Origin of the sequence: Pseudomonas sp. HN2-3, from assembly GCF_020691745.1 — a bacterium.
Lineage (GTDB): Bacteria > Pseudomonadota > Gammaproteobacteria > Pseudomonadales > Pseudomonadaceae > Aquipseudomonas > Aquipseudomonas capeferrum.
Map to the genome: position 1 here is coordinate 3,179,848 of NZ_CP085704.1, position 229,336 is coordinate 3,409,183.

The following is a 229,336-nucleotide window of genomic DNA, read 5'->3' on the forward strand; positions in this document are numbered from 1 at the left end:
CCTCAAGGGACCCGGCGTCGATACAGACGAGGTCTTGAACACCATACGCCGGCGGGGCGGCCTTAGCCTTGATGGTGACAACGCCTACAAGCGCGGGATATGCGATGTAGCCGTAGGCGCCATGGCTGCCGGGAAACAGAGCATCAACCAGCCGCCCGAGGGGCATTGGGGTCAGCGGTTCTGGGATATCGGCCGGGCTGAGAGGGCACTGCAGGAAGAGCTGATTCAGGCGCTCCGACTGGTCCGCAAAGAACTGGACGCCTGCCAGCGGGTGATTCACTACGCCGGTGGCTTCGATCCGGCTTACGTCGATGACGCCCAGGTCGCTCTCAAGGCTACTGACGCAGTCTTGGCCAAATCCCCTCTCTGACCACCGACCTGCTGCCAACGGCGGCGTGGAGACCATCCATGGAAACCGAAACTACCGGTGACGTTGACAAAGTCACCGAACAGCGAATGGCCGAACTGATCGGCTGCACTAAACGCTCACTGGAGCATCGGCGCTTGGATGGGAAGATACCCGCAGGCGTCTGGATGAAGCACGGCGGCCGGATCATCTACAGCAAAAAGAGGTATGACGAATGGCTGGAAAGCCAATGGGTTTACCCCGTGGGGTCGAAATCTTCCGCAACTCCCTCCGCATTCGTTTCACATGGGACGGTATCCGTCGATGCGAAACGCTCCCCTATCCCCCGACACAAAAAGGGATCAAGGCTGCATCCAACCTTCGCGATCAGGTAACCAGTCTCAACAAACTCGGCCTCCTTGACCAGGACAAGTACGCAGAGCTGTTCCCGAGTTCACAGGCTGCGGTCGGCGGTAAGCCGACCTTCGGCGAATATGCACAGCTCTGGCTCGACAGCCGGGAAATCACCCGGGGCACGCACAACAACTATAAAAGCGCCCTGAACCTCTACTGGGTACCACGACTGGCCATGGTCCGTGTCGACCTGATCACGACCAACCTCCTCCGCCGCGTCATCATTGAAACCGAGTGGACCTCGGCAAACGTGAAGCGCAATGCGATCACCCGATTGTCGACGATCCTTGCGGCAGCGACCCGGGAGGGCCTGCTAGTCAAGAACCCCGCCGAGCTAATCGAACTGCCGAAGCGGTCGAAGAAGGAGATTGACCCATTCAGCCTGGCGGAAGCCAATACCATCATCGACAAGCATTACCAGCACAAGCACTGGCCCAGCCTCATCTACGCCGCTCTGTTTGAATTCATGTTTTTCACCGGGCTCCGCCTGTCTGAGGCCCTGGCCGTGCGCTGGGACGTGATCGACATGGAGAGAAGGACAGTACACGTCAAGAGAACCGTCGCTCTGGGCGAGGTTGAAGAAAGGACGAAAACTGGCAGGGACCGGTTCGTGCTGCTGAACGATCGGGCCTTGCGTGCGATTCAGTTTGCCCGGCAGTACGCGGATCGCCGGAGGGATGGCAAGGGAGCGGTGACCGAAACACCGTTCCTGTTCCCGCCGTCGAAGAACGCCGAGTACGTGAAACAGACCTCCGACCTCCACAAACAGTGGGTGCCTGTGCTGAATGAATTGGGGATCAGACGTCGCCCCCCATACAACTGCCGTCACACCTATGCGACAATATGCTTAATGTCCGGCCTCAACCCCGCATTTATCGCCCAACAGCTGGGTCACAGCGTTCAGATGCTGCTGTCGACGTATGCCCGTTGGCTTAACTCAAGCTCCGACTGGAGCGAGCTGGAAAAACTCAAGATTGGTATCAAATCGGTATCAGCTGAAAGCCCAGCGTCGTAAGTTACTGATAGGTAAGCCCTTTGATCTCCACCGCTAACATCACCATGCAGTTCGGCTCCAAGCCGCTGTTTGAAAACGTTTCCGTCAAATTCAACAACGGCAACCGCTACGGCCTGATCGGCGCCAACGGTTGCGGCAAGTCGACCTTCATGAAAATCCTCGGCGGCGACCTCGAGCCGTCCGGTGGCCAGGTCATGCTCGAGCCGAACACCCGCCTCGGCAAGCTGCGCCAGGACCAGTTCGCCTACGAGCAATTCACCGTGATCGACACCGTGATCATGGGCCACGGCCAGCTGTGGAAGGTCAAGGCCGAGCGCGATCGCATCTACTCGCTGCCGGAAATGACCGAGGAAGACGGCATGGCCGTCGCCGAGCTGGAAACCGAATTCGCCGAGATGGACGGCTACACCGCCGAATCCCGCGCCGGTGAACTGCTGCTGGGCCTGGGTATTCCACTGGAACAGCACTTCGGCCCGATGAGCGAAGTGGCGCCGGGCTGGAAGCTGCGTGTGCTGCTGGCCCAGGCGCTGTTCTCGGACCCGGACGTGCTGCTGCTCGACGAACCGACCAACCACCTGGACATCAACACCATCCGCTGGCTGGAAACGATCCTCACGGCGCGTAACAGCACCATGATCATCATTTCCCACGACCGGCACTTCCTGAACAGCGTCTGCACCCACATGGCCGACCTGGACTACGGTGAACTGCGCCTGTTCCCAGGCAACTACGACGAGTACATGACCGCAGCGACCCAGTCGCGCGAGCAACTGCTGTCGGACAACGCCAAGAAGAAAGCGCAGATTGCCGAGCTGCAGACCTTCGTCAGCCGCTTCTCGGCCAACGCCTCCAAGGCCAAGCAGGCCACCTCGCGGGCCAAGCAGATCGACAAGATCCAGCTGGCCGAGGTCAAGCCGTCGAGCCGGGTCAGCCCGTTCATTCGCTTCGAGCAGACCAAGAAGCTGCACCGCCAGGCCGTCGTGGTCGAGAAGATGGCCAAGGCCTTCGACGACAAAGTGCTGTTCAAGAACTTCGACATCACCGTCGAAGCTGGCGAACGCGTTGCGATCATCGGCCCCAACGGTATCGGCAAAACCACCCTGCTGCGCACCCTGGTAGGCGAGATGACGCCGGACGCAGGCTCGGTGAAGTGGACCGACAGCGCCGAAGTGGGCTACTACGCCCAAGACCACGCCCACGACTTCGAAGACGACCTGAGCCTGTTCGACTGGATGGGCCAGTGGACCTCCGGTGAGCAGGTGATCCGCGGCACCCTCGGGCGCATGCTGTTCTCCAACGACGAGATCCTCAAGTCGGTGAAGGTGATTTCCGGTGGTGAGCAAGGCCGCATGCTGTTCGGCAAGCTGATCCTGCAAAAGCCCAACGTGCTGGTGATGGACGAACCGACCAACCACCTGGACATGGAGTCGATCGAGGCGCTGAACCTGGCGCTGGAAAACTACCCAGGCACGCTGCTGTTCGTCAGCCACGACCGTGAGTTCGTGTCGTCGCTGGCCACCCGCATCATCGAGCTGTCGCCGGACGGTGTCGTCGACTTCAGCGGCACCTATGACGACTACCTGCGTAGCCAGGGCGTCGTGGTCTGAGGTAGCTGAGATGGCCTGGCCCTTTTGAGCTGGCCAGGCCGGTCTCTTCGCGGGTGAACCCGCTGCCACGATGTGGAAGCGGGTTTCCCAGCGCTCGATACACTCAACGAATAATTCGTTAGCCTGCTTTCATTTCCTTCGCGCAGCGGCCATGATGAAACAACGCCCCACCGCCTGCCCGCGAACGAGCCCATGACCGCGCAACAACCCGCCCCCGCCAGCAACACCTTCAACATCACCCTGCAGATCCTGTCGATCGTCTTCTATACGTTCATTGCCTTTCTCTGCATCGGCCTGCCGATCGCGGTGCTGCCCAGCTATGTGCACGACCAGCTCGGCTTTGGCGCGGTGATCGCGGGGGTGACGATTGGCCTGCAATACCTGGCCACCCTGCTCAGCCGCCCGTTCGCCGGGCGGGTGGCGGATACCCTTGGCGGCAAGCAGGCGATCCGCTTCGGCTTGCTGGGCATCGCCAGTTGCGGGGTGCTGACCCTGCTATCGGCATGGACGCTGACGATGCCGCTGCTGAGCCTGGCGCTGTTGCTGGGCGGTCGCTTGCTGTTGGGCATCGCCCAGGGGCTGATCGGTGTGGCCACCTTGAGCTGGGGCATCAGCCAGGTCGGCCCGGAGCACACTGCCCGGGTGATCTCGTGGAACGGTATCGCATCATATGGCGCCATTGCCATTGGCGCGCCGGTGGGTGTGCTGGCCGTGGATGGCCTGGACTTCAGCGTGCTGGGGCCGACCTTGCTGGTGCTGGCGCTATTTGCCCTGCTGGTGCTGCGCAAACGGCCAGACGTGGTGGTGGTGCGTGGCGAGCGGCTGGCGTTCTGGTCGGCATTCAGCCGGGTTGCGCCCTGCGGCCTGGGCCTCACCCTGGCGTCGATCGGCTACGGCACACTGACCACGTTCGTCACCCTTTATTACCTGGAGCGCGGTTGGGCCGGTGCGGCTTGGTGCCTGAGTGCCTTTGGGGTGTGCTTCATCATTTCGCGGCTGATGTTCGTCAACGCGGTCAACCGGTTTGGCGGCTACAACGTGGCGGTGGTGTGCATGGCCACCGAGGTGGTCGGCTTGGGCCTGCTGTGGCTGGCGCCCTCGCCGCCTTGGGCACTGGCAGGCGCCGGGCTCACGGGCTTCGGCCTGTCGCTGGTGTACCCGGCGCTGGGCGTCGAGGCCATCAAGCAGGTGCCCAGCAGCAGCCGCGGCGCAGGGCTGGGTGCCTATGCGGTGTTTTTCGACATGGCCTTGGCCATCGCTGGCCCGGTGATGGGCGCGGTGGCCGTGCACCTGGGCTATGCCTCGATCTTCTGCGTCGCAGCCCTGCTCGCCCTGCTGGGCGTTGGCTTAACGCTGCTGTTGGCGCGGCGCAGCCGACGCGGCTGAGCGCTGGTCCAGCGCTGGCGCGCCCAAGGTCTGGCTGAAGAAGGCTGCGGTGTCGCGTTGCAGCGAGTGGTGAATATGCCGGCGGTCGACGCCGTCCGCGTCCTTGCACAGTGCCGGCATGCGCGCGCGCTGTTCATCGTCACAGCGCGCCATGAACACAAAATGCCCGGCGCCGGCCAGCAGGCGGTAATCCGGTGTGATGGGCAGCTTGCGGGCCAAGGCTTCGGCGTTGCGGTCCACAGCCACCAACTGGTCACTGTCACCGCTGTAGATCAATGCCGGAATATGCACCCCGGCCAGCGCATGACGGCCGAACAGCAGGCTCAGAGGCGCCATCAGCATCACCGCCCCCACCCGTGAGTCGGCCTCGGGCGCCAGCTCGCTGCGGTCGGCAATCAGCACGCCATGGGTCTTGCAGGCGTCGGCATCGCCGGGGCGCTCCAGGCAGTACTGGCGCAAACGGTCCAGGTCGGGTTGCGCCCCCGACACGATCAGCGCCGTTTCGCCCCCCGCCGAATAACCGATCACACCGACCTTGCCATCGTTCAGGTAGGGCCCCAGCAGCGCATCGTCACGGGCCGCCGTGATCGCGGCGCTGACCTGCAGCGGCCGGCCATACAGGTTGCTGAGGGTACCCAGCCGGCTGTGATCGCGCGCGTTGTCACCCGGGTGCACGACCGCCACCACCACGAACCCCTGGCGCGCCAGAGCGGTGGCCAGGTAATGCAAGGCCAGCGGGCTGCCGGTATTGCCGTGGGAGAGCACCAGCAAAGGGAACTGCCCCAGCGCTACCGGGGCTTCTTCGGCGACATCGACCGGGTAGCCGTCGATACGGCTGCTGCGGGTGGCGCCAATGGCAGGGTAAAACGCCAGCGCCTGCATGGGCTGGTCATCGACGGGGTCGGTCAGGGTCATGTGGTGCAGGCCGGCGACCCACGGCGCGGCTTCGGCCTGGGCCAACAGGCCGCCGAGCAGGACCAGCGCCAGCAAGCAGCGAGGGATGTTCATCGGCCGGCTGTTCCGTGCAGGGCGAAGGGATAGCGCCAGCATAAGGCTGCTGCCGGCAATGACAGATGAAAACTGGATGAAAAACGCGCCATGCAGCCAGCGCCAGCGCCCTATGCAATTGCGCTTTTCCACGAACCCGTGGCATAGATGCAGGTCAACGTCTTTAGCTGACCCTTTCGCGGCATTCAAGGAGCACCCCATGAGCAAGCCCCCTTACGCCCCACCCAAGGTCTGGCGCAATGACGCGGCCTCCGGTGGCCAATTCGCCAGCATCAACCGCCCGGTTGCAGGGCCAACCCACGACAAGGCGCTGCCAGTGGGCAAGCACCCTTTGCAGCTGTACTCCCTGGCCACGCCCAATGGCGTGAAGGTCAACATAGCCCTTGAAGAGCTGCTCGCCCTGGGCCACAGCGGCGCCGAATATGACGCTTGGCTGATCCGCATCGGCGAGGGCGACCAGTTCTCCAGCGGCTTCGTCGAGGTAAACCCCAACTCGAAGATCCCCGCCCTGCTCGACCGCAGCGTCGAGCCACCGGTGCGGGTGTTCGAGTCGGGGGCGATCCTGCTGTACCTCGCAGAAAAGTTCGGAGAACTGTTGCCCAAGACCCCAGCTGCACGTACCGAAAGCCTGAACTGGCTGTTCTGGCAGATGGGCGCTGCGCCGTACCTGGGTGGCGGCTTTGGCCACTTCTATGTCTACGCACCGGAAAAGTTCGAGTACGCCATCAACCGCTTCACCATGGAAGCGAAGCGCCAACTGGACGTACTCGACCGCCGCCTGGCCGAAAGCCGCTACCTGGGCGGTGATGAGTACAGCATCGCCGATATCGCCGTGTGGCCGTGGTACGGCGAACTGGTGCGCGGCAATCTTTACGGCGCGGCGGAGTTTCTAGCGGTGCACGAGTACACCCATGTGCAACGCTGGGCCGAAGCGATCGCCCAACGCCCCGCAGTGCAACGCGGGACACGGGTCAATCGCACCTGGGGTGACGAGGCCAGCCAGGTGCCTGAGCGGCACTCGGCGGCAGACCTGGATTGACTGCCCGGGGCCGCCGTGCGGCCCCGACAATGCCTGCCTGCATAAAACCATTTGCCCCTGCGCAAACCTGCGTACACCAATGCCTTCTTGTACACTCCTCGCACTAGCCCCCACCTGCAAAAATTTTTGGTGAAAGCATGATCGAGGTAACCGAGGTTTCCATTGCCGAGCTGCGCGACGCGCTCGAGTCGGGCCGCACCACAGCGGTCGAGCTGGTCAAGGCCTACCAGGCGCGTATCGACGCCTACGATGGCGCCAATACGCCGACCGCGCTCAACGCTGTGGTGGTACGCAACCCAGACGCACTCAAGGAGGCCGAAGCCTCCGATGCCCGCCGCGCCAAAGGCCAGCCGCTGAGCCCGCTGGACGGCATCCCCTACACCGCCAAGGACAGCTACCTGGTCAAAGGCCTCACCGCCGCCTCCGGCAGCCCCGCCTTCAAGGACCTGGTAGCCCAGCGCGACGCCTTCACCATCGAGCGCCTGCGGGCCGCCGGTGCCGTGTGCCTGGGCAAGACCAACATGCCGCCCATGGCCAACGGGGGCATGCAGCGGGGTGTGTATGGTCGGGCCGAGAGCCCCTACAACTCCAACTACCTGACCGCCCCCTTCGCCTCGGGCTCGTCCAACGGTGCCGGTACTGCCACCGCCGCCAGCTTCAGCGCCTTCGGCCTGGCCGAAGAAACCTGGTCGAGCGGCCGCGGCCCTGCGTCCAACAACGGCCTGTGCGCCTATACCCCTTCGCGCGGGGTGATTTCGGTACGTGGCAACTGGCCGCTGACGCCGACCATGGACGTGGTGGTGCCGTATGCCCGTACCATGGCCGACCTGCTGGAAATCCTCGAGGTCGTGGTGGCCGATGACGCCGACAAGCGCGGCGACCTGTGGCGCCTGCAGCCGTGGGTTGCGATCCCGGCCGCCTCCTCCGTGCGCCCGGCCTCGTACCTGGACCTGGCAGTGGATGCCAGCGCACTCAAGGGCAAGCGCTTCGGCGTGCCGCGCATGTACATCAATGCCGACCCCGAGGCCGGCACCTCCGAGAAGCCAGGTATCGGCGGCCCGACCGGCCAGCGCATCAACACCCGCGACAGCGTCATCGAGCTGTGGCAACAGGCCCGCCAATCCTTGGAAGCGGCAGGCGCCGAAGTGCTCGAAGTGGACTTCCCGCTGGTCTCCAACTGCGAAGGCGATCGCCCTGGCGCCCCAACCGTGTACAACCGCGGCATCGTCAGCAAAGCGTTCCTGCATGACGAATTATGGGAACTGTCGGGCTGGGCCTTCGATGACTTCCTGCGCGCCAACGACGACCCCAAGCTCAACCGCCTGGCCGATGTCGAAGGGCTGAAGATCTTCCCCCACGACCCAGGCACCCTGCCCAACCGTGAGGACGACCTGGCCGCCGGCATGGACGAATACGTCAACATGGCCAAGCGCGGCCTGAAGACCTGGGACCAGATCGAGACCTTGCCCGATGGCCTGCGCGGGCTGGAAAAAACCCGCAAGCTGGACCTGGAAGACTGGATGGACGAGCTGGGCCTGGACGCGGTGCTGTTCCCGACCGTGGCCGACGTGGGGCCGGCAGATGCCGACGTCAACCCGGCTTCGGCGGACATTGCCTGGAGCAACGGCATCTGGGTGGCCAACGGCAACCTTGCTATCCGCCATCTGGGTGTACCGACAGTGACCGTGCCGATGGGCGTGATGGCCGATATCGGCATGCCAGTGGGGCTGACCTTCGCTGGCCGTGCCTATAGCGACAACAACCTGCTGAGCTTTGGCGCGGCGTTCGAGGCAACCGGCTCGCGCCGTATGATCCCGCCGCGTACGCCAGCACTGGGCGCGTAAATTCGCACCTGCATCGCCAATTTCAACTTTGTGTGTAAAAATGCACAAACCGTTGAAATTGGTGATGCTTTCATGCCGCTTTCCCCGCCCGAAGAACGCCAGCTAACCCTCACCATCCTCAAGGCTGCCATCCAGGCCCTGGGCAGTGTTGCCGCCCGCAACATGGAAATCCTCCTGCACGACCTCGACCACCCGGAGCGCTCCGTCGTGGCGATCGTCAACGGCCACCTTTCCGGCCGCGTCGTCGGCAGCCCGATTCTCGCCGCCCCCGAACAGGATCAAGGCTTCAAGGCACTGATGCAAGCCAGCGCCGAACGGCACGGCTGCGACCCTGTGGTGCTGCCCGACTACCCCACCACGCTCAAGGGCCGCACCCTGCGCAGCGCCACGGCCATCTTCCGCGACAGCAGCGGCCACCCCTTTGCCAGCCTGTGCATCAACACCGATGTCACTGGCCTCGACACCGCCTTGAGCTTCTTGCAGCAGTTGCAGCCAGTGGGCGCTTCGCCTGCATCGACCACCCCCCAGGAACCTGCAGACATGGAATTGTTGATGAGCGAGATCATCCAGAACTCACTGTTGCGCAGTGGCCAGGGCCGGATGAACAAGCAAGCCAAGGTCGAGGCCGTGCGGGTGATGCAGGAGCGCGGCCTGTTCATCGTCAAGGGCGGCGTGGAAAAGGCCGCCAACGCCCTCGGCGTGACCCGTTACACCGTTTACAACTACCTGGAGCAACTGCGCGGCGAGAGCCCTTCGGTTGCCCGTGAAGACTGACCTGTGGAGCACGCCATGACCTTGCATATCCAGACCCCCCTGATCGAATCCCGCCCCCTGTCGCTGGCCGCTGGCCGTACGGTCTGGCTCAAGCTGGACGCCCTGCAGCCTTGCGGCTCGTTCAAGCTGCGCGGCGTGGGCCATGCCTGCGAAGTTCACCATGCCCGGGGCGCACGCCATTTCGTCTCGTCGTCCGGCGGTAACGCCGGGCTGGCGGTGGCCTATGCCGGCCGCAAACTGGGGGTGCCGGTGACGGTGGTGGTGCCCGAGACCACCACCGAGCGCGCCAAGGAACTGCTGCGCCTGGAAGACGCCAATGTGGTGGTGAACGGCAGCTCCTGGCAGGAGGCCAACGAGCTGGCGCAGACCTTGCTCGGCACCGGCGATGCCTTTATTCACCCCTTCGACGACCCCCTGCTGTGGGCCGGGCATGCCAGCCTGATCGACGAAGTGGCCGCCAGCAGGGTCAAGCCCGATGCGGTGGTGTTATCGGTCGGTGGCGGCGGCTTGCTCAGTGGTGTGGTCGAAGGCCTCAAGCGCAATGGCTGGGATGATGTGCCGGTGCTGGCGGTAGAAACCACGGGCGCTGCCTCGCTGCATGCAGCCGTGCAGGCAGGCCACCCGGTTGAACTCGAGCGCCTCGCATCGGTGGCAACGTCCCTGGGCGCCAAGCGCGTAGCCGACCAAGCGTTGGAGTGCGTGCGCAGCCACCCGGTGCACAGCCACCTGGTCAGCGACCGTGCGGCACTTGAAGCCTGTGAACGCTTCTTGCTCGACCACCGGGTACTGGTAGAGCCCGCTTGTGGCGCTGCGCTGGCACTGGCTTATGAGGCCGATACCCTGGCCCGCTACAGCAACGTACTGGTGGTGGTCTGTGGCGGTGCGACCGCAACGCTGGAGCAGATCCACACCTGGTTGCAACAGGCCGATTAAGGCCTGCCTCTCCCCCCTGGCGGTGACCGTTTTGTACCGGCAATGATTACGACGGTCACATGAGCCTGATCTACTGAGCCTGCCGCAACCGGAAAAAACCCTGCGCAACGTCTGCAACAGTGACGAAATGCATGCCTTACCCTTTCGGTCTGCGGCAAGTGAAGGCACAATGCGTGTCCTTTTTTTGGCCGGCCTTGCCGGGGGCCTTTAAATGATCAAGACGCCGTACTACCTCATCGATAAAACCAAGCTGCTGAGCAACATGGAGAAGATCGCCTACGTGCGTGAACACTCCGGTGCCAAGGCGCTGCTCGCCCTCAAATGTTTTGCCACCTGGTCGGTGTTCGACCTGATGCAGCAATACATGGACGGCACCACCTCTTCGTCGCTTTTCGAACTCAAGCTCGGCCGCCAGAAGTTTGCCGGCGAGACCCACGCCTACAGCGTGGCCTGGGCCGACGACGAGGTCGAGGAAATGCTCGAAAACTGCGACAAGATCATCTTCAACTCGATCGGCCAGCTGCAGCGCTTTGCCGAACAGTCCGAAGGCAAGGTCCGTGGCCTGCGCGTCAACCCGCAAGTCAGCAGCTCCGACTACCTGCTGGCCGACCCGGCCCGCCCGTTCAGCCGCCTCGGTGAGTGGGACCCGGAGAAGATCGAGAAGGTCATCGAGCAAATCTCCGGCTTCATGTTCCACAACAACTGTGAGAACGGTGACTTCGGCCTGTTCGACAAGATGCTCAGCCACATCGAAGAGCGCTTCGGCCACCTGTTGCACAAGGTGCAGTGGGTCAGCCTCGGTGGCGGCATCCACTTCACCGGTGAAGACTATGCGGTCGATGCGTTCTGCGCGCGTCTCAAGGCCTTCTCGGAAAAATACGGCGTGCAGGTTTACCTGGAGCCGGGCGAAGCCGCCATCACCAACAGCGCCTCGCTGGAAGTGACCGTGCTCGACACCCTGTACAACGGCAAGCACCTGGCCGTGGTCGACAGCTCGATCGAAGCGCACCTGCTCGACCTGCTGATCTACCGCCTCAACGCCAAGATGGCCCCCAACGATGGCGGGCACACCTACATGGTCTGCGGTAAATCGTGCCTGGCCGGTGACATCTTCGGCGAGTACCAATTCGATCGTCCATTGGCCATCGGCGATCGCCTGTCGTTCATCGACACGGCGGGTTACACCATGGTCAAGAAAAACTGGTTCAACGGTCTGAAAATGCCCTCCATCGCGGTCAAGCAGCTCGACGGCAGCGTCGAAGTGGTGCGCGAGTTCGGTTTTGAAGACTACGTTTCCAGCCTGTCGTAAGACCGGCATTCAGTAAGGAGCAAGGGATAAATTGAAGAAGAACGTTCTTATCATTGGTGCAGGAGGTGTCGCCAAGGTGGTGGCCCACAAGTGCGCGCAGCATAACGACGAACTCGGTCGTATTGCTATTGCGTCACGGAACATCTCCAAATGCCAGGCCATCATCGACAGCGTCAAGGCCAAGGGTAGCCTCAAGGTACCCGCCGACATCCAGGCCTTCTCGCTCAACGCCCTCGATGTCGAGGCGACCAAGGCACTGATCCGCGAGACCGAATCGCAGATCGTGATCAACGTGGGCTCTGCCTTCCTCAACATGTCGGTGCTGCGTGCCTGCATCGATACCGGTGTCGCCTACCTGGACACCGCGATTCACGAAGAACCAGGCAAGATCTGCGAAACACCGCCCTGGTACGGCAACTACGAGTGGAAACACCTCGAAGAGTGCCAAGAAAAGAACATTACCGCCATTCTCGGCGTCGGTTTCGACCCGGGTGTGGTGAACAGTTACGCAAAACTTGCGCAGCAGCAATACTTCGACCGCATTGATTCGATCGACATCCTCGACGTCAATGCTGGTTCGCATGGCAAATACTTCGCCACCAACTTCGACCCGGAAATCAACTTCCGCGAGTTCACCGGGCAAGTGTGGAGCTGGCAGAACAGCCAGTGGACCAGCAACACCATGTTCGAGGTCAAGCGTACCGACGACCTGCCGGTCGTAGGTTCGCAAAACCTGTACCTGACCGGCCACGATGAAGTGCATTCGATTTCGAAGAACCTCAACGTGCCGAACGTGCGCTTCTGGATGAGCTTCGGCGAGCACTACATCAATGTGTTCACCGTGCTGAAAAACCTTGGCCTGCTCTCCGAGCAACCGGTCAAGACTGCCGAAGGCCTGGAAGTGGTCCCGCTGAAAGTGGTCAAGGCCGTGCTGCCTGACCCGGCCTCCCTGGCCCCGGGCTACACCGGCAAGACCTGCATCGGTGACCTGGTCAAGGGCACCAAGGACGGCCAGCCACGCGAAGTGTTCATCTACAACGTGGCGGATCACGAAGAAGCCTACGCCGAGACCGACAGCCAGGGTATTTCCTACACCGCCGGTGTACCGCCAGTGGCTGCCGCCCTGCTGGTCGCCCGTGGCGAATGGGATGCCAAGCGCATGGTCAACGTCGAAGAACTGCCAGCCGAGCCGTTCCTCAAGGCGCTGGACGTGATGGGCCTGCCGACCCGCGTCAAAGATGAGAAAGGCGATCGTCCGTGGGACGCTGAAGCCTAAGCAACACCAGGAAGGGCGCCAACAGGCGCCCTTCTTTTTATCCTGCATTCGCCACTGCCCATGGCTCGACCCCTGCCGTTTGCTCGCGTAGGCTTGCCGTTTTCCTTCCGTCGCAAGGCAAACGTTCCCATGGCAAATACAGACATCACCTACACCCCCGACCCGGATGCCGATTCCATTTCGTCCGACGTCGCCGAGTACAACGGCGTATTGATCACCACCCAGATCCCAACCCACGCCGATGGCAGCCTTGAGCTGGGCGATATCGTTGCGCAAAGCGAATGTACCCTGCAGGCGCTGAAAGTGGCCCTGGAGAAAGCCGGCAGCGGCATGGACCGCGTGCTGCACCTGACCATCTACCTCACCGACATGGCCGACCGCGCTGCGTTCAACGAGGTGTACCAGCGCTTCTTCAGCAACCCGTGGCCGGTACGCGCTGCCGTTGGCGTGGCATCGCTGGCGTTCGACGGCATGCGCGTGGAAGTGACCGCGATGGCGGCCAAGCGCTGATCCCTTTGTGAACGGCCTAGCCGGGGCGCCGGCCAGGCCGCTCACACACAGGTTGCGCAAGCAGGGTATGCAGCGCAGGGATGCCACCAACCCGTTTCACCGCTACAATGCCCGCCTAAACCGTGACCGCCCGAAAATATAACGACATGTCCCTTCCAAAGAATCACCTGGAACTGCTCAGCCCTGCCCGTGACGTGGCCATCGCTCGCGAAGCGATCCTGCACGGCGCTGACGCCATCTATATCGGCGGCCCGAGCTTCGGCGCGCGCCATAACGCCTGCAACGAAGTCAGCGAAATTGCCGAACTCGTCGAGTTTGCCCGTCGCTACCATGCACGCGTGTTCACCACCATCAACACCATCCTCCACGACAACGAGCTGGAGCCCGCGCGCAAGCTGATCCATCAGCTTTACGACGCCGGCGTCGATGCCCTGATCGTGCAGGACCTGGGGGTGATGGAGCTGGATATCCCGCCGATCGAGCTGCACGCCAGCACCCAGACCGACATCCGCACCCTGGAACGGGCCAAGTTCCTCGACCAGGCGGGTTTCTCGCAGCTGGTACTGGCCCGCGAGCTGAACCTGCAGCAGATTCGCGCCATTGCCGCCGAAACCGATGCAGCCATCGAATTCTTCATCCATGGCGCGCTGTGCGTGGCCTTCTCCGGCCAGTGCAACATCTCCCACGCCCAGACAGGCCGCAGCGCCAACCGTGGCGACTGTTCGCAAGCCTGCCGCCTGCCCTACACCCTCAAGGATGACCAGGGCCGCGTGGTTGCCTTCGAAAAACACCTGCTATCGATGAAGGACAACAACCAGACCGCCAACCTGCGCGACCTGGTCGACGCCGGCGTGCGCTCGTTCAAGATCGAAGGCCGCTACAAGGACATGGGCTATGTGAAGAACATCACTGCCCACTACCGCAAAGAGCTGGACGCCATCCTCGAAGACCGCCCGGCCCTGGCCCGTGCCTCGAGCGGCCGCACCGAACACTTCTTCGTCCCAGACCCGGACAAGACCTTCCACCGCGGCAGCACCGACTACTTCGTCAGCGACCGCAAGATCGACATCGGCGCCTTCGACTCGCCGACCTTCACCGGCTTGCCGGTGGGTGTGGTGGAAAAGGTCAACAAGCGCGACATGCTGGTCATCACCGATGTGCCGCTGACCAACGGCGACGGCCTCAACGTGCTGGTCAAGCGTGAGGTGGTGGGTTTTCGCGCCAACATCGCCGAACCCCGCGGCGAATTCGAGGAAGACGGCCAGAAGCGCTACCGCTACCGCGTCGAACCCAACGAGATGCCCGACGGCCTGTACAAGCTGCGGCCGAACCACCCGCTGTCGCGCAACCTCGACCACAACTGGCAGCAAGCCTTGCAGCGCACCTCGGCCGAGCGCCGGGTGGGCGTCGAGTGGCACGCAGTACTGCGTGAGCAGCGCCTGATGCTGACCGTCAGCAGTGAAGAAGGCGTCAGCGTGCAAGTCGCCCTGGACGGCCCGTTCGGCGCGGCCAACAAGCCGCAACAGGCACTGGAGCAGTTGCACGACCTGCTGGGCCAATTGGGCACAACCCAGTACCACGCCAACGCCATCGAGCTGGATGCACCGCAGGCGTACTTCATCCCCAACTCGCAGCTCAAGGCCCTGCGCCGTGAGGCCATCGAGGCGCTGACCGCTGCCCGGGTCAAGGCGCACCCGCGTGGCGGGCGCAAGGCCGAGACCACACCACCACCGGTGTACCCGGAGTCGCACCTGTCGTTCCTGGCCAACGTGTACAACCAGAAGGCCCGCGACTTCTACCACCGTCACGGCGTGCAATTGATCGACGCGGCCTACGAGGCCCATGAAGAGCACGGCGAAGTGCCGGTGATGATCACCAAGCACTGCCTGCGCTTCTCGTTCAACCTGTGCCCCAAGCAGGCCAAGGGCGTGACCGGCGTGCGCACCAAGGTCGCGCCGATGCAGCTGATTCAGGGTGACGAAGTACTGACCCTGAAGTTCGACTGCAAGCCGTGCGAGATGCACGTGGTCGGCAAGATGAAGAGCCACATCATCGACCTGCCGACCCCCGGCAGCGCGGTGGCCCAGGTAGTGGGGCATATCAGCCCGGAAGACCTGCTCAAGACCATCCACCGCGCCCCGCACTGATCGATCGGGGTATCAGGAAACTGTGGGGGCGGGTTTACCCCCCCCACAAGGTCGCAGCTATGCACAGCCTAAGGCCTGTTGTCAGCGGATCTGGTGCTTGTGCAACAGCCGATAGAACGTCGGGCGTGAGACCCCCAGCACCTTCGCCGCGATGCTCAAATTGTCGCTGTGCCGGTTAAGCACATCACACAAAGCCTGGCGCTCCGCCCGGTGCTTGTACTCCTCCAGCGTCCCCAGCGGCTGCTGTTCCTGCTCGATCTGCAAGCCCAGGTCCGGCGCTTCAATCTGCCGCCCTTCAGCCAACACCAACCCGCGTCGCACCCGGTTGGCCAGTTCGCGCACGTTGCCGGGCCAATCATGCCGCCCCATGGCTGCCAAGGCATGGTCACTGAACGAGCGCGGCCTGCGCCCAGTTTCAAGGCTGTAGAAATGCGCAAAATGGCTGGCCAGCATCGACAGGTCGCCATGCCTGTCACGTAGCGGCGCGGTCACCACCTGCAACACATTGAGCCGGTAATACAGGTCCTCGCGAAAGCGCCCCTGTTCGATGGCCTTTTCCAGGTCCACGTGAGTGGCCGCAAGCACCCGCACATCCACCGGGATCGGCTGGCTGCCTCCGACCCGTTCGATGTGCTTCTCCTGCAGAAACCGCAGCAGGTTGGCCTGCAGCTCCAAGGGCAAGTCACCGACCTCGTCCAGAAACAGGGTGCCGCCATGGGCCGCTTCGATTCGCCCGGCCTTGCGCTGATGGGCGCCGGTAAACGCGCCCTTTTCGTGCCCGAACAACTCGGACTGAATCAGGTGTTCGGGTATCGCCCCGCAGTTGATGGCAATAAACGGCTGATCGCGCCGCTGTGACTGGCGATGCAGGGTACGCGCCACCAGTTCCTTGCCTGTGCCGCTCTCACCGCGGATCAGCACCGGCGATTCGGTGGGCGCCAGCTTGCCCAGCAATTTGCGCAGTTCGCGAATAGGGCGGCTTTCACCCAACAGCTCATGCGTCGCCTCGTCCACCCGCGCCGTGCCCTTGCCGCGCAGGCGTGCCATGCCAAAGGCACGCCCGAGGGTGACCTGCACACGGGAAACATCGAACGGCAAGGTATGGAAGTCGAAAAACCATTCGCAGACAAAATCACCCACGTTCTGCATGCGCAACTGCTCGGCGCTGAGCACGGCAATCCACTCGGTATTGCTGCGCTTGATCATGTCCTTCACGGCGTCGGGATGGCGCAGGTGCGATGCCTGCAGGCGCAGCAGGCCAACATCGCAGGTGTGCTCCAGCGCGGCGCCGAGGATACAACTGTCCACGTCCCAGCCGGCACTGCGCAGGCCCGGCAGCAATTGGTGGCAGTCGTCGCAGGGGTCGACGATGAGCAAACGGCGTTGGGAAGCGGGTTGCTGCATGACCGTTCCTTGGCGCCAGAGTTTGGTTTTGTGAAGTAAAACAGCAAGTTGTGGCGCCCAATTAACAGTAGCAACGAACTTGACGGTGCCCAGTACCGTCTGTCTGCCGAATCATTTTTTTACAATCCATGACGGGAATTTTCGCACTTTATCGACATCACATGGCGGCGTAAGCGTGAACAGATTCGCCCCTGACAAAAATTTTTACACCCAATGTGTGACTTACCCCCGGACAACGAGCATCAGTACACATAACCCCGCGCTGCACTTCGCGATTATTGAGGCGACTTTGAAGCAACGCGGACTTTACTTCGATGTTTGGGACCATAGAGAGACCGAACCATGAATGCCCCGCTCCGTGTCAACGAAGCACTGCTGATTGCCGACCACGCCTTCGAACCTTTCCAGTGCGTAGCCTGGGATGCACCCAACGGTACTGGTGAGCTGAGCCTGGCAGTGATCGACCGGACCAGCACCCGCATCGGCAGCAAGCAAGTGTCCTCGCGCATTTATTCCGACCCTGCGCAATGGGCCAGCCTGATCGAGGAAGTGCGCGCCGAACTGTGCGAAAAAGGTTACGACCTGCAACCGTGGTCGATGCCGAAGTAATACCGATTACCCCGCCAAGTGCGTGCCCTGTCACGCACTTGCGCAACTTTCAAGTTGCGGCTCTCGCAACTTTTGTTATTGCGACATAGTGTCGCAACCTCCCCCGCCGCCGTAACTCAATCCACAACCTTGAACTGTTCCAGGTGCTGATAATCCGCCTGCAGTTGTTCTGCCAACTGTTGTGCGCGCCCCAGACGAACGGGCGCCAGTTCCATGTCGACCAATAGCGTGGCACACGGCATGGGCTGCACGGCATCCCAGCGCTGCAGCCGTCCGTCGGTGAACACCAGGCAACGCACAGCCTCATTGGGGTGGGCCTGCTGCCGAGTCTGCAGCCACTGCCGTGCCTGCTCCAGCGCAGCGATCAACGGCGAACCACCGCCCGCTCCCAGCGCTTGCAACCAGGGCTGCAGGGCTGCCGAGGCCTTCAGGCCGTGACGCTGCCACTGCGGTGTCCGCCCACTGGCGGTCAGCAAGGCCAGCCGAGCGCGCTGCCGGTATGCCTGGTCGAACAACGCCGCCAGCAAGCCTTTGGTCTGCGCCAGTGCCTGATGGCGGCGGGTTGACGCAGATGCGTCGACAATCACCAGCCACAGTTCGTTAGCCTGGCCCTGGCGCTGTTGCCAGCACAGGTCGTCACGCAGCCGGGGCCGCCCCTTGAGCAAGGTCGGCAACCACGCCACCCGGCCCGCCGCGGCACTGCGCACACGGCCACGGCTGGCGCCTGCCAGCTTGCCCACGCGTGGTCTGGCATCCGCCCCTTGAGCCTGCCGTGGGCGGATGCTCAGGGCTTTTTTGCCCAGTTCGGCACCTCGCGACGCGCGCCACTCACTACCGGTTGAGGTGGCAGCGCACCCCAATCACCCTGCCCGCCTTGATTGTCTGCGCCCTGCTGGCCTGCCTCGGGCGGTGTCGAAGGCGGCTGTTGTTGCTGCGGCGTCACCCGGCGGCGATGGCGCAGGGCGAACTCGGCCACCGCGTCCACATCGGCTTCTTCTATGGCCGCGCCCCCGCGCCAGGCGCAATGCGCCCGTGCAGCGCGCAGCCAGACCAGGTCAGCACGCAGGCCATCGACCCCGGCGGCATAACAGCGCTCGGTGATCCAGGCCAGGGCCTTATCGTCCAAGGCAATCAAGGCAAGGGCGTGGCGCGCTTGCTGGCAACGCTCACGCAGTTGCGCCTGGGCGGCCGCCCATTGCGCGCAAAAGGCCTGCGGGTCGCTGTCGAACGCCAGGCGGCGACGGATGATCTGCTGGCGCGCGTGCGGCTCGGGCAAACCTTCTAGTGCCACATTCAAGCCAAAACGGTCGAGCAACTGCGGGCGCAACTCGCCTTCTTCCGGGTTCATGGTGCCAATCAGCACAAAGCGGGCGCTATGCCGGTGCGAGATGCCGTCGCGCTCGATGCGGTTGGTGCCGCTGGCTGCCACGTCGAGCAACAGGTCGACCAAGGTATCGGGCAGTAGGTTGACCTCGTCCACGTACAGCACACCGCCATCGGCCTGGGCCAACACGCCCGGCGAAAACTGTGCCTTGCCCTGCCCCAATGCAGCGTCCAGGTCGAGGGTGCCGACCAGGCGCTCTTCGCTGGCGCCCAATGGCAGCGTGACGAACGGGCCTTCGCCGAGCAGGTCGGCAAGGCCGCGGGCCAAGGTGCTTTTGGCCATGCCGCGCGGGCCTTCGATCAGCACGCCACCGATCTTCGGGTCGATGGCGGTCAGGCACAGGGCCAGTTTCAGCTCATCGGCACCGACCACTGCAGCCAGCGGGAATTGTACGGGTTCACTCATTTCAAGCCTGTTCCTCGCCGTCGAGCAACTGCTCCTCAAGGGCTTCGCGGTAGTCGCCAGGCGCCTCCCAGAGGCCGCGTTGCTGGGCCTCCAGCAAACGCTCGGTAAGGTCGCGCAGGGCCTCGGGGTTATGCTCGCGCATGAAGTCGCGGGTCGCCGGGTCGAGCACGTAGGCATCGGCCAGGGACTGATAATGATGGTCGTCGATCAGGTGCGTGGTAGCGTCGAAGGCGAACAGGTTGTCGACTGTCGCCGCCATCTCGAAGGCGCCTTTGTAACCATGGCGCTTCACCCCGTCGATCCACTTCGGGTTGAGCGCACGGGCCCGGATGACCCGGTTCAGCTCTTCCTTGAGGGTGCGGATACGCGGCCGGTCGACCTGGCTGTGGTCGCCGTGATAACTGGCTACCGACGCGCCAGACAAGGTTTCAGAGGCGGCCAGCATGCCACCTTGGAACTGGTAGTAATCGTTGGAATCGAGCACGTCGTGCTCGTGGTTGTCCTGGTTCTGCAACACCGCCTGGACCTGGCCCAGGCGGTGCGCGAACTGGGCGCGGGCCGGGGTGCCCTCGTCGCTTGCGCCGTAAGCGTAGCCGCCGTGGTTGAGGTAGACCTCGGCCAGGTCGTCACGGCTGTGCCACAAACGGCCATCGATGGCGTTCTGCACGCCAGCGCCATAAGCACCGGGCTTGGCCCCGAACACTCGCCAGCCAGCCTGGCGGGCCGCCTGCTCGGCGTCGACGCCCTGTGCCTGCAGCGTTTCGCGCTCGTTGCGCACCCGTGCTGCCAGCGGGTTGAGGTCATCGGGCTCATCCAGCGCCGCCACGGCCTGAACGGCGGCATCGAACAAGCGAATCAGGTTGCCGAAGGCATCGCGGAAAAACCCCGAGACGCGCAAGGTCACATCTACCCGCGGGCGATCAAGCACCCCCAGCGGCAGGATTTCGAAATCGTCGACCCGCTGGCTGCCGGTGGCCCAGACCGGGCGCACCCCCATCAAGGCCATGGCCTGGGCGATGTCGTCACCGCCGGTGCGCATGGTTGCTGTGCCCCATACCGACAGGCCCAGTTGCCGCAGGTGGTCGCCGTGGTCCTGCAAGTGGCGTTCGAGAATCAGGTTCGCCGACGCGAAACCCAGGCGCCAGGCCGTGGTGGTGGGCAGGTTACGCACATCCACGGTATAGAAGTTGCGACCGGTGGGCAGCACGTCCAGGCGCCCGCGGCTTGGCGCGCCACTGGGGCCCGCCGGGACGAAGCGGCCAGCCAGGGCCGCCAGCAGGCCGTCGATTTCTGCCGCACCACAGGCATCCAGGCTCGGCGCCACCGTTGCACAGAGCGCTTGCACCACTTCGTGCACCGGTTGCCATTCGCTCACTGCAGGCAGTGCCGAAGCTCCGCCCAGTGCCTGCTCGATCATCTGCAGGGCCAGCAGTTCAAGGCGCTCACGGGTATCACCGCAGGTGCGCCATGGCGCGTCGCTCACTGCCTGCAAAAACGCTGGGCACGCGCCCTGCCAAGGCTGCCCGAGGTCGCAGTCGAGTGGGTCGAAGCCGGGCACCAGGGCCTTGGCCAGTGTGCGCAACAGGCTGGCATTGCCACCCCGGCCATCGCCGCGCTCCACGCGCAGCAACGCCAGCAAGGTGTCCAGGCGCAGCCTACCTTCAGGAGACTGGCCAAACACATGCAAGCCATCGCGGATCTGCGATTCCTTGAGGTCGCACAGGTAGGTGTCCAGGCGCGGCAGCCATACGGCGGCATCGTCCAGCTGGCCTTCCAGTTGCAATTCGCGATCGATGTGGTTGGCCTTGACCAGTTCCAGGATGTCGCGCTGCAGCTCGCGGGCACGCCGCGGGTCGAGCAGCTGCGCTTCATAGAATTCGTCGGCCAGTTGCTCCAGGTGACGCAGCGGGCCGTAGGTTTCGGCGCGGGTCAACGGCGGCATCAGGTGATCGATGATGACCGCTTGGGTGCGACGCTTGGCCTGGGCGCCCTCCCCCGGGTCGTTGACGATGAACGGGTAGATGTTCGGCAACGGGCCGAGCAGCGCGTCTGGCCAGCATTGCGCCGACAGGCCGACCCCCTTGCCGGGCAGCCACTCCAGATTGCCGTGCTTGCCAACGTGAATCACCGCATCGGCAGCATAGGCATGGCGCAGCCAGAAATGAAACGCCAGGTACCCGTGTGGCGGCACCAGGTCGGGGTCGTGGTACACCGCACTTTGATCAACCTGGTAGCCGCGTGCCGGCTGGATACCGACGAAGGTCTGGCCGAAGCGCAGGCCTGCCACCATCAGCCGCCCACTGCGGTACATGGGGTCGTGTTCCGGCGCCCCCCAACGCTCCAGCACCGCTTGGCGATTGGCCTCCGGCAGGCGGGAAAACGCTGCCTGATAGTCATCCAGGCTCAGGCTCTGCGCGCAGGGGCGCTGGTCGAGATGGTCGAGGTCGTTGGTCACGCCGCCCAGCAACTGGTGGATCAATTGGGTGCCCGTGCCCGGCAGGTCGGCCAGCGGATACCCTTCGCCCTGCAGCGCCTTGAGGATGTTCAACGCAGCCGCCGGCGTGTCCAGCCCCACACCGTTGCCAATTCGGCCGTCGCGGGTCGGGTAATTGGCCAGCACCAGGGCCACGCGTTTCTGGCCATTGGGCAAGCGGGCCAGCGCTACCCAGCGCCGGGCCAGCTCAGCGACGAAGTCCATGCGCTCGGGATGGGCGCGGTAGCAGACCACGTCGGACTGGCTGCGCTCGCTGCGCCAGGCCATGTCCTTGAAGCTAACCGGGCGCGTGATGATGCGCCCGTCCAGCTCCGGCAAGGCAATGTGCATGGCCAGGTCGCGCGCGCCCAGGCCTTGCTCGCTGGTTTCCCAGGCGGGTTGGTTGTCTTGCGCGCAAATAGCCTGCAGTACCGGGATATCGCGGCGGAACGGGCGCAGGTTGGGGCGCTCGGGGCTGGACAAGGCAAACCCCGTGGTATTGATCAACACCTCGGCACCGACCTCGTCCAGCCAGGCCTCGACTTGTTCCAAGCAGGCACTTTCCTTGAGGCTGGCGACGGCGATCGGCAAAGGGTTGAGCCCGGCCGCCAGCAAGCGTTCGCAGAATACGTCGATGAATGCGGTATTGGCCGCCTGCAGGTGAGAGCGGTAGAACAGCAGCGGTGCCACCGGGTGTTCCGGGTGCCACTGCGTATACCATTCTTCAAGCGCTGCACTGCCCTTGGCCGGGTGGTACACCGAGGTGCGCGGCAAGGGCTGCGGCTCGTCCCAGCGATAATCGCGGCCCAGCCACTGGTTGGCCAGGCAGTTGAAGAGGTTGATGGCATTGGCCTTGCCGCCCTGGCGCAGAAAGTGCCAGAGGCGCTCGGCCTGCTCGCCGGTCACCGTGCCCAGGCCCGTCAACTCCGGGTCCGGGCGATCGTCGCCCGGCACCAGGATCAGCTGCACGCCTTGGGCCGCCAGCGCGACCAGTTGCTCGACGCCATAGCGCCAGTAGCCAACGCCACCGTGCAGCGACACCAGAATGACCTTGGCATGGCGCAGTACCTGGTCGACATACAAGTCGACCGAGGCATGGTTCTGCACCTGCATCGGGTTGGCCAGGCGCAAACTGGGGAAGTCGTCAGGCAATTGCTCGGCCGTGTCGGCGAGCAATGCCAGGTGTGAATCACCGCTGCAGAGGATCACCAGGTCGGCGGGGCTCTGGCCGAGGTCGGCGATGCTGTCATCCGGCACGAAGCCGCCGGGCTGGGTCCGCAGCAGGTGCATGGGTCAGGCGCCCAGTGCTTGGCGCAGACGCGCTTCGAGTTGCGCAGCGTCAAGCGCTTGGCCGATCAGTACCAGGCGCGTGATACGCGGCTCGTCGGCGCGCCAGGCGCGGTCGAAGTGCTTGTCGAAGCGGGTACCCACCCCCTGCACCAGCAGGCGCATTGGCTTGCCCGGGATGGCGGCGAAGCCTTTGGCGCGGAGGATGCCGAACTCGACCACCAATTGGGTCAGGGCATCGAGCAACAGGCTTTCGTCAGCCTCGGGCAGGTCGATGGAGATCGAATCGAAGGCGTCGTGGTCATGATCGTCGTGGTCGTCGCCATCGTGGTGCGAATCATGGTGGGTACGGCGGCCGTCGATGTGCGCCTCGGACTCGGCGCCCACCCCCAGCAGCACTTCCAGCGGCAGGCGACCGCTGCTGGCCTCGACCACCTTGACGGCGGGCGGCAGCTCTTCGGCGACTTCGGCGCGGACCTTGGCCAGGCCTTCAGCGTCGATCAGGTCGGCCTTGTTCAGCACCACCAGGTCGGCGCTGGCCAACTGGTCGGCGAACAGTTCGTGCAGCGGCGACTCGTGGTCCAGGTTAGGGTCGAGTTTGCGCTGTGCATCCACCTGGTCCGGGTAGGCGGCAAAGGTACCGGCAGCCACGGCCGGGCTGTCGACCACGGTGATCACCGCGTCGACGGTGCAGGCGTTGCGAATTTCCGGCCACTGGAAGGCCTGTACCAACGGCTTGGGCAAGGCCAGCCCACTGGTTTCGATGAGGATGTGGTCGAGGTCACCACGGCGCGCGACCAGTTCGCGCATTACCGGGAAGAATTCTTCCTGTACGGTGCAGCACAGGCAGCCATTGGCCAGTTCGTAAACGCGGCCGCTGGCTTCTTCTTCGGTGCAGCCGATGCTGCACTGCTTGAGGATGTCGCCATCGATGCCCAGTTCGCCGAATTCGTTGACGATCACCGCGATACGGCGGCCCTGGGCGTTATCGAGCATGTGCCGCAGCAAGGTGGTCTTGCCCGAGCCGAGGAAGCCGGTAACGATGGTGACAGGGAGTTTGGCCAGTGTTTTCATGTCGCGGTGCCCTTGGCAGATGGCGCGGGCATGCAGGACGACAGCCACGGGCCAGGTCGGCCGGGCTTGTTCGCCACCGGATCACCCCGCCCGGTTGAAAGTCGAAAGCGCTTCGAGGCAGGTCTCCTGGCTCGCACCATGCCCGCCGCTCGGTAAAGAGCAAGGCTGGCCGGATGACGCCTTCCCGCGCGGTTTACGCAGTGGCTGTGTCGATCCTTTGTCGGTGCTTACAGTTGCGGGGGCAGCCGCGGCATGTACCGCGTTCCCGTCTTAGCTTCGGCCTGGCCGAAGAACCTCGAACTGGCAAGGCTACGCAGTGGCCGGCAGGTGGTCAACCATTGCCGTCGGCCCGGCAGCCAGAGACGCGCAGGCGACCGCCTAACTGCGCTACAGTGGCACCTTTGCCAACGGTCAAGGACGCCTTATGCCGCTCGCCCCCGCCATCCCGGTACTGCGTATTTTTTCGGTCGACAAGGCCAAAGAGTTCTACCTCGATTTTCTCGGTTTCAGCCTCGACTGGGAGCACCGCTTCAGCCCGGACCTACCCCTGTACGCGCAAATTCATCGCGACGGGCTGATCCTGCACCTGACCGAGCACCATGGAGACGCTACCCCTGGTTCAACCGTATTTGCCCGCATCGACGACCTGCGCGCCCTCGAAGGCGAACTGCAGGCCAAACGCTACGGCTACGCCCGACCTGAGGCCGAACGCCTGGACTGGGGCCTGCAGATGCAGGTGTACGACCCGTTCGGCAACCGCTTGCGTTTTTGCCAGCAAATTGATGATGAGGCTGCCCAATGAAGGCTATGGGTAAGCGCGAGGTGGCACGTGTGGAGCGTGAACTGGTAGTTTGCCTGACGGAGGCCTGCGATACGGCCAAGGCAGAAATCGTCGGGTTCACCTGGCTCACCCACCGCCTCGACCCCGACAACTTTCCCGCAAGCTTGCGCATCACCTGGGTTTTCCAGCGCGAGGCAGACAAAGCTGCAGCGCTGGCTGGGGTGGCCAAGGCGCGCATGCTGGCGCTGACCTGTCAGGCGCTCGATGAAGTAGGGATACGCTTGGATCATCCGGCCTGGCATGTGCGTTTTGACAGTGAAGAGGCCTGTAGCCGCAGCCATGGAGGGGATTGGAACAGGCGGCTGCGGGGGGGCTGAGGGTGTTGGCAGAGATATGCATTATGGCCCCATATGGATGACGAGAGATTTTCAGCGCCTGTGAGATCGAGCGCCGCGCGTGCGGCGCTCGATCTCACAGGCGCCAGAACCCTCAGGGCATGCCCCTACCCCCCTCCCGCAAAACCCAAGACACGCCCCAGCAAGCCCCCAATCGCAAGCTGTTTCGTGACTGGCCGTTCCCGATCCGCGACGGATGTATTATCGTGGCGTGGTGCGCATATAACAGCAGCCCGAGCAATCGGGCATCTGCAAGACAATCGAGGGTGTCATGAGTAACGAGAGCATTAATTGGGACAAGCTGGGCTTCGACTACATCAAGACCGACAAGCGCTACCTGTCCGTATGGCGCAATGGCGAGTGGGACAAGGGCACCCTGACCGAAGACAACGTACTGCACATCAGTGAAGGCTCCACTGCCCTGCACTACGGCCAGCAGTGCTTCGAAGGCCTCAAGGCCTACCGCTGCAAGGACGGCTCGATCAACCTGTTCCGCCCAGACCAGAACGCCGCGCGCATGCAGCGCAGCTGCGCCCGCCTGCTGATGCCGCACGTGCCAACCGATGTGTTCATCGAGGCCTGCAAGCAAGTGGTCAAGGCCAACGAGCGCTTCGTGCCGCCACATGGCAAAGGCGCCCTCTACCTGCGCCCGTTCGTCATCGGCACCGGTGACAACATCGGCGTGCGTACCGCACCCGAGTTCATCTTCTCGGTCTTCGCCATCCCGGTGGGTTCGTACTTCAAGGGCGGCATGAAGCCGCACAACTTCCAGATTTCCAGCTTCGACCGCGCCGCCCCGCAAGGCACCGGCGCAGCCAAAGTCGGTGGCAACTATGCCGCCAGCCTGCAGCCGGGCGCTGAAGCCAAGAAGGCCAACTTCGCCGATGCCATCTACCTCGATCCGCTGACTCACACCAAGATCGAGGAAGTCGGTTCGGCCAACTTCTTCGGCATCACCGCCAACAACGAGTTCATCACGCCGAAATCGGCCTCCGTGCTGCCAGGCATCACCCGCCTGTCGCTGATGGAACTGGCGTCCTCGCGCCTGGGCCTGAAAGTGATCGAAGGCGATGTCGAGATCAACAACCTCGACCGCTTCATCGAAGCCGGCGCTTGCGGTACCGCCGCGGTGATCACCCCGATCGGTGGCATCGAGTACAACGGCAAGCTGCACGTGTTCCACGACCTGGAAAAAGTCGGCCCGGTCACCCAGAAGCTCTACAACGAGCTGACCGGCATCCAGAGCGGTGATGTCGAAGCACCGGCAGGCTGGATCGTCAAGGTCGCCTGAGGCGCTGCGACAGCCTGAAAACGGGGCATGCCAGGCAATGGCATGCCCTTTTTTTTTGGCCGCTTGGTCGACCGTGCTTTGCCAGATGAATTTTTCTTAAATCGCCGTTTGTCTATTCTTTGGCACAATCAAGCCTCTATTCGCCGCCCAGGAACCAGCATGCCACGCGTACTGACCATCGAAGACGACGCCGTCACCGGCCAGGAAATCGTCGCCGAACTCTCCAGCCACGGCCTGGACGTGGATTGGGCCGACAATGGCCGGGAAGGCCTGGCCAAGGCGATTGCCGGTGGCTACGACCTGATTACCCTGGACCGCATGCTGCCCGAAGTCGATGGCCTGACCATCGTCACCACCCTGCGCAGCCTGAAGATCGCCACGCCGATCCTGATGATCAGCGCCCTGTCTGACGTCGACGAACGGGTGCGCGGCCTGCGTGCCGGGGGTGATGACTACCTGACCAAGCCCTTTGCCTCGGACGAGATGGCCGCCCGGGTCGAGGTACTACTGCGTCGCAACAGCGTGCCCATGACCCAGACCCGCCTGCAGGTCGCCGACTTGCAACTGGACCTGATCAGCCACGAAGCGCGGCGCGGCGAGCACACGCTCAACCTGCTGCCCACCGAATATAAGCTGCTGGAATACCTGATGCGCCACAGTGGCCAGGTCATCACCCGGATGATGATTTTCGAGGAGGTCTGGGGTTATCACTTCGACCCCGGCACCAACCTGATCGATGTCCACATTGGCCGCCTGCGCAAGAAGATCGACTCTCCCGGCCAATCGCCGCTGATCCGTACCGTACGGGGCTCGGGCTATGCCATTGCTGAACCCGTCTAAGGGCTGGAGCTCCTCGACCAGCCGCCTGCTGGCGCTGTACAGCTTTCTGTTCGTGGCCTGGAGCAGCATCCTCATGGGGGTGCTGTACTTCGAGGTGTCCAGCTACCTGAACAAACTCACCCGCCATTCCATGCTGCAGCGCCAGCACCTGTTCGCACACATGAGCGGCAAGCAACTGGACGACGCGCTGATTGCCAGCCAGGCCTTCGAAGAGCGCAGCTTCGACGCCTACGGCCTGTTCGATGCCCAGCTCAACCCGCTTGGCGGGCGTATTCGCACCCTGCCCTCCGAGCTTGGCCTGGACGGCAAGGTCCATGAGCTTAAACGCTGCCTGGACGCCGACGACCCGCACATGCCACGCGACAGCTGCGATGCCGTGGCGATCAAGGTGCAGGATGGCCGCTGGCTGGTGCTGGTGCGGGACAACGGCTCGTTGTTCGTGGTCACCCGGATCATTCTGCATGCCCTGCTTTGGGGCATCTCCCTGACCCTGATCCCAGGCTTTGCCGGCTGGTACCTGCTGCGGCGCAGACCGCTCAAGCGCATCCGCGCCATTCAGGCCCAGGCCGAACTGATCGTGGCGGGCGACCTCACCCACCGCCTGCCGCTGTCGGCCCGGCGCGACGAGCTGGACATGCTGGCCGCCATCGTCAATGCCATGCTCGACCGCATCGAGCGGTTGATGCATGAGGTCAAGGGCGTGTGCGACAACATCGCCCATGACCTGCGCACGCCACTGACCCGCCTGCGCGCCCAGCTGTACCGCATTCGCCAGCAGAGCGACAGCGATTCGGCGCAGGCCGAGGCACTCGACCAGGCGATAGGTGAAACCGACACACTGATGGCACGCTTTCGCGGCTTGCTGCGTATCAGCGAACTGGAAGACCGTCAGCGCCGTGCCGGCTTCGTTCAGCTCGACCCACATGGGCTGCTGGTGGAACTCCACGACTTCTACCTGCCGTTGGCCGAAGATGGCGCTATTCGGCTTGAATTGGACCAGCCCGAACAGTTACCGGCGCTGCACGGTGACCGCGAATTGTTGTTCGAGGCGCTGGCCAACCTGGTGGGCAACGGCATCAAGTTCACGCCAGCGGGCGGCTGCGTGCGGGTTTCGGCGACGCAGGATGAACGGGGCCTGCATATCGCCATCGAGGACACTGGGCCGGGCATTCCTGAAGAAGAGCGCACCGCTGTGCTGAAGCGCTTCTATCGCAGCGAGGAAGGCCACCGTCACCCGGGCTTCGGGCTGGGTTTGTCGATCGTGGCGGCGATCGTAGACCTGCATGGTTTCGGATTGGAAATCGGCTCCAGCGAACTGGGCGGGGCCAAGCTGGTGCTGCATTGCCCATTGGCGGGATCGGCGAAGTAGCGGCTGGGAGCAGCACCGAGAAAACGCTTGAACACCGTCGCGAAAGCGCTTGGAGTGCTGTACCCAAGCGCTGTCGCAACACGCGTAACGGGCTCACCATTGCCCAGCCGAACCACGGCTGCCAGCAAGCATGCCTGCTGGCGCCATTCGTTAAAACTGATCCCGGTGTGCAGGCGAAACTGGCGGGTGAAGGTGCGCCGGCTCATGCTGGCGCGCTCCGCCATCCCGTCGATGCCTGTTTGCAACGAGGGCTCCGCCAGAAACGCCCTGCACGCCCGTGCAAGGCGTGGCTCCTCGGGCATAGGGGCATTGAGTGACACACCCGGCATGCCGGCGATCTCATGAAGCAGCAGCCCCATCAAACACGCATCACGCCCCTGCGCGGGATACTGGGCAGGCACTTCAATAGCCTTCTCAAGCAGCTCGCGCACCAGGGGCGAAACTGCAAAAACCTGACAGTGCTCAGGAAGGCCGACCCGCTTGGCTGACTGCGGGCAAATATAGGCGTTGAGCATGGTGACGGGGCCGCGCATGTGCATAGCGTGCGCAAGCTCGGCAGGCACCCAGATGGCCCGCAATGGCGGCACTGCCCAGGTGCCCGAAGCGGTCGCTACCGTGATCACGCCACAGGCGGCGTAGGCAAACTGGCCCCGCCTGTGGCTGTGCATCGGGAACAGTTCGCCATCGGCAAAAGCCCTCCTCGTCACCACCACATCGCAAGCGGTGTCTTCGTACAGCGTGTCATCTGCATGCGTCATGGCCTGATTTTAATGGTATTTGACCTTGGATTGAAAGCGGGCCAAACCAGGCCCCGGCATATTGGCAAATGCGTCAAGGCCCCCTGCCGCGACTTTCACAAGGCTGTCAAACCATGCGTAGAAAACACCTGATCCTCGCAGTGCTGGTTACTGCGCTATGGGGCATCAACTTTCCGATTACCAAACTGGGCTTGGCCCACGTCGACCCGCTCCTGCTCTCAGGCATCCGCTTTGCGCTGTGCGCCTTACCGTGGGTGTTTTTCGTGAAGCGCCCGAATGTCGCGATCGGCTGGCTGGGTGCTTATGGCTTGATCTTTGGCGTCGCCATGTGGGCTTTGATCAACCTGGGGATTGCCATGGGTGTGCCGCCAGGCAGCGCCTCGTTGCTGATCCAGTTCAGTGCATTCTTTACGCTGGCCTGGGGCTGTTTGCTGTTTCGCGAACCCTTGGCCTGGCCCCAACTGATCAGCATCGTGCTGGCGGCAACCGGCTTGCTTGGCATCCTCGCCGCGAGCCCTGGCAAGACCACAACCATCGGTTTGACCCTGGTGATGATCAGCGCCCTGGCCTGGAGCATCGGCAACGTCATCATCAAGCTGTCAAAGGTGCGGGAGATATTCGCCTTCGTCGTGTGGGCCAGCCTCTTCGCGCCGGTACCCTTGCTGTTGCTGACCTGGTGGCTGCACGGCACAAGCCCGTTTGTGGCGCTGGTTACACAAGCGAATACCGTCGTCGCCTGTTCACTGGCATTCCAGGTGTATGCCGCGACGCACTTCTGCTATTGGGGGTGGAACTGCCTGCTGCGCGAGTACCCGGTGTCGACGGTGGCGCCGTTGTCGTTGCTGATTCCGGTGTTCGGCATCGTCAGCTCGGCCGTGATCGTGCATCAGGTTCCGAGCGGATGGGACTGGCTATCGATCGCGTTGATCTTGTTGGCGCTGGCGGTCGGCATGAAGAAAGGGCGTGCGGTGTTGGGAAGAAAAGCGGTTTCTGCTGTTTCGTAGTGTGCCGCAAGGCTTGAAGCCTGGGCCAGGTGTCGTGAAAGGGCTGCCTGGCAGCCCCTTCACAGCGCCGATCAGTCAGCCAGGCGCCAGGTGGTTGCGCCTTTGCTGTCTTCCAGCACCACCCCCATGGCGGTCAACTGGTCGCGGATACGGTCCGACTCGGCCCAGTTCTTGTCAGCCCGTGCCTGCAGCCGCGCCTGGATCAAGCTTTCAACCTCAGCAGCATCCACCTTGCCTTCAGCGCCGGCCCGCAGGAAATCATCAGCCTCCAGCTGCAGCACACCCAGCACATCACCCAGCTCACGCAGGCGACCCGCCAGGCCAGCAGCAGCCTCAAGATCGCTGTCACGCAGGCGGTTGATCTCGCGCACCAGGTCGAACAGCACAGCGCAGGCTTCCGGGGTGCCGAAGTCGTCGTTCATCGCCATGCTGAAGCGCTCGACAAACGCTTCGCCACCTTTGGCCGCCACGCGCGGCAGGCCGCGCAGTGCGTGGTAGAAGCGCTCCAGAGCGCCCTTGGCATCGCGCAGGCTGTCCTCGGAGTAGTTGATGGCACTGCGGTAGTGGCTGGCCACCAGCAGGTAACGCACCACCTCCGGGTGGTACTTCTCAAGCACGTCGCGGATGGTGAAGAAGTTGTTCAACGACTTGGACATCTTCTCGCCATTGATACGGATCATGCCGCAGTGCATCCAGGCATTGGCGTACTGCTTGCCGGTCGCGGCCTCGCTCTGGGCAATCTCGTTCTCGTGGTGCGGGAACTCCAGGTCGCTGCCACCGCCGTGGATGTCGAAGCTTTCGCCCAGGCAGCAGGTGGACATCACCGAGCACTCGATGTGCCAGCCCGGACGGCCCGGGCCCCACGGCGATTCCCAGCTTGGCTCGCCCGGCTTGACGCCCTTCCACAGCACGAAGTCCAGCGGGTCCTGCTTGGCCTCGTCGACTTCGATGCGCGCACCGATGCGCAGGTCTTCGATCTTCTTGCGCGACAGCTTGCCGTAACCGACGAATTTGCCTACCCGGTAGTACACGTCGCCGTTACCTGGCGCGTAGGCGTAACCTTTGTCGATCAGCGTCTGGATCATTGCGTGCATGCCAGCGATGTGGTCGGTGGCACGCGGCTCCTGATCCGGCGGCAAAATGTTGAGGCGGCGCTCGTCTTCGTGCATCGCGTCGATCATGCGGGCGGTCAGCGCATCGAACGTCTCGCCGTTCTCGTTGGCCCGGTTGATGATCTTGTCGTCGATGTCGGTGATGTTACGCACATAGGTCAGCTCATAGCCGCTCTTGCGCAGCCAGCGGGTGACCAGGTCGAAGGCCACCATGCTGCGACCATGGCCAAGGTGGCAGTAGTCGTACACGGTCATGCCGCAGACGTACATGCGCACCTTGTTGCCATCGAGCGGCTTGAAGGCTTCCTTGGTTTTGCTCAGCGTGTTGTAGATGTTAAGCACGACGGTTCCTTAGCTGCCCCAGGAGTCACGCAGGGTGACGGTGCGGTTGAACACCGGGCGGCCCGGCTGGCTGTCCTTGAGGTCGGCGCAGAAGTAGCCTTCACGCTCGAACTGGAAGCGGTCTTCAGGCTGCGCCTGACCCAGCGACGGTTCGGCACGGCAGCCAGTCAGCACTTGCAGCGAATCCGGGTTGATGTTGTCGAGGAAGCTGCCGCCGTCCTCGGTCTTTTCCGGGTTAGGCGAGCGGAACAGGCGGTCGTACAGGCGCACTTCGCATTCGACGCTGCCTGCGGCCGGCACCCAGTGGATTACGCCCTTGACCTTGCGGCCCTCGGGGTTCTTGCCCAAGGTGTCCGGGTCGTACGAGCAGCGCAGCTCGACGATGTTGCCGTCGGCATCCTTGATCGCCTCATCGGCCCGGATCACGTAGCTGCCACGCAGGCGCACTTCACCGGCTGGTTCCAGGCGCTTGTAACCCTTCGGCGGCTCTTCCATGAAGTCGTCACGGTCGATGTACAGTTCGCGTGCGAACGGCAGTACCCGCACACCCATGTCTTCCTTCGGATGGCGCGGCAGTTCGAGTTGCTCGACCTGGCCTTCTGGGTAGTTGGTGATGACCACTTTCAGCGGGCGCAGCACGCACATGGCGCGTGGCGCGGTGCGGTCGAGGTCGTCACGGATGCTGAATTCGAGCATCGACATGTCGACCACACCGTCGGAACGGTTGGTGCCGATCATTTCGCAGAAGTTGCGAATCGACGCTGGCGTGTAGCCGCGGCGACGGAAGCCGGACAAGGTCGACATGCGCGGGTCGTCCCAGGCATCGACGTGTTTCTCGTCGACCAACTGCTTGAGCTTGCGCTTGGAAGTGATGGTGTAGTTCAGGTTCAGGCGGCTGAACTCGTACTGACGCGGGTGCGCCGGGACCGGCAGGTTGTCCAGGAACCAGTCGTACAGCGGACGATGCCCTTCGAATTCCAGGGTGCAGATCGAGTGGGTGATACCCTCGATGGCGTCCGACTGGCCGTGGGTAAAGTCGTAGTTGGGGTAGATGCACCACTTGTCACCGGTCTGGTGGTGGTGGGCATGACGGATGCGGTAGAGGATCGGGTCGCGCAGGTTCATGTTCGGCGACGCCATGTCGATCTTGGCCCGCAGCACGCGCTCGCCGTCCTTGAACTCGCCGGCCTTCATGCGGGCGAACAGGTCAAGGTTGTCTTCGACGCTGCGCTCGCGGAACGGGCTGTTCTTGCCTGGCTCCTTGAGGTTGCCGCGGTACTCCTTGGCCTGATCAGGGGTCAGGTCGCAGATATAGGCCTTGCCACGCTTGATCAGCTCGACGGCCCAGTCGTGCAACTGGTCGAAGTAATTGGAGGCGTAGCGCACATCGCCGGCCCAGTCGAAGCCCAGCCACTTGACGTCGCTTTGGATGGCGTCGATGTACTCCTGGTCTTCCTTGGCCGGGTTGGTGTCATCGAAACGCAGGTGGCAGACACCACCGAATTCCTTGGCCAGGCCAAAGTTGACGCAGATCGACTTGGCGTGACCGATGTGCAGGTAGCCGTTGGGCTCCGGCGGGAAACGGGTGACGATGCTGCTGTGCTTGCCCGAGTCCAGGTCGGCCTGGATGATCGGCCGCAGGAAGTTCGCAGGGACAGCGGGGGCGCCTTTGGCAGCGGCGTTGGGCGCGTTGTCGGCAGTGGGCTTGCTCATAGGATCCTTGAATGCACGTGTCCGGCCTGGGTAGGCCGATTGAATCAAAGGGCCTATCATAGCCGAAGCAGTCAAGCTGCTGACAGCCGGCCGCTGACAAAGTGGCGCGATTTATCGCAGCAAATTGTCGCGATCCGGCAAAATGGGCCCCGCGTACGTGTGCCGCGGCAGCCCGATCCAGCGTCAGGTGACTGAGCGTGAACCTGCGCAACCTATTTCCGAATGCCCTGTAAGAGCGAATTTCAGCATGTCCAAAGTCAAACTGAGCACCAACCACGGCGACATCGTCCTGGAACTGGACGCCGATAAGGCCCCTCTGACCGTTGCCAACTTCCTGGCCTACGTTGAAGCCGGCCACTACTCGAACACCGTGTTCCACCGCGTGATCAAGGGCTTCATGATCCAGGGCGGCGGCTTCGAGCCAGGCATGAACGAGAAGAAAGACAAGCGTGCCAGCATCCAGAACGAAGCCGACAACGGCCTTAAGAACGACAAGTACACCATCGCCATGGCCCGTACCATGGAGCCGCACTCCGCCTCGGCGCAGTTCTTCATCAACGCCTCCAACAACGACTTCCTCAACCACAGCGCCAAGAACACACAGGGCTGGGGTTACGCCGTGTTCGGCAAAGTAACCGAAGGCCAAGACGTCGTCGACAAGATCGAAGCCGTTTCCACCGGTTCCAAATCCGGCCACCAGGACGTGCCTAAAGAAGACGTGATCATCGAGAAAGCCGAGATCGTCTGAGTGATACTGCTGATCTCTGATCTGCACCTGCAAGAAGAACGCCCGGATATCACCCGGGCGTTTCTTGATCTGCTCGACGGCCGTGCGCGCCACGCCAAGGCCCTGTACATCCTTGGCGATTTCTTCGAAGCCTGGATCGGCGACGATGCCATGACGCCCTTCCAACAATCGATTTGCCAAGCCATGCGCCAGTTGAGCGACAGCGGTACGGCGATCTACCTGATGCACGGCAACCGTGATTTCCTGATTGGTCAGGATTTCTGCAATGCCGCCGGCTGCACCTTGCTGGCCGACCCGAGCGTGATCGAACTGGGCGGTGAGCAGGTATTGCTGATGCACGGCGACACACTGTGCACCCGGGACCTGGCCTACATGAAGCTGCGTCGTTACTTGCGCAACCCGTTGAGCCTGTGGATTTTGCGGCACCTGCCGCTGTCTTCGAGGCACAAGCTGGCGCGCAAGCTGCGCAGCGAAAGCCGCTCGCAGACCCGCATGAAGGCCACCGAGATCGTCGACGTCACGCCAGAGGAAGTGCCTAAGGTGATGGCGGCGCACGGTGTCAGGACGTTGGTGCATGGCCATACCCACCGGCCGGCGATTCACAAGCTGGTGGTGGACGGCCAGCCCGCACGGCGTATCGTGCTGGGGGACTGGGACCGCCGAGGTTGGACCCTGCAGGTTGACGAGCAGGGTTTTCAGCTGGCGCCGTTCGAGTTTTCTGCAAACGGATGACAACCGGCTTGTAGGAGCGCCCGGCGAGGCCGCTCCTACGACAACCGCCTCGGACAGAGGCTCAATGCTGGGCCACTGCCCCTTTATCCCCCTCACTGATCACATATTCACGATACTCGGGGTCCGCCTTGATCTGCGCCTCGGTAAACGGAATCACTGCCAGCTGCTTGGCCGAGAACGCCTTGGTCTGGTCATGGGCATGCGCCGAACCCGCCTCGCTCGACTGGGAGAACGCCAGCAGCCCCAGAGCCTGTGGGCCCTGATCGGTGAAGCTGACCAGTTGCAGGTAGCTGGTACCACTGACCACCAGGCGCTTGCCCGGCCCATGCGGCACGCTGTGGATCGCGTTATAGACCCCAAGCCCCTGCGGGCCACCCGGTACAGGCGTACCGTCAAGAGCCTGCTGCACCTGCCCCCACTGGCTGTCGCGCCCTACTCCGCTTTTACCCACCTGTTGCAAGGACGCCAAGGCCGCCTCGCGCAACAGCTTGCGCACCGCCGCCTGTTCGACCGCCAGGCCGCGCGGCGTGTGCTGCGGGTCCGCCGGGTCGAAGGCCACCCGCCAGCTTTCAGGGTGGGCCGCCAGGGCATTGAACATGTTCTCGAAATGCACCAGGCCAATGCCGCTGTCCAGGTCTGCCTTGCCGTTCCAGGCCAACAGGCTGTCACACACTGGCTGCAGGTCCGCTTCGGCTCCTTTGCACCACGCCAGCAGGTCCGGCAGCAGCAAGCTTGCGAGGTAGACTTCATCGTCCGTGACCATGCGCTGCAGGTCGTCGACGCCAAGCTTTGCGCTACCTTGCAGGCGGTTCAGGGCAAAACGCCCGCGCATGCCCAGCGGCTGGTCGTTGCGGCTGACCAGCGGTGAAAAACCGGTCAAGGGCTGCGCGGGGTTGGCCATCCAGGCGGGGTCGTTGGAGTTCTGCACAAAGTCCTTGCGCTCAAGGCTGGGCAGCAATCGCGCCGGGAAGATCCCGGGCTGCGCGGCCTGCGCATCGACCTTCCACGCACAGCCACTGCGCGAGCCATCCAGCACCACCAGGCGCCCTGAGGCCTTCGGGTTGCTGCAGGTGCTCAGCAGTTGCTGGTCGACATAGGGCACCACCGACTGGTTCAGGTACAGCGCTTGGCCACCTTCATCCACGGCAAGCGTGTTGACCCAAGGGATGCCCTGCAACTGCTCCACCGAGCCCTTCAGCGCGTCCAGGCTGTCGGCCCGGTTGATGCGGTACCACTGCTGCAGCACCCGCGTATTGTCCAGGTTGGCGTCGCGCAGGCTGTAAGCGGCTTGCGCGTCCCAGTCCAGGCGCCCTGGCCACTGCACCACGGGCCCGAACTTCGAGCTGTAGACTTGGCGTTCGACCTGGCTCAAGGTGCCATCCTCGGCCTTGACCGTGACGCTGACAGCTTGGCGCATCAACGGCAGCGACTTGCCGTCGAGCAGGTAGCGGCTCGGGTCCTTCGGATCGAGCTGAAGACGGTAGAGCGTGAAATGGTTCGACGTGTCGACCGTGTGCGTCCAGGCCAGGTGGCGGTTGAAGCCGATGTTCACCACCGGCAAGCCTGGCAATGCAGCCCCCATCACGTCCAGCTGGCCCGGTATGGTCAGTTGCATCTGATAAAAGCGCATACCGCCCATCCACGGGAAATGCGGGTTGGCCAGCAACAGGCCACGGCCGTTGGCCGAGCGCTGCGACCCGACAGCCACCGCGTTGCTGCCTCGTTCCGAAGCGAAACGCGCCTGCCGAGCCAGCGCCGTGGCAAAACCGGCCGCCGCGCGTTGGCTGGTCAGCGAAGGGGGCTGCGCCCCTGCCAACGCCTCGACGAACTGGCCGACACCCCCTTCAGCCAACAGCCGGCGGGTCAACTTGACCAGGTCCTGGCTGGTGATCGGCCGCACCCAGTCCCCAGTCCCGCACTCTGGCGGCAAGCCTTGGCTGCGGCGCTCGGCCAAGGCGCGGTTGAAGCCACCTGCATAGCCGTCCAGCAGGTCACGCACCGGCGCTGGCTGAGCGTTTAGAAACGCACCCACGGCAGTCGGCGTGTTGAGCCAGGTGAAAAACAGGTCACTGGCCAGGTTGTCGCGTTGTTCGAAGGTCTTGGCCTTGGCACCAAAATAGCGCGAGCGCTCGCCGCTCACCGTCAGCACCTCGTTGGCCAGCAGGCACAGGTTGTCCTGGGCATACGCATAACCAATGCCATAGCCCAGGCCGCGCTCATCCTTGGCCACGATGTGCGGCACCCCGAAGCTGGTACGGCGGATCTGCGCGCTGGCATCGGCGCTGGCGGGCTGCGCTTGCAAGGCAATGCTGAAGGCGACCAGGGCAGCGGCCAAGCTGGCACGGGTCATGGGACGCGAAATTGAGAACACGGGCACACCTCGGAGTCAGGGGTCATCCCGATCAGACGAATGGCTGAATGAAAATTTTACGTATTACAACGAGGTAGAACGTCTTGAACAGCAACAGGCAATTTTTTTGCGAGCGGGCTGCAGATTTTCCGTTCTCATTCGTCCTAGTAAGTGAGGCAACCACATTTCGGGTTAGTCCACGAAAAGGAGCATTCACATGTACAACCCGCAACCCTCAATGCAGGCCGGGCACATCCCGGGGAAGGCGCCCAAAGGACAGGACGCTTTCGCCGAGGAACGTGTTGGTAACGAACAGATTCGCGAGCTGCTGCGCACCTTTGGCCTGCGCACCAGTCTCATTCGGCTCAAAGTGATTGATGCCCTGCATGCGGCAGACCGCAATGGCCGCAGCATCGGCGTGCGTGGTGTGCACGCACAACTGGAACAACTGGATATCCCGCTGTCGTTCCTCAGTGTGCGCGAAGTACTCAAGCGGCTGTGCGCCGAAGGCGTCATCAACCTGGGCAGCGACAAATGCTACAGCCTCAACCCCCAGGCCCGCGCCGTGCTGGATCAAACCGCCCCCCGCTGAGCGTATGGCCGGCCACAGCTGGCCGGCCCGCACAGCTCAGCGCTTGACTTTGCGCCGCAGAATGCCGTTTATCACGACCACGACCACGGCAATGGCGATCGCCAGCATCTGGAAGGTCTGCTCACTGATCGTGCCTTGCTTTTGCAGGTGGGACAGGCCCAGCATTAGGCCCAGTACCACCAGGATGATCAGAAGTGAATATTTGAGGCGCTGCACGTGTGTCATTCAAAGTTCCTTGCAACATCAGGGGCAAATGGCTCGCAACGAGCCGCGGCAATGATACAACGCTCACCCGCACCAGCGCTGCATTTCCTGCTTAGCGTGGTGCCGTTCGCCTGAAAGCATGGGTCCTCATCGCCCGTGCCGGAGGCACCATGTACAGATCCATGCTGTTCGCATCCCTTGCCCTGACTTACCTCCCTGTCTACGCGCTGGACACTCGCCAGGCGCCCGCCGAGCAGTTGTTCAAGCTAGGCAGCGAACTGGCCGCCAACGCCGGCTCTAGCCAATGGCAGCAACTCTGGCAGCGCGCTCGCGAAGCCGGCTACCTGCAAGCCCGCACCGGTCAGGTTCATTTCACCGTGCCTGCATCGCTGCTGCCAGAGCTGGCCCGCCAGACCTTGGCGCAGGCCGATCAGGTTTACCCCGTGCAGCAGACCCGAGCACTTTATCGCCGTGACTTTCCCGATCGCACTGTAGGAAAGCGCGGCGAGCATGCGTTCAGTGCTCTGTGCCTGCTGGTCGACTGGCGCGCCCTGCCACAGGGCATGAGCACAACCCCCAAGGCCTACTTGAAAAGTGCCAGCCTGTTGAGCAGCTATCCGTGCGACTGAGGGTCCCCGCCCCCAACTTGCAAGCTGTGAAGTGCGACAACGGAAAATCAACAGCTGCGGCGAGTAGTTGAAGCAGTGTCCTACAACAAGCGAAATCGCTGCCTGCAAACCCTGCTCACCGAGGCTACAAACCCCAGCCTAAATGCCGCCTAGCGACGCGCCCTGGCTCTACCTGAGAATCCAGTCACACCTTCGACATAACGCCGCGGGTGATCGCTTACCGCATCGCAACCCTGAACGAAGGAGCGTCGCATGGAGTTACCAGACCTCACCTGCATAGACATCAGCCATTTGCCGCATTCATTGCAAGCGCTGATCGACTGCATCGGTATCGAAAACGCTTTCCAGCTGACCTGCGCCTATGGCGGCAGACCCAAATACATCCCCAAGCACCGCGAGCGGACCAAGCTTGCCGATGTACTCCCGGCCGAGGCGCTCGATGCGCTGATCAAACGCTTCGCCGGCGTAGCCCTGGAAATCCCCAAGGCCGATCACTTCATGCGCCAGCTGCGCAACCTGCAGATCCAGAAAGAAAGCGCCGATGGTTTGTCACGCAGCTTGCTGGCCGACAAATACGGCTTGAGCCTGCGCCAGATCGGCAATATCCGCCGCCAGGAACCTTGCGTTCGCTAGCCAATGAGCAACGAGGTCGTTACTGACGACCCTTCATGCAACCCCACTAAAAAGAGAATCCAGCTATGTCGATAGACTCTAGCCTCATCGGATCCGTCATCAATGCCTTGCCGATGGACCGTATGATTGCAGGCCCCCTGCAAGCTATGGTCCAAGCACAGGTCACCGCCAGCAAGTCCTATGCAGACTTCCTGATGCAAGTCTGCGTTCAGGAAGGCAAGGCCGTCGCGATCCAGTTCGACTATGACGAAACCATCGTCGATGAACAGGGCGAGTACCAAGGCGTCGTCAGCAAAACGATGAAAGTGCCGCTGGTGGCAGCGATCACCCACCCGAACATCTCCATCGAAGAAGGCAAAGTCGAGTTCGAACTGACCATCAATCAGATGTCGGAAGATGTAACCGACAAAAACATGGCCGCAGAAGCCACCGGGTCCCTTGGCTGGGGGCCATTCAGCCTCAACGTCAAGGGCAGCATCAGCCACAAGTCCACGCAAACCCGCAAGACCGATACCCGCGCCCGCTACGCGTTCAACACTACCTTGAAGCGGCAGGACCCGCCCGAAGCAATGATGAGGGTCATCGACTTCCTGACCGAAGCCGCAACCAAACCCACCATCGTCAAGAGCGCGACGCTTGATAGCCCAGACGCTATCTCGCAGGCCGACAGGTTGAAAGGCCCCACGGCAGGCACCAATCCGCAGGCCCCTGGCAAACAACCAGCTGACAGTGACACCCCGCCAACAAATTGAAGCTGGCAAGAATCGCCCCCTCGCAGCAGGGGGCACCACCCCACCCAGGAGCCGAATGATTGGACAAGTCCCTAGCCCCCATGACATCCATCGACCTGCGCGAGATCACGCGGGGCCTGCAAGAAGCCGCCAGTGCCACCAACAGCCTGATTGCACAACAGTACATCAACCTGTTCGATCAGTTCTTCGACTGTGACACCGAAGCACTGGGCGCCCCGATGAAGGCCAAGATGGTCGAAGTGGCCATGGATGAGCAGCACATCATGCGCGTGCCCTTGTTTGCGCTGGTATCACCCAAGGGCCTGGCCCTGGAACGCATGCAGGTCGACTTGTCGGTTCGGGTCAAGGGCACCGAGGCGCAAGAAGCATTGCTGACCGCCAGCGAGCAAACTGCGGCCAGCTTCAAGGTCACCATTGGCGGCCAAGGCCGCCAGGGCGAAAGTCGCGACCCCGACGAGGTACAGATCCGCATGCAGTTTCAGGCCAGCGAGCCGCCTGAAGCGCTGAACCGGCTGATCGAGGAATACACCAGCCTGATCACACCGGTACGCCTACCCAGGTCCAGTCCCCCACCCCTCTCCGGCTCCAATGAATTCATCGAAGCGGCCACGGTCCGTTGCTGACCGCGGCGATCAGAAGTCCCGCTTGTAGAAGATATCCAACGAGCTGGCCAACCCGCTTGCCGCCTCGAGGTAGACCATCCGGCTCAACTTGTAGCGCAACGCGATGGTGTTGGCAGGCTCGAACACCCCTACCCCGTAACGCAGGCTCAGTTTCTCGGTCAGGTTGCCGCTGGCGACCACGCTGGTGGTGTTGCCCGAACCTTCGGTATCCAGCTGGAAATCATCGATGCCCAGGCTCGACGCCAGGCTCCCAGTGATACCGGCACTGCCGGCAAGCCCCAGGCCCAACGCTGCTTCGGCAAGCATGTTGTTGTCTTCACCCGATGTGCCCAACGGGCGCCCCAGCACCAGGTACGACAGCGCCTGCTCCTGGCTCATGGCGGGTTCGGAAAACACCTGCGTGGTCGGTTGCTCGGCACTGCCACTCAAACGGATACCGGCAATCACATCATCGACCTTGCGAATGGCCTCGATGTCCAGATACGGCTGATCAATCGGACCAGCGAACAGCAGCCGCGCCCGGCGAATGGTCAGGCGCTGCCCATAGGCACGGTAACGGCCATCGGCCAGGCTCAACTCACCCCGGGTATCGAGGTTGTCGCCGATGTGCACATGGCCGAGCAGGTTGGCAGTGAGGCCAAAACCACTGAACGACAGCTTGTCTCGCCCAACCTCGACATCGATGTCCATCGCCATTGCCAGGGGCTGTTTACCCTCTTCGGTCTGATGGCCGATGATCACCGTGTCATCGGACACCTTCACGGTCGATGGCGGAAGTTCGCGTACCGTGATCTTGCCTTTTGGCACTTGGACCTTGCCCGTCACTGCCAGCTTGTCGTCGATCAGGCGCAAGTTCAGGTCAGGGGCGACTTCCAGGGTCGCGTAGGGCTCCACCGTCACCGGCAATTGCTGCCCCTGCAAACGCAGGTCCATGCCCAGCGCCTGGCCCCAGGTCAGGTTACCGGTCAGTTGGCCGCGCCCTGCTTCGCCACTGCGCCAGTTGCCATTGAGCTGAACCTGCTCGCCCGCAATGGCTGCCTGCAATGACAAGTCTTGCAGGCTTAGCGGCAACTCGGCGCCGCTGACCTCGCCACCGCTCAACACCAGGTTGCCGTTGACCTGTGGCGCAAGCAAGGTGCCCGACAAACGACCGCTGCCATTGAGTTGCCCGGTCAGGCGCTCGACCATGGGCACGAATGGTCGGGCCACCGACAGGTCCAGGCCCGTCAGGCTGAAATCACCCGACAGCGGTTTATTCTTGCCCAGTGGGTCAATGCGGGTATTCAAGCTCAGTTCACCCAGGCGCTCGCCGCGAAATGCCAGGCGGGCATCGATACGTCGTGGCGCCAAGGTGCTGTCCAGGCGCAAGGCCTGATAAGGGAAGTCGACCCAGCGGTCCTTGTCACGCACCCGCAGGGTGCCGCCACTGGCGTCGACTACGATGCTGCCCTTGGGGCCACTGGCCGGCACATCGAGGTTGACGTCGGCGTTCAGCAGGCCTTGCCAGGCAAAATCTTTTGGCAGCCACTGGGCCAGGCTGTCCAGGGGGAACTGCTTGAGGTGATAACGCAGGCGTGGCTCCGGTGCCAGGCGCTGGTCTTCACCACACAGGCTGGCTTGACCGGAACGCCAGCAATGGGCGCCGAAATCTAGCTGGCCGCTGGCCAAGCGCTGCAAGCGTGCCGGAGCCTGCAACTGCCAGTCCTGGCCACCGGCCTGGATCCGCCCACTGGCCAACCGACCACGCCAATCGCCCTTGTTCAACTGGCCGTCCAGGCCAAGGTCGAGCTTGAGCTGCGGGCCGTCGAGCGCCAGCGTCAGGGCCTGCTGGCGAATGTCACCTTTGCCATTGGCCTGCAAGGTGCCCAGTGCCGTGTCACCCAGGTGTATGCCGCCCGCCTTGAGCTCGATCACACCACGCTGGGCGTTATCCAGCCGGGCGTCGAGGTCCAGTCGCTGGATACGGTTCTCGGCCTGCGCCAGTTGCTGGCCCTGCAGGGTGAGCGTGCCCTGGGGCGCTTGCAAGGTGCCAGCAATGTCCAGCCGGCCTTTGACTTGCCCCTGCAGCCTCGGCCATAGCTGGCCCAGGCGCGGCAGGTCGAGATCCACCCGCCCCGCCAGCCGCTGTTGCAAGCTGCCACTGCCATTGATGCGGTTGTCACCCAACTGGATCGCCAGGGCGCCGAGGGTCCAGCTCTGCCCTGCCCCTTGCGCTTCGACCTTGAGCACCGCCGGCTGACCGCGCAGGCGGCCTTTGAGGTCGAGCTGGGCATCGAGCTTAAGCTCGTCACCCTTCATTTCACCTTTGCTGCGCAGAGGCCCGGCCAGGGTACCCGGCAGTTCGGCAAGCCAATACGCAGGGTCCAGCGCCGAAAGCTGCACATCGACGTCCCATGCCAGGGTATCGGCGAAGCGCACCGCGACACTGCCGGCGGCCTTGCCCTGCCCCGCGGTGAGCGCCAGCTGCGGCAGCTTCACCTGGGTCAGGTCACCCTCGAACGGGCTGGCCAGCGTGAAGGCACCCGCCGGGCCGTCAAGGTCGCCATTGAAGGTGCCCTGGTAGTTGCCATCGCGGTAGCGAACCTGGGCGTTGAAGCGCTTGAGCGTGACGTCGGGCGGCGTTTCCAGTGGGTACAGGCGCAGCCATGGGAAATCCAGCCATTCGAGCTGGGCATCGGCGCTCAGGCCCTGTTGCCAGTCGGCACTGGCCTGTAGCTTGAGCCGCTGGCTATCGCTGGCGCTGAGGTCAAGGGCATCGAGCTTGGCACCCTTGCTGTCGACCCGCCCGGACAAGGCCAAGGCGATCGGCGACTGTTCGGCGGGCAAACTGGCCGAACCCGACAGTAAATAGCCCTTGAGCAGATCGCCCTTGGCGTTGAGTTCGAGCTGTTTGAACTGCAGGGTATCTGGCAACGAAGCAGTCGGTTTGAACGCCTCGGAGCGAATCTGCAGCGTTGCTGGCAGGTGTTCCGCCAACGCCTGCAACTCACCGCTCAAGCTTGCATCGAGGTAACCCGAGCTGGTGCCTTCGAGCGTGAGGGTTTTCTGCAGCTCGCCTTTGGCTGCCAGTGCCAGCTGCCAGCTTTTGCCCTCCACCGAGGGCAGTTGAACCTGCCCCTGCAATTGCACAGGCCAGTCGCCTTCAGGCTGCAAGTCACCTTGCAGGTCCAGGCGCAGGTCGTCCCGTTGCAGTTGCAGGCTATCGATGCGCATCCCGGTCCGGGTCCAGTGCGCCGCCAGTTGCAGATCACCGAGCAGGTCGCTGCCGTCCAGGCGCAACTGGCCGACCTTGACCTCACCCAGTTCGATGTCAACCGGCAAACGCAAGGCCGGGAGCTGCAAAGGGCCACTGTCGACTGGCGTTTCACTCGGCGCAAACGCCATGTCGATGCGCTGGGCATGCAACTGCTCGATACACAAGGTGCCACGCAACAGGCACGCGGGCGACCAAGCCAATAGAGGCGCCTGTACTTCGACTCGGTTACCGCCGTCGACCCAGCTCAGCCGACTGGCTTGCCAAGTGCCGGCCAGTCGCCCCGTGAAATCAGCAACCTCAAGCCCCGGCACCTTTGCCAACGCCCAGCGGCTGCCGCTTTCGGTACCTACCAGCATGCCAAGCGCCAGGCCCACGGCCAATACCAGGCCGAGTAGACCCAGCAGAATGAATTTGAACACACGTGTCACAGCTCAGGCCCCATGGAGAAGTGCAGGCGGATACCACCCTCGTCATCGAGTGCCTTGGCCAGGTCCAGGCGCAGCGGCCCAACCGGTGAAACCCAACGCACGCCAATACCTACCCCAGTCTTGAGGCTGGGCAGCTCGAGCGTGTTGAACGAGTTGCCTTGATCGACGAAGGTCGCCACCCGCCACTTCTCAGTCACCGAATATTGGTACTCGACGCTGCCTGCCACCAGGTAGCGCCCACCAATGCGGTCGCCATCACTGTTTTTCGGCGACAGGGTCTGGTAGTCATAGCCGCGCACGCTCTGGTCACCACCGGCGAAGAAGCGCAGCGAAGGCGGGATGTTGTTCTTGTAACCGTTGGTGGCGCTGCCGCCGAACTGCACCCGGCCGAGGAAGCGATGGTTGTGGCCGAGCGTGGTCAGGCCTTTGAGCAATACGTTGCCGTGCAGCAGGTTGGTGTCGGAAACCAGCCCTTCCTTGGCCACCTGTGTGTCGAACTGCAAGCGGTAGCCGTTGTGTGGGTCGATACGGTTGTCGCTGCGCAGGTACGAAAAGCTCACACCCGGCATCAGCAGGTTGCTCAGCCCCGAGTCATCACCCAGGCGGTATTCCTCACGCTGGTACTTGAGCGAGATGACCCGCTGCCAGCCACTGGGCAACTTGCTGTGCCATTCCGGGCCAACCGTCAGCAGCTTGCTGAGGGTGTCGGTACCGGCGATTTCCTCGTTCTGGTAACCGCCAGCAAAGCGCAACTTGTCGGTCAGCGGCGGGTCCAGCGGGATGTCGTACCACAGGCCGACGTTCTGCCGGGGGGCCGACAGCTCGGTTTCCCAGCCATAGCTGTGGCCTTGGGGGTTGACCCAGTGCCGCGTCCAGTTCGCCTTGCCGCGTGGCCCGACGTCGGTCGAGAAGCCCAGGCCCAGGCCCATGGTGCGGGGTTTGCGGGTTTCCAGGCGGACATCCACGGGGATGTCCTCACCTACGGCAGCGGTCGGCGCGGCATCTACCCGCACGCCTTCGAAGTAGCCACTTGATTGCAGGTCGTTGTTGAGCTCGGCGATCAGCTCGGAATCGTAGGCTGTGCCGGGTTTGAACGAGACCATGCGCTGCAGCAGGTCATCATCGAGGGGGGTGTCACCACCGAACTTGACTGCGCCCAGGCGATAGCGAGGGCCGCTTTGGTAGACCAGTTCGATGTCGGCCACACCGGCCTGGGGGTCGACCGCCAGGCGCTGGCGGCTGAAGCGGCCGGCGAAGAACCCATAGCGCGAGGCCTGATTCTGGATCAGCCGCTTGGCATCCTCATACAGGCCGTGGTTGAGCTGCTCGCCAGCGCGCAACGCCTTGCTGTCGGGCACCCGGAACGCCTTCATTTCACTGGCAGGGCCTTCGATACGCACGGTCACGTCGCGCAGCCTTACCGGCTCGCCCGGCGTGATCTGGATGATCAGTTGCGCGGGTTGCTCGGCCTTGGCAGGGGGCTTGACCTCGGTTTCGATCTGGGCCTGATAGTAGCCAAGTGCCTGCGCTGCTTTGCGCGCCTGCTCCTCGGCCCCGCGGCTGAAGCGCAATAGCGCTTCTTCGTCGCGGTCGCCAAGGTTGCCAATATAGCCTTCGACATTGGCCTTGAGCGCTTTGTTGGCGGGCTTTACCTTCACCAACAACTCGCTCTGGCCCCATGCTGCAAAACTGGCGACCCAGAAAACCAGGCCCCAGGTCAATCTTCCTGAATACGTCATGCGGCGCATGCTACCAGAGCCGGGCGCTCAAGGGAGCCGTCTGGCGGCCTGTCAGGCAAAAGCAGGATTCGAAGAGACCGGGTTGGGGTGAAAAAATACCCGCTCGCGGATAGGCCCTACAGCAACCTCGCCAATTTCCTCATAGCCCTGACGCTGATAGAACGCCAGGTAGTGCTCATTGCCGGTGTCCAGCACCACGCCCTGGGTGCTCGGGTCTTCTGCGCACCAGTCATGCACAGCCTGTAACAATTGCTCGCCGTACTGGCGCCCCTGAAACTGTGGATGCACCCCCAGCAACGGCAACACGTGCACCTGGTCTGTGGGCAGGCAACTGGCCAATGCCGCCTGGTAATCCATATAGCGCCGTGTGCAGCGCAGGCCAGTACCCAGCATCATGCGCAAACGCCAGGCCCAGCTGTCGGCCACCCCCAGCCTGCGCAGCGGCGGCACGATCAGGGCCACGGCAATCAGGCGGTCATCCACCAACAGGCCGATTGCAGGCAATTGCAGATAGAAATGCTGGCGTACCCATTCACGCACCATCACGCGCAAACGCCGCTCATAGCCTGGGCGCTGCGCTTCGAAAATGTAGGCGAACGTAGGCTCGTGGCGGTAGGCGTTGTACAGCAGCGAACGTGCCTCGCGACTGTAACCATCGTCGAGCTGGCAGATACGGGCTGGGGTGGCAGTGGTGTCGGGCATTGCGGGCAGTCCTCCTGGAATGGGCTTACAGTGCCTTGGAGGGGCGCCACCGCGCATCGTTCACCCCCTACAGCACGTTAGCAGCAGCACCCGCAACCCGCCATGCTGGTGATGACGCGCGATGTCGGCTAGCATCGCGGCTTTTGCCAGGATTGTCTTTCCATGAAGATCGTCTGTTTCAACATCAACGGCCTGCGTGCCCGCCCGCATCAGCTGGCGGCCTTGATCGACAAGCACCAGCCGGACGTGATCGGCCTGCAGGAAACCAAGGTCAGTGACGATCAGTTCCCGCTGGCCGATGTCCAGGCGCTGGGTTACCACGTGCACTACCACGGCCAGAAGGGTCACTACGGCGTTGCCTTGCTGTCGCGCCAGGCCCCCCTGAGCCTGCACAAGGGCTTTGCCACCGATGAAGAAGACGCCCAGCGCCGTTTCATCTGGGGCACCTTCGCCGATGCCGATGGCAACCCGGTCACCATCATGAACGGCTACTTCCCCCAGGGTGAAAGCCGCGACCACCCCACCAAGTTCCCGGCCAAGCAGCGCTTCTACAGTGACCTGCAGGCGTTGCTCGAAGGTCAGTTCCGCAATGACCAGCCGGTGCTGGTGATGGGCGACATGAACATCTCGCCCCAGGACTGCGACATCGGCATCGGCCCGGACAATGCCAAACGCTGGCTCAAGACTGGCAAATGCAGCTTCCTGCCCGAAGAGCGCGAGTGGATGGAGCGCCTCAAGGGCTGGGGATTGGTCGACAGCTTCCGCCACCTGTACCCGGAAGTGGCCGACCGCTTCAGCTGGTTCGATTACCGTAGCCGTGGTTTCGAGGACGATCCAAAACGTGGCCTGCGCATCGACCTGATCATGGCCTCGCAGCACCTGGTGCCGCGGATCAAGGCAGCGGGCGTGGACTATGAACTGCGTGGGATGGAAAAGCCGTCAGACCATGCGCCGATCTGGCTGGAGTTGAGCTGATCGAGGCTGGGTGTAGGCGGTAGATTTGCAGCGCCTGGGAGATCGAGCGCCGCGCGGGCGGCGCTCGATCTCATAAACGCTGAAAATCCACCGCCCTGCACCTGCCGCTCTACAACCCCAACCGCAACGCCGCCCCCACCCCTGCCCCACGCGTATCGTCCGCCGCGCTGACCAGCGCAAAGTTGTAAGCCCCATGTGACCAATACCGCGCCTCCAGTTGCCCATCAACCCGCTGCCCATCAGGCATGCGTTGGTAATGCTCGCTGGGCGAGCGCATGAACAGGCTGATCCGTTCACCCTTGCCATCCTGAAACACCAACAATGCCGCCGGCCCCTGCTCGTTGCTGAGCAATCGCGCGCCCACCGGCCGGAACCCGTAACCCGCCAGATCCGGCAACTGCCCTACGCGGTTGAAGTGACGCCCCAGCCATTCACGCAATTGGGTCGGGTCGCTGGCCTGGATATCCAGCGCCTCACTGCCGGCAAACAACCGATGAGCCTGGACCGCATCGGCCATCGGCAGATCGACCCTTACCAGCGTGGCATCCCGCATCTGCCAGCCGCCCATCCCCCCCACGCCGAGCGCCAGCAGCAACACCGCCGCCGACGCCCAGCGCCGTTGACGACGCTGGCGCAGCCGCAGGCGCAGCTGGCCCAGGTCGAGTTGCGCAGCCCCTGGTTGTTCACCCAGGCCGGCCAATGCCGCACGCAGGCGGCGGGCATCACTGCGCCAGGCCTCGACCCTGGCCGCTTGCTGCGGGTTGGCCGTAAGCCAGGCCTGCACTTCGGCCCGACGCCCCGGCGCCAGGCGTTCATCGACATAAGCATGCAATTCGTCTTCGCTGGGGATTAGGCGCGTCATTTCAGTCTCCGCAAGGCCGGGGGTTGAGGGTTGCCCTCGGTCAGTTCGCGCAAGGCATTGCGGGCGCGCGACAGGCGCGACATCACAGTACCGATGGGGATGCCCAAAGCCTGGGCGGCCTCCTTGTAACTCAAGCCTTCGATGCTCACCAGCAACAGCAAGGCACGCTGCTCGGCAGACAACCGGGCAAACGCCTGCAGGTCGGCCTGGGCCAGGACGATGGCCTCGATATTGCCGCCGACCGGCTCGCTTTCCACCTCGGCACGGCCAAACCAGGACAGCCAACGGGCATGCAGGCGGTCGCGACGCTTGCCGTCGAGAAACAGCCGGTAAAGGATGGTGAACAGCCAGGCGCGCAGCGCCTCTGCCTCGCGTTGCTGGCCATGGCGGCTCAAGGCGCGCTCGACGGTGGCTTGCACCAGGTCGTCGGCGCTGCCGGGTTCGCGCGTCAACCACAAGGCAAAGCGCCGCAGACGTGCAAGCAGCTCGCGCCATTGGTGTTCGTCCAGATCGTGCATGGCAAATGTCCCGGCCTCTGGGGTTGTCAGTGTATGGGGCAGACGCCCGGCAACAAAATCTATTCCCTCCCAGGGAATAAGTTTTGCCCTGCCCCGTCGTACCGGCATCTTCACTGAACCGGACGACAACCATGAACTCACCCTTGTACGGCCCCGCCAAGGCCCTGCGCCTGGCCGCCATCGGCGCTGTGATGCTGGCAGCGGGCGTTGGCTTTGCCTATGCCGCAGGCTGGATCGGCGCAGCCAAGCTGACGCCGCAGCGCATCATCGACACCTTCGAAGCCCAGGCCGGGCACTACCCGGGCTACCGCAAGAACCACGCCAAAGGCCTGTGCGTCAGCGGCTACTTCCAGGCCAGCGGGCAGGCTGCCAGCCTGTCCACGGCGCGGGTGTTCAGCCAGGCACGGGTGCCGGTGATCGGCCGCTTCGCCATCGGTGGCGCCAACCCTTATGCGCCAGACACCGCCATCCCGGTGCGCAGCCTGGCGCTTCAGTTGAGCAGCGACGACGGGCAGGTCTGGCGTACCGGCATGAACAACCCGCCCGTGCTGGCGGTGAGCACGCCGCAAGCCTTCTATGAACAGGTACTGGCGAGCACGCCTGACCCAGCCACCGGCAAACCGGACCCTGCCAGGCAGCAGGCGTTCTTCGCGGCTCACCCTGAAAGCGCGGCGTTCCGCCAGTGGGCCGCGAGCTACAAGCCAAGCAACAGCTTTGCCAGCACCCAGTACCACAGCATCAATGCCTTTCGCCTGATCGACGCCGCCGGGGCAGCCCAGCCAGTGCGCTGGCAACTGGAGCCGCAGACGGCGTTTACGGCGCTGCCAGGGCAGGTGGACGACAAACTGTTCCTGCAGCATGACCTGCAACAGCGCCTGGCCCAAGGGCCGCTGCGCTGGACCCTGCGCCTGGTCCTGGCCGAGCCCGGTGACGCCGTGGACGACCCCGCCAGCCCCTGGCCTGCACAGCGGCGCAGTGTGGATGCCGGCACGCTCGTGCTCGAACAGGTGGACGCTGCTGAACAAGGCGCTTGTCGAGACCTGAACTTCGACCCGCTGATCCTGCCCCATGGCATCGAAGCGTCCGCCGACCCGATCCTCGCCGCCCGTTCGGCCGCGTATTCGGAATCGTTCAACCGCCGCAGCCGCGAATCGCTCGGCACCGGAGCCCGCCCATGAAACCCGAAGCCTTCCATCCCCTCGCTCGCCTGCTGCACTGGCTGATGGCCGTGCTGATCGTGGCCATGCTGTTCATCGGCGTGAGCATGGTCAGCGACCTGTCACTGCGCCATCCATTGCTGATCGAGCTGCACAAGGCAACGGGCCTGGCCTTGCTGGTACTGGTGCTGCTGCGTATTGCCCTGCGCTTGACGCTGCCTCACCCATCGCTGCCACGCGACCTGCCAACGCTGCAACGGCTCGCCGCCGGGGCCTCGCACCTGGTGCTCTATGCCTTGATGCTGGCCATGCCCCTGCTGGGTTGGGCGATGCTTTCGGCCGGCGGTTATCCGCGGCCCCTGCAGTTGCCTGCGATCGCCCCGCATGACCTTCAGCTGTATGCCGTGCTGCGCCAAGCCCACGGATGGGCCGGCTACCTGCTGTTCGCGACGGTTGTGCTGCACCTGGGCGCAGCCCTGATGCATGCCTTGGTGCGTCGCGACGGCGTCTTGCGTAGCATGTGGCCTGGCCCCCTGCGTCGCAGCGACTGAGCCGAAGCGGTCCGGGGCGTTCGACATTCGATAATAATTCTTATTAAGATCGGCGTACTTTTCGCTAAAAACTCTGGACTGCCCTATGAACGTCGCAAAGGATCCTGCCACTCTCGTTCCTGCCAGCACCCTGGACTTACGCCCACTGCTGCTGGCCAACATGGCCTGTACCATGTCGATGATGGCCTTCGTCGCCCTGATCGGCCCGATCGCACGCCAACTCGGCATGGCCACCTGGCAAGCCGGTGCCGCCGTGACGGTGGCCGGTGTGGTCTGGGTACTGCTGGCCCGCCCCTGGGGCCGCGCGGCCGACCGGCTCGGGCGCCGGCGCGTGCTGCTGCTTGGCAGCGCAGGCTTCACCCTCGCCTACTGGCTGTTGTGCCTGTTCGTCGAAGGCGCGCTGCGCTGGCTGCCGGGCGCAACCCTGGCCTTTATCGGCCTGATGCTAGCCCGCGGGTGCATCGGGGCGTTCTATGCCGCCATCCCGGTGGCCTGCAATGCAATGATCGCCGACCATGTCGAACCGCAGCAGCGGGCGCGGGCCATGGCCTCGCTGGGTGCGGCCAACGCCGTCGGCCTGGTGCTGGGCCCGGCCTTGGCCGCACTGCTGGCGCGGCACAGCCTGAGCCTGCCGTTCCACCTCATGTCGCTGCTGCCGGCCTGCGCGTTCTTCGTGCTGCTGTTCACCCTCAAGCCACAGGCACTGGCCAAAAGCCACGCGCCCAGCCCTGTGCACTTGAGCGATCCGCGCCTGCGCCGGCCTTTGCTGGTGGCCTTCAGCGCCATGCTCAGTGTCACAGTGTCGCAAATCACCGTCGGCTTCTTCGCCCTCGACCGCCTGCACCTGGGCCCGGCCGAGGCCGCCCAGGCTGCCGGCATCGCCTTGACCACGGTGGGTGTGGCACTGATCCTGGCGCAGGTGGTGCTGCGCCAACTGGAGTGGCCGCCGTTGAAAATGATTCGGGTGGGTGCCAGTGTCTCGGCGGTCGGTTTTGCCTGCGGCGCACTGGCGGCCACGGCGCCCTGGCTGTGGGCCTGCTACTTCGTCGCCGCCGCCGGCATGGGCTTTGTGTTCCCGGCATTCTCGGCACTCGCCGCCAATGCCATGCAAGCCTCTGAACAAGGTGCCACCGCCGGCTCGATCGGCGCTGCCCAGGGCATGGGCGCGGTGATCGGGCCACTGGCCGGCACGCTGGTGTATGCCCTCGACCCGCGCTTGCCGTTCCTGGCGGTGGCTGCGCTTTTGCTGCTGGTCGGGCTATGGCCGATGCCACGCGAGAAGCGGGCCTGATAAGCACAGCGCGCAAGCGTGCAGAGTGTGCTTTAATGCGTCGCTCATTATTTTTGACACCTCTGATTACAAGGCGGCTATGGACACGGGGACGCGACTCAAACTGGTGCGTGAACGCAACAACCTCTCCCAACGGGAACTGGCCCGCCGCAGCGGGCTGACCAACTCGACGATCTCGCAGATCGAACAGAACCGCGTCAGCCCTTCGGTCAGCTCCCTGAAAAAACTGCTCGAAGGCATCCCGATGAGCCTGGCGGAGTTCTTCAGCTTCGACGAGCCAGTACGGGAAGAGCGCTTCGTGTTCCGCGCCAGCGAGCAACCAGACCTGGGCCGCAACGGCCTGCGCATGCTGCTGGTCGGCGCCAGTGTCGAGGCGCGGCAGATGCGCATGTTGCGCGAGCTGTACGCACCGGGCGCCGATTCGGGCGAGCCGATCGTGCATGCAGAGGGCGAAGAGTGCGGCCTGGTCACCCGTGGCACGGTCGAATTGTGGGTCGATGGCCAGGTTAGCGTGCTCAACTCGGGCGATGGCTACTACATCCCCACCACCCTGCCCCACAGCTTCAAGAACATCGGCCAGGATGAGGCCGAGATCATCAGTGCCAATACCCCGGCGAATTTCTGACAGTGAGCCGCAGCGGTACCGTGAGCACGCGGGAAGCGTATCAGCGCTTGCGCGACGCAGCCCTGGGTGTTCACACCCTGCAAATAAGCGCCCACCGCCACGATGGCCTGGTCGATGTGACGATCGAAGGCTGGCAGATGACCCTGGCCGTGGACGCTGAAGGCCTTGCCCATTGCGTCCACTGCCAGGCACCCAACGGCGATCAGGCCGGGCTTGAAGACTGGTACCGCTATGGCACCAACCCGGCCGACCTGCTCAGCCTGTGGGAGCGCACTCAGCTGGAAACACGCCTGGCACGCTGACGCAGCGCGTCCTCGACAAAGTCCAGGCGGTCTTGCCCAAAGAACATCTCATCACCAACAAAGCAGGTCGGTGCGCCAAACACGCCGCGCGCCACCGCATCCTCCGTCGCCTGCTTGAGCGCAGCCTTCACTTGCACATCGCCGGCCAGCGCACTGAATGCGGCAATGTCGAAGCCCGCCTGCTCCAGGGTCTGTTGCAACACTGCCGCGTCACCCAGATTGCGCCGCTCGCCCCACATCCCAGTGAACAATGCCCTCAACAGCGCCTCGAAGCGCTGCGGGTCTTGCAACTGCGTGCCGATCACCCCGCGCATCAGCATCAAGGTATTGAGCGGAAACCCCGGCGGCAGCCCGAACGGTACACTGTAGCGGGCAGCGAAGCGCCCCAGGTCGGTGAACATGTAGCGACCCTTGGCCGGGATCATTGCCGGGGACGCATTGCCGGTGGCCTGGAACACCCCGCCCAGCAGCATGGGCCGGTAGTGCAGCGTTGCGCCTTGGCGGGCGCACATACCCGGCAGTTGCGTCCACGCCAGGTAGCTGGCCGGGCTACCAAGATCAAAGAAGAATTCGACGGTATTGGTCATGGGTACGGTCCTTGATCGATGAGGGGGCTTACCAGCGTTCCATCCAGGGGCGCAGGTCCAGTTCGAATGTCCAGGCGTCTCGCGGCTGGGCGTGAAGGAACCAGTAGCTGTCGGCAATGTGAGCCGGGTCAAGGATGCCATCCTGGTCCTTCAGGGCGTAGCGCTCGGGGAAGCTGTCACGAATGAACGCGGTATCGATGGCACCATCCACCACCACATGGGCCACATGGATATTGCGCGGCCCCAACTCGCGCGCCATGCTCTGCGCCAACGCCCGTAGGCCGTGCTTGGCGCCGGCGAATGCGGCAAAGCCAGCGGCACCCCGTGTACCTGCGGTAGCGCCGGTAAACAGAATCGTGCCGCGCTCACGCACCACCATGCGCCGGGCCACTGCCTGAGCGGTCAGAAACCCGGCAAAACAGGCCATTTCCCAGATCTTGAAGTACTTGCGTGGCGTTTCATCGAGAATGCTGCAAGGCACATTGGCGCCGATATTGAAGACAAACGCCTCGATCGGGCCAATATCACGCTCGATGGTCTCCACCAGCGCCGCCACCTCATCTGCCTTGCGCGCATCGGAGCCAAAGCCATGGGCCTGGCCGCCTGCTGCGCGTATTTCGTCCAGTAGCGGTTGCAGCTTGTCAGCCTGTCGGCGGGTGACGCAGGCGACGTAGCCCTCCCTGGCGAACCGTTTGGCAATCTCGCCCCCGGTGGCATCCCCCGCGCCGATCACAAGCACTACTTTTTGTTGTCGAGTCATGTGCGCCTCTTTGGTGAATGATCGTTTAGTAAACGAACGCTATGTTATGATCGGCCCCATCGTCAAGCCAGCGCGCAGAGGTTCATGAATGCGCTATTCCAGCGAGCACAAGCAACAAACCCGCGAAAAGCTGTTGGCCACCAGCGGTGCGCTAGCCAAACGCGGTGGCTTTACCAGCACCGGCGTGGCCGGGCTGATGAAGGCCATCGGGCTGACCGGCGGTGCCTTTTACAACCACTTCCCGTCCAAGGATGATCTGTTCACCGAAGTGGTGCGTCAGGAACTCTGCAATAGCCCACTGGCACGCCTGGCCAGCCAAGGCGCCAGCCGCGAACGCCTTGGCCGTTGCCTGCAGCAGTACCTGAGCATGGCTCACTTGCACAATGCCGAAGGTGGCTGCCCGTTGCCGCCGCTAGGGGTGGAAATCGCCCGGGCAGACCTTGCAGTGCGAGAGGTGGCCGAGCATTGGCTGGTCGAGCTGCACAAGGCCTGGGCTGCCACACTGGAGGATGAAGCGTTGGCCTGGGTGTTGATCAGCCAATGCGTCGGCGCGTTGCTGGTCGGGCGCATGCTGGCCAGTCAGGCGGTGCAATCGCAGGTGCTGGACGCCAGCCGCACCTTCGTTGAAAAGGCCTTGAATGAAACCCGTTAACCTGTTGCTTGGCCTGTGCCTGAGTGCGCCGGTACTGGCCGAGCAAGCCTGCCCGCCGGGGCAGTATCAGGTATGCCTGATGGGGTGTTTTTGCGCCCCGGTCGACCCAGGGCAGGCCGGGCAGATCCTCAAGGACGTGGAAGCCATGGCGTCGACCAGCCTGGCCTACGCATTGCGCCAGGCCCGCGACGAGGCCAATGCCAGCGGCAGTGAACCGATCCCCCTGCACATCCGCGCCCAGCTCGAGCCCTGGTATGACTTCGCCGTGCTCGATGCCGTCCGCTTCAGGGTGGGCGACGAACAGCAGATGAGCGCAGCCAATGCCATGCTGCAGAACCCCGACGTTAATGCGGTGACGTTGATCGACACGATCATCTTTCGCCATGCCAGCGATGCGCAAGACAATGTGGCCCTGTGGGCGCACGAGCTCATGCACGTGCAGCAATACCAGGCGCTGGGGCTAGAAGAATTCGCCCGGCGCTACACGCGTGATTTCAATGAGCTTGAAGGGCCCGCTTACAAGATAGAGGCCGAAGTGGCCAAGGCGCTCCGAGAGCGCAGCTCCGGCCAGGCAAGGTAACGTGTAGGAGCGGCCTCCCGGCGAGGCCGCCCCTACACCCACATCATGACGCCGCAGGAGCCTTTTCGGCCAACCCCTCACGGCTGGCATAACGCTGCGCCAGCACCGCGCAGACCATCAGCTGGATCTGATGAAACAGCATCAGCGGCAGGATCATCGCGCCAATGCCACTGCCCACGAACAGCACCTGAGCCATCGGCACCCCAGTGGCCAGGCTCTTCTTCGAGCCGGCGAACAGGATGGTGATGCGGTCCTCCAGGTCGAAGCCAAGCAGTTTGCCAAGCAAGCGGGTACCGTACAGCACCACCGCCAACAAGATCCCGCACACCACAAACAGCCCCGCCAAGTGTTGTGGCGACACCGTGTGCCACAGGCCGGTAACCACCGCCTCACTGAAGGCGGTGTAGACCACCAGCAGGATCGAGCCCTGGTCCACGACCTTGAGCCAGCGCGCGTTGCGCTTGACCCACGCGCCAATCCAGCGGCGGGCGATCTGCCCGGCTACGAAGGGCACCAGCAGCTGCAGGGTAATCTTCAGCACCGCATCCAGCCCCGAGCCGGTATCACCGCTGGCGCCCAGCAGCATCATCACCAGCAGTGGCGTGAGGAAGATACCCAGCAGGCTGGAAGCCGCCGCGCTGCAAATGGCTGCCGGCACGTTACCGCGGGCCAGCGAGGTGAAGGCAATGGCCGACTGTACCGTGGCTGGCAACGCACACAGATACAGCACGCCCAGGTACAGCTCGTTGCCCACCAGCGGCACAAACAACGGCTTGAACGCCAGCCCCAGCAAGGGGAACAGCACGAACGTGCAGGAGAACACCAGCAAGTGCAGGCGCCAGTGCCCGGCGCCGGCGATGATCGCTTCGCGCGACAGCTTGGCACCGTGCAGGAAGAACAGCAGGCCGATAGCCAGGTTGGTCAGCCAGCCGAAATACACCGCCCCGTCGCCCGAGCAGGGCAGCACAGTGGCGATGAGCACCACCCCGAGCAAGGCCAGGGTGAAGTTGTCGAATAACATGCGCAAATACTTCATAACAGTTTCCGTCTTGTCGTTATGCAACGGCAGACGATAAGGTCTCGGTTTATTTTTCGCTAACGCCGGAACCCCCACCGGTATCGCTCAACGGACAAAGGACTACTTGATGCCACGCTATCGCCTTGCGCCCTTCCCTCTCGCGGCTGCACTGGCCATGGGTGCAATCACCGCGCAGGCGGCCGATCCGCTGCAGGCCCAGGTAGACGAGATCATCCAGCCGCTCATGCAGGAACACCAAATCGCCGGTATGGCGGTAGCGCTGTACGCCGATGGCCAGGCGCACTACTTCAACTATGGCGTGGCCAATAAGGCGGATAACTCGCCGGTTAGCGCCGATACCCTGTTTGAGGTCGGCTCGCTGAGCAAGACTTACACCGCTACGCTTGCGGCGCTGGCCAGCGCCGAAGGCAAGCTTGACCTACAGGCCCCTGCCCAGCGCTACCAGCCCGCCCTCGCCGGCACACCGCTGGGCGAAGCCAGCGTGCTGGAATTCGGTGCCTACAGCGCCGACTGCCTGCCATTGCAGTTCCCCGACGCGGTGCACACAGACCAACAGGTGCTGGCCTTCTTCCGCCACTGGCAACCCGTTGCCAAACACGGCACCCAGCGCTGCTACTCGAACCCCAGCCTGGGGTTGTTCGGTGACCTGGCGGCGCGCGCGCAGCAGCGCCCATTCGCCGAGCTGATGACCGAGGGGCTTCTCCCGCAAATGGGCCTCAAGCACACCTACCTGCACGTACCGGCCGATGCACAGCGGCTTTATGCGCAAGGGTACGACGCGCATGACCAGCCGGTACGCGTCAGCTCGGGGCCCTTTGCCGATGCGGCCTATGGCATCAAGACCAACGCCACCGACTTGCTGCGCTACGTGCGCCTGCACATGCAGCCGGCCGAGCTTGCGCCAACCCTGCAAAAGGCTGCCGCCATTACCCAGGCCGGCTACTTCCAGGTCGGTAGCATGACCCAAGGCCTGGGCTGGGAGCGTTACCCCTACCCGGCGTCACTCGACACCCTGGTCAATGGCAACAGCTCCAAGTTCGCCCTTGCGCCACAGGCCACCCGCCGCCTCAACCCCGAGCTCCCGGCCGTGCCTGACGCCTGGTACAACAAGACCGGCGCCACCAACGGTTTCGGTGCCTATGTGGCGTTCATTCCGGCGCAAGGCAAAGCCATCGTACTGCTTGCCAACCGCAACTATCCCAACGAGGCACGCGTGCGCGTCGCGTACCGGATTCTCTCGTCCCTCGACCACTGACAGGCCCTTCCGGCAGGATTGTCGGACAAGATGTAGTGAGAAAAAATATTCACTACAAAACGGTTGACGCCGTTCATCGCCCTTGGGCATGATGAGGCTGTCTCCCCGATCGGGAGCGGTGGCAAGGGTGTTCCAGACGGCCTGCGCGGTAACGCAGGCCGTCCGTGGAGAGGGAACTGTCCAAAAGGCAGCGTGTGAAAGCCCCTGTTGCGATGCTGCTGTAGCAGCGTTGGTAGTGCGCTACACCGTGGTAGCGCCAACTGTGAAAATCACCTACGAATGGGTAATGGGGGCTTTATGATGAACTTGAACAACAATCCCACAATCGACCAATTGGCCCAGCTGTTCGCCGTGCGCAAAGACAGCCTCGACGACCATCTGCTGTGGGTCAGCCAGACCGGTGAGGTGCGTCTCGACCGCCTGCCGCCGAACACCATCGAAGATGAATTCGAAGAGCACCTGCCAAGCATGCGTGCACGCTTCAAGGTCTACCGACGTGGCCAGGGCTACGTCGGCAAGAAGGCCGCCGCCGACACCGAGTTCGTTGGCCGCGTCCTGCAGACCCTGCAACAAGAATGGCCCGCCGCCCGTGAGCGGGGGGCAGTCAAGGTGATCGAACCGCTCAACTGAGTGGCCTCACCCGCCATGGAGCCCGGCCCGCAAAGGCCGGGCTTTTTCATGCCCGCCGACGCGTGCGCGCCATCGCTGGCAAGGGCAATGCGCCGGTGGCCAGCGCGCGGGCCCGCTCGACGCCCCAGACCAACGCCCGGGTCATGGTCTCACCCGGGCGCGCTGGGTAATACTCTTCCAGCAATGCCCGGCCATTCCCAGCGTAGATACCGAGAAACAGCTGGGTAGCGCCCAGGCGCGACAGGCGCACCTGCACGTCGAGCGTGGTGCCGTCACTGAGCGCTTCATCGTGGCTGCGGCTGTGCAGCTGAGCGTCCGCCCACTGCCAATAGGTCTCTTCCCTGACTCGCATGAGCATTCAATCTCCCTTTGCTGAAATGCCGCGCCAGAAAACCACATCCACGGCTATCCGGCGAGTGCAACCCGGCGATGCCATGAGCAGCGTCAACGAATATCAACAAAAACCCCGCCGTTCGGCGGGGTTGCTGGAGCGGGATCACTTTTTCAGCGGAACCCGCGGCATGAAGCGGCCCTTTTTGCTGCGCTGCAGATGTGCAGGCTGAAGCTGTTCCGAATCATCCAGCGTCATGTGGGCGAAACCCAGGCGGAATGCCGACTGGCCGCAACGCACCTGGCTGTTGATCGGGAATGCGTCGTTCAGGTCTTCGAAAAAGGATTCGCTCATGCCCTGTCTCCCTCCAGTGAGGTCGCGTCGGCAAGCAGATACGTTGCCTAGGTGAACGCGCCCGGTAAAAGTGAGACTAGCTGGTCATTTGCGGACCGCCCAGACTAAAACCCTGGAACCGACCAGTGGCACAATGCCTTATTTCAACCTGACGGCCGTGCCGGTGGCGAATACCACGACCATGCCACCCTGCACCGACGGCATGCTGATTTCGAAGTCCACGCCCACCACTGCATCGGCGTGCAACTGCCGTGCCCGCGCCTTCAACTCCTCGGTGGCCTGCTCGCGGGCCTCGCGCAGGGCGCTTTCCAGGGTTTGCGAACGGCCACCGAAGAAGTCGCGAAAACGGGCAAAGAAATCGCGCACGAAGTTGATGCCCTGCACCGATTCGGAGCTGACGACGCCCAGGTACTCGGCAATAGGACGGCCTTCGAGCTGGCTGGTGGTAGAGATGATCATGACGGTGCTCCGTTGGCCTGGCGAAAAGGGCCGATTCTAACAGAGCACCCGGCCCTCAGTGCGCACTAGCCGCCCGCAACCGTTGGCCGATCTTGGCGCCAAACACGTTCACCAGCAGCCCAAGCATCACCAGCAGCGCCCCCCAGCCCTGCAGCTCGGTCAGGCGCTCGCCGAGCAACCACGCCGAAGCACTCAGGCCGATAACCGGCACCAGCAACGAGAACGGTGCCACTTTGCCGGCCGGGTGGCGCGACAACAATGTGCTCCACAGGCTATAGCCGAGCATGGTGGCGACAAATGCCAGGTACGCCAACGCCAGTACCGAGCTCCAGCCAATGTTGGCCAGCGCATGGCCGATGCGCTCAGGCCCTTCCAGCCACCACGACAACGCCAGAAACGGCAGCGGTGGAATCAACCCACCCCAGATCACCAGCGCCACCAGGTCGACCGAGCCGAAACGCCGCGTGATGATGTTGCCCACGCCCCACATCGCGCCCGCGCAGAGGGTCAGCACCAGCGCCAGCATCGGCACATGGCCACCATCCTCGCTGCCGATCAGCGCCAAGCCGCTGGCGGCCACCAGCAGCCCCAGCAGGCTGGCGAGGCGCAGTCGCTCGCCCAGAAACAGCGCGGCAAACCCTAGCGTGAAGAATGCCTGGGATTGCAGGATCAACGACGCCAACCCAGGCGGCATGCCGCTGTACATGGCCTGGAAAAGGAAGGCGAACTGCCCCAGGGAAATCGTCACGCCATAAGCGATCAGCCAGCGCCACGGCAGCTTCGGCCGCTTGACCAGCAACACTGCCGGGAAGGCCACCAACAAGAAGCGCAATGCCCCCAGCAGCATCGGCGGCAGGCCATCCAGGCCTACCTTGATGACCACGAAGTTGACTCCCCACGCAACAATCACCACCAGGGCGATCAGCAGGTCCTTGAGCGGCATTGCGACATCCTTCTTCAGGCTTTCTAGACATATTTCGTTACAGCATAAGGCTATTCCTTTTCGAGGGACCAGCACAGTTGGGAGGTAGGGTTGCGCAACAGTGGGTAGCGCTTTGCGCACCGTTCCGACCGGTCCGGCGCCCCGGCAAGGCCGCGCCTACAGGAACCGCGCTGGCCCGCCAGGCCTCAGTCCCGGTAACCCGGCGCCACCCGCTCGAGCATCCGCAGCAATGCCCCCCATGCCAGCGCCACTGCATCCGGGTCCGACAACTCCCCCTGTTTCAGCCCCTGCATCGGTGCATTGAACTGCCGCTCGGTCCGTTCACACACGGCGGCAGGCGGCAGTATCAGCTGCCCGGCACTTTGCGCCGCCAACTGGATCTCGCAGGCCTTTTCCAGGTAGTACATGCGCAAGAACGCTTCGGCAACGCTGCGGCCGGTCGTCAGCAGCCCATGGTTACGCAGGATCATCACCGGCCTGTCCCCCAGGTCGGCGACCAACCGCTGCTGCTCATCCAGGTCCAGGGCAATACCTTCATAATCGTGGTAAGCCACCTTGCCATGGAACTCCATGGACATCTGGTTCACCGGCAACAGGCCGCACGCCAGCGCCGCCACCGCGCAACCGGCACGCGTGTGGGTGTGCAGCACGCAGTGGGCGTCTTCACGGGCTGCGTGGATAGCACTGTGGATGACGAACCCGGCCGGGTTGACCGGGTGCGTGGTCGGCGCTACAGGCTGCCCATGCAGGTCGATTTTTACCAGGTTGGAGGCCGTGATCTCGTCGAACAGCAAACCGTACGGGTTGATCAGAAAGTGGTGCTCCGGCCCCGGCACACGCAGGGATATATGGGTGAAGATCAGGTCGCTCATGCGAAAGTGGGCGACCAGGCGATAACAGGCAGCCAGCTCCTGGCGCAGGGTCTGTTCGGTAAGAGTCATTTATCGTTGGTCCTGTAGAGGGGCCGCATTGAACGTCAGCTACTTGCTGGCCCAGGCATTGAATCGCTGTTCCAGTTCTTCACCATGGTCGACCCAGAATTCCACATTCATCGCCAAAGCCCCTTCCAGGTTTTGCGGCGACGTCGGCACCCAGCTGGCCAAGGACGGCGCGAGCTTGGCCGCTGCCTGAGTATTGGTCGGCCCGTAAGGGATCTGCTCCACGTAACGCACCTGGGTATCGGCTTGGTTGGCATAGGCGATCAGCCGTTTGGCCTAGTCGACATGCCGCGAACCCTTGATGATCGCCCAATAGTCCATGCCATACAGGCTGCCCGGCCACACCAGTGCCAGCGGGCTGCCCTGCTGGGCCGCTACGGCGATGCGCCCGCTGTAGGTAGACGTCATCACCACATCGCCGGCAGCCAGCCACTGCGCCGGCTGGGCACCGGCGTCCCACCACTGCACATAGGGCTTGAGCTCACTGAGCTTGGCAAAGGCGCGGTCGACACCGGCCGGCGTTGACAGCACCGTGTAGACATCCTCGACCTTGACCCCGTCGGCCAACAAGGCGAACTCCAGGTTGTACACCGCACGCTTGCGCAGGCCGCGCTTGCCCGGGTACTTCTGCACGTCCCAGAAGTCGGCCCACGAGGCCGGGGCCTGGGCCAGCTTGTTGCGATCATAGGCGATCGCCACGCTCCACACCAACGCGGCAGACCCACAGTCCTGGGCGGCGTCCGGGATCAACTCGGCGGCATGGCCCAGGCGCTGCCAGTCGAGGTGCTCGTAGATGCCCTCATCGCAACCGCGCATCAGGTCGGGCCCTTCGATCTGCACCACGTCCCAGTCGACGTTGCCGGTATCGGCCATCACCTGGATGCGGGCCATTTCGCCGTTGTACTCGCTCTGGATCAACTGGCTGCCGTCCTTGGCGCTGAACGGTTTGAAGATCGCCTCATCCTGGGCTTTCTGACCGGCGCCGCCATAGCCGACTACAACCATTTGCGGCGCCGCTTGCGCACTGCCTAGCCCCAAGGCCAGAAGCGCTGCGCAAAGGCCGGTACTGCGAGGGAATGCATGCATCGAGGTTTCCTCCTGCCGGTGCCCGTGGGGCCCGATTTCTTGTTGTTGTGAGGTCACGCCCTCCTCGGAGGGTGATGAAAACCTAGCTGCGCCCAAGTAAAAAAACAAGTTGATTTTTTACTGTCGCTACACTTTCATAACCAAAACAAGAACAACACCACACCGGAGCCGCCTGTATGCAAACCGCCTTCCCCCACCTGTTCGAAGCCTTGCAGATTCGCGGCAAACGCCTGAAAAACCGCATCATGTCCACGGGACATGACACCTGCCTGCCCACCGACAACCTGGTCAACGACAAGCTCATCGCCTACCAGCGTGCCCGGGCTGCAGGCGGCGTCGGCATGATCGTGCTGCAGGTGGCCGGTGTGCACGACAGCGCCCGCTACACCTCGCACGTGCTGATGGCCACCGACGATACCTGCATCGAAGGCTACCGGCGCCTGGCAGAAGCCTGCCATGAGCACGGTACGGTGGTGCTCTCGCAGCTGTTCCACCCTGGGCGGGAGATCATGGAGTCTGCCGATGGTTTGCTGGCGGTCGCCTACTCAGCCTCGTCGGTGCCCAATGAACGCTTCCGGGTGATGCCGCGCGCGCTGGACCAGGCGATGATCGATGAAATCGTCCAGGGCTATGCCAGCGCGGCGCGGCGCCTGTACCAGGCGGGGCTGGATGGCGTCGAGGTAGTGGCCAGCCATGGCTACCTGCCCGCGCAGTTTCTCAACCCGCGGGTCAACCTGCGTACCGATGGCTACAACGGCGACCTGGCGCAGCGCCTGAGGTTTTTGCGCGAAGTGCTGGCGGCCGTGCGTGCTGCCACCGACGAGCAGTTCATCGTCGGCCTGCGCATCAGCGCCGACGAACGTGACAGCGAAGGCCTGAGCGAGGACGAGTCGCTGGCCGCCGCCGAGGCGCTGCAAGGCCAGCTCGACTACCTGCACATCGTCGCCGGTACCTCAGCGTCGCTGGGCGGTGCGGTGCATATCGTCCCCCCCATGGCCATCGAGCCTGCGTACCTGGCACGCGAGGCCGGCACGTTCAAACAGCGCCTGGACATTCCGCTGTTCGTCACCGGGCGCATCAACCAGCCGCAGGAGGCAGAGCTGATCCTGGCGCGTGGCCAGGCCGACGTGTGTGGCATGACCCGTGCGCTGATCTGCGACCCGCTGATGCCGACCAAGACCGAGCACGGCCAGGTCGAAGACGTGCGCGCCTGCATTGCCTGCAACCAGGCCTGCATCGGTCACTTCCATCGCGGCCTAGCGATCTCGTGTATCCAGCACCCGGAAACCGGCCGCGAACTGCAGTACGGCCACCTGACGCCAACCCCTTCGCCCAAACGGATCCTGGTGGCAGGCGGCGGCCCGGCGGGCATGAAGGCAGCAGCCGTCGCCGCCGCGCGCGGGCACCACGTCACACTCTTTGAAGCCGGCCCGCAACTGGGCGGCCAGGTGTTGCTGGCACAACTGCTGCCACGGCGCAGCGAGTTCGGCGGCGCCAGCACCAACCTGCAACGGGAAATGGCCTTGGCAGGCGTGGAGGTGGTGCGCAACACGCGAGTCGACCGCGCACTGGTCGAGCGCGAGCGCCCTGACTTGGTGATCGCCGCCACCGGCGCCACGCCCTACTGGCCGGCGTTCGAGCGCGCCGGTGACCTGCAGGTGGTGGATGCTTGGCAAGTGTTGCGCAACGAGGTCAAACCCGGGCGCTCGGTATTGGTCATCGACTGGCGTTGCGACTGGATAGGCCCTGGCATCGCCGAGCGCCTGGTGCGCGAGGGGCATCAGGTGCAACTGGCGGTCAACGGCACCCATTGTGGCGAGAACCTGCCCTTGTACGTACGCGATCAACTGGCCGGCGAACTGCATCGCCTGAGCATCCCCATCACCCCCTACGCCCGCCTCTACGGCTGCGACGACAACACCGTGTACCTGCAGCACACGGCCAGCGGCGAACCGATGATCTTTGAAGGCATCGACACCCTGGTGCTGTGCCTGGGCCACCAGCCCAATGACACCTTGGCGGCGGAACTGGACGGCCTGGTGGAAGTGCGGCGCATCGGCGACTGCCTGGCGCCGCGTACTGCAGAAGAGGCGATTCACGATGGCCTGACGGTTGCCTGGGCGCTCTGAGGCTGTACATACTGCCGCTTTCCCGATGGACCGATGCGCATGAGCCAACCCTCGCAGCCCCCCTGCGCCACCGAAGACGGCGGCGCCGCCCCGCAGTTCCTGGGCACCCGCATCCGCGGCCTGCGCAAGCGCCGCGGCATGACCCTGGCGGAACTGGCCGCACAGAGCGAACTGACGGCTGGCTACATCAGCCAGCTGGAGCGCAACCTGTCTTACCCGTCGATCCCGGCACTGTTCAACATCGCCCGTAGCCTGGGGGTGACGATCCAGTGGTTTTTTGCCAGCGAGGCCAGTACCGCACCCGAGGACCAGGGCTACGTGGTACGCCGTAACAGCCGCCTCAGCGTGCACTACGAAGACGGCATCGTCGACCAACTGCTCACGCCGCAACCCAACCGCCAGTTGGAAATCCTTCATTCGCGCTTTCCACCGGGCACCTATAGCCAGCAGAGTTACAGCCATGACGGTGAAGAGGCTGGCTATCTGCTCAGCGGCAGTTTTGAATTGTGGGTAGGCGAGCGGCACTTTCAGCTGGGTGAAGGCGACAGTTTCAGCTTCTCCAGCCAGGAACCCCATCGTTATGGCAACCCCGGTGACGTCGATGCCGTGGTGATCTGGGTCATCACCCCGCCGACGTTCTGAAGCCGCCACGCGGCCCCTTTCGATCAGGTCATCTGCCTATGACTGAACACGCCCAGCAGCTCGAGCCTGCGTTGCAACCGGTCGACCACCCGCGCGCCGTGGTCTTCGTCGCCTACCCGCAAATGGGCCTGCTCGACCTCACGGGTGCCCAGACGGTGTTCTGGGCTGCTACCAAAGCCATGGCTGCACAGGGCCGGCCGGGCTATCGACTGCACACTGCCAGCCTCGACGGCGGCCTGCAGCCAACCGCCGAAGGCCTGGTGGTGGCGACTGAAACACTGGACGACGTGATGGCGCAGGCCGTCGACACCCTGGTAGTACCGGGCGCACCGGATATCATCCGCACCCTCCCCGACCACGCCGCATTGGTCGCCTGGCTGCGCCGCGTCGCGGTAAAGGCCAGGCGCACGGCCTCGGTGTGCAGCGGTACCTTTCTGCTGGCAAGCGCAGGCTTGCTCGACGGGCGCCGCGCCGCCACCCACTGGGCGATGTGCGAGGTGCTGCGCCGCGACTTCCCTGCGGTGCAGGTGGACCATGAATCGATCTTCGTTCAGCAAGGCACGGTGTGGACCTCTGCCGGCGTCAGCGCCGGCATCGACCTGGCCCTGGCTCTGGTCGAGCAGGACTGCGGCCGCGAAGTCGCGATGCAAGTGGCCCGCGAGCTGGTGGTATTTCTCAAGCGGCCCGGCGGCCAGGCGCAGTTCAGTGAACTGCTCAAGCTGCAGGGGCGCGATTGCAGCGAATTCGAAGCACTGCACCTGTGGCTGAACGCGCACCTCGGCGACCCACGCCTGACCGTCGAGCACCTGGCCGAGCAGGCGCACATGAGCGTGCGCAACTTCACCCGGGTGTACAAGCTCAAGACCGGCCGCACCCCGGCCAAGGCCATTGAAGTGTTCCGCCTGGAAGCCGCCCGCCGCCTGCTGGAAAGCGCCGACAGCCACATCGAGCAGATTGCCCGGCAATGCGGCTTTGGCAGCGAAGAGCGCATGCGCCTGGCGTTCCAGCGCCACCTTGCAGTCACCCCGCGGGACTACCGCGCGCGCTTTGCGCGCAACCTGTCGTTGGCCGAAATCCAGGGTTCTTTGGCCTAGGGTGTAGCGCTTCGTCACTCGTAACATCGTTGTCCACAAAGACGGGCTACTTTTGTTTACCCGGACATTCCAGGAGCACAACGATGAAAAATATCCTGATCATTGGCGCGGGCTTTGCTGGCCTGTGGAGCGCCCTCAGCGCCGTACGCCAGCTGGAGCTTAACGCGCGCAAGGATGTCGAGGTAACGCTGCTGGCGCCGCAGGCCGAACTGCATGTGCGCCCGCGCTTCTACGAACCTGACGTGCACACCATGGCCGCTCCACTGCAGGCGCTGTTCGAAGCGGTCAACGTGCGTTTCGTGCAAGGCACCGCCTTTCACATCGACGAAGCAGCCCGGCGCGTGCGCTATCGCACGCAAAGCGGTACCGAGTGCGAACTGGGCTATGACCGCCTGATCATGGCCTGCGGCAGTGTGCTCAACCGGCCAGACATGGTCGGCATCGAGCATGTTTTCGATGTCGACAAGATTGACAGCGCCGCACGGCTGGAGACGCACCTCAAGTCCCTGGCCAACCTGCCAGACACGCCTGCCCGCAACACCGTGGTGGTCGCCGGTGGTGGCTTCACCGGTATCGAGACTGCCACCGAGCTGCCGGCGCGCTTGCGCAGCATTCTCGGTGAACAGGCAACACTGCGGGTAGTGGTGATCGACCGTGGCGCCAGGGTCGGCGCAGCCCTGGGTGACGGCATCCGCCCTGCGATCGAGCAGGCCTGCGAGGCATTGGGGGTGGAATGGATCTGTGGCGCCACGGTGGCCTCGGTGGACCCCGACGGCGTTCTGCTGGACAACGGGCAACGCATCGATGCCAGCACAGTGATCTGGACCGTCGGCTTCAAGGCCAACCCGTTGACCGAGCAGATCAGCGGCGAACGTGACCGCCAAGGCCGGTTGCACGTGGACGGCAACCTCAAGGTAAAGGGCAACGATGCGGTCTATGCGGCGGGCGACGTGGCCTACGCAGCTTGCGACGAGGTGGGCAACCATGCAGTGATGTCGTGCCAGCATGCCATCCCACTGGGCCGCTACGCCGGCAACAATGCGGTTGCCGAGTTGATTGGCGTGGCACCGATGACCTACAGCCAACCCAAGTACGTCACCTGCCTCGACCTGGGCGCCTGGGGCGCGGTGTACACCGAAGGGTGGGACCGCCAGGTATCGCCCCCGGAAGACAAGGCCGAGGCCAAGCTGCTGAAGTCGCAGATCAACACGGTCTGGATCTACCCGCCCGCTGCCAATGATCGTGCGGCAGCCTTGGCGGCGGCTGACCCGACGATACCGGTAGCCTGATAGCCTCAAATCGCCGGCAAGCCGGCGATTTGAGGCTGGTGCAATCAAGCGGCGGCAAACAGCTCGTTGGCAATCTGCGCCTGTGCCGCGTCGATGGCCTGGCTGCGGTGCTCTGGGCCGTAGGCCAGGCCGTGGGCGCGAACGATCTCCAGGTCGGTGACGCCGATGAAGCCCAGGAACACTTTGAGGAAGTCCTCATGGCCAGCACCGGTCGGCTGGCCAGCGTGCAGGCCACCGGCGGTGGACACCAGCACCACCTTCTTGTCACCGCACAGGCCTTCAGGGCCAGCTTCGGTGTAACGGAAGGTCTTGCCGGCGACGGCAACCCGGTCAATCCAGGCCTTGAGCTGGGTCGGCACGGTGAAGTTGTACATCGGCGCACCGATCACCACGGCGTCGGCGGCGAGGAATTCTTCCAGGGTTTCAGCGCTCAGCTTGGCTTCGAAGGCCTGGGCCGCATCGCGCATGTCTTCGGGGGTGCCCGCGGCTACCAGGGTTGCGGCGGAGAAATGGGCGATGGCATCGGCAGCCAGGTCACGGTAGACCACTTCCAGGCTCGGGTTGCTGGCCTTCCAGGCTTCGACTACTTCGCGGCTCAGCTGGCGGGAGGCGGAATTGTCGCCCAGGATGCTCGAATCGATGTGCAACAGTTTCATGGGACTCTCCTGTAATGAAGACCGCGGCGTGGGCGATCATGATGGGGAGAATCCTACCGGGATGACTAATAGCTGATAAGCAGGCAAAAATGCGTTAGTTTGTCCCACTGATGGAACAGTGAGAGATTCCCATGCAAGACCTCAATGTTTTCCTAGACGAACCACTTAACCCCCCGATTTTGATCAAAACCACCACCCCCTCTGCTTGCTCAATGCGCCACTGAGAGGTCAGGAAAAGGGGCATTTCGAAACCCCTATGTACGCAATAAACGAGCAAATCGATCAGCTAAGCCCCGCCTCCCCTCCTTCCGCCACACACGTTTCCCTCCATAGCGCTTCACCATCAGAGAAATCGTCCATAAGCACCAAGCTACCCTTCAGTTGCTGAACGAGCTAGGACAGCCGATGCGGGAATGGATCTGCTTGTACGCTGAACGGGACACGGGTTACCCATCAGCAAGCCTGGTTCCCGAAAAAACCGTCGACCCCAGACAGTGCAGGGTTGAATCAGTTGACAGATTCCAGCGAAGATCCGTTAGGTGGACACCAACATGGAAGGAACCAGAAATGATCTGCGCATATTGCAAAAAAGACGCTCCAGCGACTCGGGAGCATGTAATCCCAGCCTTTATCTATCGCTTTCAAAAAGAGCTGGAAGCTAATGTGATTGGATGGAATGAAGTCGCTAACAAAATGGTTGGTGGCGAGCACCAGGTGAAAGATGTTTGTGAAAAATGCAACGGCGGAGCGCTATCCAGCCTTGACGCTTATGGAAAGGAATTCCTTATCGCCAACGGGTTCTTAACTCAAAACTACACAAAGCGCAGCGCCGATCTTCTGTATGACTATGACAGATTAGTACGCTGGCTCTTGAAGATATCCTTCAACTCTACGCGCACTGATGGAGGCCATGTTCATTTATTTGAGAAATTCATACCTTATATTTTGAATGGTTCTCCATCACCTGAAAAGACAGACTTTGCAGTGCTGGCAACCCTAGCAGCCCCGGTAACCACTGAAAAATTAGATGGCCAGTACAAAGTATTAGATGATCTTGCTAATGGATCCGGCGTGGTCAACCCTTTTTTAATGAGAATCGCCTATGGGCCTAACCAGTACGAAACATTCACATTAAGAGTTATAATGTTTGGCCCATTGACATTTTTCATGCTTATGTATAGGCCAGGCGTGTCGGCTGGAAGAGCTTCCATCGAAACCAAACGGCTATTCAAAGAGATTTCTAACCTCACTCAATTGAAGCCTGGAACCACGAAAGCATTTTTGACAGCTGGTTCCACAACTTGGCTTGATTACAACGCCCCGCAAATCGGAAGAGTCAAAGCTCTGGGAAATTACACGCCTTAATGGACATCGCTGCCACCTCATCCACCTAGCGCTCTAGTGTCTTAAATCGAGCCTGCCTATCGATTCCAGCGCGCTTATTCGGGTGGTTAAAGAACGGGTTGCAATGAGTACGTCCTTACAAAGCCTTCAAGCGCTGCCACTCCCATGTTCGCCCGGAAACCCTTTGCAGGTGCCCGGGCAGAAGTCGATGCTACGACGCGAGCAGCCCACCAGCTTGGTCAATGCTTAGCCCGGGTGCGAAGGAAGTCCTTCACGGCCTTGTTCGTCCGCTCTGCTTGTTCTTGCGCAGAGATCAGCCCCGCTTGCCAGTCCTCGTAATACTCTTCGAGCAATGCATCCAGGGCTTTCACAGACGCCTCAACGAACACCCCTTCTACCACCTTCTCCATGCGGGCCAATTCGTTGAACGCAAGATGAATATAGCGATCCAGGCTCTCCGTAAGCTTGTGCCCTGACCATTGCTGAAGCACCCGTTTGATCACTTCAGAATTGGCAAGGGCCCGGCGCATCACATCAGTATTTTGAAGATCGTACTGAAGAATGAGTTCTTTAAATTTGTCCGTGATGAAACGATGACGAAACATATGAGGGTGAGAACGCACCTCAAGACCGGCAAGTTTTTTAAGGTCGCCAATTTCATTCGTCAGTGTATTTATGGCGAGCGGTTGACAACTTTTCACACAAATAAAAAGAAAGCCATGATCATCGAATTTCTTCTTATGCCTAGCACACCAATCGTCAATCATAGGTTTCCGAAAGTCTTTTATGTAGGAAACCCAGTAATCAAGAACTACGTGCGGCATAGGCACAAATCGATACTCATTATGACCTTTAGCGGACGGCACACGTAGTGGTGGATGACTCAACCCTGAACGATATGCCTCCATAATATCCGGCACAGTGATGCGAGCGGCCTCTATACGCCTGCACCCAGTATTTATCAGCACCGAAATAATTATCTTGGATCTCGCGCCTTTCTGTAATGGCTGTTTCCTGGCAGCGATCCTCAGAGCTTTTATTGAACTGTCAGTAACAGGCTCTCTGCGCCCGTCTTCTGAGGAAACAGGAAAAGAGTGATGATACCAAGAGATTCTACGATAGGTCGATTTGTGCTCACTTCGCATGGCGGCATCTACTTTAACTCCACGAATGACTCCACCAAGCGCTACGAAATCCGGGAAGTCAAAAAATTCACCGCAGTAAGACAAGAAATCTAAGCAGCGCGAGCCAATAGATCGTACGATATTTGGTTGACGCGCTAATTCACCGTTCTCATCGACCCCTGCGCTTAATCCCTTTATAAACATCGTAAAATATGTATCAGTCAGCCGCAGGAAACTGAGTCGGTTTTTCTCTACAAACCTAATCAAATGGCTGAGTTGCATGCAATCTTGCCTGAGCGAACCACCATTATTGGTCAGGGACTTTTTCTCATTGACCCACATATGTAGAATGTACGAATTCACCTCAAAGCAATATTTTCCGTTAGTCCAATAGAAACATGGAATGCCCTCAGCGTCCTCCCCTACATCGGCATCATAGGTCAACCCGGCGTTCAGCTTGGCTCCGGGAGCAAGTGGGCGATGCAACTGTGAGCCAGCCATTTATTTCCTCCTCTTCTGCAGCATCTGATTGATTCTGCTTATTTCAAGTTCGTAATAGGCTTTCCTATCAATCAAGTCCAGATCAACCAAGTGATTGCAGAGACTTTTCATTTCGCTGATCACAAGACTTAATTGCTGCAAATCTCGATCTTGAGACGCTATAATTTTTTCAAGGTTAGCCTTCTTCTCCTGCAAATCCCTGCGAGAGTTAGCGACACGTGGCCTAGGACGTCGACTGAGGGCTTTTTCGGCTTTAACCCTTAAGGCTTCAACCCCTGTAAAGCCCTCCCCTAGAGTGCAAGCCAATGCCTTGAAAGTATTAAGGCTACATCCGACAACACCTCGCTCCTCGTTGCAATATGCAGCCAGTTTCACTTGAGTTTTGACAGCTTCCCGCAGGGGGTCATCTTGTGAAAATTCGCCAGGTGTATTTACTGCTTGGGTCAACAGTTCAATCAGCTGGACAACTGAGGCTTTGGTGGCCCTACGCTTGCCATCCATCAATGATTTACCCTCACCATCAGATGGATATCGGCCTGCACACCATTGCTGGTCATCAGGCGTGCACGTGTAGGAACAAGGTCAATCAGTTTCGAAGCTACAAGATGCTTAAGGTTTGAGTACATTTCGGAATCAGATAACTTGGCCAGCTCCTCGGCACTGGGTGCATCCTCGCATGCAGCAGCTTTCTCCAAAATCATGCGCAATTCAGGGATGGTCTTAATGCTCAGATCGTGAAGCTCATGCATCTTACACAACGCATACTTGACAGTATTAAGGTGTTCAATACTCGAATCTTTAGCTAACACGGCTTTCGCAAGGGCTTCCGTCTTCACACTTTGAAGCATAGCACCTGGCGTAATCTCCACTATATATGTGTAAAGATGCTGAATATCACTGTGCCCCAAAAATGCACGGAGAGCATCGAGGTCTTTGAAGCCAGCAGCCGCAAAGAAAGCCATAGCAAAGAAGCGCCTCAACTGATGCTGCCTGACATAGAAGCGTGCTACTTGTCCGCTTTCCAATACGACCGTGGGTGTTTGAGTGAAATCACAAATAGTACTCAAACATGCATTGTAGGTTGTGGGGCACATCTGCCTAAAGCTTAAGTTATCAGGCCGAATAAAAATAAGTAGCGGAGTATTTTTTGGAATCAAATCCAGCCTAACACAATCCCGATGTACTTCCTTAAGTGTCCACAACAACTTCGCTACCAACCTGGGAATGGGTACAGTCAGAAACTCCTTTGCATGACGATCACCTGTTTTTCCGGCCATGAAGCCAATTTCGTACTGTACGCATTTGTTTTCGGGAAGGTTAGGATTTTTGTTTGGCTTTAAACAATTGCCCTCCATCATCCCCAGCAACTCCCCCTGCCTTCTTGCAGTTAGCGCACCGAGTATGATGAGATACGCCCCATCAGCGTTACAAATGAGTCATGCAGACTTTTATCAGACCTGAAATAATCATAGTACTCCTCATCTCTCTCTGAGAACGGCGTAAGCCAACACTCGTACTTATTAGCATTCGACATTATTCCGCGCCGAATTTTATCATTACAAGCTGATCGGTGATTCGCCTTGATATATCTGCCATGCACCTTATTATCAATGGCGCGAGCAACAACATTCCAGAATACTGCCCTCGCATTGTTCCTAATATACACGTGCGAGTCGCGAATCAACTTGTACACAACCTCTCCTGGCAAGGAGCGAAAATTCCCCTCGACCTTTTTTGGAATCCTTTTATATACTGAGCGATAAGTTACTTTGGTTAGCACCTTCAGATTAAAATTCAACCCGGGTACCAACTGTTGCGCCAAGCCCATTAGTCGCACAGCGTTAAAATGCCTACTCAGCATTTTTCTGGAAACCGGAACTGTGCTCTCGTTACGAACAGGGACAGGCGGAAACTCGGTCTTCCACGTAAAACCTTCATTTAATTCAGGAAAGGTCTTCGGCATCAGGCTTTTACCAGCCAGCGCATTTCTGTACAATATTTGTGTAAAGGTGGCTGAATTGTACTGCTTTATCCCAAGCACAGTTTTGTACAAGCCATTATCATAAATATAAGCACGCGCGCGCAATAACTCGTCATCATCTAAATCTAGTTCGCGCTCCCATTCCGGGGAAATCTCATCTAGGAAGGGAAAACTTTCAGCGATCAACTCAATATCACTACGCATGATACCGGCAGACACTTTCCTGAGAAGTACTGCAAGCCTGGTTGGATAACTGTAAAGGTAGGTGGATGCGGGATATTTCGTGTGATTTATTAGGTAATCCGTAAAGTCTACCTTCCTCATCAAGTTAAGCCCCAGCTTCGATAGCCGAAATCGCTCACCATTCATCAGTATGTGATCGACAAATTTAAGGCCGCATTTCCGTGTCACGATGCGGCGGTTCTCATCGAACAACTGGTACTCCAAATCCCGGGGCGATACCTTGTCCAGCGCTTGACACATCCTGATGGAGCGGCGTTGCGAACCGCTCCCTCGCGTACCGCTTTTCCTCAGCGCCCACTGCAATGTCTCCAAGCAAATAGGAATCAGGGTGCCCGTCGATGGGCGATGTGGCAATAGCGATGAGCCACTACTTCGTGTCTGCCCTGGGGACTCGTATGCACTGTCCCCACCGTCTTGATAGCGTTGCGCCACTGTCGTATAACCATCACGCTCAAAGGCCAGTCACATTTGGTTTCACCGCATGCGGACGAAGGTCGCCGGGCAGGAAGGCCTCAGGTTAAACAGGGCCGCAAACCTCGGAGCTACAACCGACTTAAACATAGGGAAATACGATGCGCACAAAAGTGGCTGCCATTTTGATGGCTGGTTTATTGATGGCTGGTTGCAGCGATCCAAAGCAGGCGATGCTTCCAGCGGACATGGCCAAATGGTGAGAAGACCAGGGGCTCAAGGATGCTGTGTCCAAGCTGTCCGATGACGAAAAGAAGCTCTTCATTGGGTATGCAACACGCCTCGCGATAGCAAGTGCGTTTGGGGGCAATAAAACCGTGACCGAGATGACGGTCAATGATGCTCTGAAGTCCCAGCAAGCCTGGTTGGACGAGAAGGCAGCTGAGCAAGAAAAGCAGAGGCTCCTGGCCGAGCAGATCAAGCAACAGCAGCTCGCGGCCCTCAAGGAAATGAACGCCACCCTCACTGCCTCCTTGGTTGAGCTAAAGCTCAATCCAAAGGACTACGAGCGAAGCAAATACTCGGAGTATTTCAGCATCAGTGTGGCCTTCAAGAACAATACAGCTGAGGCCCTGGCTGGCGTGAAGGGCACGGTTGTGCTGAAGGACATGTTCCGCGATGTCATCAAACGCATCCGGCTGGCTGACGACGCCCAGATCGACGCGGGCCAGAACTACATCTATCAAGGCACCATGGACTTCAACCAATTCGAAGCCTCGGACACCAAGCTCGCCTCGTCGAACACAGCAAAACTGCAGTTTGAATGGGAACCTGACACCTACATTTTCGTGAACGGTAAGAAGCAGGTTATGCCCAACTAAGACCCTGAGCCTGTCGCTTGGACAGCCAGAGGTAACAGGGCGATGGAAATGACCCTATCGCCCTGTGTGCATCAACCCCACAAGCCGCTTTTCAGCCCAGTCGACTCGTTACAGACACTCACCGCCAGTATTGTGCTGCCGCCAGCGCCTGAGATTCTCCCCCTTTTCTTTGCAGATTTTGCGCAGTTCAACAGCTTCTGGGTAAGTTTTCGAAACGAAGGAAAAGTGATGGGCCGCCGGGTCATATTGGTTCTTGCCCATGAACAGATGGCCGAGCTTCAGGTGGGCCAGAATCGCCTGGGCGGGCGAAGCATTTTCAGAACTGTACACCCGCTCATACCACCGTAATGCCTCTTCAGGATCCGGCTCGATTTCCATCTCAGAGGCCCCCTCGCCCTCCAGCAAGCTCGCGAGCTTGAGCTGCGTTTCGATATCGCCTCCGACCGCTGCCCCCCGGTAGAGCGACATCACCATACGCTTCGTATCAGAGGATTGGTCGTGAGCCAAATAAATCTCAGCCAAGGCCGTTGCAGCGCCCTCGCACCTCATTTCGATGCACTCCTTCAACTTCTCAACAAGACGCTCAGGTCTCGGTAGCTCCCCTGGATCACTCAACCAAAGCCGAGCGATCGCGACCCACGCAGGTGGGTAATTTCCCATTGTGGCTTCTGCGTAATGATCAAATGCGGCTCGAACGCTTTTCAGCTGCCCTCCAACACCACGTTCCGCGAACTGCCCCAGTTGGTATTCGCACGCACTGCATCCCTTTGCCATACCTTGTTGGTAGGCCGCAGCCGCTTGTTCGACCTGCTCTTTACTCAAATAGTGATCACCCAAAAAACAGTACGCTGCGACATTTCCTAAGTCGGCAGCCATTATTGCGCCCTCCATGCTTCCCGTACCTTTAGCCAGGCTGAACTTCGATATGAGTATCAGCGCAGCTGTCGAGCCATCTGAATATGCCGCACCCAGGGCCTCCCAGATGTCGTCAGTAACAGCGTCGATGGATTCAGCAGACTGACCCTGCTTGATCAAAGCTTCGAGCGGCGAGAGGCGCCCACGTAAAGCTTCGATACGGGTCGCCAGACTTCGGAGGCAGAACCACTCTATTGAGCGCCAGCTCCTTCCAAATTTGGACTGACAATAATCATCTAATTTGGCGGGGTCGGGGCATACCTGACCCACCATCGTACCGTCTGGAAGTTTCAGCCGGCTTTGAAGGGGGGTCTCGGTATTCATCGGATGGAAAGCGATGGGGGAAACAGGTGGTAGGTCTGGCTTCATGGGCTACTCCAGACAATAGAAAACGAACTCCCCGCCGAACGGGGCAATGGTTTGTCATATTGTCTGGCCGCTTCTAGCTCGCGGCAGGACGCCCCAAGTGACGTCAGGCATCAGATTAGAAGACACACAAGGCGTGTCAAGAAGCCCGCCAGACGGTCATTTCGGCGGAGCAATGCCCTCATTTCTTCGTATCTCGCCCTTGGGTAACCTCTGACCCTAACCCCATGCCAATCAGGTCACCCAAGATGAACAACAAACAACGCCGGCGCCTCAAAAAAGCTCGTTTGAAAGCAAAGATCAGCGTGCCCCTCTCCGCCAGAATTGCCTTGGTCGAGCCACGCTCCTGGCAAATCTGACCAAGGGAGCAAGAATGCCAGGCCTCCATCGCACTCAACGTTGTGGAGCCTCCTTGCCAGGTCTAACGGTTCCTCTGCTCTACAGGCTGTGTCTCCATAGCGCTCGTTAGCGCTTTCCGCCACCACATTTCCTTCTGTTTTACCCTTACCCTGGGTGATGAACCCAATGCGGTACGACGTCTACTAGCTCATTTCTTCATGCTGTAGTATTACTATGCCACCACTTTACTGCACCAAGGAATGAGCATGAGTTACAAGGCAGATGTCTTCAATGTGATGATCGCCTCCCCAGGGGATGTTAAAGCAGAGAGGGCTCAGGTCAGAGAAGTCATCCACGAATGGAATGCAGTGCATTCAAGGTCGCGTAGAATCGTCCTTCTTCCGACAGGATGGGAAACACATTCGGCACCTGAGATGGGAGCAAATCCTCAGACAATTATTAACAGGCAAGTCCTGGATAAATGCGACTTGCTTGTCGGAGTCTTTTGGACTCGTGTAGGTACTGCTACCACCGAGTACGCGAGCGGAACTGTTGAAGAAATTGAGAAGCACGTTGAGAGCGGTCGCCCAGCCATGCTGTATTTTTCCAGCCAGCCTGCCGCTCTGGACACTGTTGACCCTGACCAGTACAAGCAACTCCGGGAGTTTAAGTCCTCTTGTCAGCAGCGAAGCCTTTATGAGGGCTACGAAGACCTGACAGAATTCCGAAATAAGTTCGCCCGCCAACTCCAAATTGTGATTAACGAAAATGAGGCATTCAAGGTTTCTGATGAAGCCGTTACAACCCTGTCAGACTTAGACTCAAAAGTACCGATCCTGAGCGATGAAGCGCAGTTACTTTTGAAAGAGGCATGCGCTGATAGCCACGGATCCATCATGCACATTCGTTACATTGGTGGCACAGACATTCAAACAAATGGCAAAAACCTCATCGCTTCGCGCAACCCAAGAGAGCTTGCTAGATGGGAGGGCGCTCTCAATGAGTTGCTTGAGCTTGGGTTTCTAGCAACGCGCGGCAGCAAGGGCGATAGCTACCAAGTCACCAATCAAGGCTACACGTTCGCCGACACCATCCCCGCCAAGTAAGACATTAAATAAAATGATCTCCATAAATCTTCGTGATAAAAAACTTTTTGGCAATGAGGCAGGCGAAGACGAAGACCTTGAACACCTCAATGCCTACTATATAGAAAATAACGACTTTGACGACTTCTACGATCCGAGCGAGAAGCTATCGATCGTAAGCGCTCGCAAAGGGATGGGAAAGTCCGCCCTCCTATCTCGACTTGACTACAAGTTGAAAAACGAAGACGCCTACAACTCACCAATAGTTATACGCGTAAAAGGGAACGACCTTTTAGGGCTGGGCAGCTTCACGGGAAGCGATCACTCTTACCTGGAAAATTATTGGAAACAAATTATTTGTAAAAGAATCGCGATGGAGATCGGAGCGCGAATTGGCTTGGCGCTTACCGATGACACCATGTCCATGGTCGAACTCGCAGAGTTAGACGGCATCAAAAGCAAGAACATTATTGGTGCGCTCACCTCCAGAATGCTGGGAAAAATCCCATTACTAGGTATTGAAGTCAAAAAATCAATACCAGCCAATGTTGAACATCTTCTGAAGCGCTATCAGGAGCTAGAAGAAAGACGTCAAGTCTGGCTACTCATTGATGATATAGATGCCAAATTTCAGAATAACACTGAAAGCCAAGCTAAGGTCGGCGCCTTCTTCAGCGCAATTCGCTCTTTAGCGCATGACTATAAAGGTCTGAACGTGCGCGCAACCGTCAGAAGTGACGTCTGGTCTTGCTTGCGCCATCTTGAAGATCTAGACAAACTTCAGCAGTATATCATCGGCATAGTCTGGACTAAACGCCAGATGCGTGACATGTTAGCTCAAAAAATACTTGTTTACATTGTAAACAACCATCCTCAGTCAGCGGAAGCAAAATTTAAGCTCGCGACTGATTACAATAAAATCCTTGACATGGTCTTCACCTCGCCCATTGAGTGGCGCAATAATAAAGACGCAAAGCTTTTTGACGCAATCGCTGCTTTCTCTAACCGGCGGCCTCGTTGGATGGGGCAACTGTGTAGAATGGCCGCTAAAAAAGCCAAAGAAAACCCCTATACCAAAAAAATAACTCTCGACCACATCAATTATATCTTGTCAGACTTTGGAGCCAACAGGCGGGATGATTTGATCAAGGAGCATGTACATCAATTTGATGAGCTCAACCATCTAATTGATGCATTGCGAGCGACAAAACGAGAGTTTTCCTGCTCTGAACTTGAGGAGACGCTTGAACTCAATTACTTGAGAGGCAGAGTCAAGGATAGCATTCCAGCGGTTGATGGAAAACCTTACGCGGGTGTCGAAGACCTTGCAGACTTTATTTACAAGCTTGGCCTCATCTCTCACATTCATTTGGATGGCGTCGAGTTCACCCATTTCACGGACGACCCTGATTTGTATCGTTCACTCGAAAATCGAAGAGACAATGTAAAATGGTCTCTACACCCATCCTATAGGAAGTTCTTAAATATTCACTGATCTGGGCTAGCTCAAATCCGAGAAGCATCGCGCCGTCCAACAATCGAGGATCCTGCATGACCGTTGCTGCTCCTGATCCAACAGCTCAAATCGCCTTCTCCATGTTTGAGAACAAAGGCGTCTATGCCGTGCTTATTGGCTCGGGCGTATCCCGCTCAGCGGGTATTCAGACCGGATGGGAAATCACCCTGGAGTTGGTGAAACGTTGGGGCATCGCGATGGGTGCGGGAGAGCAGGATGACTGGGTGGCGTGGTACGTAGGTCAGACAGGAGAGCAACCCAATTACTCCACCCTACTCGAACGCCTGGCGACCACCCAGACCGAGCGGCGAGCCATCATTCAGGGTTTTCTGGAGCCTAGCGATGAGGAATTGGAGGACGGACTGAAGTTGCCTACACGTGCCCATCGGGCGATCGCAGCCATGGTCAAAGCGGGATATGTGCGCGTGATCGTTACGACGAACTTCGACCGACTCATGGAGAATGCGCTGCGCGATGTTGGCGTTGAGCCAACAGTGGTCAGCTCTGAAGATACTCTTGCAGGTGCTGAGCCGCTCACCCATGCTTCTTGCTACATCCTGAAGATCCACGGTGATTACAAGGATGCCAGGATCCTCAACACCGATGTAGAACTGGGCGAATACCCGCTGGCGTTCAATACGCTGCTTGATCGCATCATCGATGAGTTTGGGCTCATCGTCGCAGGATGGTCAGGTGAGTGGGATCATGCGCTGAGGGCGGCGTTTTTGAGAGCGCCGTCACGTCGCTACCCGACCTACTGGCTATCCCGGGGTCGATTGAGCGAGCGTGGTCAGGAGCTCATCACCCATCGTCGTGCCACGACCGTAACCGGGATGGATGCCGACACCTTCTTCGACGGGCTAAACCTCAAGCTTGAGACTATCCAGCAGTTCCGTCTGCCGAATCCAGCTGGCATCGAGCTGACTCTCGCTATGGCCAAGCGCTTTATGGCCAGACCCGAGCACCGGATTCAGCTCGATGACCTCGTAACCAGCCAGGCTCATCAAGCGATCAGTCATCTGGCTCCTCTATTCGCCGCAGAGCCCGAGGATATGACCTTGGAGCATCTGGCCGCACAAGCCATGACCTATGAGGCGGCCATTGAACCCCTGGCTCGTCTCGCTGCAGTCTTGGGACGCTGGGGGGCTGGAAGTGAGCATGCATTGGTGATGGATGCCATCAAGGGTCTGCATGCCGCGTCTCAAGCTGAGCAGGCTGGCTGGGTATCCTGGGTTGCACTGAAGAACTACCCGACAGCATTGGTTAACTATGCATACGGCATGGGACTGATTCGTGCCAACCGTCTTCAAGAGCTCTATCAGTTGCTTAACACCACGATGGTTAATCGACGCGATACACCTATTGTCATAGGTATTGATTTATCGCCACTTCACATCGAGCAGTACGATGGCATGCTCAACTTATGGAAGAGTTTCGAAGGCCAGCGCGACAAACATACGCCGCTGAGCAACCGACTGCATGACAGCCTCGCGCCTCGGTGGGCGCCTGACTTCGCAGGCCTGCAGGATCCAGGGCTGATTTACGAACGCTTCGAATTCTTGAGCCTACTGTTTTACTGCATGCAGCAAGGCATCAATGAGGATTCGCTCGTAGATGCCGTCAAGACCCACGGACTCAAAAATATTGTGTGGGGCCGGCTCTCCTGGAACAGGCAAACCATCCACCGGTTCATTCACGACTACGCATCCGAAGAGTACAAGACACCTCTGCTAGCGGCAGGGTTTGCACTCGGCTCAGAAAGATTCTTGGAGCAGATGCTCGAAGGTCTCAAGCGGTTTACCCGGTACTGAGCCGGCGTGCGATTTCACTCCACATAAATAATCGAATCTGATGGGACATGACGTTTGCTGATGAGAAAACAGGAAAAGTTCGGACTCTGGCGGCGGGCTGCCAGGGAGGTCATCTACGCGCTCTTCATCGGGGCATTGCCACTGCTCATCAGTACCTCACCCGAGGAAGTGAGCGCTTTGGTCACCGCATTACTGGCAGCACCAGAGCTCATGACGTACTACGTGTACCTACTCATCGCATTCGCGATCGTCAGTGTCTTCACGCTGAGGGTAACGTTCCGATCACTTCATCTCATTGGCAAGTCGCGTGAGGTTCATGCGTTTTTCGTCAACGTAGGCGGTAGCCTGCTGACTGCGTGCAGGGCCGCGCTGGGGGCGATGATTGGTTACCTAGGCGTATGGTGCTATCGAGCAGTAGAAGACGTGAGCGCAGGAGGCGTGTATGCAGTGGTCAGCTACGCCTCCTTAACCCTCATGTTCTGTATTGGCCTTGCCTGGACAGATGAAACCCTTAGAGACCCCCATGCCGTGAGCAGTTATAGGTGAGAGTGAAATCACCATCCCCCTGTCGAACCGGTCAGCGCCGGCAGGTCGAGCCAAGTCATTTGGCACTCAACCTTTGAGAGTTTCATGACCAAGAGCCTCTGTCCCTGCAAGCCTGAGTTTCTAGCGAACGGTAGCTGCCTGGCGTGCGACGGCACCAAAATCAAGAATGCCAACAGAGAGAAAACACTGGATAGCAATCTGCACCGGCGAATTCCTAGCTGGGAGGATTACCTTAGCTTTGATGGCGCACATTGCCGCCTGCAGTGGGCCAAGCTTGACGATTATTGGCGATGCCCGTGCTGCGATCGGACTCGATTCGAGCTGCTGCGTTGGACAATGCTTTAACTCTATCGAGTCCGACGGATTGGTCAGGACACTGAAGACATTCACACCATTTTCCTTGTCAGTCCACCATAGTCAGCTCGTGATCGCCGCATACCCGAACAAACCATACAGGCGAGAAGACTGGGCGGCAGGTCTTCATGAACACCATGATCATGGAACAGACCTTAGCGCGAGCAAGCTGCCTCCTGGTCAACCTCGTCGCATCACCTCTTTCGCCCCAGTCATCATTTGCGAACAATGTAACAGTGCTGACGGCACGGCTAAACGACATCTCCGGCTTCCGTCTAGCTTCAGCTTCGCGCCTGTGGAGATACGTCAATTCGTGCGGCCAACGTCACACGGGAAGCACATCATCCGCTACGACTTAGCCCAGATGATCTTCGACCAAGTCACGACCCTTACCCCCTTGCCTGCCCCGTTGTTCTTCAGTTGACGGGTGGGTAGAGGTGCATCGCAGTATGCGTGCGAGCCCAGCCAGACCTGTACTTCTGCGGTGAGCAAACCATATGATCGGAACAGCACCTACCTGAATGGGAGTAACCATTTTGCCGAACGTGTTCTTCTCGTATTGCCATGCGGACGAAGCGCTGCGCGACCAGCTCGAAAAGCAGCTTTCCATGCTCAAGCGCCAGGGCGTCATTGAGACATGGCACGACCGCAGAATCGGTGCTGGCCAAGAAATCGATGCAGCGATCGATGATCACATCACCAGCGACGAAATCATTCTGTTGCTGGTGAGCCCCGACTTCATCGCTTCCGACTACTGCTACAACATCGAGATGACTCGTGCGATGGAGCGCCATGGAGCGGGCGAAGCGATCGTCATTCCTGTAATTCTTCGCCCGTGCGATTGGCACCACGCGCCGTTCGGCAAACTGCTTGGCACGCCCCAAGATGGTAAGCCCGTGACACTTTGGCCGGATCGTGACGAGGCATTCTTGCAAGTTGCGAAGGAGGTTCGGAAGGCCGCTGAGCGATGCAGGCGTGACCAACCGAGTTCTGCTCCAAGGGCCGAGCGCAACGACTTCACTGGCGGTTCAGCGCCCTCCCCTATGGCCCCTGCTGGCCCTAGGTCTAGCAACCTTCGGATGGCCAAGACGTATACCCAGCTGGACAAAGATCGCTTCCTGCTCGACAGCTTCGAGTACATCGCTCGCTATTTCGAGAACTCACTGGAGGAGCTTCAAGCACGCAACCCTGGGTACGAAGGAGTGTTCCGTCGCGTGGATGCAAATCGCTTCTCTGCGAGTGTCTATAAGGACGGTCACGACGTTGCGAAGGCGACGGTGTTCACCGGTGGCCAGCTAGGCGCCGGGATCTATTACAGTCACGGCGACTCGTTTGGCGGTGGCTCATACAACGAGGCACTCACCATAGAGACGGACGACCAATCCATGTACCTGAAGACGTTCGGTATGGCGTTCCACACTCGGCAAGACCAGAAGCTTTCACAAGAAGGCGGCGCCGAAACGTTTTGGAGCCTTCTCATCGCACCGCTACAACGCAATCGGTGAGTCATTGCTGAATACGCATTCGACCTGACCTCGCTTACGCTGGACGCCCCTGCTATCAGGAATCAAGACTCACATAGGAGGCCCACACCATGGAAGTAGTCCTGCTCGCTCAAATCACATTCAACCGCATTGGCTCAGCCAGTGGTGGTGGGCTTGGTAGTCAGCGTCAGGTCAGATTTTCCGCCAAGGCGTCAAATGCCGATCAGGCGGCATTAAGAGAGTTGATCATCGGAATCGCCAAAGCGAATGGTGAAGCGGTGGGAGCTTTAGAAGACCTGCGGTACTAGCTAGGCTACGTAGGAATGGTTGTACTTGCGCAATTGCAGTCACGTGACCACCTGCTTGCAGCGGACGTGTCCAGTCATTTGCATTTGGTCTGACCAACAGAGCTCACGGCCACCTATTGCCGCTTCGTAACCAAGAATTACAGGAGGCTCTATATCAAACTCTATTGTGGGCCCCCAAAGCCGCCATCATCGAGCAGATGGGCGATATGGCGGCGTGTATGCGCGTAGGCATCCCAACGGCGGAACTTGAAGCGGCGGATGCGTCCGGCTTCAAACTCTGCAAATGACAGAAAAAAGGGGCCAAACCATGACAGCCGTGACCACCGCTCAAAAAGCAGCACTACTCAATATCCTGCGCATCAAGATAGACAAGATCGGCAAAGGCGAGCTCCGCTATATCGACCGCCGTGAAGAAAATGCGCGGGCCTATGCCGAGGCGCTGGCCGATGCAAACATCATCACCGACAACGAACGTGAAGAACTGTACGACAAGGCCAAGGCGGCTGCCGAAGCGGCGGTGCGTGCACATCAGGGCACCGGCGAGCCGTTGCAAGCTGTGCAGACCAGTTTTGATTGATCCACGAAAAAAACCGCCGCTCCCGCAGCCCGTCCAGTCGCGGGCTTCGCAATAAGAACAGGGCGATTTCGACCCTCATGACCGAGCATGTAATCCGCCGGCCCATACAGCTTCGTCGACCCAGCAGGCCAAGCAGATATGCGATGAGGTTTACGCTGATAGCGATAATGATATTGGGTATGGCGATTGCGTCGATTCGGCAAATCGACAGCTCCAAAGACGCTGATTTGGACGATAGGAAAAGAAGGTGGGTTTATGAAGGGAGCCGTTTACCAGGATGACCTTGCGAATTTCCACAGCAACCTCTGTGAGTCCAAATGATTGATGAGGCCAGCAGGCACGTCAGAAGGTCGGTTCGCACGCTTCGACGCCAGCTGTTCCTTCATCCAGTCAGGTCGGCCCGGCGTAGGTACGTACCAGTCATGCAAACGAAAACTAAACTATATTTTCGATTTCGCGGATCATGGAGCAGTTGAACCGAAAATCTAAACCATAGCTTAGTTTTCAGGGATCCTTTCTAAGGATATCCATGCTCAATCTGGGCCAGCACCTCTATCACCCGCGGCAAGGTTTCTTGATCTCTCACATAGTCGATTGCTGTCAGCCCCCCAAACAGTTGTTTTGGCGTCGACAGCCACACCGCCGCTTTGGCTTTGTCACCAAACACCTGCTCCGCCTTTTGCCACACCAGGTCAAAATCTTGCACATCCCACCCCCGTTGATGCCAGGCCTTCGAAGACTAGTTTAAGCGCACGTTCAGGTGCGGCATAACGAAAAGCGCGGCTCAGTGCCCCAGCCAGGTAAGTGCACCATCATCGGACGCCGAAGCGGCCAGACCGGCTGGCCCCAACACCCTGCGATGAGCCGATGAATCGACATCTGCAGTCGGTCGAACACCATGACCAACCCCACGTGGTAAAGCGAGTCGTATCCGCGCGGCTGAACGAACACCGTGGCCAGCTCTTCGGTTGGCATCGGCCTTTTGGCCGAAAATTGCTGATGTCGGCCAATTGCCATTAGTGGTAGCGTTGCAGCAAGTCGGAGGCACCGCGCGATGTTGTCTGAGCTTCAGAGCTGCAGTGGATGCCTGATTACCAGTAAATTTTCGCGATGCAGGGATGTCATGGTGCGTACTTCTAGCCCATCGAACAAAGGTGGGCCTGCGGCAAGGCAAGGCTTCAAGTATCAAGATCACGTGGCCGTCAGCTTCATCTTCAAGATGCTCAGCGACAGCGACTACCGTCAGGTTGAATGCGAGACTGCGGACGACATCGTTGCCGTGTTTCTGTCTGAAGGCCACCTCGTGAACGAGTACATCCAGGTCAAAACGACCGAAGGTGAGAAGAAGTGGAACTGGCAAGAAGTCATCAAGCTGGACAACGGCAAAGCCGACTCGTCACTTCTGCATAAGTCACTCAAATGCGACACCCGGCCAGGCCCCGCTCGCTTCAGAATCGTCACCAAGCGAGACGTCGCAAACATCCTTGAAGGCTTCAAGAAAGAGATTGGAACACGAGTCTTACCGGACGCCACCACTGAGCGCGGCTCGGTGCTGCTCAACAAATTCAAAAAGTTCGCTTCGCCTCAAGGCCGGAATTTCTCCGACTGGGCCAAGAATTTCGTCTGGCAGGTCTACGGGGATGTCGAGGCTTTAGAAGCCGTGAACATCAAAACCCTGTTCCAGCTTGCTGACAAGCTTGGAAACCGTCCCAATTTCACCCAGCTTCAGGCCGTTTACGACGACTTTTTGGAACTGGCTGACAAAGCCGCTACGGCCAACGTGAGGACAGCGGCGCAGGACAAAGTGATCCACAGGGAGCCCGCGCTGGCTCGCCTCAAGCAGCTGCTCGAAGAGGCTGATGATAAATCCACGACCGCATCTAAGCCCTACAAGAAGCGTCCCGACCCTTTCCTGGTTGAGTTCCACTCCAGCACCCCAGAAGGCCTGCTCCGCTCCTTTTCCGGCCTGAGCGTCAACTATGCGTTGAAGAAATGGCGGTGTGACGGCTTTGCTCAGCACCTCATCGAGTGGCTGCCTGAGTTTTCGCTGAAGGCCAGTGAAATCGTGAACATCACCCCCCATAACGCTCAAGCGATGCTGACCCGATCAATCAGCACGTTTACCGACAGCGATCTGCCGCGCGATCGGCTCATCGCTGAGCTGATTCTCCATGCCATTCTGCGCAGCCGTCAGAACAGCGAACCTGTCGCCTGCAAAGTCTTCTACAAATCCGCCGGCAAGCTTTCTGAGTTCGGCAATGCGCACATCGTCCAGCAGCCTGGCCAAGATGACCAGTTGTGGCTGGGCCTCGCTCGCCTCATCGAGGCCGGCGCTATGGATACGACGCTAGAGCAGATCTGCGGCGTGCTGGACGATACGATCTCAGAAACGGTGTTGTCCGCTGAGCGCGAGATCATCATTGCCCTACGCGAACCTCTGCACCATCAACCGAAAGCGGAGGCCTTTAACCAGGCCCTCCATCGCAATGCGTCAGTCGATGACATGCTCAATGTCCTTTGCTTCCCCGTCCTGTTGACCTACGACAGCGCGGCGCTGGCCTCCGGCTGGCTCGCTGACTATGTGATCAACCTGAAAGCCGAGATTCAGAACCACTACGACGCGCTAATCACTCAACTGCCGGAGAACGTTGAGCAGGTGAAGGTGATAGTTTTTTTGGTGCCCATGGAAAGCATCGCACAGCTCACGAAGGCTTTTAATGCGCGCTGCAATCCGCTCGAAGCCTTGCATGAGTTGGAAAAACGCGCCTGAACGATGCAGTTGAAAGCGCAGAGGGCTAAAGCACTCCGGGCATGTCCAGCATGCCTGGGAGCTCAAGGAACGAAGCTGTCATGAATTACGAAACGATCAAAACCAAGCTGGCTCATCTGAGTGATGACGACGCATCAACTATCGCTGTGCTGCTCGCCATTAACACCATAGTCAACAGAAGCCACTCAGGGTGGGAAGGTCGCGACCTGGTGATCAGAGCTCTCGACAAATTCCACCTCTTCGACAAGGTCGAGCAGTCGCTGCTTCTGAACATGGTACGAGCGGTTGGCCTCTTCCCGTATATCACGCCTCACCTCAGCAACATGGCATTGTCAGACCGCCTGGCCTATGAGGCTCACCGAGTTGAGGGTGTCGAGCAGGGTATGGTGTTTCATCACCTGCAGGCACACGTGTTCAGCCTCATCATGCAGGGCCGCAACGTCGTGCTGAGTGCCTCCACCAGCGTGGGCAAGAGCCTGGTTATCGACGCTGTCTTGGCGAAGCGGTGGTTCAAGAAGGTGGTGGTGATCGTACCTACCATCGCACTCATCGACGAAACCCGGCGCCGCCTGGTCAGGCGATTCAAGGACTTCAACCTTATTACCCACCCCACCCAAGAAGCTGTGGCTGACACCACCAACGTCTACCTGCTCACCCAGGAGCGGGTGATTCAGCGCCCGGATTTGGCTGATGTCGAGTTCTTCGTCCTGGATGAGTTCTACAAAATTGACTTAGCGAACGACAGTGAAGAGAGCTCGCGTGCCGTCGACCTAAGCTTGGCGTTCCACAAGCTTGCCAAGACAGGTGCCCAGTTCTACATGCTTGGCCCACACATCCAGAGGATCAACGGCCTCGATGGTTACGAGTACCACTTCATCCCCTCCGACTACAGCACGGTCGCGGTCGATATTCAGAATTTCGGCCTCGGTATGCGCTCGGAAGAGCGGAAGGAAAAACTCTTGGAGTTGGTCAAGACCTTAGAGTCCCCTACCCTGATTTACTGCCAGGCCCCGCCCAGCGCGAACCGGGTGGCAGAGTATCTCATCGAAGAAGCTGGGCTGAGCCCAATACCTGAAACACAGGAGATTGCCGCCTGGATTTCCAAGCACTACCACCCTGAGTGGAACGTTGCCAAAGCAATTTCTCTAGGCATCGGCATCCACCATGGCGGAGTACCGCGAGCGCTGCAACAGTACATCGTGAAGCTGTTCAACGAAGGTGTCATCAAGCGGATCATCTGCACATCGACGATGATCGAAGGCGTTAATACGTCAGCTGAAAATGTGATCATCTATGACCGACGACTGAACAAATCGACGTTTGACTACTTCACTTACAAGAACATCTCTGGTCGTGCTGGCCGCATGAACAAGTACTTCATCGGGAAGGTGTTCATGCTTGAAGCGCCGCCGCTGGAGGAAGGCCTCACGGTCGAGTACCCCATAGGTCTCCAGGACGAAAAGTCCCCCATGGGGCTTCTGATGCAACTGGAGAACGAGTACCTGACGGATATGTCGCGCGGGCGGCTTCAGGAAGCCTATGCCAACCCGGTGCTGTCGCCGACGACCCTGATCGAAAACAGGCACATCCCGATTGATCGACAGGTTGAAGTGGCGGAGACCATCATCCGAGACCTGCCACGCAGCTATGGCCTGCTTGGTTGGAAAGGAATTCCTGAACAGGCGACCCAGTTCAACTACCTGTGCGAACTGGTCTACAGCCTCGTGGGCGGCAATTTGATGGACTATGGAATCTCTTCCAGCTCGCAGTTGGCTTGGCACATCAACGAGCTGCGCACGCAGAAAAACCTGCCTGCTTACCTCAAGCAGGCCGTTGATAAACGACAAGGGGAAGAAACGGCGAGCGAGGCTATCAACCTGCGCCTGAAATTCATCAGGAACATGGTGTGCTTCCGACTGCCACGAGACATCATGGCCATCAACAAGATCCAGGCTGACGTTCTTGCCAAGAGAGGCTACGAACCTGGTGATTTCAGCTTCTTTGCAGAGCAGCTTGAAAACCTATTCCTCGACCCACTGCTGACGGCTTTGGACGAGTATGGAATTCCTACGCAGATTTCCACGCAGATCAAACACCTCATTCTGCCGTCGGATAATCTGAACGACCTTTTGGCCAAACTCCGTGCGCTAGCCCCACGCTTGGAGCATCTCCGGCTTACTGGGTTTGAAAAAGGCGTAATGCGCTGGGCAGTAGCCGAGATGTGACAGCTATTCCCTTACTGAAACTTTTGACGTCCGCGCTTTGACCTCATGCCAGGCAACCTCTGACCGGACTCTGCCTTTCGTGAAGGGCAGCCTGCGGTCGGAACCGTCGATCATGACTGACCGCTATCGACCCTGCCCTTCATGTAGGGCAGGTTGCGGTCAGATGCTGACGTCGGTTAAGCAAGATTTCAGTGCAGCCGCTCCACGTGACTGCACCGTAGCCTATGTACCATAGGAACAACACCGAGACCGAACCAACAACACATCCAATTAGATTTGAACCAGAACGATCTGGAAGCCCTGTTACGCCACTGCCAGACTCACAAGCCGGGCACCGGTGACGCGCGTGAAGACCAACGCTTGGCGGACGCGCTAGAAGCCTTGGAAGAAGCGTTGGAAGTGGCTAACACTGCTCGATAGTCTCCGACCGCCGATACGGGCATCAATATATCGATTAGCCGAGGAAAGGCTATTCCAGCAGCCGATGGCCTTCCCGACCGACTCCACAGGTGTTGTCTGACACGGGTACGCTTGAAGACGCAGTTGTCCCCCTCAAAATTTTGGAGACCGTGCAGCAGGTTTGAAGCCAAAGCGAAAGCAGCGGCCTGAAGGCCGAAGAGACGATCTCCCTGAGGAGCCCAGCCTTGCCTTCCGGCAAAGCCATCCAGGCTAAAATCCTTCGAAGATCAAAAGCGGCAAGCAGGGCCAAAAACAAGGCTTTGCTCGGACATTTGCGGTGAAGCTTCCACTGCAGCTTTTCCTTTTGCTCTCAAATATAAGAACTCCGTCTCGTTAAAAAATTTTCAAGAGGGGGGGTAGAAAAAAGTCCGACGTCTCCGACGAACGGTAATGAAATTGGCATTTTGGCAACGCGCAACAGTGGGCATAGAGAGCCTCAGGCCACCGCGCTTGGATGCAGTAAATGCTGACTCGCACACCTCATGCCGCTGAAGCGTTTGAGCCCTGGATAGCGCGACTTAGAGCCTGTCATCGCCTATAGCACTGCGATACCCTACCCGGCTCAATTTATCCTTGCCAGCCGCCGACCATGTCCTCGAACCGTAAGCCCATCAGGGCCGTCTTCCCCCGCAAAGCGCTTCGCAAGGAGGAAACGGCCCAGACTGAAATTTCGTCTCTCCTTTCCTACGCCCTTCTCATTCTCTACGTCCTGGCAAGCGTGTCATCGACCAAGGATTCGATGCTCCTAATGCCCAGCAAGGGCATTCAATTACCGCTGGTGAGCGTTACGGTTTCAGTGGTGGGATTCTACTTCCTGAGCCCGTTGATCGTGCTGGCCGGTCACCTGGTGACCTTGCGTCGGCTGCCTAAGATGTTCGCAGGGCTCAAGCTTCCCAAACCGAAGGGTGCTTCAGAAACACTCAGCCATCGCACTGACCTGGCGATGTTGATGTGCCTGCTATCCGCAGGCCCAGCCACCCTGCTCTACATTCTCACCAAGTTCACGGCGTACCAGAGCCCGTTTCTGTTCGTGATCCAGGTAGCGTCGCTCTATTGTGCCTGCTATGCCGCGCGCATCCGTTGCCGTGAGCTGCTAGCACCGAACTTCAGTACCCGCACCCGCACCACCAGCCGACGCCTGCGCAGGGTAGGGACATGGGTATTCGAATGCTGGCTGCTGGTGTGCATCGATGTGCTTTTCCTCCCGAGCTCCATTTCCCCCGTGCTATGGCTAAAGACCCACACGGATTGGCTGAACAACGCAGACAGCGGCACGGTTGCATGGGTACCTCACATCGAGATCGATCGAGGCGAACGGCTATGGTCAGGGCCCTCCAAAACAGATGCAGACCTCGCCGCGTTCTCGGGCCACGCTGATGTGAAGGAGTACTTCATGAGCCGTGAAGTGGCGATGGATCTGCGTTCGCGCAACCTGCGGTACCTGGACATCAGCATGCAGGTGATCCCACGTATCTGGGCACATAACGCGGATATGACCGGGGCGAATTTCTCGTTCGCCCGCCTCTACGGATCAGTATTTGTCGACACCACCCTCAACGGCGCCAACTTCAACATGGCCTCGTTGGACGGTGCGAGCTTCATGAACGTCGACCTGGTCTCCACGGACTTTATTCAGACCAGGTTGAAAGGGTCAATGTGGGACAACGTGACGGTGAAGAACGCGAGCTTTATCAATGCCGACCTGACGCTTGCCTCGTTCTTCAATGTCTCATTTGACCAGGTAGACTTCCTGGCAACGTCACTCCAGGCGACTTCTCTATTCGAGGTCAAAGGAGACACGTTGACCTTCGCTGCTAAGGAACCCTTCAAAGTGTTGTCCCTGACAGCGTCAGATGAATGGCCGCAGGGCAGCGACTCGCCTTTCGAAGTGAAACCAAAGGCCGCACTGGAAAGCCTGCAGGAGCATCTGTGTAAGCCGAGACTCACCCCGGACTGGGCATACGCGTGGGGGTTGTTCGTCCAGACGAAACTCTTCCTTGCACGCACCGAGCCTGAGGTTACAAAAGCCTTGCAGGAGTTCATGTCGACCAAGGCCTGCGAGGGTCTACCCGATCGGGGGTTCAAAGAAGATGCTTTGGGCATATTGGCAGCCGTTGCCAAGGAGAGCGCTGCCCAGCAGCGACGTGATGCTTCGCTGCCGGAAGCTGGCAAGACGGTGAGCGGCGTAGCTCCTAAAAGTGCAGCAGACACAGCAGACACAGCAGACACAGCAGACACAGCAGACACAGCAGACACAGCAGACACAGCAGACACAGCAGACACAGCAGACACAGCAGAAGATGCCAAGCCGGCTGAGCCAGTCAAGCCTCATGAGACGGCTGAGGCAGCTAATTCGCCACCGACCTGAGTGCACGGAGAGCACCAACATTCCCAGGGTAGAAAGAGGTCTGGAGCTGGCCGGTGGAAGGTTATGTTGAAGCCCAAGTCAGCTGCCGGCGCATTTGCGCGGATCTCTCAAGCGGTACCTACTGGCCTCGCCCCCTAGCGCCCAGTATGCTCATGCTCACAATAGCCATTGGCCATGCATAGTGAGCCGGGGTTGTACCCTCGATTCACACCGCCCTCTGCTCGTGACGCTTGATCACTGACGAAACCGTTCCGGACATTACTTAATGCTGCTTTTTGACCTGCTCAAACTGTGGGAGCCTGCCTTCACTCCTGGCCGTGCAAAGGTTCACCTAGCCCGACACAACGGCGAAGAACGCCCCCTCGACGTGTTTCTGGAGGGCCGCTTTGACAAGTGGCAATCATGGCAATCCCAGAGGAATTTCGAGAAGGAGTATGTCGTTTCACTGATCCAGGCTGGGCGCCCTACTCGCTGGCTTTTTGCAGGCCTGTTCCGTAAGAAGGGTCGTTCCGATCACACCGAGCCGAGAGATCACCACATCTATGATCTGGAACGTATCGAAGGTGCCGAAGAATGGGTCGGTCGCCTCTATCTCAGGAGCAAGTACAAGAAGCGCAATTCATACCCACTCGGAACCACCCTGGTGAACGACCTTGTCGTCTCGGAGCTGCTGCCCGAGCGTCTCACCATTGGTGATTTCCCAGGCTTCAAGTCAGTCAATTTGACCAAGGAGCATCTGGATATCGTCGTACGCCAGAACATTCCAACCTGGCGCGCAGCATTGTCGAATGTTAAGGGCGTCTATCTGATCACAGACAGTGAGACCGGCAAACTGTATGTCGGCAAAGCCGACGGCGAAAGCGGCATTTGGGGGCGCTGGTGCACATACGCGGCGACCGCACACGGTGGCAATGTTGCCCTGAAAAAGGAGTTTGGCATCGACGCCCTCCCCGGGCGGCAGCACCACCTTAGATTCTCTATTCTGGAGATCGCTGATATCCATGCCATGCCAAGAGAGATCGATGCGCGAGAAAGCCACTGGAAGCAGATCCTGCTAAGCCGAGAATTTGGCTACAACCTGAACTGAGAGCACTGCAGGCAGCGTTTCCCGGATTGGTCTCCGGCACTTACGCATGCACATGCGTCATGAGCGAGGGGCTCATGGCGACCAACCACTAGGAGTGTCACCCATGGTCATCTGCGAAGGTCAATTGCGCGGCGCATTCAAGGGCTTCAAGAATACTGACACTGTATTTGAGTTCTACGGTGGTAGGAAGTGGAAACAAGCGGTCTATCAGTACGAATATTTCTACGCCTATATGCCTCAAGCCAAGGTTGTTCAGGAGGGTGGTGCCTACGTGCTCAAGGTACAAGGTATGAGCAGCAGCGTTGCTGTCAGGCCAGCCTGAATCACCTTCATTTTGGATTTCGGGGCGTCATGTTGAGCGCCCCTGAAGCCAGCGTCGAGGTCGCATACTCCGACGCATGATGGACGGCGCACGGACACTAGGGAGTAAGCAGTCCCGTTTCCTCAAGCTCTAGACCCAGCCCAAAGCGCGCACCGATTGTTGCCGCCACTTGGCGATGGAGGTCAGTGGATTGATGGAAATGGATTTCTGTTTGGTAAGCGGGCCATTGACCTGCCTGGCGAATCAAATACACCAGCTCGGCTTCCACGGTTTCGATATCAAGACAGTTCCCCTCAACCGCATCGAGCTGGCACCAGATGTCCATCGTCGCAGCAGTAAAATGTCGACGCCAGGCATAGCCGTGGTATCCGTTTTTGCCGTTGGCGGCCCATCCGATCCGTAGGCGATTGCTCATCGATTGCTTGGTGATTCCGACGTAGACCGGTTGCGAATGCCCCTCAACGCTAATGACGTAAAGCTTCGGCAATCGAGATGTCGCCAGCCCGGAAAACCTCGGTGTGTTCTCTGGACACTTGATAGCAAAGGTCGCGGCATCAAATGTAAGCGCGTACCGTCCTACGTAGGTCATTTTCATAGAAGCTCCTCAGTAAAGCGACTACATGCCAGGCGGCGATGCTGCAGAGACCACCGGAGAACCCCTCAATCCTCCTGCGGCAATAGTTAAGCGGATAACAACTATTCACCTTGCTTCATGGATACGCTCTCGGACGTCCGCATGATCGTGTTCGCGCCAATGTCCTGACCAGCAGCCTCCTGATGATGAGTTCCGCGCGTTACCATTGTCGCTCAATTGAAAGCAAATAAGAGTAAGGGTTGTCTATGATCGTTTGACGCCGCTGATTCGCCCATAAAACTGCTGAGGCTGTCATCGAGATTCCCGCTCCAGCAATTAAAGCAATTGAAGTGGGCATTCCTGCAAGTATCGCGGCAGAAGTAGGCGCAACCGTGATGCATGAAACTTTTAGGAGCCCATTGATTCCAGACTCCCATTTCTGGGCCTTCAGTGAAGTTCTAAGGCTTTTCATCGCAGGGAGCACATGACACTTGTAACGATCTGAAACTGCTTGCCTTAGCGCTTCCACAGGCACTCCTTCAGGCAAGTCTGAAGCAAGCCGTGCGACCTCAACACGAAATACCGCCAGCTCTTCAGCATGGTAGTCTTTGAAGTCTAGCAGCTCATGCGCAGATATGTCTTGAGGAAGAGAAATCCCCTCCACCATGAGATCAATCAGCAAACTCGGGTTAAGATCCGCCGGTAATGATCGTCTCGGCCCATGCGCATCGAACTGGCGACCCGGCCTTCGACCAGTAGAATTCCCGAGTGGCTTTCCCTTGCGAACTGCGATAGCCAATTGATCTGCAGCTGATGACTCCGTCACCAAGCCTAGACCAAGTCGCTCAGCGAGCTGAGTAGCGAGTAGCGTCATATAGAAATTCGCGAAACCAGGTGTGACATGGAGCCAATCTCCCTCATTAACACCTTGCTCCAGTTCCGAGCGAACCCGGTGCGACAGTTTGTCAGGGTGTATATTTGCAAGCTCCCGCAACTGATACGAAATTTTCTCCGAGTGAATTCTATGCCGAGCATACTGATCAGTACCGAGCATCACTCCAGCTGCAGCTGGGTCAGTCAAATACTCCAGAACTTTATCTGTGAGCTCTTCAACCTCATCCATACCTGAAGAAACCCGAACAGGATTGAGCACACCCTCATCATAAAGCACGCGAGCAAAAGCATTTGAGTAGGGCACAGGATATGAGACAGGAGCTATGGTTCTAATTGAATCCCAAAACAACACTGCGCTACGTAACCAACGCTCATTTTTCACATCGATAGTTGGATAGTAAAGTGCTTTTGAAAAAGCTCGGCGCACAGGTATTCCTCCGTGAATTTCTGATGAGCATCTGCGTTTGCCCATTCAGTGTGGCATAGAATCCCTATGCCATGCCCCCAATCCGCGTACTGGGTGTAACTTTGATCGGCCCCTGCTCTGGCGACAGGCTGAATGAGCTCTGCACCCAGCGAGTTTCGACGTAGTGGAAAGAGCTTTCCCGGACGCTTAAACACCTATGCCTCCTCAGTCGCTGGTCGTCAATGCATGTGCGAACGCGAGCAAGTCTCCGAAGCGGCCTTTCCCACTGCGATCTAGGTGATACCCCATGATTCCGACTTGACGAGGGCCGTCTCGATCGCACTTGGGTGGATCACCGATCATCAGAACCCGGTTCCCTGCGTCAGGAGCACTCCCTGGCTCCAGGCCTAGGAGATGGCAAGCGCTCTGGTACATCAGTGGGTCAGGCTTCATCACCCCAACCTCAGGGCTAAGCGCATAGCCATCTAATCCCGGCAGCAGACGTCTGACGGTCGCACAGTACGGCTGTGACAGATTGGAGCAGACCCCGATCTTCATCCCTCGGTTTCTGATCATGTCGAGAGCCGGCAGGGCATCGTCAAAGGGCTGAATAGACTTCAGCTCAATTTCCAAAGCGCTCTGAAGCTCCATCAGCTTCTGGGGTGACAGTGTAATCTCGAAAGCAGCGGCGGCCTCTGCGATTCCACCATTGAAGGTCATGAGCGCACGCAGGTCGGTCGGGGATACAGGGCGGCCCTGACGTGCGCCTTCTCTCAGCAGGAGCCTGTATGGATTTTGGCGGTTCCGGATCTGAAGCAGCGTCCCGAAAACAGCAAAAATGACCGCATTGCTCATCTGTCGCTCCTTCTATCGGCTGAATCCCCACAGTAGCATTCTGCTGATAGAACCTACCGAACAACAATGCCATGGGCCGCCAGATCACCGATTAGAGTCTTGCGACGCAGCATTGCTGGAACCTTGAAGATCGCGCAATAGCCGTACCAAAACCCGACTGGAATAAGCAGCAGGCCGAGGCCGAACGTGGCTGTTGCAGCAATAATACCCCCAGGAATCATGGCTAAGGATATCAAAAGACCTTTGATGATACTGGAGTAGGATAGCAGTCGCAGATCGTCAAGGTCATACTCAATTTTCCCTCCTGGCTTTTCAATTGCCACCACAACTACAGCTTTTTTTGACAGGTTTTTATAAAACCACGTCCTTGGAGTATCCTTCAACATTGCTCCATGTCGATCCAAATAGTTGAGCATCGCAACGTTCTTTATGTAGAAGGTTTTACCTTGCTCATCTTCAAGCCTAACGCGATTGAAAAGCACATCTAAGTCACCACGAGCCTGGATATCAAAGTTCTTAACGACAACTGTCATTTTTTTCAGATCAGACATGCACCTTCCTTAAACATGCAGGACTAAATTTCTCGATAGCGCCACTCAGGCACCTAACTTGGGGTACGGCACATCCATCAGCTAGCACGGAGGATGACCGTTTGCGGCACTCCATTGAAGCTTTCCTCTAAAAACATCAGGTGACTGACAGCAACGTAGCAGCACCCATCGGCTGTCAAAAAAAGGCTGTAACCATGTTCATGGCACGTCTCTTTTATCTCAGTTATCGTGACGCTATCGCCATCTTCAAAACGCTTCAAGGCATCACTAAAAATTGCCCCGCGCACGCCCTCTTCCTTCGGGCGAACGTCAAGTAGAAAGCCGGTTACTGGCCGACTAAACTGGCATCGGTCAGCATCCGCCAGTTTCTTTTTATAATTAAGCATTAATATCCCTGTGATTATCTAAATTTTAATCAGGAAGTCAGGATTGAAGCCACAATCTTCGCCAGGGTACCCCTGTGGATTAGTCAAAATACGGCAGCCTTCGAACACTTCATCAACATGACTATGTGTATGACCGAAAACCCAGAAATCCGCCTGCTTAACTAGCTCGGGCCACTGGTTAGAGTACGCCGGCATGAGTACCGACCCCTTCTCTGGCCCCGAGAAGTCAATTAGAGGGCAATGATGCGTGACTACAACTGTCTGGCCATCGAAGCCTTTGGCCAACTCCTGAGCCAACCAGTCGTAGGTTTGATGATTCCGGCTGATCACATCACTGACACTCAGCGCGCGGTAACCCTCTCCCGCCCGAATTTTGCGGAAGTCATTCATGCCCCGTCGGGCCTCCTCCGAGGACTGGTGGACGTTTCCATTCGCTGAAAAATCTGTCCAAGCGGTAGCCGCGAGAATGCGCACCTGACCGATGACCAAGCATTCATTTTCCAGCACATGTACGTGACTGCCCTCGGCCAATTGCTTCATTGATCGGAGCGTCTTGTCGAAATGACCTTTGTAGTACTCGTGGTTACCCAGGACATAGACAACCGGCACATCGGAGGCTTCCTGAGCCCAGGCCACGCCTCTACCCCTCGTGTGGATGTCCCCCGCCAAGATCACGACATCCGCATCATGGCTCACGCAGCCCAGATCGAGATTTGGGGCCGCGCTGAACTCATGGTGAAGGTCAGAATAGATGCGGACTTTCAACTACAGGTCTCCGACTAAGGCAAAGGGGGGATTTCTGCCTTCCCCCAAATTGGTCAAAAGGACAGTTCGCAACGCCTGCGCCCCCGCGCCACTGGCGCTGAGGGCATAACAGGATTTAGTGAAATATTGATGCACGCTCCTCGTCCTCAATACGTCAGGACGGCGGACACCATCGGCAGCCAGGCCATCACAAGCAGAGTGCATCACTCGCATGAATATACGCATTTGAGTCGTACCGCGCAAACCGGGCATACAGTGCGATTTACAGGCCGGTCATCCATGCTCAAGAAAGCGTTCGCTTCCGCCCTTCGCTTCGTGCGCCGCCAAACCGCTGTCTTGCAGACTGACTTCCAAGGGGGTGTAAGCCAGTCGTACGTCAGTCGGCTCGAACGGGGCGAGGCCAGCGTCACCCTGGACAAGCTGGAAGAGATCGCCGCGCAGCTCAATGTGCACCCGCTGACGCTCGTTGCCGCGACATGGGGAGCCAGCCAGCAGATCTCCCCTTCCGACCTTCTGGAACGAGCCCGGAATGAGCTAGCTGATCTTGATGGCCTGGCTCATCCGATCCCAATCGACGACAAGCCAGCGCCCCACCCACGAGTACTGGAAGCCGGGAAACTGCGTGACGAAGTTCAGCGCTTGAAATCGCTCGGTCATAACAAAGCCGAGGTTTCGAGGATGATCGGGATCGCCAGGTCGACGACGGCGCGCCACTGGTAGGTGAAGGGGCAATCCTGGCTCAGGGGGTAAGATTAGGTTTGGGCGTACAGACGTTCAGTGCTCCACCATCGGATGCGAGAACATCTTGGAAGATTTCACGTAGCCCTCCCAGGGCTGGATGTAATCGAACGGGAAGCATAAATCCCCTGATCGAACCTGACGGGAGTCTCCCTTTTTTGTGACGGTTTCGACGGGATGTTTTCTTTCGGCTCCGGGTTTGGCTGTGGCCTTATCTCAGGCTGAGGCGCCGGCTCTCGCTGCGGGGTAATCTCGGGCTGAGAGGTAGGGGCTGGCTGAGACTTAATCTGAGGCTGAGTCGCCGGGTCGCTGGCAGACGGCTGTGGGGTTGTTGGAGCTGCTGGAGCTGCTGGAGCTTGGGGCGGGGGAACTACAGACGTCGACGATGAGGGTGCAGGGGCGCTGTAGGTAAAGGCGTATATGGAAATACCCAGGGCCGCGACCCCAAGCATCGCAATACCCCGGCAACTCACCTTGTAGAAGAGCCCTTCGGCTTGCTCAATCGGATCCCCTACCATCTTCTTGAATTCGGCTTCAGACAGAAAGCGATACAGCTTTGGCTGCCAGTCCTTACGAAGCTTTCGCTGGATATTGATGAACTTACGGCCCGACATCACGTTCAGTACCGTGTAGCCAACTGCGACCGCCATGACGATCGAGATCAGGTACGGGTTGATCTGCAACGTGAGCCTCGCGGCGATGAGGCCCAAGCCAACGGTCAGCGCCGTGGAGATCGCTGCGATTGCTTGCCGTGTCGCGTCTGTGGCCTTCGACGTTTCCTCCGTCACAGCCTTACGAAGATCTGTCAGGGATTTCAGGGTGTCCTTGGTGATTTCCGAGACCGCCATCTGATAAGCGATTCTCGCGCAATCCAAGGCAGCGGCCAGGTTCTCCCTGAAGTACTCCTGTACCTCCCCGTCCGCCCGACCGGAACGCGCGATTTCGGCGGACAACAGGATGTGCTTCACCTCTGCTTCCCGCGCGTTATCGAACACCCATGCCGCTGCTTCCTGGACAACCTCGAAGTCTTTAAGCGAGATGGGAGCATGACCCTCTACCGCCTCTGGGATCGCAAGGTTGAGCTTGGGCGGCCCCTTGAAGGTGAGCTTGCTACCACTGGTGTCGATTTCATTCGCAAAACAACGGCTCAGGGCACCGAATGCCTGACCTGCCCAGAGCATGTGTAAAGGATCAGCCTCATCGAGATGATGTCCTTCTGCGAGCAACCAAAGGCGCACATCCTCCGGTACTTTGCGGAGGGTCGCTGATTCTTTCACCAGGAGGCGGGGTGACTTGGTCGCCTGTGATTCGGTGTAGTCGCCCTCTTCACCCCAACCACAATATGCCCTCGCTCTGGTAACGAAAGGCTGAGTGAGGCCAAGCAGGTGCCAACGTGCAGCAGCGTGTCCATTGACCAGGAACGCCTTGAAGCCTACTTCCGTCGCCACATAGAGGGCCTGTTCCTGGACATGGTCTTCCGGAAGTGGCTTCTCCAGCTCAACGCGAAACGGCCCAAAATCTTCATCCTCATCATCGACGTCAGTTTCGCTGCTAGCGCAGTCGTAGATCGTGAATGACCAGGCAGCAGTGACAGCGGCTTTCTTGATCGACCGAGCAGTTTCCGCAGATAGGTCGGAAACGATGAGCGTCAGGTTGCCCTCTGTGATTAGCGCCTGACGCTTGCGCGATAGCTCGTTAAGCAGGCTGGCCAGGCTTTGGTGTGACAACGCTGTCCTCCTTGACTCGGTCTGTGTCGACGATGATTTGTTTCTTATCTCCGTCGAGCTGTATCACCTGGACGTTGGGGTTTTCCTTCCGATCGGGGAAGAGAATCGTGACGCCCTCAGCCGTGACGATCTTGCGCATGTAGGGCTGTCGGAGGATCCGGCGATCAGGCTTGAAGCTCAGCTCGTGCAGCTTGCTTTTCCTGACACGACTACGCGTCTCACGCTCCAGGCGGTTGGCGATTTTCTCATCCTCAGGATGCCCCGCTGCCAGCATCACTGCCTCAACGATCGCCTCTTCATCAATGCGCCGGCGAGTGCCCAGGTTGGCTTGGGCCCGCTGCAGCGCCTTGGCTATATCCTGACCGGGCAGGTGCTCAATGCAGGTCTGCAGTGCCGCCTTGAGGACTTTGCGGGTGATCTCGCTCAGCTCGGTGTCCGAAACTGCCCTGCTCACAGCCAAGAAATCGGCGAAGTAGTCGGCAAGATCAACCCCTTGCTTGGTGCGGTCGGTGGCCGAAATGTTCTGGTCGGCAACCCCGCTGATCACCCGAATCAGCGCCGTTTTTTGAATGGCCTTCTTCTCGTCCACCAAGGCATTCACGATACGCCGCAGCTTCTTTCCTGGAGCACCATCATTCTGCTCCAACGCAAGCTTGTAGTCGTACTTGATCAGGCTATAGATCTTCACATCCGGGTCTGCGACCGACAGCTCGAACATCAACAGAACGCCATCAGCACTGCCACCCACGTGCGCACGGTTGAAACTGGCGGCTAGGGCCTGAGCGCCGGCCACGAAGGACGTGTCCTCACTTGCGATCGCCTCGACCTCGTTACGGGTCACCGATACCGCTTTGAACATGAACACCGGCGCGGTGGCCATGTCCACGATCTTGCCGATGAAGAACGCTTCCTCCTCCAGAGCCCGCTCTGGCATGGCCGCGAAGTCTTTGGTACCCACGACATGCAAGATCATCCGTGTGATCTTGAGTGAATCAATCTCTTCGTCCGAAAAAAAGCTCATGCCATCTCCATGGAATCTGCCCCCTCCTGGCCAGGAAGAGGAACCACCCGCCTCGACATGCGCCCAGGCGACAATTACGCATCAATTGCAGCCTGCAGGGCCGATGGCCACCTCCGCGTAGGGCTGGATGTGATGCTGTGGCCGGAGCATATCCGGAAAGGATGGCCAGCAGCCAGCACGCCACGCTGCATGACGCATTTGCCGGATTAGGAGTACATGAGCATCCCGTAGAAGCGACGCCGGCCTGCATTTCAGTTTGACACCCTCTCTAGGCGTCAGACCTTACACAGAAGAGTACATTTGTACTCTAGCTGGTTTTCAGCGGCTGAATCTGAGTCCGTGCCCTTCATCCGGCATTTCACAAAATGCTTAGCCCGTTAGGTGGAACCAGTTCCACCCGTGATACTGGCACGGTAGAATCACTCGCGGAGGGGTGGGCTCTTCCTCTCGCGCAAGCGAGGGCGGTTCTGATAATAAACAGTTTCGGCTGTTGGGCTTCGGCCCGCTGATCCCATTAGGGATGTTCAACGGTACTCAAATCCTCCCACCCCTTCTCCCCTTTTCTATGGAGAGATGTGCGTGAAAAAGGACAACGTCTGGTTCACTTACAAGGCGCGAATTCAGGCTCATAAACGCCTAGAGTGGCTGGACTTTCACTCACAGCTCTTGCTGGTTTGGTATGCGATTCTAAGCACGGCCCTGGGGGTGCTAACCATACGACACAGCACAGTGCTGGGCCCCGACACTGATGTCATGGCGACCATTCTATCCGTCGCGCTGCTGGGCATCTCACTCGCGGTAGCGAATCGGGATTTCCGAGGTCGTGCGATGCTGATGCGTACGAATTATCTGGAGCTGCAGAAGCTTCATCGTGATTTGACCAACGACTCATCTGAACCTGACGCCCCGAAGCCCACACCTGCGCAGGTAAACCGCTACGACGAATTGCTCGCTGAGTCCGAAAATCATCGAGAGATCGACGATCGCATAGCGCGGGTGTTCGCAACTGGGCTTACCAGTCGAGTTCCAACGGGTTTCGAGTACTTCAATGCAGTGTTCTGGCTGACGATGCGCTTTTTGATCACGACGATGCTTTATGCACTGCCTGTGGTAGTCGGGCTTTACTCGTTTTGGAACAAGCCATGAGCGCGGCCCTGAGTTTCAAAAAGCGCTTCAGCCGTGAGCACCTTTTGGAAATCTACACCGAGAAAATCAAGCAATCTGGTGCAATCGGGCTCGACCGTATGCGCCCGGCTAACCTCAACAAGATTCTGAGTGCGGAAATCGACCACATTCACGAAAAGGTTCACCAGGGTGAGTACCGCTTCACCGCCTACAAGGAAAAACTGATACTCAAAGGGGCATCATCTCTTCCCAGGCAGATATCCATCCCCACAGCCCGAGACCGTATCGTCCTGCGCGCGCTCTGCAATTGCCTCTCTGACGTGTTCCCCCTTGCGAAACTCACACTCCCTCAGACCGTCATCGACTCGCTGAAAAAAGCCCTCGACTCAGGCGCTTACGCTGAATACGCCAAAATCGATCTGAAAACGTTCTATCCATCCATTCCCCATGACCTTGTAGCTTCGGCAACAAAGAAAAAGATCAGAAAACCAGAGCTTCGCAAGCTGATCAGCAGCGCCCTCACCACGCCCACTGTGCCTGAATCCAGGGGAGGTAAAGGTGCTGATCGCCCTACTATTGGCGTACCGCAGGGCCTGGCAATCTCCAACGTACTTGCAGAGATTGCCTTGCAAAGCATTGATGCCACCTTTGGATCAAGGCCGGGCATTTGGTACAAGCGCTACGTGGATGACATCCTGATCCTCGCGCCCGCAGGCTTGGCACGCTCAACAGCGAATGAGCTGATTACCCAGCTAAAGGGGTTGAAGCTCAACCCTCATGACTTTGGGCCTGAGTCGAAATCCAAAGTCGCGCCACTGACTGAGCCCTTCAGTTTCTTGGGTTATCAGATTGAGAGCGGCAACGTACTGATACGTCACGAGAGCATCCTGAGATTCGAAGCATCGGTGGCCAAGATCTTCACTGCTTACCGTCACAAGTTGCTGACCGCCCGTAGCATGGCAGATAAAGAGCGTGCGCTTGCCTATTGCCAATGGAAGCTCAACCTCAGGATCACCGGTTGCATTTTCAAGGGCAAGCGGCTCGGCTGGGCAGCCTACTTCTCGCAGATCACCACGACTGCACAACTACGCTCCGTGAATCACACCATCAGGAAGCTTACCGATCGATTCTGTCCTGGCGGCGAGATTCACCCAAAGTCGCTGATCAAGACCTATTACGAGCTTCAACGAGGCATGAAGGCAGGCGATGGGTACATTCCAAACCTTGACGCTCTCACGGTGCCCCAGAAGCGCGAGAGGCTCGCTATGTGGCTTGGCGCAGAAGCGGCAAAATTGAGCGATTCAGAGGTCGAACGCCGCTTTGAGATCAAAGCCAGTAAAGCGGTGCGGGAGCTGGAGGAAGATATCGCACAAACCTCCTGAAGCTGGCGTTTGGGCCCAGATCAATTCCTACTCTGAATTTGCCGTGGCTAGCAGTCACCCGCGCAGTGGCTTGATGCTCCACGGCAAATAATTCAGGTTACGGGCTTAGTGAACAAACTGGTGCAAGGCGGTCAAACTATCGACTGCATAATTTGATATATGGATATCATCGATGACAGTATTTAAAGCAGCGAACGTAGAAGACGCAGTTGCGCTTGCTGAGAGTTTCAAAGCCGAAGGACGCTACGATTGGTTTCGAGGACAGCTCCGCGAGTGGATGCCAAGTTCGTCGCTGGAGCGCAAAGTACTTCACGACCCGGTCGCTAAATCTCAGCTTGATGAGAAGCTGCTGAGGTTCACGAACTGGGTGATCGAGCAGCCAGCTCTCGCTTATCTTGCAGAGGAAGAGCACGTCGATTCTCTATTCGCTGTGCTTCAGCATTATGGATTCCCTACGAACTATATTGACTTTAGCACCGAACCTACAATTGCAGGCTTCTTTGCATCTGACACTCAATCTCCACCCGAGGAGCCTGGCAATTGCGTTATCTACTGCCTAGATACTTCAGACCTTAAAGAATTTTATAGTCATCTGCCCCCTTCGGTTGAAGGAATAGCATTTATTGCAGAGCCAGTGACGGTTAACGTCCCTAATCTTTGGAGGCTGGAATCACAGCACGGTCACTTCTTGTTCGCGAATCATCCATGGTATCAGATTTACGACATGGATAGAATCGTATTCCCATGGAGTGGTGCTCCAGCCTTCCCATCGCGCGAACAGATATACCCTTCACACAAGAGCGCCTTGGAGCAAACACTCGACACGTATTTCTTCAATGAGCGACGCATAGAGAACCATGCCATGCTCCGTGCCATAGCAGAAGAGCAAGGAAAGCAAAGCCTGTTCCGCAATATCTATGTCGAGACGCCCGAAACCTACGACTCAGATTCATTCATCGCTCCGCTGAGCCCCACCGCGCAATGGAGCGACGAGGCACTCGAACCATGGCGAGTAAATCCAAACGAACAATTTTATTCGACCGTTGGCCGCCATATGCCTTTGCCCCTTCGTAACGGGGCCACAGCCCCCAGTCTTGCCGATCAGGTGAAACATTCGATAAGAGGGGCACTGAACACTCAACGAGGGCTTCGAGCCCAAGCAGTAGAGTGGATCTTTACCGGGCTTCCCGAGGAAGTCGACGAGGCGTTGCTGAGATCTACGGCTCGTCAAGCATGGAACGGTATGCGAAATCTCCCCTATACGAATGAAGACATCGCCTGTGCCATTTCTGCTTTGATTAACTTTTGCTCAATTCCAGATTATTATTCGCCTGAAGGCTATAAGGTTGACAGGGCATTCCAGGAGTGGATCCCGGACGCCATATACATCGAATTTGGTTACCAGGGCGATTCGTACTCCAAAGCATACTGCTCAGCTAGCCAAATGTTTAACGCATTAGATCCGGCATGGATTTCAAGTCTTAAAGACCCGGGATCGGCGCTCTCGATAGTAGGAGCGTTTCGTAAAACTCACGACCCTCGCCTAATGTTCGACTTCAGTCAGCTATCGAGCATTTTCGCTCGCGAGATCATTCCATCGCAGTTAGCCATGAAACGGTCTTTGGTGCTGTATAACCCAGCTGACCTAGTTGTCCTTAATATTTCATAGCACATTCACTAACGACAGTCGACAGTCATCGGCTTCGGCTTCGGCAGTTGGTGAGATGCTGGCTCTCGATTAAGCAACAGTCAGAGAGACGGCGTTTTGAGCGTTCAAAATGGGAGGCGAGGATGGCGCTTGCAATGAGTCAGCAAGCGCCTTCCGAGCGGCAAGTTGGCACAAAATATTTTCACCGCCGCAACTCCTGCCAACATAATCTCTCCTTTGAAATTCGACCCGCCTGCTGGAAAACTTGAGTTACGCCCCAAAGCTGTTAACGGCAATTTTATAGCCTACTAAGCTCGCCAAACTTACCGGCACCTTGCCATTCTCCACGTAGGCATCTACCCCCACAAACAACCTTGCTTATACAGCTATATCTTTGCTCAATACCACACAGAAATATCCAACGAGCAAAAGTTACGATCGACGATTTACTGATATATTGAAAACCGCACCTCCCACCTTAACTTTCGCGCAGGAAGCACAATCAAAAACCCATGCTACCCTGAGTTCATCCACGGACATCTAGCCCACCTCACCGTGAACACGAGGTATCACTCAGAATGATCACTCTCACGCAAATCAAGCTTCATGACAGGAGCACTCTTCGTCGCTTAGGCGTGCTGAATGAAGAGACCGTCAAGCATAAGGTCGATGCCACCTGTGCCCAGGTGGGTATATGGGGAAGCCTGTATGCCTTCAATGCCTTCCTCTCGATCACCAAAGAGCCCATCACAGCCTTCACGAGCTGGAAAGATCTGAAGGCTTTCCGGGGGTTCTTGAGCGTCGAGATGAATGTGGATGACAACGAGGCCTGGCATATCATGCGACCGATCACTGCGGCTCTTTTCCCATCCGTTGACGAGGCGAGTAAGGCCGCCGATCAGCTCTGTGATGAGCCGGTAGCACATTGCAAAGAAGCATACGTTGCGCTGTCACCCTGCAAGCGGACGATTGAAGAATACCAGTCAATGTTTGAGTGCCAAGATCCAAACATTGGCATCCACGTTGATTTTGGTCAGCTTCGCGCCTTGCTTGGTGAGGATGACATTAGCTACTTTAGCGAACTGCTAGCGAAGCATCTGAGAACCACATCCCACGTTTACGCCCAAGGATTTGGTAGTTGCATTTGCGGCATTATGCAAGGACTCGTGTACGAGAATCCTGGGAAACCACTACCGGAGCTGCGTCTTGACAAGGAAAGAACTAAGGCCTTCGTAAGGCAGGTGGAAAATCAGGCAGTAGATCAGGTACTGAAGGCGGGGTACTCGATCGAGCAGGCGTTTGAGAATCGCGAGGTCATCAGGGATTTGATTTCAAAATTCTTTATAACTAATGGATTTCTTTCCGCCTCGAAGTGAGGGAGGCTGGTTGGGGCTCATATTGATGAGCTCCAACCAGTGGATTGCAATGCACATGCAAGACTGGACAATGATTCACTTCCACTACATGTAACACCAAGAAGGAGCCTCCAGATACTATGGCGCTATGGCTTTTCGATGAGCTTGAGCATGTCGTCATACGCCTCGTCTTGTGCATCTTCCTCACTGTCCATGTTATAAATTTCACTTAGAGAAGGTCGAGGGTCTTCTTGAGCCTCTTCATCGGCCTCTGCATCGCAATTTTCAAAATCGTAATCGTCGGTGTCCATCTCTTCGCTGGAAATCTGAGACTGATTACCCGCTGACGCATCTACAGCCGCCGGCTCAGAACTGAAAAGGCCTTGCACCACGGCATCAGCCTTAGCGCTACCCTGAGCAACCTCCTGGGCGAGGTCTACCGGCTTAGTAACGATCGCATTGTTGATGGCCGCCCACGCTTTAACCCCCTCCCCGCTCTGCTGCAGCCCCTGACGCTCCAAAGCCTTCTTCATCAGGCCTGCTGCGACATCAGGGTCATACTCTTTCTCAAGATCGCTGTACTGGGTGTAATGGGTCACCAGATTAGCCGTACCGCTAGGTTTGTTTGAGCTGGAATCATCTGCCATGGCTTATCCTCTCGTATGGAGTGTTGGGGGGAGGTGGGTTGCTGCTTGCTGATTGCTGGTAATGCCCTCTGGCCTACAAGCAGAAGCGGGTGACTCCACGTGGGCTAAACATCCTGAAAGATGGCCTCGGACGTATCCCTAAGCTAAGGGTAGTTGACACCCGGCTGGGAGATGCCATATCACGTCGAACGGTACGAGAATCTCCGGGCTTGCGGGAAATCCCTGCGCAGGCCAGCAGCCCGACAGCGGCGATAACTGATACTTGAAGCTCTTGAATCGGGATTGGCGACATCAGCCCCCTAGACCGGCGCTAATCTGCACCGGGGGACGTATTAGCTTAGAAAGGCTCAGCCGCAGGGGGTATGGCGCCTTACTTCTCACAACTGCTCATAGGCTCTTTCGGAGGCTTCATGGGCCTCTACTGGCACTCCTCGGAAACAGGGCGCTCCGGGCATTAGCGTCACGCAAATGCCCTGTGGACGTTATTAGTGCTACACGTTGATGTGTTGGTACTCTCGGGAGATTTTCTTTCCACTCCCCGTCAGAATCGCACCTTTAGGTTTTTCTTATGGGAACAGCCCAAAGGCCATAGGGTCAGCTCTTCAGATCAAGGGACGGAGGAAGTCAAAGGTCATCTGATCTAGACACCAGAGGTGGACTGTCCGGAAAACTTTGCCGCAGCCTTGCAATTGCTTCGTACCCGCCGCGAGTAATCGCAGCAGGATTTGGCAGAGGCCATCGACCCTAGCTACATTAGTCGTCTCGAAGCGGGTGCTCGATCTGTGACGCTAGACGTTAGCCAAGAGCTGGCGAAAGCACTGGGAGTGGATCCTTTGACCTTGCTGACGGTCGCTTACGCTGCAGAGCGCGGACAGACGCCGCAACAGGTTTTGGATCACCTTGTAAAAGACCCTGAGTCCACGGGTTTGCTCTGCAGCGAGATACCGGCGCTGCCGTCGAAGACGCCACACCCAAATGTCGCGGCATCCCGGGAGTTGAGAGAGCAAATCAAAGAGCTCGTCGATCAAGGCTATAGCCAGGCCGAGGTGGCTAGGAGGCTGGGGATTTCACGGCAAACCGTCAGCAATCGCCTGAAGAAGTCGTGAAGCTCAGCGTACAAGCGTCATGACTCAGAGCCCAGCGGCGTGGCTGACCTTCATACCCCGATTGTGAACGGATACAGGCCTAGGACGACTCAGGCATAATGCATGCCCTGCATGCCTAGCTCCCTATGTCCTAAGGTCGTCCGAAAGTGGCTATTGGTGAACCCCGAAATTTGAATGACCTCTTCTATTTCGCGAAGGTCGTGGAGGCTGGTGGTTTCGCTGCGGCAGGCCGCCTGCTTGGCATCCCAAAGTCAAGGTTATCCCGCCGTATCGCGGAATTGGAGGAGCGGCTCAACGCTCGCCTCCTTCAACGCACAACACGCAAGTTGCAACTCACTGCTTTAGGTGAACGGTACCTGCGCCACTGCCAGGCAATGCTCTTGGAAGCTGAGCAAGCCGATGAAGTGGTTGCCAGCGCAACCAGTGAGCCACGGGGCCCACTACGGGTGAGTAGCCCGGTCGGTTTGGCGAATCAATTCTTAAATCCACTGGTTCGTGATTTCCTCACCCGGTACCCACAAGTCCAGCTCGATCTGCTATTGGTCAATCGCCGAGTCGACTTGATCAATGAAGGTATCGATGTCGCGCTGCGCGTTCGCGAAGCCGAAGATGAAGAGCCAAATCTCGTCACCAAGCGCTTGCGTGAGGCTCGTACGGAGGTTGTGGCTTCTCCAGATTTCCTTGCCGCCCACCCTGTTTGTCACCCCAAAGAACTCATGGCTCTGCCCTTCCTGGGGGCTTTAGACTCTGACCGGCTGGCCAGACTGCGCTTGTTCAACCAGGCCGGCGAGCGGTACGAGATCGCTATGCCTGCCCGTTTGGGTGTCGAAGACTTCATCATGCGTAAGGAAGCGGCGCTGGGTGGTCTGGGCTTCACGGTTTTGCCGTTAATGCACTGTGAGAGCGAACTGGCCAGCGGAGAGCTTGTTCGCATGCTTCCTGATTGGCATTGCGCCCCTGCGTGGCTCCAGGCGGTCTACCCGCACAGGCGTGGAGTGTTGCCGGCTGTCAGGGCTTGGTTGGATCACCTGGCACATGCGTTCGATCGCTGTGGTGACCGGCCTCTGTAAAAGGTGATGTTGCGTCCTTAGCCAATGCAGTGCTTTCAGCATTTGGAGAGCTCCACCAGCCTCTCCTCCTCGGCTATCCTAATCTCAATCAATGAGCCTGATCAAAGTCCTGATTTTGATCATTCGTCAAAAGCAAAATCCTTCTATCCCGTTGATCGATAAAGGAAATATTAGTTTTGATCAATGGTTTCTCTAGGAAAACAGGTCACCTCTTCTATTTCGCCCGCGTCGTCGAGGCCGGTGGCTTTGCGGCGGCCGGGCGCCAGCTGGGCATCCCCAAGTCGCGCCTGTCGCGGCGTATCGCCGAACTTGAAGAACGCCTGGGTACACGCCTGCTGCAGCGCACCACGCGGCAACTGAAACTGACCGCCGTCGGCGAGCGCTACCTGCACCATTGCCAGGCCATGCTGTTGGAAGCCGAAGCTGCCGACGAGGCCGTGGCCAGCATGAGCAGCGAGCCGCGCGGGCGCTTGCGAGTCTCCTGCCCGGTGGCACTGGCCCACGCCTTTTTGCCAGACGTGATCAGCCGCTTTCTCGAACAGTACCCGCTGGTGCAACTGGACATGGTGCTGCTCAACCGCCGAGTCGATCTGATTTCCGAGGGTATCGACGTCGCCCTGCGTGTGCGCGACCTGGGCGATGAGGACCCGGCCCTGGTCACGCGCCGGCTACGCCAGGCCCAGATGCAACTGGTCGCCGCGCCGGGCTTTGCCGATCACATTCGCGAGCCTGGCGAGCTGGCCTCGTTGCCAGTGCTGGGTGCTGCCGAGGCCGACCGGCTGGTGCACTTCCGCCTGTTCGGGCCCAATGGCCGCCAACAGGAAATCGCCCTGGAACCGCGCCTGGCCATCGACGACTTCGTGGTGCGCAACGCCGCGGTACGCGCCGGGCTGGGCTTCACTGCGCTGCCCAGCATGTTCTGCGAAGAGGAACTGGAACGTGGCGAGCTGGTGCGCTTGCTGCCGGACTGGCAACTGCCGGGTGGCTATCTGCAGGCGGTGTACCCACACCGGCGCGGTGTATTGCCCGCAGTGCGCGTGTGGATCGATCATCTGGCGGCGTCGTTCGAGGCCTGTGGAGAGCGTTATGTCTGAGCGAAAAATGACTGAAGCGCAGGTGGCAGCCTTCTGCCTGAGCCTGCCGGGTGCTCGAGAAGACTATAAATGGGGCGGTATCCGGGTGTTTTCGGTGGCAGGCAACAAGATGTTCGCCGTGCTCGACCTGGCGGGTGCAGGGTTGTCGTTCAAGGTCGCCGATGAGCTGTTTCTAGGCTATTGCGACCGCCCTGGCGTGCGACCCGCGCCGTATCTGGCGCGGGCGCGATGGATCAGCATGGCGCCCCCTTACCCCATGGGGCGCGACGAGCTGTGCGACCTGCTGCAGCGCTCGCACCAGTTGGTGGTGCGGCGGCTGGCGAAGCGCCTGCAGGTGGGGCTGCTGCTCTGATCGAGGCGTCAGAGCCAAGATGACAGGTGGCGCCCGAGGAACAGGTAATCGAGCCAGAACACCTGATGCAGCAGCACAATCCCCCAGAACATCAACTGATACGACACTTTGCGCGTCTTGTGCCGAAACAGCTGCTGGGCAACCAGTGCGCCGGGCCAGCCACCGCACAGTTCGCTGGCATGCAGCACGTTCTCTGGCGTGCGCCACGTTTGGGTGCGGGCCTGCTGCTTGTCCTGCCAGTACAGCAGCAGGCTGATCAGGCTCACCGCCGGGTACAGCGCCAAGGGCAGCCAGGACTGATCGTTCCAGGCCATCTGCGCCGCACCCAGGCCCGGTAGCAGGCACAGCACGCCCAACACCAGCAACTTCAGGCGCACGTTGCGTACGCCCTCCTCGTTTTGCGCCCTGGCCATGTCAGCTGTGCGCCGTCGACCAGTCGACCCAGCCAAACTGCCAGGTCGCCAGAATCAGCAGGCCAAAGGCAATGCGGTACCAGGCGAACGCCGCATAGCTGTGGTTGGCGATGAACTTGAGCAGCGCACGCACGGCGATCATGGCGAAGATGAACGAGGTCACGAAACCGATGGCGAACACCGGCAAATCACTTGGCTGGAACAGGTCGCGGTACTTGTAGCCCGAGTACACCGCCGCGCCGACCATGGTCGGCATCGCCAGAAAGAATGAGAACTCGGTAGCCGCCTTGCGCGACAGCCCGAACAGCAAACCACCGATGATGGTCGAACCGGAGCGCGAGGTGCCGGGGATCATGGCCAGGCATTGGACAAAGCCAATCTTCAAGGCATGGCTCCAGCGCATTTCGTCAACGTGGTCAACCTCCACGCGGTGCGCGCGGTGCTCGGCCCAGAGCATGATCACACCGCCCACTACCAAGGCCGCTGCCACCGTGATCGGGTTGAACAGGTATTCGTGGATCAGGTCGGCGAACAGCACGCCCAATACCACCGCCGGCATGAACGCCAGCAGCAGGTTGCCGGTGAAGCGCCGGGCCGAGGGCTGGCTGGTGAGGCCGAACACCACGTCCAGAATCTTGCGGCGAAACTCCCACACCACGGCCAGGATCGCGGCAAGCTGGATGATGATGTTGAAGGCGATGGCACGTTCGCCATCAAAGCCGATCAGGTCGGCGACAATGATCTGGTGCCCGGTACTGGAGATCGGCAAGAACTCCGTCAACCCTTCGACCACGCCTAAGATGATTGCCTGTATGGCAGTCCAAAAATCCATCATTCCCCCGATGGAGCGCTGCTGCTTGCAGGCCCCTTGTTCTTGATTTGCTTGAAGTTGCCGCACGCGGCCCGGCTGTTTTACAGCGACTGTTGGGCGCAATGCCAGTGGAAAAGTTCACGCTGCCTAAAGGTTTCATCTTGCGCGGCCGAAATCCTATCAGAGCGGCTTTGCAATGGCTTGCGCCGCCTGTTGCAGAGTACGCCTAGACTAGCACTTAGCCATTAGTCGGGTGGGGCCTGCCGCAAAGCATGCTTGGATGCACCTGAAGAACAAGAACAAGGCGGGAGTGCCTGGATGAAAACCCTGAGATCGATGTCGATCAGCCGTCGTCTATGGCTGATCCTGCTGGTGGCGGTTGCCATGCTGGTGGTACTGGGCCTGCTGATGCTGCGCCAGATCCACGGCGACCTGTACCAGGCCAAGGCGGAAAAGACCCGCCATGTGGTGCAGACTGCAGCCGGTGTACTGGCCTACTACCAGGGCCTGGAAGCGGCCGGCAGCTTGAGCCGCGATGCTGCCCAGCAACAGGCGTTGCAGGTGGTGCGCGCGCTGCGTTACGACCACGACGACTATTTCTGGATCAACGACCTGGGGCCGAAGATGATCATGCATCCGGCCAACCCCAAGCTCGACGGCCAGGACCTGTCTGCCATTCGCGACCCCGACGGCTTTGCCGTGTTCAACGAAATGGTCAGCCTGGCCCGCAGCCAGGGCGCCGGCCCGGTCAATTATCGCTGGCCCAAACCCGGCGCCAGCGAGCCGGTAGCGAAAACCTCTTATATCCAGTTGTTCAAGCCGTGGGGCTGGGTCATCGGCTCGGGTGTGTACATCGATGACGTGCAGGCCGAATTTGCCCGGCAATTGCGCGATGCCTCACTGGCGGGCCTGGGCATCGCCCTGCTGATGGCACTGCTGGTCATGCTGATTGCCCGCAGTATCGCCCGCCCGTTGCAAGAGGCCGTGCAGGCCATGGGCAACATCGCCAGCGGCGAAAGCGACCTGACCCGGCGCCTGGACACCCACGGTCGCGATGAAATCACCCACCTGGGCGAGCACTTCAACCGCTTCAACGGCAAGCTGCAGGGCGTGGTCGGTCAATTGCAGGGCGCCGCCCACGACCTGGCCCGGTCCGCCGGCCACGTCGGTGACAACGCCGGCGCCGCGCAGCAGCACAGTGCCCAGCAGTCACAACAGATGGACCAGGTTGCCACGGCCGTCAACGAAGTGACCTATGCCGTGCAAGACGTGGCCAAGACGGCCGAGCAGGCTGCGGGCGAAATGCGCGCGGCGCAGCAACAGGTGGAGCATGGCCAGCAGGCCATTCACGGCAGCCTCGAACAGATCGATCGCCTGTCGCTGACCATCGATCAGGCAGTCCAGGTGATTCGTGACCTGGCCGGGCACAGCACGCGCATTGGTGGCGTGCTCGACGTGATCCGCTCGATTGCCGAACAGACCAATCTGCTGGCCCTGAACGCGGCCATCGAAGCAGCCCGCGCCGGCGAGCAAGGCCGAGGTTTTGCCGTGGTCGCCGACGAGGTGCGCCTGCTGGCCCAGCGCACGGCCCAGTCCACGGCTGAAATCCACACCATGATCGAGCACCTGCAAGGCCAGTCGGACGCTGCGGTCAGGGCGATCGACACCAGCAGCGAGGCCTCGCGCCAGACTGTCGAGCAGGCCCGTGAGGCCGGTGCCAGCCTGGATGCCATCAGCCAGGCGCTGCATAACCTGACTGCGCTCAATGCGTCCATTGCCAGTGCAACCTTGCAACAGTCGCATGTGGTCGAAGAGATCAACCGCAATGTGCTGGACACTGCGGGCTTGTCCCAGCAGACCGCCGAAGCGGCGCGCCAGTCGAGTGATGCCGGGGCGGCGCTGGGGCGGTTGAGCGAGGAGTTGGAGCAACTGTTGCGGCAGTTCCGCGTATAGAGAGGCCTTGCCCTTGAGGGTGCCGCGTTGCAGGTGCGCTGCACCTACTCCTGGCACCCTCGACAAGCTACAATCGCGCCCCTCTTCTCGCCCCTCCAAGGATCGCCGATGTCCGGCCTTGAACTCATCGCCGCCGTACTCGGCGTTACCGCCGTCTGGCTCACCGTCAAGCAGAACGCCTGGTGCTGGCCAATCGGCCTGGTCATGGTACTGATCTATGGCTGGCTGTTCTTCGAGGTAAAACTGTATTCGGGGATGTTGCTGCAGGTGGCCTACGCCATATTGCAGCTGTACGGCTGGTGGCAGTGGAAGCGCCCAGGCCGCTCGCAGGACGCCCGCCAGGTCTCGCGCCTGCAAACCCAGGCGCTCTTCACGGGCCTGGCGGTCGGCGCGCTGCTCAGCGCCGCCCTGGGTGCCGCCATGGCTAACTGGACCGACGCCGCCCTGCCCTGGCTGGACGCCACGCTGACCGGTTTCAGCCTGGTCGCGCAGCTATGGATGGCCCAGAAGCGCCTGCAGTGCTGGGCTTTGTGGGTGGTGGTGGACATCGTCTATGTCGGCCAGTACCTGCATCAGCAGCTGTACTTCACCGCTGGCTTCTTCGCGGTGCTTACCCTGATCGCCGTGCGTGGCTGGCTGGAATGGCGGCGTGACCCGGCACTGGTGCAAGCATGAAGGTGCTGGTGCTGTGCGGGCCGGAATCCAGTGGCAAGAGCTGGCTCAGTGGTGTGCTCCAGGCGCATTTCGGTGGGCGGGTGGTGGCCGAATACGTGCGCCATTTCATCGATCAGGAAGGCCGTGATACCTGTTACGCCGACATCCCCGCTATCGCCCGCGGCCAGCTTGAATGGGAAGACCGCGCCCGCGCGCAAGCCCCAGAGCTGTTGATCCTCGACACCCACCTGCTCAGCAACATGCTCTGGAGCCGCGCCCTGTTCGACGACTGCCCGGCCTGGCTGGAACAGGCCTTGCTTGCTAGGCATTACGATCTGCACCTGTTACTGAGCCCGCAAGGGGTGGACTGGGTTGCCGATGGCCAGCGTTGTCACCCTGACCTGGCCGATCGCCAGCGCTTTTTCGACGACAGCCTGCACTGGCTGCAGCGCCACCGGCACACTTTTCAGGTGATTGATGGCAATTGGCCGCAACGCCAGTTGCAGGCGCTGCAAACGGTGGCTACGCTGCTTGATAGCGATACGCCAGCCTGCCCGACCGAGTGTTAAGCCCCTGACACACCCAGGTGGGTGATAGTCCCCGCAAATGCGGGGGTTTCCCCCGTTTCGGGGGCAGTGTCAAGTCCGTGAAACACCCTTGCAAAAATCCCTCCCAGCCATGCCCATGCTGGCTCCAGCCCCTTCGGCCTGAATAATCTGTATCAGCCCTGATACAGAAAATGCGAAACACTCCCAGCGTGTTGAGCTAACTCATTGATTCAAAATCAAATTCAAAACACGGCACAGCTTCTGCTCTCTTCTTCGCATCGCTGAATCGGACCAGCACGCCAAAGAAGGAATTGCCGTCGTGGGGATACTTGATAAAGGCGTCCATCGCCTCCTGCTAATCGCATGCGTTGTGGGGTCAGGGTTGACCCAGCCTGCCCAGGCTGAAAACGGGATCATCATCATTACCCGCGATGTGCAGACGCGCAACGCAGTCATCCCGCCGATGATTCCCGACCCCACCCCGACCACCGTCAATGCCAACCCCTCCGCGCAGATCCTCAGACAGACCCACGAACTGAGCGACGGTGACTTCGCCAGCATCAGCAGCGGTGCTGGCATCAGTGCCCTGGTCAATCAACAGACCAACAACCTGGGCGGCAATCTTACCAACCAGACACAACTGCCCAACCTCGCTGGGGGGCGTGGCTCAGGTTCCGGCAACGGCATCTCGAACATGGTCAATTCAAGCGTCCAGCGCGGCCTGGCCCCGCTGCAAATCTTGACCGGAGGCAAATGAGATGAGGCCTACGCTGCTGCTTCTGGCCACGCTCTGCAGTGCGCCAGCCTTCGCTCAGTCCCCCGTGATCAACAACGCCAGCATCGACAGCTCGGGCAGCCAATACCAGGGCAACCTCACGGTCAACCAGGCGGCCGGCGACCTGCAGCAGCAGGCCAACGCCCGCGCCATCGCTGTGGGGCACGAGGCCAGCGCCACCACCCAGATAAGGCAAAGGCTCGGCAGCCCTGTCGACCGCGCCATGGATGCCAGCTCAAGCATCCAGGGCGATGCTTTCAGCCAAGGCAGCGGCGCGCTGGGGGTCAACCAGAGCGCCGGGGCCGGCACCCAGCAAGCCAACGCACTGCGCATCAGCCTCAGTACTCAACCGCAAAGCATCGACGACAGCGTCCTCATGCAACAGAACGTGGCGCTGCTCAACAACTCCGATCCAACTGACGCCGCATCCGGCCATCGCCAGGTCACCACCAGTGACCAGGCATTCACCGGTAGCCGTGGGGTGATTCAGGTGAATCAGAGTGCCGGGGTGGGAAACCGAATGGCCAACACCCTGAGCATACGGGTCGCGGATTGACCCAATCAGTTAAGAACAACACTTAACCTAAATAAAGTACGGAGAATCACCATGAAACCCTCGATGGCAATCAAGCCTCTGGTTTTCGCAATTGCTGCGGTCATGGCTGTTGCTGTACAAGCTGATCAGAACGACCGGCGTGGCGGGCACCACAATGGTCACCATAACAACGGGCAACACACTCCCCCTCCTACGAGGATCCCTGTGTACGCCACCGCCAATGCCCTCGATAGCCAGAGCAGCACCGACAACAGGGTCACTAACCAAGGCACCATCAACGAAGCCGAAATGAGCAGCTCGGCCACCGGCGCCAGCGGCAACGTCGGGGTCAACGTGGCAGCCGGTAACGGCAACCAGCAAGACAACGCCGCTGCCATCGCCAACGCAGCGTCCGACTCGAGCCTGGACAACAGCTTCGTGTTCGGCACCGCTGAAGCCACTGCCGACGTCCGTCAGCACAGCGACAACAACCGTGTCGACAACTGGTCTACCCAAAACTCCGCAGTGATGAGCGGATCGGGTGATGGCGCCTCCGGCAACGTCGGCGTCAACATTGCGGGCGGCGACCTCAACCAACAGAAAAACACCATGGCGATCGCCAACACCAATGCGCCATTGGGTAATGCCACCGCCACCGCTTCTGCCGACCAGAACGGCCCTGGCCTGACCGTGAACAACAGCGCCGACCGCACCTACCGTGTGGATACGCTGAGCTTCACCACGTCAGCCAGCGGTTCGAGCTCGCGCGACGGTACGTTCACTTCGAGCGATGACCGAAGCTCGTCCTCAAGCTTCAGTGTGGCGGGCGCCCAAAGCGCAAGCTCCAGCGGCTCCAGTGGCTGGAACTCCAGTGGCTCGAGCAGCTCGAACGCCAGCGGCTCCAATAGCTCCAGTGCAAGCGGGTCCAACAACTCGAATGCCAGCGGCTCCGTTGGCTGGAATGCGAGCGGGTCCAACAGCGGCAGTGCTAGCTCGTCCAGCAGTGCCAGCCTGAACGCTACGCTTGCTGCCGCCGCCGATGCCACTCGCACCGTGGCCACCGACGATGGCCGTCGTGAACGTACGCGTACCGACAGCTTCGATGGTTCGCTCAATGCATCGGTCGATGCCTCGATCGACAAGTCGCATGAAAGCGCCTACGACTCCTCGTTCGAGAAAGCGTTCGACTCTTCCTACGACAAAACCAGCAGCTCTTCTTACGACAAGTCTCGCGACTCTTCGTACGAGAAGTCGCGCGACCGTTCGTATGAGAAGGCCCACGATTCTTCCTACGCAAACGCTTCGGAGTCTGCGTACGAAAAATCCGGCGAAAAAACCAAGCAAACCTCGAACGACGTGGCCAAGGCCTACAGCGAAAGCAGCTCGTACGACCTGAGCAATACCGTCTCGTTCCAGGTGCTGACCCCAACTGGCTGGGCTAACCCTGTGACCAACACTGCAACCCTGAGCGGTTCGGTGAATGGTGGCAGCGGCAACCTCGGCGTCAACGTGGCCGCAGGTGTGGGCAACCAGCAAAGCAACTCGCTGGCCATCTCCAACACCTCGTTCTGACGGCTGTGCACGCAAGGCCCCCCCTCGGGGGGCCTTTCTTCAACAGAACAAGAAGGCATCCGATCATGCGCATTATTGCCCTGGCGTTGCTGCTGTGCCTGGCCAGCGTGAGCGAAGCTGCACAAATGCCACTGTCCGTGCTGCCGGGCGGCGCGGTGGTATTCAAGCCGATCCAGAGCATTCGCGAGCGCAAGTTCGCCGACCTGGTGCAACAGAAAACCGACTTCAGTTGTGGCGCAGCCGCGCTGGCGACCATCTTGCGCCAGGCCTACTGGCTGGACGTGGACGAACAACACATCATCGAAGGCATGCTGGCGCACGCGGACCAGGACCTGGTGCGTACCCAGGGCTTCTCGATGCTGGACATGAAACGCTACGTGGAAAGCCTGGGCATGCGCGCCCGCGGTTACCGGGTGGCACCCGAAACCCTGACCAGCATACGTATCCCGGTCGTGGTCCTGATGGACATCCGCGGCTACAAGCACTTCGTGGTCATGCAAAAGGTCGACAAGGGCTGGGTGTACATCGGCGACCCGGTACTGGGCCACAAGCGCTTCAAGGTCGACGATTTCGTCAAAGGCTGGAACGGCATCATCTTCGCCGTGATCGGCCAGGGCTATGACAAGAACAATGTCTTGCTCGACCCGCCTCTGCCACTGACCGCCAAGGGCCGCGTCAACAATTTCGCCCCGGTGCAGGACGCAGAGCTGATGGACTTCGGCTTCATCAAAAGCGACTTCTTCTAACGACTCTTCTAACGATAAGGGAGCATGACGCTCCGGGAGCAATCAATGAAGACTCCACTCTGGCTAGTCGTGGCATGCCTGGCCGCCAGCCTGCCGACCCATGCCGAGACGTTCAAACCCATCGAGCTGAAGGACCATGAACTGGCCAACCTGCGCGGTCGTTATGTGATGCCGGGGCGGATCGTCAGCTTTGGTATTGTCATGACCAGCACCTGGCAAAATGCCAAGGGCGACGTGATCGGCGCATCGTCCACCCTGCAAGTGCAGCAAAACACCATCAAGCCGCAGTTCTACGTGTCGATGATTGACGAAAAAGGCACCGGCGCGGCGCACTCGCAAAGCGCCAGCAGCGCCGCTGGCACCGGCACGGTCACCGGCGGTGGCGGGCTCAACACTACCGAAGGCGTGACCCAGGTCGTGCGCGCAGCGGGCGACAACAACACCGCCTACAACAACGTCGACATCAACGTCACCAAGGCCAACCAGGCGCCCGTGGCGCAGCCACAGGGCCAGGCCCTGGCCGCCGGCTCGACCTTGGTCGGCGAAAACGGCGCAGGGGCATTGAGCGTTTCCTCGACCGGCGTGGGTGTGCAACTCAACATCAATGCCGCCAACAACCAGGGCACTAGCGTGCAGCGCCTGGCCCAAGGTGGCCTGATGCAGAACTCGACGTTGCTCGGCAACGGCAACCAGGTCAGCAACCTCACATCGCTCAATGTCGTCATGCGCGAGAACGTACCCACCGCCGCTTCACTGAACGGTAGCCTCGACCAGCTCAAAGGTCTTCGCACTCTCGGATACTGATCTACGCTCAGTCTCATCAAAAGTAGTCGGAAGGGACGGCAAATCCATGCACCGATCGTTAACGTTCAGAGCTTTTGTCTGTTTGGCTACCTTGGCCCCGGCCACCTCCCTTTATGCAGCAGCAGACCCACAGGTCGAAGCGCTGAAACAAGAACTGATGGCGTTGAAACAGCGCTACGAAGCACAGCAGCAAGCGTTGATGGTGCTTGAACAGCGCGTTCGCCAGGTCGAGGAAGCGCCTGCGGCGCCGCCCCCCAAACGCCTGACCCGCTCCCCGGCCGAAACGGTCAAAGGTGGCCAGACCGTCGCTGCAGGGGCGCCGGGCACCACCGGTAGCTCCTACGGCCAATCACTCAAGGAAGACGCCGAGCCCGCACAGAGTGTGTCCAACCTGTACGACGAGGCCAGCGGCTTCTTCGGTGGCGGCAAGTTCAGCTTCGAAACCGGCGTTACCTACACCCATTACGATACCCGCGCACTGGTGCTCAATGGCTTTCTGGCACTGGATTCGATTTTCCTCGGCAACATCAACCTCGACCGTATCAAGGCCGACAACTGGACCCTGGACATGACCGCCCGCTATAACCTGGCGCAGCGTTGGCAGTTCGACATCAACGTCCCGGTGGTCTACCGCGAATCGACCTACTCATCAGGCGGTGCAGGCGGTGCGGCCCCGGTTACCAGCGACGAAACCGTCACCCGTGACCCGGAAATCGGCGATATCAACGTGGGCGTTGCCTACAAATTCATGGACGAATCAGAAAACTGGCCCGATGCGGTGGCGACACTGCGGATCAAGGCGCCAACCGGCAAGGACCCCTACGGCATCAAGCTGCGCGAGGTGCCAGGCAACGACAACTTGTCGGTACCGGAAAGCCTGCCCACAGGCAACGGCGTCTGGGCGATCACGCCGGGCATCTCGCTGGTCAAGACCTTCGACCCCGCCGTACTTTTCGGCAGCCTGTCCTACACCTACAACATGGAGGACTCGTTCAGCGACATCAGCCCCCAGGTCAACAGCAAGGTGCCGGGTGACGTGAAGCTCGGTGACTCCTGGCAGATCGGCGCCGGTATCGCCTTTGCCTTGAACGAGAAGATGAGCATGTCGTTCTCCTTCTCCGACCAGTTTGCCCGCAAGAGCAAGATCAAGCCAGATGGCGGCGACTGGCAGTCGATCAGCAACAGTGACTACAACGCGGCCAACTTCAACATCGGCATGACCTTTGCTGCCAGTGACAACCTGACCATCGTCCCCAACCTATCCATTGGCCTGACCGACGATGCCCCAGACTTCTCCTTCAGCCTCAAATTCCCCTACTACTTCTGACCTGAACCCACCAGCCGGGCCTGCGCAAGCGCGCCCGCTTTTGGTTACCAGCCTTGTAGTGGCCCGCCTTCCCTGGCCCAGCCTGTTATCATTCAGCACAGATGTATGACGATTTAATGGCTAAAGGGAAGTTTTCTGTGAAGAACCTGTTCGACCACCCACGCACCCGGCTTGTCGCTTTGACGGGCCTGGTGCTGGTGATCCCACTGGGTACGCGCGCCATGCTGGGTTGGTCCAACCCGCTCGGCTATCTGTCCGACCTCGCCCTCGGCAGCCTGCTGGTCTTGCTGCTGCACCGCCGGCCGTGGTGGCTGGCCTTACCGGTGTTGCTGGCCTGGGCCGCACTCTGGGTGGCTTCGGCCGAGCTGGTAAGCGCGGTGGGCAGGTTGCCCACCAGCGCCGACCTCGGTTACCTCGCCGACCCACAATTCATGGAGAATTCCACCGGCGGCGGCCTCGCCCACGGCTGGTTGCCGGGCGTGTTGGCGGTCGGCCTGCTGGCCTGGCTGCTCAGTGTCTGGGGCAGCCGCAGCCAACCTGCCCCTGCCCTGCCGCGCAAGGCCTGGGCAGTCCCGCTGCTGCTGTTTGGTGCGCACTGGGGCAGCCAGCACCTGCTGCCCTCCGACGCCGACCAATGGCGGCAGTACAACCTCTCCCATCAGTTGCTGTCTGCCGGCGTCGGTAACCTGCAGCGCCAGGTACAGGGCTGGATGGGCCACGAACAGGTGATCACGCCGTTGGCCAGCAGCGGCCTGACCCAGTCCGACCTGCACGGCCAGAAGCTGCTCAAGGTGCCGGGCAGCGCCCGCAACCTGCTGGTGATCACCGTCGAAGGCATCCCCGGGGCCTACATTCGCCCAAACCGCCAGGCACTGCACAGCCGTTTCAACGAAGACCTTATGCCAAAGCTCAGCCGCTGGGCCGAGCGTGGCATGAACACCCCGGACTACGTGTTGCATACCCACCAGACCATCCGTGGCCTCTACGCGATGCTCTGCGGTGACTACGACAAACTGGCCAACGGTACACCCAAGGGTGTCGAACTGCTGACCCAGAACGAACGTAACCAGGCCTGCCTGCCGGCGCAATTGCGCCAGGCCGGGTTCACCACCCACTACCTGCAGGGTGCCGGCCTGCGCTTCATGGCCAAGGACCGCATCATGCCGCACATCGGCTTCGACTCGGTGCATGGCCTGGAATGGTTCCGTAACAAGAACTACCTGGACTTCCCGTGGGGCAAAGACGACCGTGCCTTCTTCGAAGGCGCCCTGGACTACGTCGGCCAGCTTCGAAAACAGGACAAACCCTGGATGCTGACCTTGCTCACCGTCGGCACCCACCAGCCCTATTCGGCACCGGCCGACTACCTTGAGCGCTACGACACGCCCAAGCAGGCTGCGGTCGCCTACCTGGACGACGCGATCGGCGCGTTTCTCGACAACCTCGAACGCCAGGGTGTGCTCAAGGACACCTTGGTGGTGGTGACCTCCGACGAGTCCCACGGCATCGACGGTGTGCGCCTGGCGTCGTCCTGGGGCTTCAACCTCACCCTGGCACCGGAGCAGGCGCAACTGCCGCACATCAAGCGTGGCACCTATGGCCATATCGACCTGACCACCTCCCTGCTCGACTACTTCGCCTTGCCGATCCCGGTCGCGCTGGGCGGGCGCTCGCTGTACCGCGACTACGACTCGGGCCGCGAAATGATCTCCTACACCAACGGCATGCTGCGCTACCACAACGGCCAGGGGGTGTTCACCGAGTGCGACTTCCAGCAGCGTTGCCGGCGCTATGCCAGTGAAGGCTTCATCGCCGACCAGGCGCGCTACCTCGGCCCTGGTGACAACATGCTCGGCCAGCAAATCGTAAGCCTGGCCGGGGTACTCGACCAGTCGCTGCTGCAAACGCCGCTCAACCTGCGCTACCAGTTTGGCGGCCCTTCGCCGATCCAGCTGCGCAAGCGCATTCACGATGACTGGGCCGACAACCTGATCGGTGCCCAGTACCTGGAGATGCCCGAGGGCTCGCATACCCGTGTACGGGTCAAGGTACGTTCACTGGACCCGCGACGTGCGGCCTACATCAAGCTCAAGGCCAAGCAACTGGAACAGGACGTGCCATTGGGGCTGCCCGAAGAGATTCGGGTGACGGCGGACCAGCCGCTGGAAATGGAGTTCGGCTTCGACAATCCGACCGAGCGCAAGGCGTTTTCCTTCCATTTGCTGGGCTACGGCGGCGGTGCGGTCGAGGTCAGTGACTTCAGCGTGATTACCGCATTGCCCGGGGAAGACAACGTGCAGGACGAACTGGCCGAAGGGCATATCGCGCATTCGGGCTGACGGCAAGCCCACCGTTCATCGCTCGGCCATCGCTGCCTGTCGATCCGGCCGAGCGCTGCTCGACTAGTGCTGAAACCCTTTCGCGGAGTCAGCGCCATGAGCACGCATGAAAACAGGCATGAGGTGGTATCCCGCAGCCAGTGGCTGGCCGCACGCCGGCAACTGTGGCTGCACGAAAAAGCCTTCACCCATCATCGCGACGCGTTGGCCGCAGCCCGTCGCGCCCTGCCCTGGGTCAAGGTCGAACAACCCTATCGCTTCCAAGGCCCCGCGGGCGAGCTGAGCCTGACTCAGCTGTTCGCTGGCCGCAGCCAACTGCTGCTCTATCACTTCATGTTTGTCGAGGGTTGGGATGAAGGTTGCCCAGGCTGCTCGTTCCTGGCCGACCATTTTGACGGCGCCAACCTGCACCTGGCGCATCACGACGTGTCACTGGTGGCCGTGTCGCGGGCACCCTACGCTGAATTCCAATCCTTCCGCCAACGCATGGGCTGGCAGTTTCCCTGGTATTCGTCAGCGGGCAGCGGCTTCAACGAGGACTTTGGGGTCAGCGTTGGCAGCGAAGGCCCTCGGCAGTACAACTATGAGCCCTACGCCGGCAGTGAAAGCGAGCTGCCAGGGCTGAGCGCGTTTTATCGGGACGATGACGGCAGCGTATACCACACCTACTCGACCTATGCCCGTGGGTTGGACATTCTGGTCAATACCTACAACTTTCTCGACATCGCGCCATTGGGGCGCAATGAAGCCGGGACCATGGACTGGGTACGGCACCATGATCGCTATGAAGGGCAGCCTGGCACGGCGCATTGCTGTCACGATTGAGTGTTGGGGCCGCAAAGCGGCCCCCTGTATTTTCAGCCCCGCACGCCAAGCATGCCGCGTTCGATGATGAAATCGATCACCGCCTGCAAGCCCTCACCCTTCTTGAGGTTGCTGAAGGTCCAGGGCCGCTGCGGGCGCATGCGCTGGGTATCGCGCTCCATCACTTCCAGCGAAGCGCCGACATACGGCGCGAGGTCGGTCTTGTTGATCACCAGAAAGTCGGACTTGGTAATGCCAGGCCCGCCCTTGCGCGGGATCTTTTCACCCTCGGCAACATCGATCACGTAGATGGTCAGGTCGGCCAGCTCCGGGCTGAACGTGGCACTTAGGTTGTCGCCACCGCTCTCCACGAAGATCACTTCAAGGTTACCGAACTTGCGTGCCAGGGCTTCCACCGCCGCCAGGTTCATCGAGGCATCTTCGCGTATCGCCGTGTGCGGGCAACCGCCGGTTTCCACGCCAACAATGCGCTCGGGCTCAAGGGCGCCGGCTTCGGTGAGGATGCGCTGGTCTTCCTTGGTGTAGATATCGTTGGTCACTACGGCGATCTGGTAATGATCGCGCATGGCCTTGCACAGGGCTTCGAGCAGCGCGGTCTTGCCAGAGCCGACCGGGCCGCCGACACCGACGCGCAGGGGTTGTTGATAGCTTTGCATGAAGGCAGTCCTCAGGAGCGGAACAAACGGGTGTATTGGGTTTCATGACGCGATGAAGCGATTGCCAACAATGGCAGGCCGCCACCGAGCTGGTCATCGCTCAGGGCCAGGGCATGGTCGAGCACAGCAGGCAGCGCTTGGCCAAGGTCGCGGAGCAAGGTTTGCGCCGCCTGCTGGCCGAACGGCACCAGCTTGACCCCGGCCATGACCGCGCCCTCCAGCCAGGCAAAACCAAGGCCCAACGCCAACTGGCGCAGCGGGATCGACCAGTGCGCGCCAAGCCAGGCCATGCCGCCCAGTTGTGTGAGTTCAAGGCTGGCCCGCCAGGCCGGCGCCTGCCCCAGTTGCCAGCCATCGAGCAGGCGCGCCAGCGCCGAACCGCGTTGCTGTTCTTCCAGGCGCAGCTCGGCGGTTTCGCGGTTGGCCAGCAGAAAGCGGCTCCAGTGGCTGAACGCATCGGCATCTGCGCCCTGGCAGGCCTGATACAGGCGCGCCAGCACGGGCCAGTCGATGCAGCCCAGGGTGTCGTGCAGTTGCTCGCGTTGCCAGGCGCTGAAGCTGCCGATATCCCGTACCCAGCCCGCTTCGACCGCCCACTCAAGGCCTTGCGAGTAGGTGAACCCACCCACTGGCAAACCTGGGCTGGCCAGTTGCAGCAGGCGCAGCAGCGCCAGCTCGCCGTCCATCAACCGGCCAGTACCAGTGCGGCGCCGGCCAGCAGGCCACCACCAAAGGCTTTTTGCAGGCCGCTGTGGCGGCGCAACAGGCAACCGACCGCGAACCCGGCCGCCAGCAGCAGGCCACTGACCGCCACAAAGCCCGCACTGAACTGCCAGAACGCGCTGGGCGTGGCCTCTACGCCATGCGCCCAACCGTGGAACAAGGCGAACACCGGCATGGCCAGCGCCAGCAACAGCTGGCGGCTGGGCAGCAACAGGGCGCCTGCAGCCACCAGCAACGACACGCTGATCATTGCCTCCATGCCCAGCACATCGCCAAACAGATGGCCGCACACCGCACCCGCGAACATCGCCGCCAGGGTTGCCAAAGGCAACGCCAGGTTGCGTCGGGTCAGCGCGGCGAGCACGCCGGTGCCCAGCAGCATCAGCAGGTGATCGAGGCCGGTCAGCGGGTGCAACAGGCCATCCTGCAAGGGGTTGTTGTCGTGGCCCGGGTGGGCGAAGGCCGGCAGGGCCAGCATCAGCAGAAACAGGGCGAAAGTCTTTTTCATCGGTTGCTCCAGGGCAGTTCAGGAATGGGCAGGCAGGCGCACGAACGGGTGATCGTGGCCATGGCTGTGGCTATGCGGTGCGCTCTGGTAGGCGCCGGCCTCGGGCTCGAACGGCGCCTGCTCGGTGACCACCGTCAGGCCCAGGCCACGCAGCATGTCGTCGAGCACATAGTCGTGCTGGTAGCGCAACAGGCCAGGCTCGATCTGCAGCGGTACATGGCGATTGCCCAGGTGGTAGGCCGCGCGCGCAAGCAAGTGCGGGTCGGCGCAACGCACCGTCGAGACCGTCTCGGGCGCGGCCAGCACCCGGATAACCTGGCCACCGTCGGCATCGGCCAACAGTTCACCGCCGCGCAGCAAGTGACCGCGCGCGAGCATCAGCCCGGCGTCGCGGCCATCGTCCAGGGTCACCCGCAAACGGCTCTTGATGCGGCTGTCCACATCCAGGGTGACGGTGCCGGTAACGGTTTCGGGAAGCGCGCCAAGCGCGGTGATCCGGCGATTAAGGACTATCATCTGTGCTCCTTCAGAACAGAAAGTAACGCTGGGCCAGCGGCAGTTCGCGGGCCGGTTCGCAGACCAGCAGTTCGCCATCGGCACGCACCTGGTAGGTTTGCGCATCGACTTCGATGACCGGCTGCAAGGTGTTGTGGACCATGTCGGCCTTGCGCACGCGCCTGCAGCCATGGGCCACGCCAATCAGGCTGCGCAGGTTCAGCGCCTGGGCCAGGCCGCGGTCCATGGCGGTCTGGGGCAAAAACGTCATGCGCGTGGCATGGCGCGCCGCCCCCAGCGCGCCGAACATCGGCCGGTAATGCACCGGCTGCGGCGTAGGGATCGAGCCATTGATATCGCCCATGGGCGCGGTGACGATCATCCCGCCCTTGATCACCAACGCGGGCTTGACCGCGAAAAAGGCCGGCGCCCACAGCACCAGGTCGGCCAGCTTGCCCACCTCCACCGAGCCCACCTCATGGGCAATGCCGTGGGTCAGCGCCGGGTTGAGGGTGTATTTGGCGATGTAGCGCTTGACCCGGAAGTTGTCGCTGTAGCTGCTGTCGGGGGCCAGTGGCCCACGGCGCAGTTTCATCTGGTGGGCTACCTGCCAGGTACGCAGCACCACCTCGCCGACCCGGCCCATGGCCTGCGAGTCGGACGAGGTCATGGCGAAGGCGCCCATGTCGTGGAGGATGTCTTCGGCAGCGATGGTTTCGCGGCGGATGCGCGACTCGGCGAACGCCACATCCTCGGCGATGCTCGGGTCCAGGTGGTGGCAGACCATGAGCATGTCCAGGTGTTCGTCGACCGTGTTGATGGTGTACGGCAAGGTCGGGTTGGTAGAGGACGGCAGCACGTTGGCCTGCCCTGCAGCGCGGATGATGTCCGGCGCATGGCCGCCGCCAGCGCCCTCGGTGTGGAAGGTATGGATGGTGCGGTCACCGATGGCCGCCAGGGTGTCTTCGATGCAACCGGACTCGTTGAGGGTGTCGGTGTGGATCGCCACCTGGATGTCCATCTCCTCGGCCACGCCCAGGCAACAGTCGATGGCCGCCGGGGTCGAGCCCCAGTCCTCGTGCAGCTTCAGGCCCACGGCACCGGCGGCGATCTGCTCGCGCAACGCCTCGGGGCGCGACGCATTGCCTTTGCCCAACAAGCCGATGTTGATCGGCAGGCTGTCGGCCGCCTGGAGCATGCGCGCCAGGTACCACGGCCCGGGCGTACAGGTGGTGGCATTGGTGCCGGTGGCCGGCCCCGTGCCGCCGCCAATGAAGGTGGTTACGCCGCTGGTGAGTGCCTCCTCCACCTGCTGCGGGCAGATGAAATGGATGTGCGAATCGATACCGCCGGCCGTGACGATCTTGCCTTCAGCAGCAATCACTTCGGTACCCGGGCCAACCGGTACAGTGACACCCGGTTGCACATCGGGGTTGCCGGCCTTGCCAATCGCGGCAATGCGCCCGTGCTTGACGCCGATGTCGGCCTTGACGATCCCCCAGTGGTCGATGATCAACGCGTTGGTCAGCACCAGGTCCATGGCCTCAGCCGCCAGCATCTGGCCCTGCCCCATGCCGTCACGGATGACCTTGCCACCGCCAAACTTGACCTCTTCGCCATACACCGTGAAGTCTTTCTCGACCTCGACCCACAGCGCGGTATCGGCCAGGCGCACGCGGTCGCCGACGGTAGGGCCGAACATGTCGGCATAGGCGCGACGGGAAATACGGCTCATACCCTGCCCTCCAGTGCGCCCATCACCTTGCCCTGGAAGCCATACACCTCACGTTTGCCGGCATAGGCCACCAGTTGCACGGTGCGGGCCTGGCCCGGTTCGAAGCGCACGGCGGTGCCGGCCGGGATGTCCAGGCGAAAGCCCAGGGTGGGCGCACGTTCGAACACCAGTGCGTCGTTGACTTCGTAGAAGTGATAGTGCGAGCCGACCTGCACCGGTCGGTCGCCATGGTTGGCCACACGGACGCTCACCGTCGCGCGGCCGTTGTTGAGTTCGATGTCGCCGGCGGCGACCTGGATTTCACCTGGGATCATGCGGGGCTCCTGGCCGGGTTCAGACGATGGGGTCATGCACGGTCACCAGCTTGGTGCCATCCGGGAAGGTCGCCTCGACCTGCACGTCGTGGATCATTTCGGCGATGCCTGGCATGACCTGCTCACGGTTCAGCACTTCGCGGCCCAGGCTCATCAGCTCGGCCACCGTGCGGCCATCACGGGCGCCTTCGAGCACGGCGGCACTGATCAGCGCCACCGCTTCCGGGTAGTTGAGTTTCAGGCCGCGGGCCAGGCGCCGCTCCGCCAGCAGCGCGGCGGTGAACAGCAGCAGTTTGTCTTTCTCTCTCGGGGTCAGCTCCATGGCGCTTCTCTCAGGTAGCCCAGATACGCGGCGGGCAAGCAGGCAGGCCGATAACGGCCGGGCGCAGGACATGCCACAGGCGTTGCAAGGTGTGTTGCAGGTGTTGGTTGTCGTGGTCGAGCAGGCGGATCACCAGCAGCGACCCAAGCAAGGTCGCCCCAGCGGGGTTGTCCAGTTCGTCGAGCAAGGCCCGGACGTGCTCCAGCAGTGCGGGGTCGGCCGGGGTGGCGCAGAAGGTGGCCAGCAGCGGATGGCCGGCGAGCTTGTCCAGTTGCCCGCCTTCGATGCGCAGCCGTTCGTACAGGCCGGGGTCGTCGGGCATTTCGATGTGCAAGCGGCTGTCGAGGGCGCCGTGATCGAAGCGTTCGTTCATGACCGGGCGGCCCAGGCACAAGGTTTCCCAGGCCAGCAACCGGGCGCCCGGCGCCAGGGTGAAACGGCTGTCGAGGCTGGCGCGGGCACCGGCGAAGAAGATGCTGTCCTGGGGCAACCATTCCAGAGTGCTGTCGGCGCCCAGGTGAAAGCGCTGGGCCAAGCGCGCGGTCGGGCCGATGCTGCGGTAGAACTTGCTGGCGCCAGGCATGGTCAGCAACGCATGGCTGCCAGGCTCAAGGTGGATATCCAACTCCAGCCGGTCGCCGGCGACGATGCCACCAGGCGGGTGCAGCACATACACATGGCACGGCGCCCCCTCAGGATAGAAAGGCCGCTGCACCAAAAGAGGTCCGAAATGCCGCCGCGCACCAAGGCGGGTCACATCGTCGCGTCGGCTAAAACGCAACTGCAGGTAGGCGCTCCAGCCCGCATCGTCTTGCTGTTGTTCGATCTGCTCCGCGAGCGACATCCTGCGGCCCCTGAAATCCGTGACCTGACGGCCGTTTAGAGGGTCAGGCAGGCGGCACTGAAGCGCTGCCAGCCTGACCACTCGATCAAATTCTCAGGCTGGATATAGCAGGTTGCGGGCCAACTACGCAGGTGAACCAAGATGAAACCGTCAGCGCAGCCGCTCTGGCATCGGGCACACGGGGCTACGGCGCACAAAGCGGGGGCGCGCGCAGGCCCTGTTTCGGTGCCGGGCCAGCGGTTTCAGTAGTCGAAGCGGTCTACGGCCCGCCGGCGTTCGTTGTCATCGCGGCGGTCGTAACTGGCAGTGGTCTGGATATTGGCATGGTGCGCGAGCTTCTGGGCAATCGACAGGTCGTGCTCTTCGATCACCCGGGTGATGAACGCACGGCGAAAATCATGAGGCATGATCTTCACGCCAACCTGCGCACCCCGCTGGCGGGCAATGTAATAGATCGCATGCTTGGTGATGCGTGCGCGGGTAATGTGATTGCCGCGGCGAATGCGGTTGAACAGAAATGGGTCGTCGGATGCGCCCTCCGGCAAGTCATCGCGGCGCAGGTCCAGCCACGCCTGCAGCTTTTCGAACGCCCAAGGTGGCGCGTACTTAATCAGCTGCCGGTTGCCCTTGCCCAGCACCTGCAGGCTGCGGGCTTCGAAGTCTACCTGGCTCAGGTCGATGTCCACCGACTCCGACTTGCGCATACCGGTGCCATACAGCAAGGCGATGATCGCCGCGTCGCGCACGCCTTGCGGCCGGGGATCGGCGGCGCACACCTCCATCAACTCGCGGATCAAGCTGCGGCGCAGGTTGCGCCCCGGTGGCAGGCGGCTGCCGGTGGCGGGCTTGACCTCGCGAATCCTCAGCAACTGTTCGTGGTCGATCAGGCCCTGGCGCCACGCCTCGTTCATCACCCCGCGTATTGCATTCACATACAGCGACGAACTGTTAGGGGCATAGCCATCTTCACGCAACGCAGCCACCAGGGCGATCACATGGCCAGGGTCGAGCCGGTGCCACGGCACATCGACGATATTGCAGTCGGCAAAGCCCAGCCGGTCAGCGGCGTCCTGAAGGATGTAGCGCATGGTTTGCTGGCTGGAGGGGGCCAGGCGGGCCATGTACTGCAGCAGGGGGTTTTTCGAGAAATCGGTCACAACGTGAATCCTGTAGCGACGCTTGGACCGGTACGGGGACAGGCACAGCGCTAAGCGAGTCGGTGCATGGCCATCAACTTGATATTCAAGGAGATGTGCGAAGGTTGGGGGCGTGATCTTACCCCAATTGACAGCCGCTGAATGAAAGAAGGACTGCCGGCTAGTGTGGTGTTTCATTGGCACTTCTGAAACACCACACTAGTTAATAGCCGTCTGCCACCATCCGGGAAACATCTGCTGCACCCGCGCCTCGGCGAAGCGTTCGTCGATCAGCACCAGCACGCCTTGGTCCTGATCCCCGCGTATGACCCTGCCCGCCGCCTGAATGACCTTGCGCACGCCTGGGTACAGATAGGCATAGTCAAAACCGGCGCCAAACTGGCGCCCCAGGCGCTGCTTGAACTGTTCGTTGACGGGGTTGACCTGGGGCAGGCCGAGCGTGGCGACAAACGCCCCGATCAACCGCGTGCCGGGTAAATCCACCCCTTCCCCAAACGCTCCGCCCAGCACCGCAAAGCCAACGCCGCAGCCGTCCAGCACAAAACGATCGAGAAATGCCTGACGCGCCGCTTCGTCCATGCCCGCCGCTTGGGCCCAGTGGGGAATGTGGCCGTAACGCTCAGCCAACAAAGCGGCCACTTGCTGCAAGTATTCGAAGCTGCTGAAAAACGCCAGGTAGTTGCCGGGCTTGCGCTGATACTGCTCGGCGATCAGTTCGACAATCGGTGCCAGCGAGGCGTGGCGCTCACGATAACGGGTCGACACCTGGCTGGCGATGTGCACTTCGAGCTGCTCGGCGCGGAACGGCGCCGCCACTTCCAGCCAGGCCGTGTTGGCCGGCATGCCGAGCAGGTCACTGTAGAAATGCCGTGGGCTCAGCGTGGCGGAAAACAGCGTTACGCTGCGCGCCGCCTGTATGCGAGGCGCCAACAGCCGCGCCGGGGTGATATTGCGCAGGCACAGGGTCGCCAGCCGCCGCTTGCGCAGGCTGTCGCGCACGGTAATGTCGAAGATGAAATGCTCGTCGAACAGTTCAGCGACCCGACTGAATTGCAACGCCAGGTAGAAAAACTGCAGCACCTGCGCATCCACCTCGGCAGGTGCCTGATTCAAGCGCTCCTGAATCAGCCCGATGCATTGCTGCAAGGCACGCAAGAAGGCATCCGGCAACTGCTCGCTGGCCTGATACGGCGCCCGCTGCTCTTTGTACAACGCGTTCCACTGCCGGTTGAGGCGGTCCAGCGCACTGCTCAACCCTTGTGGCTTGCTCTGGCGCAAGGCAAGCAACTGGCCTTGATCCAGGCTGGCGCTGTACATGCCGCGACCGCGCTCGACCAGGTTGTGCGCTTCGTCCACCAGCACCGCCACCCGCCATTGGTTGGCCTGGGCCAGGCTGAACAGCAAGGCATGGGCATCGAAGTAATAGTTGTAATCGGCCACCACCAGGTCCACCCAGCGGGCCATTTCCTGGCCTAAGTAGTACGGACATACCTGATGCGCCAAGGCCACTTCGCGCAGCTGGGCACGGTCCAGCAAGGGCAACCCTGCCGCCGCCTCGCGGGCAGCGGGCAGGCGGTCGTAGAAACCCTGCGCCAAGGGGCAGGACTCGCCATGGCAGGCCTTGTCGGGGTGCTCGCAGGCCTTGTCACGGGCAATCAGCTCCAGGGTGCGCAAGGCCGGTTGCGGTGTGGCATCGGTAATCTGGCGCATGGCATCGAGGGCCAGCGCCCGGCCCGGTGTCTTGGCGGTGAGGAAGAACACTTTGTCGAGTTGCTGCGGCACCATCGCCTTGAGCAACGGAAACAAGGTACCCAGCGTCTTGCCGATGCCGGTACTGGCCTGCGCCATCAGGCAGCGGCCTGTGCTCACCGCCTTGTACAGGGTCTCGGCCAACTGGCGCTGGCCCTGGCGGAACTGTGCATAGGGGAAGCCCAGGGCCTGCAGACCGCGGTCGCGCTCGGCCAGGCGCTGTTGCTGATGCTCGGCCCAGCGCAGAAAGCGCCGGCACTGGGTCTCGAAGAAGGCTTGCAGCTCGGCAGCACTGTGGTGCTCGCTGATCAGCGTCTGGCCGTCACTGTCCACGTCCAGGTACACCAAAGCCACATCGATGGCCGGCAATTGCCGCGCCTGGCACATCAGCCAGGCATAAACCTTGGCCTGCGCCCAGTGCAGCTGACGATGGTTGGCCGGCTGGCGCGCGAGGTCGCCGCGGTAGGTCTTGATCTCTTCCAGGCGATTGCAGCTGGGGTCGTAACCGTCGGCGCGGCCTCGCACCCTGAGGCTTTCGAACTGGCCTTCGAGGGCAACTTCCGACTCATAGTCGGCGGCGCGCCGCGCCACCACCCGCCGATGCCCTTCCATGCCCTCCTGGGCGGTGGGCGATGGGGTAAAGCGCAGGTCCAGGTCGCCGACCTTGGCACTGAACTCGCACAAGGCGCGCACGGCTACGCTGTAGCTCACGCCGCCTCGCTCCAGCGCACATGGCACACCGCAACGGGCAGGCCCTGCGCACGGCAGAACTCCAGCCAGCGCAACTGGTTGTCTTGCAGGCGGTCGCCCGGCCCCTTGACCTCGACCATGCGATAACCACCCTGGTCGGGCCAGAACTGGATCAGGTCGGGCATGCCGGCGCGGTTGTTGCGGATGTCCTGCAACAGCCGCAGGAAGCATTGCTTCAGATGGGCGGGCGGCAGGCAGGCCAGCGCCTGTTCAAGCAAGGTTTCGCTGAGCATGGGCCAGAACACGAACGGCGACTGCAGGCCTTGCTTGGCGGCATAGCAGTCGAGAATAGCCTGGCGATGGCTGCCATCGTCCAACCGCCCCAGGCAGCGCTCGAACTGGGCACTGCGCCGTTGCTGGAAGTCGCTGTCGTGCAAGTCCTGGGGGGCGGCCTGAAACGGGTTGAAGAACGCGCCCGGTACCGGCGCGAAAATCGCTTCCCAGCACAACAGGCCGAACAGGCTGTTGAACAACGTGTTTTCCACGTAATGAACCTGCCCTCCGGCCTCGGCCAAGTGTTGGCGCACGGCCTCCTCGACGCCCAAGGCGGCGTGCTCACGGGGCAGCTCCAATTCGATCAGTTGCAGTTGCGCTGCGCGCTGGCGCCGTTGCGGCGGCCCGCCGAGCTTGCGCGCCAGGCGCGGCAGCATGCGTTCGAGCGCCTGCACCTCCAGCGCGTTGGCCGGGGCCGCAGCCAGTTGCAGGGCAAGCGCATGTGCCTGTGGCCACTGTTCGCTGCGCTCCAGCACGCGTACCTGGCGGATACGCGCCTGGGCATGGCTGCACTGGCCATATACGGCCATGGCTTGGTCCCAGTCACCCTGGCGTTCGCATTGCTGGCCCAGGGCGAACAGCAGGCGGGCATGGCGCCGGGCCAACCAGGGGTTGTCACTGTGCAGCCCTGTCATCGCGCCGAGGATCGACAGCGGCTCGTCACCTTGCTCCAGCCGCTCGGCGCACTGGTGCAAGGCCATGGCCAGGTCGACCTCGGCGCGATGGCGCAGGGCCCGCGAATCGCTGCTGAAAGGCACGCGCTCGTAGCGCAACAAGCCAAGGTCGGCGAGTACGAAGTCCGACCAGTCCTGGTACAGGTTGCCGAAGAACAACAGGCGCATGCGGTCACACAACGGTTGCAGGCACCACTGGAAGATGCGCACGTCGCTGTCGGCAAACCACTGCGTCAACGGCCGGGGCGCGAGCCCCAGGGGTTGCAGCTGTGCGAGCAGGTCGTGCTTGGCGGCCCGTGGGCGGCTCAACTGCCCGGCGAAGCACTGCGCCAGCTCGTCCTTGCGCAGCATGGTGAACAGCTGTTCCAGCGCCAATTGTGCAGGCTCCCGCACCCATCCCAAGGCCTGCAGCGGCTGCAAGGCCTGCTCGGTATCGCCGACTTCGGCGTACACAAGCTTGTCACTGCGAAACAGCTCGCCCTTGCGCATGACCATACGCACCATCAGGGCCTGGGCGCGGCTGTCCAATTGGGCAAAGGCCTGGATGAACGCCAGCTCCTGCTCGTCGAGCAGGTCGTCATAGCGCTGTTCGACCCATGACAGCACCTGGCGAAAGTTGTGCAGGTAATAGAACGGGTCGTCGACGGAATGGGCAATCACGGGGCAAGGTCGGGCAGTGGAGAATGGATACTGGTTATACATACAGATCGACGGACCTGGCAATAGCCGTAGGTCCGTTCTGTTGTATGGGGGGCGGGCTTGCGTCGCGAAAGGCCGCCCCACAGGGATCTGCGCCCGATCGATTACTCGGTCACACCTGCCAGTGTCCCCGACTCGACCTTGGCACTGCCGATCGGCGCCTTCAGCAGCAGGAAGTAGGCCACCGCCGAGCACAGCGCCACGATCGCGCTGATCATGAACGCCGTGTTGAACGAGCCCGAGTACTGAATGCTGAAGCCGGTGACGATCGGTGCTACGGAGCCTGCAATGTAGCCGCCGAAGTTCTGGATCGAGCCGAATGACGCCACCCGCGGGCTGTCGACGATGGTGTTGACGATCATCCAGGCGGTGGCACTGGCCATGTTGATGCTGAACAGCGCCAGGCACAGCAGGATCACGCAGCCGGTCAGGCCGCTGACGTAGGACAACGGCAGAGTGAACAGCGCGGCCAGCACCAGGCCGGTGATGACGCTGAACTTGCGGCTGCCAAGGATGCTCATGCCCCGCTTGACCAGCAGGTCGCAGAAGCGCCCGGCTACGATCGTGCCCGCCGCGCCGAAGCCATAGGCCAGCGACACCACCCAGGCAGTCTTGTACAGGTCCAGCCCGTGCTCACGTTCGAAGTAACCGGGCAACCAGGTCAGGTGCAGCCAGAGCATGTAGATCACGCCCATGAAGCCCAGTACCGCTCCCCAGGTGCTGCGGTGCTTGAACAGGTCGAGCCAGCCCGCGAAGTACGAAGGCTTCGCCGCCTGCGGGATGGCCGTGGCTGGCGATTGCTTGTGCGCGTTCGGCAGCGGTTTGCCTTCGGCGGCGAGCTCGGCCAGGTACTGCGCCTTGCTCTTGTAGAAGGTCAGCCAGCACAGCGCCAGCACCACGCCGATCAGGCCGGTAATGATGAACATGCCACGCCAGCCGAAATTGACCATGAACAGGGTCAGCAAGGGCGGCGCCAGGCATGGGCCCAGGCAGGTCGAGGACCAGACGATGCCAGTCGGGGTACCGCGTTCATTGGCATCGAACCATTCGGACAAGGCCTTGGCCGCCGACGGGAACATCGGCGCCTCGCCAATCCCCAGTAACACACGCAGGCCCATGAAGCCGGCAAAGCTGTTGACCATGCCGAAAGTGGCCTGGGCCACCGACCAGGCCAGCAACGAGGCGCCCAGGGCGATCTTGCTGCCCAGGCGGTCGATGATCATGCCCATCGGCAACTGGGCAAAGGCGTAGGCGATGGAAAACGCCGACAACAGAATGCCCATCTGCGAGGGGCTGATCATCATGTCTTTCTGGATCGAGGTGTTGGCGATCGACAGCGCGCTGCGGTCCAGGTAGTTGACGATGCCGATCAACAGCAGGAACACGACGGTGAGGCGCTGATACTTCTTCATAGGGTTCATTGGGTGGCCTTTATTATTATTGTTGCAGCGCCTTCAGCGCCTTGGCGGTCCATCTATCCTGTTGCGTTCATCCCTGGGGCACGGCAGCCGTCAAGGTTGGCGTGCCTTCACCGCTGCTTCGAGCAGGCCGCGCCGGCTCAGGCTGTCGATCAGCGCGCGCAGGCCGAAGCCCCATTGCGGCGCCTGGTCGCTGGTGGTCACACGGTTGCACAAGGTACCCAGTTGCGCGTTGCTGATGGCGACCAGGTCGCCTGGCTTGTGGGTGAAGCCGTTGCCGGGCTGGTCGCGGTCCTGCTTGGGGGCGAACAGAGTACCGAGAAACAGCACCAGCCCGTCGGGGTACTGGTGGTTTTCGTTGAGGGTCTGCTGCACCAGGTCTTGCGGGTCACGGCTGATCTGGCGCATGGAGCTGCGGCCAGAAAGGATGAAGCCGTCCTGGCCTTCGACACGCAAGTCCACTTCGGCGTTACGCACATCGTCCAGGCCAAAGCTTTCATCGAACAGGCGCAGCAATGGCCCCAGCGCGGTGGAGGCGTTGTTGTCCTTGGCCTTGGACAGCAGCAAGGCACTGCGCCCCTCGAAGTCGCGCAGGTTGACATCGTTACCCAGCATGGCGCCCTTGATGCTGCCGTCGCTCGATACCGCCAGCACCACTTCCGGTTCCGGGTTGTTCCAGCTGGAATTGGGGTGGATGCCGATGTCGGCGCCATGCCCGACCGCCGACAGCGGCTGCGCCTTGGTGAACACTTCGGCGTCTGGGCCAATGCCCACTTCCAGGTATTGCGACCAAAGGCCCTGCTCCACCAGCACCTTGCGCAGCGCTTCGGCCTGGGCAGAACCCGGGATGATCTGCGAGAGGTCCGCACCGATGCGGCTGGCCAGGGTGTCGCGGATGGCATCGGCCTTGGCCGGGTCGCCCTTGGCCTGCTCTTCCACAACCCGCTCCAGCAGGCTGGCGGCAAAGGTCACACCGGCGGCCTTGACCGCTTGCAGGTCGATCGGCGCCAGCAGCCAGGGCAAACGTGCGTCACGCTGGCTGGGGTCGCTGTTGCGCAGCAACGCCGGCAGAGCGATCAACGCCTCGGGCAACGGCAGCGCGCGCAGATAAGCAACCGGGTCGGCCACTTCGAGCAAGGCCGAAACGGTCGCTACATGGGCGCTGATATCGTGCACGGCGCCCGCCTTGACCAGCACCACGGCGGGGCCCTGATCGGGCAGCCAGACCCGGCCGACCCAGGTGCCGCTGTCGAACACGGCGATGTCGTGGCTTAGTTGCAGCGGGGGCGTGGCATTCGATTGGTCGGTCATGTGGGTACCCTTGTTGTCATTGTCATTCATTGAGCCAGCGCCTGTGAAAGTGGCGCCAGTTGCAACTGCCCAGCCAACTGGTCGAGGTCATCGAGCACGTGCGCCGACAGGTTCATCCCCTCCTCCAGCGCGTGTCGGCGCAAGGCCAGGCCGGCCTGGCCTGGCAGGCGTACCGGGCGTTCGGGGTCTACCGGGCGGCTGGCGAGGACCAATTGGCCGAGGAAGCTGGTTTCGTCGGTGAATGCTTGCAGGCCGCCGAAAAAGCGCGGGTCGATGACCACGGCGGTGGCCGACGCGCCCCACTGGTCCGGGGCGTCCTTGCGGCCATGGCCGGCCAGCCCCGAGGTCAGCGCCTCGACCAGAATCGCCAAGGCAAAGCCCTTGTGACCAAAGGCCTGGCCGCCCAGCGGCAGGATGCTGCCCTGCGGCTGGCTGAAGAAGTCGCGCGGGTCATCGCTCAGTTGGCCGTCGTTGCTCATCAGCACCGGGTGCGGCAGCTTGCTGCCGGCATCACGGCACTGGCCGACCAGGCCCAGGGTCACGGTGGACATGCTCACATCCAGCAGGATCGGCTCGCCCTGGGTCGGTATGCCGGCGGCAATCGGGTTGGGCGTGAACACCGGGTCGACCCCGCCATGGGCACAGACCAGCCCCACCGACGGGTCCGACGAATACACCAGGGCCACCAGGCCACGGTCGGTGTAGGGTTTCAGGTACGCTGCCAGGCAGCCGATGTGCGCGGCCCGGCGCACCACAGCAATGCCGATGCCCTGTGCACTGGCCCCTGTGGCCGCGCAGTCGAGGGCGCGGCTGACGCAGTACGGGCCGAGCAGGTAATGGCCGTCGAACAGGCTGGAGACCCCGCTGTCCGACACCTGCTCCAGCACCTGGGCTTGCGCCTTGACCTGCCCGCTGAGCATACCGCCGATATAGCGGCTGACCAGGTTCAGGCCATGGGTGCGATGGCCCAGCAATTCGCCTTCGAGCAGCACCTGGGTCACCACTTGGGCGACCTCGGCATCGGCACCTGCCTTTTCGAACAGTTGCTCGACGAAAGCAGTGATTACCTGCACGTCGTAGCGTCTGGTTTGAGTCATGCCTGGCACTCCACGATCAGTTCAGGGCCGCGCGGCTTGGCTTGCCATCGACCAGGCGCTGGATGCCCAGCGGGTTGGCGTTCTGCAAGGCGGCGGGCAGCAAGGCATCCGGCACGTTCTGGTAGCACACCGGGCGCAGGAAGCGGTCGATGGCCAGGGTGCCGACCGAGGTGCCACGGGCGTCCGAAGTGGCCGGATACGGGCCACCGTGCACCATCGCATCGCACACCTCGACCCCGGTGGGGTAGCCGTTGAGCAGAACGCGACCGACTTTCTCTTCCAACGCACCGAGCAGATGGCCGTAGCCCGCGAGGTCCGCATCGTCCGCCAGCAGCGTGGCGGTCAATTGCCCGCGCAAGGCTGCGACCGCACGCAGCAGCTCGGCGTCGTCGGCTACCTGAACCACTACCGTGCAAGGGCCGAACACTTCTTCCTGAAGCAGCTCGTCCTGCTCCAGCAGCAGGCTGACATCGGCCTCGAACAGGTGCGGCTGGGCCTGATTACCCTGTTGCGCCAGGCCACTCAACCGCTTCACCCCCGGGTGGGCAGCCAAGGCCTGCAGGCCTTTGCCGTAGCTGTTCAAGGTGCCGGCGTTGAGCATGGTCTGTGGCGCTTGGTCAGCCATGTGCCCGGCCAATTGCTCGATGAAAGCATTGAACGCCGGTGAGCGAATGCCCAGGACCAAGCCCGGGTTGGTGCAGAACTGGCCACAGCCCTGCACCACCGAAGCGGTGAGTTCCTTGGCCAGTTGCGCGCCGCGGTTGGCCAAGGCCTGAGGCAGTACCAGCACCGGGTTGATACTCGACATTTCGGCGAATACCGGGATCGGCTGTGGCCTTGCCGCCGCCATGTCGCACAGCGCACGCCCGCCCTTGAGCGAACCGGTGAAGCCCACTGCCTGGATGCCAGGGTGCTTGACCAATGCCTCGCCAACGCCGCCACCGAAGATCATGTTGAACACACCGGCCGGCATGCCGGTGCGTTCAGCGGCCCGGATCACGGCCTCGGCGACCCGCTCGGCGGTGGCCATATGGCCGCTGTGGGCCTTGAAAACGACCGGGCAACCGGCCGCCAGGGCCGCTGCGGTGTCACCCCCCGCCGTGGAGAACGCCAGGGGGAAGTTGCTAGCCCCAAATACCGCCACCGGGCCTACGCCAATGCGGTACTGGCGCAAATCAGGCCGTGGCAGAGGCGTACGGGCAGGCAGTGCCTGGTCGATGCGGGCGCCATAGAAGTCACCCCGGCGCAGCACCTGGGCGAACAGGCGCATCTGCCCGCTGGTACGGCCGCGCTCGCCGAGGATACGGGCCGTTGGCAGGGCCGTTTCCTGGCAGGTCAAGGCGATGAAGTCTTCACCGAGGGCGTCGAGCTCGTCGGCAATGGCCTCCAGGAACTCGGCGCGGCGCACGGATGCCAGGTTGCGAAACAGCGGGAAGGCCGCAGAGGCAGCATTTACGGCGTTGTCGACCTCGGCCAGGGTAGCCTGGTGGAAAGCGACCGGCAGGCGTTCACCGGTGTGGGCATCGACGCTGTAGACCAGGGTCTGGCCCTGAGCGCTGCGCTGGCCGGCAATGAAGTTGTATCCGCTAACGTGCATAGGGGTTGCCTCAAAAATCAGGAATGGGCTGTCGATCAGGTCACGGCGCCGATCTGCCAGGGCACGAACTCGTTCTGCCCGTAGCCGTGCTGTTCGCTTTTGCTGCGCGCGCCGGACGCGATGCGCAGCATCTGTTCGAAGATGTACGCGCCGCGCTCTTCGATGCTGGTGGAGCCATCGGCGATGCCACCGCAGTTGACGTCCATGTCTTCTTCCTGGTGCTCGAACACCCGGTTGTTGGTCGCCAGCTTGATGGACGGTGCCGGCGCGCAGCCGTAGGCCGAGCCGCGGCCGGTGGTGAAGGCGATCAGGTTGGCGCCGCCGGCGACTTGGCCAGTGGCCGAGACCGGGTCGTAGCCCGGCGTGTCCATGAACACCAGGCCCTGGGCCCGCACCGCTTCTGCGTACTGGTAGACATCGACCAGGTTACTGGAACCGGCCTTGGCCACCGCGCCCAGCGACTTCTCGAGGATGGTGGTGAGGCCACCGGCCTTGTTGCCGGCCGAAGGGTTGTTGTTCAGTTCGGCATTCATGCGCTGGCAGTAGTCTTCCCACCAGTGGATGCGGGCGACCAGCTTCTCGCCCACCTCACGGCTGACCGCGCGACGGGTCAGCAGGTGCTCCGCGCCATAGATTTCAGGTGTTTCGGAAAGGATCGCCGTACCACCGGCGGCCACCAGTCGGTCAACGGCATTGCCCAACGCCGGGTTGGCGGTGATCCCCGAGTAGCCATCGGACCCACCACATTGCAGGCCAACGATCAGGTGGCGCGCACTGACCGGCTCGCGCTGCACCTGGTTGGCCTCGGCCAGCAGCCCCTTGACCTGCTCGATGCCGGCGGCGATGGTCTTCGAGGTGCCACCGATGCCTTGGATGGTAAAGGCGCGCAACTGGGTGCTGGTGGTCAGCCCCTGGGTTTCGAGCAGGCTTTCGATCTGGTTGGTTTCACAGCCAAGGCCGATGATCAGCACGGCAGCGAAATTGGCGTGTACGGCGTAACCCGCCAGGGTGCGACGCAACAAGCCCAGCGCCTCGCCAGAGGGGTCGACCGCGCAACCGGCGCCGTGGGTCAATGCCACCACGCCATCGATATTGGGGTAGTCGGCCAAGGCTGCGGGGTGAATGTCGCGGCGAAAGTGGTCGGCCACGGCCCGGGCCACGGTCGCCGAGCAGTTCACCGAGGTGAGAATGCCAATGTAGTTGCGGGTGGCCACCCGCCCATCGGCACGCACGATGCCCTCGAACACCGCCTCGCGGCTCGGCGTGCTGCGGGCATCGACGCCAAAGGCGTAGTCACGGGCGAAATCGCCCATCTGCACGTTGTGGACGTGTACATGGTCGCCAGCGTCGATGGGCTGGGACGCAAAACCGATGATCTGGCCATAGCGGCGCAGGGGCTGGCCCTGTTCCACACGCTGCGTGGCCACTTTGTGCCCCGAGGGGATCGCCTGGCGCACGGTGATCGCCTCGGCGTCCAGGTGCAGGCCTTCAGGCAAGGCCTGGCGGGCGATAAGGACGTTGTCCAGCGGGTTGAGGCGGATGACGGCAAGGTCACCGGATCGGGCAATCAGTTGCATGGGACCTCTCAGGGCGGTGCTGCTGACTTCTTGTTATGGCGACGCCCGTTCGATGCCGGGCGAATCTGCGACCACTGTAAGAAGCCTTGCGCAACATTCCCAATGAGATGATCCGATCACGCGATAACCCTGGGTTATCGATACCGCCTGTCAGTGGTCATTTATCAATCGCTTGGCACCCCTGGCGCGTCACGCCGTTGCTGCGCGAAGTCGAGCAGAATGTCGACGAACTCCCGGGCCGACGGGGTCAGCGGCTCGTCCTTGCGGGTGACGATGCCGTATTCCAGTGCCGGTAAGTGCAAGGGGCTTTGCAACTCCTTGAACTGGCCGCTGTTCAGTTGCGCGGCGACCATTGACCTGGGCAGCATGGCGATCATCGGGCCGGACTGCAGCAACTGCAGGAACATCGGCATCGAAATGGTCTCGACGCTGTCCGCCGGCGTGGCAATGCCGGCAACCCTGAACGCCTGCTCCAGGCGGTTGCGGATCGGCGTACCCACGGGGTACAGCACCCATGGCCAGTCACCCAGGGCCTCCAACGGGGTGCTGGCAAGGGCATTGAGCGGGTGGCGGCTGTTGACCACCAGGCTGAAGGGCTCGGGCTCCAGGGGCTGATAATCGAACAACTGGCTGAAGCGCTCTTCGGTGAAGCGGCCGATCATGATATCGAGCTTGTTCTGCTCCAGCATGGCCAGCAGATGGTCACTGGAGTGCTCCACCACCTCGATCGACAGCAACGGGCTGCGCGCCTTGATGGCGGCAATCGCCTGGGGCAGCACCACGGGGGTAGCCGCGAAGATACCGCCAACCCGGATAAACCCATGCCCGCCTTTGCGCAGCCGGTTGACCTGGTCGACGAACTGCTGCGAGTCGGCCAGCACCCCCTGGGCGTAGCGCACCACGTACTCGCCAAGCTCGGTAGGCGGCATGCTGCGTGGCAGGCGCTCGAACAAAGCAAAGCCGAACTGCTCTTCCAGGTCCCGCAGCATCTTGCTCAGGGCAGGTTGGCTGAGGTTCATGCGGGTGGCGGTGGCGTGCATGTTGCGAGTACGTGCCAGGGTGTCGATCAGCACCAGGTGCTTGAAGCGGACCCAGTTGCAGAAGCTGGAATGGGTAATGTCCGACGGCATCAGAGGGCAACCTCGAAAAGGTGTGAAGGCATGGCTATTGCGCCCGCAGGTACTGCAGCAAGCGGTCCAGGGCCACGGAATTGGGCCGCGAGCGCAGGGTCAGCAAGCCCAGGTTGGCCATGGTGATCGGCAGCTCCACCGGCAGGATGGCGACCATGCCGTAGCGCGCATAGTGCTGGGCCACATCGTTGGGCACCACGGCAATCATTTCGGAGGCTTCGAGCATGGCGGTGGTGGCCAGGATCGAGGCGGTTTCGACGATGTCCAGCGACTGCACCATGCCGCCCGCCTGCAAGGCGCTCTCGACCCGCCGGCGCATGGGGCTGCCGATGGGGTGCAGGATCCAGGTCAGGGCCACTAGGTCTGCCAGCTGCAATGCCTTGGCGTTGGCCAACGGGTGCCCGGCGCGGGCGATCACGCGCATCTGCTCACCCCCTTCGAACAGTTCGATGTTCAGGTCCTGGCTGTCGCTCTGGTCTGGCAGGCGCCCGACCACCATGTCGAAATCACCGCGCAACAGCGCCGGCAGCAAGGTGTCGCTGGTCCCGACTTCAAGGGAGATCCGCACCTTGGGGTGGTCGCGCTTGTAGGCCAGCACCGCCTTGGTCAGCAGGCCGGGCACCGGCCCCATGACACTGCCCACCCGGACCAGGCCCGAGGCACCGCGGGCCAGCTCGGCGATCTGTGCCTGGGCATGCTCGAACTCGTGCAGCGCGTTCTGCGCATAGCGAATCATCACCTCGCCATACAGCGTCGGCTGCATGCCGCGTGGCAGGCGCTCGAACAAGCGCACGCCCAGACGTTCTTCCAGTTGCTGCAACAGCAGGCTGGCCGCCGGTTGCGTGGTGTGCATGGCCGCAGCGGCGCGGCGCAGGTTGCCAAATTCGCCCAGCGCGTTGAGCAAGGTGATCTGGCGGCTGGAAATCTTCAATGTGCCGAGAGATGGCGTCAGCGGCGGCGTGTCCGGGGGCATCTGAGACATATCAATTTCGATATCCCTACTTAGGAATTGGCGATTATGCCTGTATCGCTCGACAACCTACAGTCAGGTCTCCCACTGCCCGACCAGAACAAGAGTCCGCCATGAGCATACGCATTACCCACCTGAGCGTTCGTGACATCCGCTTCCCGACGTCGCTGTCGCTGGACGGCTCCGACGCCATGAACAGCGCCCCTGACTACTCGGCCGCCTACGTCGTGCTGCACACCGATGCCGCTGCCCTGGAAGGCCACGGCCTGACCTTCACCATCGGCCGCGGCAACGAGATCTGCGCGGCAGCGGTGCAGTCGCTGGCACCGATGATCGTTGGCCAGACCCTGGAAGACATCACTGCCGACATGGGCGCGTTCTGGCACCGCTTCACCGTCGGCGACAGCCAGCTGCGCTGGCTGGGCCCGGAAAAAGGCGTGATCCACCTGGCCACGGCGGCCATCGTCAACGCCGTTTGGGACCTGTGGGCCAAGCACGAAGGCAAACCGGTGTGGAAACTGCTGGCCGACATGACCCCTGAGCAACTGGTACGTTGCCTGGATTTCAGCTACGTGACCGACGTGCTGACCCCCGAAGAGGCCATCGCCCTGCTCCGCCGCCAGGCGCCAGGCAAGGCCCAGCGCGAAGCGCAGATGCTGCGCGAAGGCTACCCCGGCTACACCACCGCACCCGGCTGGCTCGGCTACAGCGAAGAGAAGATGCGCCAACTGGCACGTGAGGCGGTGGCGGACGGCTGGACCCACATCAAGCAAAAAATCGGCGCTGACCTTGAAGAAGACATCCGCCGCGCCAGCATCCTGCGCGACGAAATTGGCTGGGAACGCACCCTGATGATGGACGCCAACCAAGTCTGGAGCGTCGATGAGTCGGTGGCCAACATGCGCCGTCTGGCGGCGTTCGAGCCACTGTGGATCGAAGAACCCACCAGCCCGGATGACATCCTCGGCCACGCCGCCATCCGCCAGCGCATCGCACCCATTGGCGTGGCCACCGGTGAGCACTGCCACAACCGGGTGATGTTCAAGCAGATGTTCCAGGCCGGCGCGCTGGACTTCTGCCAGCTGGACGCAGCCCGCCTGGGTGGCCTCAACGAGGTGCTGATCGTGCTGCTGATGGCCGCCAAGTACGATGTGCCGGTCTGCCCGCATGGCGGCGGGGTCGGGCTGTGCGAATATGTGCAGAACATTGCCTTGTTCGACTACATCGCCGTGTCGGCCTCGCTGCACAATCGGGTGCTGGAATACGTCGATCACCTGCACGAACACTTCCTCGACCCGGTGGTGATCCGTCGCGGTCGCTACATGCCACCGCAGCGCCCGGGCTACAGCATCGAAATGCACGCTGACACCCTGGAGCGCTACCAGTACCCCAATGGCGCGGTGTGGCTCGACATCAACCGTTCCTGACCTACCCACCTCGGTGTGCCGCCATTGGCGCGGCACACCACCAGCACTTTTCACGGGGAAAAAACAATGACAATCCTCACTGGCACGACAGCGGCCGCCGCGCCTGCCGTCGCTACCGAACAGCGCCTTAACGGCCTGTTGCTGCGCAAATTGATGCCGCTGCTTATCGTCGTCTACGTGATGAGCTTTCTCGACCGCACCAACATCGCCCTGGCCAAGGCAAGCATGGGCATCGACCTGGGCCTGTCGGCGGCGGCCTATGGGCTGGGCGCGGGCTTGTTCTTCCTGACCTATGCCTTGGCCGAAGTGCCGAGCAACCTGATCATGCACCGGGTCGGCGCGCGCTTCTGGATCACCCGCATCATGATCACCTGGGGCCTGCTCTCGGCGGGCATGGCGTTCGTCCAGGGCGAAACCTCGTTCTACATCATGCGCCTGCTGCTGGGGGTGGCCGAAGCCGGCCTGTTCCCTGGCGTCATGCTGTACCTGACGTACTGGTTTGACCGCGAACAGCGTGCCCGTGCCACCGGCTACTTCCTGCTGGGGGTATGCGTGGCCAACATCCTCAGCGGGCCGCTGGGCGGCGCCCTGCTGGAAATGGACGGCGTGCTGGGCTGGCACGGCTGGCAATGGCTGTTCGTGCTCGAAGGCCTGCCTGCGGTGGCCCTGGCCTACGTGGTGTGGAAAAAACTGCCCGATGGCCCGGCATCGGCGCCCTGGCTGTCAGCCGCCGATGCCCAGGACATCGAGCGCCGCCTGAACGCCGAACGGGCTGCGGCGCCGCAACAAAGCAAGCTGGGGCAGATGTTTCGCGACAAGCAGATCTGGTTGGCGATCGCGGTGTACTTCGTGCACCAGATCACCATCTACACGGTGATCTTCTTCTTGCCTGGCATCATCGGCACCTATGCCGCGCTGTCGCCCTTCCAGGTCGGGTTGCTGACCTCGGTGCCGTGGATTGCCGCCGCCATTGGCGCTGCGACATTGCCCCGCCTGGCGACTTCGCCCAATCGTTGCCGCACCCTGCTGTTCTTCGGGTTGCTGACCATGTCGGCCGGGCTGCTGCTCGCCTCGCTGTCCAGTTCGTTCATCGGCCTGATCGGGTTTTCGCTGACCGCGCTGATGCTGTTCGTGGTGCAGTCGATCATCTTCGTCTTCCCCTCCAGCCGCTTGAGCGGCAACGCGCTGGCGGCGGGCCTGGCCTTCGTCACCACGTGCGGCCTGTTTGGCGGCTTCGTCGGGCCGTCGGTGATGGGCCTGATCGAGCAGGCAACCGGCAGCACCCGCAACGGCTTGTGGATCATCGCCTCGATGCTGGTACTGGCGGCATTGATCAGCACCCGCTTGCGCCAGGGGCAGGAACAGTAGGCAGACGGGCACCCGCAACAGGGGCCGTAAAGTGGCCCCTGTTACCATTCACCCTCGACTGCTACCCCACTGGCCGGCCGCAACGCAGCTCCAGCGCCTGCGCCAGCTTCTCCAGAGCCTGTTGCAGCGCATCGAGCCCTTCCCCCACCCACCGCAGCGCCAGGTATTGCTGATGACGCACCTGCAGGCTGTGTTGCCCGCCCGGGACCACACGCAAGACGGTGCCTGACAGCGCCGCCACGATGCCATCCAACGGCACTGGCCGGCGTAACCGCAGCCACAGGGTCCAGCCACCCTCGGGCATCTGGAAGGAGACTTGCTCACCCAGTTGCAACCTGAGTTGTTGGCCTAGGCACTCCATGCGCCATTGCAGTTCTGCGCGCAGCTTTTCTGACTGGCGTTCGATTTCGCCTTTGCCAAGCATCAGCGCCAGCGCCTGCAGCCGCAAGGGCGCGAGCTGAAACGCACGCTGGGCGAAGGCCTCGGTCAGCGTTGCATGCCGCCCCAGCACATAGGCGTAGGGCGCTTCGCCGCCCACCGCAGCTTCGAACGAGCCCATCATCAACAGCCAGCGCGGGTCGACCCAATCGCGCAAGCGCGCAGCCGGCGGCCCGCTGAAGCACAACTCGCTGTCCAGGTCGTTCTCCAGCAACCACACCGGGTACTCGCCCAGCAGTTGGCCTATCTGCTGCTGGTCGTGCTGCGACATCAGCCGGCCCTGGGGCATGCTCAGGCAGGACGGCATGATCAGCATGCCCACCGGCTCCGCGCTGAGCAAACCCGCCAACGCCTGCAGGTCTGCAGCGCCGTATGCGTTCAGTGGCACCTCAAGCACGCGCATGCCGCAACGCTGCAACGCGCGCAGCACTTGCCAGCAGCACGGCGAGCACACCAGCACGGTGCCCCCGCGCAGGGCCAGCGCCGCCAGCACAACCTCAAGCAACGCCTGTACATCGGGGGCAAGATGCACCTCTTCGGCACGCCAGTAATGGCTGGATGAGCGGGTATAGCGTTCGGCCAGCGCATTACGCAGCCGCGCGCTGCCGACCTCCTCCAGCGGGGCAGCCGCCCAAGCCCGCTGGCGTGCCAGGCGCCGCTCGTGGGTAAACAATGAACGTTCCAGCATGGGCTGCGTCGGTACGTTGCTTAGCCCGCTCGGTGCTGGCAACGGCGGGCCACCCGGCTGCCCATCCACGCGCACGAAGTAGCCCGACCTCGGCACGCAATGCACCCGGCCCTCCTCTTCAAGCAGGCTGTAGGCGCTCTGCACAGTGGCCAGCGATACGCGCAAGCGCCGGGACAGCGTGCGCAACGAGGGCAGGCGCCATGGCTCAAGCCCCTGGGCCTCGTCGATCAGCGATTCGAGGTAGTGATACACCTTGCGATAGGCGTAGTCGCCCGGCAGCGATCGCCCCATCAGGGCAAGCCCTCTAGGCCAGGTCGTCCCGCTACGAACGGCGCCGGCAACAATTTCAGGTGCACATCACGCCGGGCCAGGTTCGCCATCAAGCGCCTGGACGCGGGTTGCAGACGCCCCTCATAAATCGCGCGCAGTTGCACAAGTGCCAAGCCACTGGTATTCACCAACCAGTCCTTCACCGCATCGGGGCACGGTTTACCTTGCAAGGCCCGATGCAGGTAGGGCAACGCCACCTGCATGTCGGGATGACGGCATTGCAGAAAACGTTCAAGGCCCTTGCCCTGCCTGGCAAAGGGGCTGAACAACAGGCATATCAGCTGGGTCTGGCTGATGCCGTAGGCTTTGCCCGGATGCCCCGAAGCTGGCTCGCGCTGCCCATCGAAAGCGCAAGGGCCGGCCAGCCGCAACGCCTGTCGATGGCCCATTGGCTCGCTGCAACGAGCGCGCAGTTCGTGCAGCTGTGCCAGGGCCTTAGGGTCGATGAATGCCGCCAGCGGCCAGGCGTCCTGGTCAGGGTCAAGGCGGCAGCCGAGCATGAGGTCGAGCTGCTCTTGTTCAAGCAGATGCGGCAGCAAGTCATCGATAGCGATCACCCGCAACGTGGCATCCTCCGCGACCACGCGGCTGGGGTCGCCCACAGGCTCCAGGGGTGACCCGGCAACCCCCTGCAACCTGCCCAGCCCGCTGGCCAATGTCGCCAGGCACTGATGCAGCAGATGGGGCCCGCGCTCCCCTGCCTGGCACAGGCTACGCCGGGCCCAGGCCAGGTAACGGCGTCGCTGCCGGGCAGGTACGGCGGTAATCAGCACATCCGCACGCGACTGCGCCTGCAGCGCAACACCCACTGCACCCGCCAGCTCCAGATGCAGCCGGCTGCCCAGCAGGGCTTCGGGCCGGGCATCGACCCCGTGCCCGAACATCAGCATGGCATTGCGTGCCAGGGCCCAGCGCTCGGTCGACGCCGAGGGCCGACGATTGAACGGCACCACCTCGCAGCCTTCGGTCATCTGCAGTTGTACCCGCGGGTCGTCCTGCATGAACAAGGCGTTGAAGCTGCGCTCATGGTTGTCCAGCGCGGCATTGCCGGCAGTCGGCAGGTTGACCACCAGTACCCGCAACTGGAAGGTCACCGGGGCGCGCAAGGCAATACTCAACTGGGCGGCGCGCAGAATGGCCAACAGGTGGGCACTTCGGCGGTCATTGCCCTGCAGTACCAGCAAACGGAATGTGCCGATGTATTCGGGGCCACCGGCAGCCACCAGCAGCCGCTGTATCAGCAACTGCACGGACGCGCGCTGCGCCTGGGACATATGGCTCAACAAGCGTTCCAGCACTTGCTGGTAGATATAGTGCATAGCCTGTTCGTGAATAGCGCTCACGTAATCACCTCATCAACTTCATGCATTCATTACACGGTCAACTGCACACCGTGTAGTGCATCGATCCTGAAGAATTTTCCTACAAGTCTTGGGAAGTAACGATGTGACATGCTCTGTCGCCAAGCCATCGAAAAAAATGCCCCACACTGATGACAGGCTGCCGCCATACACTGCCCTGGCTCGGGCATAGCCATGCTCATTCCACGCTCCTTGCGCAAACTATCACTAGGCCATTATCGAGAGTTGTACATCGAATAGAAGATACAGATAAGGGTAAAAAAACCATTCAGCCAGTGCGTCAATACACAATGAATGGAACACTGCAAGCGTTCAACTTCAAATCTCTTCCAGGATATTACTGCAATAATCGGTAACCCCTTGAAGTATGTAGTCCACGTATTATTAATTTGTAGGATGCATCTGATTATCTACAAGTATCACGCTGAAAATGTGCAGCCGCAAAACACAAAAAACCCGGGACTGTGCCCGGGTTCCTGTTGTCGTCATCAATGTCAGATCACGCAGGCTGCGCCATATCCAGCACCACCCGCCCCCCGCAAGGGCATTCATCCATATACCGATGCGCCTCGACCACCTGATCGAACGGATACACCTTGATGATCTGCGGCGTCAGCAGTTGGTCGGCGGTGAACTGGTTGATATCGCGCAAGGCACGCTGCAGCGCGACCTGGTCCTGGCTGATGCCCAATTCCGGTTTGCCGGTAAAGTTACCGATGCAGTGCACATAGAACTGGATGTTCTTCTGGAACGCCGCACAAGCCGGGAATGGCGTCTGGTTGCCACCTTGCAGGCCATACAGCACCAGGCTGCCTCGGGGTGCCAGGACATCGCCGAGCAGCGACATCTGCGGCCCACCCATGCCATCGAGGACCATGTCCACGCCGCGACCGTCGGTGTACTTGCCGATCTGCAGCAGCAGGTCCTGCTCCTCGGTGACGATCACTTTGTCCGCCCCCAGCTCCAGCAAGTACTCGCGTTGCTCGGGCGCCTTGGTGGCGGCAAACACTTTCAGCCCCAGGGCCTTGCCCAGTTGCACGAACGCAGGCCCTGCGCAGTGGCTGGCATCGGTGACCAGCGCCGTTTGCCCGGCCTTGGCGCGGGCCAGGTCAACATAGGCAAAGTAGGCGATCAGCAGCGGCGTGTAGTGCACGCTGGCTTCGATCGGCGTGAGGATTTCCGGATACCGGGTGATTGCCGTGCGTGGCAGCACGATCACGTCGCCGTATACCGGGTGATCATTGGCGCTGGTGGCCGGGAAGCTGGCGACCCGGTCGCCCACCGCAATGTCCTCGACCCCTTCGCCGACAGCCGTCACCACCCCGGCCATTTCATGACCGATCCCCGCCGGCAGGCGGGCCTGGGAGGGGGCCAGGTTTTGACGCCAGAGCACGTCATACCAGCTGACGCCGATTGCCTGGACGCGGATCTGCACCTCGTCGGCGGCGGGCGACGGTTCGGCCTGCTCCTCGCAACGGAGCACATCGGCAGCGCCGAACTTGTGGAATCGGATCATGCGGGACATCGCATACCTCGCCTTGTGAACCTCTAATACCACGGACTTTATCCGGGCTTTGGCCGTTAGACCATCAGTGGTCATTAATAGTCGACATGCTTGTCATCGATTGGGCACCTGACATTCCTATGAATTGGCACCCGGAAATCGGTGCAGGGTAACAGCCTTTGGCCTTAAGATTCACCCCTGCCCCACTTTAGGCGAAGCGCACCGATGAATCGAAACGACCTGCGTCGTGTAGACCTCAACCTGCTGATCGTGTTCGAAACGCTGATGCACGAGCGCAGCGTGACCCGTGCTGCCGAGAAGCTATTCCTCGGCCAGCCGGCCATCAGCGCGGCCCTGTCGCGCTTGCGCAACCTCTTCGACGACCCGTTGTTCGTGCGCACCGGCCGCAGCATGGAACCTTCGGCACGGGCACATGAGATCTTCGCCCTGCTCTCCCCGGCGCTGGACTCCATCTCCACCGCCGTCAGCCGCGCCGCCGAGTTCAACCCGGCCACCAGCAATGCGGTGTTCCGCATCGGCCTGTCGGACGACGCCGAATTCGCCCTGCTGCCGCAACTGCTCAAGCGTATCCGCGCCGAAGCGCCGGGTATCGTGTTGGTGGTGCGCCGGGTCAATTACCTGCTGATGCCTACCTTGCTGGCCTCGGGCGAAATCTCGGTGGGGGTCAGCTACACCAGTGAACTGCCCGCCAACGCCAAGCGCAAGGTGCTGCGCCGCAGCAAGCCGAAACTGCTGCGTGCCGACAGCGTGCCGGGCAGCATCACCCTGGATGACTTCTGCGCCCGGCCGCATGCGTTGGTGTCGTTCGCCGGCGACCTGTCCGGGTTCATCGATGAAGCGCTCGAAGAAATTGACCGCAAGCGCCACGTGGTGCTTGCGGTGCCGCAGTTCAACGGGCTGGGGAGTTTGCTGGCGGGGACCGATATCGTTGCCACGGTACCGGACTACACGGCGGATGCACTGACGGCTGCGGGGGGCTTGCGGGCGGAAGATCTGCCGATTGAAGTGCGCAGTTTCGAACTGCACATGGCTTGGCGCGGGGCGCAGGATAACGACCCGGCGGAGCGGTGGTTGCGGTCGCGGATACAGATGTTCTTTGGCGACCCTGACAGTCTCTAGGCGTCGTCGGGCGGGCTGTTTAGCTGATCTCGAAAAATCCCACACTGCTGCTCCCAAACCGCCGTTGTGAATCACCCGCTCCTCCCGTTCTTTAACGGCGACCGCTGCCCGCGTGACCGTGGTGTAACCGAGCGACGTTCTGATCGATGCGGTCTTGGATCGCGCGCAAGGTGTCTTGAGTAATAACCTGTGGGTATAGGTTCTCGGCGATGGTTGCAAACCGGCTCGCTACATCACAAATGCCGTCAATCACTCTTCCTGCAGCGTCCGGGGGCACCTCGGCTTCCTCGGCAAGCCGAAGCATTTGCGTGCGGGAAATCGACAGGGCTTCCCCCATCACATCCATCTGGTGATACCCACTTGGCCCCTCGCAGAAGGTCACATCGTAAGCCGGCGACAGTCTCCACTGACCGTCTTGCGACATGATGTAGGCAAAGTTCTTTGGATGATCGTCCCTGTTGTTAAACGCAACATTGAAGACGGCACGCTCGAAGGCCACCGCCATCCCTCGCACGTCGTTGGTACACATCTGTGTTGCCCGCAAGAAGTTGACGTAGTCCAACACCCCCGGAGACCGGTAATTTGCCCCCGTAAAGGCCGCGAGGCTTTGCATGGGTACGCGCAGACCATCCCGGCGGTCAAATCGCTTACTGGCAAACGCTGCCGACCCATTAGGCAGACTGAAGTACTGCGTGTCAGGGGTCTCGATACCGCACCTACGCAGGCACTCGGCGTAGACCATTTCGATAGCGCACACCTCGGCATGTTCTTCTTTGGCCGGGAACTTGATCAACCATGCTTCAAAGCCCGGCGTGACTGCAGTTGTAAACCCGCCAGTTTCAGGGTCGCGATAGACCAGGGCCTTAGGCCTCGCACCTTGAGGCGAGCCGCCCACCAGCAGCAACGTCTGCAGGAACTCGCCACCGTCTCCATGGAGCACTGCCTGCACTTCGGCGGCAAGCTGCTCCAGCGGGATGTGGATTTCAGATTCCTGCCCTTCGGGTGCCACGGGCTCAAACGTCATGGCACCCATCGCATTGCTACCGATGTAGGCCAGCCGTTCCAGTGAGCCGATGCGCGCCGTGATGAGGCTGCGGCGTCTGAACATACGGTCCATCAACAACATGCCCCACCCATCCGGCAACGAGTCGTAAACAGGCCCTGGCAAGTACAGTTGGTGGTCTGGAAAATCTCGGCGCAACTGCCCCCCCTCCAACGGCAGCCTGTAGGAGGACAGTTCCAAGCCCCGTTGCCTGGCTTCATTGCTGTACTCGAACACAATCAGCGGGCGACCGGTCAGGGCGGTCGTGGAGACCAGCGTGCCCCACTGCCATCGCTCACCCCAGCCCTCGTAGAAGACATTCACCTGCTCAAGCATTGCCGGACTTCCTTTTTGAACGAAGTCGATTGGCACTTTTTTCGTAGCGCCGAATATCCTCGATGCTTTCCAGCTTTGGCAGGAACAGGCCTTCGAGTTCCTTGGTTCGGCCAAGGGCCATCGCCACCCGGACAACGTTCTCGAACCCGACATTGCGCCCGGCTTCAAGGTTGGAAACGGTGTTGGTGCCAATGCCGGCACGCCCCGCCAAGTCGGCTTGTGTCATGTCCAGCGCCAAGCGCTCTGTGCGCAAGCGATCGCAGAGGCGCTTGACGACCTCACTCGGCTTGCTGAAGCTTAAATCCAACATAGTGTGTACCTAGCCGATTCTGTGCCAGTTAATTCACAAAATTATAGAATTAGCGCCAAGACCTATCAAGCCACGTAGTTCCCTTATTTTGTGTCTTATCGCTTACGTTGAACCTGACCGCTGCTGACTATGTAATCCATCTTGATCCTTGATGGAACCCGGCGGTGGAGGACCAGGCCAGTGGCCGCGTCTATCGCATTGGTCAGCAGCGCCCAGTGACCATTTACCGGCTGGTCGCCCAGAACAGCATCGAGGAGCAGATCGTCGGCTTGCACGCTCGCAAGAGGGACTTGGCCGACAGCCTGCGGGAAGATGGTGAAGTGAGCGCAAAGCTGGATGCCGACGCCTTGTTGGCATTACTTACTGGGGCGGGGGGTTGAAGGCCCCCTCAATGAATACCCGTTCTGTCGGAATGCATTGACCAGAAACCCGGGCAGAAATGGACGGGGCTTTTTCATTCCCCTTCCAAACTCATTGATGACAAGGAACGTGAAGATGCTGTTGATTCCCCCAGCCAAACGAACTGACGCCGAGGCCGCGTTTGATATACGCCTCCAGGCGATCCGGCATCAATACATTAGCGTCTATACCGCTGAGCAAGTAAGGGCATGGACTGATGTGCCGCTCACAGAGCGATATCGGGCCTGGGTGAAGAAGGAGTACCACGTTGCCTTGTTGAGCGATATACCGAGTGAATAGCTACTGTACGCATGCAGCCGACAAGCAGATTGAGGGCTCACCACAGCCCGGGCAATCACGACTCACACATCGCACAACAGTTCGATAATCGCACAAAATCCGCTTAGCTCCCTCTACTTGTGCACGATCTTGCGGCACGCTAGTACGCAGTCACCCAACAATTCCTAGGTGCTGATTGGCCCACCGCTTCGCCACGCGAAGACAAGGTCGATAACCCACACTCCAGGAAAAACCAGGAGCTCGCTTTGATCAATAAAACGTTTGAGTCCATCGCCAGCGCGGTGGAAGGCATCACCGACGGTTCGACCATCATGGTCGGTGGTTTTGGCACTGCCGGCATGCCGTCTGAACTGATTGATGCCCTGATCGCCACCGGTACCCGCGACCTCACCATCATCAGCAACAATGCCGGCAACGGTGAGGTCGGGCTTGCCGCGCTGCTCAAGGCGGGCAGCGTACGCAAGGTGGTCTGCTCGTTCCCGCGCCAGTCCGACTCCTACGTGTTCGATGAACTGTACCGGGCCGGCAAGATCGAGCTGGAAGTGGTACCGCAAGGCAACCTGGCCGAGCGTATCCGTGCTGCGGGCTCGGGCATCGGTGCGTTCTTCTCGCCGACCGGCTACGGCACCCTGCTGGCCGAAGGCAAGGAAACCCGTGAAATCGACGGCCGCCAGTACGTTCTGGAGATGCCGCTGCACGCCGACTTCGCGCTGATCAAGGCGCACAAGGGCGACCGTTGGGGCAACCTGATCTACCGCAAGGCCGCCCGCAACTTCGGCCCGATCATGGCCATGGCCGCCAAGACCGCCATCGCCCAAGTTGACCAGATCGTCGAACTCGGTGAACTGGACCCGGAACACATCATCACCCCGGGTATCTTCGTCCAGCGCGTGGTCGCCGTCTCCGGCGCTGCCGCTTCTTCGATCGCCAACGCTGTCTGAGGCCTGCCATGACCATCACCCGAAAACTCTCCCGTACCGAGATGGCCCAGCGCGTGGCCGCAGACATTCAGGAAGGCGCCTATGTAAACCTGGGCATCGGCGCACCGACCCTGGTGGCCAATTACCTGGGCGACAAGGAAGTATTCCTGCACAGCGAAAACGGCCTGCTGGGCATGGGCCCAAGCCCTGCGCCGGGAGAAGAAGACGATGACCTGATCAACGCCGGCAAGCAGCACGTGACCCTGCTGACCGGCGGTGCCTTCTTCCACCACGCCGACTCCTTCTCGATGATGCGTGGCGGCCACCTGGACATCGCCGTACTGGGCGCCTTCCAAGTGTCGGTCAAGGGCGACCTGGCCAACTGGCACACCGGCGCCGAAGGTTCGATCCCGGCTGTAGGCGGTGCGATGGACCTCGCCACGGGCGCCCGCCAAGTGTTCGTGATGATGGACCACCTGACCAAGTCCGGCGAAAGCAAGCTCGTGCCCGAGTGCACCTACCCGCTGACCGGTATCGGTTGCGTAAGCCGCATCTACACCGACCTGGCCGTGCTGGAGGTGACGTCCGATGGGCTGCAGGTGATAGAGATCTGCGCCGACATCGACTTCGACGAGTTGCAGAAGCTCAGCGGCGTGCCGCTGTTCAGGTAATCCACCCTGCCCGTATGACGCCTGGAATCCCCGGGCGCCTCTACTTGGCCAAGCTGGGCCACGTGCGCGTTAGTGAGAGGCGTTGATGACATTTCGTGATACCTCGGCGTCACTCAGGTAAGCTCTGCCCCCTGTAAGGCAGCGCATGGCGGGTCTTGATTGAATCAACGGCCGCCATGGGTTGACCCGCCGACATCACCACCAACCGATAAGGAAATCTCATGCGTAAACTCAAATTCGTGCTCATGGCGTTGCCGTTCTGCGTACTGGCCGGCTGCGGCGGCGACGCGCTGGAAGGCACTTACGAACAAACCACCACCGTGATGGGCTTCCAGGGTCCCAAGCAGACGGTAGAGTTCTCGAGCGACTACATCATCGCCAACGGCAACAAGGTCAAGGTTGACGAGTGGGAGCGCAAAGATGATGTGGTCACTGCTCGCAACAAGGACGGGGTAGCCCTGATCAACGTTCGCGTACTGGATGGCGGCAAGCGCCTGGAAGCCGTTGGTGGCAGTGACATGGCCAAGAACGTGTTCGTGCGGGTAGATTGATCTGGCGGGGCGGGCGTTCGCCTGCCCCCAAACACCGACCTTGGTCTGATCAGGGTAAAGCCGAATGAGCCAAACTGATGCTCGCAATGGCGCAGGATGCCTATCGGCTGCACTGAGGCCAGGATTTGTTGGCACGCTCTACTTCTGAGCCGGATGCACCGCCTGCAAGTGGTTGGAAAACCCTGCCTCCGTTTCACAGCGCCAGGTCGCCCACAGCTTGCTACCGGCCTCACCGCCCATGTCCAACTCGAACGCCAACCAGTTCCGGGATGGCATCACATAGCGATTGAACCCCGGGAACAGCATCATCTCGACACAGTGCTGCACATCGATGGACTGGACCTTGCTCGCGGTATGGTTCAGCAACTGCAGAAACAGCCGTTCGGCCACGCCGATCAACGAAGGATGCACCACACCCGACGAGGTGAATTGCTGAATCTGCGCCCAGTTCGAGGTCGGCGGGATGTCTCGGCGATAACAGCTGCCCCACGCCGCGACGTGCACGTCCCCAGAAGCGATGGATACCCGCAGCAGCCTCTGCTCGGCAATCCGGGTCAGCGATTCCAGCAGGCGCTTGCGCTCGCCCTCGTGATCGCCGTGCGACCAATGGTCCTTGAGGTCGTCAGCATTGCTGTCGAGCACATGGTCCTGGCCGAAGGTATCGAGTAACCCTTCAGCCAGCGACAGTTTGGGGTGCGCGACCGGCACCGAGGACATGAAGATCAGGTGCTGGCATTTGCTCCCCGGATGAGCAGGCTCACCGTCACGCAGTGTGCCGAGCCAAGCCTGCATGGCAGCCCACGTCGCGGCCCCCATCACCTGGGTGCGTGAACGCTCGGTGCGCAAATCAGCCACGAACAGTGATACCGGCCCTATGTGAAAGCCGAAACTGAAGCCCGGTTGGCCATCCAGAAGTGGCAAGGCCAAACGGTCCCCTTTCAGCCATGTGCCCCATGCTATCGGCTCGTACTGAGGGTCCTGCTGGGAAACATTTGCACGCTTCAGCCCTTGCAGCGGCGGCAAGTCATCCAGGGCATGCTGCAACTGAAACACCCAGAACGCCTTGCGCGCGTGGCGCATCATCACCTGGAACAACTCACAGTGTTGCATGGCGGGGCTGTAAGACCCCCAGCCGTCGAAGATGTCGTGGTCGTCCCACATCATCACCGTGGGGATTCTCGCCATCGCATCAGCGGCATCCAGGTTCGGCTTGGCCTGGCCCCAGTCACGCCGAGTATCCGGCAGCCAACGCTTGGCATAGAGCCCGAAATAGTAAGATTCAATCTCCTTCTCCAGCGTCACGCCTACCTTGAATGCCAACTGCTCCTTGCGCGACAGCCCGACCCATTTCTTGAGCGCAGTTATATCTTCCCAGATCGAGTCGAAGTAAATCTGATCGCCCCCCATCAACAGCAATTGAAAGCGCTTCAAGCCCTTGTCATGGATACGGGCTTCGTGCCAAAGCTGCTCCTTGTCCAGCACGTAACCTGCATCGCGCAGCGTACTGTCATGGTTACTGATCAGGTCAGCCCAGACGGCGTTTTCAGGGCGCACCAACTTGCGCATGCCACTAGGGTCGGAGAAGCCATTGCAAGAGACGTAGGCCATTCTCGGGGCATAGTCTCGGCCGGGCACGGAGAACTCCCATTGCGGCCCGCCCTGCGCTGCACCAAATTGCACCGTTCGCTCCTGGGCCTGTTGCTCGCAGCTCAGGTCATAGCGAAGGATGGTTTCCTTGCCATGCTCCAGCAACACCTTCGGCGCAGCGCATGCCCGCCCTTCAATAACCAGCGCGGGGAATGCAGAACCCTGTGCAACCCCGACCAACGCAGTCACTTGCCACTGCCCGGTTTCACTGACGCCGCGAAAAGACAACACCGGCCCTACGGTAAAGCGTGCTTTGGACATCCCTGTTATCTCCCCTCAAGCTCGGCAGCAATAACGCTGACAATTCTGGCGCGCGAAACGGCTCTCTTGGCCAGCCTCTGCGCTTCACCGGTCTGGTCCAGCCATTCTCTGAAGCGCTGCAGCGCATGGCGCGTTTGCGACGCATCGCGGCAGTTGGCCAGGAAGGCAAACTGTACCTTCTGTACATCATCGGCGACAAACACACCGAAGGGTCCGCTGACCACGGTTGCATCAGCAAAGCCCAGCAACGCCGTGGCCTGATGCTCTGTAGCCCCCCGATGGCAGGCAATCAGGTGCAACGGCCCATGCGCGCCTTGCAATAAATGAGCATGCTCATGGTCACGTAGAAAGGGTTTACCCACCAACTCACGCGCAGCGGCAACGGTGAACGCAGCCGGGATTGCATGGACAAACACAGCGATATTCACGTCGGCCATTGGAACAATGGCATACGCATCGCCCACAGGGGCTTCGCCACCCGTAAGCGCCTGCAGCAACACCGTTTCCATCGCGCGTTTGCGCTGACGAAAGTCCATCCGTGTCCAATCGAGCGCCTGGCCCATGTCGAAGCGGCTCGAAGCGGCAGCGGTTACCCCACGCTGGGTCAGAACCACCACCGCGTCGAGCAGCGCTTCCTGAACGCGGTCGCGCAACTGCTCGACGGTAGAGACCATTCCCCCCCTGAACGGGGTCTGTTGCGCGATAAACGCCTGGAAGCGCTGATTACGTGCTGCCTCAGCTTCCCGGCTATCACCGATCGGAATATTCGGCATGGCGATGAAGCGCACCTTCCCGCGCGTGGTGGCAAGCCCTTCCATGTACTCCGCATGGCAGATGCCGATGTCACCGTCACCACTGGCCCAGCCGGCATTGCCATTGGACAGCACCAACAGCACATCGCAATCGCGCACGGCTTGTAAACAAGCGTCCCAACTGTCCTGCATGCCATCGGCCGGGGGGGCATCTTCGTTGATCCAGACTTCGAACAGTTGTTTGCCGAACAGCGTCGTGCCTTCTATCTCACGCTTGAGCTGCGCGCGGATACTGCTGAGGGTTTGATCGCTGCCAGCGGGAAAACGGTCGTTGCAGCGACTGGACAGCATGACGCTGATTTTCTTTGACTGGGCCATCCTTGCTCCTGCCCCACGTGCGAGGCCTCAACAGTCTTTGATCGATAACAGGTTTTCGCCCCAAGCATAGATCAGGTGAAGACCGTGTCTAAAAGCATCGAAGGGTATTCCTATCGGCAATCAGTGAAGCCTCATGCAGTTTGGCCGCTAAACACTGAACAGCAGTTCCTTGTCAAAGTACTTCACCGCGACATGATGGCCAGTGCCAACCAGGTCGAACGGTTCGCACATGGCGCCTGTCGAGACGATATCGCCCGCACGCAGAACCTGCCCGCGCTCAGCCGCATGGGCATACAACGCTGCCAGCGAATGCATCGGGTCTGTCGCGGCATCGCCGAACAAACCACGCGCCCGTGGCACGCCATCCAGATGCACGACCGCGGTCGCGGCAAGTTCAGTCAGCAATCTATCGTCGATGCCACTGCAAATGTGCTCGCCGATGACCAGCGCTTCAAAACCGACGTTGTCGGCCACAAAGCTCGGCCAGCCGACACTTTTGCGATCAACAAAGCGTGAACGGACGACCTCGAAGGTTACGCAGGTGGCACGGATATCGTCAGCTGTCGGTGCACGCCCCGGTTCAGGATGTACATCGCGGTCAAGCACGAACGCGACTTCACATTCGACAGTGACCGGCGTCAGCGCCGGCAACGGTACCCTGACCCCGCTTGGGTGGCAGCGCGCAGCATCGAGTTGCCCAACCAGCGGCCGTGTCAGCTTGCCGGCGTGCATGGCCGCTGGGCTGCCTACCCCAAGTTTCCAACCGACACGTTGGCCACCCACCGTACTGAACAGCCGATCCTGAGCGTCGTACCCCTGCTCGAGGGTCTCGGGTTTCAGGTGCGCGGGCAAACACTGCAGAAGGTCGCCGCTGCGCCATGCGCGCAACAGGGCATCGGCGGTTGGCTGGGGCGTGAACGTCGAAGGAGTCATCAAGGCCTCTGGCTGAGTGGGCGGGTCAATGGGTTGCAGGTGGGGTACGGAATTGCACATCGAGCAGCGCCTCGAACACTTTGATCATGGCGCCTTTGTCCTGGCTGCCATGGCCTTGCAGCAGTGCCGTCTGGTAGGTCGCGGTGGCAGCCGCCAACACCGGTAGTGGCAGGCCCATCTCGGCGCTCAGCTGTGCTCCGTGACGCATGTCCTTGTAGGCATCCTGCAGCGGGTAGCTGCTGGTGAAGCTGCCGGCCAGAATATGCGGCAGAAAGTATTCCGAAGCGTGGCTGCGCCCGGTTCCAGTGTTCACCACGCGGCTGACCTGCTGGGCATCCAGGCCCAGCTTGCAGGCCATGGGCAGGATTTCGGCAAGTGCTGCGATGTTGATGTTGTAGAGCAACTGGTTGATCAGCTTGGCCAATTGGCCGCTGCCCACCGGGCCCATATGAAGGATGGTCGATGCCATGGTCTGCAGGTAAGGACGCATCTGTTCAACGACCTCGGCCTGGCCACCACACATGGCGGTAAGCGTGCCGTCGCCAGCGCGCTGGGCCATACCCGAGACAGGGGCGTCCATGAAACGCACGCCCAGCGAGGCGAGGCGGCGCGCGATGTCGAGGGTCTGGGCATACCCGAGGGTACTGGTATCGACCACCGTACTGCCAGGGCGCATCCATTGCGCCAGGCCCTGGGCAGAAAACAGCACCTGCTCGACAACCTGGTCATCGGGCAAACAGAGAAACACCGTGTCGCAAGCGGCCAAGGCCTTACGCTCATCGGTCGGCTGCGCGCCCAGACGCTCCAGCGCCGCATACGCCTGACCGCTGGCAGAACTCACCAACAAGCCCGGGTAGGCGCTGAGCAGGTGGGTTGCCATGGGCAGCCCCATTGTTCCCAAACCGATAAAAGCGATGGTCATCATGCGGCCCCTGGTGGTTGAGCAGCACATCCTAGACAAGCTTGTTCATAATGAAAAATATATTGTTATGATACTCGCGATCACATTTTGTTATGGAGCAGTGGCATGAACCTGAAAGCGCTACGCTGCTGCGTCGAGGTCAATCGCCAGGGCAGTTTTACCAAGGCTGCGAAAAGCCTGCACATCGCTCAACCGGCATTGAGCATGGCGATTACCCGCCTGGAGGAAGAACTGGGCATGATGCTGTTCAACCGCGCCGGCCGCCGTGTAGTGCCGACCGCAGAAGGCGAACGCTTCCTCGCCCGCATCGATTCGGTGCTGCGAGAACTGGACACGGCTCGCCAAGAACTGCGCGACATGGGGGACCTGCAAAGCGGCGAGGTGCGCCTGGGTATCCCGCCGATGTTCGGCCTCTATTATCTGCCTAGGCTGCTGAGTAGTTTTCGCAAGGCTTACCCAGGCGTTGTCATGACCGTGCTGGAAGGCAGCGCCGACGACATCAGCCAGCGCCTGGAGCGGCGTGAAATCGATGTGGCGCTGCTCGAGTCGCGGCGCGTGATCCCGTCCTGGGAGTCAGTGCTGCTGGGCAAGGATGAAATGGTGCTGTGCATGCACGCGGACCATCCCCTGGCCACCCTGCCCCATCTTGAACCTGGCGACCTGCAGGACGTCGAAATGGCCGTATTCGACAGCACATTCCTGCAACGGCACATGCTCGACGCATTCGTCGCCACGCGGGGCGTGCGCTACCGGACTGCACTGCAGAGCAACTTCGTTTCGCTGGTGATCCAGGCAGCACAAGACAACGTCGGTATTGCCACCCTGCTGCGTTCGGTGCAGCAATGCACACCAGGGCTAGTCGGCATTCCCTTCGAACCCGCGCAGCACATGGACTTTCGATTGTGCTGGCGACGCGGTGAATACTTGGCCCTGGCAAGCCAGCGCTTCATTGCATTCGTCCGCGAAGACCGCACACTGGAACGCACGGCTGAGTAGCGCATCCCTGGTGTACGGTCGCCCTAGTGTGGTGTTTCCGAAACACCACACTAGGGGCAGCGTGCCTCAACGCCACTCGCTGTACGGCTCAAGCGGCGCCACCGGCAGCGCCAGGTTGCCCCGCCAAGGCTCGAACAGGTAGCGCAGGTACAGCATGCCATGGCTCGGAGCATAGTCATCGCTGTGCTGCCAATCGAACCCGCCCCCCAGCACCCAGTGGTCGCTCAGGCGGCGTTCGAACAGGCCGCGCAGGCGGTAGCCCAGGCCGCTGCTGTCGCTGGCGTCGTTCATGGCATCGATGTTCGAGCGCACGTCATACTGCGCCAGTACCTTGTGGTTGATGTGCGCGTCCGGGTACAGGCGGCTGCGGCCGCTGTGGGCCTGGGACCAACCGACCGAACCTTCCAGCAGCAACGACCAGTCGTAGTTGCGCCAGGCGTAACTGACCGGCACGCCCACCGACGTGTAGCGTTGCGGGCTGTAATAGCCGCCCTGCCCCAGGCTGTAGCCACCCAGGTCCTTGTCGTGACGCCAGTGCATCAGCGTCAGGCCAACGCGTACGCGCTCGTCGGCTTTCTCCACCAGGCGGTGGTAGTAGCCGGCCATGGCGCGGGTGCGCTGGTTGTCGGTGACGTTTTCGCCATACAGCCAGTGGTGCCCCAGGCTGGCCCAGACGCCGTTATCGCCCCCTTGGTCCCAGCTCAGGCCAAGCGTGCCGCCATTGGCCGTGACCCCGCCCCAGCGCACGTCGGTTGCCGGGTCACGTGCCCCGGCGAACGACAGCAGCGAGTTGCTCATTGGCCGCCGCGAAGCGGTCAGTGACCAGCCGACCTGGCCCAGGTCGCCGTTGACCGTTGCCCCACCCAGCCAGTTGTTGACTGCGTAGCCCTGGGTGGTGCCCAGGTCGAAGGCCCAGCGGCTGCCCTGCCAACCCAGCGCCAGCACACTGCCGTTGGCTGTCTGCGAGCCGCCCGTACACGCGGGCAGCGATGTTCCGTCAGCCGTCTGGCCAACAAACTGGCAGCTGCCGAAGTCGGGGGTGTAACGCCCCTGATCGTTCTGCTCGAACGAGCCCGCATCCATGCCGATACGTTCTACCCGCGCAAAGGCGGTGCCGTCCTGCCAGGGGGTATCGACATGCAACAAGGTCGACTGGGTGCTCAGCTCGGACGTGCCCGGCGTACCGTCATCCTCGCGCCAGCCGTAGTCATGCATCAGGGTCACGTGGGTATTGCGCTGGCGATACAGGGCATCGACGTCGCTGCGCAAGCTGCGCGCCAGCCAGTCATCGGCGCCCTGCTCGCGGCTGGCCAGTGTCAGCGCGCGGTCGTCGCGTGGCGACACGGCGGCGCGGTCGAGCAACTGCGCATCGGCCATGGCCGCCGCATAGAGGTCCAGCGCCCGTTGCGGGTCATCCTGCGCCACCAAGCGGGCGGCGTCGCGCCGCAGCAATGGATCGGGGCGCGTCTGCTGCGCGGCAATCCGGTCGAGCAGCCTGGCCGCTTGCTCGTGTTCGCCCAAGGCGACCCAGACCGCCGCCAAACGCCGTTGGGCGTTGCTGTCATCAGCGGCAAATTGTGGCACCTGCACGCCCAGCATGTGCCGGGCCTGCGCCAGGTTGCCTTCGGCCACGGCGCTTTCCATCACCCCAAGCCGCGCATCAGCACGCCCAGGCTGCACGGCAAGTACACGCTGGTAATAGCCACGCGCTTTGCCAGGTTCACCGCGCGCTGCTGCCCAGTCGCCCAACAGCATCACGTCATCCGGGCTACCTTCACCACGCGCCAGACTGGCTTCCAGCAAAGCTGTTGCCTCGGCACCACGGCCTTGTGCCTGCAGCTGTTGCGCCGAGGCCAGGGTCATGCGCCGTTGAATACGCTGCTGCAGCGCGTGCATGTCCGGGTTCCAGGTTGCCTGCGGTACTGCGCCCAGGCTGTCCAGAGCCAAGGCATCACGGTCGCTGGACTCCAGGAACAGACCGTGGGCATAGCGGGTTGCCGGGTCGAGTGGCTGGTGCTGCACCAGCCTGGCGAATGCTGCGTCGGCCTCGGCGGTGCGCCCCTGGTGACGCAAGCTGTTGGCCAAATGATAGACCAGCCAAGGCTCATCGGGGGCCAAGGCAGTTGCCTGGCCCAGCGCCTGGCTGGCCGCCTGCCAGTCTTCGCGCTGCAGGGCTTCATCACCCTGTTGGCGCAGGCGCGCCAGTTCCAGGCTGCGGCGCAGGCTGGCGAACTGCGCTTGCTGGCGTGGCGGCAGGCTGTCCAGGTATGCCTGCGCCTTGTCTGGCGACTGCGCCTGGTACACACGCATCAGGCCACGCACAGCGCTTTCGTTATCCGGCGCCATGCGCCGCACCTGCAGGAATTGGCGCTCGGCAGCTGCCGCATCGCCCTCTGCCAGCGCGACATCCGCCAGGCCCAGCAAGGCGTATTCATCCTTGGGACGCTGCTGGCGTGCCTGCAGGTAAAGGGCGCGCGCGCCTCGCAGGTCGTTTGCCTGCAATGCCCGCTCAGCTTTGTTGAGCAGCGCCCAGTACTGGCTGGACGACTCCAGGTCTTTCCATTGGCTGATCCAGTAGGTGTCCTGCTCCTTGACGCTGGCCGCCCGGAACGCAGCGTTGGCGTCTTGGTAGCGGCTCTGGCGCATCAGCGCATAACCCAGGGCACCGTACAGGCTGGCATCGTCCGGATATTGGCGCAGCGCCCGGCGCAGTTGTGCTTCAGCTTCGGCGTTACGGCCCTTGTCGAGCAACGCCTTGCCCCGCTGGCCAGCCTGCCAGGATGGGTCGGCCAGCAGTTTGCGCTGCTGTTGCAGGTTATCGCTGGCCTGGGCCAGCAGCGGCGAGGCTGGGTAGCGTTGCAGGAAGGCTTGCCAGGCCGCCGCACTGGCGGTGCTCACCGCCTGCCCGGACAGGTAGTCGAACTCGCGCTGGGCAGCGGCATCGCGTGCGCCAGGGTCTCGCGACAGTTGATCGAGCAGCGCCAGCGCTTCGCGGTCGCGGTTTTCAGCGAACAGCCAACCGGCCAGGGTCTGGCGCAGCCCGGCGCTGCCGGGGTACTGCCGGTCCAGTTGCTGCAACTGGCGGATGGCTTCAGGGCGTTGGCCTGGCAGGTTGCCGCGCACGCGCCAGTAGTCAAGGGCCAGCTCAAGGCTGGGCGGTTCACCCGCAAACAAGTGCTCATACGCCGCCAGCGCTTCTTCATTGCGCCCGGTGACGGCCAACAGGCGTGCCTGCTGCAAGCGCCGCACGGCCTCTGGCTGCTGCAGCGCAAGCAGGCGCGTGGCCTGGCGTGCCTGCAGGCTGCCAGGCGCCAGGGCAGTGATCCGGGCCTGCAACTGCTGGGCCTCGGTGGTGTTCTTGTCACGCAACGCCAGGCTCAGGGCTGCCAGCAGCACGTCCGGGTTGCGCGGCTCCAGCAATTGCAGGCGGCCCAGTGCATCGCGCACCAGATCGTCACGGTGCAATGCCTCGCCCCGACGCACCTGGTCCAGCAGCCATTGGCGCTGTTCAGCGGCATCCTTGGGTTGCGCTACGGCCTGGCACGCCAGCGTCGCCAGCATCACCACACCAATCATTCGCTGCATGGCGCGCTCCAGGCCGGCAACAAGCGGCCGTGCGGGTCAAAACGGTAACGGGCTTCATCCCAGCCCTGGCCGAACAGCGCCAGCACCTGGCCGTAATAGGCCTTGGCCTCGACTGGCTGCTCGTGCAGGCGCTGACGCTGGGCGGCAAGGCTGGCAACGTGCGCTGGCGACGCGGCCAGCAAGGGCAGCAATGCTGCAGAGAACCCCGCCGGGCCATGGCCGCTGGTGTTACCGCTGTGCGCATCCGCGCGTTCTGGCGGTAGCCCTTGGTGTGCGGTCACTGCCGCCATCGGGGCATAATGAGCCAGCAGTTCGGCACGTTGCGCCGCGCCCTCGGCCAGCATGCCGACCCACAGGTACACGCGAATGGCGTCGTAGTCGCCGGCGTTGCCATGCTGCGGGTCCGCAGCCAGCTCACCGGCCGGCGTCCACAGCAGCCAGTCCGGGGCGAAGCCCTTTGGCGACGAAGCCAGCCACAGACGCCGCGTATTGGCGGCCAGTTCGCCCCACAGCGGGTCCACCAGGCTGAAGCGGTCCAACACCTGCAGCGGCAGGTAGCTTGGGTTCAAGCGGGTGCCGTTGGCATCCTCGAAGCCGTAGTCACCAGGCAGCAGCATCACCCCCAGGCCCGGCAGCTTGCGCACGGTCTGGGCGGCGATGCGCCATAGCATGTGCTGCCCCAGTTGCGTATAGGCAGGCATCTCCCAAAGCCGCCCCGCCTCCAGCAGGCTGTAGGCAATCCACAGGTCGGCGTCGCTGGCGTTGTTGGCGTCCAGCACCTGCCACTGGTTCTGGCCCTTGCGGCCCCACAACCAGGCTGGCAGGTGCCGCGCCAGGTCGCCCTCGGCGAGGTTATTGCCGGTCCAGCCCAGCACCTGCGCGAACGCCTTCCGGTCATTGCCCACCAGAGCGAAGAACAGCGCATAGCTCTGCCCTTCCGAGGTGGTGATCAGGCGCTCATCGCTCGGGTCGATGACCCGCCCGTCCACGCTCACCAGCTCGGCCTTGAAGCGCTCCCAGGCCGGCCACGGGCAGGCGGGTGCGGCATTGGCGAAAACGGGCAAGCCCAAGGCGACCAGCCCTACCAGCAACGGACGCACCATCACCCGCGCTCGCCCAGGCGACGACGGCCAGCCCAGCGCAATGCCCGCCACAGCAAGAAGGCAAACAGCACCACGCAAAGGGCCGCGATCGCCGCCAGCAACACCGGGTGCTCGGACAAGTGGAACCACAGCAACATCCACCAGGGCAGCGCACCGACAAAGTAGTGCTCGCCGACGAACTGGCTGGTGACGCCACTGCTGCGCACCAGCGTCACCGAACCGGCCACGGCATCGAGTTTGCCCACATCACCCAGCACGTCGCGCAGCAACCTGTAATCGCTGTCGCTGTTGGCCAGCAGGGCGACGACGCTGCGCTGCTCGTGGAACGGCGATTTCAACCCGGTGATGGCCGCGATCGGCGCCTGCGCGCTGACCGCCACACGGCTGCTCGCGGCCACCGGCGCGGTGTCGAAGCGCTGGCTGCCTGGCAACCCTGCGCTACGGCCTTGCAGCAGCCAGTCACGCTGGGCGCTGAGCAGCAGGCCGAGGTTAGGCGCATCGCTCAAGGCCTCGGGCAAGCTGCCAATCAGCAACAAGTCGGCATCGGCGGCCGTTGCCTGCTTCCAGTCATCGACCAGCTTCAGGCCAAGCGCGGGGTAACCGATTTGCCCGGCCAGCCCACCAACCGCATCGAGCAAGGTGCCAACCTGCATCGCCGTGGGCTTTGCCGGCATGATGACCAGGGTTTCGGAAAGGTCGGCCATGCGGCTGAACGGGAAGCCGCTGCGGGCGAAGGCGCGCAGGTCGGGCATGGCGATGTAATGGTGGTAGCCGGACAAGTCGATGGTCGAGTTTTCGTCGATCGCCGCGCGCACATCCACCGGCAGCGACGTCTGGCAATGATCGCGCTGGGCGCTGCCCAGGGTGCTGCCAAAGCTGAAATCGAAACGTAGGCGGTTGCGGTCGCCGATCTTCAAGGCCGGCACCAGCGAGTTTTCGGTCAGTGCGCTGCTGTCACCGGACAACACCGCCAGGCGCACCTGCTCGAGCGTGCCGCCGCGCCGGTCGTTGCCCACCAGCGGCATGCTGGTGATGTACTGGTCATTGACACTGATGCTCAGGCGCGATTCGTCACTCACTGCCGGTGCCGTATAACGGTACAGCGTGCGCAACGGGATGCCCTGGTTGCGCCAGACGAACAAGTCTGGCGGCAAATTCAGTGACAGCGTCACCGGCCGCGGTTGCAGGCCACTGACTTGCAGTTGCTCGGGGTAGTCGAGCAGTTCGGCGAAGCGCACCGGCCGATCGGTGCGCGTCCAGTTTGGCGCGTCGTAGGGCTTGCGCGGCTGCAGCGCGGTCATCTGCTCGACCTGCACTCGGGCACCACGGAACAGGTTGTTGCCAACCGCCAGCGCCGAAGCTGCCTTGATCAGGTCGTCATCGTTGCGCCCCAATACCAACAGCACCTTGCTGAAGCGGTCGTGCGGATGGTCGATCATCTGCAACACCGGGCCGTCGACCAGCGGAAACTGCTGCAGGTCGGCGAGAAATGCCGGGCGGCGTTCATTGCTGGCAAACACGATGCTCGGCTTGGGGGTGTCGGCACTGGCCGGCAGGCGGTTGTACAGCACCGGGAAGGTTGCCTTGCGCCAGCCGGCCTGGCTGCCGAAGTAAGACGCCAGGATAGCGGCCGCACGCTGCTCACCCAAGCTCGGCACGCCACTGAACACCACCGGCAGCTCGACCTTGCCGGTGTCGCGCGCGTCAAAGAACGGCAGCGGGAAGTACGCCAGGTCGTTGTCCAGCGCCAGTGCCTGCTCGTGCAACTGCACCTGGCTCTTGCGGTTCAGGTTCAGCCACAGGCCGCTGTGCGCCGGGTCTTCGCAGATGTCGGTGTAATGCCCGACAAACTCCAGGCGGACCCGGTTGAAGTCGCTGAGCAGCTTCGGGTCCAGGGGCAGTTGGCGGCGCACGCGCTGGCCAAGTTGCTCCTTCTCAACCGGCACTACCCCCATCAACTCGTCATTGAGGTAGACGCGCAGGTGTGACAGGTTCGGCAACAGCGCGGGCGAAGGCGTGTAGTCCAGCTGCAAGGTGGCGTCGGTGGCGAGGCGGTCGCGACGCAGGCCGAACTCGATGTGTTCGCTATTGCGCACCCCCAGCAGCAGGCTGTCGGACGCATGCCCGAGCTGCTCGAAGGTTTTCGTAACCGGCCAGCTCGGCACCTTGGGTACGACGGGCTCGGCAAGCGGGGCTTCGGAGGCGGCAGCGGCGCTCTGCGACAAGGCGGCAAACAGCGCCATCGCCAGGCCCCAGGTACGCGCGGGATAACCAGTCATCATGCGTCTCGATCAACAGGGTTCATGAAAGGGATAGGCCGCGGCGTGCGGGGCCTGTAGCTGGCCAGCCAATGCACCAGCGCGCGCAGCGGGCGCAACCATGTCCGCAGCCACGGCGGCATGTGCTCGACCAGGCGCAGGTAACCGACAGCGCCCAGCTTCAGCACCTCGACCAGGCTGCGCAGCGGGCGATCGGCCTCGTGTTGCTGGTGCCAGCCAAGCCAGGCATCGGCACGGGCAAAGGTGCAGTGAACCAGGTCGATGCGCTGTTGCTGGCTCAGGTCGTGGAACACCAGACCCACGTGTTGCCCGACGGTACGGGTGACGCTGGCCTGGAAGGCAAACTCGCGCTGGCCACGGTTGAGCAGCAGGCGTACCTGCGCCCCGGGTTTGAGCGCAAGGCCTTGGTGCAACTGCAGGCCGACGCCGCCATCGGAGTAATCGACCAGGGTGCAGGGGTAGGCGTGACCGCTGGCCAGCACCAGCCCCGCCGGCAAGTGCATCTGCACCCGGTGGGCGCGGCGTACCTGGCGCACCTCGGCGGCCACGGCAACGGCGGCGCCGATGATCAGCAGGTTGTAGACCACCCACAGCGAGCTGACGATCACCGTGCCGACTTCCGCCGTGGGGCCGGTGAACAGCCGCCACACGGCAAAGCCCAGGCCGGCCACGTTGAGTGCCGCAAGCCACAGGTAAGGCTGGGCGATGCGCCAGTCGAACTGCCCCTGCTCCATCAAGCCGCCCTTGGCGGTGACGTTGAAGGTGCCCTTCTTCGGCGCGAACAGCGCGACCGTGGTGGGGCGGGCGATGTACCAGGCGAGCACGGTCTCGTAGACCTCGCCCCAGAACGTTTGCCGGTACTTGCCCTGCATGCGCGAGTTGGTCAGGCTGGCGTGGATCATGTGCGGCAACACGTACAGCAGGATCATCAAGGCAGGGGCATAGATGATGTAGGCATGCAGCAACAGGAACGCCAGCGGCGCAGTCAGAAACACCAGCCGCGGCAGGCCGGCCAAGAAGTGCAGCATGGCGTTGGCGTAACACACCCGCTGGAACAGGCTCAGCCCGCGGCCGAAAATCGGGTTGTCGGTACGAAAGATTTGCACCATGCCACGCGCCCAGCGAATACGCTGGCCGATGTGCGCCGACAGGCTCTCGGTGGCCAGGCCTGCCGCCTGGGGGATGCTCAGGTAGGCCGAAGACCAGCCCTGGCGGTGCATGCGCAAGGCGGTGTGGGCATCTTCGGTCACGGTCTCCACGGCAAAGCCGCCAATGCTTTGCAGCGCCGTACGCCGCAGTACCGCGCATGAACCGCAGAAGAATGCCGCATTCCACATGTCGTTACCGTCCTGGATCAGGCCGTAGAACAGCTCTCCTTCATTGGGCCGGCGGCGGAACGAGCCCAGGTTGCGTTCGAACGGGTCTGGCGAGAAGAAGTGGTGCGGCGTCTGCACCAGCGCAAGCTTCGGGTCCTTGAGGAACCAGCCCACCGTCATCTGCAGGAATGAGCGCACCGGCACGTGGTCGCAGTCGAAGATGGCGATCAGCTCGCTGTCGGTCACACCCAGCGCGTGGTTGAGGTTGCCGGCCTTGGCGTGCTTGTTGTCCGGGCGCACGATGTAGCCCACGCCGACCTCGTCGGCGAAGGCGCGGAACGCATCGCGTCGGCCATCGTCGAGAATGTAGATGCGCAAGCACTCGCGTGGCCAGTCAAGGCCCAGGGCGGCCAGCACTGTGGTGCGCACCACCGCCAAGTCTTCGTTGTAGGTGGGGATCATCAGGTCGACCGTCGGCCAGTGCCCGGGGTTGGCCGGCAGGTTCGCTGGCTTGCGCTGCAGCGGCCAGCAGGTCTGGATGTAGCCAAGAATCAGTACGCACCACGAGTAGGTCTCGGCAGCCAGCAGGATCACCCCGCACACCAGGTCCGTGGTGTCGTTCCAGTTCAGTGTCGAGGTATAACGCCACCACAGGTAGCGGCAAGAGATGATGGTCGACAGCACGATCAACATCAGGGTCGGAAAGCGGCCCGGCATGTGCCGCACCAGCATGGCGATACCCAGAAGCAGGCAGATGAACATCAACTGTGCCAGGTAGCCGAACGGCTCGGTCACGCACAGCAAGGCCAGGCCAAAGGCGCAGAGCGTCAGCACACCATAGAAGGCCCAGCGGGCGAATACGCTCAAGCCACGCAGGCGTGCCGAAGCTGCCTGCTTGAAGGCACTGGCCCGATAGCGCGCGGGCAACTGTTGCAGCCGGTCGATCAACCGGCCACGGTAGTGCTGCACCCTCTGACGCGTGGTGTGCCAGTGGCCGCGCACGGCACGCCAGGCCTTGCTGGCCGGCCTTGGTTGGCGTGGCAGCGGTTGGCGCCGTAGCAGCAGCCACAGGCTCTGGATCAACACCCGCACGGGGTCGCCCAGGCTCGGGCGCTTGCCCGCCAACTGCGGGTACAGGCGCTGACGCTCGGCCAACAGGGCCTGCCAGGCGGGCGACTCCAGGCGCAAGAACAGCACAGCCAGCGCCACACCCAAGGTAAACAGCCAGGCGACCGGCCGCTGCGCGCCGCGTGTGGTGAACCAGGCGTAAGCCGACAGAGGGTTCAGGGTCACGACTGCCGCCTCGTCAGGCAGCGCACTGCCAGGCTCTGCACATCCCGACAGGCCAGGCTCTGCGGCGCGTAATGGCCCAGCGGGGCCTTGCACGCCAAGGCCTCGAGAAAGGCCTCGTCGCGGTGCACCACCTGCAGGGGCAAGCGATCACGGAACAGGTCGCGCCACACCATCAGAAGGTCGCTCTGCAAGCGGCTGGCCGGGTCGTAACGGTTGATCAGCAGCAGGTCGTAGCGCTCGATGGGGCGGCGCCCGAGCAGCAGATGGCTGGCCATTTCGGCCTCGGCCACCAGCACCTGCACATCGGTCTCGACGCAGTGGCCCGCAGTCGCGGCCGGTAACTGCGGCACGTCGAACAGCAACCAGTCGAAGTGTTCGGCCAGTTCAACCTGGCGAGCGGCCCAGGTTGCAGCGTCGGCCGCCGGGTGCAGCGCATCGCCAGGTGCATTGCCGAACGGCATCAGGCACAGCCCATCGAGCACCTCGTATACAGCGTCGGTGTACGGCCGCCCTTCCCGCTCGGCAAGCGCCCAGCCCTCGCGCGCCTCCAGCGGCAGGTTGAAATGCAGCCCCAGCAGGTTGTCCGGGCACAGGTCGATCAACAGCACCCGCTCACCCACGCCCTGCAGCGCATAGCCCAGCGCGGCCAGCAAGGCACTGCGCCCCAGGCCACCGCGCACGCCGTGCAACGCCAGGCTGGTCATGGCAACACCGCCTCGCCCTTCGGTGCAGGCATGAGCAGCCCATCCTGGGCACTGGACCGGCAGCTTTCACCCAGCAACGGCCAGCGCTGCAAGGCCTGCTGAACCCCCACCAGCATGGAAATATCCTGATAGTTCAGGTCCGGCATATCCAGGTGCTGGCGCAGTTGGGCAATGTCGTCACTACGGTCGGCAGGGTCAGCGTTGCCAGGCTTCATCGGCTCTCCTCGGGGATAGGCTGCCAGTCAGGCTGGCCTTGCAGGCGCATGTAGGCGCGCCCCTGGTAGTTCAAGACCTGCGCACCGGAGGTTTCCGCGACCTGTTCGGTGGTCGGCAGGTCGTTCAGCAGGCTGGGCACGTCCAATGCCTGCTGCTGGCCAAGGCCGGCGTACACCCGCGATATCAGCTCGGACAACGCCAGGTAACTGGTGGGCGCCGAGACCCGCAGCGGCTCGCTGCGCGCAGGCTGCCCCATGCCGATGAACTTGAGGCCAACCGGCACATGGGTAATCGACGGCGTGGGGATTTCGCGCATGCCCGACAGCTGCATGCGGTCGCCATGCAGCGCGGCGCCATGTTCTGGGACGATGGCCACGACCACGCGGCGGCCACTGCGCTCCAGTTCGTCGAGGAAGGTGCCCAGCTCGCCGAACAGGCGGTTGGCGCGAGTGGCGTAGTCGGCCACACGGGTGCCGCCGTCGGCGGTGACGATGCGGTTGCCGTCATGCAGGCTGATGCTGTTGTAGAACAGCGACACATGCTCGGCCGGCGTGCCTTTACGCTGGCCCCACCAGCGCCGTAACACGTCCAGGTCGCTGGCAATCGGCGAGCCGTCGAAGCCGACCAGTGCCCGCGGGAAATCGGTGTTGCGCAGGCCAGGTTGCGGCATGTGCTGCTGGGTGATATCGCCGATGAAGTTGTCGAAGCGCCCGCTGTGGTTGAGCAAGGTATTGCTCTGGAAGCCAAGCCTGGCCAGGTTCTGGAACAACAGGCACTGCTCCGGGGCGCTCTGGTACAGGCCCGCGTGGGACGACTGCCCACAGCTGGCACGCAGTACGCGGATGGCGGCCGGCCCGCTGTAGGACGTGGCCGAGTTGAACTGATCGAAGACCACGTCCAGGCGCGAGAGCAGCGGGTTGTCACGCAGCCCCACGGCCGACAGGTCATCCCAGGCCAGCGAGCAGATGTTGATCACCAGCAGGTCGAACGGCTGCTCCTCGGCATTCATGGCAGGGAACGCCGTTACTCGTTCACGCTCACTGGCGAAGAACTGCTCAAGCCAGCCGTCGAGCGTGGCGTTGTCGGCCACCGCCGTGGCCTGCGCCTGCGCAGCGGGGCTGGTAGTCACCGTGCCGGGCGCCTGGCCCGCAGTGAACCCCAGTGACGGCAGCCCGCCGACGGCCAGCCAGCCCAGCCCTAACAGGCTCAGGGTACTCAGGCGCAGCCAATGGCGCAGGTACAGATACCCCACCAACAGCAGTGCCAGCGCGCCCATCAGGTTCCAGTTGATGAAACGGCCCAGCAGTTCGAGCAGGTAGTTCCACGAAAAATCGAGTACCCCCGGCTGCGCCAGCAGGCGACTGAACGGCGGCAACCAGGTGTCCTGGTAGAACAACGCGATGCCAATCGGCAGCGCCGCTAGCTGGCGCGCAATGCGCAACCACTTGCCCGGCAACGGGATCAGCAGAAACGCTGCGAACAAGAGGTTCGGCAGCGCCTGGAAGTCGAGCATGCCCAGAGCGACCAGCAGGAACTTGGCCAGAAAATAGAGGTTCCACGCTCCCAGACCAGGCCATCGGGCCAGAACCGGGAGCGTGACGGTGGTATTAGTCATTACGGGGTTCCTGGCGTGCAGCGCGGTGGCGTACGCCCAGCGGTTTCAGGTAACGGGGGGAAAGGCGGCGGTGCAACCAGCCGCGCAACACTGCGCGCAGGCGCACCACCAGCAAGGCCAGGCCCAAGGTGACCAACGCAGTGAGGGCGATCACTTGCAGCAATTGCGTGAAGTTCATACTGCGCCCCGCTTGCCCAAGGCGACCCGGCGCGGCGCCAGTGCCGGCCGCGCTTGCGTGGGTAACTGCGCCGCTGCATCGACCCGCGGCGGCTGCGGCGAGCGGTTATCGAGGAAGGCCGGGGCGGCCAGGCTGTCGACGCCGGCAAGCACTTCCTGGCTGATGAACAGCTCTTTCCATGACAACTGGAAGATGTGATCAAGTGCCTGTTCGACGCCTTCGGAACGGCAGGCAAACAGGAACAGAAACAACACCTCCCCGACCACACAAGCGATGTCGCCGTCGCGGCGGAACACCGTACGCGAGCATGCCTGCAGGGGAGTCAGGCCTGGGGCCGGGCGCAGCACCAACAACTGGTGGACGATTTCGCCGTTACGCACACCGTGCCACATGTTCTGCACTGCTTCGGCGAACGCATCAGGCGCTACCAAGCCGCAGATCGCGAGTGGCCGCAAACGCGTGAGCAAGGCATCGAAGTCGGTTGGCAGGTGTCGGCGCCAGACATAACCCTGGATGCTTTCCACCATGGTCAGGAAGCGTGACAGGCTGGCGCCAAACGGCACGATCTGGGTGGCGCCGCAGGCCAGCAGCAGTTGTTCATCCTGGTAGCGCAAGGTGGGCGCCATTTCGCGCACTACCAGCTTCAAGGCATTGCCACGCAACTGGCGCAAGCGGTGCAGCTGGCGCGCCAGGCTGTCCAGGCGCTGCCCGCCATCCATGGCGAAAATGACCGTGGCGGACACCGCTCGGCTGGCGCGGTCAGCCAGTTCGTCGAGGCTTTCGCAGACCTGCCAGTGCTCGGAGAAAGCAGGCGCCCCTTCAAGGACCGGCCGCTGGGCCAGGCACAACAGCTCATCGCCACCGGTATCGGTGGGCGCCTGCGGCGTACCGGCAACGGCAAACCCCGCGTCAAGGCGCACCAGCTCCATGTCCCGGGTGCCCGCCTTGCCAAGCGGGTTGCTCCAGAAGTGCTGCAGGTAACGGACCCCGCCTTTGCCGCGATACACCTGGGCCAGGCCGTCGACGCCCTGGTTGAACACGCGCAGGCGCTCCACCAAGCCGGCACTCTGGCCACCGCTGATGACCAGCAGCAGCGCCGCCTCGGCCAACAACAGCGGGCGCAGCGCCTCGCACCAGCGCTCGACCTTGCCGTCTGCCCAGGCACCGGCAGGCGCCAGCACGACAAGCACACGGCCAGGAACATCGAGACGGGGCAGATCATCGACCAGGTGCAGGGTGGCGTGAGGGTTGGCTTCATACAGCGCCAGCTCGCCCGGGCCCTTTGCGGCATCCAGTGCACTCAGCACATCACCCATGCCTTGCGCATCGGCGATCAGGGCTGCCCGCGTTGGTTCGGGCAACCCCTCCACCACCTGGCGGCAGAGCAAGGTGGCGTCTTCTGCGGTGTCACAGGCCAACCAATACAGTCCTTGTAGATGAAGCTGGCTGCTTTCGGCGCCTAAGCCGGAGATTGCCAACAACGGCATTCCATTCGTCAAAACACTGGCTCTGAATTAAGAATTGAAACGGATTTCGGGAGGAATATCGCATGCGCGCTAGGGTGGCATTTTGATCTTCGTCAAAAAAATAGCAAATTAGCATGCGATTTAGCTTAACCGTCAATCTTACAGCACGGAGGCAAAATGCTGGCGCACTCAAATGTAATTGATTGCAAGGAGATGTTCGGATAGGCCTGTGAGGCGTATGGGGAAGGGGTGCCTGGCTTGGTTTCGGTGCACAACCCGATTCCTGTCTAAGCTTCTGCCAGCATTTCCAGCAGTTGAGGCTTACGACGTACTCATGGGCAACATTCTGTCATCACATATCGGCCTGCGTGGCCTGATTTTGAGCTTTGTTCTACTTGCCGTGCTGGGCACCCTGTGCAATGGCCTGATCACGGCCTACGGCGTGCAACGCGATGCTTTGGTCCACTCGGCGCTAGAAGCCAACCGTGCCTATGCCTTCAAGGTGGCCTCCAGCATCGATGGGTTCCTGTACTCGGTCAATGAACGCCTGAAATACAGCAGCCAGCGCCTGGGCCGCGACATTGCCAACCCAGCCTTGCTAGAGGAGGAAGCACTTCGCTTGCAGGCCCAGGACTCGGAACTGAACAGCGTGCTGATCACCGACCCTGCAGGCAAGATCCTGCAGGCATACCCGCCCGGGGTGCAGATCGGTTCGACGGTGGCTTCTACTGAGTTGCACGCAGCACTCAAACAACGGCAGCCCTTGGTCAGCCAGGCATTCACCGCGGCCAACGGCAAGCTCATCGTCTTCGTGTCGCAGCCGATCTTCAACCCGGCCGGCCAGTTTCTCGGGCTGGTGGGCGGTTCGGTGTACCTGCAGCAGCGTGGCGTGATGCATTCGCTGATTGGCGAACATCACCTCGATGGCACCTTCGCCTTCGTCGCCGACGGCAACCGCCGCTTGCTTTACCACCCCGACCAACAGCGCATCGGTGAAGTGCTCGGCTGGAGCGAGACGGTGGACATCGCCCTGCACGGTGAAAACGGCACCCTGGAGACCGTCAACTACCGGGGGGTACCGATGCTCGCCGGGTTTGCCCATGTGCAAGGCTCCAACTGGGCTGTGGTGGTGCAACAACCGCGGGCACAGGCACTGGCGCCATTGGCCAAGCTGATGCGCGACATGCTGATCAAGATCATCCCGGCCGGGGTGGTCGGTTTAGCTCTGATACTGCTCGGCGTGATGCTGATCACCCGCCCGTTACGTGCGCTGGCCGGCCATGCCATCGACCTTTCGGCGCCCAATGCAACGGCAGAACTGTCCGCGATCAAGGCCTGGTACGCAGAGGCTGCGGCGATCCGCCAGGCACTGGTGATGCAGGCGCAACACCTGCAACAGAAGATCGGCACATTGAACGCCGCCGCCGAAACCGACCTCTTGACCGGCCTGGGCAACCGGCGCGCGATGAAGGCAGCACTTGAGGCCCTGGATGCATCGCAGCAGGCTTATGCGGTACTGGCGTTGGATATCGACCACTTCAAGCGGGTAAACGACACCTTCGGCCATGATGTCGGCGACCTGGCCCTGCAGCAGGTGGCGCAGGTGATCCGTGACTGTACCCGTGCAGGGGACCTGCCCTGCAGGGCCGGCGGCGAAGAGTTCTGCCTGCTGCTGCCGAACACCGGGCCGAGTACTGCGAAAGAGGTCGCCGAGCGTATTCGCTCGACGCTGAGCGCCACGCCCATGAAGCAGGTCGGCACACTGACGCTATCTATCGGTGTGGCTTACCGCAGTATAGAGACCCCCACCGCCGCAGCCATCCTCAAGCGTGCCGACGAGCGCCTGTATCTGGCCAAGGAAAATGGGCGTAACCGTGTGGTAGCTGAAGATCGCGTGCCTTCCTAGGTTTTGTACGAAAGTATGGTCATCCATCGTTGTAGGAGCGGGCTTGCCCCGCGAAGCAGGCACCGCGAACGATGGCACGGGCTTCGCCCGTGTTCGCGGGACAAGCCCGCTCCCACGGGGGTCATGCCTGTTTTAGAGTTTTGAGCAAGGCAGTTGCTCTCACAAAACTTTTTGTACAGAGCCCCTGCCGCTAGAGGGTCAGAAATCCAGGGCGCCGCTGAGCAAGGCGTTGAGTTTGCCCGCGACGTCGGCGCCTTGCTCGTCCAGCAGGCACAACGCAATGCCTTGCAACGCCGCCTGAGAGCCCGCTAGGCCTGCGCCTATCAGCGCCAGCGGGCAGGCAATCTCCATCTGCAACGCGCGCAGGCGCCTGGCCAACACGGGGCCAACCGGTGCCTGCAGCGCAATCACCAGTGCCGCCGGCTGCATCGCCGCACACAACAAGGGCAGCTCTTCCAGCGGTTGCCCGCAGCCGAGCACCTCGATGCGTTGTTGCTCGCCGCTCAACAGCAGCCCGGCACACAACACTTGCAGTTCGGCTTGCCCTTCGGTGCCCGCCAGCAGTACGCGCGGCGCATCGGGCTGGTTCATCTGCAGGCGCAGCAGCAAGCGGGCGCGCAGGAACGTATCGAGAAACAGCCATTGGCTACGCTGGCCGAACGCACTGCCTGAAGCCAGCTCATGCCACACCGGCATCAGCACTTCACGCAGTACAGTGGCCTTGGGCATGAGTGTGAACAACTGGCCATGGATCCCTTCCAGCGCCTGCGCATCGAATGCCTGGGTTGCGCGCACTACGGCGGCGCGCCAATCGTCAAAGGCCGAATGCGGCTGCACAGACGCCTCAGGCTGGCCTACGAGCATGTCACCGACCTTGCTGATGGGCAGGCCTTTGGAGGTCCAGCGCAAGATGTCACGTATACGCTGCACATCCCGGGCCGTGTACAGGCGATGGCCGCCCTCGGTGCGCTGCGGGCGGATCAGCCCGTGGCGCCGCTCCCAGGCACGCAAGGTCACCGGATTGATGCCAGTCAGGCTGACCACGTCGCGCATGGGTAGCAAATCGGGTGGGGTGGCGTCTGTCATGGCGAGTGGGCTTCCGGGGGGAGCCCTATTCTAAACCCATCTGCACCTTCTGCGGCGAGCAACCTTGGTTCATCATACAGCACACGGCGCCGAAGCCTTCTGCACAGAGGCTACGCTGCGCATATCGCATACGAGATTTCTGTGGGTGGGCCCTATGATCAACGCAAAACTCCTGCAACTGATGGTCGAGCATTCCAACGATGGCGTCGTCGTCGCCGAGCAGGAGGGCAATGACAGCATCCTTATCTACGTCAACCCGGCCTTCGAGCGCCTGACCGGCTACAGCGCCGACGACATCCTCTACCAGGACTGCCGCTTTCTTCAGGGCGAGGATCATGACCAGGTGGCCATCGCCACCATCCGCGAGGCAATCCGCGAAGGTCGCCCCTGCTGCCAGGTACTGCGCAACTACCGCAAGGACGGCAGCCTGTTCTGGAACGAGTTGTCCATCACGCCCGTGCACAACGAAGCGGACAAACTGACGTACTACATCGGCATCCAGCGCGATGTCACAGCGCAGGTATTCGCCGAGGAGAAGGTTCGCGAGCTGGAGGCGGAAGTGGCTGAATTGCGCCGGCAACTGGGCCAGGCCAAGGGCTGACCCAAAAAAACTATACACGATCGTTAATTTGTATAGATTAAGACTTAGGCTTCAGCTATACCTGTACAACAAAGCATCGTTGTACAGGATTGACTGGAGCCCAGCATGTCAGCGTACCTAAAGCAATTCGCCGAGCGCTTCGCCAGCCTCGATGGGGGCAACCTCGACACGCTGGCAAAACTGTACAGCGAAGAGGTCACCTTTCGCGATCCCCTGCATCAGATACAGGGGCTGCCGGCCCTGCGGGCCTACTTCGAGCAGCTGTACGCCAACGCCCACGATATCCGCTACGCCTTCACCAGCGCCGACGAGGTGAGGCCCGGGCAGGGTTACCTGCGCTGGACCCTGCAGTTTTGCCACCCACGCCTGGCCCGCGGCCAGCAGATCACCTTGCAAGGCTGCAGCTGCTTGCATTGGCGCGACCGCGTGCATTTTCACCAGGACTATTTCGACGCCGGCGCCCTGCTGTATGAACACCTTCCGGTCATGGGCAGTGCTATCCGCTGGCTCAAAGGCAGGCTGGCATGAGCCGCTGCTGGCTGACCGGCGCAAGCAGCGGTATCGGTGCCGCACTCGCGCAGATACTGCTGGAGCAAGGCCACCAGGTTGCCCTGGGGGGGCGCCACGCGGAGCGCCTTGCCCCCTTGGCTGAACGGTTCCCCGGGCAGGTATTGCTGGCCATTGGCGATATTGACGACCCGCAGCAGGTGGCCGTTATCGCTGCCCGCATCGAGCAGGCCTGGGGCGGGCTGGACATGGCCATTCTCAATGCAGGCACCTGCGAATACCTGGAGCCGGGCCATTTTGATCCGGCCGTGGTCGAACGTGTGCTGCGCACCAACGTGCTGGGTGCCAGCTACTGCCTGGCGGCGGCACTGCCCTTGCTTCGCGCCGGCCAACGTCCCCACCTGGTGGTGATGGGCAGTTCGGTGAGCTGGCTGGCCTTGCCTCGCGCTGGCGCCTACGGCGCGTCCAAGGCTGCGGTGCGTTACCTGGTGGAGTCACTGCGCATCGACCTGGCACACGAGGGCATCGCGGTCACCCTGGTCAGCCCCGGCTTCGTCGACACGCCATTGACCCGGCGCAACGATTTCCCCATGCCGCAGCTGTGGCCCGCGCACCGCGCAGCCCAGCATATCGCCAGGCGTCTGCAGCGCCGCCCGCTGGAAATCAATTTCCCCGGCTTTTTTACCTGGGCGTTGCGCCTGCTCGGGGCACTGCCCGCGCGCCTGCGCCTGGCACTGGGCCAACGCCTTGCCCGTCATGAACAGGAATGATGATCCATGCGTATAGCAATCATCGGCAGTGGCATCGCGGGGCTGACCTGCGCCCATCTGCTGTCACGCAAGCACGAAGTGACGGTTTTCGAGGCCGAGCAATGGGTCGGGGGGCACACGCATACCTTCGATGTGATCTGGCAAGGTGAGCGCCATGCAATAGACACCGGTTTCATCGTCTTCAACGACTGGACCTACCCGCACTTCATCCGGTTGCTCGACCAGCTCAAGGTCGCCTCGCAGCCGACCGAGATGAGTTTCTCGGTGCATGACCCGATCACCGGCCTGGAATACAACGGTCATGACCTGAACACACTGTTCGCCCAACGACGCAACCTGGTGTCCCCTGGGTTCTGGGGGATGCTACGGGATATTCTGCGTTTCAACCGCCAGGCAGTCGCCGACCTCGACGCCCAGCGCATCGACGCCAACACCACCCTGGGCGCCTACCTTCAGGCGCACCGCTATGGGCGGCGGTTCATCGACCACTACATCGTGCCAATGGGGTCGGCCATCTGGTCGATGTCCCGCGCAGACATGCTCGGCTTCCCCCTTGAGTTCTTCGTGCGCTTTTGTCGCAACCACGGCTTGCTGTCGGTCACCCAACGGCCGCAGTGGCGGGTGATCAAAGGGGGTTCGCGCGGCTATGTTGCGCCGCTGTGCCGACCGTTTGCCGAACGCATCCGCCTCAACTGCAAGGTTTACCGGGTCAGCCGCGACGAAGGTGGCGTCACCCTGGTCAGCGCTGCCGGCAGCGAACGCTTCGACAATGTGGTGTTCGCCTGCCACAGCGACCAGGCCCTGGCGCTGCTGGACACCCCAAGCCCGCAGGAGCGCGCCGTGCTCGGCGCCATCGGCTACGCCAGCAACGACGTGGTGCTGCACACCGATACCCGTCTGCTGCCACGCCGCAGGCGCGCCTGGGCCAGCTGGAACTACCGCCTGGGCGGCCCAGAGCAGGCCCCCGCGGCGCTGACCTACAACATGAACCTGCTGCAAGGCATCAAGGCGCCGACCACCTTCTGCGTGAGCCTCAACCAGACCGCGCAGGTAGACCCGGCACAGATCATCGCCCGCTTCCAGTACGCCCACCCGCAGTACAGCCTTGCGGCCTCCGACGCGCAGGCGTGCCAGGCGCAGTTGCAGGGCCAGCAACACAGTTACTTCTGTGGCGCCTACTGGGGTAATGGTTTTCACGAAGACGGGGTAGTCAGCGCGCTGAAAGTGGCCGCGCACTTTGGAGAGCAGCTGTGAACAGCAGCCTTTGCCTGGGCTGGGTCAGCCACCGGCGCCTGACGCCGCGGCGCCACGCGTTCCGTTACCGGATCGGCATGTTCTACCTGGACCTGGACGAGCAAACCTGGCTGCTGAAACTGTCTCTCTGGCTGGGGCGCTGGCGCCTGGCACCGCTGTGTTGGCGCGAGACCGACTACCTGCCCGCGCTGACCCGCCAGGGCGAACCGCTGGCCCAGGCCGCACGCTTGCTGGTCCACCAGGCGACAGGGCATATGCCCGAAGGCCCGGTGCGCCTGCTCACGCAACTGCGTTGCTGGGGGCTGTCGTTCAACCCGGTGAGCTTCTACTTCTGCCATGACCGCGACGGGCGCCTGGCGGCGATTCTGCTGGAGGTGCGCAACACGCCGTGGCGTGAACGCTTTCACTACGTGCTGCCAGTGCAGGGCAACCTTGCCAAGCGCTTCACCGTAGCCAAGGCCTTCCATGTGTCGCCGTTCATGCCCCTGGACATGGACTATCACCTGCGCTTCAGCCTGGACGCGGCGCATGTACGCATTCACATGCAGAACTGGCAAGGCGGCCGCAAGGTGTTCGAGGCTGACCTCACCTTGCAGCGCCAGCCACTGGATGCACCCGCGCTGCGCCGCTACGTGCTGACCTTTCCCTGGATGAGCCTGCACACCGTTCTGGCCATCTACTGGCAAGCGCTGCGCCTGTTGTTCAAACGCACCCCCGTCCATGACCACACCACCCGCCAGGGTGACCTGGCGCTCGGCCAACCTTGCGAGGACCCTGAACATGTCGAATCCCACCCTGAGCGTTAGCAAGTTCGCCGGCCTTGCGCCCTTACTCGGCGGGCTTGCACGAAGCGCCGTGCTGGCCCAGATGGGCAAACTGCGCCACGGCCACCTGCGTCTGCTCAGCCACGGGCAGCAGTGGAGCTTCGGTGATGCCGAAAGCCTGCTCCAGGCCGAGGTGGAGATCCTCGATGACGCCACTTGGAGCCTGATCGCCGGTAATGGCTCGATCGGCGCGGGCGAAGCCTACATCCATGGCTACTGGCGAAGCCCCGACCTGGCACTGGTGACGCGACTGTTCGTCGCCAACCTGGAAGTGCTCGATGCGCTCGAAGGTGGCCTGGCCCGCTTCGGCCGCCCTGCCCTGCGCCTGCTGCACCGGCTCAACCGCAACAGCAGGCGCGGCGCCCGGCGCAACATTCTGGCGCACTACGACCTGGGCAATGCCCTGTTCGAGCGGCTACTGGACCCGACCATGATGTATTCTGCCGCCCAGTTCGAGTACCCCGGGCAAACCCTGGAGCACGCCCAGTTGCACAAGCTGGAGCGCATCTGCCAGAAGCTCGAACTGCGCGCTGACGATCACCTGCTGGAGATTGGTTGCGGCTGGGGCAGCCTGGCAATCCACGCCGCCACCCGGTACGGCTGCCGGGTCACCACCACGACACTCTCCGAAGCCCAGTACGCCCATACCTTGCAGCGCGTTCAGGCCCTGGGGCTGGCGCAGCGCGTGACGGTGCTGCGCGAAGACTACCGCGACCTTCAAGGCAGCTTCGACAAATTGGTATCGATCGAGATGATCGAGGCTGTCGGGCACCGTTACCTGCCGGTGTACTTCCGTCAGTGCGCCTCGCTGCTCAAGCCCGAAGGCCTGATGCTGTTGCAAGCGATCACCATCCGCGACCAGCGCTATGCCCAGGCACGGCGCTCGGTAGACTTCATCCAGCGCTACATCTTCCCCGGTGGCGCCCTGCCCTCGCTGAGCGTGATGCTGGACACCGCCAGCCGGCAGACTGCACTCAACCTTGTGCACCTGGAGGATTTTGGCCTGGACTATGCCCACACCTTGCATCATTGGCGCGAAAACCTGCGCCAGGCGCGCACAGCGCTGATGGACCTGGGCTACGACGACATGTTCCAGCGCCTGTGGGAGTTCTACCTGTGTTATTGCCAAGGCGGCTTCGAGGAGCGCGCCATCGGTGTCGCGCACCTGCTGTGGGCGGCCCCCCAGGCACGGCGCGCCCCCTGGCCTGGCAGTGCGTGATGCGCAGCTGCTGGCTGGTCGCCAATGCGCTCTGGTTACAGGCCGGCTGGTGGGCCTGCGTGCTGGGCGCGCAACGCCCTTGGTTGCTGCTGCTGGTACCTCTGGGCCTGGCCGTGCACCTGCGCCTGTGCCCGAACTTCAACGCCGAGGGCAAGGCACTGTGGCGCGTTGCATTGGCCGGCTGCCTGCTCGATAGCGTGTTGGGGGTACTGGGCGTGTTCGGTTTCGACGCCTGGCCGCTGCCGCTGTGGCTGGCACTGCTGTGGTGGGTGCTGGCCAGCGGCATGCGCCACAGCCTGGCATGGGCCGGCAAGCGCTACTGGCTCGGCGCGTTGCTGGGCGCATTCGGCGGCCCGTTGGCGTATGTCGGCGGCGCCAGGCTGGCGGATGTCGCCTTGCCTTTGGGCACGATGGAAACCGGCCTGTTATTGATGCCGGTGTGGGCGTTGGCCCTGCCACTGCTTTCGCGTCTCGCGGCGTCGCCCTCACGTTGAGCGGGGCAAGCGCGATCAGCTTCAGGGCGTGCCCGCTGGCAAGCGGCGGAAGAACAGGGTGATCTGGCCAACTTCCACGCCCAGTTTGCTCATGCTCGTGCGGTTGATCAGCGTGTCTTCATCCATGAGGTACATCCAGTCGTCCATGTCCACCTGCCAGTGCCGCCCGTCGACCGGCAGGTCAAGCTGGTAACGCCAACGCAGCGCATTCCCCGCCACTTCGCCGCGCGCCTCACCGATCACGTCCCCCGCTGTCCCCCGCCAGCGGCCAGGGCCGTCCGGCACCAGTGTCCAGGTACGCTGCTGGCGCGTGCCATCGCTGTAGAGAAAATGCTCGTCGAGGATCAGCCGCTCACCTTCGCGGCGGCTGTCGATGCGCACGTGGAAGCGCTTCACCACTTCGCCGGAACGCTTCTGGAACATCCCCCAGGCCTGCACCGGGCGCGAGAAGAACGCCGCCAGCTCCAGTTTCGGTTGCGCCTGGGCATAGTGCTCGACACCGACATTGCCACAGCTTCCCAGAAGCAGACAGGCAACCAGCAACAGCGCTTTGTACATGTTCAGCTACCTCGGTCGTTGCCCGCTGCCAGCCCGAGGAGGCGCTGAGGCAGTTGCGGGTCCCTGGACTGCGGATCGAGCCAGAGGGCGAAGAACGCCCTGCAGGCCTCGACACCTCGAAAAATACTATACAATACTAACTTATTGCATAGATATTAGATGAATTTGTACAGATTTCTACGCACTCCACACACGCCCTGCTAATCCCGCAAAATACGCCGTCTACTGCCCCCTGAAGGAATTGCTCATGCTGTACGTAGTCATGCTCGGTGGCCGCCACCCACGGGCCAGTATCGAGGTACACGACGTGCTGTTCGCACAGGCCGATTCACTGGAGCAGGCGTACCCGCAACTGCGCCAGGACTGGTTCGGCAGCCGTGCGGGCCTGCACATCGACTCGTGGCTGGAAGTCGACGGTATCGATCGCTACCGTGTCGCGTTCAGCCCGCTGGCGCCAGGCGCGGATGACCCACGGCTGTTCTTCATCAACCTGGGCGGCTACGAGCCCAACGTGTTTGGCGAGGCGCACCGCTACCTGCTGGTGGTGGCCAGGGACAAGGCCCAAGCCAAGCAACTGGGCAAGCAACGCTTGCAGTCGGCCTGGCTCAAACCGCATACCGATGCAGTACTGGAAGTAGACGACTGCCTGCCCGTCGACCTGGTGGGCGGGCGCTATGTGCACTTGATCGAAGGTGCCCATGGCGGGCTGCGTCAATACAGCGACTACATCCTGCTCTGAGATTCAAACACCCTCTCACCGGCGGGGAACAGCCGGCACTGACACCCGCGTGCCTGGCTTTCGGATTGTCATGAAACAGGCTATGTTCGGCGAAGCTCGGCCGCGCGTCGCCAGCACCGACTTCGATCAAGGGAAACCTCATGCAGCAACGTGAACTGCTGACAACCGTTGCAGGTGCCTGCGAAGTGCCACAACGCGCTACCGTTCAAGCGTGGCGGCGGCAGCCATGACAGGCCTTGATCCTCGCGATGAGATAGCGCACTCGGTAAGGACGGACCGCCTGAAACAGCTGTTCGTCCAGTCAGCGCCCGCTGTGCTGGGCAGCTACTTGGCAGCCATCATGTTGTGCTGGCTGGGCTGGGAGCGTTTCGACCAGCAAAAGGTGGTCGCCTGGATGGCCGTACTCAGCCTTTCGACGGCCCTGCGTACCGCCATGTTCATCACCTACCTGCGCGCTCCCGCCAGCCAGCGCACGGCTGAACGCTGGGAGTGGCGCTACTGGGCCACGCTGGTATTGTCGGCGGCAACCTGGGGCTTGGGTGCATTGGCTGTGATGCCGGCCGACGACCTGCTGGGGCAGACATTGATCATGCTGTTTGCCGTGGGCATGTCGGTCAGCGCCGTGTCGTGTTACTCGTCATACCGCAACATGACCGTGGTATCGATCGCCCTGGTGCTGCTGCCCTGCACCGGTTGGCTGGTGGTGCAGCCTTCCGCGCTGCAGCAGGGGATCGCACTGGCGGTACTGGTGTTCGCATCGTTCGTCGTCAACGCGACGCAAAGCCTGTCCTCAGCCCTGTTGACCGCGTGGCGCCTGAAACACGAAATGGAACACGCTCACCGGCTTGCCATGGTGGCTTCGTGCACGGACGAACTGACCGGGCTGAACAACCGACGTGCCTTTTTCGACTCTGCATCGGTGCAGCACGCCCGCTGCAGGGAGGGTTGTACCTTCGTGGCCGTGCTGATGCTGGACGTCGATCATTTCAAGCAGATCAACGATACGGCCGGCCACGCGGCGGGCGACCAGGTGCTACAGCGGATCGGTGCCGTGATCAGCGCCAGCCTGCGGGATGACGACATAGCCGGCAGGCTGGGCGGCGAGGAGTTCGCCATCCTGCTGCCCGATACGCCTCTGCACACCGCCACCGAGATCGCCGAGCGCCTGCGGGCCCTGATAGCCAAACTGAACGTCAACGTTGAACACCCGGTGACCGCTAGCATAGGCCTGGCGTTCGCAACAGCCCCCACGAGTGAACTCGGTGCGTTGCTCAGTAGCGCAGACAAAGCCATGTACCACGCCAAGGCATCCGGCCGTAACCGAGTGATGGTCGTCGACCAGATGCACGCCGCCGTCTGACAAGAGGCAAGCCTGCCCAGATTTGGTTCAACCCTGCCATCACGCCAAACCTTGCACTCAATTGATGCAGGGCAGCCGCGCGCTCGGCATTCGCCCCTACATCCAGGTGCCATAAATCCCCGCCAATTCGTCTGATACCGTCGCGTTTCTGCTACTAAACCGCGCACATCTGCTTTTTTAGCGCCATTTTCCCTCCCGATTCATCCGCCCTGCCCGTTCCGGCATTGTCATTGCAAAGCGAGTTCACCCCTTAACCCGAGGCGATCCATAAAAACCGCATCCACAAGTAAATGCAGTACCGCACCGCGTTGTGAATGGATGAATGTGCAACAACACTGCCGACGAGTCGTGGCAAGGAGGGGGTATGTCCCGGGCTTTTTTCAATGAAATGTATGAGGCAAACGGAAGTTGCCGCCCGCACTATCAGGAGTTCGCCCGCTGGCTAGCGAACACGCCGCTGGCATTGTTGGAGCAGCGGCGGCACGAAGCCGACCTGCTGTTTCATCGGGCCGGCATCACCTTCACCCTGTACGGTGACCAGCAAGACACCGAGCGGTTGATCCCCTTCGATATCATCCCGCGCAGCATCCGCGCCAGCGAATGGCGCATCGTCGAACGCGGGTGTATCCAGCGCGTCCAGGCGCTGAACCTGTTCCTGCAGGACATCTACCACGAACAGCGCATTCTCAAGGCCGGCATCATTCCGCCCGAGCAGGTGCTGGCCAACGAGGGCTACCAGGTCGCCATGCAGGGCCTGAATCTGCACCGTGGGCTGTACGCCCATATCGCCGGCGTCGACCTGGTGCGTGACAGTGACGGTACGTATTACGTACTGGAAGACAACCTGCGCACGCCCAGCGGCGTCAGCTACATGCTCGAAGACCGCAAGATGATGATGCGCCTGTTCCCCGAGCTGTTCGCCGCCCAGCGCATCGCCCCCATCGACCACTACCCCAACCTGCTGCTGGACACACTCAAGAGTGCCAGCCCGCTGGACAACCCGACCGCCGTGGTGCTCACTCCGGGGCGCTTCAACAGCGCCTACTTCGAGCATGCATTCCTGGCCCGGGAGATGGGCATCGAGCTGGTCGAAGGCGCCGACTTGTTCGTGCGCAACGACCATCTCTATATGCGTACCACCGCCGGCCCACAGCAGGTGGATGTGATTTACCGCCGCCTGGACGACGAATACCTCGACCCACTGTCGTTCAACCCTGACTCGATGCTGGGCGTACCGGGGCTGATCTCGGTGTACCGGGCTGGCAACGTGGTGCTGGCCAACGCGGTGGGCACCGGCGTTGCCGACGACAAGTCGATCTACCCCTATGTCGACGACATGATCCGCTTTTACCTGAGCGAGGAGCCGATCCTGAAGAACGTGCCCACGTGGCAATGCCGCAAGCCACAGGACCTTTCCCACGTCCTGGCCCACCTCCCCGAGCTGGTGGTCAAGGAAACCCAAGGCTCCGGCGGCTATGGCATGTTGGTCGGCCCTGCCGCCACAGCGGCGCAGATCGAAGACTTTCGCGCCCGCATCAAGGCGCGCCCGCACGCCTACATCGCGCAGCCCACGCTGTGCCTGTCCACCTGCCCGACCTTCGTCGAAAGCGGCATTGCGCCGCGCCACATCGACCTGCGTCCGTTTGTGCTGTCAGGCAGTGAAACCCGCCTGGTGCCCGGTGGCCTGACCCGCGTTGCGCTGCAAGAAGGCTCGCTGGTGGTCAACTCGTCGCAAGGCGGCGGTACCAAGGACACCTGGGTGGTGGAGGACTGACCCATGCTTTCGAGAACAGCTTCCGATCTGTACTGGATGTCCCGCTACCTGGAACGCGCCGAAAACCTCGCACGCATGCTCGAGGTCAGCTACTCGCTGTCGCTGATGCCGCAAGCCGGGCGTTCGGATGGCCACGCCGAGCTGGCCATGTCGCTGCTGGCGTCCGGTACGCTGGACGATTACATCCGCAAGCACACCGAGCTGGACCCCGAGCGCATGCTGCACTTCTTTGCGCTGGACGCGAGCAACCCCAGCAGCATCTATTGCTGCCTGCAAGCTGCCCGTACCAACGCCCATGCTGTACGTGGGCGGATCACCGCCGACATGTGGGAAAACATCAACGCCACCTGGATCGAAATGCGCAACATCGCCAGCAACGGCCTTGGGCGCTACGGCATCAGCCAGTTCTGCGACTGGGTCAAGGAACGCTCGCACCTGTTCCGTGGCGCGACCTCCGGCACCATCATGCGCAACGATGCCTACAGTTTCATTCGCCTGGGCACCTTCCTCGAGCGGGCAGACAACACCCTGCGCCTGCTCGATGCCCGTTATGAAATGTTCGGGGAAACCTCCGAGGAGGTCAGCGACGACTCTGCACGCGGTTATTACCAGTGGAGCGCCTTGTTGCGCGCCCTGACCGCCTACGAAGCCTTCAATGAAATCTACCGCAACGCGCCCAGCGCGCGACCGGTGTCGGAGCTTTTGCTGCTGCGCGTTGACGTGCCGCGTTCGCTGCATGCCTGCATTGATGAGCTCGACCAGATTCTTGCCGGCCTGCCTGGCAATACCGGCCGCGCCGCACAAAGGCTGGCCGCCGAACTCAACGCACGACTGCGCTACACCGCCATCGACGAGATTCTCGAAGCCGGGCTGCACCTGTGGCTGACCGACTTCATCGGCCGCATCCACCAACTGGGCCAGACCGTCCATAACGCCTATCTGGAGGTCATATGAAACTGTCCATCCGCCACGACACCACCTACAGCTACGCCAGTGACGTCTGCAACAGCATCCAGTTCCTGCGCCTGACACCGCGCAGCAGCGAGCGCCAACGTATCCTCGACTGGCAATTGGACTTGCCCTGCAAGGTGAACAGCCAGATCGACCCCTATGGCAACATCCTGCACGTGCTGACCTTGGAAAAGCCCCATGGCCACCTGGCCCTGACGGCCAGCGGCCAGGTGGAAATCGACCCGGATTGCGAGCACGAGGCCGGCAGCCAGTCGCCCCTGCCGTTCCTGCGCAGCAGCCACCTCACCCAGGCCAGTGACGCGCTCAAGGCCTTCGCCACTCAGCAGTGTGGCGAGCGCCACGACCGGGCAGCGTTGACTGCACTGATGCAAGGCCTGGCCGACCATATGCCCTACAGCCCAGGCGCGACCTCGGTGGGCACCACCGCCATCGAGTCGTTTGCCGGCGGTGCCGGGGTGTGCCAGGACCATACCCACGCGTTCCTGGCCTGCGCCCGCAGCCTGGGTATCCCCGCACGCTACGTGTCCGGCTACTTGTGCACCGAAGACGAAACCCACCTGGCCAGCCACGCCTGGGCTGAAGCCTGGATCGATGAAGCCTGGTACAGCTTCGACGTCACCAACCGCCTCACCCGGCCCGAGCGTCACCTTAAACTGGCCGTCGGGCTGGATTACCTCGATGCCTGCCCAGTCCGCGGAGTGCGCCGGGGTGGCGGCGTCGAATCCATGCAGGCAAGCGTTCAGGTGCATCGCCAGTAACCCCCTGGCGCAACACCAGCAGGCCCCGGCATGCCGTGTGCGGCGGGGCCCTCCATTCAAAGCACAAGGTAAACAGCATGACCTACTGTGTCGCTATGCACGTGGCGGACGGGCTGGTATTCATCTGCGACTCACGCACCAATGCCGGCATCGACCAGATATCCACGTTTCGCAAGTTGTTCGTTTTCAGCGTGCCCGGCGAGCGGCTGATCGTCCTGCAAACCGCCGGCAACCTCGCCACCTCGCAATCGGTGGTCAACCTGCTCGAACAACGCAGCCGGGGCTCCGGCACCCACCTGCTGAACGTCGCCACGCTCTACGATGCAACGGTACTGGTGGCCGAAACCCTGCGCGAAGTGGTCGCCCGTGACCGCAGCAAGCTGACAGCCCAGATCGATCTGAGCGCCTCGTTCATGGTGGGCGGGCAGATCGCTGGCAGCCCCATGGGCATCTACAACGTCTATGCCCAGGGCAACTTCTTCCAGGCCACCCAAGACACCCCCTTCCTGCAATTGGGCGAGAGCAAGTACGGCAGGCCGATCCTGGACCGTAACCTCACCTACCACACGCCCTTGGACGAGGCGGTGCGCTGCGGCCTGATCTCATTCGACTCCACCATCCGCAGCAACCTGTCCGTGGGCATGCCCCTGGATCTGCTGGTGTATGGCAAAGACAGCTGCACAGCCAGGGAGCCGGTTCGCATTCATCATGACGACCCTTACTACAGCCAGATCCGCAAGCAATGGGGTGATGGCTTGAAAAACCTGCTGGCCGAACTCACGCCACCCCCACGGGATTTCATGGCCCAATGAGCGAGGTCGAAACATGCCGTCGGCTGGCGACCGAGCAGCCTCCATGCTCAAATAACCTTCACCGCACGGCCTATGAATTTCACCGGCCCGGTCGGCCGCCCGGTGGGCGAGCCACCGGCTTTTTCAAGCGTCAGCTCGAACAGTTGGTCGGGTTCTAAAGGCGGCATGCTGCTGGCGGGGACGCGGTATTGCTCGCCTGGCTTGATCAACCCCAGCGAAACGGGTGCGGGCCATTGCGAGCCCTTGGTCCAGAACTGCAGTGCCATGCCGTCAGGTACAGCGTCCTGGCCCAGGGGGATGAGCTCCAAGGCCCGCCCATCGCTTGCCTGCACCACCCATCCCGGCGCCTGGTCCGTCGGTGCAACCAGCACCACCAGGTAGCGCGGCGACGGTGCCTGGCTGACCAGCAACAGAAACGTCAGCACCAGGCTCGCTGCGATGCCCACGGCACTCACCCCCTGCCACAGGCGAAGACGCTGCCACCACGCCACGGACGGTTTGGCAAACCACCCCGCGCGCTCGTCCAGGCTGCGCTCTATACGCCCCCATAAGCGGGGGCTGGGTGTTGAGGGTTGGGCAACACGGGTCAGGGCCAGCAGGCGTTCTTCCCACGCATCCACAGCCCGCTGCAGGCGCGGGTCATGCGCCATGCGCGCGGCCAGCGCCGCGCGCTGGTCGGCAGGCAGTGTGCCGAGTACGTACTCCCCTGCCAGCGCCTCCAGCGCGTCCTGGTCTTGATCGGCAGCATCCGCTTTCATCCCATGCACTCTCTGAGAGCCTTGAGGCTTCGCTTGATCCAGGCTTTGACGGTGCCTAGTGGCGCGTCGAGCAGGCTAGCGATCTCGATGTGGCTGCACCCGTCCACATAAGCATGCAGGATGCACCGTTGAGGTGAAGGCTGCAGTTGCTCCAGGCAGCGGTAGATCCTGCTCGAACCCGACCATGCCTCATCATCGGCACCCGGGAACACGGCGCCGATGGCGTCGATATCGCTTTCGTCAAAAGCGACTTCACAGCGCACGTCACGTATGTGATTCAACGCCAGGTGCCGGGTGATGCTGTAGATCCAACCCCGTGCCGAACCGCGCGCCGGGTCGAAACTCGCGGCGCGGGTCCAGATGCGGATGAAGGCATCGTGGACGATATCCTCGGCGGTTGCGTCATCCCTGGCGATGCGCCGCGTGACGCCCAGCAAGCGTGCGCCTTCATGGGTGTAGAGCGCCTGCAAGGCGCGCCGATCGCCTTGAGCGCACGCCGCCAGGCATGCCTGAAAATCGAAGGGGGTAACAGGCAGGTTCAACGTTCGATCACTCCTAGCATTACCGAGTGCAGCCCCAGCCTTGAGGCCAGGTCTGGCGGTAAGGGTAGATGATCAATCACCCGCCGGCTGCCACAACATCGATCATTTGGCGGCCCAGAACACGTAGTCAGCCTGGTACTTGACGATTTGTCGCTCGCCTTTGTTCTGCGCCGTGCAGCCACTTTGCGGCGCAACGCCACCATGGGTCGCAACGCGCTGGATGTAGCTGACGCCGTGCATGGCACCTGGGCCTTCGGCGGGGTTGGCCTTCACCAGTTGATACGGCAGCGCGGTCTTGTCCACGGGCGCCACAGCGAGCTGGGTCCCGGTGATTTTCGAACCGTCCTTGGCTTGCCAGGTGGCAGGCGGGCCGAAGTAGTCGCCCACTGCCTTGCCCGAACGGTCATTGAGCACCGCTTTCGGGCCTACGAAAACCCACTCGGTCTGCCCCGGCATGCTGGCCTTGTCGCGGCATTCGTAGGTGATTTCGCCCACGCCCACGGTTTCCAGGACCACCTTGTGGCCTTCGGGCACCTTCACGGCATCAGGCAGGCCTTGTTGAGCGTGGGCTGTGTGTGAGGCCAGAACCAGGGCCAGGCCAGCGACGAGCGAGCAGGGAACGGATGTGAAGGTCATCGTGCAAACTCCTGATAGGGGGTGGTCGGGGCTGCAGCAAGGCTGCCCTGTCCTGATTACCCGCCACCGTCCTGTTTGGATGCACCCCTGCACAAAAAAATGTGAGGACGCTGACGCACAGCGTCGGAACTTTGCTGGCTTGTCGCAGGCCTTCTCTCTCAGGTGTATTGATAAAAGGAGATACCCGATGAGTGCGCAACTCAGTGGCAAGCGCGTGGCCTTTCTAGTCACCGATGGTTTCGAACAGGTGGAACTGACCGGTCCTCGTGATGCCTTGAAAGATAACGGCGCAGTGGTCGATATCCTGAGTGACACGCCAGGCACCGTTCGCGGCTGGAATCATGACAAGCCTGCCGACGAATTTACCGTGGATGCAACCTTCGACGATGCCCAGCTCGACCTCTACGATGCCCTTGTACTGCCTGGCGGCGTACAGAACTCCGACACCATTCGCCTGATAGCCGGCGCGCAGGAACTGGTAAAAGCCCACGATTCGGCCGGTAAACCACTAGCGGTGATCTGCCATGGTGCATGGCTACTGGTGTCCAGTGGCCTGGTCAAAGGCAAGCGGATGACCAGTTACAAGACACTGCAGGATGATATCCGCAACGCCGGCGGCACCTGGGTGGATGAACAGGTGGTGGTTGATGGCAACCTGATCAGCAGCCGCCAGCCAGATGATATTCCCGCGTTCAACCAGCAGTTGATCAGCGCCCTGGCAGGCTGAACCTGCCCCTTGCAGCCCCTTGCATCGCTCAAGGGGCCTGCGCCTCAGCTCAGACGAAACGGGCAATAACGCGCTGAACCATTTGCCTGTGTGCCACGTCCACCGCAAAAGCATTCATGAGTCGAAACCAAAATGGCGTGCGATCCCGTGCTGGCAGTGCTCGGCTACCTCAAAGACCACCAGTTGGTACTCACCACCGCAGAATCCTGCACGGCAGGCTGCATGATTGCATTGCTGGCCGCCTACCCGGGTGCAGGGGAAGTGCTTGAAAGCGGCTACGTGGTGTACTCACCCACGGCCAAGAAGCGTCTGTTGGGCGTGAACCCGCAAACCATCGAGCGCTATGGCCTGACCAGCGAGGCCGTGGCCTGGGAAATGGCATTAGGTGCGTTGAAGGACAGCGATGCCAATGTCGTCATCGCAACCACCGGCGTAGCCGGGCCTGGCCAGGCATCGGGGGTTTTACCCGGCACACTGTGCTTTGCCTGGGCTTTTGCCGGCGAACCCATCGCAGTGTTTACCCGTACCCAGCGATTCTTTGGGGAACGTGCGCAGGTCATGCACGAGGGCGCCCTGTATGGGCTGACCCGACTGAGTCACTACTACGAGCGCTGGCTGCGCGGGGACCGCGCCTGAATAACGGACACTTCATGAGGGCCACAGTCTCGTCCTAGGTTTACTGAACCAGGATGGCGTGATGAACCTCGATAGACGGGACGGGCACCACACTGCGCCGCGTCGTCAGCCACTCACGCATCCGTGCAGTATCGAAGATCTGCCCCTCTTCCATCATCACCAGAATCAGCGCTTGGGACATTCGGTAGCACCCGCATTGCGAACAGTGACGCTCTTCCCACCCCGTCGAACACTCGACGGATTCGGCACTTCCCGCGCAAATCAGACAACTCATGAAGCCCCCTTCTGCTTATTTTTGGTAGGAGGTTGAAACAGGGTTATTGAGATGAACTATTTCTCATAGTTACCATGAGATTTCCATGCCAATTCGAAATTCCCTGTTTTTTTGGGGGGGGATTGCATTTGGGCTACAAGGTGCCCGCCAGTGCATTTTTAGCGCCAGTCAGATCGAGCGCCGCGCGGGCGGCGCTTGATCTTCGCGACACCTCCAAGCCCAAGACAAGCACGCCAACCATCATCCTTGTTGAACCCTGCTGCACAAGGTCGACTCAATGCCTAGTAAGCCTGTACTAACCCGCCCGCACTGAGGTGACGACATGAATGCTATCGATCTGCTGGTTCAAGACCACAACGTGGTGAAAAAGCTGCTGGAAGAACTGTCTTCGACCACTGAACGTGCCGTAAAGAAACGCGCTGAACTGCTGCATCGGATTGAACAGGAACTGCAAGTCCACACCGCCCTGGAGGAAGACATCCTCTACCCTGCGATCAAGCAGGCCGGTGGCAAGGAAGAAGCCAAGATGTATTACGAAGCGAAGGAAGAGCACCGCACCGTCGATTCATTGGTGTTGCCTGATCTGCTTCATACCGAAACCGGCACCCTCGAATTCGCCGGGCGGGTCAAGGTGATGAAAGAGCTGCTGGAGCATCACATCGAGGAAGAGGAAGGCGAGCTGTTCCCGACGGCCAAGAAGCTGCTGGGCAAGGGCCAGCTTGAAGAGCTGGGGCTGGCCATGGAAGCGCAGAAGAAACTGCTCAAGAGCGAGCAGCGCGCCGCTTGAATCGAGTGCGCCGTGCCGGGGCCCTCTCGGCTCGCCCTGGCAGGCGCCCAGTAAGAAAATGCGTTGGGATTGGCGTTGATGGCGAACTGGATCGAATTGCTGGAATGGCCTGCCATGGCGGTCACGGTACTGGCCGCCTGGTGCATAGGCTCGCGCCGCGCCGGGCGTCGCAAGATTGGCTTCTGCTGTTTCATTGCCAGCAACCTACTATGGTCAGTCTGGGGCTGGCACGCTCAGGCCTGGGCGTTGATTGTGCTGCAGGTAGTGCTATGCCTCATGAACCTCAGGGGCTGGAAGAAGAACACGGCTGCCGAGCTCCAGTCGTGACGTTCACCTTGGCTGCAGGGGCCTGTTAACCCAGCAACTGGCTCAATACCGCGCGCAATTTCCCCGGTTTGACGGGCTTGTTCAATAGCGGCGCACCGAGCTTTTGCAAAGCACGCCGGCACTGATCGCTGCGGTCTGCGGTGATGATCACCGCAGGGATGGGGGCGTTGAAATGCTCACGCAAGTGCCGGACCACCTCGCAACCCACAACCCCGTGATCCAGGTGAAAATCCGCCAGGATCAGCTCCGGTGCCTGCCCCTGCAAGGCCAACAAGGCCCCTGCCTGGTCGGTCGCGGTCACCACCTCGCAGCCCCACTGAGCCAGCAGCGCGCGCATGCTTTCGAGAATGCTCACTTCGTTGTCCAGCACCAGCAGCCGGCGGCCGGGCAACGGGTTACCGGCGCCGGGCTGCGGCGCGCTCTGGTGGATTGGCAACGGTACTTTCTCGCCGATCGGCACCTCGATGCTGAACATCGAGCCACGGCCCGGCCATGACCGCACCTGGATCCGGTAACCGAGAATCTTGGCGATCCGCTCAACGATGGCCAAACCCAGGCCTACGCCTTTGCGATCAGCGGCGCGGCCAACGTCCAATTGGTTGAACTCAAGGAAAATGGCCTCCAGCCGATCCTGCGCGATGCCACGCCCGGTGTCCCACACCTCCAGGCGCAAACAGGCGCCGCGACGCCTGGCCCCCAGCAAGATCCGGCCCTGGTCGGTATAACGGCAGGCGTTGCTGAGAAAGTTGCGCAGGATCCGCGTCATCAGCCGCAGGTCGGTGCTGATAGCGTAGTCACCGATGCGTGCCCGCAGTTTAAGGCCCGCCGCGTCGGCCACCGAGCGGAATTCCGAGACCAGCGGCCCGAGCAGTTCATCGAGACGGTACAACGCCACGTCAGGCTTGACCGCCGCCTGGTCGAGCCGGGAAATGTCCAACAGGTCGGTGAGCAGGTCTTCGGCGCCCTCCAGAGCCTGATGGGTACGCTCCACCAGCACCTGCTCGGCCTCCGGCAATGGCCGTTCGCGCAAGGTCGAGATCAGCAGGCGTGCGGCATTGAGCGGTTGCAGCAGGTCATGGCTGGCGGCAGCCAGGTACTTGTCCTTGCTGCGGTTGGCGGTTTCCGCGGCGTCGCGAGCGTCGCGCAGGGCTCGGGCGATCTGTTTACGCTCGGTAATCTGCTGTTGCAGGTTGCGGTTGGCCTCCAGCAGTTCATCGGTACGGGCAGCCACCCGCTGCTCCAGTTCGTCATTGAGCTGTTGCAGGCGCTGCTGGGCCTGCTTGCGTTCGGTGATGTCGGCGACAAAACCTTCCACCAGCCCTTGCTGGCCGGGTTTGAGCAGCAGGTTCATCAGCACATCGAGGTGGCTGCCGTCCTTGCGCCGCAAGCGGGTCTCGTAGCCGTGCAGGCTGTGTTCGCGTGCTAAGGCTGCGGTAATCGCTTGCAGTTCCTGGGCGCCGCCGACAAACAGGTTGGCGGCCAGGTCGGTCAGGGAAAACAACACCGCCTGCGGGCTCTCGTAACCGAGCATGCGCGCCAGCGCCGGGTTGGCGGCACGCATGCCCTCTTGCAGGCTGGCTTGGAAAATCCCGTGGACGGCGTTCTCGAACAGCCATTTGTAACGGTTGCGCTCGGCTTCCAGTTCGTCCAGGCGCGCCGCCAGTTCCGGGTAATGGCTCTTGCGCGCCGAGTGGTCGCCCAGCCCCAAAAGCCCGGCCAGTGCCCGCTGCTGCTCGTCAGAGGGCCTCGCCATAGACGACCTCGACATCACGTTGGCTCGACTCGCGAGGGTTGGTGAGGATGCACGGGTCACCCATCGCGTGCTGCGACAAAAACGGAATGTCGGACGTGCGCACCCCATGCAGACCAAGGGTTTCATGGAAGCCGATAGCGCGCTTCAACGCGATCAGGTGGTCCACCAGGCGCGCGCAGATCTGCCGATGGTTGAGACCGCGGCAGTCGATGCCAAATACCTCGGCAATCACCTTGAAGCGCTCCGGGGCCGAGCTGTAGTTGAACGCCACCACGTGCTCCACCAGCACGGCGTTGCACAAGCCATGGGGTAAGTCGAGGAACCCGCCCAGGCTGTGGGACATGGCGTGCACCGCGCCAAGAATCGCATTGGAGAACGCCAGGCCGGCCTGCATGCTGCCCAGCATGATTTTCTCGCGCAGGGCGATATCGCCCGGGTTGGCGATCATCTGCACCAGGTTGCCATTGATCAGGCGCATGGCCTCCAGCGCATGGGGGTCAGTCAGCGGGCCGTGGCCGGTGGAGACGAAGGCTTCGATGGCATGCACCAGCGCGTCGATGCCGGTGCAGGCAGACAGGAAGGGGTCCATGCTCAGGGTGGTTTGCGGGTCGATCAGCGAAACGTCCGGCACCACGGCCTTGCTGACGATGGAGAACTTCATGCGCTCCTGCTGGTTGGAAATGATCACGAACTGCGAGACGTCGGCCGAGGTACCGGCCGTGGTGGGGATCAGAATCAGTGGCGGGCTGGGCACCCGGATCATGTCCACGCCTTCGAACTCAAGGATGCTGCGCCCGTGGGCGACCACGATGCCAATCGCCTTGCCGCAATCCATCGGGCTGCCGCCGCCGACGGCGACAATCACGTCGCAGTGGTTTTCCCGGTAGATCTCGGCGCCGAGCATTACCTCTTCGACCCGCGGGTTGGGCGACACGGCGCTGTACAGGCAGTAATCGATGCCTTGCGCCTGCAGGCTGGCCTCGACATCCGCCACCCAACCGGCGGCAATCACGCCGGGGTCGCTGACCACCAGCACCTTGCGGGCACCGAAGGTCTTGGCGTAGTTGGCGACGTTATGCCGGCAGCCGGCACCAAAGATGATTTCAGGCGAAACGAACTTGCGAAGCGGGCTGAAGCTCTGGCTCATCGGAAAGCCTGTTTTTTTTGTTCTGAAAGGTAACCGCCAGCGTAAAGCATCCCGCAACGAAAGTAACCAGACCAAAGGGTGGCAAGGGCTCAGCCCCGAAAAATCAGGCGCGACGCCTTTTCGTTGCGCAAGGTCAGTTGCACCATGCCCTGCCCCGCTGCCTGCGCCTCCTGCCGGGCCTGGAGGATGACGCCGTGGTGCGGCGACTTGCTGCACACAGGGTCGGCATTGGCCGCATTGCCGGTGAGCATGTAGGCCTGGCAGCGGCAGCCACCGAGGTCCTGGTGCTTTTCATCGCAGGAGCGGCAGGGCTCCTTCATCCAGGCCGTGCCGCGAAAACGGTTGAAGCCGAAGGCGTCGTTCCAGATATGCTCGATGCTGTGTTCGCGCACGTTGGGGAAGCTCACGGGCAGCTGCCGGGCGCTGTGGCACGGCAGCGCAGTGCCATCCGGGGTGATGTCGAGAAACAGATTGGCCCAGCCGTTCATGCAGATCTTTGGGCGTTCTTCGTAGTAGTCCGGCGTGACGAAAATCAGCTTGCATGGATGTCCCTCGGCCTCCAACCGCTGGCGATAAACCTGGGTAATCCGTTCGGCCCGTTGCAACTGCTCACGGGTCGGCAACAGGCCTGCACGGTTGAGCTCGGCCCAGCCGTAGAACTGGCACGTCGCCAACTCGACGAAGTCCGCCTGCAAGGCCAGGCACAGCTCGATGATCTCGGCAATCTGGTCGATGTTATGCCGATGGGTCACGAAGTTCAGCACCATCGGATAACCCTGGGCCTTGACCGCCTGGGCCATCGCCAGCTTCTGCGCGAACGCCTTGCGCGAGCCGGCCAGCAGGTTGTTGACCGCCTCGTCGGCAGCCTGGAAGCTGATCTGGATATGGTCAAGCCCGGCGCGCTTGAAGTCGCGGACTTTCTGTTCGGTCAGGCCGATGCCGGAGGTGATCAGGTTGGTGTAGTAACCCATGCCCCGCGCGGCCTCGATCAGCACTGCCAGGTCTTGGCGCACCAACGGTTCGCCGCCAGAGAAGCCCAGTTGCGCGGCGCCCATCGCCCGCGCCTCGCGGAACACCCGGATCCATTCTTCAGTGGTCAGCTCCTCGCCCTGTTGGGCAAAGTCCAGCGGGTTGGAACAATACGGGCACTGCAGCGGGCAGCGGTAGGTCAGTTCCGCCAGCAACCACAGCGGCGGCCCCGGGCGTGGCTCATTCGATCCAGTATTTGGCACGGGCCACCTCCAGAAACGCCAGCACATCTTCATCCAGCCCCGGCACGCCGGGGAAGCGTTGCACCAGTCTGTCGATGATCAGCGCCACGCTGCGCTGGCCGTCGAGCAATTCGAGGACCCAGCCGGCGCTGGCATTGAGGGTGATCATGCCTTCGGGGTACAGCAGCACATGGCAATCCTGGCGTGGCTCCCATTGCAGGCGAAAACCGCGGCGCAAGGCCAGCGCCTGCTCACGCTCGATCAGCTTCACAGGATAATCCCCCGATGCCAGACGTTGTCCCGAGTGACGCTGTGATACGGCAGCCGCTGCAGCTCATACGCCATGCTCATGGCATCGAGCATGCTCCACAGCACATCGAGCTTGAACTGGAGGATCTCCAGCATGGGCTGCAATTCCCAGAGAAGAAACGGCCATCGCAACGATGGCCGCAAGGCCATCAACGATTGGCGAAGTACATCGTCACTTCGAAGCCAATGCGCAGGTCGGTAAAAGCGGGTTTAGTCCACATGGGGCAGTCCTCTTCTATTGCCGGGCGATTCCGGTAGAGGCATTAATGCACGGGGGGGCGACGGGCCGAATGCTACTTTGGAACGAGCTTGCGGGGTGCGTTGGTAGGGGGTGACACGGGACATTACGCAAACGGGTGACGCGCGCGCAGAGGCGCCCACCCAGAGCCCTCTGCGCGTGCGTCGTTGCATCCAGGCCCAGCGGCACCCTACCGCTGGGCCTGTGTGCGCTTAGAAGAAGCCCAGCGGATTGATGTCGTAGCTCACCAGCAGGTTTTTGGTCTGCTGGTAATGGTCGAGCATCATCTTGTGGGTCTCGCGGCCCACCCCAGACTTCTTGTAACCACCAAACGCCGCATGCGCCGGGTACAGGTGGTAGCAGTTGGTCCACACGCGACCGGCCTTTATCGCCCGGCCCATGCGGTAGGCGCGGTTGATGTCTCGGGTCCACAGCCCTGCGCCCAGGCCGAACTCGCTGTCGTTGGCGATCGCCAAGGCTTCGGCTTCGTCCTTGAAGGTGGCCACGCCCACCACCGGGCCGAAGATCTCTTCCTGGAAGACGCGCATCTTGTTGTGGCCCTTGAGCAGGGTCGGCTGAATGTAGTACCCACTGGCCAGGTCGCCGTCGAGCCGCTCGGCGCCGCCGCCGGTGAGCAACTGCGCCCCCTCGTCCTGGGCGATCTGCAGGTAGGAGAGGATCTTGTCGTACTGCTGCTGCGAGGCTTGGGCGCCGACCATGGTTTCGGTGTCCAGCGGGTTGCCGCGGGTGATCTTGCCGATCTTCTTCATCACCTCGGCCATGAACGGTTCGTAGATCGACTCCTGGATCAACGCTCGTGACGGGCAGGTGCAAACCTCGCCCTGGTTGAAGAACGCCAGCACCAGGCCTTCGGCGGCCTTTTCGATGAACGCAGGTTCGGCCTGCATGATGTCTTCGAAAAAAATATTCGGCGACTTGCCGCCCAGCTCCACGGTGGACGGGATGATGTTCTCGGCCGCGCACTTCATGATGTGCGAGCCCACCGGGGTGGAACCGGTGAAGGCAATTTTGGCAATGCGCTTGCTGGTGGCCAGGGCCTCGCCGGCTTCACGGCCGAAGCCCTGGACGATGTTCAGCACACCTGCGGGCAGCAGGTCGGCGATCAGCTCGGCAAACACCGTGATCGACAAGGGCGTCTGCTCGGCGGGTTTGAGCACCACGCAGTTACCGGCGGCCAGGGCCGGGGCAAGTTTCCAGGCGGCCATCAGCAGCGGGAAGTTCCACGGGATGATCTGCCCGACCACGCCCAGCGGTTCATGGAAATGGTAGGCCGTGGTCAGTTCGTTGATCTCTGCCGCGCCCCCTTCCTGGGCGCGGATGCAGCCGGCGAAATAACGAAAGTGGTCTGCTGCCAGCGGCACGTCGGCATTGAGGGTTTCGCGTACGGCCTTGCCGTTGTCCCAGCTTTCGGTCACAGCGAGCACTTCCAGGTGCTGCTCGATGCGGTCGGCGATCTTCAGCAGCACCCGCGCGCGCTCCTGCACCGAGGTCTTGCCCCAGGCTTCGGCGGCGGCGTGCGCGGCGTCCAGGGCCAGGTCGATGTCCTGGGCAGTGGAGCGTGGGAATTCGGCAATCGGTTGGCCATTGACCGGCGAGCTGTTGGTGAAGTACTGGCCACCCAACGGTGGCACAAACGCGCCGCCGATGAAATTGCCATAGCGGGGTTTGAAGGCCACGACAGCGCCTGGCGTTCCGGGTTGTGCGTAGATCATGCTGAGCCTCTGCGGGTCGATGCCTGTCCGACGACGGGCGATGGAGCCATGGTAAAAAGCCCCGCGTGCCAGACGAATGCATCGTTGGCAGTGGAGGTCTCGTCATTTGGTAGTAAGGGCACGAAGGGGCGGGGGGTCAGTTTGAGGGTTGTGGTGGTGCGTATATCCTGATCCCTACAACCCCACCCTACCCCCATCAACGCGCTGCAACCGCTGACGTTCGTAACGCGGATAAAGATGGCTGACACTGCGGATCAATTCATATCGGCTCAAGCTGATACTGGCAAACCGCTCGGGAATCGGGCTGCGGATCATCTCGACCATGTCATCCCCCCGCGCTGCACCCTCACGCATCAGGCCATCGAGCCAGCCCAGGTAGTCGCGCATCTGCGCAAACGGCCGCGCATCGCTGGCCACCGGCCCGTGCCCGGGTACAACCCGCTTCCAGGGCAAGGCTTGCAGGGTATCCAGGTCCTTGAGCCAAACCTCCAGCCCCGGGCTGTTGGGCGTGGTCAGAGCACGCTCATGGAACACCAGGTCACCCGCAAACAGCACGCCCGTCTGCTCATCGAAAATCGCCAGGTCAGCGCCGGTATGCCCGCCCAACGCCAACAGCCGCAGCCGGTGGCCGCCAACCTCATGAACGCCTGGTTCCAGCACTCGGGTCGGCAGCACCACCTCGGTGCCGCGCATCCAGTCGCCGACCAGGCGGTACATGTTCTCGGCCATGGCGTCGCCCTGCTGGCGCAAGAGCTCGCCAGTGCCTGCCAGGGCGCCAATCGGCACATCGGCAAACGCCTGGTTGCCTAGCACATGGTCGGGGTGGTGGTGGGTCAGCAGCAGTTCGACCACCGGCTTGTCGGTGATCGCGGCAATGGCCTGGCGCAAGGCCTCGCCATAGCGTTTGGACGGCCCGCTGTCGATCACCACCACGCCGCAGTCGGTGACAATGAACGCCGTGTTGACGACATTGCCGCCATTGCCCTTGGCGAAATTGTCGGTGCTGCCCTCCAGCAACCAGGTGCCCTGCGCGATCTGCCGGGGCGTGAGGCGATAGTCCAGGTCGGCCCAGGCCGGCAGGCCCAGGCATAGCAGCAACAGCAAGGTCCAACGCATGGCGGGCGCCTCGGGTCAGGGAATGAAAGCGAGCAACACGCTCAACGAACGGTCGCCTCGAAGCGGTTGCCACTGTTGTCCTGCAACACCAGCCGGGTCAGCCCAGGGCCCTGGATATCGAAGCCCAGGTTGGGGTTTTCGCTGACCGCCGGGTACAGTTCCAGGCTGGCCAGGCGCTGGCCATCCGCGTCTTGCAACTCGGCATGGTTGAGGAAGAATTCGGGGATGCCGCTGACCAGGCCGTTGTCCATCGGGTGGGCCACCTGCAAACGCAGGCGGCTGGTATCGCCTCGCGGGTAGCGACCGCCCAGCACTTCACCCAGGTGTTCCTCCCAGCCGGGCTGGCTGCGCACCACGCTGGGCGCCGTACAGCCTCCACCTGCAGCATCGATCAAGGTCGAGCCGACATGCCAAAGGCCGTCGCGGGTCAGCACCGCCGCACCCAGCGGCGTGGCCTGCTCAATGCGGATGCGCACCGACAGCCACGGCAGCACGCGCTCGCCCGGCTCGAAATCGACGATGCGCGGCAGCGGGTTGAGCTCGGCCCAGGCAATGATGCGTACCACCTCGCCGGCGAACGCCCGGGCGTCGATTTCCAGCGGCGCCTGGCGTGCGTCCTCGGCAAAGGGCGGCGCCAGCAGCTTGACCCGATCATCGAAGACGAAAGCGGCCTGCCCCAGCAACTGCTTGTGGTAGAAGTCCCACATCACCGACGGTACCGGGTCCGGGTGGGCACTCGCTTCAGTGGCCAGGCCCTGCGCTGCCCAGGGCATCCAGCAGGCCAGCAGCATAGTCGTTCGCCAGTTCATCACCTGCTCCTAGGGTTGTCACTCCTCGACGTGCACGCTGTCCAGGTAGGTGCGCACTGCCCACAGGGCTTCCTGGCTCAGGTAGTCGGCCATCTTTGGCATGTACACCCGCCCGTCACGCACCGCGCCGTGGCGCACCCGCTCGACAAACCACTCATCCCCTGCCTCGCCGACATCGAGCATGCGCAAATCCGGGGCGATGCCGCCGGACTTGGCTTCCAGGCCATGGCAGGCAGCGCAGTTCTGGTTGTACGCCGAGGCGCCGATTTCCACGGCCTTGTCGTGCTCGGCGGAGGTACGGTACGGGTTGACCGCCGCCCAGCCGTCGCCGTCCAGGCTGACCCCGGCGTCCTTGATCGGGGTCAAGCCCTTGGTTTCCACTGCCTGGGGCACCACGTTGCCATGGGCCCAGGCCGTACCGGTCAGCAAAGCGCCGGCCAGCAGGCCTGTAGCGAGCAAGACGTTGCGTTTTGTTGTCATTGTTATGCCCTCAAGTTGCACGCAAGGCCTCAACCACAGAGGCCGTGCCGCCATCTTAGAAACAGCCCGCAGGCGGCCGTATGCTGCTTTGGTGGCCGGGCCTTACTCCCTTGGTAGTAGGGCTTGTGGCGAAGGGCCAAATGAGGTGCCGACCGGGAACTTTTCCCGGCAAGGGCGGGACTTTTTCCGTATCCCCGACAGCCGCCCCGCCCCACCCTGTGCAGGCCAAAACTCCACAGGGAACTGCAACCATGACAATAAGATCGCTACCCGCCCTTTCCCCTCTGGCCCTGGGCGTGCGGGCCCTGCTGCTGGCCGGTAGCCTGGCCCTCTGCACGGCGGCCACGGCGGCCAGCGCGACCGCGGCACCGGCCGGCAAGAACGTGACCTGGGAAGACATCGCCAACGACCACCTGACCACCCAGGACGTACTGCAGTACGGCATGGGCACCAACGCCCAGCGCTGGAGCCCCTTGGCCCAGGTCAATGACCAGAACGTGTTCAAGCTGACCCCGGCCTGGTCGTATTCCTTCGGCGACGAGAAGCAGCGCGGCCAGGAATCCCAGGCCATCGTCAGCGACGGTGTGGTCTACGTCACCGGCTCGTACTCACGGGTGTTCGCCCTCGATGCGAAGACCGGCAAACGCCTGTGGACCTACAACCACCGCCTGCCGGACAACATTCGCCCGTGCTGCGACGTGGTCAACCGCGGGGCGGCGATCTACGGCGACAAGATCTACTTCGGCACCCTCGACGCCCGCCTCATCGCCCTGGACAAGCGCACCGGCAAGGTGGTGTGGAACAAGAAGTTCGGCGACCACAGCGCCGGCTACACCATGACCGGCGCCCCGGTGCTGATCAAGGACAAGACCAGCGGCAAGGTGTTGCTGATCCACGGCAGCTCCGGCGATGAGTTCGGCGTGGTCGGCCAGCTGTTCGCCCGTGACCCGGACACGGGCGAAGAAGTGTGGATGCGGCCCTTCGTGGAGGGCCACATGGGCCGCCTGAACGGCAAGGACAGCACGCCGACCGGCGACGTCAAGGCGCCGTCCTGGCCAGACGACGCCACCACCGAAACCGGCAAGGTCGAGGCCTGGAGCCACGGCGGCGGCGCCCCTTGGCAGAGCGCCAGTTTCGACGCCGAGAGCAATACCATCATTGTCGGCGCAGGCAACCCTGGCCCCTGGAATACCTGGGCGCGCACCTCCAAGGATGGCAACCCCCACGACTACGACAGCCTCTATACCTCGGGCCAGGTCGGCGTCGACCCGAGCACCGGCGAGGTGAAGTGGTTCTACCAGCACACGCCGAACGATGCCTGGGACTTCTCCGGCAACAACGAACTGGTGCTGTTCGACTACAAGGACAAGGACGGCAAGGTGGTCAAAGCCACCGGCCACGCCGACCGCAACGGCTTCTTCTACGTGGTGGACCGCAACAACGGCAAACTGCAGAACGCCTTCCCCTTCGTCGACAACATCACCTGGGCCAGCCATATCGACCTCAAGACCGGGCGCCCGGTCGAAAACCCCGGCCAGCGTCCGGCCAAGCCGCTACCGGGTGAAACCAAGGGCAAGCCAGTGGAAGTCTCGCCGCCGTTCCTGGGCGGTAAAAACTGGAACCCCATGGCCTACAGCCAGGACACCGGCCTGTTCTACATCCCAGGCAACCAGTGGAAAGAGGAGTACTGGACAGAGGAGGTGAACTACAAGAAGGGCTCGGCCTACCTGGGCATGGGTTTTCGCATCAAGCGCATGTATGACGACCACGTCGGCACCTTGCGCGCCATGGACCCGAGCACCGGCAAGCTGGTCTGGGAGCACAAGGAGCACCTGCCGCTGTGGGCCGGCGTACTCGCGACCAAGGGCAACCTGGTGTTCACCGGCACGGGCGACGGCTTCTTCAAGGCCTTCGACGCCAAGACGGGCAAGGAGCTGTGGAAGTTCCAGACCGGCAGCGGCATCGTCTCGCCGCCGATCACCTGGGAACAGGACGGCGAGCAGTACATCGGCGTGACCGTGGGCTACGGCGGCGCCGTGCCGCTGTGGGGCGGCGACATGGCCGAGCTGACCAAGCCGGTGGCCCAGGGCGGCTCGTTCTGGGTGTTCAAGATCCCGAGTTGGGACACCAAGACCGCTCAGCGTTGATCCCTGCGGGGCGCGGCCAGCACGCGCCCCGCAACAGCCCTCCTTTCGCCGAGAGCCTTTTGCCATGAACTACCTGCCTTTTGCCCTGCTGCTGGCCCTGACACCTGCCCTGGCCGCGAACGCCGACGACGATGGCAACGATACCCCCTTGACCGTCAACGGCTGTGTCATCGCCGAAGCGAGCCAGTGCCCGGGGGCCAATCTGCGTGGCGCCAACCTGGCCAACCAGGACCTGCGCAAGATGAACCTGGCCGGCGCCGACCTGCGCGAGGCCGACCTGCGCCATGCCCAGCTGGACCTGGCCAACCTGGAAAAAGCACGCTTGCAGGGCGCCAACCTGACCCGCGCCAGCCTGCAGCAGAGCAACCTGCGCTTGGCAGACCTGAGCCATGCCCGGCTCATTGCCATTCAAGGCTGGGGCCTGTTCGCCCAAGGTGCGCAGTTTGAAAGTGCCGACCTGAGCGCTGCGTACCTGCAGTTCGCCCGGCTTTCTGGGGCGAAGATGCACCAGACCAACCTGCAGGCGGCGGACCTGGAGATGGCCTGGCTGAGCAAGGCAGATCTGCAAGGGGCCAAGCTTGGCGATGCCAACCTGCAGGAAGCCAAGTTTGGCCAGAGCAACCTGGCAGGGGCCGACCTGCGCGGGGCGCGGCAGCATTATGGGAATTTCCAGGAGGCGAATATGGAGGGGTGTGCGGGGTGTCCTGAGACTTGGGATAAATGAGTTGGGGTGTTCGCCGTGGGGTTTTTAGCGCCTGTGAGATCGAGCGCCAAACCTATCAAGCCGAACGCTTGGGGCCTGCCAGATTTTTTGTGTGCCCCCCACAATCCTCATCCCCACCCTCACCCCGCCACCCTCACCACCCCCATGTCGATTCCCAGATGCACCAGCTCGGCATGGGAACTGACTTGCAACTTGCTCTTGAGCAACGTCAGGTGGTTGGACACAGTCTTGGCGCTGATGCACAACTGCTCGGCAATCACCCGCATCGGTGTGCCCTTGGCCAGCATCACGAAAATCTCCATTTCACGCTGGGTCATGCGCCGCATGCGCGGGTCGCTGGCGCTCTGTTGTGGGGTATACGCCAGCTGGGTGGCCAACCCTTGTTCGATGTAGGCATGCCCGGCCAACACCCGCTGCACCGCCTCGATCAACACCTCGGGCGCCGCGCTCTTGGTCAGGTAACCCGAGGCCCCCGCATCCAGCGCCTGGCGCACCAGGGGCAGTTCATCGTGCAGGCTGAAAAACAGCACCCGCAACTGTGGCAGGCGCTGGCGCAGGCGGCGGGTGGTTTCCAGGCCGCTGATGCCTGGCAGGCCAAAGTCCATGATCACCAGGTTCGGCACTTGCTCCTGAACCCGGGCCAGGGCCTCTTCGCCGCTGGCGGCCTCGCGCACCTGCAACGCCGGCAGCACTGCCCGCAGCAGGCTGGCGTAACCTTGACGGACCACCGCGTGGTCATCGACCAGGACGATATTCATCAGACCTCCACGGGCATGTTCAGGGCCAGCGCCCAACCGGCACCCGGCCGGCTGAGGATGCGCAATTCGCCGCCCAGGCTGCGGGCGCGCTCGGCCATCGAATGCAGCCCCACCCCGGGGCGCTGGGGCTGGCATGCGCCGCAGCCGTTGTCGCGGATCAGCAGGCGCACGCCCTTGGCGCTGCGTTGCAGGCGTACCCGCACCTGGCTGGCGCCGGCATGCCGGGCGACATTGGTCAACGCCTCCTGCAGCAACCGATACAAGTGCACCCGGCTTGCCCCACTCAGCGTCGGCAGGTGCTCAGCGACCCGCAGGCGGCAATCGATGCCCTGGCTGGCCTGCCATTGGCTTACCAACTGGCCGAAGGCTTCGGCCAGCGGTACCTGGTGCAAGGCCACCGGATACAGGTCGTGCACCAGCGCACGAAAGCCCTGCTGCAGGTGATCGCAATGGAGTGCCAGGGCCTGCGCGGTCTGCTCCACCCGCGCAGGCTGGTCGGCCACCCTGCGCAGCAGGCAGGCCTGGGCGCGGATGCCCGCCAGGTATTGCCCGAGGTCATCGTGCAGGGCCTGCGCCAGCCGTGTGCGCTCCTGCTCCTGCACCGCCAGCAGGGCCTGAGTCAGCTGGGCATTGGCGGCCTGGGCCTGGGCCAGCTCATCCAGCAAACCCCTGCCCCGGCGCACCGCCCAGCGGATCTGCAGCAACGGCAGGAGCAGCACTTTGACCAGGCGCATAGGCGGTTCTCCTCAAGGGTTGCGCGCCCAGCCTGGGGTGCGCTGCTGCCCATCGTAGAACCGAGCACCCCCAGCGGATTTACTACCTTGGTGCCGGGTAACCGCTACTTTCTGCATAGGCCCGCAACCCACTGGGGTCATCAGCCACGGCCAACTACTACTTTAGTACTGGCTTTGCTGTCTATCGTCGCATTCACAAAGCCCCCCTGCTGGCATGTAATGGGCCTATAACAAAAAGGACAAAGCCATGCCACGTGCCCTGCCCAGGCTGCCGCGCCCTTTGCTGGCGGCCCTTTCGCTGAGTCTGTCGCTGGGCGTCGCCCAGGCCGACACGACGCCGCTGTTCTCCGCCGAGGGCTATCGCACCGCCCTCTATCGCAGCCCGACCCCGCACCAGGTCGAGGGCGCCCAGGTTATCGATACCGCCACACTGCAGGGCCTGCTGGGGCAACAGCCCATGCCGGTGCTGGTCGATGTCTATCGCCGGCAATGGCTGCAAGGGCGCTTCATCGAAGACCACCCCCACACCAACCTCCCCGGCAGCTACTGGCTGGCCAACACCGGTGACGGTGAGCTGAGCCCGCCCTGGCAAGCCTACTTCGCACGCCATCTGCAAAAAGCCACCGGCGGCCATGTGGATCAGCCGCTGGTCTTTTACTGCCGCGCCGATTGCTGGTTAAGCTGGAACGCGGTAAAACGCGCAGCGACCCTGGGCTATAAGAACCTGTATTGGTATCGCGATGGCCTGGACGCCTGGCAAAACGCCAAGCTGCCGCTGCAAGCCGCGCAGCCAGAGCCCTTTCCCTGAACTGACCGCCTGCGAACGCGTGCCCGCCCCATCCAAGAACAACGAGGTGAAAAGGCCATGTACAAAATTCTGATTGCCGACGATCACCCACTGTTTCGCGAAGCCATCCACAACGTCATCAGCGATGGTTTCCAAGGCAGCGAAGTCATGGAAACTGCCGACCTGGACAGCGCCCTGGCGCTGACCCAAGCGCATGACGACCTCGACCTGATCCTGCTCGACCTGAACATGCCAGGCATGCACGGCCTCAATGGCCTGATCACCTTGCGCAACGAAGCACCGACCACACCGGTGGTGATCGTCTCGGCCGAGCAGGAAAAACAGATCGTGCTGCAGGCCATCACCTATGGCGCCGTGGGGTTCATCACCAAGTCCTCGCCGCGCTCACAGATGATCGAAGCGATCGAGCAGATCCTCAACGGCAATGTCTACCTGCCCCCAGACATCATCCGCGCCCAGAAGCCCGGCACCAGCCGACGCCTGAACGAGGCCCCGAGCTTCCCGCCGGAGATGCTCCAGGCCCTGACCCGCAAGCAACTGCTGGTACTGGAACGCATGACCAAGGGCGAATCGAACAAGCAGATCGCCTACACCCTGGACATCGCCGAAACCACGGTCAAGGCCCATGTCTCGGCGATTCTGCGCAAACTCAATGTGCACAATCGTGTACAGGCGATCCTCAGTGCCGGCGATATCGACTTCGGCGACTACCTGCGCCGCTGATCAGGCTGCGTGGCGTTGCCGGCCAGCAGGTGGCTCATCGCGGTCTTGAGTTTCATAGGCCGCACCGGTTTGTGCATCAGGGTGTGGCCCAACTCACGGATCTGTTGCTTGAGTTCGTTGCTGTAGTTGGCGGTGATCATCATCACCGCCAACGGCACCGCACGGCGGGCATTGATCCGCGCCACCGCATCAACGCCATTGCAGCCGTTGCCCAGGTGGTAGTCGGCGATCAGCAGGTCGGCTTCGGCGTGGTAGTTGTCCACCTGGCGCGCCAGGTCTTGCTCCGAGAGTGCCGTGACCACCCGGCAACCCCAACCTTCCAGCAGTGTGCGCATGCCGGCGCAGATCGCCGCGTCGTTATCCAGCACCCAGACCCGCGCCCCGCGCAGGCGTTCGAGCATCGGCTCGCTGATTGCCAGGCTCGGCTGTGGCTTGGGCGCGGTGGCGCTCAGCGGCACCTCGACAGCGAACACCGAGCCCTTGCCGAGCCATGAGCGCACACGGATCCGATGGCCGAGGATGCCGGCGATCTTCTCCACGATAGCCAAACCCAGGCCCAAGCCTCGGTCCTGGTCCGGGCGCTGCACATCGCCACGCTTGAACTCCTGGAACATTTCGTCAAAGCGTTCTTCGGCGATGCCGATCCCGCTGTCCCACACCTCGATCCACAGGCCGCGGTGCTGGCGCCGACAGCCCAGCACCACGCGGCCACTGCGGGTGTAGCGGATGGCATTGCTGAGCAGGTTGCGCAGAATCCGCGCCAGCAGCTGGATGTCGCTGTGCACCACGGCCGAACAGCCCACGAAGTGCAACTCAAGCCCTTCGCTGCGCGCCACCTGGGCGTACTCGGCGGCGAGGTTGTCCATCAGCTCGCTGAGGGCGAAGGGTGCGATATCGGCCTTGATCACCCCGGCATCAAGCTTGGAAATGTCCACCAGGGTGCCTAACAGGTTTTCCACGTCTTCAAGGGAATTGCTGACATTACGCACCAGCTGAACACTCTGTTGCGGCTCGCGGCGCTCGAGCAAGGCGCTGGTGAACAGCCGCGCCGCGTTCAAGGGTTGCAGCAGATCATGGCTGACGGCGGCCAGGAACTTGGTTTTCGACAGGTTGGCCTGCTCGGCCTCGCGCTTGGCCTCGCGCAAGCGCGATTCAGCGTGGCTGCGCTCATCGATCTCGCGCAGCAGCTGGTCGTTGAGGCGGGTCAGTTCGGCGGTGCGCTCGCGCACCCGTTGCTCCAGGTTCTGGTAGGCCTGGTGCAGGGCCTCGGCGGTCTTGCGGCGCTCGGTAATGTCGCGGATCAGCACGAAGATCCCCACCACTTCACCGTTGGCCAGGCGGTTGGGGACGTAGGAGCGCAGCATGTAGCGCTCCTGATCGTTGATGTTGGTTTCGGCAAGCTCGAACGTCACGCTCTCCCCCGCCAGCGCCCGCGCCACGTAGGCTTCAAGGCGCTGGTAATGCTGCTCGCTGTGGGCCTCGCGCAGGCTCTGGCCGAGCATTACGCCGCGCGGCCAGCAATACCACTGTTCATAGACCTTGTTGGTGAACTCGTAGACCAGGTCGGCATTGAGGTAGGCGATCAGCGCCGGCACATGGTCGGTAATCAGCCGTATCCAGCGCTCGCTTTCGCTGAGGGCTTCGGCGTGCTGGTAGCGCTCGGTGATATCGGTGAAGGTGTTGACGAAACCGCCGGTGGGCAGCGGATGCGTACGGATTTCCAGCATGCGCCCGTCGTACAGGCGTTGTTCGCACTCGTGGATGACCCGCCCGTTGGCGTCGCGGCTGTCTGGGGTCAACAGGCTCAGTTCGCTGTCGCCGATCACCTCGGCAAAGGGCCGGTGGGCAGCGACTGGAGCCAAGCCGCTGAGCTCCAGAAAACGCCGGTTCCACAGTTCCAGAACCCCCTCGGCATTGACCATGGCCACCCCCTGGGACAGGTTGTCCACCGCCCGCTGCAACAGGTGCGACTTCTGTGCCACGGCCTGCTCGCGGCGCAGGGTTTCGCTGAGCTTGACCTCGGTGATATCGGTAAACAGGATCACTCGCCCGCCTTCGCAGGTCGGCCGTTCACTGACTTGCAGCCAGCGCCCGTTGTACAGCCGGTACAGCAGGTGCTCGTCGGCGTGCCCGCGGGTTTCTTCGCTGAACAGGCCACTGGCCGTCATCAGCCGCTTGACCTCGGCCAGGCGCATCCCGGCAATGATGCGCACCCGGGTGTTGGCCCAGAAGGCCTTGAAGCGGCTGTTGCACAGCACGATCCGCTGGTTCTGATCGAACAGCACGAAGGCGTCCGAGATGCTTTCGATGGCGTCGATCAGGTGCTGGTGGGCCGTCTCGGCCCGCAGTCGGGCTTCGCCGAGCAGATGGTTGCCGGCCTTGAGCTCGGCCATGGCCTGGTTCAGGGCATCGGTGCGTTCACGCACCTGCTCGGCCAGCACTACCGAATGCTGGAACGCCGCGTACGGGTCGTTGCCACGCGTCACGCCGGACTCGATGCGCTCGATCAGTGCGCCATTGATCCGCTGCAGCTTATGGTTTTCGTGCTGCAGCCGGGCGACCTCGGCCTGCAGTTCAGCGGCTGAGCGCAGCTCGGTTGCGGGCAATGGCGACCCCGGTGAAGGTCTGGTTGATGTGCATGCCATTGAACTGCTCTCCGTAGGTGTTGAAGCCCATCACCCGCTGCTCGCGCAAGAACCCGCCGACCTGCGCCAGGCAGCCCTGGGCTTCCAGCTCCAGGCGCCGCAGGAAGCAGTCACAGCCGATGGTCAGCAGCAACGGGCCGAGGCGCCGGTGCAAGCCATCGAACACGTTGTGCAGGTTCGGCAACAGTGGCCCTGGGGCCATGGCCGTGAGCACGATGCCGTTCTCCACCGCGCAGTAGAAGCTCAGGCTCAGGTCCGGGTGCACTTGCTGGATCGCCCGCACGTAGTACTGGTCGTGGAGACGTACTGCCAGCGGGTGGGCGGCGAAAACCCGGTGATCGAGCTCGGCCACCGGCACGCCGATGTGCCGGGCGTACTCCTCGGCAGCGGGTTCGGCATTGAGCTCGAAGACCCGGCGCTGGGCACTGTCGGCGCCGGTCACCACCAGCTTTTCCTGGCGCGGCAGGATGTGGTGGGTGGTGAACACTTCGAAATCGAGCCAGGTGTTGACCAGCACCACCACCGCCGCACCGCTGTGGAAGGCGCCGCCGAAGTACACATGGGTGCGGGTCAGGTAGTTGTCATCGCCGGCCGAACCGCCGAAATGCGGGATGTCCCCCAGTGCTGCGCTCAGGGCGGCGAGGATCATCTCCTCGCGGCTGGACAAACCGTCGAGCAGGGTCAGGGCAAAGCTGTGGCCTTTGATCGGCGCCAGGGTATTGCTGCGGCAGGTGCCGACCAGGCGCTCGACCCGCTGTTGGGCGTCGATCAGGCTGAAGTGCTCCATTTCATCGATCAGTTCGGTGGCGATGGAGAAATGCCGATGATCGAACCCCACTGCCGTCACGCAATTGCGGCCGTAGCCCAGCGGGGTGATTTCGCCGGCACTGGTGCAACCGACCAGGCGGATGCCGCCGAAACCTTGTTCGAGGGCCTCGCCCAGCTCGCGTAGATTGTATTCGGCCGAACAGAAGAACAGCACGAAGCCCAGGTGCGGGTGCAGCAGTTGCCGCGCCAGGTCCTGGGCCGCCAGCCGCGCGTCGGTTGCCTGTGACATGGCGCTGACAACACCGTCGTTTTGGGCCTGCTGCATCGTGGTCTCCGGCGCGGGGTGTCTGAGGCTTGAGTGTACGGAGGACGCACGGGGGGACGAATGCTACTTGGGTAGCGGGTTTGGGGTTCGATGGGTGTAGAGGGGGGGCGGATTGGGGCTTGGCGCGAGATAGGGTTAGGGCTTGCAGGTGCCAGGCTTGGGGTTTTCAGTGCCTGTGAGATCGAGCGCCGCAGGTGCCAGGCTTGGCATTTTCAGCGCCTATGAGATCGAGCGCCGCCCGCGCGGCGCATCGCGACGCAAGGCCGCTCCTACATCTGTTTCGGGCCAATTATTCCTCTGGCATTGGCGCGCGGCCCCTTGGTGCCCCCCTCAATATCGCGTCGTACAAACAAGGCGGTCGCGCGCAAATGCCACTGGCCTCACTGGCCCGAAACAAATGTAGGAGCGGCCTTGCGTCGCGATGCGCCGCGCGGGCGGCGCTCGATCTCATAGGCACTGAAAACCCCAAGGCGAACACTCCGCGTACGCCCCCTGGCCAGCCAAGGGCCAATCCGTGTTTCGTCCGCCGGCCATTTGCCTAATGCTAGAGCGCTTCTATATTCAGAAAGGCCTCACTGCCGGTTGATCAGAGCATCATGATGTCCACACCCGAGCAATTGATCATCTGCGAGCACTGCGATTGCGTTTATCAGAAGGCATTGCTCGCCAAACATCAGAAAACCGTGTGCACGCGCTGCGGCGGTGTGCTGCAGCGGCACAACGGCTTGACGGTGGAACAACGCCTGGCATTAAGCTTCACGGCTGCGGTGCTGTGGTTGTTTGCCAACTTCTACCCGGTGATGAGCATCAGCCTGCAGGGGCTTAAAAACAGTGCCACGTTATGGGACTCGGTGCTGGCATTGAGCCAGGGGCCGATTACCTTCATGGCCATGGTCGCGGCCATTTCGATCATCATCGCCCCCGCCTTCCAGCTGCTGTTGCTCATCTGGGTGCTAGGTTTTGCCCTCACCGCCCGCCGCTCCCCCGCGTTCAAGCTGTGCATGCGCTGGCTGGAGACCTTGCGCCCCTGGAGCATGCTCGAAGTGTGCCTGCTGGGGGCGATGGTGGCGGTGTTCAAACTCGCCGGTATGCTCGATGTACTGCCGGGTATCGGCCTGCTCGCACTGGCCGTGTTGAGCCTGTTGATGATCCGTATCGCCGGGCGCGATATTCGTGACTTGTGGGACATGCCATGAGCCGGCCACCAACCGCCAGCGAGCTTGACCTGTGCCTGTGCCACAGCTGTGGCCTGGCCTGCGACATGCACGACGAACCGCACCAGTGCCCGCGCTGCGACGCCCCTTTGCATCGGCGCAAGACCAATTCCCTGGGCCGCACCTGGGCTTACCTGCTGGCCGCCCTGGCCTTCTATGTACCGGCGAACGTGCTGCCGGTGATGAACACCATGATGCTCGGCAGCGGCGCCGACAGCACCATCATGAGCGGCGTGCTGGAGTTCTGGGAGCACGGCGCCTGGGACATTGCGCTGATCATCTTCATCGCCAGCATCGCTGTGCCGGGGGTGAAGTTCGTGGCCCTGTCGATGCTCTTGATCACCGTCCAGCGCGGCAGTACCTGGGCGCAACAGCAGCGCTCGAAGCTCTACCGTTTCGTTGAACTGATCGGCTATTGGTCGATGCTCGATGTGCTGGTGGTAGCGCTGGTCGCGGCGCTGGTGAAGTTTCAATCGCTGGGTGACATCGAGCCGCGTCCGGGCATCCTGTTCTTTGGCCTGGTGGTGGTGTTCACCATGCTCTCAGCGATGAGTTTCGACCCCCGCATGATCTGGGACACGCCACCTGACAAGGAGCTCATGGATGACCCCATCCAGCAATGACCGCCCGCCCATTCCCGGCCCTGCACCGGTCAAGACTCGGCGCTTCGGCTTTTCCCTGGTGTGGATCGTGCCCATCGTGGCCGTGCTGGTCGGGCTTTCCCTGGTCGTGCACAACCTGATGCAGGAAGGCCCGACCATCACCCTCACCTTCAAGACCGGCGCGGGGCTGGCGGCCAACAAGACCGAGGTACGTTACCGTAACGTGGTGATCGGTCACGTCACCGAAGTGGCCCTGAGTGACGACCAGAAAAACGTCAACGCCACCGTCAAGCTCGACAAGCAGGCCGAGAGCTTCACCCGCGAGGACTCGAAGTTCTGGGTAGTCCGCCCGCGCATCGGCGCCGGTGGCGTGTCGGGCATCGACACCCTGCTTTCGGGCGATTACATCGGCGCCGACATCGGCCAGTCGAGCACCCGCGTGAAGCACTTCATCGGCTTGGAGAACCCGCCGGCCATCACCTACGGCGAGCCCGGCAAGCACTTCACCCTGCACACCCAGGACCTAGGCTCGCTGGACATCGGTTCGCCCGTGTATTACCGCAAGATCCCGGTCGGCCAGGTGGTCGCCTACGCCCTCGACCAGGAAGGTAAAGGGGTGGACGTGGAGATCTTCATCCATGCACCCAACGACGCCTTCGTGAGCGCCAACACACGCTTCTGGAACGCCAGCGGCATTGATGTGGAGGTCGGCGCCAATGGTTTTGCGCTGAAAACCGAGTCGTTGTCGTCGATCCTGGTCGGCGGCATCGCCTTCCGCGCGCCGGACTACAACCCGAACGACACGGCCGCCAGCGAGAACCAGCGCTTTGAACTGTTCGCCGACCAGGCCGGTGCATTGGCCCCGCCCGCCGGCAAGGCGCAGTACCTGGCGCTACGCTTCGACCAGGCGATGCGCGGCCTCAAGGTCGGTGCGCCGGTCGAGTTCCTGGGCGTGGAGATTGGCCGAGTGGTCGCGGTGAACCTGGACTACGATGAAGTCAAACGCAGTTTCCCGGTGAATGTCGGCATCGTCATCTACCCTCAGCGCCTGGGCCGTGCGCACGAGAAAATGATCAAGGCCCTGCAGCACGACCCCAATGACGAAGCCTCCGCCGCCAAGCTGATCGGCACCTTCATCGACAACGGCCTGCGTGCCCAGGCGCGCAGTGGCAACCTGCTCACCGGCCAGCTGTACATCGCCCTGGACTTCTTCCCCAAAGCCGAGAAGGTGGCCTTCGACCCGACGGCCCGCCCGGTGGTCATCCCGACCATACCAGGCAGCCTGGAGCTGCTTCAGGAGCAGTTGCAGACCATGGTCGACAAGCTCAACCGGCTGCCGCTGGAGCGTATTGCCGGTAACCTCGATGCCAACCTGGTAGAGCTGCGCAAGGGCCTGACCCAGTTCAACGCACGGACCTTGCCAGGGGTGCAGAACACCCTGGCAGAGGTCAGCAATACCCTGAAGTCGGCCAATTCGACCCTGGCCGAAGACTCGCCACAGCGTGAACAGCTGACCCAGACGCTCGACGAGCTGGGGCGCATGTCGCGCTCCCTGCGCGAGCTTGCCGACTACCTGGGCCGCAACCCCGAGTCGCTGATCCGTGGCCGCCCGGACAACGCGGGGCCGATGGACCTGCAAGGGCCGCCCCGCAAATGACCACAGGAGTGTTGAACATGACCCATCTGCCAAGGATTACCCTGCTGGTCGCGCTATTGGCCCTGGGCGCTTGCCGCAGCGACCCGATCCAGTTCCATACCCTCACGCCGGCGCAGCCGGCACCCACGTCGCACAACGCCGCGGACGAGATCCTGATCGAAAGTGTCAGCGTTCCGCCACAGGTCGACCGGCCACAGCTGGTGATCCGCCAGGGCGACAGCAGCCTGGCGATTCTCGAGACGCAGTGGTGGGGCGCCACGCTGGTGGATGAGCTGCGCAGCGCGTTGGTCGACCAACTGAGCAATACCCGCCCCGCTCGCAAGCTGTCCCTGCGCGTGGATGTGCAACGCTTCGATTCACTGCCGGGGCAGTACGCACTGCTGGACGCCAGGTGGCGCTTGCGCGCCCGCGAAGCCAATACCCAGCTGACCTGCCGCAGCACCTTGCAGACCGCCGCTGGCAGCAGCATCGATGACGTGGTGATTGCCCAGCAAGCCAACGTCAAGCGCCTGGCGGCCCTGATCAGCCAGGCCGCCGCGTCGTCAAGCGGCACTTGCCCTGCCAATGGTTGAAGCGGCGGGGTCGTCACGCCAGCCGCCGCGCTAGCAGTTGTTCACACCGTTGAAACTTTCCCAGCGCAAGCCCAGTCCAGACCCCTATCGACCACAGCACGGGAGCAGACAATGACGGGCACGGTAGGCGACTTTCTGGTGGAGCGTTTGTATCAATGGGGGGTGCGGCGCATCTTCGGCTACCCCGGCGACGGCATCAATGGCGTGTTCGGCGCGCTGAGCCGGGCCAACGGCAAGATCCAGTTCATCCAGGCGCGCCACGAGGAGATGGCCGCGTTCATGGCCAGTGCCCACGCCAAGTTCACCGGCGAACTGGGCGTGTGCATTGCCACTTCAGGCCCCGGCGCATCGCATTTGCTCACGGGCCTGTACGACGCGCGCATGGACCACATGCCGGTGCTGGCCATCGTCGGCCAACAGGCACGGGCGGCACTGGGTGGCCACTATCAGCAGGAGCTGGACCTGCTGTCGATGTTCAAGGACGTGGCCGGTGCATTCGTCCAGCAGGCCTCCACACCTTCGCAGGTACGCCACCTGCTCGACCGCGCCGTGCGCACTGCCGTCGGCGAGCGGCGGGTGACGGCGGTGATTCTGCCCAATGACCTGCAGGACCTGCCCTACCACGAACCGCCACGTGCCCACGGCACCGTGCATTCGGGCATCGGCTACAGCAAACCCAAGGTGGTGCCCTATGACAGCGACCTGCAACGCGCCGCCGAAGTGCTCGACGCCGGGCGCAAGGTCGCCATCCTGGTGGGCGCCGGGGCCTTGCAGGCAACCGATGAAATCATCGCCATCGCAGACACGTTGGGCGCTGGGGTGGCCAAGGCGCTGCTGGGCAAGGCTGCAGTAGCCGATGACCTGCCCTGGGTGACCGGCGCCATCGGCTTGCTGGGGACCGAGCCCAGCTACCAGATGATGAACGAATGCGACACCCTGCTGATGGTCGGTTCGGGTTTCCCCTATGCCGAGTTTCTGCCCAAGGAGGGCCAGGCCCGTGGCGTGCAGATCGACCTGCAACCCGACATGCTGAGCCTGCGCTACCCCATGGAGGTCAACCTGGTCGGTGACGCTGGCGAGACCTTGCGTGCATTGCTGCCCCTGCTGCAACACAAGACCGACCGGCGCTGGCGCAAGAAGGTCGAAGGCTGGCGCGCACGCTGGGACAACACCCTGGCCAAACGTGCCATGGTCCATGCCGAGCCGATCAACCCGCAGCGCGTGGTGTACGAGCTGTCCCCGCGCCTGCCAGACGACAGCATTGTGACCAGTGATTCCGGCTCTTGCGCCAACTGGTATGCGCGCGACCTGCAGATTCGCCAAGGCATGCAGTGTTCATTGTCCGGCGGCCTGGCCTGCATGGGCGCCGCCGTGCCCTATGCCATTGCCGCGAAATTCGCCCATCCGCAGCGCCCGGTGGTGGCCCTGGTCGGCGATGGCGCGATGCAGATGAACAACCTGGCCGAGCTGATCACCGTGGCCAAGTACTGGCAGCAGTGGGAGAACCCGCAATGGATCTGTGCGGTGTTCAACAACGAGGACCTCAACCAGGTCACCTGGGAACAGCGGGTCATGGAAGGCGACCCCAAGTTCGAAGCGTCGCAGTCGATTCCCGACGTGCCCTACCACCTGTTCGCAATCTCCATCGGCTTGCAGGGCATTTTCGTCGACCGTGAAGAAGACATCGCAGCCGCCTGGGAACGCGCACTGAACGCCGATCGCCCGGTGCTGATCGAGTTCAAGACCGACCCCAACGTGCCGCCCCTGCCGCCGCATATCAAGCTGGAACAGGCGAAGAAATTCGCCAGTACCTTGCTCAAGGGCGACCCTGACCAGGCCGGGGTCATCGTGCAGACGGCCAAGCAGGTGCTCAGTTCGGTGTTACCGGGGAAGAAGTGACGGCAGCTGGGCAGAAACGCTGAACGTTTGCCCGCCAGGGTCAGTCGCACACCGTAGACGCAGTCGACTGTGCGACCCCCAATCGTGAGGACACCCAATGAGCGCAAACTCCCCCCAGAGTGGCGAAGCACACCCCCTCCGCCTGACGATCAACGGCCAGGCCAGGTCGCTGCAGGTTTACCCCTGGACGACACTGCTCGACCTACTGCGCGAGCAACTGGACCTGATCGGCACCAAGAAAGGCTGTGACCATGGCCAATGCGGTGCCTGCACGGTGTTACGGGACGGCAAACGCGTCAACGCCTGCCTGACCCTGGCCGTCATGTGTGACGGCGCTGACCTGGTCACCATCGAAGGCCTGGCCGAGGGTGACGAACTGCACCCCCTGCAGCGCGCATTCATTACCCATGATGCCTTCCAGTGCGGTTACTGCACCCCAGGCCAGATCTGCTCCGCCGTTGGCCTGGCAGAAGAAGGGCGCGCCTGCACGCGCGAAGCCATTCGCGAGCAGATGAGCGGCAACCTCTGCCGCTGCGGGGCCTACAGCAACATCATCGCGGCGGTGGAAGAAGCACTGCCGCTGATGCGCGCCAAGGCCAACCTGCCGGGAGGGCCGCGCGCATGACGCCGTTCAGCTACCACAAGCCGGCATCGGTCGGCGAAGCCGTCGGCCTGGCCGACGTGTCCTCACGTTTCATCGCCGGTGGCACCAACCTCGTCGACCTGATGAAAGAAAACGTGGTGCGCCCCGAGCGCCTGATCGACATAACAGGCCTCGGGTTGAACGGTATTCAGGCCTCCGCGAACGGTGGCGTGCTGATCGGCGCACTGGTCAGCAATGCCGAGCTGGCCTGGGCCTCTGTGATCGAACAGCACTATCCCCTGCTGGCCGAGGCCATTCTGGCAGGCGCCTCGCCGCAGTTGCGGAACATGGCCAGTACCGGCGGCAACCTGTTGCAACGTACCCGCTGTTACTACTTTTATGACACCGGCACACCCTGCAACAAGCGCGAGCCAGGCAGCGGCTGCCCGGCGCGCACAGGCCTGAACCGTATCCACGCCATCCTCGGTGCCAGCGATGCCTGCGTTGCGACACACCCTTCGGACATGTGTGTGGCGCTGGCAGCGCTCGAGGCCGTGGTCCATGTGCAGGGCCGGGCCGGCAAACGCCAGATACCCTTCGCCGACTTCCACCGCCTGCCCGGGGACGCACCGGAGCGCGACAATCAACTGGCCGCCGATGAGCTGATAACCGCCCTCGAACTGCCGCCCCCCACGTTCGAAGACCACTACCGCTATTTGAAGATCCGCGATCGGGCGTCTTATGCGTTTGCACTGGTATCGGTTGCCGCCGGGTTGAACCTCAATGGCGGCGTGATCCAGGACGCACGCCTGGCGCTGGGTGGCGTGGCCCACAAGCCCTGGCGAGACCCGGCTGTCGAACGCACGTTGATCGGCCAGGCGCCCACGCAGGCGCTGTTCACCCAAGCGGCCGACGTCCTGCTGCAAGGGGCAGAACCCTTGGCCCACAACGGCTTCAAGGTGCCCCTCGCGCAACGTGCCATCGTGCGCGCATTAAGCGATGCGGCGCTCGGGGCAAAAGCCAGGGGGGCAACTTCATGAACATCAAAACAGCGGTAGTGGGCACGGCCATGGACCGTGTCGACGGTGTGGCGAAAGTCACCGGGCAGGCGCGCTATGCGGGCGAGTACCCAGAGGCCGGGTTGCTGCATGGCAGCGTGGTGTCCAGCACGATCGCCCGTGGGCGGGTGCTGAGCATCGACACTGCCCAGGCACTGAGCGTGCCGGGGGTAATCGCCGTGCTGGACCATGCCCATCGCCCTCGCGTTTCCAGCTACGACGACGATTACAGTGACGCCGACTCGGCCGAGGGCACGCCATTTCGGCCGTTGTTCAACGATCGCGTGCTGTACAGCGGCCAGCCCCTGGCGCTGGTGGTCGCGCAAAGCCTGGAGCTGGCAAGGTATGCAGGCTCGCTGGTGAAGGTCGAGTACCTCGAAGAACCCCATGAAACCGACCTGGCCAGCGTACTCGACAAAACGCACCCGTCACCCGCCGAAACGCCCGCCCCTCGCGGCGATTTTACCGGGCAGTTTGCCAACGCCGCGGTGCAGGTAGACGCGACCTACCTCACTGCCAACGAACACCACAACCCGATGGAGCCCCATGCTTCGACGGTGCTGTACCAGGCCGACGGCAGCCTGGAAATCCATGACAAGACCCAAGGTACGCAAAATTGCCAGGACTACCTGCACAAGGTATTCGACCTGCCCAAGGAAAAAGTCCGGGTGCTGGCAGCGTTCGTCGGCGGTGCCTTCGGCTCGGGGTTGCGCCCGCAGTACCAGCTGCCCCTGGCGGTGATGGCGGCCTTGCACCTGCAACGTTCGGTGCGTGTCACGCTTACCCGCCAGCAGATGTTCACCTTCGGCTACCGGCCCCGCACCCAGCAACGGCTGCGCCTGGGGGCCGATTCGCAGGGGCGGTTGCTGGCGATTGCCCATGACGCGCTTGGCCAGACCTCACGCTTCGAGGACTTCACCGAGCACCTGGTGGAATGGAGCGGCATGCTCTACCAGTGCGACAACGTTGCCCTGAGCTACCGCCTTGCGCCCCTGGATGTGTACACCCCGCTGGACATGCGCGCACCGGGCGCCGCGTCCGGGATGATCGCCCTGGAATGCGCCATGGATGAGCTGGCGTGCGCAGCCGACATCGACCCGCTTGAGCTGCGCCGTCGCAATTTCGCCGCCATCAATGGCAACGAGGGCAAACCCTATTCGAGCAAGGAGCTGTTGGCCTGCTATGACCAGGGTGCCCAGCGTTTTGGCTGGGGCAACCGCCGCCCACAACCCCGCAGCATGCGCCATGGGCAGCAGTTGGTTGGCTGGGGCATGGCAGGCGGGGTCTGGGAGGCCATGCAGATGAAAGCCAGTGCCAAGGCGCGCATCGATGGCGCAGGGCATTTGACCGTCAGCAGCGCGACTACCGACATCGGCACCGGCACCTACACCGTCATGACGCAGATCGCGGCCGACGCCGCTGGCGCCCGTGTGCAAGACGTGACCTTTGTGCTGGGGGACTCTTCGCTGCCGACCGCGCCGCTGCAGGGTGGGTCTTTCACGGTGTCGTCGGTAGGTTCGGCCGTGCGCCAGGCGTGCCTGGCCCTGCGCAGCAAGGTGCTTGCGCATGCACGCCAGCATTACCCTGAGGTCGGTAAAGCGCCGGTTGAAAAAATCACGTTCGCTGACGGCTACCTACAGGCAGGCAACCACCGCCTTGCACTTGCGGACATCGTGGCCAGTGCCCCCGAGGGGTTTTTCGAGGTGCAGGTCGAAGCAGCGCCCAGCGCCAAGCGCAAACCCTTCGCCACCGCGACCCATTGCGCCGTGTTCGTCGAGGTGCAGGTCGATGAAGACCTGGGCTCGGTCAAGGTCACCCGGGTGGTCAGCGCTGTGGCAGCGGGCCGCGTCGTCAACCCCAAGACCGCACGCAGCCAGATCCTCGGCGGTGTCATCTGGGGTATCGGCATGGCATTGCACGAAGCGACGCAAACCGATCACCGCTTGGGGCGAATCCTCAACCACAACCTGGCGGAATACCACATACCGGTAAACGCCGACAGCGGTGAAATCGAGGTTATCTTCGTCGAAGAGCACGACGACATCGTCAACGAGCTGGGCTCCAAGGGCGTGGGGGAAATCGGTGTGGTCGGGGTGGCAGCGGCGGTGGCCAACGCCATTTACCACGCCACCGGCAAGCGGGTGAGGGAATTTCCGATCACGCTCGATAAGCTGCTGTAGCACGCCCTCAGCTCAGGCAGGCCAGCGTTGTCAGGGCATTGCCCAAGGCTGCGCCCGAAGCGGTATTGTCGAAGATGCACCAGGTCGGCCCCCCCGCGGCATGGCTGCGCTGCAGCCGTGCCGCCAGGTTTTGTATCGGCCTCAAACCGCGCCGGGCTGGCAGCCACTCAGGCGACCTGAAAATCAATCATACTGGTGTTCCTGAATGAGGTGCCGGCGCTGTAACACGCCCGTATGCATGCACAACGGGGGTATGAAAAGCATGATAATCCAGGCCCGCCACCGCCTTGAGAAAGGCCCAATCGGCCAGGCGCCGCAAGTCACGCCACTCTTGCCATTCGATCAGGTGCAAGCGGTCCATTTCATCGGCCTGGCGTAGCAGCTGCTCGTGATAGCTGCTGGGGCAATCGCGGCGCAATTGCTGGTCGTCGAAATGCTGGAACCATCGGTTGATGGCTTCGAGGCGGCGCTGCGCCAGCCCTGCCTGCTGTGTAAACGCATTCATCCCGGTCATCCCGCGCGCTTCTGACAATCGAGCCGTCGGCAGCAAGATAGGTTCATTCAGAACTATCAACGGTCGAAGTCGCCGCTGAACCTGTTGGTCTGAACTTTGCCGTGCCCGCCAGTTTCCTCTGCTTAGCCTCGTACATCCACCACTGCAGGAGATGCATGCCATGAGAGCGTTGACCTATCACGGAGCCAACGATGTCCGGGTCGATACCGTGCCTGACCCCAGCCTTCAGGAGCCGGACGACATCATCCTCAGGGTGACGGCCACCGCCATCTGCGGCTCGGACCTGCACCTCTATCGGGGCAAGATCCCGCAGACCGAATCGGGCGATATCTTCGGCCACGAATTCATGGGCATCGTCGAGGCCACCGGCAAGGACGTCACCCACCTGCAGGTTGGCGACCGTGTGGTGATCCCCTTCGTCATCGCCTGCGGCAATTGCTTCTTCTGCCAGCACGATCTGTTTGCCGCGTGCGAAACCACCAATACGGGGCGCGGCTCCATCGTCAACAAGAAAGGCATCCCACCGGGGGCTGCCTTGTTTGGCTACAGTCATCTGTATGGCGGCATTCCTGGCGGGCAGGCCGACTATGTGCGCGTGCCCAAAGCCAATGTCGGCCCGTTCAAAGTGCCCACCGACCTGGCCGATGACAAGGTGCTGTTTCTCTCCGATATCCTGCCGACCGCCTGGCAGGCGGTGATCAATGCTGAAGTCGGCCCGGGTTCGTCGGTGGCAATCTACGGTGCCGGGCCGGTGGGGCTGCTGAGCGCTGCCTGTGCGCGAATGCTTGGGGCACAGACCGTGTTCATGGTCGATGACAATGACTACCGCCTGGCGTATGCCCAAGAGGCTTACGGGGTTGTCCCGATCAACTTCGAGCAGGATGACGACCCGGCCGACAGCATCATCCGCCACACACCGGGGATGCGCGGTGTGGATGCCGTGATCGATGCAGTCGGCTTCGAGGCCAAGGGCAGCACCGCAGAAACCGTGATGACGGCGCTGAAGATCGAGGGCAGCAGCGGCAAGGCCTTGCGCCAAAGCATCGCTGCCGTGCGTCGCGGCGGCGTGGTCAGCGTGCCCGGGGTGTATGCCGGCTTCATTCATGCCTTCATGTTCGGTGACGCGTTCGACAAGGGCCTGACGTTCAAGATGGGCCAGACCCATGTGCACAAGTACCTGCCTGAACTGCTGGAACATATCGAGGCCGGGCGCCTGCAACCGGAGATGATCGTTACGCACCGACTTGCCCTGGAAGAAGCAGCCCTTGGCTACAAGCTGTTCGACCAGAAACAGGACAGTTGCCGAAAAGTCATTCTTGTTCCGGGGGCGGCACCCGGAACCCTGGGCAGCGACTTCGCATAGCGCTGATGAGGGCGGTGCAATCAAGCCCCGCCCTCCCCAACCGATCAGGCCAGCTGGATGTACACCGCGTAAGTGCCCAGCAGCACCCAGAAGCCGAGAAAGATCCAAGGCGTGCGAAGTGAGAACAGCAGGGATTTTCGATGCCCTGCCCGGGAGGTTTCAGCCTCACAGAACAGCGGCGATTCGTCATAGGCCAAGCCCATCATCGGCTCACTGCGCAGCAGGTGGCTTTGCTTGAGCTGCCAGTGATCGATGATCCGATAGGCAGCGCGAATACCCGGCCAGGCATTGAGCGAACTCAAAACACCCAGCAGCGCGAGAAAGGCAGGCACGATCAGGGTGAACATCTCACCCCAGCTCTGGTTCAGGTTGCCCATGGATGACACGAACGCAATCACCAGAAAAGACTGTGCAGCAAGATAGGCGTCGGTACGGTTGGCCAGGATGGTGGTTTCGTACTGGATTTCCCTTCGATAGAAATCAAGACGTTCCTTGGCGGTACCAAACATTCTTGCATTCTTTTCCTCGATCTCATGTTCAGGCGTCGATGGCGTGATGATACGAGGCACTTGCAGGCTCCAGTGTCGTTAAGCCTTGCGCGAAATGCGGGCTGTTCAGCGATAGAACCATCGAGCGAGCGAAAAATTCAGTGTATCTGCCTGGCCTGACCGTCCGTCGTTGAAACCCGGCATCCACTCCAACACTCGCGCTACACCCCTTTCGAATCGGTATGAACGTTCTCAGCTGAAGGAGCTTCTGCCATGCGCGACTACCCCACCCCACCCTTCCCGTCACAGCCGCAAAACGTGCCAGGCGCTCAACGCAAGATGGAGCCCTACCCCGATTGTGGCGAGCAGACGTACACCGGCAGCGGCCGGCTCGATGGCAAGATCGCGCTGATTACCGGTGCCGACAGCGGCATCGGCCGTGCGGTGGCTATTGCCTATGCCCGCGAAGGGGCAGACGTTGCCATTGCCTATCTCGATGAGCACGACGATGCCCAGGAAACCGCGCGCTGGGTCAAGGCCGCAGGCCGGCAATGCCTGCTGCTGCCCGGTGACCTGCGGCAAAAACAGCAGTGCTACGACATCGTCGACAAGACCGTGGCGCAATTTGGCCGTATCGACATCCTGGTCAACAACACGGCGTTTCAGATGGCACATGAGTCGCTGGATGAAATCGACGATGACGAGTGGGTGATGACCTTTGATGTCAATATCACTGCTATCTTCCGCATTTGCCAACGGGCCTTGCCGTCGATGCCCAAAGGCAGCTCGATCATCAACACCAGTTCGGTCAACTCCGATGACCCCTCGCCCAAGTTGCTGGCCTATGCCGCCACCAAAGGCGCCATCGCCAACTTCACTGCAGGCCTGGCGCAATTGCTGGCAGACAAGGGCATCCGGGTCAACAGCGTTGCCCCTGGGCCAATCTGGACGCCGCTGATCCCGGCGACCATGCCCGATGAGGCTGTGAAGAACTTTGGCTCGGGCTACCCGATGGGCAGGCCGGGGCAGCCCGTCGAGGTGGCGCCGGTGTACGTATTGCTCGGGTCCGATG

General features: G+C 61.6%; 212 protein-coding genes, 5 pseudogenes and 1 riboswitch (2 of these 218 running past the window's edge). Of the genes and pseudogenes, 116 read left to right on the top strand and 101 right to left on the bottom strand.

Annotated features, from left to right (window positions below):
* The 4 genes from LJX93_RS14445 to LJX93_RS14460 all read left to right on the top strand — a co-directional run.
* Positions 1-370, top strand: the 3' portion of a protein-coding gene (locus LJX93_RS14445; protein WP_227696086.1) for a hypothetical protein. Its footprint begins 128 nt before the window's first position; 370 of the gene's 498 nt are visible here — the last part of the coding sequence; its start codon lies beyond the left edge, outside the window; the stop codon is at positions 368-370.
* A 211-nt stretch (positions 371-581) separates the two neighbouring features.
* The gene (locus tag LJX93_RS14450; RefSeq protein WP_227696087.1) at positions 582-1,775 is read left to right on the top strand and encodes a tyrosine-type recombinase/integrase; all 1,194 of its coding nucleotides are present in this window, start codon (positions 582-584) and stop codon (positions 1,773-1,775) included.
* 20 nt (positions 1,776-1,795) lie between these two features.
* Positions 1,796-3,382 (top strand): ABC-F family ATPase, encoded by a 1,587-nt coding sequence (locus LJX93_RS14455; RefSeq protein ID WP_047583047.1) that lies wholly within the window; start codon positions 1,796-1,798, stop codon positions 3,380-3,382.
* 192 nt (positions 3,383-3,574) lie between these two features.
* Positions 3,575-4,768 (top strand): MFS transporter, encoded by a 1,194-nt coding sequence (locus LJX93_RS14460; protein ID WP_033698237.1) that lies wholly within the window; start codon positions 3,575-3,577, stop codon positions 4,766-4,768.
* On the opposite strand, the gene LJX93_RS14465 is transcribed toward LJX93_RS14460, so the two are convergent.
* Entirely contained in the window at positions 4,730-5,776 is a 1,047-nt protein-coding gene (locus LJX93_RS14465) for an alpha/beta hydrolase family protein (protein ID WP_095064415.1), read from the bottom strand. The genes LJX93_RS14460 and LJX93_RS14465 overlap by 39 nt on opposite strands.
* A gap of 199 nt (positions 5,777-5,975) precedes the next feature.
* Between LJX93_RS14465 and yghU the strand changes: the two genes are divergently transcribed.
* The 8 genes from yghU (at position 5,976) to LJX93_RS14505 (ending at position 15,608) form a co-directional block, all read left to right on the top strand.
* On the top strand, positions 5,976-6,815 hold the full coding sequence (yghU, locus tag LJX93_RS14470) for a glutathione-dependent disulfide-bond oxidoreductase (RefSeq protein ID WP_033698240.1): 840 nt from the start codon (positions 5,976-5,978) through the stop codon (positions 6,813-6,815).
* A gap of 137 nt (positions 6,816-6,952) precedes the next feature.
* Positions 6,953-8,659: an amidase gene (locus LJX93_RS14475; protein WP_095064413.1), complete on the top strand. Its 1,707-nt coding sequence runs from the start codon at positions 6,953-6,955 to the stop codon at positions 8,657-8,659.
* A gap of 72 nt (positions 8,660-8,731) precedes the next feature.
* Positions 8,732-9,433: a transcriptional regulator gene (locus LJX93_RS14480; protein WP_033698244.1), complete on the top strand. Its 702-nt coding sequence runs from the start codon at positions 8,732-8,734 to the stop codon at positions 9,431-9,433.
* Positions 9,434-9,448: 15 nt separating this feature from the next.
* Positions 9,449-10,366, top strand: coding sequence for a pyridoxal-phosphate dependent enzyme (locus LJX93_RS14485; protein ID WP_227696088.1), 918 nt, complete (start codon positions 9,449-9,451; stop codon positions 10,364-10,366).
* A gap of 211 nt (positions 10,367-10,577) precedes the next feature.
* On the top strand, positions 10,578-11,675 hold the full coding sequence (locus LJX93_RS14490) for a carboxynorspermidine decarboxylase (protein ID WP_227696089.1): 1,098 nt from the start codon (positions 10,578-10,580) through the stop codon (positions 11,673-11,675).
* A 31-nt stretch (positions 11,676-11,706) separates the two neighbouring features.
* A complete protein-coding gene (locus LJX93_RS14495) occupies positions 11,707-12,951 on the top strand; it encodes a saccharopine dehydrogenase family protein (RefSeq protein ID WP_033698250.1) in 1,245 nt (414 codons plus the stop codon).
* 129 nt (positions 12,952-13,080) lie between these two features.
* Positions 13,081-13,461: a RidA family protein gene (locus LJX93_RS14500; RefSeq protein WP_227696090.1), complete on the top strand. Its 381-nt coding sequence runs from the start codon at positions 13,081-13,083 to the stop codon at positions 13,459-13,461.
* A 146-nt stretch (positions 13,462-13,607) separates the two neighbouring features.
* Positions 13,608-15,608, top strand: a complete 2,001-nt coding sequence (locus tag LJX93_RS14505; RefSeq protein WP_156310045.1) for a peptidase U32 family protein — start codon at positions 13,608-13,610, stop codon at positions 15,606-15,608.
* Positions 15,609-15,689: 81 nt separating this feature from the next.
* On the opposite strand, the gene LJX93_RS14510 is transcribed toward LJX93_RS14505, so the two are convergent.
* The gene (locus LJX93_RS14510; RefSeq protein ID WP_033698255.1) at positions 15,690-17,012 is read right to left on the bottom strand and encodes a sigma-54 dependent transcriptional regulator; all 1,323 of its coding nucleotides are present in this window, start codon (positions 17,010-17,012) and stop codon (positions 15,690-15,692) included.
* 342 nt (positions 17,013-17,354) lie between these two features.
* Between LJX93_RS14510 and LJX93_RS14515 the strand changes: the two genes are divergently transcribed.
* Positions 17,355-17,621 carry a hypothetical protein gene (locus LJX93_RS14515; RefSeq protein WP_013972506.1) on the top strand — a complete coding sequence of 89 codons (267 nt, stop codon included), beginning with the start codon at positions 17,355-17,357 and terminating at the stop codon, positions 17,619-17,621.
* A gap of 116 nt (positions 17,622-17,737) precedes the next feature.
* Here the strand turns inward: LJX93_RS14515 and LJX93_RS14520 are convergent, their stop codons facing one another.
* The 4 genes from LJX93_RS14520 to cobW all read right to left on the bottom strand — a co-directional run bounded on the left by LJX93_RS14520 (position 17,738) and on the right by cobW (position 24,244).
* Positions 17,738-18,328 carry a vWA domain-containing protein gene (locus LJX93_RS14520; RefSeq protein WP_033700095.1) on the bottom strand — a complete coding sequence of 197 codons (591 nt, stop codon included), beginning with the start codon at positions 18,326-18,328 and terminating at the stop codon, positions 17,738-17,740.
* A 77-nt stretch (positions 18,329-18,405) separates the two neighbouring features.
* Positions 18,406-19,410 carry an ATP-binding protein gene (locus tag LJX93_RS14525; protein ID WP_227696091.1) on the bottom strand — a complete coding sequence of 335 codons (1,005 nt, stop codon included), beginning with the start codon at positions 19,408-19,410 and terminating at the stop codon, positions 18,406-18,408.
* Position 19,411: 1 nt separating this feature from the next.
* On the bottom strand, positions 19,412-23,173 hold the full coding sequence (gene cobN / locus LJX93_RS14530) for a cobaltochelatase subunit CobN (protein WP_227696092.1): 3,762 nt from the start codon (positions 23,171-23,173) through the stop codon (positions 19,412-19,414).
* A 3-nt stretch (positions 23,174-23,176) separates the two neighbouring features.
* Positions 23,177-24,244: a cobalamin biosynthesis protein CobW gene (gene cobW, locus LJX93_RS14535; protein ID WP_033698261.1), complete on the bottom strand. Its 1,068-nt coding sequence runs from the start codon at positions 24,242-24,244 to the stop codon at positions 23,177-23,179.
* A gap of 98 nt (positions 24,245-24,342) precedes the next feature.
* A riboswitch (cobalamin riboswitch) is annotated at positions 24,343-24,557 on the bottom strand.
* A gap of 111 nt (positions 24,558-24,668) precedes the next feature.
* On the opposite strand from cobW, the gene LJX93_RS14540 reads away from it, so the two are divergent.
* From LJX93_RS14540 to LJX93_RS14560, 5 genes are all read left to right on the top strand, one after another.
* The gene (locus tag LJX93_RS14540) at positions 24,669-25,046 is read left to right on the top strand and encodes a glyoxalase superfamily protein (RefSeq protein WP_033698262.1); all 378 of its coding nucleotides are present in this window, start codon (positions 24,669-24,671) and stop codon (positions 25,044-25,046) included.
* Positions 25,043-25,402 (top strand): hypothetical protein, encoded by a 360-nt coding sequence (locus LJX93_RS14545; RefSeq protein ID WP_227696093.1) that lies wholly within the window; start codon positions 25,043-25,045, stop codon positions 25,400-25,402. Before LJX93_RS14540 ends, LJX93_RS14545 begins: the two co-directional genes overlap by 4 nt.
* A 289-nt stretch (positions 25,403-25,691) precedes the next feature.
* Positions 25,692-26,711 (top strand): branched-chain amino acid aminotransferase, encoded by a 1,020-nt coding sequence (locus tag LJX93_RS14550; RefSeq protein WP_047583041.1) that lies wholly within the window; start codon positions 25,692-25,694, stop codon positions 26,709-26,711.
* A gap of 159 nt (positions 26,712-26,870) precedes the next feature.
* A complete protein-coding gene (locus LJX93_RS14555; RefSeq protein WP_033698266.1) occupies positions 26,871-27,551 on the top strand; it encodes a response regulator transcription factor in 681 nt (226 codons plus the stop codon).
* On the top strand, positions 27,529-28,920 hold the full coding sequence (locus tag LJX93_RS14560; RefSeq protein WP_033698268.1) for a sensor histidine kinase: 1,392 nt from the start codon (positions 27,529-27,531) through the stop codon (positions 28,918-28,920). Before LJX93_RS14555 ends, LJX93_RS14560 begins: the two co-directional genes overlap by 23 nt.
* On the opposite strand, the pseudogene LJX93_RS14565 reads toward LJX93_RS14560, so the two are convergent.
* A pseudogene (locus tag LJX93_RS14565) lies at positions 28,908-29,678 on the bottom strand (helix-turn-helix domain-containing protein); the annotation flags it as partial. The gene LJX93_RS14560 and the pseudogene LJX93_RS14565 sit on opposite strands and share 13 nt — an antisense overlap.
* Before the next feature lie 113 nt (positions 29,679-29,791).
* Here LJX93_RS14565 and LJX93_RS14570 point away from each other — a divergent pair.
* Positions 29,792-30,682: an EamA family transporter gene (locus LJX93_RS14570; protein ID WP_047583040.1), complete on the top strand. Its 891-nt coding sequence runs from the start codon at positions 29,792-29,794 to the stop codon at positions 30,680-30,682.
* Positions 30,683-30,753: 71 nt separating this feature from the next.
* On the opposite strand, the gene cysS is transcribed toward LJX93_RS14570, so the two are convergent.
* Positions 30,754-32,136 (bottom strand): cysteine--tRNA ligase, encoded by a 1,383-nt coding sequence (gene cysS / locus LJX93_RS14575; RefSeq protein WP_033698271.1) that lies wholly within the window; start codon positions 32,134-32,136, stop codon positions 30,754-30,756.
* Positions 32,137-32,145: 9 nt separating this feature from the next.
* Positions 32,146-33,849 (bottom strand): glutamine--tRNA ligase/YqeY domain fusion protein, encoded by a 1,704-nt coding sequence (locus LJX93_RS14580; RefSeq protein WP_227696094.1) that lies wholly within the window; start codon positions 33,847-33,849, stop codon positions 32,146-32,148.
* A 247-nt stretch (positions 33,850-34,096) separates the two neighbouring features.
* On the opposite strand from LJX93_RS14580, the gene LJX93_RS14585 reads away from it, so the two are divergent.
* Positions 34,097-34,597 carry a peptidylprolyl isomerase gene (locus LJX93_RS14585; RefSeq protein ID WP_033698274.1) on the top strand — a complete coding sequence of 167 codons (501 nt, stop codon included), beginning with the start codon at positions 34,097-34,099 and terminating at the stop codon, positions 34,595-34,597.
* Positions 34,598-35,329, top strand: coding sequence for a UDP-2,3-diacylglucosamine diphosphatase (locus tag LJX93_RS14590; protein WP_227696095.1), 732 nt, complete (start codon positions 34,598-34,600; stop codon positions 35,327-35,329).
* A gap of 61 nt (positions 35,330-35,390) precedes the next feature.
* On the opposite strand, the gene LJX93_RS14595 is transcribed toward LJX93_RS14590, so the two are convergent.
* A complete protein-coding gene (locus tag LJX93_RS14595) occupies positions 35,391-37,700 on the bottom strand; it encodes an acylase (protein ID WP_227696096.1) in 2,310 nt (769 codons plus the stop codon).
* Between the two features lie 196 nt (positions 37,701-37,896).
* On the opposite strand from LJX93_RS14595, the gene LJX93_RS14600 reads away from it, so the two are divergent.
* Positions 37,897-38,271, top strand: coding sequence for a fe2+ zn2+ uptake regulation protein (locus LJX93_RS14600; protein WP_033698279.1), 375 nt, complete (start codon positions 37,897-37,899; stop codon positions 38,269-38,271).
* Between the two features lie 36 nt (positions 38,272-38,307).
* Here the strand turns inward: LJX93_RS14600 and LJX93_RS14605 are convergent, their stop codons facing one another.
* Complete coding sequence (locus LJX93_RS14605; RefSeq protein ID WP_033698281.1) at positions 38,308-38,496, bottom strand: hypothetical protein; 189 nt, start codon at positions 38,494-38,496, stop codon at positions 38,308-38,310.
* Positions 38,497-38,645: 149 nt separating this feature from the next.
* Between LJX93_RS14605 and LJX93_RS14610 the strand changes: the two genes are divergently transcribed.
* The 4 genes from LJX93_RS14610 to LJX93_RS14625 all read left to right on the top strand — a co-directional run bounded on the left by LJX93_RS14610 (position 38,646) and on the right by LJX93_RS14625 (position 41,112).
* A complete protein-coding gene (locus LJX93_RS14610; RefSeq protein WP_033698283.1) occupies positions 38,646-39,104 on the top strand; it encodes a hypothetical protein in 459 nt (152 codons plus the stop codon).
* A gap of 252 nt (positions 39,105-39,356) precedes the next feature.
* Positions 39,357-39,737 (top strand): Mor transcription activator family protein, encoded by a 381-nt coding sequence (locus LJX93_RS14615; protein ID WP_033698285.1) that lies wholly within the window; start codon positions 39,357-39,359, stop codon positions 39,735-39,737.
* Positions 39,738-39,802: 65 nt separating this feature from the next.
* A complete protein-coding gene (locus LJX93_RS14620) occupies positions 39,803-40,489 on the top strand; it encodes a DUF2589 domain-containing protein (protein ID WP_033698286.1) in 687 nt (228 codons plus the stop codon).
* Positions 40,490-40,548: 59 nt separating this feature from the next.
* Complete coding sequence (locus tag LJX93_RS14625; RefSeq protein WP_033698288.1) at positions 40,549-41,112, top strand: DUF2589 domain-containing protein; 564 nt, start codon at positions 40,549-40,551, stop codon at positions 41,110-41,112.
* Between the two features lie 9 nt (positions 41,113-41,121).
* Here the strand turns inward: LJX93_RS14625 and LJX93_RS14630 are convergent, their stop codons facing one another.
* From LJX93_RS14630 to LJX93_RS14640, 3 genes are read right to left on the bottom strand one after another with little or no spacing between them, the layout of a single operon-like run.
* Positions 41,122-44,796 carry a translocation/assembly module TamB domain-containing protein gene (locus LJX93_RS14630; protein WP_047583033.1) on the bottom strand — a complete coding sequence of 1,225 codons (3,675 nt, stop codon included), beginning with the start codon at positions 44,794-44,796 and terminating at the stop codon, positions 41,122-41,124.
* Positions 44,793-46,535 (bottom strand): autotransporter assembly complex protein TamA, encoded by a 1,743-nt coding sequence (locus LJX93_RS14635; protein WP_227696097.1) that lies wholly within the window; start codon positions 46,533-46,535, stop codon positions 44,793-44,795. Before LJX93_RS14635 ends, LJX93_RS14630 begins: the two co-directional genes overlap by 4 nt.
* A 51-nt stretch (positions 46,536-46,586) precedes the next feature.
* Positions 46,587-47,237, bottom strand: coding sequence for a GNAT family N-acetyltransferase (locus LJX93_RS14640; RefSeq protein WP_033698291.1), 651 nt, complete (start codon positions 47,235-47,237; stop codon positions 46,587-46,589).
* A 162-nt stretch (positions 47,238-47,399) separates the two neighbouring features.
* On the opposite strand from LJX93_RS14640, the gene xthA reads away from it, so the two are divergent.
* The gene (xthA, locus tag LJX93_RS14645) at positions 47,400-48,212 is read left to right on the top strand and encodes an exodeoxyribonuclease III (protein WP_033698293.1); all 813 of its coding nucleotides are present in this window, start codon (positions 47,400-47,402) and stop codon (positions 48,210-48,212) included.
* Positions 48,213-48,321: 109 nt separating this feature from the next.
* On the opposite strand, the gene LJX93_RS14650 is transcribed toward xthA, so the two are convergent.
* Both LJX93_RS14650 and LJX93_RS14655 read right to left on the bottom strand, forming a co-directional pair.
* Positions 48,322-49,074, bottom strand: a complete 753-nt coding sequence (locus LJX93_RS14650) for an anti-sigma factor family protein (RefSeq protein WP_033698295.1) — start codon at positions 49,072-49,074, stop codon at positions 48,322-48,324.
* Positions 49,071-49,592 (bottom strand): sigma-70 family RNA polymerase sigma factor, encoded by a 522-nt coding sequence (locus LJX93_RS14655; RefSeq protein ID WP_033698297.1) that lies wholly within the window; start codon positions 49,590-49,592, stop codon positions 49,071-49,073. The genes LJX93_RS14650 and LJX93_RS14655 overlap by 4 nt, the downstream gene beginning before the upstream one ends.
* A 131-nt stretch (positions 49,593-49,723) precedes the next feature.
* Here LJX93_RS14655 and LJX93_RS14660 point away from each other — a divergent pair, with 131 nt between their 5' ends.
* The 5 genes from LJX93_RS14660 (at position 49,724) to LJX93_RS14680 (ending at position 53,518) form a co-directional block, all read left to right on the top strand.
* Entirely contained in the window at positions 49,724-50,770 is a 1,047-nt protein-coding gene (locus tag LJX93_RS14660) for a catalase family peroxidase (RefSeq protein ID WP_047583032.1), read from the top strand.
* The gene (locus LJX93_RS14665) at positions 50,767-51,300 is read left to right on the top strand and encodes a cytochrome b (protein WP_047583031.1); all 534 of its coding nucleotides are present in this window, start codon (positions 50,767-50,769) and stop codon (positions 51,298-51,300) included. The genes LJX93_RS14660 and LJX93_RS14665 overlap by 4 nt, the downstream gene beginning before the upstream one ends.
* An 85-nt stretch (positions 51,301-51,385) precedes the next feature.
* Positions 51,386-52,591, top strand: coding sequence for an MFS transporter (locus LJX93_RS14670; RefSeq protein ID WP_186655754.1), 1,206 nt, complete (start codon positions 51,386-51,388; stop codon positions 52,589-52,591).
* Positions 52,592-52,670: 79 nt separating this feature from the next.
* Complete coding sequence (locus LJX93_RS14675) at positions 52,671-53,216, top strand: cupin domain-containing protein (protein ID WP_027594799.1); 546 nt, start codon at positions 52,671-52,673, stop codon at positions 53,214-53,216.
* 77 nt (positions 53,217-53,293) lie between these two features.
* Positions 53,294-53,518: a hypothetical protein gene (locus LJX93_RS14680; RefSeq protein WP_371856430.1), complete on the top strand. Its 225-nt coding sequence runs from the start codon at positions 53,294-53,296 to the stop codon at positions 53,516-53,518.
* Here LJX93_RS14680 and LJX93_RS14685 read toward each other — a convergent pair.
* A complete protein-coding gene (locus LJX93_RS14685) occupies positions 53,491-54,105 on the bottom strand; it encodes a 2-hydroxychromene-2-carboxylate isomerase (protein ID WP_186655757.1) in 615 nt (204 codons plus the stop codon). The genes LJX93_RS14680 and LJX93_RS14685 overlap by 28 nt on opposite strands.
* 28 nt (positions 54,106-54,133) lie before the next feature.
* Positions 54,134-54,865, bottom strand: a complete 732-nt coding sequence (locus tag LJX93_RS14690; RefSeq protein WP_227696099.1) for an SDR family oxidoreductase — start codon at positions 54,863-54,865, stop codon at positions 54,134-54,136.
* 88 nt (positions 54,866-54,953) lie between these two features.
* Between LJX93_RS14690 and LJX93_RS14695 the strand changes: the two genes are divergently transcribed.
* Positions 54,954-55,517 (top strand): TetR/AcrR family transcriptional regulator, encoded by a 564-nt coding sequence (locus LJX93_RS14695; protein WP_033698309.1) that lies wholly within the window; start codon positions 54,954-54,956, stop codon positions 55,515-55,517.
* Positions 55,504-56,097, top strand: a complete 594-nt coding sequence (locus tag LJX93_RS14700; protein WP_047583028.1) for a DUF4157 domain-containing protein — start codon at positions 55,504-55,506, stop codon at positions 56,095-56,097. Before LJX93_RS14695 ends, LJX93_RS14700 begins: the two co-directional genes overlap by 14 nt.
* 43 nt (positions 56,098-56,140) lie before the next feature.
* Here LJX93_RS14700 and LJX93_RS14705 read toward each other — a convergent pair whose 3' ends face one another.
* A complete protein-coding gene (locus LJX93_RS14705; protein ID WP_033698311.1) occupies positions 56,141-57,133 on the bottom strand; it encodes a bile acid:sodium symporter family protein in 993 nt (330 codons plus the stop codon).
* 109 nt (positions 57,134-57,242) lie between these two features.
* Between LJX93_RS14705 and ampC the strand changes: the two genes are divergently transcribed.
* Together ampC and LJX93_RS14715 are read left to right on the top strand one after the other, a co-directional pair.
* A complete protein-coding gene (gene ampC, locus LJX93_RS14710; RefSeq protein WP_227696100.1) occupies positions 57,243-58,391 on the top strand; it encodes a class C beta-lactamase in 1,149 nt (382 codons plus the stop codon).
* A 297-nt stretch (positions 58,392-58,688) separates the two neighbouring features.
* On the top strand, positions 58,689-59,021 hold the full coding sequence (locus LJX93_RS14715; protein WP_033698313.1) for a hypothetical protein: 333 nt from the start codon (positions 58,689-58,691) through the stop codon (positions 59,019-59,021).
* A gap of 46 nt (positions 59,022-59,067) precedes the next feature.
* On the opposite strand, the gene LJX93_RS14720 is transcribed toward LJX93_RS14715, so the two are convergent.
* The 6 genes and pseudogenes from LJX93_RS14720 to LJX93_RS14745 all read right to left on the bottom strand — a co-directional run bounded on the left by LJX93_RS14720 (position 59,068) and on the right by LJX93_RS14745 (position 63,132).
* Positions 59,068-59,379 (bottom strand): hypothetical protein, encoded by a 312-nt coding sequence (locus tag LJX93_RS14720; protein ID WP_047583027.1) that lies wholly within the window; start codon positions 59,377-59,379, stop codon positions 59,068-59,070.
* 138 nt (positions 59,380-59,517) lie between these two features.
* Positions 59,518-59,706, bottom strand: a complete 189-nt coding sequence (locus LJX93_RS14725) for a hypothetical protein (protein ID WP_033698317.1) — start codon at positions 59,704-59,706, stop codon at positions 59,518-59,520.
* A gap of 138 nt (positions 59,707-59,844) precedes the next feature.
* Positions 59,845-60,165 (bottom strand): YbjQ family protein, encoded by a 321-nt coding sequence (locus LJX93_RS14730; protein WP_008098148.1) that lies wholly within the window; start codon positions 60,163-60,165, stop codon positions 59,845-59,847.
* Between the two features lie 55 nt (positions 60,166-60,220).
* Positions 60,221-61,108 carry an EamA family transporter gene (locus tag LJX93_RS14735; RefSeq protein WP_047583026.1) on the bottom strand — a complete coding sequence of 296 codons (888 nt, stop codon included), beginning with the start codon at positions 61,106-61,108 and terminating at the stop codon, positions 60,221-60,223.
* A 185-nt stretch (positions 61,109-61,293) separates the two neighbouring features.
* The gene (locus LJX93_RS14740) at positions 61,294-62,049 is read right to left on the bottom strand and encodes a class II aldolase/adducin family protein (RefSeq protein WP_033698323.1); all 756 of its coding nucleotides are present in this window, start codon (positions 62,047-62,049) and stop codon (positions 61,294-61,296) included.
* A 39-nt stretch (positions 62,050-62,088) separates the two neighbouring features.
* Positions 62,089-63,132 (bottom strand): annotated as a pseudogene (locus tag LJX93_RS14745) (ABC transporter substrate-binding protein).
* Positions 63,133-63,308: 176 nt separating this feature from the next.
* Here LJX93_RS14745 and LJX93_RS14750 point away from each other — a divergent pair.
* The 4 genes from LJX93_RS14750 (at position 63,309) to LJX93_RS14765 (ending at position 68,286) form a co-directional block, all read left to right on the top strand.
* A complete protein-coding gene (locus tag LJX93_RS14750; protein WP_227696101.1) occupies positions 63,309-65,261 on the top strand; it encodes an FAD-dependent oxidoreductase in 1,953 nt (650 codons plus the stop codon).
* A gap of 39 nt (positions 65,262-65,300) precedes the next feature.
* Entirely contained in the window at positions 65,301-65,903 is a 603-nt protein-coding gene (locus LJX93_RS14755) for a helix-turn-helix domain-containing protein (RefSeq protein WP_033698328.1), read from the top strand.
* Positions 65,904-65,941: 38 nt separating this feature from the next.
* Entirely contained in the window at positions 65,942-66,997 is a 1,056-nt protein-coding gene (locus LJX93_RS14760; RefSeq protein ID WP_033698330.1) for a GlxA family transcriptional regulator, read from the top strand.
* An 83-nt stretch (positions 66,998-67,080) separates the two neighbouring features.
* Entirely contained in the window at positions 67,081-68,286 is a 1,206-nt protein-coding gene (locus tag LJX93_RS14765; protein WP_095064407.1) for an NAD(P)/FAD-dependent oxidoreductase, read from the top strand.
* A 44-nt stretch (positions 68,287-68,330) separates the two neighbouring features.
* On the opposite strand, the gene LJX93_RS14770 is transcribed toward LJX93_RS14765, so the two are convergent.
* Positions 68,331-68,942 (bottom strand): FMN-dependent NADH-azoreductase, encoded by a 612-nt coding sequence (locus tag LJX93_RS14770; protein WP_033698333.1) that lies wholly within the window; start codon positions 68,940-68,942, stop codon positions 68,331-68,333.
* A gap of 567 nt (positions 68,943-69,509) precedes the next feature.
* Between LJX93_RS14770 and LJX93_RS14775 the strand changes: the two genes are divergently transcribed.
* The gene (locus LJX93_RS14775; RefSeq protein ID WP_227696102.1) at positions 69,510-70,307 is read left to right on the top strand and encodes an HNH endonuclease; all 798 of its coding nucleotides are present in this window, start codon (positions 69,510-69,512) and stop codon (positions 70,305-70,307) included.
* A gap of 218 nt (positions 70,308-70,525) precedes the next feature.
* Here the strand turns inward: LJX93_RS14775 and LJX93_RS14780 are convergent, their stop codons facing one another.
* The 4 genes from LJX93_RS14780 to LJX93_RS14795 are packed head-to-tail and all read right to left on the bottom strand — an operon-like array spanning position 70,526 to position 74,327.
* The gene (locus LJX93_RS14780) at positions 70,526-71,911 is read right to left on the bottom strand and encodes a tyrosine-type recombinase/integrase (RefSeq protein WP_227696103.1); all 1,386 of its coding nucleotides are present in this window, start codon (positions 71,909-71,911) and stop codon (positions 70,526-70,528) included.
* Positions 71,912-72,412 (bottom strand): hypothetical protein, encoded by a 501-nt coding sequence (locus LJX93_RS14785; RefSeq protein ID WP_199011558.1) that lies wholly within the window; start codon positions 72,410-72,412, stop codon positions 71,912-71,914.
* Positions 72,412-73,269: a hypothetical protein gene (locus tag LJX93_RS14790; RefSeq protein WP_227696104.1), complete on the bottom strand. Its 858-nt coding sequence runs from the start codon at positions 73,267-73,269 to the stop codon at positions 72,412-72,414. The genes LJX93_RS14785 and LJX93_RS14790 overlap by 1 nt, the downstream gene beginning before the upstream one ends.
* A gap of 29 nt (positions 73,270-73,298) precedes the next feature.
* Entirely contained in the window at positions 73,299-74,327 is a 1,029-nt protein-coding gene (locus LJX93_RS14795; protein WP_227696105.1) for a hypothetical protein, read from the bottom strand.
* A gap of 506 nt (positions 74,328-74,833) precedes the next feature.
* Between LJX93_RS14795 and LJX93_RS14800 the strand changes: the two genes are divergently transcribed.
* On the top strand, positions 74,834-75,427 hold the full coding sequence (locus tag LJX93_RS14800) for a hypothetical protein (RefSeq protein ID WP_227696106.1): 594 nt from the start codon (positions 74,834-74,836) through the stop codon (positions 75,425-75,427).
* Between the two features lie 108 nt (positions 75,428-75,535).
* Here LJX93_RS14800 and LJX93_RS14805 read toward each other — a convergent pair whose 3' ends face one another.
* Positions 75,536-76,711 (bottom strand): hypothetical protein, encoded by a 1,176-nt coding sequence (locus tag LJX93_RS14805; protein WP_227696107.1) that lies wholly within the window; start codon positions 76,709-76,711, stop codon positions 75,536-75,538.
* Positions 76,712-77,313: 602 nt separating this feature from the next.
* Between LJX93_RS14805 and LJX93_RS14810 the strand changes: the two genes are divergently transcribed.
* From LJX93_RS14810 to LJX93_RS14840, 7 genes are all read left to right on the top strand, one after another.
* On the top strand, positions 77,314-78,153 hold the full coding sequence (locus LJX93_RS14810; protein ID WP_227696108.1) for a DUF4062 domain-containing protein: 840 nt from the start codon (positions 77,314-77,316) through the stop codon (positions 78,151-78,153).
* A 13-nt stretch (positions 78,154-78,166) separates the two neighbouring features.
* Positions 78,167-79,627, top strand: coding sequence for a P-loop ATPase, Sll1717 family (locus LJX93_RS14815; RefSeq protein ID WP_227696109.1), 1,461 nt, complete (start codon positions 78,167-78,169; stop codon positions 79,625-79,627).
* Between the two features lie 56 nt (positions 79,628-79,683).
* Positions 79,684-81,459 (top strand): SIR2 family protein, encoded by a 1,776-nt coding sequence (locus LJX93_RS14820; RefSeq protein WP_227696110.1) that lies wholly within the window; start codon positions 79,684-79,686, stop codon positions 81,457-81,459.
* A gap of 60 nt (positions 81,460-81,519) precedes the next feature.
* Positions 81,520-82,005 (top strand): hypothetical protein, encoded by a 486-nt coding sequence (locus LJX93_RS14825; protein WP_227696111.1) that lies wholly within the window; start codon positions 81,520-81,522, stop codon positions 82,003-82,005.
* Positions 82,006-82,895: 890 nt separating this feature from the next.
* Positions 82,896-83,864 carry a toll/interleukin-1 receptor domain-containing protein gene (locus LJX93_RS14830; RefSeq protein WP_414004139.1) on the top strand — a complete coding sequence of 323 codons (969 nt, stop codon included), beginning with the start codon at positions 82,896-82,898 and terminating at the stop codon, positions 83,862-83,864.
* 89 nt (positions 83,865-83,953) lie between these two features.
* On the top strand, positions 83,954-84,151 hold the full coding sequence (locus LJX93_RS14835; RefSeq protein WP_227696113.1) for a hypothetical protein: 198 nt from the start codon (positions 83,954-83,956) through the stop codon (positions 84,149-84,151).
* Positions 84,152-84,458: 307 nt separating this feature from the next.
* Entirely contained in the window at positions 84,459-84,728 is a 270-nt protein-coding gene (locus LJX93_RS14840; protein ID WP_227696114.1) for a hypothetical protein, read from the top strand.
* 517 nt (positions 84,729-85,245) lie between these two features.
* Here LJX93_RS14840 and LJX93_RS14845 read toward each other — a convergent pair.
* The gene (locus LJX93_RS14845) at positions 85,246-85,434 is read right to left on the bottom strand and encodes an MbcA/ParS/Xre antitoxin family protein (protein WP_227696115.1); all 189 of its coding nucleotides are present in this window, start codon (positions 85,432-85,434) and stop codon (positions 85,246-85,248) included.
* 417 nt (positions 85,435-85,851) lie between these two features.
* Between LJX93_RS14845 and LJX93_RS14850 the strand changes: the two genes are divergently transcribed.
* The 5 genes from LJX93_RS14850 to LJX93_RS14870 all read left to right on the top strand — a co-directional run bounded on the left by LJX93_RS14850 (position 85,852) and on the right by LJX93_RS14870 (position 93,959).
* Positions 85,852-87,498: a dsDNA nuclease domain-containing protein gene (locus tag LJX93_RS14850; protein ID WP_227696116.1), complete on the top strand. Its 1,647-nt coding sequence runs from the start codon at positions 85,852-85,854 to the stop codon at positions 87,496-87,498.
* Between the two features lie 80 nt (positions 87,499-87,578).
* Entirely contained in the window at positions 87,579-89,723 is a 2,145-nt protein-coding gene (locus LJX93_RS14855) for a DEAD/DEAH box helicase (protein WP_227696117.1), read from the top strand.
* A 1,048-nt stretch (positions 89,724-90,771) separates the two neighbouring features.
* Positions 90,772-92,550: a pentapeptide repeat-containing protein gene (locus LJX93_RS14860; RefSeq protein WP_227696118.1), complete on the top strand. Its 1,779-nt coding sequence runs from the start codon at positions 90,772-90,774 to the stop codon at positions 92,548-92,550.
* Positions 92,551-92,815: 265 nt separating this feature from the next.
* Complete coding sequence (locus LJX93_RS14865) at positions 92,816-93,637, top strand: GIY-YIG nuclease family protein (RefSeq protein ID WP_227696119.1); 822 nt, start codon at positions 92,816-92,818, stop codon at positions 93,635-93,637.
* A gap of 103 nt (positions 93,638-93,740) precedes the next feature.
* Positions 93,741-93,959, top strand: coding sequence for a hypothetical protein (locus tag LJX93_RS14870; protein ID WP_227696120.1), 219 nt, complete (start codon positions 93,741-93,743; stop codon positions 93,957-93,959).
* Positions 93,960-94,056: 97 nt separating this feature from the next.
* Here LJX93_RS14870 and LJX93_RS14875 read toward each other — a convergent pair whose 3' ends face one another.
* The 6 genes from LJX93_RS14875 to LJX93_RS14900 all read right to left on the bottom strand — a co-directional run bounded on the left by LJX93_RS14875 (position 94,057) and on the right by LJX93_RS14900 (position 98,390).
* Positions 94,057-94,554: a hypothetical protein gene (locus LJX93_RS14875; RefSeq protein ID WP_227696121.1), complete on the bottom strand. Its 498-nt coding sequence runs from the start codon at positions 94,552-94,554 to the stop codon at positions 94,057-94,059.
* A gap of 199 nt (positions 94,555-94,753) precedes the next feature.
* On the bottom strand, positions 94,754-95,854 hold the full coding sequence (locus LJX93_RS14880; RefSeq protein ID WP_227696122.1) for a hypothetical protein: 1,101 nt from the start codon (positions 95,852-95,854) through the stop codon (positions 94,754-94,756).
* 204 nt (positions 95,855-96,058) lie between these two features.
* Positions 96,059-96,688: an HAD family hydrolase gene (locus LJX93_RS14885; protein WP_227696123.1), complete on the bottom strand. Its 630-nt coding sequence runs from the start codon at positions 96,686-96,688 to the stop codon at positions 96,059-96,061.
* A gap of 53 nt (positions 96,689-96,741) precedes the next feature.
* A complete protein-coding gene (locus LJX93_RS14890) occupies positions 96,742-97,239 on the bottom strand; it encodes a hypothetical protein (protein ID WP_227696124.1) in 498 nt (165 codons plus the stop codon).
* Positions 97,240-97,316: 77 nt separating this feature from the next.
* On the bottom strand, positions 97,317-97,625 hold the full coding sequence (locus tag LJX93_RS14895; protein ID WP_227696125.1) for a hypothetical protein: 309 nt from the start codon (positions 97,623-97,625) through the stop codon (positions 97,317-97,319).
* A gap of 18 nt (positions 97,626-97,643) precedes the next feature.
* Positions 97,644-98,390 carry a metallophosphoesterase gene (locus LJX93_RS14900; protein ID WP_227696126.1) on the bottom strand — a complete coding sequence of 249 codons (747 nt, stop codon included), beginning with the start codon at positions 98,388-98,390 and terminating at the stop codon, positions 97,644-97,646.
* A gap of 279 nt (positions 98,391-98,669) precedes the next feature.
* Between LJX93_RS14900 and LJX93_RS14905 the strand changes: the two genes are divergently transcribed.
* The gene (locus LJX93_RS14905; protein ID WP_227696127.1) at positions 98,670-99,110 is read left to right on the top strand and encodes a helix-turn-helix domain-containing protein; all 441 of its coding nucleotides are present in this window, start codon (positions 98,670-98,672) and stop codon (positions 99,108-99,110) included.
* A gap of 95 nt (positions 99,111-99,205) precedes the next feature.
* On the opposite strand, the gene LJX93_RS14910 is transcribed toward LJX93_RS14905, so the two are convergent.
* Both LJX93_RS14910 and LJX93_RS14915 read right to left on the bottom strand, forming a co-directional pair.
* A complete protein-coding gene (locus LJX93_RS14910; RefSeq protein WP_227696128.1) occupies positions 99,206-100,855 on the bottom strand; it encodes a hypothetical protein in 1,650 nt (549 codons plus the stop codon).
* Positions 100,824-101,876 (bottom strand): nucleoid-associated protein, encoded by a 1,053-nt coding sequence (locus LJX93_RS14915; RefSeq protein WP_088512242.1) that lies wholly within the window; start codon positions 101,874-101,876, stop codon positions 100,824-100,826. The genes LJX93_RS14910 and LJX93_RS14915 overlap by 32 nt, the downstream gene beginning before the upstream one ends.
* A 579-nt stretch (positions 101,877-102,455) precedes the next feature.
* Between LJX93_RS14915 and LJX93_RS14920 the strand changes: the two genes are divergently transcribed.
* The 4 genes from LJX93_RS14920 (at position 102,456) to LJX93_RS14935 (ending at position 107,407) form a co-directional block, all read left to right on the top strand.
* Positions 102,456-103,022, top strand: a complete 567-nt coding sequence (locus tag LJX93_RS14920; RefSeq protein ID WP_227696129.1) for an SLATT domain-containing protein — start codon at positions 102,456-102,458, stop codon at positions 103,020-103,022.
* Complete coding sequence (locus tag LJX93_RS14925) at positions 103,019-104,383, top strand: reverse transcriptase domain-containing protein (protein WP_227696130.1); 1,365 nt, start codon at positions 103,019-103,021, stop codon at positions 104,381-104,383. Before LJX93_RS14920 ends, LJX93_RS14925 begins: the two co-directional genes overlap by 4 nt.
* 172 nt (positions 104,384-104,555) lie before the next feature.
* The gene (locus LJX93_RS14930) at positions 104,556-106,052 is read left to right on the top strand and encodes an FRG domain-containing protein (RefSeq protein WP_227696131.1); all 1,497 of its coding nucleotides are present in this window, start codon (positions 104,556-104,558) and stop codon (positions 106,050-106,052) included.
* Positions 106,053-106,609: 557 nt separating this feature from the next.
* Positions 106,610-107,407 carry a hypothetical protein gene (locus tag LJX93_RS14935; RefSeq protein WP_227696132.1) on the top strand — a complete coding sequence of 266 codons (798 nt, stop codon included), beginning with the start codon at positions 106,610-106,612 and terminating at the stop codon, positions 107,405-107,407.
* 125 nt (positions 107,408-107,532) lie between these two features.
* On the opposite strand, the gene LJX93_RS14940 is transcribed toward LJX93_RS14935, so the two are convergent.
* Complete coding sequence (locus LJX93_RS14940) at positions 107,533-108,033, bottom strand: hypothetical protein (protein WP_227696133.1); 501 nt, start codon at positions 108,031-108,033, stop codon at positions 107,533-107,535.
* Positions 108,034-108,758: 725 nt separating this feature from the next.
* Between LJX93_RS14940 and LJX93_RS27310 the strand changes: the two are divergent.
* From LJX93_RS27310 to LJX93_RS14965, 5 genes and pseudogenes are all read left to right on the top strand, one after another.
* Positions 108,759-108,812, top strand: a pseudogene (locus LJX93_RS27310) (hypothetical protein); the annotation flags it as partial.
* Positions 108,813-108,866: 54 nt separating this feature from the next.
* Complete coding sequence (locus LJX93_RS14950; RefSeq protein ID WP_227697309.1) at positions 108,867-109,139, top strand: helix-turn-helix domain-containing protein; 273 nt, start codon at positions 108,867-108,869, stop codon at positions 109,137-109,139.
* 146 nt (positions 109,140-109,285) lie between these two features.
* The gene (locus tag LJX93_RS14955; protein ID WP_227696134.1) at positions 109,286-110,209 is read left to right on the top strand and encodes a LysR substrate-binding domain-containing protein; all 924 of its coding nucleotides are present in this window, start codon (positions 109,286-109,288) and stop codon (positions 110,207-110,209) included.
* Between the two features lie 176 nt (positions 110,210-110,385).
* Positions 110,386-111,303: a LysR substrate-binding domain-containing protein gene (locus tag LJX93_RS14960; protein WP_227696135.1), complete on the top strand. Its 918-nt coding sequence runs from the start codon at positions 110,386-110,388 to the stop codon at positions 111,301-111,303.
* Complete coding sequence (locus LJX93_RS14965; RefSeq protein ID WP_033698336.1) at positions 111,296-111,655, top strand: MmcQ/YjbR family DNA-binding protein; 360 nt, start codon at positions 111,296-111,298, stop codon at positions 111,653-111,655. The genes LJX93_RS14960 and LJX93_RS14965 overlap by 8 nt, the downstream gene beginning before the upstream one ends.
* Before the next feature lie 8 nt (positions 111,656-111,663).
* On the opposite strand, the gene LJX93_RS14970 is transcribed toward LJX93_RS14965, so the two are convergent.
* Together LJX93_RS14970 and LJX93_RS14975 are read right to left on the bottom strand one after the other, a co-directional pair.
* Positions 111,664-112,068, bottom strand: coding sequence for a DUF1294 domain-containing protein (locus tag LJX93_RS14970; protein WP_033698338.1), 405 nt, complete (start codon positions 112,066-112,068; stop codon positions 111,664-111,666).
* A gap of 1 nt (position 112,069) precedes the next feature.
* Complete coding sequence (locus LJX93_RS14975) at positions 112,070-112,900, bottom strand: undecaprenyl-diphosphate phosphatase (RefSeq protein WP_227696136.1); 831 nt, start codon at positions 112,898-112,900, stop codon at positions 112,070-112,072.
* Positions 112,901-113,197: 297 nt separating this feature from the next.
* Between LJX93_RS14975 and mcpP the strand changes: the two genes are divergently transcribed.
* The 11 genes from mcpP (at position 113,198) to LJX93_RS15030 (ending at position 124,957) form a co-directional block, all read left to right on the top strand.
* A complete protein-coding gene (mcpP, locus tag LJX93_RS14980) occupies positions 113,198-114,832 on the top strand; it encodes a methyl-accepting chemotaxis protein McpP (RefSeq protein WP_033698339.1) in 1,635 nt (544 codons plus the stop codon).
* Between the two features lie 108 nt (positions 114,833-114,940).
* Positions 114,941-115,507, top strand: coding sequence for a nicotinamide riboside transporter PnuC (gene pnuC, locus LJX93_RS14985; protein ID WP_033698341.1), 567 nt, complete (start codon positions 114,941-114,943; stop codon positions 115,505-115,507).
* Positions 115,504-116,055 carry an AAA family ATPase gene (locus LJX93_RS14990; RefSeq protein ID WP_033698344.1) on the top strand — a complete coding sequence of 184 codons (552 nt, stop codon included), beginning with the start codon at positions 115,504-115,506 and terminating at the stop codon, positions 116,053-116,055. Before pnuC ends, LJX93_RS14990 begins: the two co-directional genes overlap by 4 nt.
* Positions 116,056-116,353: 298 nt before the next feature.
* Positions 116,354-116,791: a hypothetical protein gene (locus LJX93_RS14995; RefSeq protein ID WP_033698346.1), complete on the top strand. Its 438-nt coding sequence runs from the start codon at positions 116,354-116,356 to the stop codon at positions 116,789-116,791.
* A gap of 1 nt (position 116,792) precedes the next feature.
* The gene (locus LJX93_RS15000; RefSeq protein WP_033698348.1) at positions 116,793-117,365 is read left to right on the top strand and encodes a hypothetical protein; all 573 of its coding nucleotides are present in this window, start codon (positions 116,793-116,795) and stop codon (positions 117,363-117,365) included.
* 51 nt (positions 117,366-117,416) lie between these two features.
* Positions 117,417-118,916 carry a hypothetical protein gene (locus tag LJX93_RS15005; protein WP_033698350.1) on the top strand — a complete coding sequence of 500 codons (1,500 nt, stop codon included), beginning with the start codon at positions 117,417-117,419 and terminating at the stop codon, positions 118,914-118,916.
* 65 nt (positions 118,917-118,981) lie between these two features.
* Positions 118,982-119,662, top strand: a complete 681-nt coding sequence (locus tag LJX93_RS15010) for a C39 family peptidase (RefSeq protein ID WP_033698351.1) — start codon at positions 118,982-118,984, stop codon at positions 119,660-119,662.
* 45 nt (positions 119,663-119,707) lie between these two features.
* Positions 119,708-120,466 (top strand): hypothetical protein, encoded by a 759-nt coding sequence (locus LJX93_RS15015; protein WP_033698352.1) that lies wholly within the window; start codon positions 119,708-119,710, stop codon positions 120,464-120,466.
* A 46-nt stretch (positions 120,467-120,512) separates the two neighbouring features.
* On the top strand, positions 120,513-121,793 hold the full coding sequence (locus tag LJX93_RS15020) for a hypothetical protein (protein WP_033698353.1): 1,281 nt from the start codon (positions 120,513-120,515) through the stop codon (positions 121,791-121,793).
* 137 nt (positions 121,794-121,930) lie between these two features.
* Positions 121,931-124,132 (top strand): LTA synthase family protein, encoded by a 2,202-nt coding sequence (locus tag LJX93_RS15025; RefSeq protein ID WP_033698354.1) that lies wholly within the window; start codon positions 121,931-121,933, stop codon positions 124,130-124,132.
* A 96-nt stretch (positions 124,133-124,228) separates the two neighbouring features.
* Positions 124,229-124,957: a DUF899 domain-containing protein gene (locus LJX93_RS15030; RefSeq protein ID WP_033698355.1), complete on the top strand. Its 729-nt coding sequence runs from the start codon at positions 124,229-124,231 to the stop codon at positions 124,955-124,957.
* Between the two features lie 32 nt (positions 124,958-124,989).
* Here LJX93_RS15030 and ureG read toward each other — a convergent pair whose 3' ends face one another.
* The 18 genes from ureG to LJX93_RS15120 all read right to left on the bottom strand — a co-directional run bounded on the left by ureG (position 124,990) and on the right by LJX93_RS15120 (position 144,968).
* A complete protein-coding gene (gene ureG, locus LJX93_RS15035; protein WP_033698357.1) occupies positions 124,990-125,613 on the bottom strand; it encodes an urease accessory protein UreG in 624 nt (207 codons plus the stop codon).
* 11 nt (positions 125,614-125,624) lie between these two features.
* Positions 125,625-126,299 (bottom strand): urease accessory protein UreF, encoded by a 675-nt coding sequence (locus LJX93_RS15040; RefSeq protein WP_033698359.1) that lies wholly within the window; start codon positions 126,297-126,299, stop codon positions 125,625-125,627.
* Positions 126,299-126,844 carry a HupE/UreJ family protein gene (locus LJX93_RS15045; protein ID WP_033698361.1) on the bottom strand — a complete coding sequence of 182 codons (546 nt, stop codon included), beginning with the start codon at positions 126,842-126,844 and terminating at the stop codon, positions 126,299-126,301. Before LJX93_RS15045 ends, LJX93_RS15040 begins: the two co-directional genes overlap by 1 nt.
* Before the next feature lie 18 nt (positions 126,845-126,862).
* Positions 126,863-127,360, bottom strand: a complete 498-nt coding sequence (gene ureE, locus LJX93_RS15050; protein ID WP_033698363.1) for an urease accessory protein UreE — start codon at positions 127,358-127,360, stop codon at positions 126,863-126,865.
* Positions 127,361-127,370: 10 nt separating this feature from the next.
* Positions 127,371-129,074 (bottom strand): urease subunit alpha, encoded by a 1,704-nt coding sequence (ureC, locus tag LJX93_RS15055; protein WP_033698365.1) that lies wholly within the window; start codon positions 129,072-129,074, stop codon positions 127,371-127,373.
* Positions 129,071-129,388 (bottom strand): urease subunit beta, encoded by a 318-nt coding sequence (locus LJX93_RS15060; protein WP_033698367.1) that lies wholly within the window; start codon positions 129,386-129,388, stop codon positions 129,071-129,073. Before LJX93_RS15060 ends, ureC begins: the two co-directional genes overlap by 4 nt.
* A 19-nt stretch (positions 129,389-129,407) precedes the next feature.
* Positions 129,408-129,710, bottom strand: a complete 303-nt coding sequence (locus LJX93_RS15065) for an urease subunit gamma (protein ID WP_033698369.1) — start codon at positions 129,708-129,710, stop codon at positions 129,408-129,410.
* Between the two features lie 10 nt (positions 129,711-129,720).
* Positions 129,721-130,554, bottom strand: a complete 834-nt coding sequence (locus LJX93_RS15070; RefSeq protein WP_033698371.1) for an urease accessory protein UreD — start codon at positions 130,552-130,554, stop codon at positions 129,721-129,723.
* Between the two features lie 242 nt (positions 130,555-130,796).
* Complete coding sequence (gene xerC, locus LJX93_RS15075; protein ID WP_033698373.1) at positions 130,797-131,711, bottom strand: tyrosine recombinase XerC; 915 nt, start codon at positions 131,709-131,711, stop codon at positions 130,797-130,799.
* A 198-nt stretch (positions 131,712-131,909) separates the two neighbouring features.
* Entirely contained in the window at positions 131,910-134,171 is a 2,262-nt protein-coding gene (locus tag LJX93_RS15080) for an ATP-dependent DNA helicase (RefSeq protein ID WP_227696137.1), read from the bottom strand.
* Positions 134,168-135,817 (bottom strand): VRR-NUC domain-containing protein, encoded by a 1,650-nt coding sequence (locus tag LJX93_RS15085; protein ID WP_033698377.1) that lies wholly within the window; start codon positions 135,815-135,817, stop codon positions 134,168-134,170. Before LJX93_RS15085 ends, LJX93_RS15080 begins: the two co-directional genes overlap by 4 nt.
* Positions 135,818-135,960: 143 nt before the next feature.
* Positions 135,961-137,268, bottom strand: coding sequence for an MFS transporter (locus tag LJX93_RS15090; RefSeq protein ID WP_050506068.1), 1,308 nt, complete (start codon positions 137,266-137,268; stop codon positions 135,961-135,963).
* A 99-nt stretch (positions 137,269-137,367) separates the two neighbouring features.
* The gene (locus tag LJX93_RS15095; RefSeq protein WP_033700101.1) at positions 137,368-138,585 is read right to left on the bottom strand and encodes a fumarylacetoacetate hydrolase family protein; all 1,218 of its coding nucleotides are present in this window, start codon (positions 138,583-138,585) and stop codon (positions 137,368-137,370) included.
* 26 nt (positions 138,586-138,611) lie between these two features.
* Complete coding sequence (locus tag LJX93_RS15100) at positions 138,612-139,682, bottom strand: Ldh family oxidoreductase (RefSeq protein WP_033698379.1); 1,071 nt, start codon at positions 139,680-139,682, stop codon at positions 138,612-138,614.
* A gap of 16 nt (positions 139,683-139,698) precedes the next feature.
* Positions 139,699-141,279, bottom strand: coding sequence for an aldehyde dehydrogenase (NADP(+)) (locus LJX93_RS15105; RefSeq protein WP_033698381.1), 1,581 nt, complete (start codon positions 141,277-141,279; stop codon positions 139,699-139,701).
* 35 nt (positions 141,280-141,314) lie between these two features.
* Positions 141,315-142,856 (bottom strand): UxaA family hydrolase, encoded by a 1,542-nt coding sequence (locus tag LJX93_RS15110; protein WP_033698382.1) that lies wholly within the window; start codon positions 142,854-142,856, stop codon positions 141,315-141,317.
* A 164-nt stretch (positions 142,857-143,020) separates the two neighbouring features.
* A complete protein-coding gene (locus tag LJX93_RS15115; RefSeq protein ID WP_033698384.1) occupies positions 143,021-143,986 on the bottom strand; it encodes a LysR family transcriptional regulator in 966 nt (321 codons plus the stop codon).
* A 34-nt stretch (positions 143,987-144,020) separates the two neighbouring features.
* Entirely contained in the window at positions 144,021-144,968 is a 948-nt protein-coding gene (locus LJX93_RS15120) for a LysR family transcriptional regulator (protein ID WP_033698387.1), read from the bottom strand.
* Positions 144,969-145,069: 101 nt separating this feature from the next.
* Here LJX93_RS15120 and LJX93_RS15125 point away from each other — a divergent pair, with 101 nt between their 5' ends.
* Positions 145,070-146,383 carry an L-fuconate dehydratase gene (locus tag LJX93_RS15125; protein WP_033698389.1) on the top strand — a complete coding sequence of 438 codons (1,314 nt, stop codon included), beginning with the start codon at positions 145,070-145,072 and terminating at the stop codon, positions 146,381-146,383.
* A gap of 66 nt (positions 146,384-146,449) precedes the next feature.
* Positions 146,450-147,751, top strand: a complete 1,302-nt coding sequence (locus LJX93_RS15130) for an MFS transporter (protein ID WP_095064395.1) — start codon at positions 146,450-146,452, stop codon at positions 147,749-147,751.
* Positions 147,752-147,812: 61 nt separating this feature from the next.
* Here the strand turns inward: LJX93_RS15130 and LJX93_RS15135 are convergent, their stop codons facing one another.
* The 3 genes from LJX93_RS15135 to LJX93_RS15145 all read right to left on the bottom strand — a co-directional run bounded on the left by LJX93_RS15135 (position 147,813) and on the right by LJX93_RS15145 (position 152,093).
* The gene (locus LJX93_RS15135) at positions 147,813-149,168 is read right to left on the bottom strand and encodes an aminotransferase class I/II-fold pyridoxal phosphate-dependent enzyme (protein ID WP_227696138.1); all 1,356 of its coding nucleotides are present in this window, start codon (positions 149,166-149,168) and stop codon (positions 147,813-147,815) included.
* Positions 149,168-150,550, bottom strand: coding sequence for a hypothetical protein (locus LJX93_RS15140; RefSeq protein WP_033698393.1), 1,383 nt, complete (start codon positions 150,548-150,550; stop codon positions 149,168-149,170). The genes LJX93_RS15135 and LJX93_RS15140 overlap by 1 nt, the downstream gene beginning before the upstream one ends.
* 517 nt (positions 150,551-151,067) lie before the next feature.
* Positions 151,068-152,093: a zinc-dependent alcohol dehydrogenase family protein gene (locus LJX93_RS15145; protein ID WP_227696139.1), complete on the bottom strand. Its 1,026-nt coding sequence runs from the start codon at positions 152,091-152,093 to the stop codon at positions 151,068-151,070.
* 204 nt (positions 152,094-152,297) lie between these two features.
* Between LJX93_RS15145 and LJX93_RS15150 the strand changes: the two genes are divergently transcribed.
* Positions 152,298-153,212 carry a LysR family transcriptional regulator gene (locus LJX93_RS15150; protein WP_033698396.1) on the top strand — a complete coding sequence of 305 codons (915 nt, stop codon included), beginning with the start codon at positions 152,298-152,300 and terminating at the stop codon, positions 153,210-153,212.
* A gap of 91 nt (positions 153,213-153,303) precedes the next feature.
* On the opposite strand, the gene LJX93_RS15155 is transcribed toward LJX93_RS15150, so the two are convergent.
* Together LJX93_RS15155 and LJX93_RS15160 are read right to left on the bottom strand one after the other, a co-directional pair.
* Positions 153,304-154,590, bottom strand: coding sequence for a type II toxin-antitoxin system HipA family toxin (locus LJX93_RS15155; protein WP_227696140.1), 1,287 nt, complete (start codon positions 154,588-154,590; stop codon positions 153,304-153,306).
* A complete protein-coding gene (locus LJX93_RS15160) occupies positions 154,583-154,900 on the bottom strand; it encodes a helix-turn-helix domain-containing protein (protein WP_227696141.1) in 318 nt (105 codons plus the stop codon). The genes LJX93_RS15155 and LJX93_RS15160 overlap by 8 nt, the downstream gene beginning before the upstream one ends.
* A gap of 164 nt (positions 154,901-155,064) precedes the next feature.
* Here LJX93_RS15160 and LJX93_RS15165 point away from each other — a divergent pair, with 164 nt between their 5' ends.
* The 4 genes from LJX93_RS15165 (at position 155,065) to LJX93_RS15180 (ending at position 157,741) form a co-directional block, all read left to right on the top strand.
* Positions 155,065-155,280 (top strand): hypothetical protein, encoded by a 216-nt coding sequence (locus LJX93_RS15165; RefSeq protein WP_227696142.1) that lies wholly within the window; start codon positions 155,065-155,067, stop codon positions 155,278-155,280.
* A gap of 564 nt (positions 155,281-155,844) precedes the next feature.
* Positions 155,845-156,540 carry a 3-oxoacid CoA-transferase subunit A gene (locus LJX93_RS15170; protein WP_186655939.1) on the top strand — a complete coding sequence of 232 codons (696 nt, stop codon included), beginning with the start codon at positions 155,845-155,847 and terminating at the stop codon, positions 156,538-156,540.
* A gap of 8 nt (positions 156,541-156,548) precedes the next feature.
* Complete coding sequence (locus LJX93_RS15175) at positions 156,549-157,190, top strand: 3-oxoacid CoA-transferase subunit B (protein ID WP_033698417.1); 642 nt, start codon at positions 156,549-156,551, stop codon at positions 157,188-157,190.
* A 221-nt stretch (positions 157,191-157,411) separates the two neighbouring features.
* Positions 157,412-157,741, top strand: a complete 330-nt coding sequence (locus tag LJX93_RS15180) for a hypothetical protein (protein ID WP_033698419.1) — start codon at positions 157,412-157,414, stop codon at positions 157,739-157,741.
* Positions 157,742-157,879: 138 nt separating this feature from the next.
* Here the strand turns inward: LJX93_RS15180 and LJX93_RS15185 are convergent, their stop codons facing one another.
* The 4 genes from LJX93_RS15185 to LJX93_RS15200 all read right to left on the bottom strand — a co-directional run bounded on the left by LJX93_RS15185 (position 157,880) and on the right by LJX93_RS15200 (position 162,592).
* Positions 157,880-159,649: an alkaline phosphatase family protein gene (locus tag LJX93_RS15185; protein ID WP_227696143.1), complete on the bottom strand. Its 1,770-nt coding sequence runs from the start codon at positions 159,647-159,649 to the stop codon at positions 157,880-157,882.
* A gap of 5 nt (positions 159,650-159,654) precedes the next feature.
* Positions 159,655-160,779, bottom strand: a complete 1,125-nt coding sequence (locus tag LJX93_RS15190) for a DUF4062 domain-containing protein (RefSeq protein WP_186664227.1) — start codon at positions 160,777-160,779, stop codon at positions 159,655-159,657.
* 147 nt (positions 160,780-160,926) lie between these two features.
* Entirely contained in the window at positions 160,927-161,712 is a 786-nt protein-coding gene (locus LJX93_RS15195; RefSeq protein WP_047583142.1) for a 2-keto-4-pentenoate hydratase, read from the bottom strand.
* A 25-nt stretch (positions 161,713-161,737) separates the two neighbouring features.
* The gene (locus LJX93_RS15200; protein ID WP_238338593.1) at positions 161,738-162,592 is read right to left on the bottom strand and encodes an NAD(P)-dependent oxidoreductase; all 855 of its coding nucleotides are present in this window, start codon (positions 162,590-162,592) and stop codon (positions 161,738-161,740) included.
* Here LJX93_RS15200 and LJX93_RS15205 point away from each other — a divergent pair.
* Positions 162,591-162,743, top strand: a complete 153-nt coding sequence (locus LJX93_RS15205) for a hypothetical protein (protein WP_227697323.1) — start codon at positions 162,591-162,593, stop codon at positions 162,741-162,743. The genes LJX93_RS15200 and LJX93_RS15205 overlap by 2 nt on opposite strands.
* Positions 162,740-163,630 carry a LysR family transcriptional regulator gene (locus tag LJX93_RS15210; protein ID WP_033698426.1) on the top strand — a complete coding sequence of 297 codons (891 nt, stop codon included), beginning with the start codon at positions 162,740-162,742 and terminating at the stop codon, positions 163,628-163,630. The genes LJX93_RS15205 and LJX93_RS15210 overlap by 4 nt, the downstream gene beginning before the upstream one ends.
* A 66-nt stretch (positions 163,631-163,696) precedes the next feature.
* Here the strand turns inward: LJX93_RS15210 and bcsC are convergent, their stop codons facing one another.
* From bcsC to LJX93_RS15255, 9 genes are read right to left on the bottom strand one after another with little or no spacing between them, the layout of a single operon-like run.
* Positions 163,697-167,215, bottom strand: a complete 3,519-nt coding sequence (gene bcsC / locus LJX93_RS15215) for a cellulose synthase complex outer membrane protein BcsC (protein ID WP_227696144.1) — start codon at positions 167,213-167,215, stop codon at positions 163,697-163,699.
* Positions 167,203-168,318, bottom strand: coding sequence for a cellulose synthase complex periplasmic endoglucanase BcsZ (bcsZ, locus tag LJX93_RS15220; RefSeq protein ID WP_033698430.1), 1,116 nt, complete (start codon positions 168,316-168,318; stop codon positions 167,203-167,205). Before bcsZ ends, bcsC begins: the two co-directional genes overlap by 13 nt.
* Positions 168,318-170,600 (bottom strand): cellulose biosynthesis cyclic di-GMP-binding regulatory protein BcsB, encoded by a 2,283-nt coding sequence (bcsB, locus tag LJX93_RS15225; protein ID WP_227696145.1) that lies wholly within the window; start codon positions 170,598-170,600, stop codon positions 168,318-168,320. The genes bcsZ and bcsB overlap by 1 nt, the downstream gene beginning before the upstream one ends.
* The gene (bcsA, locus tag LJX93_RS15230) at positions 170,597-173,206 is read right to left on the bottom strand and encodes a UDP-forming cellulose synthase catalytic subunit (RefSeq protein ID WP_095064519.1); all 2,610 of its coding nucleotides are present in this window, start codon (positions 173,204-173,206) and stop codon (positions 170,597-170,599) included. Before bcsA ends, bcsB begins: the two co-directional genes overlap by 4 nt.
* A complete protein-coding gene (gene bcsQ / locus LJX93_RS15235; protein WP_033698435.1) occupies positions 173,203-173,910 on the bottom strand; it encodes a cellulose biosynthesis protein BcsQ in 708 nt (235 codons plus the stop codon). The genes bcsA and bcsQ overlap by 4 nt, the downstream gene beginning before the upstream one ends.
* The gene (gene bcsR / locus LJX93_RS15240) at positions 173,907-174,125 is read right to left on the bottom strand and encodes a cellulose biosynthesis protein BcsR (RefSeq protein ID WP_052040664.1); all 219 of its coding nucleotides are present in this window, start codon (positions 174,123-174,125) and stop codon (positions 173,907-173,909) included. Before bcsR ends, bcsQ begins: the two co-directional genes overlap by 4 nt.
* Positions 174,122-175,741, bottom strand: a complete 1,620-nt coding sequence (gene bcsG, locus LJX93_RS15245; RefSeq protein WP_047583146.1) for a cellulose biosynthesis protein BcsG — start codon at positions 175,739-175,741, stop codon at positions 174,122-174,124. Before bcsG ends, bcsR begins: the two co-directional genes overlap by 4 nt.
* On the bottom strand, positions 175,734-175,919 hold the full coding sequence (gene bcsF / locus LJX93_RS15250; protein WP_047583147.1) for a cellulose biosynthesis protein BcsF: 186 nt from the start codon (positions 175,917-175,919) through the stop codon (positions 175,734-175,736). The genes bcsG and bcsF overlap by 8 nt, the downstream gene beginning before the upstream one ends.
* Positions 175,916-177,406 carry a BcsE family c-di-GMP-binding protein gene (locus LJX93_RS15255; protein ID WP_047583148.1) on the bottom strand — a complete coding sequence of 497 codons (1,491 nt, stop codon included), beginning with the start codon at positions 177,404-177,406 and terminating at the stop codon, positions 175,916-175,918. Before LJX93_RS15255 ends, bcsF begins: the two co-directional genes overlap by 4 nt.
* Before the next feature lie 313 nt (positions 177,407-177,719).
* Between LJX93_RS15255 and LJX93_RS15260 the strand changes: the two genes are divergently transcribed.
* A complete protein-coding gene (locus LJX93_RS15260) occupies positions 177,720-179,291 on the top strand; it encodes a diguanylate cyclase (protein WP_227696146.1) in 1,572 nt (523 codons plus the stop codon).
* Positions 179,292-179,489: 198 nt separating this feature from the next.
* On the opposite strand, the gene LJX93_RS15265 is transcribed toward LJX93_RS15260, so the two are convergent.
* Positions 179,490-180,377, bottom strand: a complete 888-nt coding sequence (locus tag LJX93_RS15265) for a MerR family transcriptional regulator (protein ID WP_033698443.1) — start codon at positions 180,375-180,377, stop codon at positions 179,490-179,492.
* Positions 180,378-180,531: 154 nt separating this feature from the next.
* Here LJX93_RS15265 and LJX93_RS15270 point away from each other — a divergent pair, with 154 nt between their 5' ends.
* From LJX93_RS15270 to LJX93_RS15300, 7 genes are all read left to right on the top strand, one after another.
* Positions 180,532-180,978, top strand: coding sequence for a PAS domain S-box protein (locus tag LJX93_RS15270; protein WP_033698446.1), 447 nt, complete (start codon positions 180,532-180,534; stop codon positions 180,976-180,978).
* 105 nt (positions 180,979-181,083) lie between these two features.
* Positions 181,084-181,506 (top strand): nuclear transport factor 2 family protein, encoded by a 423-nt coding sequence (locus tag LJX93_RS15275; RefSeq protein ID WP_033698449.1) that lies wholly within the window; start codon positions 181,084-181,086, stop codon positions 181,504-181,506.
* Entirely contained in the window at positions 181,503-182,255 is a 753-nt protein-coding gene (locus LJX93_RS15280; protein ID WP_227696147.1) for an SDR family NAD(P)-dependent oxidoreductase, read from the top strand. Before LJX93_RS15275 ends, LJX93_RS15280 begins: the two co-directional genes overlap by 4 nt.
* A 6-nt stretch (positions 182,256-182,261) precedes the next feature.
* Positions 182,262-183,509, top strand: coding sequence for an NAD(P)/FAD-dependent oxidoreductase (locus LJX93_RS15285; protein WP_227696148.1), 1,248 nt, complete (start codon positions 182,262-182,264; stop codon positions 183,507-183,509).
* Entirely contained in the window at positions 183,506-184,315 is an 810-nt protein-coding gene (locus LJX93_RS15290; RefSeq protein ID WP_047583153.1) for a DUF1365 domain-containing protein, read from the top strand. Before LJX93_RS15285 ends, LJX93_RS15290 begins: the two co-directional genes overlap by 4 nt.
* Complete coding sequence (locus tag LJX93_RS15295) at positions 184,290-185,552, top strand: SAM-dependent methyltransferase (RefSeq protein WP_227696149.1); 1,263 nt, start codon at positions 184,290-184,292, stop codon at positions 185,550-185,552. The genes LJX93_RS15290 and LJX93_RS15295 overlap by 26 nt, the downstream gene beginning before the upstream one ends.
* Positions 185,552-186,046 (top strand): DUF2878 domain-containing protein, encoded by a 495-nt coding sequence (locus tag LJX93_RS15300; RefSeq protein ID WP_033700116.1) that lies wholly within the window; start codon positions 185,552-185,554, stop codon positions 186,044-186,046. Before LJX93_RS15295 ends, LJX93_RS15300 begins: the two co-directional genes overlap by 1 nt.
* 21 nt (positions 186,047-186,067) lie before the next feature.
* On the opposite strand, the gene LJX93_RS15305 is transcribed toward LJX93_RS15300, so the two are convergent.
* On the bottom strand, positions 186,068-186,604 hold the full coding sequence (locus tag LJX93_RS15305; protein ID WP_227696150.1) for a DUF3833 domain-containing protein: 537 nt from the start codon (positions 186,602-186,604) through the stop codon (positions 186,068-186,070).
* Between the two features lie 247 nt (positions 186,605-186,851).
* Here LJX93_RS15305 and LJX93_RS15310 point away from each other — a divergent pair, with 247 nt between their 5' ends.
* From LJX93_RS15310 to LJX93_RS15335, 6 genes are all read left to right on the top strand, one after another.
* Positions 186,852-187,343: a DUF1543 domain-containing protein gene (locus LJX93_RS15310; protein WP_033698458.1), complete on the top strand. Its 492-nt coding sequence runs from the start codon at positions 186,852-186,854 to the stop codon at positions 187,341-187,343.
* A gap of 313 nt (positions 187,344-187,656) precedes the next feature.
* Positions 187,657-188,703 carry a sensor domain-containing diguanylate cyclase gene (locus tag LJX93_RS15315; protein ID WP_033698459.1) on the top strand — a complete coding sequence of 349 codons (1,047 nt, stop codon included), beginning with the start codon at positions 187,657-187,659 and terminating at the stop codon, positions 188,701-188,703.
* A 364-nt stretch (positions 188,704-189,067) separates the two neighbouring features.
* The gene (locus tag LJX93_RS15320; protein WP_033698460.1) at positions 189,068-190,477 is read left to right on the top strand and encodes a circularly permuted type 2 ATP-grasp protein; all 1,410 of its coding nucleotides are present in this window, start codon (positions 189,068-189,070) and stop codon (positions 190,475-190,477) included.
* 3 nt (positions 190,478-190,480) lie between these two features.
* Positions 190,481-191,431, top strand: a complete 951-nt coding sequence (locus LJX93_RS15325; protein ID WP_033698461.1) for an alpha-E domain-containing protein — start codon at positions 190,481-190,483, stop codon at positions 191,429-191,431.
* On the top strand, positions 191,428-192,207 hold the full coding sequence (locus tag LJX93_RS15330; RefSeq protein ID WP_227696151.1) for a transglutaminase family protein: 780 nt from the start codon (positions 191,428-191,430) through the stop codon (positions 192,205-192,207). Before LJX93_RS15325 ends, LJX93_RS15330 begins: the two co-directional genes overlap by 4 nt.
* 77 nt (positions 192,208-192,284) lie before the next feature.
* Positions 192,285-193,019: a proteasome-type protease gene (locus LJX93_RS15335; protein ID WP_033698463.1), complete on the top strand. Its 735-nt coding sequence runs from the start codon at positions 192,285-192,287 to the stop codon at positions 193,017-193,019.
* Between the two features lie 47 nt (positions 193,020-193,066).
* On the opposite strand, the gene LJX93_RS15340 is transcribed toward LJX93_RS15335, so the two are convergent.
* From LJX93_RS15340 to LJX93_RS15350, 3 genes are all read right to left on the bottom strand, one after another.
* Positions 193,067-193,777, bottom strand: a complete 711-nt coding sequence (locus LJX93_RS15340) for an anti-sigma factor domain-containing protein (RefSeq protein WP_047583155.1) — start codon at positions 193,775-193,777, stop codon at positions 193,067-193,069.
* Positions 193,774-194,319: a sigma-70 family RNA polymerase sigma factor gene (locus LJX93_RS15345; protein WP_033698465.1), complete on the bottom strand. Its 546-nt coding sequence runs from the start codon at positions 194,317-194,319 to the stop codon at positions 193,774-193,776. The genes LJX93_RS15340 and LJX93_RS15345 overlap by 4 nt, the downstream gene beginning before the upstream one ends.
* A 102-nt stretch (positions 194,320-194,421) precedes the next feature.
* A complete protein-coding gene (locus LJX93_RS15350; protein ID WP_095064528.1) occupies positions 194,422-194,955 on the bottom strand; it encodes a DUF3455 domain-containing protein in 534 nt (177 codons plus the stop codon).
* Positions 194,956-195,142: 187 nt separating this feature from the next.
* Between LJX93_RS15350 and LJX93_RS15355 the strand changes: the two genes are divergently transcribed.
* Together LJX93_RS15355 and LJX93_RS15360 are read left to right on the top strand one after the other, a co-directional pair.
* Entirely contained in the window at positions 195,143-195,682 is a 540-nt protein-coding gene (locus LJX93_RS15355; protein ID WP_033698468.1) for a type 1 glutamine amidotransferase domain-containing protein, read from the top strand.
* Between the two features lie 132 nt (positions 195,683-195,814).
* Entirely contained in the window at positions 195,815-196,318 is a 504-nt protein-coding gene (locus LJX93_RS15360; RefSeq protein ID WP_033698470.1) for a CinA family protein, read from the top strand.
* Between the two features lie 40 nt (positions 196,319-196,358).
* On the opposite strand, the gene LJX93_RS15365 is transcribed toward LJX93_RS15360, so the two are convergent.
* Positions 196,359-196,499 carry a hypothetical protein gene (locus LJX93_RS15365; protein ID WP_167334458.1) on the bottom strand — a complete coding sequence of 47 codons (141 nt, stop codon included), beginning with the start codon at positions 196,497-196,499 and terminating at the stop codon, positions 196,359-196,361.
* Positions 196,500-196,914: 415 nt separating this feature from the next.
* On the opposite strand from LJX93_RS15365, the gene LJX93_RS15370 reads away from it, so the two are divergent.
* Positions 196,915-197,379, top strand: a complete 465-nt coding sequence (locus LJX93_RS15370; RefSeq protein ID WP_033698471.1) for a hemerythrin domain-containing protein — start codon at positions 196,915-196,917, stop codon at positions 197,377-197,379.
* Positions 197,380-197,457: 78 nt separating this feature from the next.
* Positions 197,458-197,706, top strand: coding sequence for a hypothetical protein (locus tag LJX93_RS15375; RefSeq protein WP_033700117.1), 249 nt, complete (start codon positions 197,458-197,460; stop codon positions 197,704-197,706).
* Between the two features lie 25 nt (positions 197,707-197,731).
* Here LJX93_RS15375 and LJX93_RS15380 read toward each other — a convergent pair whose 3' ends face one another.
* The 10 genes and pseudogenes from LJX93_RS15380 to pedF form a co-directional block, all read right to left on the bottom strand.
* On the bottom strand, positions 197,732-199,459 hold the full coding sequence (locus LJX93_RS15380) for a NahK/ErcS family hybrid sensor histidine kinase/response regulator (RefSeq protein WP_033698472.1): 1,728 nt from the start codon (positions 199,457-199,459) through the stop codon (positions 197,732-197,734).
* Entirely contained in the window at positions 199,443-200,606 is a 1,164-nt protein-coding gene (gene ercA, locus LJX93_RS15385; protein WP_033698473.1) for an alcohol dehydrogenase-like regulatory protein ErcA, read from the bottom strand. Before ercA ends, LJX93_RS15380 begins: the two co-directional genes overlap by 17 nt.
* An 89-nt stretch (positions 200,607-200,695) precedes the next feature.
* Positions 200,696-201,838: a pyrroloquinoline quinone biosynthesis protein PqqE gene (gene pqqE / locus LJX93_RS15390; RefSeq protein WP_047583158.1), complete on the bottom strand. Its 1,143-nt coding sequence runs from the start codon at positions 201,836-201,838 to the stop codon at positions 200,696-200,698.
* Positions 201,816-202,088, bottom strand: a complete 273-nt coding sequence (gene pqqD, locus LJX93_RS15395; protein WP_033698477.1) for a pyrroloquinoline quinone biosynthesis peptide chaperone PqqD — start codon at positions 202,086-202,088, stop codon at positions 201,816-201,818. Before pqqD ends, pqqE begins: the two co-directional genes overlap by 23 nt.
* Positions 202,085-202,222, bottom strand: a pseudogene (locus LJX93_RS15400) (pyrroloquinoline quinone biosynthesis protein C); the annotation flags it as partial. The pseudogene LJX93_RS15400 and the gene pqqD, both read right to left, overlap by 4 nt.
* A gap of 53 nt (positions 202,223-202,275) precedes the next feature.
* Positions 202,276-202,347, bottom strand: a complete 72-nt coding sequence (pqqA, locus tag LJX93_RS15405) for a pyrroloquinoline quinone precursor peptide PqqA (RefSeq protein WP_003253598.1) — start codon at positions 202,345-202,347, stop codon at positions 202,276-202,278.
* A gap of 229 nt (positions 202,348-202,576) precedes the next feature.
* A complete protein-coding gene (locus LJX93_RS15410; protein ID WP_033698479.1) occupies positions 202,577-204,097 on the bottom strand; it encodes an aldehyde dehydrogenase family protein in 1,521 nt (506 codons plus the stop codon).
* A gap of 174 nt (positions 204,098-204,271) precedes the next feature.
* Positions 204,272-205,213, bottom strand: coding sequence for a quinoprotein relay system zinc metallohydrolase 1 (locus LJX93_RS15415; RefSeq protein ID WP_227696152.1), 942 nt, complete (start codon positions 205,211-205,213; stop codon positions 204,272-204,274).
* A 41-nt stretch (positions 205,214-205,254) separates the two neighbouring features.
* Positions 205,255-206,022 (bottom strand): quinoprotein dehydrogenase-associated SoxYZ-like carrier, encoded by a 768-nt coding sequence (locus LJX93_RS15420; protein ID WP_227696153.1) that lies wholly within the window; start codon positions 206,020-206,022, stop codon positions 205,255-205,257.
* Positions 206,023-206,040: 18 nt separating this feature from the next.
* A complete protein-coding gene (gene pedF, locus LJX93_RS15425; protein ID WP_047583160.1) occupies positions 206,041-206,502 on the bottom strand; it encodes a cytochrome c-550 PedF in 462 nt (153 codons plus the stop codon).
* Positions 206,503-206,753: 251 nt separating this feature from the next.
* Between pedF and exaA the strand changes: the two genes are divergently transcribed.
* Complete coding sequence (gene exaA / locus LJX93_RS15430) at positions 206,754-208,649, top strand: quinoprotein ethanol dehydrogenase (RefSeq protein ID WP_033698484.1); 1,896 nt, start codon at positions 206,754-206,756, stop codon at positions 208,647-208,649.
* 64 nt (positions 208,650-208,713) lie between these two features.
* Positions 208,714-209,373, top strand: a complete 660-nt coding sequence (locus LJX93_RS15435; RefSeq protein WP_033698485.1) for a pentapeptide repeat-containing protein — start codon at positions 208,714-208,716, stop codon at positions 209,371-209,373.
* Positions 209,374-209,492: 119 nt separating this feature from the next.
* Here the strand turns inward: LJX93_RS15435 and LJX93_RS15440 are convergent, their stop codons facing one another.
* Both LJX93_RS15440 and LJX93_RS15445 read right to left on the bottom strand, forming a co-directional pair.
* Entirely contained in the window at positions 209,493-210,131 is a 639-nt protein-coding gene (locus LJX93_RS15440; RefSeq protein ID WP_033698486.1) for a response regulator transcription factor, read from the bottom strand.
* A pseudogene (locus LJX93_RS15445) lies at positions 210,131-210,847 on the bottom strand (sensor histidine kinase); the annotation flags it as partial. The gene LJX93_RS15440 and the pseudogene LJX93_RS15445, both read right to left, overlap by 1 nt.
* A 265-nt stretch (positions 210,848-211,112) precedes the next feature.
* Here LJX93_RS15445 and LJX93_RS15450 point away from each other — a divergent pair.
* Entirely contained in the window at positions 211,113-211,673 is a 561-nt protein-coding gene (locus tag LJX93_RS15450) for a PQQ-dependent catabolism-associated CXXCW motif protein (protein WP_047583365.1), read from the top strand.
* A 57-nt stretch (positions 211,674-211,730) separates the two neighbouring features.
* Positions 211,731-212,396 (top strand): response regulator transcription factor, encoded by a 666-nt coding sequence (locus tag LJX93_RS15455; protein ID WP_033698488.1) that lies wholly within the window; start codon positions 211,731-211,733, stop codon positions 212,394-212,396.
* On the opposite strand, the gene nahK is transcribed toward LJX93_RS15455, so the two are convergent.
* Entirely contained in the window at positions 212,381-215,041 is a 2,661-nt protein-coding gene (gene nahK / locus LJX93_RS15460) for a hybrid sensor histidine kinase/response regulator NahK/ErcS' (RefSeq protein WP_077068451.1), read from the bottom strand. The two genes, LJX93_RS15455 and nahK, sit on opposite strands and share 16 nt — an antisense overlap.
* Positions 214,971-216,134, bottom strand: a complete 1,164-nt coding sequence (nosP, locus tag LJX93_RS15465) for a nitric oxide-sensing protein NosP (RefSeq protein ID WP_095064535.1) — start codon at positions 216,132-216,134, stop codon at positions 214,971-214,973. The genes nahK and nosP overlap by 71 nt, the downstream gene beginning before the upstream one ends.
* A gap of 599 nt (positions 216,135-216,733) precedes the next feature.
* On the opposite strand from nosP, the gene LJX93_RS15470 reads away from it, so the two are divergent.
* The 8 genes from LJX93_RS15470 to LJX93_RS15505 all read left to right on the top strand — a co-directional run bounded on the left by LJX93_RS15470 (position 216,734) and on the right by LJX93_RS15505 (position 225,899).
* Positions 216,734-217,330: a paraquat-inducible protein A gene (locus LJX93_RS15470; RefSeq protein ID WP_033700120.1), complete on the top strand. Its 597-nt coding sequence runs from the start codon at positions 216,734-216,736 to the stop codon at positions 217,328-217,330.
* On the top strand, positions 217,327-217,971 hold the full coding sequence (locus LJX93_RS15475; RefSeq protein WP_033698493.1) for a paraquat-inducible protein A: 645 nt from the start codon (positions 217,327-217,329) through the stop codon (positions 217,969-217,971). The genes LJX93_RS15470 and LJX93_RS15475 overlap by 4 nt, the downstream gene beginning before the upstream one ends.
* Complete coding sequence (locus tag LJX93_RS15480) at positions 217,952-219,607, top strand: intermembrane transport protein PqiB (protein ID WP_033698494.1); 1,656 nt, start codon at positions 217,952-217,954, stop codon at positions 219,605-219,607. Before LJX93_RS15475 ends, LJX93_RS15480 begins: the two co-directional genes overlap by 20 nt.
* A 17-nt stretch (positions 219,608-219,624) precedes the next feature.
* On the top strand, positions 219,625-220,179 hold the full coding sequence (locus tag LJX93_RS15485) for a PqiC family protein (RefSeq protein WP_227696154.1): 555 nt from the start codon (positions 219,625-219,627) through the stop codon (positions 220,177-220,179).
* 111 nt (positions 220,180-220,290) lie between these two features.
* Entirely contained in the window at positions 220,291-222,078 is a 1,788-nt protein-coding gene (locus LJX93_RS15490) for a thiamine pyrophosphate-requiring protein (RefSeq protein WP_033698497.1), read from the top strand.
* A gap of 97 nt (positions 222,079-222,175) precedes the next feature.
* Positions 222,176-222,703: a (2Fe-2S)-binding protein gene (locus LJX93_RS15495; protein WP_227696155.1), complete on the top strand. Its 528-nt coding sequence runs from the start codon at positions 222,176-222,178 to the stop codon at positions 222,701-222,703.
* Positions 222,700-223,701, top strand: a complete 1,002-nt coding sequence (locus LJX93_RS15500; protein WP_227696156.1) for an FAD binding domain-containing protein — start codon at positions 222,700-222,702, stop codon at positions 223,699-223,701. Before LJX93_RS15495 ends, LJX93_RS15500 begins: the two co-directional genes overlap by 4 nt.
* Positions 223,698-225,899, top strand: coding sequence for a xanthine dehydrogenase family protein molybdopterin-binding subunit (locus LJX93_RS15505; RefSeq protein WP_227696157.1), 2,202 nt, complete (start codon positions 223,698-223,700; stop codon positions 225,897-225,899). Before LJX93_RS15500 ends, LJX93_RS15505 begins: the two co-directional genes overlap by 4 nt.
* 187 nt (positions 225,900-226,086) lie before the next feature.
* On the opposite strand, the gene LJX93_RS15510 is transcribed toward LJX93_RS15505, so the two are convergent.
* On the bottom strand, positions 226,087-226,449 hold the full coding sequence (locus tag LJX93_RS15510; RefSeq protein ID WP_320442640.1) for a hypothetical protein: 363 nt from the start codon (positions 226,447-226,449) through the stop codon (positions 226,087-226,089).
* 124 nt (positions 226,450-226,573) lie between these two features.
* Here LJX93_RS15510 and LJX93_RS15515 point away from each other — a divergent pair, with 124 nt between their 5' ends.
* Positions 226,574-227,776 (top strand): zinc-dependent alcohol dehydrogenase, encoded by a 1,203-nt coding sequence (locus LJX93_RS15515; RefSeq protein ID WP_047583372.1) that lies wholly within the window; start codon positions 226,574-226,576, stop codon positions 227,774-227,776.
* Positions 227,777-227,820: 44 nt separating this feature from the next.
* On the opposite strand, the gene LJX93_RS15520 is transcribed toward LJX93_RS15515, so the two are convergent.
* Positions 227,821-228,345 (bottom strand): hypothetical protein, encoded by a 525-nt coding sequence (locus LJX93_RS15520; protein ID WP_033698504.1) that lies wholly within the window; start codon positions 228,343-228,345, stop codon positions 227,821-227,823.
* A gap of 192 nt (positions 228,346-228,537) precedes the next feature.
* Here LJX93_RS15520 and LJX93_RS15525 point away from each other — a divergent pair, with 192 nt between their 5' ends.
* On the top strand, positions 228,538-229,336 hold the 5' portion of the coding sequence (locus LJX93_RS15525) for an SDR family oxidoreductase (RefSeq protein WP_227696158.1). It continues 59 nt past the right edge of the window; only the first 799 of its 858 coding nucleotides appear in the window; its start codon is at positions 228,538-228,540; its stop codon lies beyond the right edge, outside the window.

Bases quoted from the DNA above. Each gene is read 5' to 3' on its own strand.
- LJX93_RS14450 (WP_227696087.1), top strand. From the start codon at position 582: ATGGCTGGAAAGCCAATGGGTTTACCCCGTGGGGTCGAAATCTTCCGC.
- LJX93_RS14460 (WP_033698237.1), top strand. From the start codon at position 3,575: ATGACCGCGCAACAACCCGCCCCCGCCAGCAACACCTTCAACATCACC.
- LJX93_RS14465 (WP_095064415.1), bottom strand. From the start codon at position 5,776: ATGAACATCCCTCGCTGCTTGCTGGCGCTGGTCCTGCTCGGCGGCCTG.
- yghU (WP_033698240.1), top strand. From the start codon at position 5,976: ATGAGCAAGCCCCCTTACGCCCCACCCAAGGTCTGGCGCAATGACGCG.
- LJX93_RS14475 (WP_095064413.1), top strand. From the start codon at position 6,953: ATGATCGAGGTAACCGAGGTTTCCATTGCCGAGCTGCGCGACGCGCTC.
- LJX93_RS14480 (WP_033698244.1), top strand. From the start codon at position 8,732: ATGCCGCTTTCCCCGCCCGAAGAACGCCAGCTAACCCTCACCATCCTC.
- LJX93_RS14485 (WP_227696088.1), top strand. From the start codon at position 9,449: ATGACCTTGCATATCCAGACCCCCCTGATCGAATCCCGCCCCCTGTCG.
- LJX93_RS14490 (WP_227696089.1), top strand. From the start codon at position 10,578: ATGATCAAGACGCCGTACTACCTCATCGATAAAACCAAGCTGCTGAGC.
- LJX93_RS14500 (WP_227696090.1), top strand. From the start codon at position 13,081: ATGGCAAATACAGACATCACCTACACCCCCGACCCGGATGCCGATTCC.
- LJX93_RS14505 (WP_156310045.1), top strand. From the start codon at position 13,608: ATGTCCCTTCCAAAGAATCACCTGGAACTGCTCAGCCCTGCCCGTGAC.
- LJX93_RS14510 (WP_033698255.1), bottom strand. From the start codon at position 17,012: ATGCAGCAACCCGCTTCCCAACGCCGTTTGCTCATCGTCGACCCCTGC.
- LJX93_RS14515 (WP_013972506.1), top strand. From the start codon at position 17,355: ATGAATGCCCCGCTCCGTGTCAACGAAGCACTGCTGATTGCCGACCAC.
- LJX93_RS14525 (WP_227696091.1), bottom strand. From the start codon at position 19,410: ATGAGTGAACCCGTACAATTCCCGCTGGCTGCAGTGGTCGGTGCCGAT.
- cobN (WP_227696092.1), bottom strand. From the start codon at position 23,173: ATGCACCTGCTGCGGACCCAGCCCGGCGGCTTCGTGCCGGATGACAGC.
- cobW (WP_033698261.1), bottom strand. From the start codon at position 24,244: ATGAAAACACTGGCCAAACTCCCTGTCACCATCGTTACCGGCTTCCTC.
- LJX93_RS14540 (WP_033698262.1), top strand. From the start codon at position 24,669: ATGCCGCTCGCCCCCGCCATCCCGGTACTGCGTATTTTTTCGGTCGAC.
- LJX93_RS14545 (WP_227696093.1), top strand. From the start codon at position 25,043: ATGAAGGCTATGGGTAAGCGCGAGGTGGCACGTGTGGAGCGTGAACTG.
- LJX93_RS14550 (WP_047583041.1), top strand. From the start codon at position 25,692: ATGAGTAACGAGAGCATTAATTGGGACAAGCTGGGCTTCGACTACATC.
- LJX93_RS14555 (WP_033698266.1), top strand. From the start codon at position 26,871: ATGCCACGCGTACTGACCATCGAAGACGACGCCGTCACCGGCCAGGAA.
- LJX93_RS14560 (WP_033698268.1), top strand. From the start codon at position 27,529: ATGCCATTGCTGAACCCGTCTAAGGGCTGGAGCTCCTCGACCAGCCGC.
- LJX93_RS14570 (WP_047583040.1), top strand. From the start codon at position 29,792: ATGCGTAGAAAACACCTGATCCTCGCAGTGCTGGTTACTGCGCTATGG.
- LJX93_RS14580 (WP_227696094.1), bottom strand. From the start codon at position 33,849: ATGAGCAAGCCCACTGCCGACAACGCGCCCAACGCCGCTGCCAAAGGC.
- LJX93_RS14585 (WP_033698274.1), top strand. From the start codon at position 34,097: ATGTCCAAAGTCAAACTGAGCACCAACCACGGCGACATCGTCCTGGAA.
- LJX93_RS14600 (WP_033698279.1), top strand. From the start codon at position 37,897: ATGTACAACCCGCAACCCTCAATGCAGGCCGGGCACATCCCGGGGAAG.
- LJX93_RS14605 (WP_033698281.1), bottom strand. From the start codon at position 38,496: ATGACACACGTGCAGCGCCTCAAATATTCACTTCTGATCATCCTGGTG.
- LJX93_RS14610 (WP_033698283.1), top strand. From the start codon at position 38,646: ATGTACAGATCCATGCTGTTCGCATCCCTTGCCCTGACTTACCTCCCT.
- LJX93_RS14615 (WP_033698285.1), top strand. From the start codon at position 39,357: ATGGAGTTACCAGACCTCACCTGCATAGACATCAGCCATTTGCCGCAT.
- LJX93_RS14620 (WP_033698286.1), top strand. From the start codon at position 39,803: ATGTCGATAGACTCTAGCCTCATCGGATCCGTCATCAATGCCTTGCCG.
- LJX93_RS14635 (WP_227696097.1), bottom strand. From the start codon at position 46,535: ATGACGTATTCAGGAAGATTGACCTGGGGCCTGGTTTTCTGGGTCGCC.
- LJX93_RS14640 (WP_033698291.1), bottom strand. From the start codon at position 47,237: ATGCCCGACACCACTGCCACCCCAGCCCGTATCTGCCAGCTCGACGAT.
- xthA (WP_033698293.1), top strand. From the start codon at position 47,400: ATGAAGATCGTCTGTTTCAACATCAACGGCCTGCGTGCCCGCCCGCAT.
- LJX93_RS14650 (WP_033698295.1), bottom strand. From the start codon at position 49,074: ATGACGCGCCTAATCCCCAGCGAAGACGAATTGCATGCTTATGTCGAT.
- LJX93_RS14655 (WP_033698297.1), bottom strand. From the start codon at position 49,592: ATGCACGATCTGGACGAACACCAATGGCGCGAGCTGCTTGCACGTCTG.
- LJX93_RS14660 (WP_047583032.1), top strand. From the start codon at position 49,724: ATGAACTCACCCTTGTACGGCCCCGCCAAGGCCCTGCGCCTGGCCGCC.
- LJX93_RS14665 (WP_047583031.1), top strand. From the start codon at position 50,767: ATGAAACCCGAAGCCTTCCATCCCCTCGCTCGCCTGCTGCACTGGCTG.
- LJX93_RS14670 (WP_186655754.1), top strand. From the start codon at position 51,386: ATGAACGTCGCAAAGGATCCTGCCACTCTCGTTCCTGCCAGCACCCTG.
- LJX93_RS14675 (WP_027594799.1), top strand. From the start codon at position 52,671: ATGGACACGGGGACGCGACTCAAACTGGTGCGTGAACGCAACAACCTC.
- LJX93_RS14685 (WP_186655757.1), bottom strand. From the start codon at position 54,105: ATGACCAATACCGTCGAATTCTTCTTTGATCTTGGTAGCCCGGCCAGC.
- LJX93_RS14690 (WP_227696099.1), bottom strand. From the start codon at position 54,865: ATGACTCGACAACAAAAAGTAGTGCTTGTGATCGGCGCGGGGGATGCC.
- LJX93_RS14695 (WP_033698309.1), top strand. From the start codon at position 54,954: ATGCGCTATTCCAGCGAGCACAAGCAACAAACCCGCGAAAAGCTGTTG.
- LJX93_RS14700 (WP_047583028.1), top strand. From the start codon at position 55,504: ATGAAACCCGTTAACCTGTTGCTTGGCCTGTGCCTGAGTGCGCCGGTA.
- LJX93_RS14705 (WP_033698311.1), bottom strand. From the start codon at position 57,133: ATGAAGTATTTGCGCATGTTATTCGACAACTTCACCCTGGCCTTGCTC.
- ampC (WP_227696100.1), top strand. From the start codon at position 57,243: ATGCCACGCTATCGCCTTGCGCCCTTCCCTCTCGCGGCTGCACTGGCC.
- LJX93_RS14715 (WP_033698313.1), top strand. From the start codon at position 58,689: ATGATGAACTTGAACAACAATCCCACAATCGACCAATTGGCCCAGCTG.
- LJX93_RS14720 (WP_047583027.1), bottom strand. From the start codon at position 59,379: ATGCTCATGCGAGTCAGGGAAGAGACCTATTGGCAGTGGGCGGACGCT.
- LJX93_RS14725 (WP_033698317.1), bottom strand. From the start codon at position 59,706: ATGAGCGAATCCTTTTTCGAAGACCTGAACGACGCATTCCCGATCAAC.
- LJX93_RS14730 (WP_008098148.1), bottom strand. From the start codon at position 60,165: ATGATCATCTCTACCACCAGCCAGCTCGAAGGCCGTCCTATTGCCGAG.
- LJX93_RS14735 (WP_047583026.1), bottom strand. From the start codon at position 61,108: ATGCCGCTCAAGGACCTGCTGATCGCCCTGGTGGTGATTGTTGCGTGG.
- LJX93_RS14740 (WP_033698323.1), bottom strand. From the start codon at position 62,049: ATGACTCTTACCGAACAGACCCTGCGCCAGGAGCTGGCTGCCTGTTAT.
- LJX93_RS14750 (WP_227696101.1), top strand. From the start codon at position 63,309: ATGCAAACCGCCTTCCCCCACCTGTTCGAAGCCTTGCAGATTCGCGGC.
- LJX93_RS14755 (WP_033698328.1), top strand. From the start codon at position 65,301: ATGAGCCAACCCTCGCAGCCCCCCTGCGCCACCGAAGACGGCGGCGCC.
- LJX93_RS14760 (WP_033698330.1), top strand. From the start codon at position 65,942: ATGACTGAACACGCCCAGCAGCTCGAGCCTGCGTTGCAACCGGTCGAC.
- LJX93_RS14765 (WP_095064407.1), top strand. From the start codon at position 67,081: ATGAAAAATATCCTGATCATTGGCGCGGGCTTTGCTGGCCTGTGGAGC.
- LJX93_RS14770 (WP_033698333.1), bottom strand. From the start codon at position 68,942: ATGAAACTGTTGCACATCGATTCGAGCATCCTGGGCGACAATTCCGCC.
- LJX93_RS14775 (WP_227696102.1), top strand. From the start codon at position 69,510: ATGATCTGCGCATATTGCAAAAAAGACGCTCCAGCGACTCGGGAGCAT.
- LJX93_RS14780 (WP_227696103.1), bottom strand. From the start codon at position 71,911: ATGGCTGGCTCACAGTTGCATCGCCCACTTGCTCCCGGAGCCAAGCTG.
- LJX93_RS14785 (WP_199011558.1), bottom strand. From the start codon at position 72,412: ATGGATGGCAAGCGTAGGGCCACCAAAGCCTCAGTTGTCCAGCTGATT.
- LJX93_RS14790 (WP_227696104.1), bottom strand. From the start codon at position 73,269: ATGATGGAGGGCAATTGTTTAAAGCCAAACAAAAATCCTAACCTTCCC.
- LJX93_RS14805 (WP_227696107.1), bottom strand. From the start codon at position 76,711: ATGAAGCCAGACCTACCACCTGTTTCCCCCATCGCTTTCCATCCGATG.
- LJX93_RS14810 (WP_227696108.1), top strand. From the start codon at position 77,314: ATGAGTTACAAGGCAGATGTCTTCAATGTGATGATCGCCTCCCCAGGG.
- LJX93_RS14815 (WP_227696109.1), top strand. From the start codon at position 78,167: ATGATCTCCATAAATCTTCGTGATAAAAAACTTTTTGGCAATGAGGCA.
- LJX93_RS14820 (WP_227696110.1), top strand. From the start codon at position 79,684: ATGACCGTTGCTGCTCCTGATCCAACAGCTCAAATCGCCTTCTCCATG.
- LJX93_RS14825 (WP_227696111.1), top strand. From the start codon at position 81,520: ATGAGAAAACAGGAAAAGTTCGGACTCTGGCGGCGGGCTGCCAGGGAG.
- LJX93_RS14835 (WP_227696113.1), top strand. From the start codon at position 83,954: ATGGAAGTAGTCCTGCTCGCTCAAATCACATTCAACCGCATTGGCTCA.
- LJX93_RS14840 (WP_227696114.1), top strand. From the start codon at position 84,459: ATGACAGCCGTGACCACCGCTCAAAAAGCAGCACTACTCAATATCCTG.
- LJX93_RS14850 (WP_227696116.1), top strand. From the start codon at position 85,852: ATGGTGCGTACTTCTAGCCCATCGAACAAAGGTGGGCCTGCGGCAAGG.
- LJX93_RS14855 (WP_227696117.1), top strand. From the start codon at position 87,579: ATGAATTACGAAACGATCAAAACCAAGCTGGCTCATCTGAGTGATGAC.
- LJX93_RS14860 (WP_227696118.1), top strand. From the start codon at position 90,772: ATGTCCTCGAACCGTAAGCCCATCAGGGCCGTCTTCCCCCGCAAAGCG.
- LJX93_RS14865 (WP_227696119.1), top strand. From the start codon at position 92,816: ATGCTGCTTTTTGACCTGCTCAAACTGTGGGAGCCTGCCTTCACTCCT.
- LJX93_RS14870 (WP_227696120.1), top strand. From the start codon at position 93,741: ATGGTCATCTGCGAAGGTCAATTGCGCGGCGCATTCAAGGGCTTCAAG.
- LJX93_RS14875 (WP_227696121.1), bottom strand. From the start codon at position 94,554: ATGAAAATGACCTACGTAGGACGGTACGCGCTTACATTTGATGCCGCG.
- LJX93_RS14885 (WP_227696123.1), bottom strand. From the start codon at position 96,688: ATGAGCAATGCGGTCATTTTTGCTGTTTTCGGGACGCTGCTTCAGATC.
- LJX93_RS14890 (WP_227696124.1), bottom strand. From the start codon at position 97,239: ATGTCTGATCTGAAAAAAATGACAGTTGTCGTTAAGAACTTTGATATC.
- LJX93_RS14895 (WP_227696125.1), bottom strand. From the start codon at position 97,625: ATGCTTAATTATAAAAAGAAACTGGCGGATGCTGACCGATGCCAGTTT.
- LJX93_RS14905 (WP_227696127.1), top strand. From the start codon at position 98,670: ATGCTCAAGAAAGCGTTCGCTTCCGCCCTTCGCTTCGTGCGCCGCCAA.
- LJX93_RS14915 (WP_088512242.1), bottom strand. From the start codon at position 101,876: ATGAGCTTTTTTTCGGACGAAGAGATTGATTCACTCAAGATCACACGG.
- LJX93_RS14925 (WP_227696130.1), top strand. From the start codon at position 103,019: ATGAGCGCGGCCCTGAGTTTCAAAAAGCGCTTCAGCCGTGAGCACCTT.
- LJX93_RS14930 (WP_227696131.1), top strand. From the start codon at position 104,556: ATGACAGTATTTAAAGCAGCGAACGTAGAAGACGCAGTTGCGCTTGCT.
- LJX93_RS14935 (WP_227696132.1), top strand. From the start codon at position 106,610: ATGATCACTCTCACGCAAATCAAGCTTCATGACAGGAGCACTCTTCGT.
- LJX93_RS14940 (WP_227696133.1), bottom strand. From the start codon at position 108,033: ATGGCAGATGATTCCAGCTCAAACAAACCTAGCGGTACGGCTAATCTG.
- LJX93_RS14965 (WP_033698336.1), top strand. From the start codon at position 111,296: ATGTCTGAGCGAAAAATGACTGAAGCGCAGGTGGCAGCCTTCTGCCTG.
- LJX93_RS14970 (WP_033698338.1), bottom strand. From the start codon at position 112,068: ATGGCCAGGGCGCAAAACGAGGAGGGCGTACGCAACGTGCGCCTGAAG.
- LJX93_RS14975 (WP_227696136.1), bottom strand. From the start codon at position 112,900: ATGGATTTTTGGACTGCCATACAGGCAATCATCTTAGGCGTGGTCGAA.
- mcpP (WP_033698339.1), top strand. From the start codon at position 113,198: ATGAAAACCCTGAGATCGATGTCGATCAGCCGTCGTCTATGGCTGATC.
- pnuC (WP_033698341.1), top strand. From the start codon at position 114,941: ATGTCCGGCCTTGAACTCATCGCCGCCGTACTCGGCGTTACCGCCGTC.
- LJX93_RS14990 (WP_033698344.1), top strand. From the start codon at position 115,504: ATGAAGGTGCTGGTGCTGTGCGGGCCGGAATCCAGTGGCAAGAGCTGG.
- LJX93_RS15000 (WP_033698348.1), top strand. From the start codon at position 116,793: ATGAGGCCTACGCTGCTGCTTCTGGCCACGCTCTGCAGTGCGCCAGCC.
- LJX93_RS15005 (WP_033698350.1), top strand. From the start codon at position 117,417: ATGAAACCCTCGATGGCAATCAAGCCTCTGGTTTTCGCAATTGCTGCG.
- LJX93_RS15010 (WP_033698351.1), top strand. From the start codon at position 118,982: ATGCGCATTATTGCCCTGGCGTTGCTGCTGTGCCTGGCCAGCGTGAGC.
- LJX93_RS15015 (WP_033698352.1), top strand. From the start codon at position 119,708: ATGAAGACTCCACTCTGGCTAGTCGTGGCATGCCTGGCCGCCAGCCTG.
- LJX93_RS15020 (WP_033698353.1), top strand. From the start codon at position 120,513: ATGCACCGATCGTTAACGTTCAGAGCTTTTGTCTGTTTGGCTACCTTG.
- LJX93_RS15030 (WP_033698355.1), top strand. From the start codon at position 124,229: ATGAGCACGCATGAAAACAGGCATGAGGTGGTATCCCGCAGCCAGTGG.
- ureG (WP_033698357.1), bottom strand. From the start codon at position 125,613: ATGCAAAGCTATCAACAACCCCTGCGCGTCGGTGTCGGCGGCCCGGTC.
- LJX93_RS15040 (WP_033698359.1), bottom strand. From the start codon at position 126,299: ATGGACGGCGAGCTGGCGCTGCTGCGCCTGCTGCAACTGGCCAGCCCA.
- LJX93_RS15045 (WP_033698361.1), bottom strand. From the start codon at position 126,844: ATGAAAAAGACTTTCGCCCTGTTTCTGCTGATGCTGGCCCTGCCGGCC.
- ureE (WP_033698363.1), bottom strand. From the start codon at position 127,360: ATGATAGTCCTTAATCGCCGGATCACCGCGCTTGGCGCGCTTCCCGAA.
- ureC (WP_033698365.1), bottom strand. From the start codon at position 129,074: ATGAGCCGTATTTCCCGTCGCGCCTATGCCGACATGTTCGGCCCTACC.
- LJX93_RS15060 (WP_033698367.1), bottom strand. From the start codon at position 129,388: ATGATCCCAGGTGAAATCCAGGTCGCCGCCGGCGACATCGAACTCAAC.
- LJX93_RS15065 (WP_033698369.1), bottom strand. From the start codon at position 129,710: ATGGAGCTGACCCCGAGAGAGAAAGACAAACTGCTGCTGTTCACCGCC.
- LJX93_RS15070 (WP_033698371.1), bottom strand. From the start codon at position 130,554: ATGTCGCTCGCGGAGCAGATCGAACAACAGCAAGACGATGCGGGCTGG.
- LJX93_RS15090 (WP_050506068.1), bottom strand. From the start codon at position 137,268: ATGAAGAAGTATCAGCGCCTCACCGTCGTGTTCCTGCTGTTGATCGGC.
- LJX93_RS15095 (WP_033700101.1), bottom strand. From the start codon at position 138,585: ATGACCGACCAATCGAATGCCACGCCCCCGCTGCAACTAAGCCACGAC.
- LJX93_RS15100 (WP_033698379.1), bottom strand. From the start codon at position 139,682: ATGACTCAAACCAGACGCTACGACGTGCAGGTAATCACTGCTTTCGTC.
- LJX93_RS15105 (WP_033698381.1), bottom strand. From the start codon at position 141,279: ATGCACGTTAGCGGATACAACTTCATTGCCGGCCAGCGCAGCGCTCAG.
- LJX93_RS15110 (WP_033698382.1), bottom strand. From the start codon at position 142,856: ATGCAACTGATTGCCCGATCCGGTGACCTTGCCGTCATCCGCCTCAAC.
- LJX93_RS15115 (WP_033698384.1), bottom strand. From the start codon at position 143,986: ATGCCGTCGGACATTACCCATTCCAGCTTCTGCAACTGGGTCCGCTTC.
- LJX93_RS15120 (WP_033698387.1), bottom strand. From the start codon at position 144,968: ATGTCTCAGATGCCCCCGGACACGCCGCCGCTGACGCCATCTCTCGGC.
- LJX93_RS15125 (WP_033698389.1), top strand. From the start codon at position 145,070: ATGAGCATACGCATTACCCACCTGAGCGTTCGTGACATCCGCTTCCCG.
- LJX93_RS15130 (WP_095064395.1), top strand. From the start codon at position 146,450: ATGACAATCCTCACTGGCACGACAGCGGCCGCCGCGCCTGCCGTCGCT.
- LJX93_RS15135 (WP_227696138.1), bottom strand. From the start codon at position 149,168: ATGGGGCGATCGCTGCCGGGCGACTACGCCTATCGCAAGGTGTATCAC.
- LJX93_RS15145 (WP_227696139.1), bottom strand. From the start codon at position 152,093: ATGTCCCGCATGATCCGATTCCACAAGTTCGGCGCTGCCGATGTGCTC.
- LJX93_RS15150 (WP_033698396.1), top strand. From the start codon at position 152,298: ATGAATCGAAACGACCTGCGTCGTGTAGACCTCAACCTGCTGATCGTG.
- LJX93_RS15155 (WP_227696140.1), bottom strand. From the start codon at position 154,590: ATGCTTGAGCAGGTGAATGTCTTCTACGAGGGCTGGGGTGAGCGATGG.
- LJX93_RS15160 (WP_227696141.1), bottom strand. From the start codon at position 154,900: ATGTTGGATTTAAGCTTCAGCAAGCCGAGTGAGGTCGTCAAGCGCCTC.
- LJX93_RS15175 (WP_033698417.1), top strand. From the start codon at position 156,549: ATGACCATCACCCGAAAACTCTCCCGTACCGAGATGGCCCAGCGCGTG.
- LJX93_RS15180 (WP_033698419.1), top strand. From the start codon at position 157,412: ATGCGTAAACTCAAATTCGTGCTCATGGCGTTGCCGTTCTGCGTACTG.
- LJX93_RS15185 (WP_227696143.1), bottom strand. From the start codon at position 159,649: ATGTCCAAAGCACGCTTTACCGTAGGGCCGGTGTTGTCTTTTCGCGGC.
- LJX93_RS15190 (WP_186664227.1), bottom strand. From the start codon at position 160,779: ATGGCCCAGTCAAAGAAAATCAGCGTCATGCTGTCCAGTCGCTGCAAC.
- LJX93_RS15195 (WP_047583142.1), bottom strand. From the start codon at position 161,712: ATGACTCCTTCGACGTTCACGCCCCAGCCAACCGCCGATGCCCTGTTG.
- LJX93_RS15205 (WP_227697323.1), top strand. From the start codon at position 162,591: ATGGGCAGCCCCATTGTTCCCAAACCGATAAAAGCGATGGTCATCATG.
- LJX93_RS15200 (WP_238338593.1), bottom strand. From the start codon at position 162,592: ATGGCAACCCACCTGCTCAGCGCCTACCCGGGCTTGTTGGTGAGTTCT.
- LJX93_RS15210 (WP_033698426.1), top strand. From the start codon at position 162,740: ATGAACCTGAAAGCGCTACGCTGCTGCGTCGAGGTCAATCGCCAGGGC.
- bcsC (WP_227696144.1), bottom strand. From the start codon at position 167,215: ATGCAGCGAATGATTGGTGTGGTGATGCTGGCGACGCTGGCGTGCCAG.
- bcsZ (WP_033698430.1), bottom strand. From the start codon at position 168,318: ATGGTGCGTCCGTTGCTGGTAGGGCTGGTCGCCTTGGGCTTGCCCGTT.
- bcsB (WP_227696145.1), bottom strand. From the start codon at position 170,600: ATGATGACTGGTTATCCCGCGCGTACCTGGGGCCTGGCGATGGCGCTG.
- bcsQ (WP_033698435.1), bottom strand. From the start codon at position 173,910: ATGACCAGCCTGGCGTTGCACGGCGTGCGCGGTGGCCTGGGGCGCAGT.
- bcsR (WP_052040664.1), bottom strand. From the start codon at position 174,125: ATGAAGCCTGGCAACGCTGACCCTGCCGACCGTAGTGACGACATTGCC.
- bcsG (WP_047583146.1), bottom strand. From the start codon at position 175,741: ATGACTAATACCACCGTCACGCTCCCGGTTCTGGCCCGATGGCCTGGT.
- bcsF (WP_047583147.1), bottom strand. From the start codon at position 175,919: ATGAACTTCACGCAATTGCTGCAAGTGATCGCCCTCACTGCGTTGGTC.
- LJX93_RS15255 (WP_047583148.1), bottom strand. From the start codon at position 177,406: ATGCCGTTGTTGGCAATCTCCGGCTTAGGCGCCGAAAGCAGCCAGCTT.
- LJX93_RS15260 (WP_227696146.1), top strand. From the start codon at position 177,720: ATGGGCAACATTCTGTCATCACATATCGGCCTGCGTGGCCTGATTTTG.
- LJX93_RS15265 (WP_033698443.1), bottom strand. From the start codon at position 180,377: ATGACAGACGCCACCCCACCCGATTTGCTACCCATGCGCGACGTGGTC.
- LJX93_RS15270 (WP_033698446.1), top strand. From the start codon at position 180,532: ATGATCAACGCAAAACTCCTGCAACTGATGGTCGAGCATTCCAACGAT.
- LJX93_RS15275 (WP_033698449.1), top strand. From the start codon at position 181,084: ATGTCAGCGTACCTAAAGCAATTCGCCGAGCGCTTCGCCAGCCTCGAT.
- LJX93_RS15280 (WP_227696147.1), top strand. From the start codon at position 181,503: ATGAGCCGCTGCTGGCTGACCGGCGCAAGCAGCGGTATCGGTGCCGCA.
- LJX93_RS15285 (WP_227696148.1), top strand. From the start codon at position 182,262: ATGCGTATAGCAATCATCGGCAGTGGCATCGCGGGGCTGACCTGCGCC.
- LJX93_RS15295 (WP_227696149.1), top strand. From the start codon at position 184,290: ATGTCGAATCCCACCCTGAGCGTTAGCAAGTTCGCCGGCCTTGCGCCC.
- LJX93_RS15300 (WP_033700116.1), top strand. From the start codon at position 185,552: ATGCGCAGCTGCTGGCTGGTCGCCAATGCGCTCTGGTTACAGGCCGGC.
- LJX93_RS15305 (WP_227696150.1), bottom strand. From the start codon at position 186,604: ATGTACAAAGCGCTGTTGCTGGTTGCCTGTCTGCTTCTGGGAAGCTGT.
- LJX93_RS15310 (WP_033698458.1), top strand. From the start codon at position 186,852: ATGCTGTACGTAGTCATGCTCGGTGGCCGCCACCCACGGGCCAGTATC.
- LJX93_RS15320 (WP_033698460.1), top strand. From the start codon at position 189,068: ATGTCCCGGGCTTTTTTCAATGAAATGTATGAGGCAAACGGAAGTTGC.
- LJX93_RS15325 (WP_033698461.1), top strand. From the start codon at position 190,481: ATGCTTTCGAGAACAGCTTCCGATCTGTACTGGATGTCCCGCTACCTG.
- LJX93_RS15330 (WP_227696151.1), top strand. From the start codon at position 191,428: ATGAAACTGTCCATCCGCCACGACACCACCTACAGCTACGCCAGTGAC.
- LJX93_RS15335 (WP_033698463.1), top strand. From the start codon at position 192,285: ATGACCTACTGTGTCGCTATGCACGTGGCGGACGGGCTGGTATTCATC.
- LJX93_RS15340 (WP_047583155.1), bottom strand. From the start codon at position 193,777: ATGAAAGCGGATGCTGCCGATCAAGACCAGGACGCGCTGGAGGCGCTG.
- LJX93_RS15350 (WP_095064528.1), bottom strand. From the start codon at position 194,955: ATGACCTTCACATCCGTTCCCTGCTCGCTCGTCGCTGGCCTGGCCCTG.
- LJX93_RS15355 (WP_033698468.1), top strand. From the start codon at position 195,143: ATGAGTGCGCAACTCAGTGGCAAGCGCGTGGCCTTTCTAGTCACCGAT.
- LJX93_RS15360 (WP_033698470.1), top strand. From the start codon at position 195,815: ATGGCGTGCGATCCCGTGCTGGCAGTGCTCGGCTACCTCAAAGACCAC.
- LJX93_RS15365 (WP_167334458.1), bottom strand. From the start codon at position 196,499: ATGTCCCAAGCGCTGATTCTGGTGATGATGGAAGAGGGGCAGATCTTC.
- LJX93_RS15370 (WP_033698471.1), top strand. From the start codon at position 196,915: ATGAATGCTATCGATCTGCTGGTTCAAGACCACAACGTGGTGAAAAAG.
- LJX93_RS15375 (WP_033700117.1), top strand. From the start codon at position 197,458: ATGGCGAACTGGATCGAATTGCTGGAATGGCCTGCCATGGCGGTCACG.
- LJX93_RS15380 (WP_033698472.1), bottom strand. From the start codon at position 199,459: ATGGCGAGGCCCTCTGACGAGCAGCAGCGGGCACTGGCCGGGCTTTTG.
- ercA (WP_033698473.1), bottom strand. From the start codon at position 200,606: ATGAGCCAGAGCTTCAGCCCGCTTCGCAAGTTCGTTTCGCCTGAAATC.
- LJX93_RS15410 (WP_033698479.1), bottom strand. From the start codon at position 204,097: ATGATCTACGCACAACCCGGAACGCCAGGCGCTGTCGTGGCCTTCAAA.
- LJX93_RS15415 (WP_227696152.1), bottom strand. From the start codon at position 205,213: ATGCGTTGGACCTTGCTGTTGCTGCTATGCCTGGGCCTGCCGGCCTGG.
- LJX93_RS15420 (WP_227696153.1), bottom strand. From the start codon at position 206,022: ATGAACTGGCGAACGACTATGCTGCTGGCCTGCTGGATGCCCTGGGCA.
- pedF (WP_047583160.1), bottom strand. From the start codon at position 206,502: ATGACAACAAAACGCAACGTCTTGCTCGCTACAGGCCTGCTGGCCGGC.
- exaA (WP_033698484.1), top strand. From the start codon at position 206,754: ATGACAATAAGATCGCTACCCGCCCTTTCCCCTCTGGCCCTGGGCGTG.
- LJX93_RS15435 (WP_033698485.1), top strand. From the start codon at position 208,714: ATGAACTACCTGCCTTTTGCCCTGCTGCTGGCCCTGACACCTGCCCTG.
- LJX93_RS15440 (WP_033698486.1), bottom strand. From the start codon at position 210,131: ATGAATATCGTCCTGGTCGATGACCACGCGGTGGTCCGTCAAGGTTAC.
- LJX93_RS15450 (WP_047583365.1), top strand. From the start codon at position 211,113: ATGCCACGTGCCCTGCCCAGGCTGCCGCGCCCTTTGCTGGCGGCCCTT.
- LJX93_RS15455 (WP_033698488.1), top strand. From the start codon at position 211,731: ATGTACAAAATTCTGATTGCCGACGATCACCCACTGTTTCGCGAAGCC.
- nahK (WP_077068451.1), bottom strand. From the start codon at position 215,041: ATGGCATGCACATCAACCAGACCTTCACCGGGGTCGCCATTGCCCGCA.
- nosP (WP_095064535.1), bottom strand. From the start codon at position 216,134: ATGCAGCAGGCCCAAAACGACGGTGTTGTCAGCGCCATGTCACAGGCA.
- LJX93_RS15470 (WP_033700120.1), top strand. From the start codon at position 216,734: ATGTCCACACCCGAGCAATTGATCATCTGCGAGCACTGCGATTGCGTT.
- LJX93_RS15475 (WP_033698493.1), top strand. From the start codon at position 217,327: ATGAGCCGGCCACCAACCGCCAGCGAGCTTGACCTGTGCCTGTGCCAC.
- LJX93_RS15480 (WP_033698494.1), top strand. From the start codon at position 217,952: ATGACCCCATCCAGCAATGACCGCCCGCCCATTCCCGGCCCTGCACCG.
- LJX93_RS15485 (WP_227696154.1), top strand. From the start codon at position 219,625: ATGACCCATCTGCCAAGGATTACCCTGCTGGTCGCGCTATTGGCCCTG.
- LJX93_RS15490 (WP_033698497.1), top strand. From the start codon at position 220,291: ATGACGGGCACGGTAGGCGACTTTCTGGTGGAGCGTTTGTATCAATGG.
- LJX93_RS15495 (WP_227696155.1), top strand. From the start codon at position 222,176: ATGAGCGCAAACTCCCCCCAGAGTGGCGAAGCACACCCCCTCCGCCTG.
- LJX93_RS15500 (WP_227696156.1), top strand. From the start codon at position 222,700: ATGACGCCGTTCAGCTACCACAAGCCGGCATCGGTCGGCGAAGCCGTC.
- LJX93_RS15505 (WP_227696157.1), top strand. From the start codon at position 223,698: ATGAACATCAAAACAGCGGTAGTGGGCACGGCCATGGACCGTGTCGAC.
- LJX93_RS15515 (WP_047583372.1), top strand. From the start codon at position 226,574: ATGAGAGCGTTGACCTATCACGGAGCCAACGATGTCCGGGTCGATACC.